Origin of the sequence: Sphingopyxis sp. JAI128 (genome assembly GCF_014207235.1) — a bacterium.
Taxonomy (GTDB): Bacteria; Pseudomonadota; Alphaproteobacteria; order Sphingomonadales; family Sphingomonadaceae; genus Sphingopyxis.
Map to the genome: position 1 here is coordinate 286,705 of NZ_JACHDA010000002.1, position 226,089 is coordinate 512,793.

216 protein-coding genes, 5 tRNA genes, 1 other RNA gene, 3 pseudogenes and 2 riboswitches (2 of these 227 cut by a window edge) are annotated in these 226,089 nt (G+C 65.5%); of the genes and pseudogenes, 85 read left to right on the forward strand and 140 right to left on the reverse strand.

The window, feature by feature from the left end:
* The 3 genes from HDC35_RS05300 to HDC35_RS05310 all read left to right on the forward strand — a co-directional run.
* A protein-coding gene (locus tag HDC35_RS05300; protein WP_184644437.1) for an SDR family oxidoreductase crosses the window boundary here: on the forward strand, positions 1 to 329 show its 3' portion. Its footprint begins 427 nt before the window's first position; the window shows 329 of its 756 coding nt (coding positions 428–756); its start codon lies beyond the left edge, outside the window; the stop codon is at positions 327 to 329.
* Between the two features lie 20 nt (positions 330 to 349).
* Positions 350 to 928: a hemerythrin domain-containing protein gene (locus tag HDC35_RS05305; RefSeq protein WP_184644439.1), complete on the forward strand. Its 579-nt coding sequence runs from the start codon at positions 350 to 352 to the stop codon at positions 926 to 928.
* Between the two features lie 121 nt (positions 929 to 1,049).
* Positions 1,050 to 1,310, forward strand: coding sequence for a DUF6894 family protein (locus tag HDC35_RS05310; RefSeq protein WP_184644441.1), 261 nt, complete (start codon positions 1,050 to 1,052; stop codon positions 1,308 to 1,310).
* A 35-nt stretch (positions 1,311 to 1,345) separates the two neighbouring features.
* Here HDC35_RS05310 and HDC35_RS05315 read toward each other — a convergent pair whose 3' ends face one another.
* Positions 1,346 to 2,653: a glycoside hydrolase family 130 protein gene (locus tag HDC35_RS05315; protein ID WP_184644443.1), complete on the reverse strand. Its 1,308-nt coding sequence runs from the start codon at positions 2,651 to 2,653 to the stop codon at positions 1,346 to 1,348.
* On the reverse strand, positions 2,607 to 4,955 hold the full coding sequence (locus HDC35_RS05320; protein WP_184644445.1) for a glycosyltransferase family 4 protein: 2,349 nt from the start codon (positions 4,953 to 4,955) through the stop codon (positions 2,607 to 2,609). The genes HDC35_RS05315 and HDC35_RS05320 overlap by 47 nt, the downstream gene beginning before the upstream one ends.
* 351 nt (positions 4,956 to 5,306) lie before the next feature.
* On the opposite strand from HDC35_RS05320, the gene cphA reads away from it, so the two are divergent.
* Genes cphA through HDC35_RS05335 form a run of 3 tightly spaced genes read left to right on the forward strand, consistent with a single transcriptional unit; the run spans position 5,307 to position 9,676 of the window.
* Positions 5,307 to 8,036, forward strand: a complete 2,730-nt coding sequence (cphA, locus tag HDC35_RS05325) for a cyanophycin synthetase (RefSeq protein ID WP_184644447.1) — start codon at positions 5,307 to 5,309, stop codon at positions 8,034 to 8,036.
* Positions 8,029 to 8,892: an isoaspartyl peptidase/L-asparaginase family protein gene (locus HDC35_RS05330; protein ID WP_184644449.1), complete on the forward strand. Its 864-nt coding sequence runs from the start codon at positions 8,029 to 8,031 to the stop codon at positions 8,890 to 8,892. The genes cphA and HDC35_RS05330 overlap by 8 nt, the downstream gene beginning before the upstream one ends.
* Positions 8,882 to 9,676: a cyanophycinase gene (locus tag HDC35_RS05335; RefSeq protein ID WP_184644451.1), complete on the forward strand. Its 795-nt coding sequence runs from the start codon at positions 8,882 to 8,884 to the stop codon at positions 9,674 to 9,676. Before HDC35_RS05330 ends, HDC35_RS05335 begins: the two co-directional genes overlap by 11 nt.
* Positions 9,677 to 9,691: 15 nt before the next feature.
* Here the strand turns inward: HDC35_RS05335 and gntA are convergent, their stop codons facing one another.
* The 3 genes from gntA to HDC35_RS05350 form a co-directional block, all read right to left on the reverse strand.
* On the reverse strand, positions 9,692 to 10,378 hold the full coding sequence (gene gntA, locus HDC35_RS05340; protein ID WP_184645209.1) for a guanitoxin biosynthesis heme-dependent pre-guanitoxin N-hydroxylase GntA: 687 nt from the start codon (positions 10,376 to 10,378) through the stop codon (positions 9,692 to 9,694).
* A gap of 194 nt (positions 10,379 to 10,572) precedes the next feature.
* Positions 10,573 to 11,139 (reverse strand): type 1 glutamine amidotransferase domain-containing protein, encoded by a 567-nt coding sequence (locus HDC35_RS05345; protein WP_184644452.1) that lies wholly within the window; start codon positions 11,137 to 11,139, stop codon positions 10,573 to 10,575.
* Between the two features lie 250 nt (positions 11,140 to 11,389).
* A tRNA-Tyr gene (locus tag HDC35_RS05350) sits at positions 11,390 to 11,475 on the reverse strand.
* Between the two features lie 81 nt (positions 11,476 to 11,556).
* Between HDC35_RS05350 and rlmB the strand changes: the two genes are divergently transcribed.
* The gene (gene rlmB / locus HDC35_RS05355; protein WP_184644453.1) at positions 11,557 to 12,324 is read left to right on the forward strand and encodes a 23S rRNA (guanosine(2251)-2'-O)-methyltransferase RlmB; all 768 of its coding nucleotides are present in this window, start codon (positions 11,557 to 11,559) and stop codon (positions 12,322 to 12,324) included.
* A gap of 3 nt (positions 12,325 to 12,327) precedes the next feature.
* Here rlmB and HDC35_RS05360 read toward each other — a convergent pair whose 3' ends face one another.
* Positions 12,328 to 12,645 (reverse strand): 2Fe-2S iron-sulfur cluster-binding protein, encoded by a 318-nt coding sequence (locus HDC35_RS05360; RefSeq protein WP_058802016.1) that lies wholly within the window; start codon positions 12,643 to 12,645, stop codon positions 12,328 to 12,330.
* Between the two features lie 102 nt (positions 12,646 to 12,747).
* Here HDC35_RS05360 and HDC35_RS05365 point away from each other — a divergent pair, with 102 nt between their 5' ends.
* Positions 12,748 to 13,365 (forward strand): DNA-3-methyladenine glycosylase, encoded by a 618-nt coding sequence (locus tag HDC35_RS05365; RefSeq protein WP_184644454.1) that lies wholly within the window; start codon positions 12,748 to 12,750, stop codon positions 13,363 to 13,365.
* Positions 13,366 to 13,659: 294 nt separating this feature from the next.
* On the opposite strand, the gene tig is transcribed toward HDC35_RS05365, so the two are convergent.
* The gene (gene tig, locus HDC35_RS05370) at positions 13,660 to 15,291 is read right to left on the reverse strand and encodes a trigger factor (protein WP_184645211.1); all 1,632 of its coding nucleotides are present in this window, start codon (positions 15,289 to 15,291) and stop codon (positions 13,660 to 13,662) included.
* Between the two features lie 88 nt (positions 15,292 to 15,379).
* Positions 15,380 to 15,464 (reverse strand) — tRNA-Leu (locus tag HDC35_RS05375).
* A 168-nt stretch (positions 15,465 to 15,632) separates the two neighbouring features.
* Here HDC35_RS05375 and HDC35_RS05380 point away from each other — a divergent pair.
* Positions 15,633 to 15,830: a hypothetical protein gene (locus tag HDC35_RS05380; protein WP_136174099.1), complete on the forward strand. Its 198-nt coding sequence runs from the start codon at positions 15,633 to 15,635 to the stop codon at positions 15,828 to 15,830.
* Positions 15,831 to 16,018: 188 nt separating this feature from the next.
* Positions 16,019 to 17,704, forward strand: a complete 1,686-nt coding sequence (locus HDC35_RS05385) for an amidohydrolase (protein WP_184644455.1) — start codon at positions 16,019 to 16,021, stop codon at positions 17,702 to 17,704.
* Here the strand turns inward: HDC35_RS05385 and HDC35_RS05390 are convergent.
* The 6 genes from HDC35_RS05390 to HDC35_RS05415 form a co-directional block, all read right to left on the reverse strand.
* Positions 17,701 to 19,032: an amidohydrolase family protein gene (locus tag HDC35_RS05390; RefSeq protein ID WP_184644456.1), complete on the reverse strand. Its 1,332-nt coding sequence runs from the start codon at positions 19,030 to 19,032 to the stop codon at positions 17,701 to 17,703. The genes HDC35_RS05385 and HDC35_RS05390 overlap by 4 nt on opposite strands.
* A gap of 10 nt (positions 19,033 to 19,042) precedes the next feature.
* Entirely contained in the window at positions 19,043 to 20,509 is a 1,467-nt protein-coding gene (gene gatB / locus HDC35_RS05395; protein WP_184644457.1) for an Asp-tRNA(Asn)/Glu-tRNA(Gln) amidotransferase subunit GatB, read from the reverse strand.
* Positions 20,502 to 20,903, reverse strand: a complete 402-nt coding sequence (locus tag HDC35_RS05400; protein WP_184644458.1) for a hypothetical protein — start codon at positions 20,901 to 20,903, stop codon at positions 20,502 to 20,504. Before HDC35_RS05400 ends, gatB begins: the two co-directional genes overlap by 8 nt.
* Before the next feature lie 68 nt (positions 20,904 to 20,971).
* A complete protein-coding gene (gatA, locus tag HDC35_RS05405; RefSeq protein ID WP_184644460.1) occupies positions 20,972 to 22,453 on the reverse strand; it encodes an Asp-tRNA(Asn)/Glu-tRNA(Gln) amidotransferase subunit GatA in 1,482 nt (493 codons plus the stop codon).
* On the reverse strand, positions 22,453 to 22,755 hold the full coding sequence (gatC, locus tag HDC35_RS05410; protein WP_184644462.1) for an Asp-tRNA(Asn)/Glu-tRNA(Gln) amidotransferase subunit GatC: 303 nt from the start codon (positions 22,753 to 22,755) through the stop codon (positions 22,453 to 22,455). Before gatC ends, gatA begins: the two co-directional genes overlap by 1 nt.
* A gap of 193 nt (positions 22,756 to 22,948) precedes the next feature.
* Positions 22,949 to 24,730 (reverse strand): DUF4153 domain-containing protein, encoded by a 1,782-nt coding sequence (locus tag HDC35_RS05415; protein WP_184644464.1) that lies wholly within the window; start codon positions 24,728 to 24,730, stop codon positions 22,949 to 22,951.
* A gap of 204 nt (positions 24,731 to 24,934) precedes the next feature.
* On the opposite strand from HDC35_RS05415, the gene HDC35_RS05420 reads away from it, so the two are divergent.
* From HDC35_RS05420 to HDC35_RS05440, 5 genes are all read left to right on the forward strand, one after another.
* Complete coding sequence (locus HDC35_RS05420) at positions 24,935 to 26,233, forward strand: DUF3089 domain-containing protein (RefSeq protein ID WP_184644466.1); 1,299 nt, start codon at positions 24,935 to 24,937, stop codon at positions 26,231 to 26,233.
* Positions 26,234 to 26,328: 95 nt separating this feature from the next.
* Positions 26,329 to 26,787, forward strand: a complete 459-nt coding sequence (ruvX, locus tag HDC35_RS05425) for a Holliday junction resolvase RuvX (RefSeq protein ID WP_184644468.1) — start codon at positions 26,329 to 26,331, stop codon at positions 26,785 to 26,787.
* A gap of 62 nt (positions 26,788 to 26,849) precedes the next feature.
* Positions 26,850 to 27,167: a DUF1294 domain-containing protein gene (locus tag HDC35_RS05430; protein ID WP_184644470.1), complete on the forward strand. Its 318-nt coding sequence runs from the start codon at positions 26,850 to 26,852 to the stop codon at positions 27,165 to 27,167.
* Between the two features lie 13 nt (positions 27,168 to 27,180).
* On the forward strand, positions 27,181 to 28,176 hold the full coding sequence (locus HDC35_RS05435) for an aspartate carbamoyltransferase catalytic subunit (RefSeq protein ID WP_184644472.1): 996 nt from the start codon (positions 27,181 to 27,183) through the stop codon (positions 28,174 to 28,176).
* Positions 28,167 to 29,390 (forward strand): dihydroorotase family protein, encoded by a 1,224-nt coding sequence (locus tag HDC35_RS05440; RefSeq protein ID WP_184644473.1) that lies wholly within the window; start codon positions 28,167 to 28,169, stop codon positions 29,388 to 29,390. The genes HDC35_RS05435 and HDC35_RS05440 overlap by 10 nt, the downstream gene beginning before the upstream one ends.
* Positions 29,391 to 29,530: 140 nt before the next feature.
* Here the strand turns inward: HDC35_RS05440 and HDC35_RS05445 are convergent, their stop codons facing one another.
* The 3 genes from HDC35_RS05445 to HDC35_RS05455 are packed head-to-tail and all read right to left on the reverse strand — an operon-like array spanning position 29,531 to position 32,405.
* Positions 29,531 to 30,919 carry an SPOR domain-containing protein gene (locus HDC35_RS05445; RefSeq protein ID WP_184644475.1) on the reverse strand — a complete coding sequence of 463 codons (1,389 nt, stop codon included), beginning with the start codon at positions 30,917 to 30,919 and terminating at the stop codon, positions 29,531 to 29,533.
* Positions 30,920 to 30,939: 20 nt separating this feature from the next.
* The gene (locus HDC35_RS05450) at positions 30,940 to 31,665 is read right to left on the reverse strand and encodes a hypothetical protein (protein WP_184644477.1); all 726 of its coding nucleotides are present in this window, start codon (positions 31,663 to 31,665) and stop codon (positions 30,940 to 30,942) included.
* 17 nt (positions 31,666 to 31,682) lie between these two features.
* Complete coding sequence (locus HDC35_RS05455) at positions 31,683 to 32,405, reverse strand: ParA family protein (RefSeq protein ID WP_184644479.1); 723 nt, start codon at positions 32,403 to 32,405, stop codon at positions 31,683 to 31,685.
* Positions 32,406 to 32,663: 258 nt separating this feature from the next.
* Between HDC35_RS05455 and HDC35_RS05460 the strand changes: the two genes are divergently transcribed.
* Positions 32,664 to 33,896 (forward strand): SPOR domain-containing protein, encoded by a 1,233-nt coding sequence (locus HDC35_RS05460; RefSeq protein ID WP_184644481.1) that lies wholly within the window; start codon positions 32,664 to 32,666, stop codon positions 33,894 to 33,896.
* Positions 33,897 to 34,042: 146 nt separating this feature from the next.
* On the opposite strand, the gene bla is transcribed toward HDC35_RS05460, so the two are convergent.
* Positions 34,043 to 34,912: a subclass B3 metallo-beta-lactamase gene (gene bla, locus HDC35_RS05465; protein WP_184644483.1), complete on the reverse strand. Its 870-nt coding sequence runs from the start codon at positions 34,910 to 34,912 to the stop codon at positions 34,043 to 34,045.
* Positions 34,913 to 35,006: 94 nt separating this feature from the next.
* Between bla and HDC35_RS05470 the strand changes: the two genes are divergently transcribed.
* The gene (locus tag HDC35_RS05470; RefSeq protein WP_184644485.1) at positions 35,007 to 35,882 is read left to right on the forward strand and encodes a LysR family transcriptional regulator; all 876 of its coding nucleotides are present in this window, start codon (positions 35,007 to 35,009) and stop codon (positions 35,880 to 35,882) included.
* 42 nt (positions 35,883 to 35,924) lie between these two features.
* Positions 35,925 to 36,131 (forward strand): hypothetical protein, encoded by a 207-nt coding sequence (locus tag HDC35_RS05475; protein WP_184644487.1) that lies wholly within the window; start codon positions 35,925 to 35,927, stop codon positions 36,129 to 36,131.
* Between the two features lie 136 nt (positions 36,132 to 36,267).
* On the opposite strand, the gene HDC35_RS05480 is transcribed toward HDC35_RS05475, so the two are convergent.
* Both HDC35_RS05480 and serB read right to left on the reverse strand, forming a co-directional pair.
* Positions 36,268 to 36,603 (reverse strand): DUF2200 domain-containing protein, encoded by a 336-nt coding sequence (locus tag HDC35_RS05480; RefSeq protein WP_184645213.1) that lies wholly within the window; start codon positions 36,601 to 36,603, stop codon positions 36,268 to 36,270.
* A gap of 246 nt (positions 36,604 to 36,849) precedes the next feature.
* The gene (gene serB / locus HDC35_RS05485) at positions 36,850 to 37,734 is read right to left on the reverse strand and encodes a phosphoserine phosphatase SerB (RefSeq protein ID WP_184644489.1); all 885 of its coding nucleotides are present in this window, start codon (positions 37,732 to 37,734) and stop codon (positions 36,850 to 36,852) included.
* On the opposite strand from serB, the gene miaA reads away from it, so the two are divergent.
* The 9 genes from miaA (at position 37,733) to HDC35_RS05530 (ending at position 47,228) form a co-directional block, all read left to right on the forward strand.
* Positions 37,733 to 38,695 (forward strand): tRNA (adenosine(37)-N6)-dimethylallyltransferase MiaA, encoded by a 963-nt coding sequence (gene miaA / locus HDC35_RS05490; protein WP_184644491.1) that lies wholly within the window; start codon positions 37,733 to 37,735, stop codon positions 38,693 to 38,695. The two genes, serB and miaA, sit on opposite strands and share 2 nt — an antisense overlap.
* Before the next feature lie 74 nt (positions 38,696 to 38,769).
* The gene (ilvB, locus tag HDC35_RS05495; protein WP_184644493.1) at positions 38,770 to 40,524 is read left to right on the forward strand and encodes a biosynthetic-type acetolactate synthase large subunit; all 1,755 of its coding nucleotides are present in this window, start codon (positions 38,770 to 38,772) and stop codon (positions 40,522 to 40,524) included.
* Positions 40,525 to 40,527: 3 nt separating this feature from the next.
* On the forward strand, positions 40,528 to 41,046 hold the full coding sequence (gene ilvN / locus HDC35_RS05500) for an acetolactate synthase small subunit (RefSeq protein WP_184644495.1): 519 nt from the start codon (positions 40,528 to 40,530) through the stop codon (positions 41,044 to 41,046).
* Positions 41,047 to 41,154: 108 nt separating this feature from the next.
* Positions 41,155 to 42,189 (forward strand): ketol-acid reductoisomerase, encoded by a 1,035-nt coding sequence (gene ilvC / locus HDC35_RS05505; RefSeq protein ID WP_184644498.1) that lies wholly within the window; start codon positions 41,155 to 41,157, stop codon positions 42,187 to 42,189.
* Positions 42,190 to 42,296: 107 nt separating this feature from the next.
* Positions 42,297 to 43,433: an 8-amino-7-oxononanoate synthase gene (locus HDC35_RS05510; protein WP_184644500.1), complete on the forward strand. Its 1,137-nt coding sequence runs from the start codon at positions 42,297 to 42,299 to the stop codon at positions 43,431 to 43,433.
* Positions 43,430 to 44,038, forward strand: a complete 609-nt coding sequence (bioD, locus tag HDC35_RS05515; RefSeq protein WP_184644502.1) for a dethiobiotin synthase — start codon at positions 43,430 to 43,432, stop codon at positions 44,036 to 44,038. The genes HDC35_RS05510 and bioD overlap by 4 nt, the downstream gene beginning before the upstream one ends.
* Positions 44,035 to 45,297, forward strand: coding sequence for an adenosylmethionine--8-amino-7-oxononanoate transaminase (locus HDC35_RS05520; RefSeq protein WP_184644504.1), 1,263 nt, complete (start codon positions 44,035 to 44,037; stop codon positions 45,295 to 45,297). Before bioD ends, HDC35_RS05520 begins: the two co-directional genes overlap by 4 nt.
* 429 nt (positions 45,298 to 45,726) lie before the next feature.
* Positions 45,727 to 46,506 carry a hypothetical protein gene (locus HDC35_RS05525; RefSeq protein ID WP_184644506.1) on the forward strand — a complete coding sequence of 260 codons (780 nt, stop codon included), beginning with the start codon at positions 45,727 to 45,729 and terminating at the stop codon, positions 46,504 to 46,506.
* A 17-nt stretch (positions 46,507 to 46,523) separates the two neighbouring features.
* Positions 46,524 to 47,228, forward strand: a complete 705-nt coding sequence (locus HDC35_RS05530) for a hypothetical protein (protein ID WP_184644508.1) — start codon at positions 46,524 to 46,526, stop codon at positions 47,226 to 47,228.
* A gap of 79 nt (positions 47,229 to 47,307) precedes the next feature.
* Here the strand turns inward: HDC35_RS05530 and HDC35_RS05535 are convergent, their stop codons facing one another.
* Positions 47,308 to 47,793, reverse strand: coding sequence for a YHS domain-containing (seleno)protein (locus HDC35_RS05535; RefSeq protein ID WP_221438132.1), 486 nt, complete (start codon positions 47,791 to 47,793; stop codon positions 47,308 to 47,310).
* A gap of 159 nt (positions 47,794 to 47,952) precedes the next feature.
* On the opposite strand from HDC35_RS05535, the gene HDC35_RS05540 reads away from it, so the two are divergent.
* The 8 genes and pseudogenes from HDC35_RS05540 to HDC35_RS05575 all read left to right on the forward strand — a co-directional run.
* A complete protein-coding gene (locus HDC35_RS05540) occupies positions 47,953 to 48,366 on the forward strand; it encodes a hypothetical protein (protein ID WP_184644510.1) in 414 nt (137 codons plus the stop codon).
* Positions 48,367 to 48,497: 131 nt separating this feature from the next.
* Positions 48,498 to 49,142, forward strand: a complete 645-nt coding sequence (locus tag HDC35_RS05545; protein WP_184644512.1) for a YceI family protein — start codon at positions 48,498 to 48,500, stop codon at positions 49,140 to 49,142.
* A 114-nt stretch (positions 49,143 to 49,256) separates the two neighbouring features.
* Positions 49,257 to 49,625: a hypothetical protein gene (locus tag HDC35_RS05550; RefSeq protein ID WP_184644514.1), complete on the forward strand. Its 369-nt coding sequence runs from the start codon at positions 49,257 to 49,259 to the stop codon at positions 49,623 to 49,625.
* Positions 49,626 to 49,766: 141 nt separating this feature from the next.
* The gene (locus HDC35_RS05555) at positions 49,767 to 50,255 is read left to right on the forward strand and encodes a rhodanese-like domain-containing protein (protein ID WP_184644516.1); all 489 of its coding nucleotides are present in this window, start codon (positions 49,767 to 49,769) and stop codon (positions 50,253 to 50,255) included.
* 202 nt (positions 50,256 to 50,457) lie between these two features.
* A complete protein-coding gene (gene leuA, locus HDC35_RS05560; RefSeq protein ID WP_184644518.1) occupies positions 50,458 to 52,122 on the forward strand; it encodes a 2-isopropylmalate synthase in 1,665 nt (554 codons plus the stop codon).
* 124 nt (positions 52,123 to 52,246) lie between these two features.
* Positions 52,247 to 52,558 carry an antitoxin Xre/MbcA/ParS toxin-binding domain-containing protein gene (locus HDC35_RS05565; RefSeq protein WP_184644520.1) on the forward strand — a complete coding sequence of 104 codons (312 nt, stop codon included), beginning with the start codon at positions 52,247 to 52,249 and terminating at the stop codon, positions 52,556 to 52,558.
* A gap of 8 nt (positions 52,559 to 52,566) precedes the next feature.
* Entirely contained in the window at positions 52,567 to 52,776 is a 210-nt protein-coding gene (locus HDC35_RS05570; protein ID WP_311770720.1) for a hypothetical protein, read from the forward strand.
* 14 nt (positions 52,777 to 52,790) lie between these two features.
* Positions 52,791 to 53,025 (forward strand): annotated as a pseudogene (locus tag HDC35_RS05575) (alpha-isopropylmalate synthase regulatory domain-containing protein); the annotation flags it as partial.
* A 66-nt stretch (positions 53,026 to 53,091) separates the two neighbouring features.
* Here the strand turns inward: HDC35_RS05575 and HDC35_RS05580 are convergent.
* Positions 53,092 to 53,457, reverse strand: a complete 366-nt coding sequence (locus HDC35_RS05580) for a DUF559 domain-containing protein (protein WP_311770732.1) — start codon at positions 53,455 to 53,457, stop codon at positions 53,092 to 53,094.
* A gap of 332 nt (positions 53,458 to 53,789) precedes the next feature.
* Here HDC35_RS05580 and HDC35_RS05585 point away from each other — a divergent pair, with 332 nt between their 5' ends.
* From HDC35_RS05585 to HDC35_RS05610, 6 genes are all read left to right on the forward strand, one after another.
* Complete coding sequence (locus tag HDC35_RS05585) at positions 53,790 to 54,578, forward strand: type I restriction enzyme HsdR N-terminal domain-containing protein (protein WP_184644524.1); 789 nt, start codon at positions 53,790 to 53,792, stop codon at positions 54,576 to 54,578.
* A 69-nt stretch (positions 54,579 to 54,647) separates the two neighbouring features.
* Positions 54,648 to 55,670 carry a hypothetical protein gene (locus tag HDC35_RS05590; protein ID WP_184644526.1) on the forward strand — a complete coding sequence of 341 codons (1,023 nt, stop codon included), beginning with the start codon at positions 54,648 to 54,650 and terminating at the stop codon, positions 55,668 to 55,670.
* Positions 55,671 to 56,022: 352 nt separating this feature from the next.
* The gene (locus HDC35_RS05595; RefSeq protein WP_184644528.1) at positions 56,023 to 56,229 is read left to right on the forward strand and encodes a cold-shock protein; all 207 of its coding nucleotides are present in this window, start codon (positions 56,023 to 56,025) and stop codon (positions 56,227 to 56,229) included.
* A gap of 3 nt (positions 56,230 to 56,232) precedes the next feature.
* Positions 56,233 to 56,496 (forward strand): translation initiation factor IF-1, encoded by a 264-nt coding sequence (infA, locus tag HDC35_RS05600; protein ID WP_184644529.1) that lies wholly within the window; start codon positions 56,233 to 56,235, stop codon positions 56,494 to 56,496.
* A gap of 71 nt (positions 56,497 to 56,567) precedes the next feature.
* Positions 56,568 to 56,714 (forward strand): hypothetical protein, encoded by a 147-nt coding sequence (locus HDC35_RS05605; RefSeq protein ID WP_184644531.1) that lies wholly within the window; start codon positions 56,568 to 56,570, stop codon positions 56,712 to 56,714.
* Between the two features lie 31 nt (positions 56,715 to 56,745).
* Positions 56,746 to 56,940, forward strand: a complete 195-nt coding sequence (locus tag HDC35_RS05610; RefSeq protein WP_184644533.1) for a hypothetical protein — start codon at positions 56,746 to 56,748, stop codon at positions 56,938 to 56,940.
* 21 nt (positions 56,941 to 56,961) lie between these two features.
* Here the strand turns inward: HDC35_RS05610 and HDC35_RS05615 are convergent, their stop codons facing one another.
* From HDC35_RS05615 to HDC35_RS05635, 5 genes and pseudogenes are all read right to left on the reverse strand, one after another.
* Positions 56,962 to 58,023: a choice-of-anchor A family protein gene (locus tag HDC35_RS05615; RefSeq protein ID WP_260397603.1), complete on the reverse strand. Its 1,062-nt coding sequence runs from the start codon at positions 58,021 to 58,023 to the stop codon at positions 56,962 to 56,964.
* Positions 58,024 to 58,224: 201 nt separating this feature from the next.
* Positions 58,225 to 58,896: a DUF6445 family protein gene (locus HDC35_RS05620; RefSeq protein WP_184644537.1), complete on the reverse strand. Its 672-nt coding sequence runs from the start codon at positions 58,894 to 58,896 to the stop codon at positions 58,225 to 58,227.
* Complete coding sequence (locus HDC35_RS05625; protein WP_184644539.1) at positions 58,893 to 60,155, reverse strand: RNA polymerase sigma factor; 1,263 nt, start codon at positions 60,153 to 60,155, stop codon at positions 58,893 to 58,895. Before HDC35_RS05625 ends, HDC35_RS05620 begins: the two co-directional genes overlap by 4 nt.
* Positions 60,156 to 60,284: 129 nt before the next feature.
* Positions 60,285 to 60,644 (reverse strand): annotated as a pseudogene (locus HDC35_RS05630) (YciI family protein); the annotation flags it as partial.
* Between the two features lie 89 nt (positions 60,645 to 60,733).
* Positions 60,734 to 61,747, reverse strand: a complete 1,014-nt coding sequence (locus HDC35_RS05635; RefSeq protein ID WP_311770721.1) for a GlxA family transcriptional regulator — start codon at positions 61,745 to 61,747, stop codon at positions 60,734 to 60,736.
* Between the two features lie 139 nt (positions 61,748 to 61,886).
* Here HDC35_RS05635 and HDC35_RS05640 point away from each other — a divergent pair, with 139 nt between their 5' ends.
* Positions 61,887 to 62,714: an alpha/beta fold hydrolase gene (locus HDC35_RS05640; RefSeq protein WP_184644543.1), complete on the forward strand. Its 828-nt coding sequence runs from the start codon at positions 61,887 to 61,889 to the stop codon at positions 62,712 to 62,714.
* A 56-nt stretch (positions 62,715 to 62,770) separates the two neighbouring features.
* Positions 62,771 to 63,265 (forward strand): hypothetical protein, encoded by a 495-nt coding sequence (locus HDC35_RS05645; RefSeq protein WP_184644545.1) that lies wholly within the window; start codon positions 62,771 to 62,773, stop codon positions 63,263 to 63,265.
* A 51-nt stretch (positions 63,266 to 63,316) separates the two neighbouring features.
* Here the strand turns inward: HDC35_RS05645 and HDC35_RS05650 are convergent, their stop codons facing one another.
* Positions 63,317 to 64,093, reverse strand: coding sequence for a CPBP family intramembrane glutamic endopeptidase (locus tag HDC35_RS05650; RefSeq protein WP_184644547.1), 777 nt, complete (start codon positions 64,091 to 64,093; stop codon positions 63,317 to 63,319).
* A 337-nt stretch (positions 64,094 to 64,430) separates the two neighbouring features.
* Positions 64,431 to 65,105 carry an AraC family transcriptional regulator gene (locus HDC35_RS05655; RefSeq protein WP_184644549.1) on the reverse strand — a complete coding sequence of 225 codons (675 nt, stop codon included), beginning with the start codon at positions 65,103 to 65,105 and terminating at the stop codon, positions 64,431 to 64,433.
* A gap of 169 nt (positions 65,106 to 65,274) precedes the next feature.
* Between HDC35_RS05655 and HDC35_RS05660 the strand changes: the two genes are divergently transcribed.
* Positions 65,275 to 66,246: a nitronate monooxygenase family protein gene (locus HDC35_RS05660; RefSeq protein WP_184644551.1), complete on the forward strand. Its 972-nt coding sequence runs from the start codon at positions 65,275 to 65,277 to the stop codon at positions 66,244 to 66,246.
* Positions 66,247 to 66,347: 101 nt separating this feature from the next.
* Here the strand turns inward: HDC35_RS05660 and HDC35_RS05665 are convergent, their stop codons facing one another.
* Complete coding sequence (locus tag HDC35_RS05665; protein ID WP_221438134.1) at positions 66,348 to 66,830, reverse strand: DUF6456 domain-containing protein; 483 nt, start codon at positions 66,828 to 66,830, stop codon at positions 66,348 to 66,350.
* 86 nt (positions 66,831 to 66,916) lie between these two features.
* On the opposite strand from HDC35_RS05665, the gene HDC35_RS05670 reads away from it, so the two are divergent.
* Both HDC35_RS05670 and HDC35_RS05675 read left to right on the forward strand, forming a co-directional pair.
* On the forward strand, positions 66,917 to 67,477 hold the full coding sequence (locus HDC35_RS05670; protein WP_184644553.1) for a helix-turn-helix domain-containing protein: 561 nt from the start codon (positions 66,917 to 66,919) through the stop codon (positions 67,475 to 67,477).
* The gene (locus HDC35_RS05675; RefSeq protein WP_184644555.1) at positions 67,478 to 68,653 is read left to right on the forward strand and encodes a glycosyltransferase; all 1,176 of its coding nucleotides are present in this window, start codon (positions 67,478 to 67,480) and stop codon (positions 68,651 to 68,653) included.
* Between the two features lie 63 nt (positions 68,654 to 68,716).
* On the opposite strand, the gene secF is transcribed toward HDC35_RS05675, so the two are convergent.
* The 3 genes from secF to yajC are packed head-to-tail and all read right to left on the reverse strand — an operon-like array spanning position 68,717 to position 71,707.
* Entirely contained in the window at positions 68,717 to 69,697 is a 981-nt protein-coding gene (secF, locus tag HDC35_RS05680; RefSeq protein WP_184644557.1) for a protein translocase subunit SecF, read from the reverse strand.
* Positions 69,698 to 69,709: 12 nt separating this feature from the next.
* Positions 69,710 to 71,323 carry a protein translocase subunit SecD gene (gene secD / locus HDC35_RS05685; protein WP_184644559.1) on the reverse strand — a complete coding sequence of 538 codons (1,614 nt, stop codon included), beginning with the start codon at positions 71,321 to 71,323 and terminating at the stop codon, positions 69,710 to 69,712.
* Positions 71,324 to 71,377: 54 nt separating this feature from the next.
* Positions 71,378 to 71,707 (reverse strand): preprotein translocase subunit YajC, encoded by a 330-nt coding sequence (gene yajC / locus HDC35_RS05690; RefSeq protein ID WP_058802072.1) that lies wholly within the window; start codon positions 71,705 to 71,707, stop codon positions 71,378 to 71,380.
* 257 nt (positions 71,708 to 71,964) lie between these two features.
* Between yajC and HDC35_RS05695 the strand changes: the two genes are divergently transcribed.
* A tRNA-Pro gene (locus HDC35_RS05695) sits at positions 71,965 to 72,041 on the forward strand.
* Between the two features lie 110 nt (positions 72,042 to 72,151).
* A complete protein-coding gene (locus HDC35_RS05700) occupies positions 72,152 to 72,445 on the forward strand; it encodes a hypothetical protein (RefSeq protein ID WP_184644561.1) in 294 nt (97 codons plus the stop codon).
* A 50-nt stretch (positions 72,446 to 72,495) separates the two neighbouring features.
* On the opposite strand, the gene HDC35_RS05705 is transcribed toward HDC35_RS05700, so the two are convergent.
* Together HDC35_RS05705 and HDC35_RS05710 are read right to left on the reverse strand one after the other, a co-directional pair.
* Entirely contained in the window at positions 72,496 to 72,807 is a 312-nt protein-coding gene (locus tag HDC35_RS05705; RefSeq protein ID WP_184644563.1) for an EF-hand domain-containing protein, read from the reverse strand.
* Positions 72,808 to 72,901: 94 nt separating this feature from the next.
* The gene (locus HDC35_RS05710) at positions 72,902 to 73,879 is read right to left on the reverse strand and encodes an NADPH:quinone oxidoreductase family protein (RefSeq protein WP_184645223.1); all 978 of its coding nucleotides are present in this window, start codon (positions 73,877 to 73,879) and stop codon (positions 72,902 to 72,904) included.
* Positions 73,880 to 73,951: 72 nt separating this feature from the next.
* On the opposite strand from HDC35_RS05710, the gene HDC35_RS05715 reads away from it, so the two are divergent.
* Both HDC35_RS05715 and HDC35_RS05720 read left to right on the forward strand, forming a co-directional pair.
* Complete coding sequence (locus HDC35_RS05715; RefSeq protein ID WP_184644566.1) at positions 73,952 to 74,521, forward strand: glycoside hydrolase family 108 protein; 570 nt, start codon at positions 73,952 to 73,954, stop codon at positions 74,519 to 74,521.
* Positions 74,522 to 74,583: 62 nt separating this feature from the next.
* Entirely contained in the window at positions 74,584 to 74,997 is a 414-nt protein-coding gene (locus tag HDC35_RS05720; protein ID WP_184644568.1) for a holin family protein, read from the forward strand.
* Positions 74,998 to 75,134: 137 nt separating this feature from the next.
* Here the strand turns inward: HDC35_RS05720 and HDC35_RS05725 are convergent, their stop codons facing one another.
* The 13 genes from HDC35_RS05725 to dapA all read right to left on the reverse strand — a co-directional run bounded on the left by HDC35_RS05725 (position 75,135) and on the right by dapA (position 89,494).
* Positions 75,135 to 75,611, reverse strand: coding sequence for an SRPBCC family protein (locus HDC35_RS05725; protein ID WP_184644570.1), 477 nt, complete (start codon positions 75,609 to 75,611; stop codon positions 75,135 to 75,137).
* The gene (gene alaS, locus HDC35_RS05730) at positions 75,608 to 78,265 is read right to left on the reverse strand and encodes an alanine--tRNA ligase (protein ID WP_184644572.1); all 2,658 of its coding nucleotides are present in this window, start codon (positions 78,263 to 78,265) and stop codon (positions 75,608 to 75,610) included. Before alaS ends, HDC35_RS05725 begins: the two co-directional genes overlap by 4 nt.
* Positions 78,266 to 78,296: 31 nt before the next feature.
* On the reverse strand, positions 78,297 to 78,662 hold the full coding sequence (locus tag HDC35_RS05735; protein ID WP_184644574.1) for a hypothetical protein: 366 nt from the start codon (positions 78,660 to 78,662) through the stop codon (positions 78,297 to 78,299).
* Positions 78,663 to 79,130: 468 nt separating this feature from the next.
* Positions 79,131 to 79,724, reverse strand: a complete 594-nt coding sequence (locus HDC35_RS05740; RefSeq protein ID WP_184644576.1) for a hypothetical protein — start codon at positions 79,722 to 79,724, stop codon at positions 79,131 to 79,133.
* The gene (locus HDC35_RS05745; protein ID WP_184644578.1) at positions 79,714 to 80,340 is read right to left on the reverse strand and encodes a glutathione S-transferase family protein; all 627 of its coding nucleotides are present in this window, start codon (positions 80,338 to 80,340) and stop codon (positions 79,714 to 79,716) included. The genes HDC35_RS05740 and HDC35_RS05745 overlap by 11 nt, the downstream gene beginning before the upstream one ends.
* A 14-nt stretch (positions 80,341 to 80,354) precedes the next feature.
* Positions 80,355 to 81,194 carry an agmatinase gene (gene speB / locus HDC35_RS05750; RefSeq protein WP_260397550.1) on the reverse strand — a complete coding sequence of 280 codons (840 nt, stop codon included), beginning with the start codon at positions 81,192 to 81,194 and terminating at the stop codon, positions 80,355 to 80,357.
* A gap of 125 nt (positions 81,195 to 81,319) precedes the next feature.
* Positions 81,320 to 82,399, reverse strand: a complete 1,080-nt coding sequence (gene recA / locus HDC35_RS05755) for a recombinase RecA (protein WP_184644580.1) — start codon at positions 82,397 to 82,399, stop codon at positions 81,320 to 81,322.
* 134 nt (positions 82,400 to 82,533) lie between these two features.
* Positions 82,534 to 82,887: a response regulator gene (locus tag HDC35_RS05760; RefSeq protein WP_184644582.1), complete on the reverse strand. Its 354-nt coding sequence runs from the start codon at positions 82,885 to 82,887 to the stop codon at positions 82,534 to 82,536.
* Positions 82,877 to 85,228 carry a response regulator gene (locus tag HDC35_RS05765; protein WP_184645227.1) on the reverse strand — a complete coding sequence of 784 codons (2,352 nt, stop codon included), beginning with the start codon at positions 85,226 to 85,228 and terminating at the stop codon, positions 82,877 to 82,879. Before HDC35_RS05765 ends, HDC35_RS05760 begins: the two co-directional genes overlap by 11 nt.
* A 122-nt stretch (positions 85,229 to 85,350) precedes the next feature.
* A complete protein-coding gene (locus tag HDC35_RS05770; protein WP_184644585.1) occupies positions 85,351 to 87,393 on the reverse strand; it encodes a M13 family metallopeptidase in 2,043 nt (680 codons plus the stop codon).
* Between the two features lie 110 nt (positions 87,394 to 87,503).
* Entirely contained in the window at positions 87,504 to 88,091 is a 588-nt protein-coding gene (locus HDC35_RS05775) for a DUF2062 domain-containing protein (RefSeq protein ID WP_311770722.1), read from the reverse strand.
* Positions 88,092 to 88,123: 32 nt separating this feature from the next.
* On the reverse strand, positions 88,124 to 88,609 hold the full coding sequence (gene smpB / locus HDC35_RS05780) for an SsrA-binding protein SmpB (protein WP_184644589.1): 486 nt from the start codon (positions 88,607 to 88,609) through the stop codon (positions 88,124 to 88,126).
* A gap of 9 nt (positions 88,610 to 88,618) precedes the next feature.
* Complete coding sequence (gene dapA, locus HDC35_RS05785; protein WP_184644591.1) at positions 88,619 to 89,494, reverse strand: 4-hydroxy-tetrahydrodipicolinate synthase; 876 nt, start codon at positions 89,492 to 89,494, stop codon at positions 88,619 to 88,621.
* Positions 89,495 to 89,594: 100 nt separating this feature from the next.
* Here dapA and HDC35_RS05790 point away from each other — a divergent pair, with 100 nt between their 5' ends.
* Both HDC35_RS05790 and greB read left to right on the forward strand, forming a co-directional pair.
* Entirely contained in the window at positions 89,595 to 91,625 is a 2,031-nt protein-coding gene (locus HDC35_RS05790) for a lytic transglycosylase domain-containing protein (protein WP_184644593.1), read from the forward strand.
* Positions 91,626 to 91,631: 6 nt separating this feature from the next.
* Positions 91,632 to 92,114: a transcription elongation factor GreB gene (gene greB, locus HDC35_RS05795; RefSeq protein WP_184644595.1), complete on the forward strand. Its 483-nt coding sequence runs from the start codon at positions 91,632 to 91,634 to the stop codon at positions 92,112 to 92,114.
* A 3-nt stretch (positions 92,115 to 92,117) separates the two neighbouring features.
* Here the strand turns inward: greB and HDC35_RS05800 are convergent, their stop codons facing one another.
* The 3 genes from HDC35_RS05800 to rnpB all read right to left on the reverse strand — a co-directional run bounded on the left by HDC35_RS05800 (position 92,118) and on the right by rnpB (position 94,741).
* Complete coding sequence (locus tag HDC35_RS05800; protein ID WP_184644597.1) at positions 92,118 to 93,827, reverse strand: caspase family protein; 1,710 nt, start codon at positions 93,825 to 93,827, stop codon at positions 92,118 to 92,120.
* A 285-nt stretch (positions 93,828 to 94,112) separates the two neighbouring features.
* On the reverse strand, positions 94,113 to 94,268 hold the full coding sequence (locus tag HDC35_RS05805; protein ID WP_184644599.1) for a hypothetical protein: 156 nt from the start codon (positions 94,266 to 94,268) through the stop codon (positions 94,113 to 94,115).
* A gap of 74 nt (positions 94,269 to 94,342) precedes the next feature.
* Positions 94,343 to 94,741: RNase P RNA component class A (rnpB, locus tag HDC35_RS05810), an RNA gene on the reverse strand.
* A gap of 108 nt (positions 94,742 to 94,849) precedes the next feature.
* On the opposite strand from rnpB, the gene HDC35_RS05815 reads away from it, so the two are divergent.
* The gene (locus tag HDC35_RS05815) at positions 94,850 to 95,968 is read left to right on the forward strand and encodes a membrane dipeptidase (protein ID WP_184644601.1); all 1,119 of its coding nucleotides are present in this window, start codon (positions 94,850 to 94,852) and stop codon (positions 95,966 to 95,968) included.
* 79 nt (positions 95,969 to 96,047) lie between these two features.
* On the opposite strand, the gene HDC35_RS05820 is transcribed toward HDC35_RS05815, so the two are convergent.
* The 8 genes from HDC35_RS05820 to HDC35_RS05855 form a co-directional block, all read right to left on the reverse strand.
* A complete protein-coding gene (locus HDC35_RS05820; RefSeq protein WP_184644603.1) occupies positions 96,048 to 98,891 on the reverse strand; it encodes a TonB-dependent receptor domain-containing protein in 2,844 nt (947 codons plus the stop codon).
* 293 nt (positions 98,892 to 99,184) lie between these two features.
* The gene (locus HDC35_RS05825) at positions 99,185 to 99,886 is read right to left on the reverse strand and encodes an N-acetylmuramoyl-L-alanine amidase (RefSeq protein ID WP_184644605.1); all 702 of its coding nucleotides are present in this window, start codon (positions 99,884 to 99,886) and stop codon (positions 99,185 to 99,187) included.
* 91 nt (positions 99,887 to 99,977) lie between these two features.
* Positions 99,978 to 100,835 (reverse strand): protein-glutamate O-methyltransferase CheR, encoded by an 858-nt coding sequence (locus HDC35_RS05830; RefSeq protein ID WP_184644607.1) that lies wholly within the window; start codon positions 100,833 to 100,835, stop codon positions 99,978 to 99,980.
* Complete coding sequence (gene cheB / locus HDC35_RS05835) at positions 100,832 to 101,872, reverse strand: chemotaxis-specific protein-glutamate methyltransferase CheB (protein WP_221438156.1); 1,041 nt, start codon at positions 101,870 to 101,872, stop codon at positions 100,832 to 100,834. The genes HDC35_RS05830 and cheB overlap by 4 nt, the downstream gene beginning before the upstream one ends.
* 76 nt (positions 101,873 to 101,948) lie before the next feature.
* Positions 101,949 to 102,323, reverse strand: a complete 375-nt coding sequence (locus tag HDC35_RS05840) for a response regulator (protein ID WP_058802094.1) — start codon at positions 102,321 to 102,323, stop codon at positions 101,949 to 101,951.
* A gap of 77 nt (positions 102,324 to 102,400) precedes the next feature.
* Positions 102,401 to 102,838 (reverse strand): chemotaxis protein CheW, encoded by a 438-nt coding sequence (locus tag HDC35_RS05845; protein WP_184644611.1) that lies wholly within the window; start codon positions 102,836 to 102,838, stop codon positions 102,401 to 102,403.
* On the reverse strand, positions 102,835 to 105,270 hold the full coding sequence (locus HDC35_RS05850; protein ID WP_260397553.1) for a chemotaxis protein CheA: 2,436 nt from the start codon (positions 105,268 to 105,270) through the stop codon (positions 102,835 to 102,837). The genes HDC35_RS05845 and HDC35_RS05850 overlap by 4 nt, the downstream gene beginning before the upstream one ends.
* 24 nt (positions 105,271 to 105,294) lie before the next feature.
* A complete protein-coding gene (locus HDC35_RS05855) occupies positions 105,295 to 105,951 on the reverse strand; it encodes a histidine phosphotransferase family protein (RefSeq protein WP_184644613.1) in 657 nt (218 codons plus the stop codon).
* A 207-nt stretch (positions 105,952 to 106,158) separates the two neighbouring features.
* On the opposite strand from HDC35_RS05855, the gene HDC35_RS05860 reads away from it, so the two are divergent.
* The 12 genes and pseudogenes from HDC35_RS05860 to HDC35_RS19930 form a co-directional block, all read left to right on the forward strand.
* On the forward strand, positions 106,159 to 107,115 hold the full coding sequence (locus tag HDC35_RS05860) for an RluA family pseudouridine synthase (protein ID WP_184644615.1): 957 nt from the start codon (positions 106,159 to 106,161) through the stop codon (positions 107,113 to 107,115).
* A gap of 80 nt (positions 107,116 to 107,195) precedes the next feature.
* The gene (rpoH, locus tag HDC35_RS05865; protein ID WP_184644617.1) at positions 107,196 to 108,098 is read left to right on the forward strand and encodes an RNA polymerase sigma factor RpoH; all 903 of its coding nucleotides are present in this window, start codon (positions 107,196 to 107,198) and stop codon (positions 108,096 to 108,098) included.
* A gap of 472 nt (positions 108,099 to 108,570) precedes the next feature.
* The gene (gene mtgA, locus HDC35_RS05870; protein ID WP_184644619.1) at positions 108,571 to 109,278 is read left to right on the forward strand and encodes a monofunctional biosynthetic peptidoglycan transglycosylase; all 708 of its coding nucleotides are present in this window, start codon (positions 108,571 to 108,573) and stop codon (positions 109,276 to 109,278) included.
* Positions 109,279 to 109,474: 196 nt separating this feature from the next.
* Positions 109,475 to 109,936 (forward strand): SUF system Fe-S cluster assembly regulator, encoded by a 462-nt coding sequence (locus HDC35_RS05875; RefSeq protein WP_184644621.1) that lies wholly within the window; start codon positions 109,475 to 109,477, stop codon positions 109,934 to 109,936.
* Positions 109,933 to 111,420: a Fe-S cluster assembly protein SufB gene (gene sufB / locus HDC35_RS05880; RefSeq protein ID WP_184644623.1), complete on the forward strand. Its 1,488-nt coding sequence runs from the start codon at positions 109,933 to 109,935 to the stop codon at positions 111,418 to 111,420. The genes HDC35_RS05875 and sufB overlap by 4 nt, the downstream gene beginning before the upstream one ends.
* A complete protein-coding gene (locus HDC35_RS05885; RefSeq protein ID WP_184644625.1) occupies positions 111,417 to 111,692 on the forward strand; it encodes a hypothetical protein in 276 nt (91 codons plus the stop codon). Before sufB ends, HDC35_RS05885 begins: the two co-directional genes overlap by 4 nt.
* 1 nt (position 111,693) lies before the next feature.
* Positions 111,694 to 112,524, forward strand: coding sequence for a Fe-S cluster assembly ATPase SufC (gene sufC / locus HDC35_RS05890; RefSeq protein WP_184644627.1), 831 nt, complete (start codon positions 111,694 to 111,696; stop codon positions 112,522 to 112,524).
* 151 nt (positions 112,525 to 112,675) lie between these two features.
* Positions 112,676 to 113,404 (forward strand): SufD family Fe-S cluster assembly protein, encoded by a 729-nt coding sequence (locus tag HDC35_RS05895; RefSeq protein WP_184644628.1) that lies wholly within the window; start codon positions 112,676 to 112,678, stop codon positions 113,402 to 113,404.
* Positions 113,401 to 114,582: a cysteine desulfurase gene (locus HDC35_RS05900; RefSeq protein WP_184644630.1), complete on the forward strand. Its 1,182-nt coding sequence runs from the start codon at positions 113,401 to 113,403 to the stop codon at positions 114,580 to 114,582. The genes HDC35_RS05895 and HDC35_RS05900 overlap by 4 nt, the downstream gene beginning before the upstream one ends.
* Positions 114,579 to 115,061, forward strand: coding sequence for an SUF system Fe-S cluster assembly protein (locus HDC35_RS05905; protein ID WP_184644632.1), 483 nt, complete (start codon positions 114,579 to 114,581; stop codon positions 115,059 to 115,061). Before HDC35_RS05900 ends, HDC35_RS05905 begins: the two co-directional genes overlap by 4 nt.
* Complete coding sequence (locus tag HDC35_RS05910; RefSeq protein ID WP_184644634.1) at positions 115,061 to 115,417, forward strand: iron-sulfur cluster assembly accessory protein; 357 nt, start codon at positions 115,061 to 115,063, stop codon at positions 115,415 to 115,417. The genes HDC35_RS05905 and HDC35_RS05910 overlap by 1 nt, the downstream gene beginning before the upstream one ends.
* 53 nt (positions 115,418 to 115,470) lie before the next feature.
* A pseudogene (locus HDC35_RS19930) lies at positions 115,471 to 115,806 on the forward strand (GNAT family N-acetyltransferase); the annotation flags it as partial.
* Between the two features lie 90 nt (positions 115,807 to 115,896).
* On the opposite strand, the gene HDC35_RS05920 reads toward HDC35_RS19930, so the two are convergent.
* Both HDC35_RS05920 and HDC35_RS05925 read right to left on the reverse strand, forming a co-directional pair.
* Positions 115,897 to 116,613 carry an extensin family protein gene (locus HDC35_RS05920; protein WP_311770723.1) on the reverse strand — a complete coding sequence of 239 codons (717 nt, stop codon included), beginning with the start codon at positions 116,611 to 116,613 and terminating at the stop codon, positions 115,897 to 115,899.
* Positions 116,614 to 116,650: 37 nt separating this feature from the next.
* Complete coding sequence (locus tag HDC35_RS05925) at positions 116,651 to 118,057, reverse strand: cytochrome P450 (RefSeq protein ID WP_184644636.1); 1,407 nt, start codon at positions 118,055 to 118,057, stop codon at positions 116,651 to 116,653.
* Positions 118,058 to 118,228: 171 nt separating this feature from the next.
* Here HDC35_RS05925 and HDC35_RS05930 point away from each other — a divergent pair, with 171 nt between their 5' ends.
* Positions 118,229 to 119,113 (forward strand): peptidase, encoded by an 885-nt coding sequence (locus tag HDC35_RS05930; RefSeq protein ID WP_184644638.1) that lies wholly within the window; start codon positions 118,229 to 118,231, stop codon positions 119,111 to 119,113.
* Here HDC35_RS05930 and HDC35_RS05935 read toward each other — a convergent pair.
* The 8 genes from HDC35_RS05935 to HDC35_RS05970 form a co-directional block, all read right to left on the reverse strand.
* Positions 119,110 to 120,435, reverse strand: coding sequence for a dicarboxylate/amino acid:cation symporter (locus tag HDC35_RS05935; protein ID WP_184644640.1), 1,326 nt, complete (start codon positions 120,433 to 120,435; stop codon positions 119,110 to 119,112). The genes HDC35_RS05930 and HDC35_RS05935 overlap by 4 nt on opposite strands.
* A gap of 47 nt (positions 120,436 to 120,482) precedes the next feature.
* Positions 120,483 to 121,826, reverse strand: a complete 1,344-nt coding sequence (locus HDC35_RS05940) for a dicarboxylate/amino acid:cation symporter (RefSeq protein WP_184644642.1) — start codon at positions 121,824 to 121,826, stop codon at positions 120,483 to 120,485.
* 83 nt (positions 121,827 to 121,909) lie between these two features.
* Positions 121,910 to 123,700 (reverse strand): SLC13 family permease, encoded by a 1,791-nt coding sequence (locus tag HDC35_RS05945; protein ID WP_184644644.1) that lies wholly within the window; start codon positions 123,698 to 123,700, stop codon positions 121,910 to 121,912.
* 7 nt (positions 123,701 to 123,707) lie between these two features.
* The gene (gene aroC, locus HDC35_RS05950) at positions 123,708 to 124,784 is read right to left on the reverse strand and encodes a chorismate synthase (RefSeq protein WP_184644646.1); all 1,077 of its coding nucleotides are present in this window, start codon (positions 124,782 to 124,784) and stop codon (positions 123,708 to 123,710) included.
* 4 nt (positions 124,785 to 124,788) lie between these two features.
* Positions 124,789 to 125,319 (reverse strand): GNAT family N-acetyltransferase, encoded by a 531-nt coding sequence (locus HDC35_RS05955; protein WP_184644648.1) that lies wholly within the window; start codon positions 125,317 to 125,319, stop codon positions 124,789 to 124,791.
* Positions 125,312 to 126,139, reverse strand: a complete 828-nt coding sequence (locus tag HDC35_RS05960; protein WP_184644650.1) for an SDR family oxidoreductase — start codon at positions 126,137 to 126,139, stop codon at positions 125,312 to 125,314. Before HDC35_RS05960 ends, HDC35_RS05955 begins: the two co-directional genes overlap by 8 nt.
* A complete protein-coding gene (locus HDC35_RS05965; RefSeq protein ID WP_184644652.1) occupies positions 126,136 to 127,221 on the reverse strand; it encodes a YihY/virulence factor BrkB family protein in 1,086 nt (361 codons plus the stop codon). The genes HDC35_RS05960 and HDC35_RS05965 overlap by 4 nt, the downstream gene beginning before the upstream one ends.
* Positions 127,222 to 127,224: 3 nt before the next feature.
* Positions 127,225 to 128,142, reverse strand: a complete 918-nt coding sequence (locus HDC35_RS05970; protein WP_184644653.1) for a DnaJ C-terminal domain-containing protein — start codon at positions 128,140 to 128,142, stop codon at positions 127,225 to 127,227.
* A 134-nt stretch (positions 128,143 to 128,276) separates the two neighbouring features.
* Between HDC35_RS05970 and pdxH the strand changes: the two genes are divergently transcribed.
* A complete protein-coding gene (pdxH, locus tag HDC35_RS05975) occupies positions 128,277 to 128,855 on the forward strand; it encodes a pyridoxamine 5'-phosphate oxidase (RefSeq protein ID WP_260397554.1) in 579 nt (192 codons plus the stop codon).
* The gene (locus HDC35_RS05980; protein ID WP_184644658.1) at positions 128,852 to 129,682 is read left to right on the forward strand and encodes a PhzF family phenazine biosynthesis protein; all 831 of its coding nucleotides are present in this window, start codon (positions 128,852 to 128,854) and stop codon (positions 129,680 to 129,682) included. Before pdxH ends, HDC35_RS05980 begins: the two co-directional genes overlap by 4 nt.
* A 342-nt stretch (positions 129,683 to 130,024) precedes the next feature.
* Here HDC35_RS05980 and HDC35_RS05985 read toward each other — a convergent pair whose 3' ends face one another.
* Complete coding sequence (locus HDC35_RS05985; protein ID WP_184644660.1) at positions 130,025 to 131,182, reverse strand: serine hydrolase; 1,158 nt, start codon at positions 131,180 to 131,182, stop codon at positions 130,025 to 130,027.
* 79 nt (positions 131,183 to 131,261) lie between these two features.
* On the opposite strand from HDC35_RS05985, the gene HDC35_RS05990 reads away from it, so the two are divergent.
* On the forward strand, positions 131,262 to 131,612 hold the full coding sequence (locus HDC35_RS05990) for a hypothetical protein (RefSeq protein ID WP_260397556.1): 351 nt from the start codon (positions 131,262 to 131,264) through the stop codon (positions 131,610 to 131,612).
* A 22-nt stretch (positions 131,613 to 131,634) separates the two neighbouring features.
* Here the strand turns inward: HDC35_RS05990 and HDC35_RS19820 are convergent, their stop codons facing one another.
* The 4 genes from HDC35_RS19820 to HDC35_RS06010 all read right to left on the reverse strand — a co-directional run bounded on the left by HDC35_RS19820 (position 131,635) and on the right by HDC35_RS06010 (position 136,113).
* A complete protein-coding gene (locus tag HDC35_RS19820; protein ID WP_184644664.1) occupies positions 131,635 to 132,414 on the reverse strand; it encodes an AraC family transcriptional regulator in 780 nt (259 codons plus the stop codon).
* Positions 132,415 to 132,647: 233 nt separating this feature from the next.
* The gene (locus HDC35_RS06000) at positions 132,648 to 133,571 is read right to left on the reverse strand and encodes an alpha/beta fold hydrolase (RefSeq protein ID WP_184644666.1); all 924 of its coding nucleotides are present in this window, start codon (positions 133,569 to 133,571) and stop codon (positions 132,648 to 132,650) included.
* A gap of 699 nt (positions 133,572 to 134,270) precedes the next feature.
* Positions 134,271 to 135,038, reverse strand: a complete 768-nt coding sequence (locus HDC35_RS06005) for a sulfite exporter TauE/SafE family protein (protein WP_184644667.1) — start codon at positions 135,036 to 135,038, stop codon at positions 134,271 to 134,273.
* Positions 135,039 to 135,186: 148 nt separating this feature from the next.
* Complete coding sequence (locus tag HDC35_RS06010) at positions 135,187 to 136,113, reverse strand: LysR family transcriptional regulator (RefSeq protein WP_184644669.1); 927 nt, start codon at positions 136,111 to 136,113, stop codon at positions 135,187 to 135,189.
* Between the two features lie 84 nt (positions 136,114 to 136,197).
* Between HDC35_RS06010 and HDC35_RS06015 the strand changes: the two genes are divergently transcribed.
* Positions 136,198 to 136,533, forward strand: a complete 336-nt coding sequence (locus HDC35_RS06015) for a hypothetical protein (RefSeq protein WP_184644671.1) — start codon at positions 136,198 to 136,200, stop codon at positions 136,531 to 136,533.
* A 275-nt stretch (positions 136,534 to 136,808) separates the two neighbouring features.
* Here HDC35_RS06015 and HDC35_RS06020 read toward each other — a convergent pair whose 3' ends face one another.
* The 6 genes from HDC35_RS06020 to HDC35_RS06045 form a co-directional block, all read right to left on the reverse strand.
* Complete coding sequence (locus HDC35_RS06020) at positions 136,809 to 137,354, reverse strand: J domain-containing protein (RefSeq protein WP_409437933.1); 546 nt, start codon at positions 137,352 to 137,354, stop codon at positions 136,809 to 136,811.
* Positions 137,355 to 137,411: 57 nt separating this feature from the next.
* Positions 137,412 to 138,197, reverse strand: coding sequence for a polyphosphate kinase 2 family protein (locus HDC35_RS06025; RefSeq protein ID WP_184644675.1), 786 nt, complete (start codon positions 138,195 to 138,197; stop codon positions 137,412 to 137,414).
* Between the two features lie 98 nt (positions 138,198 to 138,295).
* On the reverse strand, positions 138,296 to 139,168 hold the full coding sequence (locus HDC35_RS06030) for an alpha/beta fold hydrolase (RefSeq protein WP_184644677.1): 873 nt from the start codon (positions 139,166 to 139,168) through the stop codon (positions 138,296 to 138,298).
* Between the two features lie 13 nt (positions 139,169 to 139,181).
* Complete coding sequence (aspS, locus tag HDC35_RS06035; RefSeq protein WP_184644679.1) at positions 139,182 to 140,972, reverse strand: aspartate--tRNA ligase; 1,791 nt, start codon at positions 140,970 to 140,972, stop codon at positions 139,182 to 139,184.
* 102 nt (positions 140,973 to 141,074) lie between these two features.
* Complete coding sequence (locus HDC35_RS06040) at positions 141,075 to 142,589, reverse strand: FAD-binding protein (protein ID WP_184644681.1); 1,515 nt, start codon at positions 142,587 to 142,589, stop codon at positions 141,075 to 141,077.
* On the reverse strand, positions 142,586 to 142,915 hold the full coding sequence (locus HDC35_RS06045; protein ID WP_184644683.1) for a hypothetical protein: 330 nt from the start codon (positions 142,913 to 142,915) through the stop codon (positions 142,586 to 142,588). Before HDC35_RS06045 ends, HDC35_RS06040 begins: the two co-directional genes overlap by 4 nt.
* A gap of 120 nt (positions 142,916 to 143,035) precedes the next feature.
* On the opposite strand from HDC35_RS06045, the gene rnd reads away from it, so the two are divergent.
* Positions 143,036 to 144,220 (forward strand): ribonuclease D, encoded by a 1,185-nt coding sequence (gene rnd / locus HDC35_RS06050; RefSeq protein WP_184644684.1) that lies wholly within the window; start codon positions 143,036 to 143,038, stop codon positions 144,218 to 144,220.
* Between the two features lie 7 nt (positions 144,221 to 144,227).
* On the opposite strand, the gene HDC35_RS06055 is transcribed toward rnd, so the two are convergent.
* From HDC35_RS06055 to HDC35_RS06070, 4 genes are read right to left on the reverse strand one after another with little or no spacing between them, the layout of a single operon-like run.
* Positions 144,228 to 145,733 carry a Ppx/GppA family phosphatase gene (locus HDC35_RS06055; protein WP_184644686.1) on the reverse strand — a complete coding sequence of 502 codons (1,506 nt, stop codon included), beginning with the start codon at positions 145,731 to 145,733 and terminating at the stop codon, positions 144,228 to 144,230.
* The gene (locus HDC35_RS06060; protein WP_184644688.1) at positions 145,723 to 147,894 is read right to left on the reverse strand and encodes an RNA degradosome polyphosphate kinase; all 2,172 of its coding nucleotides are present in this window, start codon (positions 147,892 to 147,894) and stop codon (positions 145,723 to 145,725) included. Before HDC35_RS06060 ends, HDC35_RS06055 begins: the two co-directional genes overlap by 11 nt.
* Positions 147,885 to 148,541 carry an HdaA/DnaA family protein gene (locus HDC35_RS06065; protein ID WP_184644690.1) on the reverse strand — a complete coding sequence of 219 codons (657 nt, stop codon included), beginning with the start codon at positions 148,539 to 148,541 and terminating at the stop codon, positions 147,885 to 147,887. Before HDC35_RS06065 ends, HDC35_RS06060 begins: the two co-directional genes overlap by 10 nt.
* A complete protein-coding gene (locus HDC35_RS06070; protein WP_184644692.1) occupies positions 148,541 to 149,812 on the reverse strand; it encodes a heavy-metal-associated domain-containing protein in 1,272 nt (423 codons plus the stop codon). Before HDC35_RS06070 ends, HDC35_RS06065 begins: the two co-directional genes overlap by 1 nt.
* An 85-nt stretch (positions 149,813 to 149,897) precedes the next feature.
* On the opposite strand from HDC35_RS06070, the gene purM reads away from it, so the two are divergent.
* Positions 149,898 to 151,016 (forward strand): phosphoribosylformylglycinamidine cyclo-ligase, encoded by a 1,119-nt coding sequence (gene purM / locus HDC35_RS06075; RefSeq protein ID WP_184644694.1) that lies wholly within the window; start codon positions 149,898 to 149,900, stop codon positions 151,014 to 151,016.
* Positions 151,009 to 151,959 carry a phosphoribosylglycinamide formyltransferase gene (gene purN / locus HDC35_RS06080; protein WP_184644696.1) on the forward strand — a complete coding sequence of 317 codons (951 nt, stop codon included), beginning with the start codon at positions 151,009 to 151,011 and terminating at the stop codon, positions 151,957 to 151,959. Before purM ends, purN begins: the two co-directional genes overlap by 8 nt.
* Positions 151,960 to 152,016: 57 nt before the next feature.
* Here purN and ndk read toward each other — a convergent pair whose 3' ends face one another.
* The 3 genes from ndk to HDC35_RS06095 all read right to left on the reverse strand — a co-directional run bounded on the left by ndk (position 152,017) and on the right by HDC35_RS06095 (position 154,439).
* Complete coding sequence (ndk, locus tag HDC35_RS06085; RefSeq protein WP_039575124.1) at positions 152,017 to 152,439, reverse strand: nucleoside-diphosphate kinase; 423 nt, start codon at positions 152,437 to 152,439, stop codon at positions 152,017 to 152,019.
* Between the two features lie 86 nt (positions 152,440 to 152,525).
* Positions 152,526 to 152,975, reverse strand: coding sequence for a DNA polymerase III subunit chi (locus HDC35_RS06090; RefSeq protein ID WP_184644698.1), 450 nt, complete (start codon positions 152,973 to 152,975; stop codon positions 152,526 to 152,528).
* A gap of 18 nt (positions 152,976 to 152,993) precedes the next feature.
* On the reverse strand, positions 152,994 to 154,439 hold the full coding sequence (locus HDC35_RS06095) for a leucyl aminopeptidase (protein WP_184644700.1): 1,446 nt from the start codon (positions 154,437 to 154,439) through the stop codon (positions 152,994 to 152,996).
* Positions 154,440 to 154,571: 132 nt separating this feature from the next.
* On the opposite strand from HDC35_RS06095, the gene HDC35_RS06100 reads away from it, so the two are divergent.
* On the forward strand, positions 154,572 to 156,875 hold the full coding sequence (locus tag HDC35_RS06100) for an LPS-assembly protein LptD (protein WP_184644702.1): 2,304 nt from the start codon (positions 154,572 to 154,574) through the stop codon (positions 156,873 to 156,875).
* Between the two features lie 33 nt (positions 156,876 to 156,908).
* On the opposite strand, the gene HDC35_RS06105 is transcribed toward HDC35_RS06100, so the two are convergent.
* Genes HDC35_RS06105 through HDC35_RS06115 form a run of 3 tightly spaced genes read right to left on the reverse strand, consistent with a single transcriptional unit; the run spans position 156,909 to position 160,248 of the window.
* Positions 156,909 to 158,123 (reverse strand): acetyl-CoA C-acetyltransferase, encoded by a 1,215-nt coding sequence (locus tag HDC35_RS06105; protein ID WP_184644704.1) that lies wholly within the window; start codon positions 158,121 to 158,123, stop codon positions 156,909 to 156,911.
* Between the two features lie 27 nt (positions 158,124 to 158,150).
* Complete coding sequence (locus tag HDC35_RS06110) at positions 158,151 to 159,320, reverse strand: acyl-CoA dehydrogenase family protein (RefSeq protein ID WP_184644706.1); 1,170 nt, start codon at positions 159,318 to 159,320, stop codon at positions 158,151 to 158,153.
* Positions 159,321 to 159,330: 10 nt separating this feature from the next.
* Positions 159,331 to 160,248, reverse strand: a complete 918-nt coding sequence (locus HDC35_RS06115) for an SDR family NAD(P)-dependent oxidoreductase (protein WP_184644708.1) — start codon at positions 160,246 to 160,248, stop codon at positions 159,331 to 159,333.
* A gap of 104 nt (positions 160,249 to 160,352) precedes the next feature.
* On the opposite strand from HDC35_RS06115, the gene HDC35_RS06120 reads away from it, so the two are divergent.
* The gene (locus HDC35_RS06120) at positions 160,353 to 161,093 is read left to right on the forward strand and encodes a helix-turn-helix domain-containing protein (protein ID WP_184644710.1); all 741 of its coding nucleotides are present in this window, start codon (positions 160,353 to 160,355) and stop codon (positions 161,091 to 161,093) included.
* A gap of 231 nt (positions 161,094 to 161,324) precedes the next feature.
* On the opposite strand, the gene HDC35_RS06125 is transcribed toward HDC35_RS06120, so the two are convergent.
* Positions 161,325 to 161,400 (reverse strand) — tRNA-Trp (locus HDC35_RS06125).
* 92 nt (positions 161,401 to 161,492) lie between these two features.
* Between HDC35_RS06125 and HDC35_RS06130 the strand changes: the two genes are divergently transcribed.
* Positions 161,493 to 162,437: a DMT family transporter gene (locus tag HDC35_RS06130; RefSeq protein ID WP_184644712.1), complete on the forward strand. Its 945-nt coding sequence runs from the start codon at positions 161,493 to 161,495 to the stop codon at positions 162,435 to 162,437.
* Entirely contained in the window at positions 162,437 to 163,063 is a 627-nt protein-coding gene (locus HDC35_RS06135; RefSeq protein WP_184645232.1) for a glutathione S-transferase family protein, read from the forward strand. Before HDC35_RS06130 ends, HDC35_RS06135 begins: the two co-directional genes overlap by 1 nt.
* Before the next feature lie 293 nt (positions 163,064 to 163,356).
* Here the strand turns inward: HDC35_RS06135 and HDC35_RS06140 are convergent, their stop codons facing one another.
* Entirely contained in the window at positions 163,357 to 163,758 is a 402-nt protein-coding gene (locus tag HDC35_RS06140) for a hypothetical protein (protein ID WP_184644714.1), read from the reverse strand.
* Positions 163,759 to 163,807: 49 nt separating this feature from the next.
* Here HDC35_RS06140 and HDC35_RS06145 point away from each other — a divergent pair, with 49 nt between their 5' ends.
* Positions 163,808 to 164,677, forward strand: coding sequence for a Rossmann-like and DUF2520 domain-containing protein (locus HDC35_RS06145; protein ID WP_184644716.1), 870 nt, complete (start codon positions 163,808 to 163,810; stop codon positions 164,675 to 164,677).
* Positions 164,678 to 164,684: 7 nt separating this feature from the next.
* Here the strand turns inward: HDC35_RS06145 and HDC35_RS06150 are convergent, their stop codons facing one another.
* From HDC35_RS06150 to HDC35_RS06295, 30 genes are all read right to left on the reverse strand, one after another.
* Entirely contained in the window at positions 164,685 to 166,244 is a 1,560-nt protein-coding gene (locus HDC35_RS06150; protein ID WP_184644718.1) for a fatty acid--CoA ligase, read from the reverse strand.
* A gap of 101 nt (positions 166,245 to 166,345) precedes the next feature.
* Complete coding sequence (locus HDC35_RS06155; RefSeq protein ID WP_184645234.1) at positions 166,346 to 166,963, reverse strand: DUF938 domain-containing protein; 618 nt, start codon at positions 166,961 to 166,963, stop codon at positions 166,346 to 166,348.
* Between the two features lie 14 nt (positions 166,964 to 166,977).
* Positions 166,978 to 167,424, reverse strand: a complete 447-nt coding sequence (locus HDC35_RS06160) for an ABA4-like family protein (RefSeq protein ID WP_184644720.1) — start codon at positions 167,422 to 167,424, stop codon at positions 166,978 to 166,980.
* Between the two features lie 37 nt (positions 167,425 to 167,461).
* Positions 167,462 to 168,976, reverse strand: coding sequence for an aminomethyl-transferring glycine dehydrogenase subunit GcvPB (gene gcvPB / locus HDC35_RS06165; protein ID WP_260397610.1), 1,515 nt, complete (start codon positions 168,974 to 168,976; stop codon positions 167,462 to 167,464).
* 32 nt (positions 168,977 to 169,008) lie between these two features.
* Positions 169,009 to 170,367 carry an aminomethyl-transferring glycine dehydrogenase subunit GcvPA gene (gcvPA, locus tag HDC35_RS06170; RefSeq protein ID WP_184644724.1) on the reverse strand — a complete coding sequence of 453 codons (1,359 nt, stop codon included), beginning with the start codon at positions 170,365 to 170,367 and terminating at the stop codon, positions 169,009 to 169,011.
* A 3-nt stretch (positions 170,368 to 170,370) separates the two neighbouring features.
* Entirely contained in the window at positions 170,371 to 171,186 is an 816-nt protein-coding gene (locus HDC35_RS06175; protein ID WP_184644726.1) for a glycosyltransferase family 2 protein, read from the reverse strand.
* A 55-nt stretch (positions 171,187 to 171,241) separates the two neighbouring features.
* Positions 171,242 to 171,613, reverse strand: coding sequence for a glycine cleavage system protein GcvH (gcvH, locus tag HDC35_RS06180; protein WP_058802156.1), 372 nt, complete (start codon positions 171,611 to 171,613; stop codon positions 171,242 to 171,244).
* Between the two features lie 3 nt (positions 171,614 to 171,616).
* Positions 171,617 to 172,741, reverse strand: a complete 1,125-nt coding sequence (gcvT, locus tag HDC35_RS06185; protein WP_184644728.1) for a glycine cleavage system aminomethyltransferase GcvT — start codon at positions 172,739 to 172,741, stop codon at positions 171,617 to 171,619.
* A 58-nt stretch (positions 172,742 to 172,799) separates the two neighbouring features.
* Positions 172,800 to 172,907: riboswitch (glycine riboswitch) on the reverse strand.
* A riboswitch (glycine riboswitch) is annotated at positions 172,908 to 172,998 on the reverse strand. It lies immediately after the preceding riboswitch.
* Between the two features lie 58 nt (positions 172,999 to 173,056).
* Positions 173,057 to 173,704: an NAD-dependent epimerase/dehydratase family protein gene (locus HDC35_RS06190; RefSeq protein WP_184644730.1), complete on the reverse strand. Its 648-nt coding sequence runs from the start codon at positions 173,702 to 173,704 to the stop codon at positions 173,057 to 173,059.
* Positions 173,697 to 174,869: a deoxyguanosinetriphosphate triphosphohydrolase gene (locus HDC35_RS06195; protein WP_184644732.1), complete on the reverse strand. Its 1,173-nt coding sequence runs from the start codon at positions 174,867 to 174,869 to the stop codon at positions 173,697 to 173,699. The genes HDC35_RS06190 and HDC35_RS06195 overlap by 8 nt, the downstream gene beginning before the upstream one ends.
* Positions 174,866 to 176,731: a tetratricopeptide repeat protein gene (locus tag HDC35_RS06200; protein ID WP_184644734.1), complete on the reverse strand. Its 1,866-nt coding sequence runs from the start codon at positions 176,729 to 176,731 to the stop codon at positions 174,866 to 174,868. Before HDC35_RS06200 ends, HDC35_RS06195 begins: the two co-directional genes overlap by 4 nt.
* 59 nt (positions 176,732 to 176,790) lie before the next feature.
* Positions 176,791 to 178,248 carry a cell division protein FtsZ gene (gene ftsZ / locus HDC35_RS06205; protein ID WP_184644736.1) on the reverse strand — a complete coding sequence of 486 codons (1,458 nt, stop codon included), beginning with the start codon at positions 178,246 to 178,248 and terminating at the stop codon, positions 176,791 to 176,793.
* A 153-nt stretch (positions 178,249 to 178,401) separates the two neighbouring features.
* Positions 178,402 to 179,658 carry a cell division protein FtsA gene (gene ftsA / locus HDC35_RS06210; RefSeq protein ID WP_184644738.1) on the reverse strand — a complete coding sequence of 419 codons (1,257 nt, stop codon included), beginning with the start codon at positions 179,656 to 179,658 and terminating at the stop codon, positions 178,402 to 178,404.
* Positions 179,659 to 179,662: 4 nt separating this feature from the next.
* Positions 179,663 to 180,601 (reverse strand): cell division protein FtsQ/DivIB, encoded by a 939-nt coding sequence (locus HDC35_RS06215; protein WP_184644740.1) that lies wholly within the window; start codon positions 180,599 to 180,601, stop codon positions 179,663 to 179,665.
* On the reverse strand, positions 180,598 to 181,524 hold the full coding sequence (locus tag HDC35_RS06220; RefSeq protein ID WP_184644742.1) for a D-alanine--D-alanine ligase: 927 nt from the start codon (positions 181,522 to 181,524) through the stop codon (positions 180,598 to 180,600). Before HDC35_RS06220 ends, HDC35_RS06215 begins: the two co-directional genes overlap by 4 nt.
* Entirely contained in the window at positions 181,521 to 182,420 is a 900-nt protein-coding gene (gene murB, locus HDC35_RS06225) for a UDP-N-acetylmuramate dehydrogenase (protein ID WP_184644744.1), read from the reverse strand. Before murB ends, HDC35_RS06220 begins: the two co-directional genes overlap by 4 nt.
* Entirely contained in the window at positions 182,417 to 183,847 is a 1,431-nt protein-coding gene (gene murC, locus HDC35_RS06230) for a UDP-N-acetylmuramate--L-alanine ligase (RefSeq protein ID WP_184645237.1), read from the reverse strand. Before murC ends, murB begins: the two co-directional genes overlap by 4 nt.
* Complete coding sequence (gene murG / locus HDC35_RS06235; RefSeq protein ID WP_184644746.1) at positions 183,847 to 185,031, reverse strand: undecaprenyldiphospho-muramoylpentapeptide beta-N-acetylglucosaminyltransferase; 1,185 nt, start codon at positions 185,029 to 185,031, stop codon at positions 183,847 to 183,849. Before murG ends, murC begins: the two co-directional genes overlap by 1 nt.
* The gene (locus tag HDC35_RS06240; RefSeq protein ID WP_184644748.1) at positions 185,028 to 186,266 is read right to left on the reverse strand and encodes an FtsW/RodA/SpoVE family cell cycle protein; all 1,239 of its coding nucleotides are present in this window, start codon (positions 186,264 to 186,266) and stop codon (positions 185,028 to 185,030) included. Before HDC35_RS06240 ends, murG begins: the two co-directional genes overlap by 4 nt.
* A gap of 130 nt (positions 186,267 to 186,396) precedes the next feature.
* On the reverse strand, positions 186,397 to 187,701 hold the full coding sequence (gene murD / locus HDC35_RS06245; RefSeq protein WP_184644750.1) for a UDP-N-acetylmuramoyl-L-alanine--D-glutamate ligase: 1,305 nt from the start codon (positions 187,699 to 187,701) through the stop codon (positions 186,397 to 186,399).
* Positions 187,698 to 188,768 (reverse strand): phospho-N-acetylmuramoyl-pentapeptide-transferase, encoded by a 1,071-nt coding sequence (gene mraY / locus HDC35_RS06250; RefSeq protein WP_058804841.1) that lies wholly within the window; start codon positions 188,766 to 188,768, stop codon positions 187,698 to 187,700. Before mraY ends, murD begins: the two co-directional genes overlap by 4 nt.
* A complete protein-coding gene (gene murF, locus HDC35_RS06255) occupies positions 188,768 to 190,144 on the reverse strand; it encodes a UDP-N-acetylmuramoyl-tripeptide--D-alanyl-D-alanine ligase (RefSeq protein ID WP_184644752.1) in 1,377 nt (458 codons plus the stop codon). Before murF ends, mraY begins: the two co-directional genes overlap by 1 nt.
* Positions 190,141 to 191,580 (reverse strand): UDP-N-acetylmuramoyl-L-alanyl-D-glutamate--2,6-diaminopimelate ligase, encoded by a 1,440-nt coding sequence (locus HDC35_RS06260; RefSeq protein ID WP_184644754.1) that lies wholly within the window; start codon positions 191,578 to 191,580, stop codon positions 190,141 to 190,143. Before HDC35_RS06260 ends, murF begins: the two co-directional genes overlap by 4 nt.
* Positions 191,580 to 193,268, reverse strand: coding sequence for a penicillin-binding protein 2 (locus HDC35_RS06265; RefSeq protein WP_184644755.1), 1,689 nt, complete (start codon positions 193,266 to 193,268; stop codon positions 191,580 to 191,582). The genes HDC35_RS06260 and HDC35_RS06265 overlap by 1 nt, the downstream gene beginning before the upstream one ends.
* Positions 193,265 to 193,864: a hypothetical protein gene (locus HDC35_RS06270; protein ID WP_184644757.1), complete on the reverse strand. Its 600-nt coding sequence runs from the start codon at positions 193,862 to 193,864 to the stop codon at positions 193,265 to 193,267. Before HDC35_RS06270 ends, HDC35_RS06265 begins: the two co-directional genes overlap by 4 nt.
* Complete coding sequence (gene rsmH, locus HDC35_RS06275) at positions 193,858 to 194,853, reverse strand: 16S rRNA (cytosine(1402)-N(4))-methyltransferase RsmH (RefSeq protein WP_311770724.1); 996 nt, start codon at positions 194,851 to 194,853, stop codon at positions 193,858 to 193,860. Before rsmH ends, HDC35_RS06270 begins: the two co-directional genes overlap by 7 nt.
* A complete protein-coding gene (locus HDC35_RS06280; protein WP_184644759.1) occupies positions 194,850 to 195,350 on the reverse strand; it encodes a division/cell wall cluster transcriptional repressor MraZ in 501 nt (166 codons plus the stop codon). Before HDC35_RS06280 ends, rsmH begins: the two co-directional genes overlap by 4 nt.
* A gap of 274 nt (positions 195,351 to 195,624) precedes the next feature.
* Entirely contained in the window at positions 195,625 to 196,764 is a 1,140-nt protein-coding gene (locus HDC35_RS06285) for a GldG family protein (RefSeq protein ID WP_260397560.1), read from the reverse strand.
* A 20-nt stretch (positions 196,765 to 196,784) separates the two neighbouring features.
* Entirely contained in the window at positions 196,785 to 197,180 is a 396-nt protein-coding gene (locus HDC35_RS06290; protein ID WP_260397561.1) for a hypothetical protein, read from the reverse strand.
* A complete protein-coding gene (locus tag HDC35_RS06295; protein ID WP_184644761.1) occupies positions 197,177 to 198,169 on the reverse strand; it encodes a cysteine synthase A in 993 nt (330 codons plus the stop codon). The genes HDC35_RS06290 and HDC35_RS06295 overlap by 4 nt, the downstream gene beginning before the upstream one ends.
* A gap of 193 nt (positions 198,170 to 198,362) precedes the next feature.
* On the opposite strand from HDC35_RS06295, the gene HDC35_RS06300 reads away from it, so the two are divergent.
* A complete protein-coding gene (locus HDC35_RS06300; RefSeq protein WP_184644763.1) occupies positions 198,363 to 200,489 on the forward strand; it encodes a TonB-dependent receptor in 2,127 nt (708 codons plus the stop codon).
* Positions 200,490 to 200,550: 61 nt separating this feature from the next.
* Here the strand turns inward: HDC35_RS06300 and fabG are convergent, their stop codons facing one another.
* From fabG to HDC35_RS06315, 3 genes are read right to left on the reverse strand one after another with little or no spacing between them, the layout of a single operon-like run.
* A complete protein-coding gene (gene fabG / locus HDC35_RS06305) occupies positions 200,551 to 201,291 on the reverse strand; it encodes a 3-oxoacyl-[acyl-carrier-protein] reductase (protein ID WP_184644765.1) in 741 nt (246 codons plus the stop codon).
* Positions 201,292 to 201,316: 25 nt separating this feature from the next.
* Positions 201,317 to 202,255: an ACP S-malonyltransferase gene (gene fabD, locus HDC35_RS06310; RefSeq protein WP_184644766.1), complete on the reverse strand. Its 939-nt coding sequence runs from the start codon at positions 202,253 to 202,255 to the stop codon at positions 201,317 to 201,319.
* A gap of 45 nt (positions 202,256 to 202,300) precedes the next feature.
* A complete protein-coding gene (locus HDC35_RS06315) occupies positions 202,301 to 203,128 on the reverse strand; it encodes an LD-carboxypeptidase (protein WP_184644768.1) in 828 nt (275 codons plus the stop codon).
* A gap of 154 nt (positions 203,129 to 203,282) precedes the next feature.
* Here HDC35_RS06315 and HDC35_RS06320 point away from each other — a divergent pair, with 154 nt between their 5' ends.
* From HDC35_RS06320 to HDC35_RS06340, 5 genes are all read left to right on the forward strand, one after another.
* Positions 203,283 to 204,668, forward strand: coding sequence for a Mur ligase family protein (locus tag HDC35_RS06320; protein ID WP_184644770.1), 1,386 nt, complete (start codon positions 203,283 to 203,285; stop codon positions 204,666 to 204,668).
* A gap of 158 nt (positions 204,669 to 204,826) precedes the next feature.
* Positions 204,827 to 205,192 (forward strand): 30S ribosomal protein S6, encoded by a 366-nt coding sequence (gene rpsF, locus HDC35_RS06325; protein WP_037554563.1) that lies wholly within the window; start codon positions 204,827 to 204,829, stop codon positions 205,190 to 205,192.
* 11 nt (positions 205,193 to 205,203) lie between these two features.
* Positions 205,204 to 205,428, forward strand: a complete 225-nt coding sequence (gene rpsR, locus HDC35_RS06330; protein ID WP_037554562.1) for a 30S ribosomal protein S18 — start codon at positions 205,204 to 205,206, stop codon at positions 205,426 to 205,428.
* A gap of 13 nt (positions 205,429 to 205,441) precedes the next feature.
* On the forward strand, positions 205,442 to 206,071 hold the full coding sequence (rplI, locus tag HDC35_RS06335) for a 50S ribosomal protein L9 (protein WP_184644772.1): 630 nt from the start codon (positions 205,442 to 205,444) through the stop codon (positions 206,069 to 206,071).
* A gap of 118 nt (positions 206,072 to 206,189) precedes the next feature.
* A complete protein-coding gene (locus HDC35_RS06340) occupies positions 206,190 to 206,699 on the forward strand; it encodes a hypothetical protein (RefSeq protein ID WP_184644774.1) in 510 nt (169 codons plus the stop codon).
* On the opposite strand, the gene folE is transcribed toward HDC35_RS06340, so the two are convergent.
* Positions 206,693 to 207,295, reverse strand: coding sequence for a GTP cyclohydrolase I FolE (gene folE / locus HDC35_RS06345; RefSeq protein WP_184644776.1), 603 nt, complete (start codon positions 207,293 to 207,295; stop codon positions 206,693 to 206,695). The two genes, HDC35_RS06340 and folE, sit on opposite strands and share 7 nt — an antisense overlap.
* A gap of 440 nt (positions 207,296 to 207,735) precedes the next feature.
* Between folE and HDC35_RS06350 the strand changes: the two genes are divergently transcribed.
* Complete coding sequence (locus tag HDC35_RS06350; protein WP_184644778.1) at positions 207,736 to 210,780, forward strand: TonB-dependent receptor; 3,045 nt, start codon at positions 207,736 to 207,738, stop codon at positions 210,778 to 210,780.
* Between the two features lie 147 nt (positions 210,781 to 210,927).
* On the opposite strand, the gene HDC35_RS06355 is transcribed toward HDC35_RS06350, so the two are convergent.
* The 14 genes from HDC35_RS06355 to HDC35_RS06420 all read right to left on the reverse strand — a co-directional run.
* On the reverse strand, positions 210,928 to 213,501 hold the full coding sequence (locus HDC35_RS06355) for a TonB-dependent receptor (protein ID WP_184644780.1): 2,574 nt from the start codon (positions 213,499 to 213,501) through the stop codon (positions 210,928 to 210,930).
* A 302-nt stretch (positions 213,502 to 213,803) separates the two neighbouring features.
* A tRNA-Phe gene (locus tag HDC35_RS06360) sits at positions 213,804 to 213,879 on the reverse strand.
* An 85-nt stretch (positions 213,880 to 213,964) separates the two neighbouring features.
* Positions 213,965 to 214,147, reverse strand: coding sequence for a DNA gyrase inhibitor YacG (locus HDC35_RS06365; RefSeq protein WP_184644782.1), 183 nt, complete (start codon positions 214,145 to 214,147; stop codon positions 213,965 to 213,967).
* On the reverse strand, positions 214,137 to 215,129 hold the full coding sequence (locus HDC35_RS06370; RefSeq protein WP_184644784.1) for a ribonuclease: 993 nt from the start codon (positions 215,127 to 215,129) through the stop codon (positions 214,137 to 214,139). Before HDC35_RS06370 ends, HDC35_RS06365 begins: the two co-directional genes overlap by 11 nt.
* Positions 215,122 to 215,694 (reverse strand): nucleoside triphosphate pyrophosphatase, encoded by a 573-nt coding sequence (locus tag HDC35_RS06375; protein WP_184644786.1) that lies wholly within the window; start codon positions 215,692 to 215,694, stop codon positions 215,122 to 215,124. Before HDC35_RS06375 ends, HDC35_RS06370 begins: the two co-directional genes overlap by 8 nt.
* A 14-nt stretch (positions 215,695 to 215,708) precedes the next feature.
* Positions 215,709 to 215,927 carry a translation initiation factor IF-1 gene (gene infA, locus HDC35_RS06380; RefSeq protein ID WP_010162480.1) on the reverse strand — a complete coding sequence of 73 codons (219 nt, stop codon included), beginning with the start codon at positions 215,925 to 215,927 and terminating at the stop codon, positions 215,709 to 215,711.
* A 117-nt stretch (positions 215,928 to 216,044) separates the two neighbouring features.
* Positions 216,045 to 216,911: a cupin-like domain-containing protein gene (locus HDC35_RS06385; protein ID WP_184644788.1), complete on the reverse strand. Its 867-nt coding sequence runs from the start codon at positions 216,909 to 216,911 to the stop codon at positions 216,045 to 216,047.
* Positions 216,908 to 218,092, reverse strand: coding sequence for a GNAT family N-acetyltransferase (locus HDC35_RS06390; protein WP_184644790.1), 1,185 nt, complete (start codon positions 218,090 to 218,092; stop codon positions 216,908 to 216,910). Before HDC35_RS06390 ends, HDC35_RS06385 begins: the two co-directional genes overlap by 4 nt.
* 223 nt (positions 218,093 to 218,315) lie before the next feature.
* On the reverse strand, positions 218,316 to 220,211 hold the full coding sequence (locus HDC35_RS06395) for an XrtA/PEP-CTERM system amidotransferase (RefSeq protein ID WP_184644792.1): 1,896 nt from the start codon (positions 220,209 to 220,211) through the stop codon (positions 218,316 to 218,318).
* Between the two features lie 11 nt (positions 220,212 to 220,222).
* Positions 220,223 to 221,701 (reverse strand): exosortase A, encoded by a 1,479-nt coding sequence (gene xrtA, locus HDC35_RS06400; RefSeq protein WP_184644794.1) that lies wholly within the window; start codon positions 221,699 to 221,701, stop codon positions 220,223 to 220,225.
* Entirely contained in the window at positions 221,698 to 222,903 is a 1,206-nt protein-coding gene (locus tag HDC35_RS06405) for a TIGR03087 family PEP-CTERM/XrtA system glycosyltransferase (RefSeq protein ID WP_184644796.1), read from the reverse strand. The genes xrtA and HDC35_RS06405 overlap by 4 nt, the downstream gene beginning before the upstream one ends.
* The gene (locus HDC35_RS06410; RefSeq protein ID WP_184645243.1) at positions 222,903 to 223,949 is read right to left on the reverse strand and encodes a FemAB family XrtA/PEP-CTERM system-associated protein; all 1,047 of its coding nucleotides are present in this window, start codon (positions 223,947 to 223,949) and stop codon (positions 222,903 to 222,905) included. The genes HDC35_RS06405 and HDC35_RS06410 overlap by 1 nt, the downstream gene beginning before the upstream one ends.
* A 17-nt stretch (positions 223,950 to 223,966) precedes the next feature.
* Entirely contained in the window at positions 223,967 to 224,827 is an 861-nt protein-coding gene (locus HDC35_RS06415; protein ID WP_184644798.1) for an XrtA system polysaccharide deacetylase, read from the reverse strand.
* A gap of 45 nt (positions 224,828 to 224,872) precedes the next feature.
* On the reverse strand, positions 224,873 to 226,089 hold the 3' portion of the coding sequence (locus tag HDC35_RS06420) for an XrtA/PEP-CTERM system-associated ATPase (protein WP_184644800.1). 73 nt of this gene lie beyond the right edge of the window; only the last 1,217 of its 1,290 coding nucleotides appear in the window; its start codon lies off the right edge, out of view; the stop codon is at positions 224,873 to 224,875.

The window sequence follows — 226,089 nt, forward strand, 5'->3', positions numbered from 1 at the left end:
TCATCGTGATCGGGTCGATGACCGCGGTCTCGCGCGGGCCGGGGAGTTCGATCTATGTCGCCGCGAAGAGCGGAATCCAGGGTTTCGTCCAGTCGTTCCGCAAGGAACTCGCCGAGCAGGATATCAAGGTGGGCCTCATCGAGCCGGGGTTCACCGGTGCCGACTTCCAATATCCCGAGTTTCCGCCCGAGAAGCAGAAGGAACTGATCGGCAAGCACCAGATGCTTCGCGCGGAGGATATCGCGGTCGCCGCGCATTTCATGCTCGTTCAGCCGCGGCGCACCGCGGTGTCGCTCATCCGCGTGGAGACGCGGCTCGACCATCCCTGATCGCCTGAAGGAAAAAGCCGATGCCCTTTAACATCTTCGCCAACCGCCGCCGCTCCTTCGATAACCCCGCGCTTTTGTTCGGCGCCGCGGCGGCAGGCTTCGCCGCCGGTCTGTTCGCCAATTTCGGACGCAAGGCCGCAGTGCAAAGCCTCACTGCGCTCAAGGGGGAATGGGACGAAGGCCTAAAGTCAGAACATCGGCTGACGATGAAGATCTTCGACGCGATTGAGCAGACGGAGGAGCAGGACATCGCCCGGCGCAAGACGCTGCTCGTCCAGCTCCAGCACGCGCTCGCCAAACATGCCGTCGAAGAGGAGAATGTCGTCTATCCCGCGATGCGCGACCATGGCCAGATCGAAGATGCCGACAAGCTCGTTCATGATCATGGCTATGTGAAGCAATATCTGTTCGATCTTTCCGAGATGGAGCCCGACGACCCGGCGTGGATCGCCAAGGTCCGCACCTTTCGCGCCGACATCGAGGCGCATGTGCGCGAGGAAGAGGAGATTTTATTCCCCCGACTCAAGGCAGCGCTTGGCGACGAGGGCAATGCGCATATAACGTCGGCTATGAACAAGGCTGGATTTACAGCCGCCTGAGCGCCATAGGCGAGCGTGAGGCTCGCCGGATCGCCATGTGTCGAGGTGCAGTGACGAAGGTGCGAGGGCCGGAACAAAACCCCAGGCAGACCCCCGAGTTGCCGAGAGTGGGAGAAGTTGGATGCCCCGTTATTTTTTCCACAGCAGCAGCGGCCAGCGCGAGCTGGACGATGAAGGCGTCGAACTGCGCGATACCGATGCCGCTCGCGTCGAGGCCGCTCGCTATGCCGGCCATCTCCTCGGCGACAATCCGGAACTGATCAACGACGTCGACACGCTGCGCGTCGAGGTAACCGACGAGGACGGTTGCCTGTGCTGCGCGGTTCTCGTTGCAACGGTCGACGCCCGCCGCAAGATCGAGCGGCCGTCGCCGCAAGTCTGAAGCGGAGGGGGTCGCAGGGAAACTGGCGCGCAGGCTCAGCTCATGCTGGCGAGAAGGCGCGCGATCGGCGTCGTCGCGAAACCGATGGCACTGTCCGAAATTCCGTAGGGAATGAACAGATCGTCGCCGGCGCGCATCGCGCCGCAGGTGTAGACGACATTGGGCACATAGCCCTCGCGGTCGCTCTCGGCCGCCGAGAGGATCGGACATTCGGTGCGCGCCAGCAGCTTTGTCGGATCGTCGCGATCGAGGAGCGCCGCGCCCAGGCTATATTTGCGCATCGCGCCAACCCCGTGGGTCAGCAGGATCCAGCCTTCGTCGCACTCGATCGGGCTGCCGCAATTGCCCATCTGGACGAGCTCCCAGGCATAGGTCGGGCGCATCAATATCTGGCCCTCGTCGTCCCATTCGGTGAGGCTATCCGACGCGATGATCGTAATATTCTTGCCGTCCTGACGCGCGATCATCCGATATCGTCCGCCGACCTTGCGAGGGAATAAGGCCATCCCCTTGTGGCGCGCGGCGCGCCCCCGAAGCGGTTCGAGCGAAAAGCGCGAGAAATCGGTGGTTCGTAGCAATTCCGAGCCGATCGCCTGTCCCGAATAAGCGGTATAGGTGCCGATATATTCTCTGCGACCGTCGTCATGGATAAAGGGTACGAGCCGCATATCCTCGATACCGCCGCGCTGCGCCTCGGTCATCGGGAACAGGACGCTGTTCGAGATGGCGCTATCCGGCTGGCGGTGGACGGTGACTCTGTCGGCCGCCCCCAGCTGATGCCGGTTGTCCGCGACTGCGGCCATGGCGGGGCCCGACTGCGGCCAGAGCGTGAAGTCCCCGTCCTCGCCGATGATTCCCTCGCGGAAGGCAACCGAGCTGATATGCCCCTCGCCGACGGCGCGCATCGACATGATGAAGCGCTGCTGGTCGGGGGCCAGGCCGCTCTGGTCGGGGTGCGGCACGACGCTCGGGTTCATGAGCGCGGCCGCGGCATAGCTGTATTCGTGACAGAAATAGGCGCCGATCAGCCGCCGTTTGACAGGCGACACCGCCGCGGGATCGAGTTCGAGATCCTCGGCGACCTCGGCAAAGCGCTCGTCGAAGATGCGGCCGATCTGCCAGTGACGCTCGGAGAAATCCTTCCACACGAGATCAAGCTGCGCCTCGGCCTCTTCCTCGCCCATCGCCAGGATATCACCCGCGAGCTGCGCCGCGCGCGAAGGCTCGGCGACGTTTGATTGCCAGGCGAGATGGAAGGGGCGCAGCACGACCCGTGCAGGGTCGGCTGTGAGCTTCTCATGAAGGATATTGAGCGGCGTATGGTTCGGATTGCAGATCAACATCGTTGGCGCCGGTATCCTTTGCTGTCCCCCGCGCCCAGAATGTATCGGCCATCGCCCGGTGTGCAAGATGAAATGCCAGCACGGACTCGGCACCGACATTCGAATTGACCCCGTGGCGGGTCAGCCCATCGCAGCAGCGCCCTGTCGCCGAGCTAGCGATTACCGCGCCGCGGTCGTTCGCGCCGAGGAACCAGCCATAGGCGCGCTCGGCGCGGTCGTGCCAGCGCAGCTTGCCGCTGAGACGGTAAGCGGTGGCGCAGGCGTCGATCGTCGCCCAGGCTTCGAGCGGCTGCTGATCGAAAGGAAAAAGTTCGCCGGCGGCGCCGAAGCCTTCGCATCCCATCGGGCGGAAATGCCCCGCCTCGCTCGTCTGGATGTCGCAAAGCCAGTCGAGCGCCGCAATCCCCGCTTCCTCGATCGGAACCGAGGCGAGGCGGCGGCCCGCGCGCATCAGCGCCTCGGCGAGCCGCGCATTGTCATAAGCCAGCATCGGCTCGAACCAGTCCCAGCTGGTGCGGCGGGCACTCTTCCACAAGGCGTGGAGCAGCGCTCCACCGCGCTCGACGATCGCAAGCGCGGCTGCATTCCCGGAATATCGCGCGAGAAGCTCGTCCGCGCCGAGCAGGGCGAAGGCGATGGCCCGCGGGCTCTTGAGTTCGGCGGCGAGCGCCGCCGTCTGCGAAAACAGTCCGGCGCACCAGTCCGCATGCGCCCGGGAGCGCCCATGCGCTGCGCCGTGGCCGAGCGCCCAGAGCGTACGGCCATTGCTGTCTTCGGACCCTTCCTCCTCGAGCCAGCGCCGGTCGTAGGACATGAAGTTGCGAAAAACACCGCGATCGGCGTTCCAGCCATGCCGCAGGAATGCCGCGTAACGCGCGAAAAGCAGGCCATATTCCTCGTCGCCGATCGACGGACTCGCGTTGACGAGCATCAGCGCGCGCGCATTGTCGTCGATACAATAGCCATGGTTCCGGTCGGGAACGAGGCCCGCGCCATGCTGGAGGATGCCGACATCGTCGGAGAGCGCGCGGATCGCCCCAAAGGCGGGAAACATGCGTCGTGGTTCACGGTGGCCGGGGACGGTGGCCACTTCCTCAACCAGGGCGGCGAAGCTTCGGGCGATTTCGGGCCAGGCGGTGCGCCGCCCGCGGGCATAGGCGCGCGCCTGCAGGGCACGGCGTTCGTCGGGGTGCGCGAGCAGCAACAATGCAGCCTCGGAAATAGCCTCGCTTTCCGCGGCGGGCAGCAGGATGCCGACCTCGTCCGCCAGAAGCTCGCGGGCATGGACAAACGGCGTCGCGACAACGGCGCGGCCAAGTGCGACCGCATAGGCGAGCGTCCCCGACGTGATTTGCGCGAGGTTTGGATAGGGCGCGAGGTAAATGTCGCAAAGCTCGATCTGCTCGAGCAGGTCGGGAAGGTCGAGAAACCGGTTTTCCCATGCGATATTGTCTGCAACGCCAAGCTCTTCGGCGAGCGCGACAAGGCTGTTGCGGTACGCCTCGCCTTCGGCGGTGACGAGGTTGGGATGCGTCGCGCCGACGATACGATAGAGGATATCGGGATATTGCGCCGCGATCGCGGGCAGCGCGCGGATCGCGGCTTCGAGACCCTTGCCCGGGCCGATCAGGCCGAAGGTCGACATGATGGGCCGGTCGCCAAGCCCGAGGCTCGCGCGGAGCAGCGAACGCTCGACGAACGGACGGTCGGGCGTGCCATGTTCGATCAGTTCGATGCGCTCGGGTTTCGCGCCATAGACGCCGACCAGCGTATCGCGGCCGAAGGCGCTCATCACGACCAGCTTCGCCGCTTTCGCCACAAGATGCTCCATCACGCGGCGCTGGTCCGGACCGGGTTCGGCGAGGATGGTGTGAAAGGTCACGATGAGCGGCGCGGCGATGCGGTCGACGAGCCCAAGGATCATGTCGCCGGCGGGTCCGCCGAAAATGCCGAATTCATGCTGGAGCCACACCGCATCGGCTCCGCTCGCGTTAATCGCCTCCGCAGCGGCGCGATAGGCGTTGCTGTCGCCCTCGTCGATACCGGCGACCGCCGCCGGATCGCTCGCGTCATTGCCGCGCAGGCGCATCGCGTAAATGTCGATCGCGAGATCGGGGCGGGTCGCGCGCAGATGATCATACACATCGGCGGTGAAGGTTGCGATGCCGCACTGGCGCGGGCGGAAGCAGCCGATCAGCGCGAGACGGCGCGCCCGCGCGGTGATGCCCGAGGCCGGGCCGAAAGAACTGCCATGTTCGTCGTTGAATGCCGTGAGGAAGCTGGTCTCGCCGTCGAATTTCATTTGTCCTGCCTTCTGTCCGGTCCCCCTGATGAAGATCGGGCGCGCATCTCCCGCCAGCCCGCTCTTCCCGCGGCAAGCCGGTGGAGCGGAACCCGGGCACGCCCGGTCGGGCACGAGATGCGTCGTCACCTGCACCTCAACGCCCGCTCGCCGCAGCAGTTGCGCGGCGGCTCCGAACAATCGGCATGATCCAGATCAAGTCGGGCAACCGGCCGGCTGACGCTCGCGTTGGCGCTGCAAGACCGAACCAAGGACCCCCATGCCCCGCTCGCCCCTCCCCTCTCCCGGCCGCGCCCTCCACTACCCGTCCTCCCTTGTTCCGGCCGTCGCGCTTTCGGGAAAGACACCGCTTTGACCAGGGCGCCGCTGCGGGTCGTCGAGCGCTCGGTCTATTCGGGTCCGAACCTCTACGGACGTCGCCCGATGATCCGGATCCGCGTCGATCTTGGCGATCTCGACGATTATCCGACCGGCCGCCTTCCCGGCTTCGCCGACGCGTTGCACGCGCTGCTGCCAGGGCTCGCGGCCCATGGCTGCAGCTATGGCGAGGCCGGCGGCTTTGTACGGCGAATGGCCGAGGGCACGTGGCTCGGACATGTGATCGAGCATGCCGCGATCGAATTGCAGGCACGGGCTGGAGCGGCGGTCACCCGCGGCAAGACACGCATGGTGCGCGGCCTGCCCGGCCATTACGACATCCTCTATTGCTACGCCGACGCGGCGAGCGGTCTCGCCGCCGGCCGCGCGGCGATCGAGCTCGTCGACGCGCTGCTCCCGCCGGACCTCCGAGGCGCCACGGGGCTCGACCGCGTCGCGCCGCCGCTCGCCGGCGAGGCGACGGAGATCGCCGTACGCGTCGACGCGCTGCAGACGCTTGTGCGCCGCAACGGGCTCGGCCCCAGCACCGCGGCGCTCGTCGCCGAGGCCCGGCGCCGCCACATTCCGGTCTTTCGGCTCGACAAGGCGAGCTTGATCCAGCTCGGCACGGGCTCCCGCCAGCGCCGTATCCGCGCGAGCGTGACGGGCGCGACATCGCTTGTCGCGGCCGACCTCGCGGCGAACAAGCAGGCGGCGAAGGATCTCATGGACAGCATCGGCATTCCGGTTCCCCGCGGGCAGACCGTAACCGGGCTCGATGAGGCGATGCGGGCGGGGAAGAAAATCGGCTGGCCGCTCGTGGTGAAGCCGCTCGACGGCAACCAGGGCCGCGGCGTGACGACGGGCATTGTCGACGACACGTCGCTCGCGGCAGCCTTCGAGCGGGCGAAGCGCATATCGCGCCAGATAATTGTCGAAGCCCAGGTTCAGGGCGCCGACCACCGCATCCTGGTTGTCGATGGGAGGGTGGTGGCGGTCGCCGAGCGTATCGCCGCGCATGTCACCGGCGACGGCCACCGGAGCATCGCGGCGCTGATCGAGCGCGTAAACGCGGATCCGCGCCGCGGTTTCGGCCACGAAGCGGTTCTCACCCGCATCCGCATCGATGCCGCGCTTGAAGCCTTTCTTGCGGACAGCGGCCGCACGATTGACAGCGTTCCGGCGCCCGGCGAGACGGTCATGCTGCGCGGCGCCGCCAATCTCTCGACGGGGGGAAGCGCGATCGACCGTACCGACAGCATCCATCCCGACAATGCGGCGATCGCGGTCGACGCGGCGGCGGCGATCGGCCTCGACGTCGCCGGCATCGACTTCATCACGCCCGACATCACAAAAAGCGTACACGAGACGGGCGGCGGCATTGTCGAGGTGAATGCGGCGCCGGGTCTTCGCATGCACCTCGCGCCTTCGGAAGGGACGCCGCGCGACGTGGCGCGCCCGATCATCGCCTCGCTTTTCCCCAAGGGCCGCAAGAGCCGGATTCCTGTCTTCGCGGTCACCGGCACCAACGGCAAGACCACCACGGTTCGCATGCTTGCGCGCATTCTCGAACATCACGGCCTCACCACCGGCTTCACCTGCACCTCGGGCGTCTATGTCGGGGAAACCCGCTGCGCCACCGGCGACGCAAGCGGCCCCAAAAGCGCGGGCATGCTGCTGCGCCATCCCAGAGTTGAGGCAGCCGTCCTCGAGACGGCACGCGGCGGCATGCTGCGCGAAGGAGTCGCCTTCGACGCCTGCGACGTGGGCGCCGTCCTCAACGTCACCGCCGACCATCTCGGCCTCAAGGGCGTCGAAACGCTGGAAGACCTAGCCCGCGTGAAAGCTATCGTCGCGCGCAACGTCAAGAAGAGCGGCGCCTGCGTTCTCAACGCCGCCGACCCGCTCACCACAGGCATGGCGCGCCGCGCTCGCGGCAGGATCATCTGGTTCACCGGCGGCGCGGCAGCGGACACCGTGGCACCGATCGACGCGCATCGGGACGGCGGCGGGATGGCGGTCAGCTGTGAACGCGGAACGCTGATGCTCCACCGGGAGGGCGAGATCATGCCGATCATCCCTGTTGCGGCCATACCCGCGACGTTGGACGGCAGAGCCCGGTTCAATGTCGAGAACGCCGCCGCCGCGGCCGCGATGGCCGCCGCCTATGGCATCGCTCCCGGCACGATCGCCGCCGGCCTCGCCTCCTTTCGCCCAAGTTTCGAAGATTCGCCGGGGCGTCTCAGCCTCACCGAGGCGCATGGGGTGCGGATCGTCCTCGACTATGCCCACAACCGCGCGGCGCTCTCCGCGCTCGCCGACTTGCTTGCCGCGATGCGCGGCGACAGCGACGCGCGGGTGATCGGCATGATCGGCATTCCGGGCGACCGCCGCGACTGCGATCTCGTCGATATCGGCGCCCTCTCGGGCCGGATGTTCGACGTCCTGATGCTGCGCGAGAATGTCGACCTGCGCGGGCGCCCGCCCGGCGAAGCCAATGCGTTGATGCGCCAGGGCGCGCTCGCAGCAGGCCTCGATGCAGCCGCGATAGGCCTCCACGACGGCGAATATGACGCCGCATCGGCGTCCCTCGCCGCCGCGCGCCCCGGCGACATCGTCGTGCTCACCCCGACCGACGTCGATGGAATATGGAGGCTCGTCGAAGCCTGGGCGGCAGGCCCCGCTCCGGTGGAGGCCCGCGTGCGGCAGGCGGCGCATGGCTGACGGGCGCTGGGCGATCGCCGTCCATGGCGGAGCGTGCCGGATCCCTTCGGCGTTGCAGGCGCCGCGCCGCGAAGGATGCGCGGCGGCGGCGGAAGCGGGCAGGATGATATTGGAGCGCGGCGGCAGCGCGCTCGAGGCGGTCAAGACCGCGGTCTGCCTGCTCGAGGACGATCCCGCGTTCAACGCGGGCCGGGGATCGGTCGCGAATGCCGACGGCGAGGTCGAGATGGACGCCGGCATCATGGACGGTGCGACGCTCGATGTAGGCGCGGTCGCCTGCGTGCGCTTTCTCTACAATCCCGTCGAGACGGCGCATGCCATGCTGCGCGAGCCGCCCGTCCTGCTCGTGGGCGCCGGGGCCGAGGCGTTCGCAAGTTCGCGCGGGATCGCCGAAGCCCGCGAGCCTGTGCGACCGGCCACGCCCTGCGGAAGCGATCATGATACCGTCGGCTGCGTTGCCCGCGACCGCGAGGGCCACGTCGCCGCGGCGACCTCGACCGGGGGGCTGGCGGGCACGCTCGCCGGCCGCGTCGGCGACGCGCCCCTTCCCGGTTGCGGCTTTTACGCCGAGGACGGCATCGGCGCGGTGTCTCTTTCGGGCGACGGCGAGGCGATCGCGCGAATGCTGCTCGCCGCGCGCGTGATGCGCGCGCTCGAAACGACGGGCGCCAAGGCGGCGGCCGCGGCGATCTTTGACCCTATGGCGCGTCTCGGAGCCGAGGCGGGGGTCATTCTCCTCGACCGCGAAGGCGCGATCGGCATCGCGCACAACAGTCCGCAATTCGCGGCCGCCTATGTTCGCGAGGGCATGGACCCCGTTTCCGCCATAGTCTGGGAGCAAGACGATGTCCGCTAGACCGGGCCCCCTGTTCGTTATCGGCGGCCACGAAGACAAGGAAGGCGGCCGCAAGATACTCGGCGCGATTGCGGCAGAGCTCGGCGAAGGCACGCTCGTCGTCGCGACGATCGCCAGCGCCAAGCGCGACGGTTATTTCGAGGCCTATTGCAAGGGCTTTGCCCCGCTCGGAGTGGGGCGGCTCGTCGAGCTGTATCTCGATGATCGGGACCAAGCCGGAGATCCAGCGCGCGCCAGGATGATCGACCAGGCCGGCGGCATTTTCTTCACCGGCGGCGACCAGTCGCGCCTCATGACCCTCATCAAGGATACGCCGATCGATACGGCTGTCCGCGCACTCCACGAACGCGGCGGGCTTGTTGCGGGAACGTCGGCGGGCGCCTCGGCGCAGGGAGAAACGATGCTCGTAGGCGGCGGCGGCGAAGAGACGCCGCGCATCGGCGATATCAAACTCGCGCCGGGGCTCGGCCTGATCCCGGATAGCATCATCGACCAGCATTTTGCCGAGCGCGGGCGCATCGGTCGCCTTGTCGGCGCGGTCGCTCATTGTCCCCGCTGTCTCGGAATCGGCATCGACGAGGACACCGCGCTCCGGATCGAGGCCGGCACCGCCCGGGTAATCGGAAGCGGCGGCGTCACGATCGTCGATGCGTCGCGGGCAATTCATTCGAATGCGGCCGGAGCCACGCCAGCCGCTACGGTGTCGCTTCACGGCGCGACGCTTCACGCGCTCGGAGAAGGGGACCGGTTCGACCTTACGGCCCGCATCCCAGGGGCTGATTAGGAATCGGAGCGCCGATCAGGCGCCAGTGCTTCGACCCGAGAAGGGGCAACGCCATTCGGGACCAACGGCGCGGCCCGAATATTGTCGCGCTTCCGACACGTCACCATGACGGGCGAGCATCGGGTTTGCGCTGCCCGCAAGCGCGACGTCGCGCGCGATGATCTTGCTTCGCATCGTCTCGTAGACGTTCGCTTCGCGCAGCTTTTCGAACTGGTCATGGAGATTGAATACCAGCGCCGGGCGCTCGAACCGCCGCGCGGGACGGCTCGCGCGCGGATGAAGGCCGACGACGAAAAATGCTTCGCCCCCGAAACTCAGCGAGAAATGGGGATCATCGGGACGGTGGCTCACGCGCGGATCGGGCGGCTGCCCTGCCCAATCATCCTTCCGGCTCAGAGATTCGAGCCGGTCCCAGAGGCAGGCCTCGAACCCCGCCTCGTCGAGCCCGCCGTCTTCCTCGAAGATCACGACGAGCGAGTGGAACAGGCTAGGCTCGCGGGCATAGCTCCACGCAAGATCGAGAAGATTGGGATAGATGCGCAGATCGTCCCAAGCCGAGCGCATGTCTCGGCCCACCACAAAGCGTATCTGGTCGCGTGCCAGCGCCGACTTCGCCCCGACGCACGGAAATTCCGCGTCCCGGATGAAGGCCTGAAAACGTTGTGCGAGTGGGTGGGAACTGTTGTCGGTTGGCGGTAGCATGCTGCTGAAACCGACTTGCGCTGTCACAGTTGCAGCCGATTAACCTGGGTTGGATCGATTTTCGCCGCGATCCCCCATAACCCCGCCGCTGCCCCCAACCCCGGCTCGCCACGGTCGGCCCGCCGACGATGGCATTCCCGTCCGGTCAGGCGTCGGCCCCGGCCCGCTCCGCCGACCGAGGCCATGGAGCCTCCTCAGCCAGAGGCAGGAGCCGCAGCGGTCGCCAGCATGTCGATGATCGCATCGCAAAAGGCTGGAAGATCGTCGGGACAGCGGCTGGTGACGATATTGCCATCGACGACGACTTCCTCGTCCACCACATCGGCGCCGGCGTTGGCGATGTCGGTGCGTATCGACTTGTAACTCGTCATCCGCCGCCCCTTCGCAAGGCCAGCCTCGATCAGCAGCCAAGGCGCGTGGCAGATGGCGGCGATCGGCTTGTCCGCGTCGGCAAAGGCCCGGATCAGCGCCACCGCCTTCTCCTCGACGCGCAGGAGGTCGGGATTGATCTGTCCACCCGGCAGCACCAGCGCATCATAGTCGTCAACGCGTACATCCGCGATCCGAAGGTCAACTTCGATCTCGTCGCCCCAGTCATCCCCGTCCCATCCGGTGATGTCGTCGGTCCCGATCGACGCGATGTCGACTTCGGCGCCGGCAGCCTGGAGCCGCTCGAGCGGCACGTCCAGCTCGGACTGTTCAAAGCCGTCCGTCGCCATGATGAGGATGCGCCGCGACGAGAGGATTTCGGATTTGGTCATGATGTTTTTCCTTTTCGTGTCTCCATCGGACCAATGCATGGCAAAGCCGGTTGTTGCGGCGGCCGGCTCGGCAGCCGGAATTACACGGACCGCAGTCAGGCTCGGCATGCGCCTGTTCTCCCACATTTTCTCCCACGGGAGAAATTGGCTACGGGTGAACTGGCGTGGACGCCCTTGGACGCGAATCAGGTCGCAAGCCTTGGGTTTACTTGCCTTTTCGACGGGAGTTCGCGCTGCGGATTTTGGAGTTTGGTGGACAGGGCTGGATTCGAACCAGCGTACGGAAACCCGGGCAGATTTACAGTCTGCTGCCTTTAACCACTCGGCCACCTGTCCATTGGGGCCCGCTTTGGGAAGCGGTCCAATGGCGAAACGAGGCTTGCCTGTCAATGCCAGTCATGGGAAAGGCGCGGCGCTATGAGACAATTTTCCCGTCACCGTCGCCCGTCGGGTGGAAACCAGCGCGGTCAGGCCATCCGTTTCTGGGGGCGCCACGCCGTATTGGCGGCGCTCGCCAACCCCGAACGCACCGTCAAGCGCATCTGGGGCACGCGCGAAGCGCTGGGCCAGCTCGACCTGCCGCCGGTGATTCCCATTTCTTACGCCGACGTGACCGACCTCGCGCGGCTCGTCGCCCGCGATGCGCCGCATCAGGGGCTGGTGATCGAGGTCGACCCGCTCGAAGGCGTCTATCTCGGCGACCTGTTGCAGCAGGAAAGCGACGCCGATAGCAAGCGCCCGCTGATCGTCCTCGACCAGGTCACCGATCCGCACAATATCGGCGCCGTCCTGCGCTCGGCCGCCGCGTTCGATGCCGCCGCGATCATCACGCAGGATCGCCACAGCCCGCCCGAAAGCGGCGTGATCGCGCGCTCGGCGTCGGGCGCGCTCGAAACCGTGCCGTGGGTGCGCGTCGTCAACCTGTCGCGCGCGCTGGAGGAAATCGCCGAGGCGCAATATTGGCGCATCGGGCTGATGGGCGACACCGAAACGACGCTGGGCTCGACGCTCGACGGCAGCAAGGTCGCGCTCGTGCTCGGCTCCGAAGGCGACGGCATGCGCCACAATGTCATGGAACATTGCGACGTGCTGGCAAAGCTCCCCATCTCGCCGCGGATGGAAAGCCTCAATATCTCGAACGCCGCGGCGATCGCGCTCTACGCGGTCGCGACGGCGGGCCAGTAAGACTCAATCCTCGGCGGCGATCCGCACGCGGAGGCCGTCGAGCGCGTCGCTGAACGGAATCTGGCACGACAGGCGCGACCCCTCGTCGCGGTCGGTGGTCGAATCGAGCAGGTCATTCTCGTCCTCGCTCATCGCCGGAAGCTGGTCGGTCGCACCCGCTTCGACATGGACGTGGCACGTCGCGCACGAACAGCAACCGCCGCACAGCGCCAGCAGTTCGTCGAAGCCGGCGTCGCGGATATTTTCCATCACGGTCAGGCTGGTGTCGCCCTCGATCTCATGCTCGGTTCCGTCGCGCGTCACGACAATCAGCTTCGCCATGCTAGTCCCCATATCTTTGATGTCGGTGGCGCTATGTCGCGCGTTGCGCCCCAAATCAAGCGTTGCTAAAGACGGTCGCGGGAACAAAAGGAGAATATCGCGATGGACCTCAGCCAGCAGCAGCTGAATGCGGGGATCGACGCGCTCGCGGCGAGCGACGCCAATTTCGCGCGCGCGCTCGGTAACGCCGGCTACCCCGAACCGCGCATCCGTGCGCCGGGCTACACCACGCTGCTGCGCACCATCGTCGGCCAGCAGGTCAGCGTCGCCGCCGCCAATTCGATCTGGAACAAGCTCGAGGCGCAATTCGGCGAAGGCTGCCCCGCCGAGGTGATCGCGGCGGCCGATTTCGACACGCTGCGCGCCTGCGGCCTGTCGGGGCAGAAACAGGGCTATGCCAAAAGCCTCGCGCAACTGATCATCGACGGCGACCTCACCTTCGACGCGCTGCCCGCCGACGACGAGGAGGCGATCGCCCTGCTCACGCGCGTCAAGGGCATCGGGCGCTGGTCGGCCGAAATCTACCTGCTCTTTGCCGAGGGGCGCCCCGACATCTGGCCCGCGGGCGATCTTGCGGTGCAGGAAGCCGTCGGCCGCATCCTCCAATTGGGCGCGCGGCCGAGCGAGAAACAGGCGCGCGAACTGGCCGAACCCTGGCGCCCCCACCGCGGCGCCGCCGCGATCTTCAGCTGGCACTGTTACAATATGGATGTGATCTAGTTTAAGGCGGGTCGATCTCTCCACGTTCGCGCATCGCGTCGCAACGGCACGCTCTCCCTCGGCGTCACATCGCATCTCGTCCAGCGCATCCACCCGCACCGCGAAGGAATCATCCCGGGCTTTACGCGCGAATATGGTGTGATGGGGTCATCACGCCTATCCTCACTCGTCATTCCCGCGGAGTCGCGGACGGCGCGCAGCGCCACCGCGGGAACGCAATGACAATGGCCGGACGAAAAAAGGCCGGGCGGAGCATCCTCCACCCGGCCTTTTAATTCGATCGTCCGCCGAAGCTTATTTCTTGGCAGCCGCCTTCTTGGCCGGGGCCTTCTTCGCAGGCTCGGCCTTTTCGGCCGCAGCGGCCTTTGCCGGGGCGGCCTTCTTCGCCGCAGCGGGCTTTTCCTCGGCCTTCTTGGCGGGGGCAGCGTCAGCCTTCTTCGCCGGCGCCTTCTTGGGCTCGGCCGCGGCCTTTTCTTCCTTGGCCTCGTCCTTCACGGCGTCCTTCTTGGCGGCCGGCTTCTTCGCGGCGGCCTTTTTGGCGGGCTTTGCGTCATGATCGTGGTCGTGGCCGCAGCCCGGACCATGGACGTGGCCGTCGTCGTCGGCTTCGATCGCGGCTTCCAGTTCCTCGCGGGTGGTTTCGCGATCGCTGATCTCGGCCTTTTCGAACAGGAAGTCGACGACCTTGTCTTCATAGAGCGGCGCACGCAGCTGGGCCGCGGCGAGCGCGTCCTGCTGCACATATTCGATGAAGCGCTGACGGTCTTCGGGGCGATATTGCTGCGCGGCCTGTGCGATCAGGCGCTGCATTTCCTGGTTCGACACCTGGACGCCATGCGCCTGGCCGATTTCCGAGAGGAGCAGGCCCAGACGGACGCGGCGCACCGCGATCGCGCGATAATCGTCACGATCCTTTTCGAGTTCGGCCTTCGCCACTTCGGGGTCTTCCTCGTGGCTGACTTCATGCTCCAGCTGCTGCCAGATCTGGTTGAATTCGGCCTCGACCATCGTCGGCGGCACGTCGAAGTCGTGCGAAGCGGCGAGCTGGTCGAGCAGCTTGCGCTTCATATAGGTGCGCGTCAGGCCGTTATGTTCCTGCTCGACCTGATCCTTCATCAGCTCTTTCAGCTTGTCGAGGCTTTCGAGGCCGAGCGACTTGGCGAACTCGTCGTCGATCTTCGACGCGGCGGGAACCTTCAGTTCCTTGACCGTGATCGCGAATTCGGCGGGCTTGCCCTTCAGGTTCTCGACCGGATATTCGTCGGGGAAGGTGACCTTCAGCACCTTTTCGTCGCCGACCTTGGTGCCGACCAGCTGGTCTTCGAAGCCGGGGATAAGCTGGCCCGAACCGATTTCGACCGCCATGTCCTCGCCGGTGCCGCCGTCGAAGGCGACGCCGTCGACGCTGCCCGCGAAGTCGATGATGACCTGGTCGCCGGTCGCGGCCTTCTTGCTCTTCGGCGCGTCTTCGAAGCGCTTCATCTGCGCGGCGAATTCCTCGATCTTGGCCATCACGGCCTTGTCGTCGGCGGGAACGGTCAGGCGTTCGAGCTTCAGGCCCTCGATCGAAGGCGTTTCGATCTCGGGCAGCACTTCGAGCGCGACGGTGATCTCGGCGTCCTTGCCGGCTTCATAACCGTCGGCCAGCGTCACCGCGGGCTGGAGCGCCGGGCGGAGCTTTTCCTTCGCCATCAGGTCGCGCACGCCCTGGTCGATCGCCTTGTTGAGCGCATCGGCCGACAGCGCGGCGCCGTGCATCTTGCGAATGAGGTTCGGCGGAACCTTGCCGGGACGGAAACCGGGCATGCGGACGGTCGGGGCGATGCTCTTCACCTCGTCGTCGACACGGCTGTCGATATCCTTGGCGGTGATGGTCACGCGATATTCGCGCTTCAGGCCTTCGTTCAGCGTTTCGACGGTCTTCATTGCCTTGGTCTTATCCTTGCTCAAAATCTCGTATCCGAACCCCGCCAATATGGCGAAGTTCCTCATGATCCCGGCCTGCATTGCAGAATGGTGCGGGCGAAGGGACTCGAACCCCCACATCTTGCGATACTGGTACCTAAAACCAGCGCGTCTACCAATTCCGCCACGCCCGCAGGTGTTTTTCGGCCGGGTGCACGAAATCGCGCGCTGCCGCGCACGCCCGTGCGGGCCGCGCGGGGCTATAGCAGACGCGTGGCCGAGGGCAAGGGGCACAAGGCGCGATAATCCGCGGGCGGAACATGCTTCGCGTCCGTTCGTTGATCGGGTCAAGGAGAATGACCATGGCGAGTAACCCTGACCCGCTTCCCAAGCCCAAACCCGACACGATCGAACCGCAATCGCCGCCCGAACAGCCGGTGCAGCCGACGCCGCTCGAAGATCCCGCCGGCCAGCCCGCCGAGGTGCCGGGCCGTCCGGGCGGCGGCGATATCGACGAACCCGGCCGCGGCCCCAGCGAAGTGCCGCCGCAACAGGTTTAGTCGCAATATCCTCCCTGTCGCGCAGCGGGGGAAAGGTGACCGCTCGCGCAGCGAGGGGTGGAGGGGCCGACAACCTGTGCGCTACGGTCCCTCCGTCAGCGGCAAAAGCCGCAGGGAGGATTTTTAGCTTGCTAAGCACTTGACCCGCCCCCTCCCCCGCCGCCACGATGACACCGGGGAGAGACGACATGATAAGACTGACCGCCGCCATTGCGCTGCTCGTGGCAACCGCATCGCCCGCCATCGCGCAGCAAACGACACTCTATCGCGGCGGCCCGATCGTCACGATGGATGGCGACACGCCGCAGATCGTCGAGGCGGTGGTCACGACCGGCGACCGCATCGCCTTTGCCGGCCCCGAAAAGGAGGCGCGCAAGGCGGCGGGCAAGGACGCCGCGGTCCGCGACCTCGAAGGCGCGACGATGCTTCCCGGCTTTATCGACGCGCATTCGCATTTTGCGGTGGCGCTCCAGATGGCCGGCGGGCTCGATCTTTGGGACAAGGCGCTACCGCCCGTCACCGACATCGCCGGGCTGCAAGCCGTCGTTCGCGACCATATCGCACGCCGCGCCATTCCGAAGGGCGGCTGGGTCGTCGTCTGGCAATATAATGAAGAGGCGCTCGCCGAAAAACGCCACATCACCCGCGCCGAGCTCGATGCCGTGTCGCCCGACCACAAGATCGTGCTGCTCCATATCTCGCTCCACGGCCTCGTCGCGAACAGCCCCGCGCTCGCCGCCGCGGGCCTGTCGGACGCAAGCCAGCCCGACCCCGGTGGGCTGATGCTGCGCGACCCCGCCGGGCGCCTCAATGGCGTGCTGCTCGAAAAGGCGATGTACCGGTTGCTGCCCGCGCTGCCGCAGCCGACCGCCGAACAGAAGCTCGCGATGCTCGACGCCGCGCAGGCGCGCTATTTCGCCGAAGGCTATACGCACGCGCAGGACGGCGCGACCCAGCCCGCCGACCTCGCCTTCTTCACCGGCGCCGCCGCGCGCGAACGGCTCAAGATCGACCTTGCCCTGCTGCCGGTCTTTACCGGGCTCGACGCGTTGCTCGCCGATCCCGCGCTGCAATTCGGCACGTACGAGGGCCATGTGAAACGCCAGGGCATCAAGTTCATCCTCGACGGCAGCCCGCAGGCGCGCACCGCCTTCTTCACCCGCGACTATGCGCGCGGCGCCCCCGATGGCGCGCATCCGTGGCACGGCCAGCCGATCGTGAAGCAGGAGGAGTTCGAAACGCTCGCGCGCAAGGTCGACGACCGCGGCTGGCAGCTCTTCGTCCACGCCAACGGCGATGCCGCGATCGACATGGCGATCAAGGGCTTCGACGCGCTAGGGATCAACGCGGCCGACGACCGCCGCCCGATCGTCATCCACTCGCAGTTCCAGCGCCGCGACCAGCTCGCCGCCTACAAACGCATCGGCGTCGGCCCCGCCTATTTTTCGAACCACAGCTGGTATTGGGCCGACGTCCACCGCACGAACTTCCCCGATGACGTCGTCGATTTCATCAGCCCCTTCGCCTCGGCGCGCGCAGAGGGGCTGATCGCGTCCAATCACAGCGACTACAGCGTCACTCCGCTCGACACGCGCTTCATGCTCTGGACCTCGATGGCGCGCATTTCGCCGACGGGCGTCGTCAGCGGCGGGAGCGAGCGGCTGGACGCCTATGCCGCGCTGCAGGCGCTCACCACCGGCCCCGCGTGGCAGGCGCGCGAGGAGGACCGCAAGGGCCGCATCAAAGCCGGCCTGCTCGCCGATTTCGTCATCCTCGACAAGAACCCGCTGACGACCCCGGTCGATGCCATCAAGGGCATCAAGGTTCTGGAGACCGTGAAGGAAGGGAAAAGCGTCTGGCAGGCGGCCCGTTAAGGCACGACGCGCCGGGCCTCGAGGTCGGCCAGCATCGCCTTGAGCGCCGCGGCGTCGTGCCAGCGCCCCCCGGCCATGACCCCGATCGGCGCGCGCAAGGCCGCGGGCTTCGCCAGCGGGTTTTCGGCGACGAGGAGCAGATCGGCGCGATAGCCCGGCGCCACGACGCCGAACTTCGCGGCCCTCGGCACCGTTCTCGCGATAAACTCGCCCGGTGTGCGCGTGGCCGCCGACAGCGCCTGCCACGGCGTCAGCCCGGCGGCGAGCATCGCGTCGATCTCCTCGTGCAGCGCAAAGCCTGGAATCTGCCCGGGGATCGTCGGCGCATCACCGCCGGTGATCAAGGGCACGCCGGCATCGGCCATCGCCTTCACGAAGCGCGCCTCGAATGCCACGCGGCGCGACAGGTCGACCGCCTTTTTTTGATACCCCGAATGCGCCCAGCCGATCCGGTCGCCCGGCGACAGATAGCGCGCTTCGGGCACCGCGAGATAGGCCTTCACCACTTCGGGCTTGCCGAATTGCGCCGCGATCGTCTGATAGTTGAACAGGTCCGACGTGACGAAGGCGCCATGCGCCTTCACCAACGCGATCGCATCGGCGATCCGCGCGTCTTCGGGCGGCGCCTGCTGGTCGTCCGCGGGCGGTTCGGGGAAGAAGCCATAGAAAAATTCCTCGACATGCGCGACCATCGACTGCCCCGCGGCAAGCTGCTTTGCGAGGCCGACCGCCTTTGCATTGTGCCCGACGACGCCGATACCCTGCGCTTTCGCTTCCTCGGCGAGCGCCGCAAAAACTTCGGCCGACAGGTTCGTATAGACTTTGACGAAGCTGTAGCCGTTGGCCTTCGCAATCCCGACGATCGCGCGCGCATCCTCAGGCGTTGCGATGACCAGATGCCCATATAGCGGGCTGCCATCGACCGCGAGTGCAGTGAATATCTGCGGCCCCGGCACCTTGCCCGCATTCACCGCGATCCGTGTGCGCCCGGCAAAGCCGTTCGTCGCCTCGCCCATGTTGAGCATCGTCGTGACGCCGTTCGCGAGCAGCAGCGACAGATCCTCGCGGGTCGTCACATGATTGTGCATGTCGGCGAGGCCGGGCGCCAGCCAAGCGCCCTTGCCGTCGATCACCGGCGTCCCCGGGGGCAGCTTCGCCTTGATCCCGATACTCGAAATCACGCCATCGGTGACGATCACCGTCGTGCGCGGGATCACGCGCTCGCGGTCCATCGGCACGACGTTGACGTCGGTGAAGACGACCGTCTCGGCGCGCGTGAGCGTGGCGCAGGCGGCGAGCAGCCAGAGGGTCAGGAGTGCGCGGAGCATCCGCGCATCCTCAGCCCAGCGCCTTCTTCAGCAATTCGTTCACCACCTGCGGGTTCGCCTTGCCCTGCATCGCCTTCATCGTCTGGCCGACGAAGAAACCGAACAGCGCTTCCTTGCCGCCCTTATACTGTTCGACCTTGTCGGCATTGGCGGCGAGCACCTTGGCGATCTCGGCCTCGATCGCGCCGGTGTCGCTCGTCTGCTTGAGGCCCTCACGCTCGACGATCGCCGCAGCGCCGTCGCCGGTTTCGAGCATTTTTTCGAACACCGCCTTCGCGATCGTCCCCGAAATCGTGCCGTCGGCGACGAGGCCGAGCAATTCGGCGGCCTGCGCGGGACTGACCGGCGAATCCGAAATGTCGCGGCCCAGCCGGTTGAGCGCGCCGAACAATTCGCTCGTCACCCAGTTCGCCGCCGCGACGGGCTTCGCGCCCGCCTCAAGCAACGTATCGAACCAGCGCGCCGCCTCGACCTCGGCGGTCAGCACGTCGGCGTTATACGCCGAAATGCCTTCGCTCAGGTAGCGCGCGCGTTTGGCGTCGGGCAGTTCGGGCAAGCTCGCGCGGCACTCGGCGAGGAAGTCATCGTCGAGGATCAGCGGCAGCAAGTCGGGATCGGGGAAATAGCGATAATCATGCGCGTCTTCCTTCGACCGCATCGAGCGCGTCTCATTCCGGTCGGGATCGTAGAGCCGCGTTTCCTGCACCACCGTGCCGCCGCTTTCGATCAGTTCGACCTGGCGCTTCGCCTCACCCTCGATCACCGCCATCACGAAGCGCACCGAATTGACATTCTTCGTCTCGGTGCGCGTTCCGAATTCGTCGCCGGGCTTGCGAACCGACACATTGACGTCGGCGCGCATCGAGCCCTCTTCCATATTGCCGTCGCACGAGCCGACATAGCGCAGAATCGAGCGCAGCTTGCGCACATAGGCTCCGGCCTCGGCGGGCGAGCGCATGTCGGGGCGCGACACAATCTCCATCAGCGCGACGCCTGATCGATTGAGGTCGACATAGGACATCGTCGGATGCTGGTCGTGCATCAGCTTGCCGGCATCCTGCTCGACGTGGATGCGCTCGATGCCGATGCGCTTGGCTTGGGGAATCCCCGCCTTTTCATCAGCCTCGATCGTCAGCGAACCTTCGCCAACAAGCGGATGATAAAGCTGTGAAATCTGGTAACCCTGCGGCAGGTCGGCATAGAAGTAATTCTTGCGGTCGAAGCGCGACCATTTGTTGATCTCGGCCTCGATCGCCATGCCCGTGCGCACCGCCTGGCGGATGCACTCGCGGTTCGGCACCGGCAGCATCCCCGGCATCGCGGCATCGACCAGCGATACCTGCGTGTTCGGCTCGGCCCCGAACGCCGTCGCGGCGCCCGAAAACAATTTGGCGTTGGTCGTGATCTGCGCATGGACCTCAAGGCCGATCACGACCTCCCACTCGCCGGTTTCGCCCTTGATGCGATAGTCAGTCATGCAAATTTATCCCGAGCAATTTCATCATCCTCAAATAGCTTTGGGATGCGGATCCGATAACGGCAAACACCCACGAAAACATTGTGACACCGATTAAGAATATCGCGGTTCCGTCCACATACGGACCGGAAAAAATCGAAACAATCGCCACTGCAACGGGAAAGATGAAGCATAAAATGAATAGGCCGCCATGCTTGAAGGCCTGCCAAAACCCCATATGCCCCACCCGGAGAAAGGTGTTCCTGAGAAGGTCGTGGACCCATCCCAACCAGACGGTAGTAACTTGAAGAAAAACCAAAAACGCTGACCCCTCTACAAAGGCCCACTCCTGTCTAAAATCATAAGTGCTGATAAACGCTCCGAACGCCGCCGCGTGCGGGATGCTGATAATCAATATAGCTCGTTCCCACCGCGCAGCCTCCGCGTCAAACGGATCGGATTCAACAGCGGCCTTCTTACCCCCTACCACCACTTCTCGGCGCGCGCCGTAAAGCCCGCCCGCTCTTCAATTGCCAGCCCGGCGTTGAGCACGCCCTGCTCGTCGAACGCCTTGCCGATGATCTGGAGGCCCAGCGGCAGCCCTTCGCGGTTGAGCGCCGCGGGGACCGACATCGCGGGCAGGCCCGCGAGGCTCGCGGGCACCGCGAACACGTCGTTGAGGTACATCGCCAGCGGGTCGGCCATCTTCTCGCCGAGCCCGAACGCCGCCGACGGCGCGGTCGGCGCGAGGATCACGTCGCACGACGCAAACGCCTGTTCGAAATCGCGCGCGATCAGCGTCCGCACCTTCTGCGCCTGCGTATAATAGGCGTCGTAAAAGCCCGCCGACAGCACATAGGTGCCGATCATGATGCGGCGCTTGACCTCCGGCCCGAAGCCCTCGGCGCGCGTCGCGGCGTACATGTCCTGCAACCCCGCGCCCTGGGGCAGGTCGCGCAGACCGTATCGCACGCCGTCATAGCGCGCGAGGTTCGACGACGCCTCGGCGGGCGCGATGATATAGTATGCCGGCAGCGCATATTTGGTGTGCGGCAGGCTGATCTCGACGACCTCGGCCCCCGCATCCTTCAGCATCGCGATGCCCGCATCCCACATAGCGTCGATGTCGGGATCGATGCCGTCGAGGCGATATTCCTTCGGAATACCGACCGTCTTGCCCTTGAGATCGCTCGACAAAGCCGCTTCCCAATTGGGGACCGCCATATCGAGGCTCGTCGCGTCCTTGGGATCGAAGCCCGCCATATTCTCGAGCATGATCGCGCAGTCGCGGACGTCGCGCGCCATCGGCCCTGCCTGATCGAGCGAGCTGGCGAACGCCACGATGCCCCAGCGCGAGCAGCGGCCATAGGTCGGCTTGATGCCCGAAATGCCCGTGAAGGCCGCGGGCTGGCGGATCGACCCGCCGGTGTCGGTCCCCGTCGCCGCGGGGCACAGCCGCGCCGCGATCGCCGACGACGACCCGCCCGACGATCCGCCCGGCGCGAGCGCGGCGTTACCACCGTCGTTGCGCTTCCACGGGCTGATCACATTGCCGAAATAGCTCGTCTCGTTCGACGAGCCCATCGCGAACTGATCGAGGTTGAGCTTGCCGAGCATGCCGCAGCCCGCGTCCCACAATTTCTGCGAGACAGTCGATTCATAGCGCGGCACAAAGCCTTCGAGCATATGGCTCGCGGCGGTCGTCTGGACGCCGTTCGTCGCGAACAAATCCTTCATCCCGATCGGCACGCCCGACAGCGGCTTCAGCGTCCCCGCGGCGCGGTCGGCGTCGGCCTGCTTCGCCGCAGCCAGCGCATGCTCGGGCGTCTCGACAATGAATGCATTGAGCGCCTTCGCGCCCGCGACATTGGCGTTGAACGCCTCGGCGACCTCGACGGCGCTGAAATCGCCTGCGCGGTGCCCGTCGCGGATCTCTGCAACGGTCAGGTTCGTAAGCTCGGTCATTATTCGATCACCTTGGGAACGCCGAAAAAGCCGTGCTGCGGCGCCGGCGCGTTCGCCAGCACATCGTCGCGGCGGTTGCCGCCGGTCAGCGGGTCGGCATCGACGACATCGTCGCGCAGCCGCAGCGTGTTCGGGATCACCGCGGTCATCGGTTCGACCCCGGTCACATCGACCTCGCCGAGTTGCTCGACCCAGCCCAAAATGCCGTTCAATTCGCCTTCCATCGCGGCGGCTTCGGCATCGCTGATCGCGATGCGCGCCAGCGACGCTATTTTCCTGACCGTTGCCTGATCGATTGCCATGATCGCCCTAACTTTAACGAAGCCGCGCCGCTAGCATCCTCGCCGGATCGCTTCAACCATGATCCTCCCTGTGGCGAAGCCATGGGGAGGTGGCAGCGCGAAGCGCTGACGGAGGGGCGATGGCGCAGCCCCTTCCACCATCGGCGACGCCGACAGTCCCCCTCTCCACCGTTCTGCGGCAGCGAGGACCAACTTATTCGAAATCGCCGCCCACCGGCTTGCCGTTTACGAAAATCTGACGCCGCGACACGGCTCGCACTTCGACGCTGCCCTTTTCGATGTCATCGACAGTCAATTCGCGCCGCTTCTGTTCGGCCGCATCGTCGCTTCCTTCATAATAGTCGGTCCATTTCTTCGACGCGGCGTCGACCGCGAAGTGTGACACCATGCCGCTATCCGAAATCACCGCGACGCGGTTGTCGCCCACCCATTGCGCGATACAGGGATCCGTGCGGCAAAGGCTCCGCTGGTCGAACAAAGCATAAAGCTCGGCGGGCAGCGGCCGCGCCGCGGGGAACACCCGCACTTTCTCTTCGATCCTGCGCGCACCGAAGGCAGCATCGCGCGGCGTCATCTCGTCGCTGTCGCGGCCGAGCGTCCAGCGGTCCTTCGCTTTCAGCGCCCAACTCGCGAGACCCGCTTTCGTCCTGTCGACCGACTTCGCCATGTCCGTCAGCGCCGCGCGCCCGCTCGGCCCGAAATCGAAAGCCATCGCCGCCCAGTCGAATTTCTCCACCGGCGTCGCGCCCGACTTCAACCGCGCCACCTGATCGCGCGTCGAAATCGCCCCGAAATCGAGGATCGGCAGCGCAAGGAACAGCGCGAGCAGCGTCAGCCCGATCGCGAGCTTCTGCTGGAGCGGCCGCAACCAGTCGTCGAAATCGCGCCGCCCTCGCGCCACCGCCCACAGTCCGGCCACGCCATAGCCCAGCGCGATCAGCGCCGCGATCAAACCCCATAGGCGCTCGGGCGTCCAGCCGTACTGGATCACGCGCAAGTGCATCGAATAAAAGGCGATGACCGCGAGCGGCAGCACCGCCACCGCCAGCACGGGCGCCGCCCAGCGCAGCGCCGGGTTCGTCGCACGATCGTCGCGGCCATTGCCGATCACCGCATTGGCAAGCAGCACCGCGAACGCCGCCGCGCCCATCATCACCGCCGCCGTCGAAAAACCCGAATCCCACAGCGGCGTCAGCCCCGTCCCGGCGAGCGAGAGCAGGAACAGCACCAGCGCGACCGCGAGCACGGGCGCGAGCACCGCGAGCACGATCATCACCAGCCGCTGCAACGTCGAAACCAGCCGATCGCGCTCGCGCAGCAGCCCGACCGCACCGCCGAACGCTGCGCCCGCGAGCATCCACCCGAACCATTCGTCATTCAAAAGGTCGAAGATCAAATTGATCCCGATCAGCTTGAACATCTGCCCGATCAAGACCGTCAGCAGGAAGGCGATGCCGACGAACGCCAGGCTCGCCGCGCCGATCACCGCGTCGGTCCACGCATGGCTGTGCAGCCGCTGGTACGGCATCGTCCACAATTTCCAGAACCGCCAGTCGGGCGCGAAATCGCGGCGCGTCTGGAACAAGGGCGTCGCGACGAGCACCGCGAGCAGTCCCGACCAGAACGGCCACTCGACCGGCGATCCGCCAACGTTATAGCCTGCCGAATGCCAGGTGATCAGCCCCATCACCGCGCCCCATAACAGCGCAAAACCCAGCGCCCAATGCCAGCGCCTCGGCTCGACCCCGAGCACGAAGACCGCCGCCGCCGCCGCAACACCCGCCGCCAGCGCGCCGCGCCAATGCGCGAGCGGATCGTCATAAGGATGGTCGATCAGCAGGTGGAAAACGAGCCCGGAAACCGCACAGATCGCCGCCATGATCCACGGGCGCAGCGGCCATGGCGGATCATTGTCGTCGAGGCGTGCCGATACGGGCGGGGTCGAATCGGCGGTGGGTGCGGTGGCGTCGGTCATGGGTGCAATCTGCGATTGTTTCATATGCGCGGGCAAGCCAAAGCTGCACGCGATTTGCGGGAACCAATCCCCGTTGCCGTTCGTGTCGAGCGAGGTCGAGACGCCTGTCGGAGCAAACTACCGCTGAGAGGCATCTCGACTTCGCTCGATGCGAACGGGTAAAGATGCCCGAAACGATCTCTTTCTCCCCCATGGAGCCCCCATTTGGCCCGCAAATTCCTTTACGTCATCGCCGCGATCATCCTCCTCATCCTTGCCGCCGGAGTCGTTTACCAGCTGTTCCCCGGCTGGATCGCGCGCACCGCCTTCGTCCCCAGCACCGAATTCAAACCGCAGGCCGCGGTCGCACCCAACGCCTATGACGATCCCAAAATGTGGTTCGCGCGGCCGGGCATGGAAAAGGACCCCTCGGCGTGGCGCCCCGCCGCCGACGGCAGCGAGACCCCCGGCTCCGACCTTCCCGGCGAAAAAGCCGCCGCCCCGCTCATCCCGCCCGCCCAGGCGGCTCAAGGGTCCACAGACGCGCGGTTCGAAAGGGGCGACGCCGCGGTCTTCTTCGTCCACCCGACCAGCTATTACAGCCGCTCGAGCTGGAACGCCCCGCTCGAGGACCGCGATTCGGACCATCGCGCGAACCTCTTCGTGCAAGGCATGGCGAGTGCCTTTGCCGACGCGGGCGAAATCTGGGCGCCGCGCTACCGCCAGGCGACGCTCGGTGCCTTCCTCGCCGAGGATCGCGTCACCGCGGGCAAGGCGATCGATTCGGCCTATCGCGACGTCGAGGAGGCGTTCGACGCCTTCCTCGCCGGCATCCCCAAGGACAAGCCGATCATCCTCGCGGGCCACAGCCAGGGCGCGCTCCACCTCACGACCCTGCTCAAGACGCGCATCGCGGGCACCCCGCTCGCAAAGCGCATCGTCGCCGCCTATGTGGTCGGCTGGCCGGTCAGCCTCGACACCGACATCGCCGGGCTCGGCCTTCCCGAATGCCGGACGCCCGAGCAAAAGGGCTGCATCCTCGGCTGGGCGACCTTTGCCGACCCCGCCGACCCGGTGATGGTCACCGACGCCTATGACGGCACGATCGGTTTCGACGGCCGCCCGCGCGCGGGCACGCGGATGCTCTGCACCAACCCGCTCACCGGCATCCCCGACACCGAGGCGCCGGCGGAGGCCAATATCGGCACGCTGAAACCCACCGAAGGCTTCAAGTCGGGCGCGCTGATCGCGGGCAAGATCGGCGCGAAGTGCGACGATACGCGCGGTTTCCTCATGATCGGCGACGCCGACGTGGCGAAAGATTATGTCGTCGCGGGCTATGTGCTGCCGGGCAACAATTATCATGTCTACGACATCACCCTCTTCTGGGCGAATGTCCGCGCCGACGCACTCCGCCGCCTCGCCACCTACGAAGGCAAGCCGTCGCCGGTGCCGCCCGCGGCTGCGCCGGTTGCACCGCCGACGCCTCCGGCGGCCCCACCCGCTGCGGCACCGAAAACCTGATTCCGTTCGCATCGAGCGAGATCGAGATGCCCATCGTTCGCGCACGCCTTCACGGTGTCTCGACTTCGCTCGACACGAACGGCTAGGGAGGGCGCATGATCGCCACCGCCGCCCCCGACTTCGCTGCCAACTTCCCGGCCGGCGGCCGCCTCATGGGGCTCGACGTCGGCACCAAGACGATCGGCGTCGCCTTTTGCGACACGAACTGGAGCTTCGCGACCCCCGACAAGACGATCGTCCGCAAGAAATTCTCGGTCGATCTCGAAACGCTGAAGACCCTCGTCGCGCAGCACAATATCGTCGGCCTCGTCGTCGGCCTGCCGCTCAGCATGGACGGCAGCGACAGCCCGCGCACGCAAAGCACGCGCGCCTTCGCGCGCAATATCGCCCCGCTCGGCCTTCCCCTGCTCCTCTGGGACGAACGCTGGTCGACCGCCGCGGTCGAACGCGCGATGATCGCCGCCGACGTCAGCCGCGCCAAACGCGCCGAGCGTGTCGACAGCGCCGCCGCCGCCTTCATCCTGCAAGGCGCGATCGATGCGATGACGCGCTAAGGCCCTGCCCTGCGCGCGCGGCGCTACGCGGCATCTTAAGATTTTGCCCCTAAGCGATCCGCATGGCCCGTTATTTCGCTTATTGGCTGATCTTCGCGAACCTGACCGCCTTCGTCCTGATGGTTGTCGACAAGCGCCGCGCCGAAAACGGCGACGACCGGATCAGCGAAAACACCCTGCTCGGCTGGGCCTTTTTCGGCGGCGCGGCGGGCACTGTGCTCGCGTCGCGCGCCGTGCGCCACAAGACGCGAAAACAGCCCTTTGCCGCGACCATGTTCGTCTACCTCGTGCTGCAGCTGCTGCTGCTCGCGCTCTGGCTTGCGGGTTTCCTCGATCCGCTCGCCGCTACGGCGCTTGCCTATTGGCGCGCCGCCTCTTAAACGCTCGGCTTTAATGACAAGCTCAACGATCCGACCCGCCAGCGACTATCCGCCCGGTGGCGATGCCTTTCGCCATCGCGACCTGACCGGCATCGCCCAGCTGACCCCATGGGAGATCAGCTACGTCCTCGACGCCGCCGAAGAATGGGTCGACATGAACCGCAGCGGCGCGGCCAAGCATGACGACCGGCTCGCGGGCCTGACGATCATCAACGCCTTTTTCGAAAATTCGACGCGCACCTTGCTGTCGTTCGAAATCGCCGGAAAGCGCCTCGGCGCCGACGTCGTCAACATGCACGCCGCACAGTCGAGCGTGAAGAAGGGCGAGACGCTGATCGACACCGCGATGACATTGAACGCGATGCGCGCCGACGCGATCGTCATCCGTCATGCCAGTTCTGGCGCGGTCCAGCTTATCGCCGACAAGGTCGATTGCCCCGTGCTCAACGCGGGCGACGGCCGTCACGAACATCCGACGCAAGCGCTGCTCGACGCGCTCACCATCCGCCGCCGCTTGGGGACCGTCGAGGGGCTCACGATTGCGATCTGCGGCGACGTCCTGCACAGCCGCGTCGCGCGCTCGAATATCCTCGCGCTCACCCTGCTCGGCAACGAGGTGCGCGTCGTCGCGCCGCCGACGCTGACCCCGCCCGCGATGGAGCGGATGCACGTCGCCACCTTCACCGACATGGACGCGGGGCTGAAAGGCGCCGACGTCGTGATGATGCTCCGCCTCCAGAACGAACGCATGGACGGCGCTTACCTTCCCAGCGCGCGCGAATATCACGCGCTCTACGGCCTCACGCCGGCGCGGCTCGAACAGGCGAAGCCCGACGCGATCGTCATGCACCCCGGCCCGATGAACCGCGGGGTCGAAATCGACAGCAGCATCGCCGACGATCCCGACCGCTCGACGATCACGCAGCAGGTCGAAATGGGCGTCGCGGTCCGCATGGCCTGCCTCGACATTTTGACGCGCCGCAAGCGGGGGGTCCCGGGATGGAACTGAGGCCGCTCCATATCACGAACGCGCAGCTCATCGACGGCGATACGCCGCGCGCGGGCAGCCTGCTCGCGGTCGACGGCCGCATCGCCGCCATCGACCCGATCGACATCCCCGAAGGCGCCGAAACCGTCGACGCGCGCGGCCAATGGCTCGCCCCCGGCATCATCGACCTCGGCGTCTTCGCGACCGACAAGCCCGCCTTTCATTTCGGCGGCATCACGCGCGCCGCGCTGATGCCCGACAACGGCCCGCTCGACGGCGCCGGGCTCGTCGAACGCGCCGCGAAGGGCGGCAAGCCCGACCTCTGGGTCCACCCCCTCGCCGCCGCTACCAAAGGCCTCGAAGGCCGTGAACTCGCCGAAATCGGCCTGATGAAACAGGCGGGCGCGCGCGCCATCGCCACCGGCCGCGGCCGCATCGCCGACAGCGGCGTGATGCGCCGCGTGCTGTCCTACGCCGCCTCGCTCGGCCTCGTCACGATCATCCATGCCGAGGACGAAGGGCTCACCGCCGGCGCGGTCGCGACCGACGGCGAGATGGCGACGCGCCTCGGCCTCGCCTCGGCCCCCGCCATTGCCGAGGCGATGGCGATCGCGCGCGACCTCGCGCTCGTCGAGGAAACCGGCGCGCCCGTCCATTTCCGCCAGGTCACGACCGCGCGCGGGCTCGACCTGATCCGCGCCGCCAAGGCGAAGGGGCTGCCCGTCCTGTGCGGCATCACCCCCGCGCACCTTTTGCTCTCCGACACCGCGATCGGCGATTTCCGCACCTTCGCGCGCCTGTCGCCGCCGCTCCGCAGCGAGGACGACCGGCAGGCGTGCCTCGCCGCGGTCGCCGACGGCACGATCGACGTCCTCGCCTCGGGCCACGACCCGCGCGGTCCCGAGGACAAGCGCCTCCCCTTTGCCGAGGCGCTCCCCGGCATGGCGGGCGCCGAAACCCTGCTCGCGCTGGGGCTCGGGCTCGTCCGCGACGGCCATATCTCCCCCGGCCGCCTGTTCGACCTGCTCGCGGCCACCCCCGCCTGTCTGCTCGGCGTCGACGCCGGGACACTGGCGGTGGGCCAGGAAGCCGACCTCATCCTCGTCGACGAGGGCACGCCGTGGCAGGTCGATGCCAAGAAGATGGCGGCCTGGGCCGGCAACACCCCCTTCGACGGCATGCCCGTGCAGGGCCGCGCGACGATGATGTGGAAGGGCGGATTGCGCATCCGCTAGGCCGCGCGCGACAAGCGGGGGCAATATTATGCGGGCTTCGCGGCCCCCCCGGGGGGCGCCAAGCCCAAATCCGCCGCCCCGAATGAAAAGGGGCGCAGCCTCGCGGCCGCGCCCCTCGCTTAAATTCGTGAAATCCGGTGTCAGCGCGCCGCGAGGCGCAGCGGGCTGGCCTTCGCCGCCCACTGGATGCTTTCGCTGCCGCCCATCGCGCGGATGAAACAGACCTGGCCCTGCGCCTTCAACTCGTTGCACAGGCTCGTCGCATCGGCGCGCGTCGCCAGGCCGTTGACCGTCAGGCGATAATAGGTGCGGCCCTTCACCGTCGCGGCATGGCTCGACGCCGGGAAATCGGCGAGCATGCGACTGCGCTTCTTCAGCCCGCCCCATTTCTCCTTGGCAATGCCGAGGCTGTCATAGGCGCCGAGTTGCACTGCCCAGCCGGTCGGCTTGTTGCGGTCGAACGCCGCGGGAACGATCCGCGTCGCAAGTTCGATCGCCTGCTTCTGCGCGGGGCGCAGCACGCCGCCATTTTCCTCCGCGACGCGCGGCGCGGCGCGATAGGGCGCGGCATCGGCCAGAATGACGGGAGCAGCCGGTTTCGGCTGCGGCAATTCGGTAACCGGCACGACGCCGCCCTCGCCCCGCTCGGGCATCGGCAGTTCGACGCTGCGGATCGCGCCGCCGGCATCGGCAAGCACGGGCGGCGGCGGCGCATAGGCTTCGACCGGCGCCGGGTCGGCGCTGGCAAGCTGGGCTGCGTCGGCCGCGGCCATTTGCGTTTCGCCGAAATTGCTGAGCGCAAGGCGGACCGGCATGCCGGCGTCGGCGCGCGCCTTGGTGCCGATCAGGCTCGCAACGCGCACCGGCGCATCGGGGGTTTCGGCCAGTTTCGACCATTCGGCCATGCGGCCTTCGAGCTTCGCGGGCGACAGGTCCTGCGACGCCAGGATACGCGCCTGCGCCCAGCGGCCCGACAGGCCATAGGCGAGCGCCAGATTCTGCCGCGTGCGGGCGCTGGCGTCGGGTGCGCGCGCCGCTTCGCTCAAGACATAGATCGCGCTTTCGCTGTCACCGGCGAGGGCCAGCGCCAGTCCGATGTCCGACGCGGGCACCGTGTCGCGATGCGCTTCGAGCAGCACGATGGCGTCGCGATTCTTGCCCTGCGCGATCTCGGCCAGCGCCAACGCGATGATCGTGTTGCTGTCGCTCGCGCCCAGTTCGACCGCCTCGGTCAGCGCAGCGGTCGCCGACGCGAAACGCCCGTCGTTCAGATAGGCCTGGCCGAGCAGCGCGCGATATCCGGCATCGCGCGGGCTGGCGGCGACCGCGGCTTCGGCCAGTCCGACGGCCTTGCTCACCTTGCCGGCTTCCAGCGCGGCGCGCGCCTGGCCCGCCGATTTGGCGGCGACGGCGGGCTTGCCCGCGGCGCGCGACGGTGCATCGGCCATCTTGCCCATGCCGCTGCATCCCGTGGCAGCGCCAAGGACAAAGCCGTAAACGGCGAGGTTCATCAGCATCTTGCGGTTCATGACAGGGTCCCCTTGTTCGTTCAGCGCGTCATCGTCCGGCGCGTCGGACGCGCCGCCGGCAGGCGACTCGCCATCGCGTCGATTTCGGGCAGCGACGCCAGATATTCGTCGAGCAGGTCGGTCAGGATCACCTGCGACGACCGGTTGGTGACCGCGCTGGCGAGGCGCAGGCGCAGATGACGCTCGGCATCGAGGCGCAGCGTGAACGCGGCCTTATCGCGGGCACGCGGCGCGCGCGGCGCTTTCGGTTCGGCTTTCGCCGGCCGCGCCTCGACCTTGCGCGCCACCGCGGCGACGCGTTCGATCAGCGATTCCTGCTGGCGCACGATTTCCGGCACCTCCGGCACTTCGGCCGCTTCGGTTTCGAACGTAGCCGCGCCATGATCGTCGGTCGGCGCCGTAAAGCCCGCGCTTTCGTCATGATTGGCGTCATAGGCCGCAATGTCGTCATGGGCCGCGCCATCGTCATGGGCGGCGCCGTCATCGACGGCATGTTCGGCCTCGACATTATGCGCCAGCACCGATCCGGTCAGCAGCGGCTTCAGGTCGACCATGCGCGCGGGTTCGCTCGACTGGTCGGGATCGACATCATAGCCCATGTCGTTCCAGCCAAGATCGTCGTAACCGGCCGCGTGGAGCGGTGCGGGGCCGCTGCCGAGCGGCTGGCGGCGCATCGCGGGACGCGCCCCGCCCTTGCGGGCCAACAGGCCGGCGCTCAGCGATGCGAGGGGTTTCGGTTCGCCCATGGTTCCCGTCCCTTCCGTCACTGACCGGCGACGCGGCGGCCAAAGCCGCCGCCCATCGGGCGGACCGCGCCATAATTGCCCTGCGTCGGGATCGGCGCGGCGAACACGGTGCGACGGAAATTCTTTTCGAGCCGGTCGTTCATATAGGTCCACAGCTGGCGGACTTCCTCGGCCGACCGGCCATTGGGGTCGACCTCCATCACCGTGCGGCCGTCGATCATCGACGCGGCATAATCGGTGCGGTGGTGCAGCGTGACCGGGGCGACCGTGCCATGCTGCGACAGCGCGACCGCGGCCTCGCTGGTGATCTTCGCTTTCGGTGTCGCCGCGTTGACGACGAACACCAGCGGCTTGCCCGCGCGTTCGCACAGGTCGACGGTGGCGCCGACGGCGCGCAGGTCGTGCGGGCTGGGGCGCGTCGGGACGACGATCAGCTCGGCGACCGAGATCACGCTCTGGATCGCCATGGTGATCGCCGGCGGCGTATCGATAACGGCGAGCTTGAAGCCCTGCTGGCGCAGGATTTCCAGGTCCGAGGCCAGCCGCGCGACCGTGGTCTGGGCAAAGGCCGGAAGGTCGGTTTCGCGCTCGTTCCACCAATCGGCGAGCGAGCCCTGCGGGTCGATGTCGATCAGGACGACCGGACCGGCGCCGGCAAGCTGAGCCTGCACCGCCAGATGCCCGGACAATGTCGTCTTTCCCGACCCGCCCTTCTGTGAAGCCAATGCCAATACGCGCACTGCGTTACCCCCTCGGAAAATCCAGATTTCGGCGAAGGGATGGCATGGGGGGCGCTAAAATTGGGTTAACGATGATAAAAAGAAGGTGAACGAGTTCCGCATGTTCGTGGTAAACACTTCTCTAACGCCACCCTGTCCCATAACGGATCAAATTTGGGGGCTCGCGCGTGTCGCTAACGCCATGTTAGCCATTTCGTCCCTAAAAGACCGTCGGGGACTGCATCGGCCGTCACGCCGCGCAAGTCATTGGAGAATAAGATGCCTTCTTTCCGTACCGCCGCTTGGGCAGCCCTTCCGCTGATCGCGGTGTCGCTGGCGGCGCCCGCGTTGGCCGACGTCAAGGACGGGGTCGATGCCTGGCAGGCCGGCAATTATCAGGCGGCGGTCGCCGAATGGCGTCCGCTCGCGATCGCCGGCGATGCCGATGCGCAATTCAATCTCGGACAGGCGTATAAATTGGGCCGCGGCGTGCCGACCGATCTCGGCCAGGCCGAAAGCTGGTATCGCCGCGCCGCGAAACAGGGGCATCTGCAGGCCGAAGACAATCTCGGCCTCGTCCTCTTCACCGCGAACCGGCGCGAGGAAGCGATGCCCTATATTGCCCGTTCGGCCGAACGCGGCGAACCGCGCGCGCAATATGTCCTCGGCACCGCGCTCTTCAACGGCGACCTGGCGCCCCAGGACCTGCCGCGCGCCTATGCGCTGACCAAGCGCGCGAGCGACGCCGGGCTCGACATCGCCTCGGCGCGCCTCGCGCAGCTCGACCGCCTGATCCCGCTCGACCAGCGCCAGCGCGGCCTCGCCATGCTGCCCGAAATCGAAAAGAGCGAACAGCGCGCGCGCCTTGCCGCGGTGAACGCCGCGGCGCCGCCGGCGCCCAAGCCCGCGCCCGCCTCGCCGGTCAAGGTCGCCAGCCTGCCGCCGTCGACCCCCGGGACCAGCTATACGCCGCCGCCAGTCATCGCGACGCCCGCGCCTGCGCCCGTCCCGGCACCCGTGCGCCCCGCGCCGGGGCCGATCCGCAGCGTCGAGGTGCCGCCCTCGCCCGCCGCCAGCGCGGCGGCGGCCGCCGCGATCGAAGCCGCCACCGACGCCGCGACCGCCGCGGCCGCCGCCTCCGCCGAACCCGGCACGACCTACAGCGCGCCGCCCGAAAGCGCCGATGCGCCGGCAGCGCAGCCGGCGCCCAAACCCGCCGCCGCCGATCCGGTCAAGGTCGCCGCTGCCCCCGCCCCGGTGCGCGTCCACAGCGGCGCGGCGAGCCCCTGGCGCGCGCAGCTCGGCGCCTTCGGGGTCGAAGCGAACGCCCGCAACCTCTGGAAGTCGCTCGAACGGAAAAGCCCCGCGCTCGCCGCGCGCCAGCCCTATCTGGTCAAGAGCGGCAAGCTCACGCGCCTCCAGGCCGGCGGCTTCGCGAACAAGGGCGAGGCCGAGAGCTTCTGCGCCGCGATGCGCAAGGACGGTCAGGCCTGTCTGGTCGTCGATAAATAATCATCGACCCTCCCTGTCGCGCCGCGATGGGGAGGTGGCAGCACGAGGTACCGACGGAAGGGGCCATGGAGCACTCTTGCGGCCGCTCCACCATTCGTTTCGCGAACGCCCCCTCCCCATGGCTTCGCCACGGGGAGCATATTGCATCATTTCACCGTGCCTGCCTTTTCCCCGGCCAGCCGCTTCGCCAGCGCCGTGCGCGACCGGTCGGCATAGGCGCGGCACGCGCCCGGCGTGTCGTTAAACCGCCCCGGCCCCGCATTGTCGGGATGCGCGGCGATCAATATGTCGCACGGCATCGCATCCATCGTGCGATAGCTTTTCCGAAAGCCGGCAACGAACGCCGCGCCGGCCTTTGAGGTAAAACGATAGCCGTCGGCAGACACGGGGTTAAGGCTCGACGCAAAGACCACCGTCTTGCACGCGCCGCCCTCGCACGCCCGCCAACGCCAGCTCATGCTGCCCATCGTGTGTCCCGGCGTCGCGACCGCGGTGATCGCCGCCGTGCCCAGCTTCAGCACCTCGCCGTCCTTCGCGACGCGCACATCGGCCACCGCCGGCCAGCTGCCGCCATAGGCCAGCTGCGGATCATCCGGCGCGAGCCGCCCCATGCGCAGCCCCTCGGCGCCGCGCTTGCTCGCCACCACCGTCGCGCCGGTATCGCGCGCCAGCGCGGCGATCCCGCCCGCATGGTCGAAATGCGGCTCGGTGCTCAGAATAAATTTGATGTCTTTGGGGTCGAACCCCAGCCGCCGGACATTGGCGAGGATCGCGGGCGCCGCCTGCGGCAGCGCGCCGTCGACCAGCACCAGCCCGTCGCCCGTGTCGATCAGCGCGACGCTCATCCCGGCAAAGCCGACGAGATAGGTGTTGCCAAAGATTTTCTCCGGCTCTGCGGGCTTCAACCATTCGTCGGACCGCGACGTGGTGATCGGCTGCGTCAGCGGATCGACCGCCGGAACCGGCGCCGCGCTCGCCCCCGCGACCCATAAGAACAAGCGGATTGCTTCGATCATCTTCATCTCCCTTCGCGCCGAAAATGCCAATCGATCGCCTCCGCGACAAAGCATCATTTCTCGACAAAGCCATGAAAATAATTGATGACGAACCATGGATCGCGCCCAGCTCCCGCTCAACGCCCTCCGCGCCTTCGAGGCGGCGGCACGCCATCTCAACTTCACCCGCGCGGGGCTCGAACTCCATGTCAGCCAGGGCGCGGTCAGTCATCAGGTCGCCGAGCTCGAACGCCGCCTCGGCACGCGTCTCTTCCACCGCCTGCCGCGCGGCCTCGCGCTCACCGACGAAGGCCATGCGCTCGTCCCCGTCGTCGCCGATGCCTTCGACCGCGTCGCCGCGACGCTCGATCAATATGCGGACGGCCGTTTCCGCGAGGTGCTGAAAGTCGGCGTCGTCGGCACCTTCGCGACCGGCTGGCTGCTCCCGCGCCTCGATGCCTTCGCACGCGCGCATCCGGCGATCGACCTGCGCATCGCCACCAACAACAACCGCGTCGATCTCGCCGGCGAAGCGCTCGATTATGCGATCCGCTTCGGCGACGGCGCGTGGCACGGCACCCACGCCGAACCGCTCGTCGCCGCGCCGCTGGCGCCGCTCTGTACGCCCGCGGTCGCCGCGCGGCTCAAATCGCCCGCCGACTTGGTTTCGGAACGGCTGCTGCGCTCGTACCGCGCCGACGAATGGGCGCTCTGGTTCGCCGCCGCGGGCGTGCCCCTGCCCGTGCTGCGCGGCCCGATGTTCGACAGTTCGGCGCTGATGGCGGCGGCGGCGGCGGCGGGTCAGGGCGTCGCGCTCGCCCCGCCGTCGATGTTTTCCCGCGATCTCGCCGCCGAACGGCTCGTCCAGCCCTTCGGGCTCCAGATCGACGCCGGGCGCTACTGGCTCACCCGCCTGATGTCGCGCGCCGAAAGCGACGCGATGCGGCGGTTTCGCGGCTGGCTGGCCGATGAAATCGCCGCCGGCGCCTGACGCCACTGGACAGCGGGGCCGTCGCGCCGCTACCGGCGCGCCATGGGTATCACCGCGACAATCATGAACATCGCCACGGGCCAGCCGATTCAGAAAATGAGCTTCGGCCGCATGCCGAAACCATGGGCCAGCTTCAACCTCGCCACCGGCGAACTCGTCACCGCCGAACGGATCGACGTGGGCAAGCCCGAACCCGGCAAATTCGCCGCGCCGGTGCATGTGTGGGTCAAGGTCAAGCCGCCCGCCTGACCCGCGATCGTCCCGCCGAGGGCGCGCCGCCTGCATCTCTCCGCCCCGGACGGTTCCGCAGCCAAGTTAACACCATAAACACAGGCTCCGCTCGAACGCCGCCGATGTTAACATTGTCAAGACTGCGGACGGAGCCTCACGCGCGCAGGATTTTCTCCATCTTCTTCCCGCGCGCGAGCTCGTCGATCAGCTTGTCGAGATAGCGGATTTCCTTCATCAGCGGGTCCTCGACAGTTTCGACCCGGATCCCGCAGATCACGCCGGTGATCAGCGCGCGCGCCGGGTTGAGCTTCGGCGCCGCCGCAAAGAAATCCTCGAATGTGGTGCCCTTCGCCAGCTCGGCCTCCAGCGCCGTCTGGCTATAACCCGTCAGCCAGCGGAAAATCTCGTCCACCTCGGCCTTGGTCCGCCCCTTCTTCTCGGCCTTGGCAATATAATGCGGATAAACGCTCGCGACGCTGATCGAAAAGATACGGTGTTCTGGTCATGCGACTCTCCCGCAAGCAACATAGCGCGGCGTAGCCCGATCGGCACCCTATGTCTGTTTTGGGGTGGGGAGCCGGCACAGTCAGCTCCGCCGCCGCATGCGGCGGTGAAGGGGCTGCGACGTCGCGCCATCACCCCCTCCCTCAGCGCTTCGCGCTGCCACCTCCCCATGGCTTCGCCAAAGGGAGGATGTTCGGTCGGCAACCGGTCGCTACCCGACGCCCGCCAATTCCTACCCCATCACCCACTGCCGCCGCGAATAGCCCTGTGCCCACAGCAGCGCGGTCAAGTCATGGTGCCGGATCACCGCCGCCGCGGCCTCGCCCGCCGAGGGATGCGGATAATAGCCGACCCCCAGCCCCGCCGCGGTGATCATCGGGATATCGTTCGCGCCGTCCCCCACCGCCAGCGTCTCGGCGAGCGGCAGGCCGTGCGCCGCGGCCACCGCCTTCAGCGTTTCGAGCTTCGCCGAGCTGTCGACGATCGGCTCGCGCACCCGGCCGGTCAGCTTGCCGCCCGCAATCTCCAGCTCGTTCGCGACCACCTTGTCGAACCCGATCGCCTCGCCCACCGGCCCCGCAAAGGCGGTGAAGCCGCCCGATACCAGCACCGAATGGGCGCCGTGCGCCTTCATCGTCTGCACCAGCGTCCGCGCGCCGCGCGTCAGCTTCACCCGCTCCATGCGGCAATCGGCAAGCACCGTCTCGGCCATCCCGGCGAGCAGCCCGACGCGCTCTTCCAGCGCCGCGCGAAAATCGAGCTCGCCGCGCATCGCGCGTTCGGTGATCGCCGCGATCTCGGGCTTCAGCCCCGCATAATCGGCCAGCTCGTCGATGCATTCGACCGTGATCATCGTCGAATCCATGTCGGCGATGATCAGCTTCTTCGTCCGGTCGCCCAAGGGCTGGACGACGATGTCGAGCGCGCCATGGTCCATCTGCGCCAATTCCTTGCGCGCGCTGACCAGGCTGCCCTGAAAGACGACATCGGCGGCGTCATGTTCGTCGAGCCAGTGCGGCGCGCCGACGTCGTGCCCCGTCGCGTCGAGCCGGTCGATCGCTTCGCGAACCACCTCGTCGGTCAGCTTTCCGGCTGCTATCAGCGTCGCGACGAACATGGCATCTCCTTCTTTCTCGACCGCCAAAGCGCGGCTGCCCGTGGCACTTATCGCCGGACCCACCGCCAGCGGCAAGAGCGCTTTGGCCGTCGCGCTCGCAAAATCGCTTGGGAACGGGACGGTTATCAATGCCGACGCGAGCCAGGTCTATGCCGACCTCGCGATCCTGTCGGCGCGCCCGACCGCGGACGAGATGGCCGGCGTGCCCCACCGCCTGTTCGGCCATGTCGACGCATCGCAGGCGCACAATGCCGCGCGCTGGGCGGGCGAAGCGCGGCGCGTCATGGCCGAAACCCATGCCGCGGGCGGGGTGCCGGTCCTCGTCGGGGGGACGGGGCTTTACTTGCGCACGCTGCTGTTCGGCATCGCGCCGGTGCCCGAAATCGACCCCGGCATCCGCGACGCCGTCCGCGCGATGAGCGTTGCCGAGGCGCATGCCGCGCTCGCCATCGCCGATCCCGCCGCCGCCGCGCGCCTCAATCCCGCCGACGGCACGCGCGTTGCGCGCGCGCTCGAGGTCGTGCGTTCGACCGGCCGCCCGCTCGCCGATTGGCAGCAGGCGCGCGAGGGCGGCATCGCGGACGATATCGCGCTCGCGCCGCTCATCCTCCTGCCGCCGCGCGACTGGCTGCGCGCGCGCTGCGATACCCGCCTCGTCCAGATGTTCGCGGGCGGCGCGGTCGAAGAGGCGCGGGCCCTGCTCGCGCGCCATCTCGACCCCGACCTGCCCGCGATGCGCGCGATCGGCGTGCCGCAGATCGCGCGCTATCTCGCCGGGGAGACCGACCGCATCGACGCGCTCGAAGCGGCCCAGGCGGCGACGCGCCAATATGCAAAACGCCAATATACGTGGTTTCGCCATCAGCCCCCTGCCGACTGGCCGCGTTACGTCGAGTCATTAAACATCGATTCTATTGATCGATTTGCAATAATATTACGTGATAGACTGTTGACAGGATAGAATCATACACCTATTGCCCGCAACCCTGTTGCAGCGCACAAGCGCTGCGTTTTTGCGTGGAAAGGAAGTTCGTCGTGACGGAAATGAGCGGTGCCGACATGGTGGTTCAGGCGCTGGTCGACCTCGGGGTCGATACGGTGTTCGGCTATCCGGGCGGCGCGGTCCTTCCGATCTACGACGCGCTCTTCAACCATCCGTCGATCAAGCATATCCTCGTCCGCCACGAACAGGCGGCGACGCACGCGGCCGAAGGCTATGCGCGCTCGACGGGCAAGCCCGGCGTCGTGCTCGTCACCTCGGGCCCCGGCGCGACCAACGCCGTCACCGGCATCACCGACGCTTTGCTCGATTCGATCCCGATGGTCGTGCTGACCGGGCAGGTGCCGACGACCTTGATCGGCACCGACGCGTTCCAGGAATGCGACACGGTCGGTATCACGCGCCACTGCACCAAGCATAATTATCTCGTGATGGACCCCGACCGGCTCGGCCCAATCATCCACGAGGCCTTTCATATCGCGACGCACGGGCGTCCCGGCCCGGTGGTGATCGACATCCCGAAAAATGTGCAGGTCGCAACCGGCACCTATTCGGTGCCCGAATTCATCCAGCACAACAGCTACCGCCCGCAGGTCGAACCCGACGCCGATGCCATTGCGCAAGCGATCGACATGATCGCCGCGTCCGAACGCCCGATCTTCTACACCGGCGGCGGCGTGATCAACGCGGGGCCCGATGCCAGCGCGGCGCTGCGCCAGCTCGTGTCGCTCACCGGCGCGCCGGTGACCTCGACCTTGATGGGGCTCGGCGCCTTCCCGTCGGACGATCCCAAATGGCTCGGCATGCTCGGCATGCACGGCACCTATGAATCGAACATGGCGATGAACCGCGCCGACCTGATCATCGCGGTCGGCGCGCGCTTCGACGACCGCGTGACCGGCCGTCTCGACGCCTTTTCGCCCGATTCGAAGAAGATACACATCGACATCGATCGCAGCTCGATCAACAAGATCGTGCCCGTCGACCTCGCCGTGGTGGGCGACGCGGGCCGCGCGCTCGATGCGCTGATCGCCGGGTGGCAGGCGAAGAAGCTGTCGGCGCGCGACTATGGCGAATGGTGGCGCCGCATCGACGGCTGGCGCGCGACGCGCTGCCTCGACTTCCCCGAAAAAAAGGAACCGGACGCCGCGATCATGCCGCAGCGCGCGGTGAAGGCGCTGTTCGACGCGACGCGCGGGCGCGATCCGATCATCACGACCGAGGTCGGCCAGCACCAGATGTGGGCGGCGCAGCATTTCGGCTTCGCGGCGCCCAACCGCTGGCTCACCTCGGGCGGGCTCGGCACGATGGGTTATGGTTTCCCCGCCGCCGTCGGCGCGCAGATCGCGCACCCCGGCCGCCTCGTCGTCTGCATCGCGGGCGAAGCCTCGCTCCAGATGAACATCCAGGAAATGGGCACGGTCAGCCAGTACCGCCTTCCGGTGAAGATCTTCATCCTCAATAACGAGTGGATGGGGATGGTCCGCCAGTGGCAGGAGCTGACCTACGAAAGCCGCTATTCGAACAGCTATTCGGACAGCCTGCCCGATTTCGTGAAGCTCGCCGACGCCTATGGCTGGACGGGCCTGCGCATCGACACGCTGGGCGAACTCGAAGCGGGCATCCAGACGATGATCGACACGCCGGGCCCGGTGATCGTCGATTGCCGCGTCGCGCAGCTCGCCAACTGCTTCCCGATGATCCCATCGGGCGCCGCGCATACCGACATGATCCTCCAGCCGAACGATATTGTCGGCACGATGGACGACGAAGCCAAGGCACTGGTGTAAAACATGAAAATCAAGACCGAAGCCGGCGAGCGCCATGTGCTCGCCATCACCGTCGACAACGAGGCGGGGGTGCTCGCCAAGATCACCGGCCTGTTCACCGCGCGCGGCTATAATATCGAAAGCCTGACCGTGGCCGACATCACCGCCGATCATGCGCTGTCGCGGATCACCATCGTCACCTCGGGCCCGCCGCCGATCATCGACCAGATCATCGCGCAGCTCGACCGGCTGGTGCCCGTCCACCGCGTCGTCGACCTCAACGACGCGGACGACGCGCATGTCGAGCGCGAGATCGCGCTGGTCAAGGTCGCGGGCACCGGCGACAAAAGGATCGAGGCGCTGCGCATGGCCGATGTGTTCCGCGCCAAGGTCGTCGACACGACGCTGTCGAGCTTCATCTTCGAAATCACCGGGACGAGCGACAAGGTCGACCGCTTCATCGCCTTGATGCGCGAATGCGGGCTGGTCGAAGTCGGGCGCACCGGCGTCGTCGCCATCGCCCGCGGGCCGGAGGCGCTTTAGAGTTTCAACGGGAATGACGGTCCAACTATCGTCACCCCGGACTTGATCCGGGGTCCATGGATGCCGGATCGGGTCCGGCATGACGAAAGACAATAAGGGAAGAAGAACATGCAGGTTTATTACGATCGCGACGCCGACCAGGATCTGATCAAGGGCAAGAAGGTCGCCGTCGTCGGTTACGGCAGCCAGGGCCACGCGCACGCGCAGAATATGCGCGACAGCGGCGTCAAGGACGTCGCGATCGCGCTCCGCCCCGGCTCGGCCACCGCGAAAAAGGCCGAAGCCGCGGGCTTCAAGGTGCTTTCGAACAAGGAAGCCGCCGAATGGGCCGACGTGATCATGATCGCCGCCCCCGACGAGCATCAGGCGAAAATCTACGCCGACGACATCGGCCCGAACATGAAGCCCGGCGCCGCGCTCGCCTTCGCGCACGGGCTCAACATCCACTTCGGCCTCATCGAGGCGCGCGCAGACATCGACGTCTTCATGGTCGCGCCCAAGGGCCCCGGCCACACGGTGCGCAGCGAATATCAGAAAGGCGGCGGCGTCCCCTGCCTGATCGCGGTCGCGCAGGAAGCCGCGGGCAACAGCGGCAACGGCTATGCCAAGGCGCTCGCCCTCAGCTACGCCAGTGCCGTGGGCGGCGGCCGCAGCGGCATCATCGAAACGACCTTCAAGGAAGAGTGCGAAACCGACCTCTTCGGCGAACAGGCGGTGCTCTGCGGCGGCATCACCCACCTGATCCAGGCGGGTTTCGAGACCTTGGTCGAGGCGGGCTACGCCCCCGAAATGGCCTATTTCGAATGCCTCCACGAAACCAAGCTGATCGTCGACCTCCTCTATGAAGGCGGCATCGCGAACATGCGCTATTCGATCTCGAACACCGCCGAATATGGCGACATCAAGACCGGCCCGCGCATCATCACCGAAGAGACCAAGAAGGAAATGAAGCGCGTCCTCGCCGACATCCAGTCGGGCCGCTTCGTCAAGGATTTCGTGCTCGACAACCAGGCCGGCCAGCCCGAACTGAAGGCGAGCCGCAAGGCCGCCGCGGCGCACCAGATCGAAAAGACCGGTGCCGAACTGCGCGCGATGATGCCGTGGATCGCGAAGAATCAGCTCGTCGACAAATCGAAGAACTGAGCCGGCCAGACATCTTGACTTCGTCATCTCCGCGAAAACGGGGACCCGGCAGGCCAACGATGCAGCCGGGTTCCCGTTTTCCGGGGAATGACGAATGAGGAGCTGACGTGGCCAACTCTCCCTTCGCCGCCCACCACGCCGACCTCGCCGCGCTCGCGCGCGACAGCCGCCGCCGTGCGCTCGCGCCGCGCGCGGGCCGCGATTTCGCGTCGAACGATTATCTCGGCCTCGCCGACAGCGAAGCGCTGCGCGCCGCGCTTGCCGCGGGCATCGAACGCGGCCTCCCCGCGGGGTCGGGCGGCTCGCGCCTGCTCCGCGGCAATCACGCCGAACATGAAGCGCTCGAAACGCACGCCGCGCGCCATTATGGCAGCGAAGCCGCGCTCTTCTTTGCGACCGGCTTCGCCGCCAACGCCGCATTGTTCGCGACGCTGCCGCAGCGCGGCGACTTTATCGTCCATGACGAACTGATCCACGCCAGCGCGCACGACGGCATGAAGCTCGGCCGCGCGGGCCATGTCGCCGCCGCGCACAACGACGCGCAGGCTTTCGACGATATCATCGCGCGCTGGCGCGCCGGCGGCGGCGCGGGAACGCCGTGGATCGCGGTCGAAAGCCTCTATTCGATGGACGGCGACCGTGCCCCCCTCGCCGCGCTCGCCGACGTCGCCGACCGCCACGACGCCATACTCGTGGTCGACGAAGCGCACGCAACGGGCGTTTTCGGCGCCGGCGGCGCGGGCCTCGCGCACGGCCTTGCGCGCCGCGACAATCTGATCACGCTCCACACCTGCGGCAAGGCCTTGGGTGCCGAGGGCGCGCTGCTCTGCGCGCCGCAGATCGTGTGCGACTTCCTCGTCAACCGGGGCCGCCCCTTCATCTTCTCGACCGCGCCTTCGCCCTTGATGGCGTGGCTCGTCCGCCAGGCGATCGAGATCGTCGCGAACGAGCCCGAGCGGCAGGCGCGCCTCCACGCGCTCGTCCGCCACGCCGCCGAGCGCCTCGTTCCCCTCGGTATCTCCGCCAGCGGCACGCAGATCCTGCCCGTCATCGTCGGCGACAATGATCGCACGATGCGCATCGCGGGCAGCCTGCGCGATGCGGGCTTCGACATTCGCGGCATCCGCCCGCCGACGGTGGCCGAAGGAACCGCGCGCCTGCGCATCGCGATCACGCTCAATGTTGACGAAGCTAACATCGACGACATGGCCGATGCGCTCGCCGCCGCGATGGCCGCGGCATGACGCGCTTCGTCGTCACCGGCACCGACACCGGCATCGGAAAAACCATCTTTTCCGCCGCGTTGGCGCAGGCGACCGGTGCATCCTACTGGAAACCGATCCAGTCGGGGCTCGAGGACGAAACCGACAGCGAGGTTGTCGCGCGCCTCGCCGGGGTGCCGATCCGCCCCGAAGCCTATCGCCTCGTCACCCCCGCGTCGCCGCATATCGCCGCCGAAATTGACGGCGTTAACATCGACATCGAAATGCTTGCACCGCCCCCCGGCGACCTGATCGTCGAGGGTGCGGGCGGCGCGCTCGTCCCGGTCACCCGCACGACGCTTTACGCCGACCTCTTCGCGCGCTGGCAAATCCCGGTGATCGTCTGCGCGCGCACCGCGCTCGGTACGATCAACCACAGCCTGCTGACGATCGAGGCGCTCAAATCGCGCGGCGTCCCGCTCCACGGCCTCGCCTTCCTCGGCGACGCGGTCGAGGACAGCGAGGCGATCGTATCGGACATTTCGGGCATCCGCCACCTGGGCCGGTTACCGACTATTGCTCCGCTAAACAGCGAAACCCTCGCGGAAGCCTTCGCCGCCGGTTTCAACGCCGCGGATTTCGCATGACCTCCCCCGTCTGGCACCCCTTCACCCAGCACGGCCTCGGCGACCCCATCCCGCTGATTTCGCGCACCAAGGACGCGAAACTCTACGACGCGAGCGGCAACAGCTGGATCGACGCCATTTCGAGCTGGTGGGTCACCACCCACGGCCACGCGCACCCGCGCATCATGGCGGCGATCGCCCGGCAAGCCGAAACGCTCGACCAGCTTATCTTCGCCGGCTGGACGCACGAGCCCGCCGAGACGCTCGCCGCCGAACTCGTCCGCATCACCCCCGATCCGCTCACGCGCGTCTTCTTCTCGGATTCGGGCTCGACCAGCGTCGAGGTCGCCTTGAAGATGGCGCTCGGCTATTGGTACAATATCGGCGAGGCGCGCAGCCGCATCCTCGTCCTCGAACATAGCTATCATGGCGACACGATCGGCACGATGTCGGTCGGCGAGCGCGGCGTCTACAACCGCGCGTGGCAGCCTTTGCTGTTCGACGTCGGCACCATCCCCTTCCCGCGCGAAGGCATGGAACAGGCGACGCTCGACGCGCTCGAAGCGGCGTGCGCAAGCCAGGAAACGGGCAACGCGCCCGCGGCCTTCATCGTCGAACCTTTGATCCTCGGCGCGGGCGGGATGCTCGTCTACCCCGCGTGGGTGCTCGCCGAGATGCGCAGCATCTGCGCGCGCCACGGCGTCCTCTTCATCGCCGACGAGGTGATGACCGGCTGGGGCCGCACCGGCACGCGCTTCGCCTGCGACCAGGCGGGCATCATCCCCGACATCGTCTGCCTGTCGAAAGGCCTCACCGGCGGCGCGATCCCGCTCGCGGTCACGCTCTGCATCGAGCCGATTTTCCAGGCGCATTTTTCGGACGATCGCGGCAGGGCCTTCTACCATTCGTCGAGCTATACCGCGAACCCGATCGCCTGCGCCGCCGCTGTCGCCAACCTCGAAATCTGGCGCGACGAGCCGGTCCAGCAACGCATCGATGCGCTCGCCGACGCGCAGGCTGCGCATCTCTCGCTGCTCGGGCACGACCCGCGCGTGCAGAACCCGCGCCGCCTCGGCACCATCGCCGCGCTCGACATCGCCGTGCCCGACGCGGGCTATCTGTCGACCCTGACACCGCGCCTGACCGCCTTTTACCGCGACAAGGGCGTCCTCCTCCGCCCGCTCGGCAACAGCGTCTATGTGATGCCACCCTATTGCATCACGTCCGCCGAACTGGCGCAGGTCTGGGATGCGATTGGCGCATCGCTGGACGCAATTTAGAAACGGCCGCCAGCGACAGTTGCGGTCCTTAATCCTCCCTGTGCCGCAGCCATGGGGAGGTGGCAGCGCGAAGCGCTGACAGAGGGGCAAATGGCGCGACGTCGCAGCCCCTCCACCCCTCGCTTCGCGAGCGGTCTCCCACCCCATCGCTGCGCGACAGGGAGGATCTTTAACGTCCGCTTCCCCTCCTTATCGGACATTCGCCGCCGATCCGGTGCGAATGGCAGGAAACGACCATGTCCGGACATTCGCTTTGCGAAGCTGACGAACTGGCAGGACAGCTATTAGATGGATCAAAGCTTTCGGTTCCCCAGTAAGTCATCCAGCCCCCTGCAAACTTGTGTTTATATGTTCTGGCGATAGAGTTTCGCGCGTACCCTCTGGGGTTGAATGGGCATTCACGATGCTGCGCGACGGAAGCAGGTTCAAATGAAGTTCTTCGTTGTATTTGTATTGACCCTCGCGGGCACCGCTGCCTCGGCACAATCGTCCGACGACAAGATGGAGGCCTTCGTCCAATGCAGGGTCGACGGTCCCCGGACATATGCACTGGCATTGGGCCACGAGCTTCGCAACGATCAGCATGGCAGATATTATACGCGGCCTATGCGCGTTGATGTGCCAAGGTCGCAATTTGAACGGCGACGCGCAACAATTCCGGATAACCCTTGGGGGGAAGAGTCGACCGACCGGGATGCATTCCGCGAGCTGTACGGAGATGAAGCGCTCGAACGGATAGGACTCTCCTTTGCGCAGCGGGTCTGGGGCGATCAGATCGGCACACGCCCCCAAGACGCGGCAGGCGTGGGACAATGGAAACCGGGTAATCTTTTTTGCTTCATGAATAGAAGTCTCTCGCAATTCCAGCGCATTGAGTACGACAACGATAGATACGGGAGACAGATTCAGATTCCGACCGACTGGATCATGGACCGCACTATTTCCCTGACTGGCGAGTACAAAAAGGAGCAGCAGGCGAAGCCAATCTCCACCACGTCGCCCGGCCGCAGGGCCGACATCGTCATCCAGGATGCAACGCCCGCCCGGGCGACCCCCGAGGAGATGGCCGCGTCGCTGCTGCAGTCCAAGCGGAAGGAAGCCGCGCAGATGGCCAAGGCCGCCGCTGAGAGCGCCCGGAACAACGCCGATATCAAGGCTAAGATCGCCAAGGCGGTGGAAGAGGCCCGCAAGCGGGGCAACGCCCAATGACGCCTCGCAGGTCCGCAATGGCGCTCGCGCTCCTTGCGAGCTTGGGCCTTGTATCGGCCACGCACGCGCAAACGCCCCGGTTCATCGAGGCGGGTGAGATCGTGACAGGCGAGCCGGGGCAATCGCAGACGTCCGATCTCTATCAATTCGTCGGAGTGGTAGGCAGCCAAGTCACCATCACCTTGGACACCCCAGGCCATGCCGCGCTGTCGATCTACGAACCACACGGAGAGGAAATGACCAGCGCAACGGGCAGCGGCACCGTGACGCTTCGTGCGGTCCTGCCGCTGACCGAAGCTTATACGGTCAGCGTCAGCCGGACGGATATCTCCGGGACTTACAGTCTCGGGCTTTCGGCAACTGAGCCGGATCTCCACCAGATGTTCTTCGCGCGAGGCATGGGCTACGAATCGCATCACCGTGACCCCGACGGAACCAATCCCTATATCGTGCGGTCCTGCTGGCTCGACCCCGGCAGAAAGATGCGCCGAATCTGGCCGAGAGGAATCGAAGAGCACACGCTCGGCCGCGACGGAATGGAATATATAGTCTCGACCATGGGTGGCGGGGAACCACGTTCTGTCGAGCGCCAGATTCGGTTCGAGGGAGCCAGTGCCATCTATCCCACCGCCCGTGCCGATGGAACGACCCGCTACACTAAGATCGCGCTCGACCTGGATACCGCGCGGGTCGGCCCATTCGGATCGTATCTGTGCGAGTAGCGGGACCGCAGGACGTGGGATGAGAAGCGGGGGCCGATCGTCCTGGCGGCCGAGGCGATGTCGATACGCCGGCGGGTCGTCACCCGCCGAATTTCGCGTCGTCGGGCATAACCGCCCAGTTCGTGTCCGCCGCCGCGATATAGCCCGCGCGGTCCTCGTCCCACTTCGCTTTCACTTCCCGGTTGAAATTGAGGTACAGCTTGCCGTCCACGACCGCATAGGTCAGCGGGTCGCCCGGCGCGAGATAGCCGCGCGACATCGCCCATGCGCAATGCCCGCCATAACGCGGCATGAAGGCGTCGGGATCGGCCTGGAAACGCGCGGCATTGGCGGCATTGGCGAAATGATAGACGGCGCCGTCATGCTCGACGGCAAAGGCCGCGTCGCCCTTCACCGGCACGCCGTCGCCCTCGAAATAGCTCACCGTGTCATAGCCGCTGACCGCAATGTTGCCACCGTCAACACCGACATAGACCGGCTTGGCATAGGCATAAGGCGTAAAGGCCGCGAGCGACAGCGGCGCCGCCAAGGCGGCGAGCAGGGCGAACAGGGCTTGGTTTTTCACAATTAATCTCCATCTCGAAGGGATCGGCTCCGTGCCGCTCCCCGTCGCCCTCCGGTTCGCGCCGAAAAGCCAGTCGGTTACGCGGGCAGTTCGGCTTAGGTTCATCTGCGGCGATCCATCGCCCTTGCAGGGGATAAGGGGTCTGGGAATATGATCTGAATGACGCAAACCGCCGGCCTCGTCCTTCCCCTCCTCGCGGCGCTCGCTTTCGCCGCGCCCGCGCTCGCGCAGGACGACGACAGCCTCGCGCAGTCGGGCGAGCCGCCGCAGCGCACCTCGGTTCTCTACACCTATGGCGACGAACCCTGTCCCGAAGCGCAGGAGGGCGAGATCGTCGTCTGCGCGCAGCAACCCGAATCCGAACGCTATCGCGTCCCCAAGCAATTGCGCGAGGAATTGAAGGAGGACGAAGCGGTCGGCGGCGGCAGCTGGGCCTCGGCGGTCGACGGCTATACCAATGGCGCGGCGGCAGCGGGCCGGCCGAACAGCTGCTCGCCCGTCGGCAGCTATGGCTTCACCGGCTGCGCCGCCGCTGCGCTCCGCCAATGGTTCGAGGCGCGCCGCGCGCCCTGACCGCCCCGGCGCGCCCCGCACGCCCTCCGGCGTCTACCGCGTGCCGAACCGAAACGCTGCGTTTCTCCGCCGCTTGTTGACGCCCTCCCTCGCCTTCGCCTAGCTTCCGTCTCCCCAACAGGAGACCGTTCATGCGCCGCATTGCCCCCCTTGCCGCTATCGCCCTACTCGCCGCCGCCGCATCGCCGCTCGTCCTTGCGCAGGGCGCCTCGGCCCCCGGCGCCCCCGACAAGTCGCGCGTCACCGCCGGCACCTATGTCGCGGACCCGGGCCACACGATGGTCGTCTGGGAAGTCGATCATTTCGGCTTCAGCAAATATTCGGGCATTTTCGGCGATGTCGCCGGCACGCTCGTCATCGATCCCGCCAACCCCGCCGCGGCAAAGGTCGAGGTGACGATCCCCGTCGCCAAGGTCACCACCGCCAGCGCCGGGCTGACCAGCCACCTGCTGCGCGCGGGCAAGGACGGCGGCAAGCCCGACTTCTTCGGCGCCGCCCCCGCCGACGCCAAATTCGTTTCGACCGCCGTCGTGCTCGACGATGACGGCGACGAGGCGAAGGTGACGGGCAACCTCACCCTCAACGGCGTGACCAAGCCGGTGACGCTCGACGTCGATTTCCACGGCGCGGGCACCAATCCCTATAACAAGAAACAGACGATCGGCTTCCAGGCCGAAGCGACGATCAAGCGCAGCGATTTCGGCATCGCCTATGGCATCCCCGCGGTCAGCGACGCGGTCGAACTCGAAATCCACGCCGCGTTCGAAAAACAATAAAGCGCGCGCCGGGTGCGCGGCATCGGCCCGCGCTCCCCAATCTGTCACACATGGCCGCTATGACGGGGGCGGGACCAGCGATGGCCCCGCCCCTTTTCGTGCAGGAGCCATGCGATGAGCGAACTGGTACGCGAAATTGTCGAAGTGAATGCGTCGATCGACGGCGACGAGGAAAATCCGCTGCTGGTCGTCGAGGTCGAAGGCCTCGCCGCCACCGCGGGCTGGACCAACGTCCGGCTCGAACCGCATGTCGCCATCACCCCGCCCGAGGACGGCGTGCAGGATTTCGATCTCGTCGGCGACCGGCCGGCCACCCATTCTTCAGGCGACGCCGCCGAGGCGCTCGCCGAGGTCGAGGCCGGATGGGAAGGTCCGCTCGAGGATTGGTGCATCGGCGTGCGCGTCCACGCGATCGACAATATGATCGAAGACGAGATTTACGAACCCTGGGATGAGGACGACAGCGAGAGCGAGGCCGCCTGACCCTCCCCTCCAACGTTCCCCTGTACTGCGCCGGGCCGTGGGGCCCACCCTTTACCTGACAAGGCGGCCCGGCGGCATTTTCGGTTCATCGCACAGCCAGCCGGGGCGGCTTATCCTCCCCCTCGTCAAGGGAGGATCATCATGCGCAGCCTGCTTCTCGCTCTCGCGGCCCTGAGCGCCACGCCCGCCTTCGCGCAGGCCAACCCCCAGATCGACTATCCCGCCTTCCAGGCGCTCACCGCCCGCGTCGCGCCGCAGCGCGCGCAGCGCCTCGTCGCCTTCGACGCCTTCAAGGCCGAAGCGGCCAAACCCGGCGCCCTGCTCCTCGACGCGCGCTCGAAGGACGCTTTCCAGCGCGGCCATATCAAGGGCGCGGTCAACCTGCCGCTCACCGATTTCACCGCGGACAGCCTCGCCGCGGTGATCGGCGCCGACCCGAACCGTCCCATCCTTATCTATTGCAACAATAATTTCTCGAACCATAAAAGCCCGGTGCCGCTCAAATCGGCGCCGCTCGCGCTCAATATCCAGACCTTCGTCAACCTCGTCGGCTACGGCTATCCCAACGTCCGCGAGCTCGCCGACGTCGTCGATTTCACCGACCCGAAGGTCGAGTGGGTGACGGGTTAGGCTCCCGATCCCGCGCAATTTTCACACTCCCCCCTTGCCAAGCGCGACATTTTGAACCAATAGCCTGCCCATGCGTATGGGCGCCCTTCTTCTTCTGCGACTTACACGCCCTTGGGCGTGACACTGGCTGCGCGCTAGTCGCGGCCACCCGCTCAAGGGTCCGATCGACACCGACGCAACCACCAGAAGAAGTTAAACCGACATGACCATGCTCCGCGACCCCTCGGTCAAGTACAGCGCCTTCCCGCAGGTTCCCTTGGCGAACCGCGAATGGCCCACCCGCGTCACCACCAGCGCGCCGATCTGGCTCTCCACCGATATGCGCGACGGCAACCAGTCGCTGATCGACCCGATGGATGCCGAGAAAAAGGCGCGCTTCTTCGACCTGCTCGTCAAATGCGGCTTCAAGGAGATCGAGGTCGGCTTCCCCAGCGCCGGCGCGACCGAATTCGACTTCATCTCGGGGCTCGTGAAGAACGGCCGCATCCCGGGCGATGTCACGCCGCAAGTGCTGACGCAAAGCCGCGCTGACCTGATCCGCACCAGCTTCGACAGCCTCGAAGGCGCGAAAACCGCGATCGTCCACGTCTATAACGCGGTCAGCCCCGCGTGGCGCAAGATCGTCTTCGGCATGGAGATGGACGAGATCAAGGGCATCGCGATCGAGGGCGCGAAGCAGCTGCGCGACAATGCCGCGCGCCTCCCCGGCACCGACTGGCGCTTCGAATACAGCCCCGAAACCTTCTCGACCGCCGAGCTCGATTTCAGCATCGAGGTCTGCGAAGCGGTGATGAACATTCTCCAGCCCACCACCGACAAGCCGATCATCCTCAACCTCCCCGCGACGGTCGAGGCGTCGACGGCGAACATCTACGCCGACCAGATCGAATATTTCTGCAAGAACCTCCCGAACCGCGACCGCGCGATCATCAGCCTGCACACCCACAACGACCGCGGCACCGGCGTCGCCGCGGCCGAACTCGGCCTGCTCGCGGGCGCCGACCGCGTCGAGGGCTGCCTGTTCGGCAATGGCGAGCGCACCGGCAACACCTGCCTCGTCACCGTCGCGCTCAACCTGTACACGCAGGGCGTCGACCCTTGCCTCGACTTCTCGAACATCGACGAGGTCATCCAGACGGTCGAATATTGCAACAATCTGCCCGTCCACCCGCGCCACCCCTATGGCGGCGAGCTCGTCTACACGGCGTTCTCGGGCAGCCATCAGGACGCGATCAAGAAGGGCTTCGCCGCGCGCGAGCGCCAGAATGATCAGCGCTGGGAAGTCCCCTATCTGCCCATCGACCCCGCCGACCTCGGCCGCAGCTACGAAGCGGTGATCCGCGTCAACAGCCAGTCGGGTAAGGGCGGCGTCGCCTGGGTGCTCGAACAGGACAAGGGCCTGAAACTGCCCAAGAAAATGCAGGCGAGCTTCAGCCATGTCGTACAAGCCTTGGCGGACGAGACGAGCCGCGAACTCGGCGCCGAGGATATCTGGCACGCCTTCGAGCGCCAGTATCTCACCACCGAAGCCAAACGCTTCCAGCTCGTCGACTGGTCCGAAAGCCACGCGGGCACCGACCGCATCTTCGCCGGCAAACTCACCATCGACGGCACCCCCCGCAGCGTCAGCGGCCGCGGCAACGGCCTGATGTCGAGCGTCATCGCCGCGCTCAGCGAAAGCGGCGGCCCCGTGATGGACATCGTCGATTACAGCGAGCACGCGATCGGCCAGGGCAGCAATGTGCAGGCCGCGGCCTATGTCGAATGCCGCACGGCGGACGGAAAGAGCCTGTTCGGGTGCGGGCTCGACACCGACGTCGCGACGGCGAGCGTGCGGGCGATTTTGTCGGCCGCCAACGCCGCGTAAACGGCGGCGGCCCTTACAATAGGACCGCCGCCACCCCATATCACGGTCATCGCGGCACGCGTTTTCGTAGGCCGCCGCGGCTGAGAGACGTGCGCGCTCCCGCTTACGCAAGAGGAGCCGCCCCATGACATGTGAACTGCCCACCGCCCCCGTCCCCGTCCCCGTCCCCGTCAAGACCCCCACCAAAGGCCGGTCGAACAACCTGTTTCGTCCAAAGCGCACCCCGCTGCCGCGCGACGATGCGCAGCGGCAGGGCGATATCAGCAGCCTCGCCTTTCTGACGATGGGCGGCCGCGACCCCGCGGTCGCCTTCCTCAACGACGAAAACCCCGCGCTCGGCGGCCGCCCGCTCGCCGTCGCGACCGCGAGCGCCGAAGGCTATGCGCGCGTCGCCGCCGCGATCCACGCCTGGTCGCCGGGTCCGGCCGCCGGATGAGCCGCGCGATGAACCTCGCTTTGCCCGAAAGCGAAGTGAACGCGCTCTGCACCGCCGCGGGGATCAGCGTCAGCGCGATCGAACCGCTGCCGTCGGGCGGCACGCACCTCGTCTGCACGACGGGCGAGGGAGCCGACGAAATCCGCCTGCGTCTCGCCGACCACCTGATCGAGGGAGCGGTCACACGCTATCGCTTCTATCGTCCGCCGGACAAATAGGCCGCGCCCCGCACAGCGTCAGCGGCGGCGGCAACGGCCCGATGTCGAGCGTCATCGCCGCGCTCAGCGAAAGCGGCGGCCCGGTGATGGATATCGTCGATTACAGCAAGCACGCGATCAGCCAGGGCAGTAATGTGCAGGCCGCCGCCTATGTCGAATGCCGGGAAGAGCCTGTTCGGCGGCGGGCTCGATACCGACGTCGCGACGGCGAGCGTGCGGGCGATTCTAAGCGCGGCGAATGGGGCCTGAACAATCCTCCCTGTTGCGCAGCAATGGGGAGGGGGACCGCGCCCGAAGTGCGTGGTGGAGGGGCAACTAGCGCAACGCCAAAATCGTCCGAACCAACCCGTCGACCACGCCGTCGACATCCTTCAACACATCCGCAGCGGCCACCCGAACCACCTGAAACCCCCGCGCCATGAGCCATTCATCCCGCACCGCATCGCGCTCGACGCGAGCATCATGCGCCAACCCATCCACCTCCACGATCAACCGCCCCTCGGCCGCATAAAAATCCGCCACATAGGCTCCCACCGGATGCTGCCGCCGAAATTTCACGCCACCCGGCCGCAAGCGCAACCGCTGCCACAAAAGCACCTCCGGCGGCGACATCTCCCGCCGCAACCCCCGCGCCTTCCTGACCGTCGCTTTCGAAGTCTGCCGTATATCCAACCTCCCCAACCCAATCCTCCCCGTGGCGAAGCCATGGGGAGGTGGCAGCGCGAAGCGCTGACGGAAGGGCAATAACGCCACCGTCGCCGCCCCTCCACCACCCTGCGGGCGGTCCCCCTCCCCCTGCCTACGGTACGGGGAGGAAATCAGAAAGCACAACCAACCCCACCCCGGACCAACCCCCAAATCCTCCCTGTCGCGAAGCGATGGGGAGGGGGACCGCTCGCGCAGCGAGTGGTGGAGGGGCGAAAGCAACGCCACAACGACGGTTCAACATTAGCTGGACTACATTTATGCCGCGTTTTAGCTTCCAACCCTGCACGTCGAAGTTGGGAGGGGCTATGTCGGTCGCAGTAAAAATTCCCAAGAAGGTTCAAGATCGCCTTCTCAGCGGAATAAAAAGATACCAGCCTATCGTTCGCAAGATGGTCGCTCGCGATATTTCGGAGGCTGACACCGTTACCGTCATCAAAGACATGCTGAACGACATCTTCGGTTATGACAAATATGTAGAAGTCACGAGCGAACAACAGATCAGAGGCACCTTTTGCGATCTTGCAATCAAGGTCGAAGGTAAAATTCAGTATCTGTGCGAAGTGAAGTCGGCCGGCACCACGCTCAACGACAACCATCTTCGCCAGGCCGTAAACTACGGCGCTCATCAGGGCATCGAATGGGTCATCCTGTCGAACGCTATCGTCTGGAAAATCTATCGGATTAAATTCGCTCAACCCATCGAGGGGGAAGAGGTGCTGTGCTTCGATTTCTCGCAGATCACGAGATCGGCCGATGATATTGCAAAGCTCTTCATGCTGTGCCGGGAAAGCATCAACAGCGAGACGTTGGACGCATTCCATAGGCAGGCACAGATCGTAAATCGTTATGTCATTGCAGCAACTCTGCTGTCGGATGGCGTCATCGGAGCGCTGAGAAAGGAGTTTCGCCGACTTTTTGATGGCCTCAAAGTCACGGACGCCGATCTTCGCGTCATACTGGCCAATGAAGTCATCAAGCGCGATGCTCTGGACGGCGACGGTGCCACGGCAGCAAAAGGCGTGATGAAGAAGGCAGAAGGCTCATTGCGACGGAAAGCTGCCAGAGCTGCCAAATCGACGGCTTCGACCAAGTAAATCCCCCTTTCCTACATTTCACCCATATGGTTCATTCTGTCGGTTTCACCCAACCGAAAGGACGAATCGATGGACGACGCCGCCCCCAATCCCGCCGACATCCCCGCCCCCGGCAGCTATCATTGGACGCCCAAACTCCAGCGCGCGTTTCTGGAGAGCCTGGCGACCACCGGGTCGGTGAAGATCGCCAGCACGTCGGTCGGCATGTCGCCGCGCGCCGCTTACGACCTTCGGCACAAGCCGCAGGGCGCGGCGTTCAAGCTCGGCTGGGCGGCGGCCACCCTGATCGCGCGCTCCCGGCTCGCCGACGAGCTGCTCGACCGCGCGATCTGGGGGCATGACGAGATGACCACCGTCATGCGCGAAGAGGACCGCAGCCTGTACAAGCGCCGCCGCATCGAATCGCGCCTCGGCCTCGCGATGCTCGCGCGGCTCGACAAGATGGCCGAAACGCGGGCGCAGGCGGGCGAAGAGATGCTCGCACAGATCATCGCCGGCGACTGGCCGGGCTTCCTCTCGCTCTTCGACGCGGCCGAAGCCGCACGCGGCGGGGCCGAGGCCGCGCGCGCCGCCGACGCCTCCACCGCCGACGACGCGACACCCGAAACCGAACCGGACGCCGGCGCCGCAAACGGCCTCGCCGCCGCGCTCGCGCTCTGGCTCGCCGGCCGCGACAATCGCGCGAACCCGCTCGCCAGCCTGTGGCGCGGCACCGCGATCGCGAATGAAGTTGCGCAGATTTCCGCCGATTCCAACGCCGATCCCGAACGCGCTGACGAGGACGGGCCCACCCCCGAGGAAGCGGCCGCCGCGATGACCGTCTGGTACGACGACGCAAATGAAGAATTGCGCACCAACTTCCCCCCGCCCGAGGGGTTCGCCGGCGCCGAGGAAGGCCGGTTCGGCGATGCCGACTATGAACGCGCGCTCGACATCGACGAGGAAGTGGCGTGGGAGGCCGCGCATGCCGAGGCGGTCGAACCGCTGCGCCGCGCGGGCGAGGTCGCGCGCCGCGCCTTCTTCGCGCTCCCCGCCCCCGCCAACGACCCCGCGCCCGCGGGCGGAACGGCCCGGAAAAGCGCGGGCGGTTGAGCGCTTCCTGCACCGCAATGCCGCGATGCCTTGGCAGAAGGCGAAGGAAATCGCGCGCGGCACGCCGAAATAATCGCGAATATTGCGGTGGCGGGGGAAAATATAACCGCACCGGGAGCATAGATTGTGTGTGCGTCGCGCCGCTTTAAATCGCTGTCGCCGATCCGCGCAATTTCGTTGCAATTTGCACTGCACCTTGACTTTTGGGGAACAATCGCCCATATAGGCCTCGCTAACGTCGCATGCGACGGAATTTGACGGCCTCTTGGGGCAGACTCTTCCCTTCACACGCTACCAGCTCCGCCGGTGCTTTTGCCGGTGGATTCCCGTTTCTCGTGAAAGGAAACACCCCATGGCCATCGGCACCGTAAAATTCTTCAACAATGACAAGGGCTACGGCTTCATCGAAAATGAAGACGGCTCGGGCGACAGCTTCGTCCACATCACCGCGGTCCAGGCCGCGGGCATGGACACGCTCGACAAGGAACAGCGCGTTTCCTACGAACTCGAAACCGGCAAGAACGGCAAGGTTTCGGCCGTGAACCTCCAGTCGGCCTGATTATTGGCCAAAGAGGAACTCATGACGTTCGAGGGGCAGGTCGATGAGATCCTGCCCGACGGACGCTTCGGCGTCATACTCGAAAATGGTCATCGGGTGATCGTCTATACGGCTGGCCGGATGCGGCGTTTCCGCATCCGGTCGGTCGTCGGCGACGCCGTGCGCGTCGAAATGACGCCCTACGACCTGACCAAGGGTCGCCTCGTCTACCGCGAACGCGGGGGCGGGCCGGTCCCACCGAGCCAGCGCAAACGGCGCGGGCTCTGACCGAAAAGGCTGGCGGACCGCGCCGGCTTCAAACAAGCAAATACCTGACATAAAAGATAAAGATGATGACTATGTTCAATACCAATACTGCAATTTTCCCCGCTCTGCCCGCGCTGTCGCTGGCCGGCAAGGCGATGACGGCGACCCCGCCGCGCCGCCGCCGCCCGACGCTGTCGCGCCGCGAGCTCCAGCGCCTGATCGCCGAAATGGTCGATTGATCGACCCTCCCCCCAATCGAAGGAAGCAGCCATGTCGGCCACGATCGAATTTTATGTCGCACAGGCCGAAAAATGTTCGGCCGAGGCCGAGGCGTCGGCGCTGACGCAGGTTCGCGACCGCAATTTGCGTGCCGCGGCGGCGTGGCAGGCGATGGCCGACAAGCTGCTCCACACCGAAAAGCTCCGCGCCGAAAAGACCGCGGCGGTCGCGGCCGAAAAGGCCTAGCGCGCCGCGCTGTGCGCCGCCCTATCGGGCGTCGCGTTCGGCGCGGCGGCGGCGCCACAGGATCAGGCCCGCGACGCCCAGCCCGAACAGGCCGAACATGCCCGGTTCGGGCACCGGCACCGCGCCGCCCGAACTTGTCCCGCCGCCGCCACTCGACGTGCCGCCCCCGGTCGAGCTGTCGCCGCCGGTCGAGGTTCCTCCCGACGGCGGCGTGACATATCCGCCCTTGAAGGTGCCGATATGCATCTCGCCGTCCTGCTTCAAATTGCCGAACACCGCCGATCCCTGGATATAATTGCGCGTCTCGGCATCGGCGAGCGGCGCCAGCACCGACCCACCCCACGCCGTGCTCAGCGTCAATTCCTCGGCATCGGGGAAATTCCAGATGACATGTTCGCCGAGGTTGTTGGTGCCGCCAAGGAAATTGTCGTCGAGCCTCACCGACCGCCCGCCGACATTGACGATCGCGGTGTCGGCGCCGTTCAGGTTGAACTGGATCTCGCCGATCCGGTCGAGGTCGGCGGCGCTGATGTCGAACACCGCCAGCCCCTGGCCATTGGGCTGGGCGTTGAAAATGCCGCGGCCCGCCTGCACTGTCAGCGGGCTGTTGGCCGCGAGCGTCGCCATCTCGAACGACAGGCTGCCCATGCTGCTCTTGAGGTCGGCCTTCTGCTGCTGCAACCCCAGCCCGAACGTCGGATCGCTCCGATCGAGGTTCGACAGCACCTTATTCTGGTTGACGTTGGTGTTGCTGATCGTCCCGCCGACCTTCACAATCTGGTTCGGACCGTTGAGGTTGAAGCCGCTTGTCACATTGCCGCCGACGACGGCGCCCGATCCGTTGTTCAGATTCTTGTGGCCGCCGGTGATGTTGCCCACGACGGTCAGCCCCGGCTGGCCGTTGGGCGAGCTAGTGGCGCGGATGCCGTAATTCGACGAATTGCCGGTCAGATTGCCGCCGACGAACGTGCGCCCCTCGACCTCGGAAGAGGATTGCAAATTGCCGAGGACGACGAGATTCCATTCACGCAGCGCGTCGATGCCGGTGACACTGCCCGCCTGCTGCGCGAGCGCCGGGGTCATCGCAATCGCGGCAAGCGCGGCGGGAAAGAGGATGCGGGTCGAAAAATCCACGGTTGGCGTATCCAAAGTCGAAGGGCAAGGCGCGGCGCCATAGGGCATCCACCGACGACCATATATCGAAGTGCGACAAAGCGTTGTCCTGTAATGAAACAATCGTGCGTTTATACCGGGCAGCCGTGGCAAAAACGCGGCGGGTCCGGCTCAGCCGACCGACAGAAAGGCGGTCACCGTCAACCTGCCCGCGCCGGGATCGGCCGACAGCGGATTGTCCGGCGAAATTGCTCCGCTGTGGAGGTTCCAGCTGCGGTAGAACAATGCGCGATTATAGCGCGCCGGTTCGCTGCGGACGCATTCGAACAGCGGAGTGTCGCCCTGCATATAGGCGGGCGGGGGCGTGCCGCCATATCGCATTTCGGTGTCGAGATGGCGAAAGAACAGGTCGCGCCGCGCCTCGTCCACCGTCTCGAACCCCGTCGCCCGGTGGCGATAGAAGGCGGTTCCGTCGCCGTCTTGGGGCGAAAGATAATGGACCAGTGCGATACGGTCGGCGGCAAAGGCGTCGACATGCGGCAGGCGCTGCGGAAGCGAAAGCGCGCCGGCCGGGGTCGAGACGATCGAAAAGCTGGCGTCGACGATGGTGACGGGACCAGCGCGGCCAAAGGCTTCGGCCGCGACCGCCTCGATGACGGGCAACTGGTGGGCAAGATAATCGGCGGGCAGCGCGGCGCGGACGCCCGGATAATGGTGGAGCGCCGGGACGAAATCCGCCGCCGTCGCGTAACGGCGCAGCGCATCGGGATCGGGTACGAAATCGTCGACAATAGCCAGCGGCTGCGCCTCGGCGCCTATCCGTTCGACGCGGACCATGGTCATGGTGCGCAAGCCGCGGCGCGCGCCAGCAGGAAGTCGCGCTCGCGCTCGTTCGCCGCCAGCGCGGCGGCCGCTTCAAACTCGGCGCGCGCCTCGCCGGTTCGCCCGGCGCGGAACAGGAAGTCGCCGCGCGCCGCCGGAAGCGGTGCATAATTTCGTAGCAAAGCCGCGTTGGCGATATCGTCCACCAGCCGCAGTCCCGCTTCCGGACCGAAGGCCATGCTATGCGCAACCGCGCGATTCAGCTCGACCACGGGCGACGGCACGACCTCGGCAAGCCGGTCGTACAGCGCCGAAATTCGCGCCCAATCGGTCGATTCGGCCGAACGCGCCCGGGCATGACAGGCCGCAAGCGCCGCCTGCAGCACATAGGCGCCGTCCGTGCCGCCCAGCGCTTCGGCGCGGTCCAGCGCGTTCAGCCCGCGTCGGATCAACAGCTGGTCCCAGCGTGCGCGATTCTGCTCGGTCAGCGGAACGAAACGCCCGTCGACGTCCGCACGCGCCGCCAGCCGCGACGCCTGGATTTCGACCAGTGCGAGCAATCCCACCACCTCGGGTTGCTCGGGCATCAGCCCGGCGAGGATACGCGCCAGCCGCTGCGCCTCGGCACACAGCGGGGGGCGTACGAGCGATGGTCCGGCGGTCGCGGCATAGCCTTCGTTGAAGATCAGATAGACGACCTCCAGAACCGACCCCAGACGCGCCCGAAGTTCGGCGCCACGCGGCACCTCGAACGCCACGCCGGCCTTGGCGATCGCCTTCTTGGCGCGGGTGATCCGCGCTGCGATCGCGGCCTCGCTCGACAGGAAAGCCCGCGCAATTTCCTCGACGGTCAATCCGCCGACCAGCCGCAGCGTCAGTGCGGCGCGCGCTTCGGGTGACACTACGGGATGGCAGGCGGCAAAGATCAGCCCGAGCAGTTCGTCGCCCAGCGGATCGTCGCGCGCCGCCTCGATCGCCTCGGCGCTCATGTCGGTTTCCGCATCCCGTTCGCGTGCGATTTCGGCATGTTTCCGCTCCAGCATCGACTGGTGCCGCGCGCCGTCGATCAATCGACGTTTGGCCGCGGCGGTCAGCCAGGCGCCGGGCCGGTCGGGGACGCCGCTCTTCGGCCATTCGGTCAGCGCGCTCAGCAGTGCCTCCTGCGCAAGCTCCTCGGCCCGGTCGACGTCGCGCGTCATCCGCGCCAGCGTGGCGATCAGGCGCGCGCGCTCGATCCGGAATACCGCCTCGATTGCCCTGTGGGTTGGGTCCGCCGCCATACCGGCCTTGTCCGCGAAAGCGGATGCCAAGACAAGGCGGGCGGCGGACATGACCGCTTATTCGCCGCCGATCCGATCGCGCAACGCCTGCTCGTGCGCCACGATTTCGGGCGTCGCGGCCTCGCCGAAATCTTCCATTTCGTAAAAGGGACGGATTTCCAGGTCGCTCGGCCCGCGCATCGGATTAGGGCAGCGCTTCGCCCAGGCGACCGCTTCGTCCATATCCTTGACTTCCCAAATCCAGTATCCCGCGACCAATTCACGCGCTTCGGCGAAAGGGCCGTCGATCACGGTGCGATTCGGGCCATCGAAGTGGATCCGCTTGCCGAAGGACGACGGCTTGAGCCCGTCGCCCGCGACCATCACGCCGGCATTGACCAACTCCTCGTTGAACTTGCCCATCGCCTCGAACATTTCGGTCATTTCGTCGGCCGGCGGCAGGCCCTGTTCGCTATCGTCGGTCGCTTTCACAAATACCATCACTCGCATTTTTCGTCTCCTTCTGTCCGGCCAACAGCGGCTCGTATCCAGACGACGAACGAGCCATCCTCAAATCGACACGAGCCAAGAAAAAAATTTCAGGCGACCTCCGCCAGCGACTGCGGGGTCGAAAAACGCTGCCGATATTCGTGCGGCGACACCCCGATCAGGCGGTGGAACAGTTTACGAAAGGCGGCCGCATCCTCATAACCGACGCTCCACGCGATCTGGTCGACCGTGCGCTTCGTAAATTCCAGCAGTTCGCGCGCCGTGCCAACACGCAGATGCTGGACATATTCGACCGGGGTCATGCCGGTGGCAGCCTTGAACCGGCGCTGGAACGTCCGCTCTTCCATCCTCGCCTCGCCCGCCATTTCCGCCACCGGAACCGGGCCGGCGCCGCGGGCCTGCAACCAGTGCTGCACCTTCAATATCGCCTCGTCGCCATGGGTCAGCTTCGGCGCGAAGCTCGCATAATTTTTCTGTTCGCGCCCCGACGGATCGATCAGCAGGAAACGCGCGGTCTCCATCATTACTGTGGGGCCGAGCAGGCGCTCAACGATGCGCAGCCCCAAGTCGGTCCATGCCATCAACCCGCCGGCGGTAACGATGTCGCCGTCGTCGACAACCATCCGGTCGGCCTCCAGCCGAACATCCGGAAATCGCGCCTTGAACTCCTCAGCGAAATACCAGTGGGTCGTCGCCGGCCGCCCCGCAAGCAGCCCCGTCGCGGCGAGCGCAAAGGCGCCGCCGCAATTCGACGCAAGCACCGCGCCATGCGCATGGCGGTCGAGCAGCCAGCGCGCGTAGGGCTCGACCTCGCCCGGCTCGAGCAGCTTGTGCAAGGTCCCCGGCGCGATCAGCACCGCGGGCGAGTTGCCCCCCGGTTCGCCAGGGTGGCTGTCGTAAGATCGCTGAAACCCTCCACCTTCCTGCAAACGCCAGTGGCTCGCGCGGATCGGTCGCCGTCCATGCTCGACCGCAAAGCGCCCCGCAACGTCGAACAGGTCGGTGATCCCATGCACCATACCCATCTGGCAGTCGGGATAGGTCATCACCCCGACCTCGATAAGCGGCGGATCGACGGCGTCGGGCATCTTCAGCTTGGGCACGTCGGCTCCCTCATCGCACACTTGTCGGAATCGGCCCGCATAATGTCGTGTCCGCCAATCCCGCGCAAGAGCGTCCCGGCCTATCTCCTGTTTCACCGGGACGGACATCTCGCTCCCCTCAATCGAAAGGAACCATATCATGACCACGATCGCCACCAAGGACGGCACCAACATCTTCTTCAAGGACTGGGGTCCGAAGGATGGCCAGCCGATCGTCTTTTCGCACGGTTGGCCGCTTTCGGCCGACGCATGGGACGCGCAGATGGTCTTCTTCGCGAACCAGGGCTTCCGCACCATCGCCCACGATCGCCGCAGCCACGGACGTTCGGATCAGGTATGGGACAATAATAATATGGACCAGTACGCCGACGACCTCGCCGAACTGATCGAACAGCTCGACCTCAAGGACGTCATCCTCGTCGGTCATTCGACCGGCGGCGGCGAAGTCACCCGCTATATCGGCCGCCATGGCACCGCGCGGGTCGCCAAGGTCGGGCTGATCGGCGCGGTGCCCCCGCTGATGCTCAAAACCGAAGCCAATCCGGACGGCTTGCCGCTCGACGTTTTCGACGGCATCCGCAAGGGCACCTTCGACAACCGCGCGCAATTCTTCAAGGATCTGACGCTGCCCTTCTACGGCTACAACCGCGACGACGCGGTCGTCTCCGAAGCGGTGCGCGACGAATTCGTGCGGCAGGGCATGAACGGCGGGCTCAAGGGCCTGCTCGACAGCATCCGCGCCTTTTCGGAAAGCGACTTCAACGAAGATTTGGCGAAGTTCGACAAGCCCACGCTCGTCCTCCACGGCGACGACGACCAAATCGTGCCGATCGGCGCCGCCGCGCTCTCGACCGTGAAGATCGTCAAGCAGGCCGTTCTCAAGGTCTACAAGGGCGGCAGCCACGGTCTCACCGTCACCGAGCAGGATCGCTTCAACGCCGACCTCCTCGATTTCATCAACAGCTGAACGAACGGGCGGGCGGCGACGGGATCGCCGCCCCTTCCGGACAGGGAGTAAAGACCATGATCCTCGGCCTCACCATATCGCAGTTCGCCGCCCTCCATGTCGCGATCAGCCTCGTCGGCATCGGTGCGGGCCTTATCGCTCTTCCCGCCCTTGTGCGCGGACGCCGTCTCCGCCGCACCAACGGCATCTTTCTCTGGACGACCCTGCTCACGAGCCTAACCGGCTTTCTCTTTCCGATCGTCGCCCTCACCCCAGCGCTCGGTACCGGCATCCTCTCGACGCTCATCCTCGTCTTTGCCTTTGCGGCCTATTACGACCGCAAGCTCGTGGGCCGGGCCGCCACCGTCTATGCGGTCAGCGCCACCGCCGCGCTCTACCTCAACATGTTCGTGCTCGTCGTTCAGTCCTTCCGGAAGGTGCCCGCCCTCAACGCGCTGGCACCGAACGGCACCGAACCCCCGTTCGCCGCGGCGCAAGGCGCACTCCTTCTCGCCGCGATCCTTTTCGGATATTTCGCGGTCAAGGCGAGCCGGCGTCCCATCGCCGCCTGACCACCCGCACGCTAACGATCCAAGGGCGGCCATCGGGCTGCCCTTGTCGCGTCAGGCCCAAAGCGCGTTGAGTGCGATGATGATCGCGACCTCGGTGAAATTGCCAAGGCCATGCGCGACGATCGGCGCTAGCAGGCTCCGCGACCGCTCCATCAACCAGACATAGACTAGCCCCCACGCAAAGGCGTAAATCTGCTGCGCCATCGCCTGATAAAAGGGGTCGACCGCAAACGACTTCCAGTGCGCCAGCCCGAACAGCAGCGCCACCAGGTAAGCCGCGACCGGCAGGTCGAGCGATCCGATCCGCAGCCGCCCCGGCACCAGCGCGACGAGCATCCCGACAAGCAGCCCGCGAAAGATCGTTTCCTCCGCCAGCCCGGTCGTGATCATGCCGAGCAGATAGCCCGCCGAATCGAGGGGCGCCTTCGAATAGCTCATGTTCGGCGCCGTCTGCGCGGCGAGCTCGGGCCAATAATCTGCCACGAGCATCACCAGTCCCATTCCGATGCCGATCATCGCGGCGATCCCGACATAGCTTGCGCCTGGCGGCCAGCGCAGGTGCGCGTCGGCAGCGGGCAGCAGTCGGCGCATAGCAAGGATCCCGACGAAGCCGAGCAGCGCCTGGAATGCGATCGCGAGCAGCAGGAACACGGAAATATAGCCGTCCCAAAGCGGCGCCCCGGCAAAATAGAGTTCGCGCGCGGCAACGCGGCCAAGTTCCAATATGGTCTGCATCAACACCGCGGCGAGCAGGATCGGCCACAGGCGGAAGCGAAAGTCGGTCAGCGCCACATGCCGGCGCAGCGAAGCGGGGGAGAGACTTGTCATGGACCGGGTCTAGGCGCGAAGCGTCCCGCACTTCTTGAACGAATGTGATGCACGGCAGGTTTCGACCGGTAGTTGTCATAAGATCCTCCCTGTGGCGCAGCCATGGGGAGGTGGCAGCGCGAAGCGCCGACGGAGGGGCAAATGGCGCGACGCTGCGGCCCCTCCACCACGCCCTGCGGGCGCGGTCCCCCTCCCCCACAGGGAGGATATTCCACCCTTCGTCATCCCGGACTTGATCCGGGATCCATCGCGGCGTCGAAGTCATGGACTCCGGATCAAGTCCGGGGTGACGAGGGAGGCTGACTGTGACGCCTCCCCACTCCAAAGGCGACCTCCGCTACGCCGCCCCTATCCGCCAGCGCCGCGGTGACATCCCGGTCAGCCTCGTTACCGCTCGCGTCATATGCGCCTGGTCGGCATAACCCGCCTCGACCGCAATTCCGGCAAGGCCGTCGTCGCTTCCGACGATCATCCGCCATGCCCGCTTCGCTTGACAATCGGCTCGATAGGCGGCGGGCGACACGCCATAGAGCTTTTCGAAACTGCGCGAGACATGCTCGCGCGACTGGCCCCGCGCCGCCGCCCATTCGCCGATCCGCGCCGAAGCCGTTACGCGCAGCGCTGCGGACAATTGATCCGGCAAGTCTTCCTCCGCGTCCGCCGCCGCCGGCACGAGCCCGCGCAGCAGTGCTGCGACGGCCTCGACCGGATCGCCGCGTTCGGCAAGCCGGATGATATGATCGGGATCGCCAATCCGCGCCCGCGCTGGCCATCTGCGGCCGTCGAACGGCAGCGGCAGATCGAGCACGGCGGTCCGCTGCCTCGAAATGCGGTCGCGGTGCGCCGAAAAAGGGCCGTGGAGCAGTACATCGCCTTCGCGCGCCGCGATCCGCCCGGCATCGCCTGCCTCCTCATACGCGCCAGCCAGCACGATTGTCGCATAGGGCTCGCGATGATTATGCCGAGCAATATCGGCCGCGGCGGGCAACAGGCTGGGCCGGAACAAATGCATTGCGGCATCCTGCAAGCCGAAAACACCGATCGCAACCCGCTCCGGACCAACATGTCGCAGCCGTCGATCAACCGCAGGCCACCCGCCTCTTCGCCCATCGCAACAAGCCTTGCGCACCCTTCCGTTTACGTTAAGGTCAGTTGAATAGAGCAATCGGAGAGACTGATTCATGGCCCTTCCGCCGATATTTGACCGCCTTCGCCTTCCTGTCATTGGGTCGCCGCTCTTCATCGTCTCGGGTCCCGACCTCGTCATCGCCCAGTGCAAGGCGGGGATCGTCGGCAGTTTCCCCGCATTGAATGCGCGCCCGCAGTCGCTGCTCGACGAATGGTTGCACCGGATCACCGAGGAACTTGCGGCGTGGGACCGCGACAATCCCGATCGGCCGTCGGCGCCTTATGCGGTCAACCAGATCGTCCATAAATCGAACGACCGGCTTGAACAGGATATCGCGACATGCGCCAAGTGGAAGGTGCCGATCACGATCACGTCGCTCGGCGCGCGCGAGGAACTTAACCAGGCGGTCCATGGCTGGGGCGGCATCACGCTCCACGACGTGATCGACGACCGTTTCGCGCGCAAGGCTGTCGAAAAGGGCGCCGATGGCCTGATCCCTGTCGCAGCGGGAGCAGGCGGCCACGCCGGCCGTCAGTCCCCCTTCGCGCTCGTACAGGAAATCCGCGAATGGTTCGACGGCCCCGTCGCGCTTTCGGGCGCGATCGGTCATGGCCGCTCGATCCTCGCCGCACAAGCGTGCGGCGCCGATCTCGCCTATATCGGCAGCGCCTTCATCGCAACGTCCGAAGCCAATGCCGAGGACGGCTACAAGAACGGCATCGTCGAAGGACGCGCCGCCGATATCGTCTATTCGAACCTCTTCACCGGCGTCCACGGCAATTATCTCCGCCAGTCGATCGTGTCGGCGGGCATGGACCCCGAAAATTTGCCCGAAGGCGATTTGAAGACGATGAACTTCGGCTCGGGCGGCAACACCAAGGCCAAGGCATGGAAAGACATATGGGGCTCGGGTCAGGGCATCGGTCCCGTCACCGCCGTCCGCCCGGTCGCCGAATTCGTCGCGGCGCTTGAGGATCAATATCTGGCCGCACGCCGCGAGCTGGAGGCAAAGGTACGGCTTTAGGCCGGATACTCCGTTTCCGGCGATTGCCGCTTTGGGGTGGAGCGCCGTCACAGTCAGCTCCCCCTCGTTTGCAATCGGTCGAAACCCGCCATCCGCGCCGCTCACCCCGTCCCGTAAAACCGCGCCAACCGGTCGAGCGCCAGCCCGAGAACCAGTTTTCCCGACCGCGCAGGCCAACCAAGTCCCTTCTCCGCGCCGCCGATCCCTTCCCCGGCGCAAATCACCCGCCAGCAAATGTCGGCGAGCCCCGGCCCCGCTGCATCGAGCGCGGCGTGAAAACGCCTGTGTGCATCGATGCGCGCCAGCGATGCGTCCGACGCCCGCGCGCCGCCGCGGCTTTTGCCCGGGGGGGTGGCGTCCCAGCGCATCGTGACCCGCGCCGCCAACCCCGCGCGCTCGTAATCGCTGCGAAGCCGTTCGCCCGCCGCGAGCTGCGCCGGGGTGACCATTCCGCGCGACGCCAGCCAGAGAATCGGACTCTCGGCGGCATTGACCGTCACATGCCGCATCACCTGCGGCCCCATCTTGCCCGGATCGATCCGGTCGTCGGGATGGAGGCGGGTTTCAAGACGGCGTGCGGTCATGCGAATCTCCTTTACTGCACACCGGGCTTGACCCTGGATTATTTTGTAGGAAAGAAGAAACCGATTTGGTTATTTGAGGATCTGCCATGATCAACAGCATCCGTGCCGTCCGCCGGGCCAAGGGCCTGACGCTTGAGGAGGTGGGGCAGCGCTGCGATCCGCCAACCACTGCGCAGACGATCGGCCGTCTCGAAACCGGCACGCGAACCTTGTCGCTCGGCTGGATGAACCGCATCGCCAAGGCGCTCGGCGTCGAAGCCGCCGAACTCGTCCAGCTACCGCAAGACACGCAACTCAACATCACCGCATTGCTCGGCGCCGATGGCGCGCAGGCACCGACACGTACCGAGCAGGCGCTGACAGCGCGACCCGGTGAGGATATGGTCGCTGTGCGCGTTACCTCGTCGATCGGCGATTACCGCGCGGGGGATGAAATCTGGTGCCGCCGGATCGAGGGCGACTGGGGACAAGCGCTCAACCGCGACCTGCTCGTGCCCCGCCCCGCCGGGCGCTTCTTCTTCGCGCGCCTGCTCAACGTCGACGGCGAGAAATTGCACCTGCTCCCGCTCGGCACCGGCCAGCGCCAGCAGGTCGTGAACAACCCGCCCTGGGCCGCCGTCGCCGTCCGCCTGCTCCGCACGCTCTGAATGTCCTCCGCACGCCCTCTGCGCGTCCTGTCGATCGCAACGCTCTTTCCCGACGCCACGCGGCCGAACTTCGGCCTGTTCGTGGAAAAAAGCCTTCGCGCGCTCGCAGCGCAGCCCGGCATCCGGTTGACCGTCGTTGCCCCCGTTGGACTGCCGCCCTTTCCGCTGTCACTGCACAAGCGCTATCGCGCGCTGCGCGCGCTGCCGCCAGCCGGTGATTGGAATGGGCTCTCGGTCCTGCGGCCGCGCTTTGCGCCGATCCCGCGGATCGGTGCGCGATCAAACCCGGCCAAGGTTGCGCGCGCCGTCCTCGCCGCCGTAAAAGGCCGCAAATTCGACATCGTCGATGCGCAATTCTTCTATCCCGACGGTCCTGCCGCGATGCGCGTAGCGGATGCGCTCGGTCTCCCCTTCTCGGCAAAGGCGCGCGGCGCCGATATCAGCCATTTCGGCCATGATCCGGCAACGTCGTCGCAGGTGATCGAAGCGGGCGCAAAGGCCGCGGGCCTGCTCGCCGTTTCGGCGGCGATGCGCGGCGACATGGCCGCCATCGGTATCGATGCGGCGAAAATAGCCGTCCATTACACCGGCATCGATACCGCGCGCTTCTATCCCGGTGACCGCGCGGCCGCGCGCGCGGCACTCGGCTTGGATGGCGCCGCCGCGATCCTGTCCGTGGGCGCGTTGATCCCGCGCAAGGGGCAGGCGTTGGTGATCGAAGCGCTACCGGCACTGCCAGACGTCCATTATTGGCTCGCCGGCGCCGGCGAAGCCGAGGGCGCCTATCGCGCCCTCACGGCAAGGCTGGGCGTTGAAAAGCGCGTTCATTTCCTGGGACCGGTCGCAAATGCCGATCTGCCGCAACTCTATCGCGCCGCCGATGCCGTGGTCATGCCCTCGGTCAGCGAGGGCCTCGCCAACGCATGGGTCGAGGCGCTGGCGTGCGGCACCCCGATCGTCATCAGCAACGCGGGCGGCGCCGCCGAACTGGTCACCTCGCCCGTCGCCGGCCGCATCGTCGATCGCACGCCGGCAGCCATCGCCAAAGCCGTGCAGGCGATCCTTGCCGCGCCTCCGCCGCCGGCCGAGGTCGCCGCCAGCCTCGGCGGGCGCTTCGATTGGGAACGCAACGGCCTTGAGCTCGCCGCACATCTGCGCAACTGCGCCGGTCGCTAGATACGGCAACGCCGGCCCGCTTTAGAAAGCGGGCCGGCGCCGACGTTCACAAATTGAATGGCCTCAGACGACCGCGCCGTCGTCCTTGCGCTCGACGCGCTCGCCGCCGCCCATCCCGGCGGTGGTGCGCGGAATGAAGCTGTCAGGCCCGACCTTCAACCATACGAGCACGGGCGTCGACATCAGCACCGACGAATAGCCGCCGATGAACACGCCGAACAGCATCGCGGCGGTGAAACCGAAGATCACGTCGGGGCCGAAGATCAGCAACATGCCGAGCGCCAATACCATCGCCACCGTGGTCATCACGGTGCGCGACAGCGTCTCGTTGATGCTCAGGTTGAGCAGCGGGACGATGTCCATCTTGCGATATTTCTTCAGATTCTCGCGTATTCGGTCATATACGACGATCGTGTCGTTGAGCGAATAGCCGACGATCGTCAGCAGCGCCGCGACGCTGTTCAGGTCGAACTGCATCTGCGTCACCGCAAACAGGCCGAAGGTCAGCGACACCTCGTGGAACAGCCGGCCGAGCGCGCCGACCCCGAACTGCCATTCGAAGCGGATCCAGATATAGATGGAAATCCCGATGATCGCGAGGCCGAGGCTGATCGCGCCGGTCCGGATCAATTCGCCCGACACCTTGCCCGACACGGTCTCGACCGATCCGGTCTTTGCGGTCGGAAAGGCCTTCTGGATACCCGCGACCAATTGCTGCCCCGCGCGTTCGGCGGCGGACTTGTCGCCTTCGGGCAGCGCGGTGCGGATCGATATCGCCTTGTCCGATCCGAACTGCTGGATCGTCGCCTCGCCAAGGCCGATCTTGCCTACCTTTTCGCGAATTTCGTCGATCGGCGGCATGTCCTGGGTGAATTCCACGCGGACCGACTGGCCGCCGACAAAGTCGACGCCAAGGTTCAGCCCCTTTGTCGCGACCAGCGCGATCGATATCGCCACGAGGAAAAAGCTCATGAACGAAGCCCATTTCCGCCAGCGCAGGAAATCGATGTTGGTGTTGTCGGGGACGAGTTTCAGCAAGCGCATCGTTCCGCTCCCTTAAATGTTGATCGTCGTCGGGCGCTTGGTCCGCAGCCAATGGGCGACGAACATGCGCGTGACGGTAACGGCGGTGAAAACGCTGGTGACGATGCCGATGGTCAGGACCACGGCAAACCCCTTGATCGGGCCCGACCCGAACCAGAACATCAGCGCCGCCGCGATGACATTGGTGACGTTGGCGTCGAAAATTGCGCGGCTCGCTTCGGTGTAGCCCAGTTCGATCGCCTGGAACACCTTGCGCCCGCGCGCGAGTTCCTCGCGTATGCGCTCGTTGATCAGCACGTTCGCATCGACGGCGGCACCGATCGTCAGCACGAAACCGGCGATGCCCGGCAGCGTCAGCGTCGCGTTGAATGCCGCCATGATCGCAATGATCAGGAAGACGTTGAAGACCAGCGCGACACAGGCATAGACCCCGAACCGCCCGTAAACGACGAGCATGAGCACAAGCACCGACACCGTCGCGATGATGCCCGCGATCGCGCCCTTGCGGATCGAGTCGGCGCCGAGTTCGGGGGTGACCGTCCGCTCCTCGACGACGGTCATCTTCACGGGTAGTGCGCCCGAACGGAGCGAGATAGCCAGAGCGTTGGCACTCGCGACGCTGAAGCTACCCGAAATCTGCGCGCTGCCGCCCAGGATCGGTTCCTTGATCGACGGCGCCGACAGCACCTTGCCGTCGAGCACCATCGCGAAGCGCTTGCCGACATTCTGCGCCGTCACCTTCGCGAAGGTGCTCGACCCGCCCGAATCGAAGCGGATCGAAACGACCGGCTGGTTGTTCTGCGGGTCATAGCTTTGCTGGGCGTTGATCAATTGCTCGCCGCTGATCATCACCTGGCGGCGCAGCACTTCGAACGCCGCACCATTGCCTTCACCCTCGGCATAAGGGACGATTTCGCTGCCAACGGGCACGCGGCCCGCGGCGGCTTCGTTCGGGTCGGCGTTGGTATCGACCATGCGGAACTCGAGCCGCGCGGTCTTGCCGATCAGTTCCTTGAGCGCGGCCGGGTCCTGAAGCCCCGGAACCTGCACGACGATACGATCGGTGCCTTCGCGAATGATCGTCGGCTCGCGGGTGCCGAGGTCGTCGACGCGCTTCGCGATGATATCGCGCGCGGTATCCATCGCGTTCGCCACGGCCTGCGTCTGTCCCGCGCTCGTCGGCGTCATGACGATCCGGGTCACGTCGATGACGTCGATGCTCCAGTCGCGCTGGCCGGTCAGGCCGGCACCCTGCGTTTCGCTGAACAGCCGCTCGCGCGCTTCGTCGAGCTTCGCCTGATCGCGCACGAGGAAGCTGATTTTGCCGCCTGCGTTCGACAGTTCGCCGATCGCGATGTCGTCGTCGGGCCCGCGCTCGCCGCGCATCGCGGTACGCACGGTCTTTTCCATGTTGGTCAGTTGGGTCTTGCGAAGGTCGGCGACGTCGGCCTCGAGCAGCAGGTGGCTGCCGCCGGCCAGGTCGAGACCCAGGTTAACCTTCGCCTGCGCGACCGAAGGCAGGCTGTCGCGCGTCTTTTCGGGAAGGAAGCTGGGAATGGAAAAGAGGATACCGAGCAGCAGGATGATGCTGATGCCGATGGTCTTCCAGCGCGGGAAATCGAGCATGGTCTAAAGTCCGATTGCAAGAGCGGGACCGCGCGGGACGCGGACCCCGTCGCGTCAGTCGTTGGCGGGCTTGCCGCCGGGCTGCATAACGTCGGCCAGGGTCGACTTCACGACCTTGATCTTCACGCCCTGCGCAATTTCGACATCGACGAAATCGTCATCGACACGCGTCACCTTGCCGACGATCCCGCCGCCGGTCACGACCTGGTCGCGCGGCTTCACCGCCGCGACCTTGGTGCGATGTTCCTTCGCGCGCACCTGCTGGGGGCGAATTAGGAAGAACCAGAAAACCGCGAAAATCAGGAGATAGGGCACCAGCATCAAAAGGCCGGCTGTTCCGCCGCCCGATCCGGCAGCCTGGGCCAGAAGCAATTGCATCGACATGGGTGAAAAGACTTTCTGTTTGCAGCATTGCCCGCTCCCCACGGAACCGGCACGCAAATATGGCGCGGCGCCTATCACGCAGGGGACTTGCGTGCAACCGGTCGTGCGCGCCCTTCCCCCTTGGCAAGCGCCGCCGAAATGGGAAGGATCGCACCCGGATCAAGGTCGCAACGTCCAACTTCGTCGCAACCCCGCCATCGCTGCTTGCATCGGCTGCCAAGGCGCGCTAGGGGCCTCGCCTGCCCAATCGGGCCGGTCGGGACGTAGCGCAGCCTGGTAGCGCATCACACTGGGGGTGTGGGGGTCGGAGGTTCGAATCCTCTCGTCCCGACCAATTTCCACCGCTTGCGGGGCGGTCCACACCGAAAGCGCAGGATCGATACCGGCAAGCATGCCGATCGTCGCCCCGGCTTTCCTCACCTTCATTCTTTCGGCCTGTTCGCCATGGATGGCCGCCGGCATCGTCCTGATGGGCGTTCTCCCCTGGCTCCCTGGCTGCTGCCCGCCGCGGCCGCGCGCACGCTCCGCGGGATCAGCCAGTTCGCTTCGAACAGCTGGCACTTCCTGCTCCACCGCCGCCAAATCGTCTGGCGGGTGCTGCTGCTATTCGGCATCGGCTCGGCCGGATCGCCCGCCTTCTTCTCCGCCGTCCGGTTCCAGCCGACGAAGGTCCTCGTCTTCCTCGGTTTCGGGCCGATGCCCATCCTCGCCCAGGCGATTCGAATCGCCTCTGGTTGAACGCGGCGCAAAGTTGCGGCCGGGCTCGTCCGGCCCGGCCGCGTCGCCGGTTACTCCGCCGGGTCGGGTGCGGGGCGCGCCTTGCGCATCGCCGCCAGTTCGGCCTTGTCGACCGCGCCATCGCCATTGGCATCGGCGCGCTTGATGAAAGCGTCAATCTTTTCCGGGCTTTTCAGGCTCGCGTCGCCGCGCCGCTCGGCCCGCATTTCCAACATCTTGCTAATTTCATCCCGGTCGAGCAGGCCGTCGCCATTGGCATCGATCATTGCGAACATCTGTCCGCCGTCCTTCGGCGGCTGTGCCGCGGCAAGCGTCGGCAGCGCAAGCGCGACCGCGGCGGCAATCAAAATTTCTGTCTTCACGTCCTGTCCTCTTCATGGTTCGGCGCATTCGCCGGGGCACCCCGACGCGGACATGGCGGCGCGATGTCGCAAAATTATCCCAATATAAAAGGCGTCACGGCCGCAGCACGACCTTCCCCACCACCTCGCGCCGTTCGAGCATCGCGAACCCCTCGCGCCAGTCGGCAAGGTCGAGCGCGGCATGGACATGCGGCCGGATCCGGCCCGCCGCCGCCAGCGCGTCGATCGCCGCGATATTCTCGGCGCCGCGCTCCGGAAAGCGGCGCCCATATTCGCCCGCGCGGACTCCGACGACCGAGAAACCCTTGATCAGCGGGATATTCACCGTGACGTCGGGAATGCGGCCCGAGGTGAAGCCGACCACAAGCAAACGCCCCCCGAAGGCGATACAGCGCGTCGACTCGTCGAACACATCGCCGCCGACCGGGTCGAAGATGACGTCGGCGCCCTTGCCCCCGGTCAGCGCTTTCACCTCTTCGCGGAATCCCGGTCCGGCCGCGATCACCGCATCGGGCGCGCACAGCCGCGCGACCGCCCCGCGCTTCTCCTCGCTGCTCGCCGCCGCGATCACGCGCGCGCCCAGCGCTTTCGCCAGGTCGACCGTCGCGAGCCCCACCCCGCCCGCCGCGCCATGGACGAGCAGCCACTCGCCGGGCTCGATCCGCGCACAGCGGACGAGCGCGACATAGGCGGTGAGGTACGCCACGGGATAAGCCGCCGCCTCATCCCAGCCCAGCGCGTCGGGCTTTGACCGCAGCGCACTCGCGGGAACCACGGCATATTCGGCCATCGCGCCGATGCGATTGCCGCCGACGACCGCGTCGCCCACCGTCCAGCCGGCCACACCCTCGCCCACGGCGTCGATTTGGCCGGCGAACTCCAGTCCCGACACGAACGGCAGCTCAGGCTTCAACTGATAGCTGCCGGAGGTCATCAGGAGGTCGGGGAAATTCACCGCCGCCGCGCGTACGCGCACGCGGACCTCGCCGGGGCCGGGGACGGGAACGGGCAGATCGGCCAGTCCCGCACCGCCATGATCGGGTAGCAACGCCCGCACCTGCAATGCCCGCATCACGAAAAGCCTTTCCTACAATATTCCAATATGGTTCGTTTCATTCGTTCAAAACACCAAAAGGAGCGAATCATGCCGAGACCCGACCCCCTCGCCAGCGACGCCGACGCGCTGATCGACGCCGTCATCGACCGCGAAGGCCGATATGTAAACCACCCCGCCGATCGCGGCGGCCCCACCTGCTGGGGGATCACCGAGGCCGTCGCGCGTGCGCAGGGTTATGCAGGCGACATGCGCGACCTGCCCCGCGCCGAGGCGGTATCGATCTACCGCCGCCTCTATTGGCTGCGCCCCGGTTTCGACCGTGTCGCGCTGCGCGCCCCGAAAATCGCAGCCGAACTCTTCGACACCGGCGTCAACATGGGCACAGCTACTGCGACGGGCTTCCTTCAGCGCGCGCTCAATGCGCTCAATCGCGCCGCGCGCGACTATCCCGACATCGCGGTAGACCGCGAGATCGGCCCGCGCACTTTGTCCGCGCTCGACGGCTTCATGAAGGCGCGCGGCAAGGGCGGCGAAGCCGTTCTGCTCCGCGCGATGGAGGCGCTGCAGGGCGAACGCTACATCGCGCTCGCCGAACGCCGCCCCAGCCAGGAGGCATTTCTCTACGGCTGGCTCGCGAACCGCATCGGCCATGACTGACGCGTCGCGGCGCGCCATTGGGCTGACCTTTACTGACCTTTGACCACGCAGGAGACACCCGAATGAGCATCATCGAAGGCCTGATCGGCCCGATTGCCAAGCTGATCGACAAGATCATCCCCGACCCCGAAGCGCGCGATCGCGCCAAACTCGAACTCCTTAAAATGGAGGGTGGCCAGGAAATGGAAGCTATCCGCACGCGGATGACCGCGATCGTTGCCGAAGCGAACAGTGCCGACCCCTGGACCAGCCGCGCGCGGCCCAGCTTCCTTTACGTCATGTATGCGCTCTTGCTCTGGGCGATCCCGATGGGCCTGATCGCCGCCGCGCGCCCCGAAATGGCGAGGGGCATTGCGGAAGGGATGAACGCCTATCTCGCGGGCATCCCCGAACCGCTCTACGCGCTCTTCGGCACGGGGTACCTGGGGTATACGGCTGCGCGGGCTTGGGGGAAAGCGAAGGGGGTCGAGGGCTGAACGCTAATATCCCTACCCTTTAGGGGAGGGCAGCGAGACTTGGCGGCTTGCCGCCTAGTCGCGGCGGGTGGGGCCTGTCGGCCTTGCGCAGGGCCGACAGGCCCCACCCCAACCCCTCCCCTGAAGGGGAGGGGCTTTTACCCTTCCACCACCGCCGCCAAATTCGCGAGCGACGAATTCAATCCCGCCACATGATCCTTCGCCGATATCCCCGGCGGCACTTGATGCGCGTCGATCGTGACCAGCGTGCCGCCGCCCTGCCGCGACAGATACCAGTGCATCGCCATCGTCCCGGAAAAGCGCGGGTCGTCGGATTCGAACTCGACCTCCCACACGATCAGCCGCCCGTCATCGAGCGTCGGGATATAGACCTCCACGACATCGCTTTCGTCATCGCTTTTGGTCTCGACATCGGCGTCGTCGAACGTCAGCCGCATCAGGAAGCCACCGCCTGCGCTCAAATCGACATGCTCGAACGTGCCCGTCGCCCCCTCGGGCGGCAACCAGCGCGCCAGCTTGTCGGCGCTGGTGAAGGCCGCGAACACGTCGACCAGCGGCGCCGCGATCAGCCGCTCGGCATGATCGGTGCGCCGCGTTTTCTTCGTGGGTTTCAAGCGAGCGCGGCTTTCACCGCCGCGACCGCATCGTTCGCCGCGCCGCCGTCGGGACCGCCGCCCTGCGCCATGTCGGGACGCCCGCCGCCGCCCTGTCCGCCGAGCGCCGCGACCGCGGCTTTGACGAGGTCGACCGCACTATGGCTGCCCGTCTTGTCGTCGGTCACCCCGACCGCGACCGAGGCGCGGCCGTCGTTGACCGCGACGAGCATCGCGACGCCGCTGCCGACCTGCTTCTTGAGACCATCGACCGTGCCGCGCAATTCCTTGGGATCGAGCCCGTCGACGACCTGCGCCAGGAACGCGACATCGCCGACCTGCTCGACCGACGGCCCGGCCGCTGCTCCGCCGGCGCCGCCGCCAGAACCGCCAAGGGCCAAGGCCTTTTTCGCGTCGGCAAGCTCGCGCTCGGCTTTCTTGAGCTGCTCGGCGAGCGCCGCAACGCGCGCCGGAACATCGTCGGGCGAGGTCTTGAGCGCCGCGGCGGCCGCCTTCAGCGCCTCGTCGCGGCCATTGAGCCACTGGCGCGCCGCCTCGCCGGTCAGCGCCTCGATGCGCCGCACGCCCGAGGAAACCGCGCTCTCGCTCACGATCTTGAACAGCGCGATATCGCCCAATGCGCGGACATGCGTCCCACCGCAAAGCTCGACCGAATATGATTTGTCGTCGGCGGCGCCCATGCTGAGCACGCGCACTTCGTCGCCATATTTCTCGCCGAACAGCGCCAACGCCCCCGCCGCGACGGCGTCGTCGGGCGTCATCAGCCGGGTCGACACCGCGTCGTTGCCGCGGATCTGCGCATTCACATCGCTCTCGATCTCGGCAATCTCGTCGGCGGTCAGCGCCTTGGGATGCGAAAAGTCGAAGCGGAAGCGGTCTTCGGCGACCAGGCTGCCCTTTTGCGTCACATGCCCGCCAAGGCGATTGCGCAGCGCCGCGTGCAACAGATGCGTCGCGCTGTGATTGGCGCGGATCCGGTCGCGGCGTTCGGCATCGACGGTGAGCTGCACCGTGTCGCCGACCTTCAGCGTCCCGGCTTCGAGCTTCGCCTGATGCGTGTGCAGGCGGCCGAGCGGCTTGCCCGTATCGCTGACCGACGCCTTCGCGCCTTCCAGCGTCGCGATCGTCCCGGCGTCGCCCATCTGGCCGCCGCTCTCGCCATAGAAGGGCGTCTGGTTGGTCAGCACGACGACGACGTCGCCTGCCTTCGCCTCGTCGACGGGCTTGCCGTCCTTGACCAGACCGATCACGGTCGCCTCGCCCGCGGTCGAGGTATAGCCGGTGAATTCGGTGCTGCCGTTCGTCTCGGCAATATCGAACCAGATTTCGTCCGACGCCTTTTCGCCGCTGCCCTTCCACGCCGCGCGCGCCGCCGCCTTTTGCTGCGCCATCGCGGCGTCGAATCCCGCGCGGTCGACCGCGATATCCTGGGCGCGCAGCGCGTCTTCGGTCAGGTCATAGGGGAAGCCGTACGTGTCGTAGAGCTTGAATGCGACCTCACCCGCCAGCGTGTCGCCCCTGCCCATGCCGACGGTGGCCTCGTCGAGCAGCCTCAGCCCCTTGTCGAGCGTCTGACGGAACTTGGTCTCCTCGCGCTCGAGCGTCTCGGCGATCAGCGGTTGCGCGCGGATCAGCTCGGGATAGGCGGCGCCCATCTCCGCGGTCAGCGACGGCAGCAGCCGGTGCATCAGCGGATCTTTCGCGCCGAGCAGGTGCGCATGGCGCATCGCGCGGCGCATGATCCGGCGCAGCACATAACCGCGGCCCTCGTTCGACGGCAGCACGCCATCGGCGACGAGGAAGCTCGAAGCGCGAAGGTGATCGGCGATCACGCGGTGGCTCGCCTGGGTTGCGCCCTTGGCGGGCACGCCGGTCAGGTCGACCGACGCCGCAATCAGCGTCTTGAATGTGTCGGTGTCGTAATTGTCGTGGACGCCCTGCATCACCGCGGCGACGCGCTCGAGCCCCATGCCGGTGTCGATGCTCGGCCGCGGCAGGTCGACGCGCTCGCCGCCCGGCATTTGCTCATATTGCATGAACACGAGGTTCCAGATCTCGACGAAACGGTCGCCATCCTCTTCAGGCGAGCCCGGCGGGCCGCCCCAGATATGGTCGCCATGATCATAAAATATTTCGCTGCACGGCCCGCACGGCCCGGTGTCGCCCATCGACCAGAAATTGTCGCTCGTCGGGATGCGGATGATGCGCTCGTCGGGCAGGCCCGCGATCTTCTTCCACAGGTCGAACGCTTCGTCGTCGGTGTGATAGACGGTCGCGGTCAGCTTCTCGGGCGCGAGGCCCCACGTCTTGGTGATCAGCGTCCACGCATGATGGATCGCCTGTTCCTTGAAATAATCGCCGAAGGAAAAATTCCCCAGCATTTCAAAGAATGTATGGTGCCGCGCGGTGTAGCCTACATTGTCGAGATCGTTATGCTTGCCTCCCGCGCGCACGCATTTCTGCGCCGACACGGCAGTGCTGTAGGGGCGCTTCTCGAGCCCGGTGAAGACATTCTTGAACGGCACCATGCCCGCGTTGACGAACATCAGCGTCGGGTCGTTATACGGCACCAGCGGCGCCGACGGTTCGATATGATGGCCCGCCCCCCCGAAATAGTCGAGGAACGAACGGCGAATGTCGTTGGTCGATGTCATGCGCGCGATCTAGTGCGGAACGACGCGTTTCTCAAGCGCGATACGCGCGGGCCCTGCTCCGTCCTAGCGACGGGCAAAGCCGTTCGAGTTCCTCGTCGCTCATAGCCTCCTCGTCGATCAACCGCTGTGAAATATGACGGACGTCATATTGCGCGATCCGATATTTGCCCTCGCCGACGCGATAGACCAGCAGCCCGCCACAGGTTCCCGCACTTCCGGGGTGCGAGCTGAGGACTGCGAAATGGGCGTAGGCGCCGGGGTAGCTCGCATCCGGGGGATTGTTGAGCCAGTCGTCCAGCCGCGCCGTAAAGCTGCCTTCACCCGTCTGATGCATTTTCGCCTCGCGGCTGAACCGGTCCATGTCGTCGGCCGTCGCTTCAAGCTGCGGATCCATCATCGCAGCCAGCGCGCGCCCGTTGCCGGCGTCCAGATTGGTCAGAACCGCGCCACATATTGGGTCACGGCTGCCGTTTCGGCGGCGCTCGCTTTCCAGTCCGCCGGCAGCGGCTTATATGGATCGGTGGTAGGGCCGAAACAGGTAAAATTCTGCCCGAATTCCTTGATGATCGTGACCCCGCGTTCGACGTCGATCTGATTGTCGAATTAGAAACGACCGAACCGCGCGCTCAGCCGCCCGCATCGCTCTGCCGCGAGCACTTGATCCGTTCGATGACCGGCACCGTCGCGGCATAGCCGCGCCCGGGCACGGTCTCGGTCTTGAGCTAGGGTCCCTGCCAGCAAGATAGCCACGAGAAGCGTCGGCATAATCCGTGCCCCACCACTCTGCGCGGCGATTCGGTCCCGGCGCCCCTACCCGCATCCTGCGTAGCGGCGCATCGACCGACAAACCAAAATTCGATTGGGTTCACAAGGCCGTCGCTATCCCCTTGCCCAAATAACATGGCAGTTGCCGCAGCACATCGACCTTGGGGACGCCGTCCTCGATCAGGTCGGGCGGAACTTCGGACGTGTCGGTGCGCACGACGGTCCACCCGTCGGCGGGCGTCGCGCGATGGACGACAACATAGCCGCAGTCCATCGACCCGTCCGCCCGATCGCCCCGGAAGTCGAATGCGGCATAGAGCCCTGTCGGCTGCCCCGCCGGATCGACATACCAGCTCAGCCGCAACACCCGGATCGTGCCGTCGGCCCACAGCGTCGATCGTTTGCGCAGGTTCATTTCCCATTCGAGCCGCGGGCTCGATGCCTGAAGCGACAGGCGCAACATGGCATAGGCCGCATCATAATCGCGCCTTTCGAGCGCAAGCGTATATTGGGAAAACCGGTCGATCGCGCCTTCCTCATCCGATGGCGATGACTGAAAAGCAACGCCATCGGCCGTGACAATCTCGCGCTCGACCTCGGGCGCGAGGGTTGGCGGCGCCGCGGAGGCTGCCGGCACCGCGGCGATCAGGGCGGCACCCGCGAGCAACAGGCGACCTCGAAGCTCAATAGCCATAATAAGCGCCGCCCGTTTCGCGGGCGCGCCGCCATGCCGGACGATCGTGACAGGCGTTTACGAACGCCGCGAGTTTCGGATAGCGCGGCGCCATGCCCTGCATGATTGCGATTTCCGCGGGAAAGCTCAGCATGATGTCGGCGGCTGACAGGTCGTCGCCAATGAAATGCCCGCTCTTGCCGAGCCGGCTTTCCATATAGGCAAAATGCGCGTCCAGTTGCTGCGCGATGCGCGGCTCGATCGGAGCTGCGGCTTCGCCAAGCCTTGCGGTATATATCCGCAACAGGATCGGCGTCATCGCCGACCCTTCTGCGAAATGCAGCCATTCGAGGTGGCTGATATGGTCGTCGGTGCCGCGTTCGGGTACGAGATGGCCGCCGCCGTGCCGCTCGCAAAGATATTCGGTGATCGCGCCCGATTCGGTGATAACCCTGCCATTGTCCTCGATTACCGGCGACTTGCCGAGTGGGTGGACCGCGATCAGTTCCGGCGGCGCGAGATTGGTCCCGGGGTCGCGGTCATAATATTTGATTTCATATGCCGCACCGATCTCTTCGAGCAGCCAAAGAATACGCTGCGATCGGCTGTTGTTCAGATGATGGACGATCAGGCTCATGGGTTTTCTCCGGATCAGGGTCGATAAGGTCCGTTACGGTCGATCAGCGCTGCGAGTTCGCGGACCAGTTTGGCTCCGACGATCGCGGTAACGCCGCCGATGTCGCGGGCGGGATTGAGTTCGACGATGTCCGCGCCGATGATCGGCGCGGTCTGCTTGTGCAACACGGCAAGCAATTCGCGCACCGTCAGTCCGCCCGGTTCGGGATGGGCGACGCCGGGCGCTGCCGAAGGGTCCAGGCCGTCGAGGTCGATCGATATATAGAGCGGGCCGCCCAGAACCGGGACGCGGTCGGGCGAAAAATCGGCCATCGGCAAAATCTCGACCCCGAAACGCGCCGCTTGCTCGCGGCAATGATGATTGAGGGTGCGAATGCCGACCTGTACCAGCCGCTTCGCATGGCCAGCCTCGCAAATGCGGGCGAAGGGCGACGCGTGGCTGCGCGGGTTGCCGGCGAAATCATCGTAGAGATCAGGGTGCGCATCAATATGCAGGATCGTCACCGGCCCGTGGCAGGTCGCTGCCGCCTCGACGAGCGGAAAGGTGACGGCGTGGTCACCACCGAGGGCGATCGGAATTTCTCCATCTTCACGCACATAGGCGATGTGGCGGCGGATCATCGCATCGTCGTTGGCCGTGTCCTCGGTGAGTGGAAGGTCGCCGTCGTCGGTTACGCCGATGTCGGCGCCGATTTCGGGACCAAGCTCGCTCGCCATATTCCCGCGGTTGCTCCACAATGCGGCGCGGATCGCGGCGGGGCCTGCGGCGGCACCGCGTTCGTGGCTGCTGTTGATATCGGTGGGCAGGCCGAAGAGGCGGATCACGGGCATGGGCCGCTTGTAGTCGCTGGTCATGTCCGCGCAAGGATCAACGGCGGGCGGGCCGACCTGCTAGGGAGAGGGGAGCGCAGGTCAAAGGGGCTGGTGGCCCGCCGCCGTCGGCCGGCCGGTCCGAGCAAAGCGAACCGGCCGGATGGCTATCAAATGTCTTTATCGCCATCGTCGTCAGGACCAGCCATCATTTCCTCGGCCACCGCATCGGTGCGACCGCGGATCGCGGCTTCGAGCCGTTCCCGGAGTTCGGGGTTTTCGGTGAGGAAATTCTTCGCATTTTCGCGGCCCTGCCCGATGCGGATCGAATCATAGCTGAACCAGGCGCCCGATTTCTCGACCAATCCGGCCTTGACGCCGATGTCGAGAATCTCGCCGATCTTGGAAATGCCCTGCCCGTACATGATGTCGAATTCGACCTGCTTGAACGGCGGCGCAACCTTGTTCTTGACCACTTTCACGCGCGTCGTGTTGCCGACGATCTCGTCGCCATTCTTGATCTGGCCGGTGCGGCGGATGTCGAGACGAACCGAAGCATAGAATTTGAGCGCATTGCCGCCGGTCGTGGTTTCGGGATTACCGTACATCACGCCGATCTTCATGCGCAACTGGTTGATGAAAATGACCATGCAGCGCGAACGGCTGATCGACCCAGTGAGCTTGCGTAGCGACTGCGACATCAGGCGCGCCTGCAGACCGACATGGCTGTCGCCCATCTCTCCCTCGATTTCGGCGCGCGGGACCAGCGCGGCGACCGAATCGACGACGAGCACGTCGATCGCATTCGAGCGGACGAGCGTATCGACGATTTCCAGTGCCTGTTCGCCGGTGTCGGGTTGCGACACGATCAGTTCGTCGATGTTGACGCCTAGCTTGCGCGCATAGACAGGATCGAGCGCATGTTCGGCATCGACGAAGGCGACGGTGCCGCCGGTTTTCTGTGCCTCGGCGAGCGTGTGCAGCGCCAACGTCGTCTTGCCCGAGCTTTCGGGGCCGTAGATTTCGATGACGCGGCCGCGCGGCAGCCCGCCGACGCCGAGCGCAATGTCGAGGCCAAGCGAACCGGTCGAGATCGCTTCGACCTGCATGGCTTCCTTCGAGCCCAATTTCATCACCGAGCCCTTGCCGAACGCGCGATCGATCTGCGCGAGCGCGGCGTCGAGCGCCTTCTGCCTGTCTGTGTTGTTCACTGATTTCCCCGATTCGACGAGTGACAATTGTCCGGCCATTTGCCGTCCTTTCCAGCTCTAGAGCGACAGTAGAAGCATCGCAACGCCGGAACCATGTGCCACATTTGTTCTCACAGAACAAGAGGGGAACAAAATTATTCGGTCATACTCCCCTTCGGGGGGACGCCGATGCTTCATTGAGCCTCGAATTCTTCCAGTGCCGCCTCGATATCGCTGATTCTGAAAGGCTTGGTAATCAACTTGCGATGCGAATGTTCGGGCGGGATGACGTCTCCGCCGCCTGAGGTAAAGGCGAAGGGAATATTCTTGGCCGCAAGAGCATCCGCTACCGGCCAGCCCTTTTCGTCGCCTAGATTGATATCGACCAGCGCGCCCGCAAAGGGTTCGGCGGCGATGAAAGCCAGCGCCTCTTCATTGCTGGTCGCCTGCGCAGGTTCGGGAAGGTCGAGCGCGTCGAACATGTCGACAAGCATCATGCCGATCAGCACGTCGTCCTCAACGAGCAGGATGCGCCGCTCACCGGGCATCGGACGCTCGATGCGCTGCGTCGTCGAGCGCTGCCGATGTCGCCTCGGCCAGTTGTGCGACCGAAAAGGGTTTGGGCAGGAAGGCGACATGATCGATGTTGATCGACTGGCGGAGTTGCTCCTCGGCATAGCCCGACATGAACAGGACGGGCAGGTCGGGCCGCTTCGCGCGCATCGCCCGCACCATCGCCGGCCCGTCCATCGTCGGCATCACGACGTCGCTGATAATCAAATCGACCTTCTCCATCTGGGCGAATCGTTCGATCCCTTCCTCGCCCTGCGAGGCGGTGACGACATTGTAACCCGCCCGGGTGAGCGCGCGTTCCGCAACCGCGCGCACCATATCCTCGTCCTCGACGAGCAAGATCGTCCCGCTGCCCCACTGGCTCTTTTTCGGCTTGACCGGTGGCGGCACGGCGGCGGGCGCATCGCCCTCGACACGATGGACCGGCAGGTAGATCGAAAAGCTCGTCCCCTGCCCCGGCTTGCTGTCGGCAAAGATGAAACCCGCCGACTGCTTGATGATGCCGTAGACGGTTGAAAGCCCAAGCCCGGTGCCCTTGCCAACATCCTTTGTCGTGAAGAAAGGTTCGAAGATCTTTGGCAGCACGTCGGCGGGTATTCCCGTACCGGTGTCGCTGACCTTCAATGCGCAATAATCGGCTGGCGGCATGAATTCATTGCCCATTTGCCGGACTTCCGCCGACGATACCGGATAGGTTTCGATCGTCAGGGTCCCCCCACCTGGCATTGCATCGCGCGCATTGACAGCCAGATTGATAATGACCTGTTCGAGTTGTCCGGGGTCGGCGCGCACCGCGCCGAGCCCGCGGCCATGATGCACCGATAGCTGGATCGTCTCGCCAATCAGGCGCTTCAAGAGGTGCGACACCTCCGAAATCACGTCGGGCAGCTGCAAAATTTGCGGGCGCAGCGTCTGTTGCCGCGAAAAGGCGAGCAATTGCCGCGTCAGGCTGGCGGCACGATTGGCGTTGCTGCGAATCTGCTGGATATCGTCATAGTCGCTGTCGCCGGGTGTATGGCGCATCAACATCAGGTCGCAGGCACCGAGCACCGCGGTCAGGATATTGTTGAAATCATGCGCCACACCGCCGGCGAGCTGGCCGACCGCCTGCATTTTCGAGGCTTGCGCGACCTGCCGCTTGAGGCGCGACTCCTCGCTCGAATCCTTGAGGCTCAGCAGCACCGCTGCTTCGCCGAGCCCCCGCACCCCGACAACGCGCATCGATACCGCCTCGCCGCTTTGCGCCGCGAGACGGATCGACATATCGCCGCCCACCTGTTGGCCGCTGCTGTGGCGCCGGATCATATCGGCCAGCGCGCCCTTGTCCTCGGCGACGACGATATCGCCGGGATAGCGCGGCATTTTTCCTTCACCCAGATTCGCCGCGCGCACGAACGCCCGGTTCATGTAGAGGAATCGCCCGTCGCGATCGACCATCGCGAGGCCGAAGGGGAGAAGCGATAACAGGGTTTCGACATAGGTTTGCGCCGTGCCGCGATCCGCCGGCCCCATCTCTTCGTCGAGCATCGCGAGCAGCATCGGCGCGTTCGCATCGGCGGGCGCGAGCGGAATCTGGATCATCCTCACCGGCGTCGCCCGATCGCCTTCGCGCGCGAAATAGAGCGCCCCGCCGTCGTCGAGGCGAATCATCGGCGCTACGTCGCGGCCCGCATAATGACGCGCATCGTCTTCGCCCAGCGCACGAAGCAGGAAGGCTTGGTTGGCGACGCGCAGCCGCCCTTCAGCGCTGACGAGCGCCGCCATCACCCCGGCATGGCCCAGCGTGCGTCCAGCCGGTCCATCGAGATGGCGGGCGATTTCGGACACGAGATCGAGTCGTTCGACCGCCGAGAAGCGCCAAACAAGATAATCTTCGGCCTGTCCGGCGCGGGTCACCTGCGCGCGAAGCTGTAGCGGGCCGACCGCGATATCATCCGCGCGGCCCTCGCCATCGCGCCAGGCGTCGCGCCCTGCATTTTTGAGGATATCGCCGCCGCGCCCTTCGAGCGGCAGCCCCGGCGGCGTGACGAAACCCCCCATCCATGTGCCAAACAGGTCATTGGCGCACACCATGCGCCCGGCGCGATCGGTGATCGCGATCGCGACATCGTCGTGGCTGACCGCCTGGCGCAGCATCGTCCAGTCCGTCGCCGCCGCCTCGCCGGCGACCGTCGCGGGAAAGAGCCGCCGCGCGAGCAGCACGCCGCCGGCCGCGACGGCCAGACCGGCCAAAAATCCTGCGGCAAGGACGATATTTCCTGTCGCCCAGAACAGGAGCGCGACCGAAAGCAGCGCGAGTCCGCCGAGCAAAGCCATGTCGGCCCGCGACAGGCCCGTCGGCGCCGACAAGGGACCGGCGGCGCCCGCCCCCCTGATGAATTCACCATCAGCGGAGGGCAGGCTGTGCGCGGTCAATTGACAGTCTTTCTATCGGTGCATCACCAGATGCGGACACGGTCCTTGGGCGCCAGATAGAGTTTCTGGCCTTCCTTGATCTGATAGGCCTTATACCAAGGGTCAAGGTTGCGCGAGACCCAAGTCCGCTGGATCGAGGGCGAATGCGGGTCGGTCGTGATGCGCTGCGACAGATTCTGCTCACGATAGTTGCGGCGCCACACCTGTGCCCAGCCGAGGAAGAAGCGCTGATCGCCCGTCAGCCCGTCGATCACCGGGGCTTCCTTGCCGCCCAGCGACGCCTTGTACGCGTCATAGGCGACGGTCAGACCCGCGAGGTCGCCGATATTCTCGCCCAGTGTGAATTTGCCGTCGAGATGTTCGCCGGGCAGGACCTCGTAAGCGTTATACTGCGCGATCAATGCTTCGCCCGCGGCCTCGAACGCCTCGACGTCCTCCGCCGTCCACCAGTCGGCAAGCTTGCCCGTTTCGTCATATTTCGCGCCTTGGTCGTCGAAATGATGGCTGACCTCGTGACCGATGACAGCGCCGATGCCGCCATAGTTGACCGCCGGGTCGGCATGCGGATCGAAGAAAGGCGGCTGCAGGATTGCGGCGGGGAAGACGATCTCGTTCATGCCGAAATTGGCATAGGCGTTGATCGTCATCGGGGTCATGAACCATTCCCAGCGACGGATTGGTCCCCCGAGATGACCGATATTGTCGTCATGCGCGAACTGATTCGACCGCAGCGCATTGCCGAACAGGTCGTCGGCGCGAATTTCGAGCTTGCTATAGTCTTTCCACTGGTCGGGGTAGCCGATCTTGGTGGTGAAATTCGCCAGCTTCTCGCGCGCTTTAACCTTGGTTTGCGGCTGCATCCACGTCAGGCCGTCGATGCGGCGCCCCATCGCGTCGAGGACATTCTTTACGAGCGTGTCCATCGCTGCCTTGGTTTCGGGCGGGAAATATTTCGCGACATAATCCTTGCCGACCGCATCGCCGAGATTGCCGGTGGTAAAGTCGACCGCGCGCTTCCAGCGCTCTTCCATCTGCGGCGTGCCCGACAGGGCGGTGCTGTAGAAGGAGAAGGTTTCCTGCGCGACGGCGTCGGGCAGGACGCCCGAAAAGCTGTCGAGGCTGCGCACGATCAGCATATCGCGGACCACCGCGATCGGCGCTTCGGCGAGCAGCTTGGCCTCGCCCGTGAAGGCGCTTGGCTGCGACACGATCAGGGAGTCCTCCTGGACCCCGATCCCACGGATGAAGGTCAGCCAGTCGAAACCGGGCGCGGTCTTGGCGAGTTCGGCGACGGTCATCTTGTTATAGGCCTTGGTGGCGTCGCTGCTGTCGTTCTTGTCCCAATGGACCATCGCGACCTGCTTTTCGAAGTCGTAGATCGCCTTGGCCCGCGCCGCCGCGCCCGTTTCGCCCGCCAGCGTCAGGACATTTTCGAGATGCTTGAGGTACGCCGCCTGCAGCGCGGTGTTCCGCTCATTGTCCTTCAGGTAGAAATCGCGGTCGGGCATGCCGATCCCGCCCTGGAAGATGATGTAGATATAGGCATCGGGATTCTTGTCGTCCTGTCCGACATAGCCGCCGAAGAAATGCGACACGCCGCTGCGGTCGGCTTCGGCGAGCAGCGCCGCAAGACCCGGTTTTTCGACGGAGCGGATCTTGTTCAGCCACGGTTGGATCGGCGCGAGTCCCTTCGCCTCGACCGTCGCACTGTCGAGATAGGAGGCATAAGCACGGCCGATCATGCTGTCCGGGTCACCCTTGGCCGCGTCGAGGATTTCGCGCGTGCGCGTCTGCGACAGGTCGTTGAGCGCCGTGAACATGCCATAGTTCGACTTGTCGGCCGGAATCTGAGTGTTTTTGGCCCAGGTGCCGTTGGCATAGGCATAGAAATCGTCGCCCGGCTGAACGCTCTTGTCCATGCCTGCCTGATCGAAACCGAAATCGCCGATGACGGGCTTTGCCGCGTTTTCAGCGGCGGGCGCCGCGGCGGCATCCTCCTTGGCCGCGACAGGAGCCGCAAGCAGCAGAGCGCCGAGCGCGGCGGTCGCGAGCAGACGCGAAGACATATGCGAAGCTTTCATGATATTCCCCGATTTCAATATGAAGCGGCAGCCCGCACCGCGCTGGCGCAACGCGAACCGACGATGCAACAGCTATACGCCTGCCTGTCGGCGGTTCAACCGGCAGCTTTGTCGCTCGTCGATGCCTCAAGTCGTTGATCGCGCGCGCGGCGAATCTTGCGACGCCAACGCAGGCGAATCCAATTGTCCCAGATCACCGAGGCGAGGAGGTAGCCGATAACTGCCGAGGCGACCGAAATCACGAATAGCCCGGCAAGCCCGCCGAGCAGCGCAGCACCCGCGTTGGCGGTGAACCAGTGCCACCATTCAACCAGCGATGCGCCCTCGTCGTAGAGGATGTAGAGGTTGGACACATTGGTGTGCATGCCGAACAGCGCACTGCCCAGCCACACCGACGCCGCGAGGATCAACGGCGTCGTCACCGGGTTGGACAGGAAGGTCATCGTCGCACCGATCGGGATGTTGGCGCGAAAGGGCAGCGCGAGCAGCGCGACGCCGAGGATCTGGACACCCGGAATTAAGAAAAAAATGCCGACGAACAGCCCCAGCGCAGTGCCCCGCCGCACCGAGGTCCGCGTGAAACGCCACAAATGGCTATGCGCAACCCTGTGAGCAAAGGGCTTGATGAAGCGGCTTTCGAGCAATTCCTCGCGCGTCGGCGAGTTGCGGCGGATCCAGTTCATGACCGTCGCCTTGTCACGAGAGTTGCCGCCGCTCATCCGCGGTCTTTCAGCAGGCGCTGCTTGTCGCGCTTCCAGTCGCGTTCCTTGATTGACTCGCGCTTGTCGTGTGCCTTCTTGCCCTTGGCGAGCGCAAGTTCGACCTTGGCGCGGCCGCGGCTGTTGAAATAGACGGAGAGCGGGACGAGCGTCATCCCCTGGCGCATCACACCCGCGTGCAACTTGTTGATCTCCCGCCAGTTAAGCAAGAGCTTGCGCGGGCGCTTCGGCTCGTGGTTGAAACGGTTACCATGACTGAACTCGGGGATGTTGGCGTTGATCAGCCACACTTCGCCGCCCGTCACTTCGGCATAGCTTTCGGCGATCGTCCCTTCGCCGAAACGCAGCGACTTCACCTCGGTTCCCTGCAGAGCAATGCCCGCCTCGAACACCTGTTCGATGGCATAGTCGAAGCGCGCGCGCCTGTTTTCGGCGACGATCTTCTTCTTGTCGAATTCGGCGGCGGACTGCGGGCGGGCCATGACGAAAGCTCAGATAACTCCAGCCGCGGACAATGCGGCGTCGACGGCGGCGCGCGAGGGTTCGTTCGCCGGAATGATAGGTAGGCGCACGTCAGGCGAAAACCAGTCATGGATGCGCGACAGCGCATATTTCACTGGCCCGGGCGAGGTGTCGGAGAACATCGCCCTGTGCAGGTCGAACAGGCGGTCGTGCAGCAGTAGCGCACGCGCCCAGTCCCCTGCTGCGGCCGCTGCGGCGAAATCGGCGCAAAGGCGCGGCGCGACGTTCGCGGTGACCGAGATGCAGCCGACCCCGCCCAGCACCGCGTGCGGCAGCCAGAGGTCGTCGTTCCCGCTGAGTTGGCAGAAATCGTTGCCGGCACCGGCGCGATGGATCGTCACGCGCGCGAGGTCGCCGCTCGCATCCTTCGTCGCGACAACGGTCGGGATTTCGGCGAGCCTGCACATCGTTTCGGCGCTGATGTCGGCGACGGTGCGGCCGGGGACATTGTAGACGACGATCGGCAGGTCGCTGGCGTCGGCGAGCGCCTTGTAATGCGCGATCAGCCCTTCCTGGCTCGGCTTGTTGTAATAGGGCGCGACGACTAATGCCGCCGCCGCGCCGGCGGCCTGCGCATGCCGCATGTGGCGGATCGCGGTCGCGGTGTCGTTCGACCCGCAACCGGCGATCACGGGCACGCGACCCGCCGCCGCCTCGATGCAGGTGTCGATGACACGATAATGTTCGTCGAAGCCGAGCGTCGGGCTTTCGCCGGTCGTGCCGCAGGGCACCAGCGCGCTGGTGCCTTCCTTGATTTGCCAATCGACGAGGCGCGCGAAGGCCGGGGCATCGAACGCCCCATCGCGAAATGGCGTCACCAAGGCGGGAATCGACCCCGAAAACATGCTCCGCTCCTTTACAAAAACACGCCCCGACCGGTAGAGTCCCGTCGGCGGGCCGCTAATGGACGCCTATTCAGCGCCCCGCAAGGAGTTTGGCATTAGCATGGCCGCTATGATCTCGCTGCCCCATATTTCCCGTCTCGCGCTCGCCGCGGCCCTTCTCATTCCGACCGCTGTCCATGCCAGCGAACTCACCCCCGAACAAATGGCCTGGTACCGCGCCCAGATGGGCCTGGCATCGGCTTCGGGCGCACCGCCGGCCACGAATTCAGTCGGCGACGCAGTGATGGAGTGGCGCCGGCTCACTGCCAATAGCGGCGCATCGTTCGACCAGCTCTCGCGCTTCCTGATGGCGAACAGGGACTGGCCCGACGCCGACAAGATGCGCAGCCGCGCCGAAAAGGCGATTTCGCTCGACAGCTACGACCCCGCGCGCACGCTCGCCTATTTCCAAGCTTATCCGCCGCAAACGGCGAGCGGCCATTTGCGCTATGCGCTCGCGCTCAATGCGACGGGGCGGCGCGACGAGGCCAATGCAGCCGTTCGCCGCGCGTGGACGGGCGGAATGCTCGACGATTATGAGACCAGCCGCGCGCTGAGCCTGTTTCCCGGCGCGATCACGCCCGCCGATCATGATGCACGCATGGACCGCCTGCTCTGGTCGGGCGCGACCGCAGCCGCGAGCCGTCAACTCGCCTTTACCTCGCCCGAAAAGCGGGCGGTGTTCGCAGCGCGGCTCGCGATGCGGAGCGGCGCGGTCGATGCGGCTTTTCAGGCCTCGGCGGTCGAAAGCGCCAACCCGTCCCTGATCCGCAGCGACGCTGGCTATATCACCGATAAGGCAACGTGGCTGCGCAAGGCCGGCCGCGTTGGCGAAGCGCGCGCGCTGCTCGCCGCGCCGCGATCGCTCGCGAAGGCGCCGACCGATGCCGAAGAATGGCTGGAAACGCTGCTTACCAACGCGCGCCTCGCCGACGCCGGCGGCGACAAGACGACCGCCTATCATATCGCGCGCCAGCTCGACGATGCGCTTCCCGCCGGTACCGTCGTCCGCGAAACACCGCTGGGCGTGCGCGACGATTATACCTCGCTCGCCTGGCTCGCTGGGCAACTCGCGCTCAAGGATCTGGGCCGCCCGGCGGAGGCGGCGAAGCTGTATCGCGCCTATGGCGAAGCGGCGCGTTCGGCGCAGACGCGGACCAAGGGATTTTACTGGGCGGGCCGTGCCGCGCTCGCCGCCGGCGACCGCGCGGCGGCGAACGCCCATTTCGCCGATGCCGCGCAGCATTATGATCAATTCTACGGCCAGTTGTCGCTCGAACGGCTGAACCGCCCGCAGCCCAGGCCGACCCCCAATCCGACCATCGAGGTTAGCAACGAGGCGCGCCGCGATTTCGAGGACGACCGCCTCGTCCGCGCCGCGCGCGCGCTCGGCGAAATCGGCGCGTGGCGCGAACAGTCGCTGTTCCTGCGCGCGCTGGCGCAAAAGGCGACATCGCCCGCCGACCATGTGTTGGCCGGGCAGCTTGCCAAGCAGATCGGTCGCCCCGACCTCGGCGTGATGATTGGCCGCAGCGCGCAAGCGAACAGCCTCGACGCGGTAGAAGTCTCGGGCTTTCCGACGGTGCGCGTCCCAGCGGGGCATGAAAGCAACTGGACCTTCATCCATGCGATCACGCGGCAGGAAAGCCAGTTCGACCGCGCCGCGATCAGCCACGCCGGTGCGCGCGGCATGATGCAGTTGATGCCCGGCACCGCGCGCGAAGTCGCGGGTAAGCTGGGGATGAGCTATGACGCCGGATCGCTGACGACCGACACCAATTACAACATGATGCTGGGATCGACCTATTTCCAGCAGATGCTCCGCTATTATGGCGGCAGCTACCCGCTGGCGGTCGCGGCCTATAACGCCGGGCCCGGCAATGTGAACAAATGGCTGCGCGCCAACGGCGATCCCCGCACCGGATCGATCGAGATGCTCGACTGGATCGAGGCGATCCCGATTTTCGAAACGAAAAATTATGTGCAGCGCGTGCTCGAGAACGCCGTCGTTTACGACACGCTGCGTGAAGGCGGCGCGGCGCGGGCGCAGGCGCCGCTGAGCTTCTATCTCGGCAAACGCACGCCCGGCTGAGATCATATGGCGGGGGAAAAGACGAATATTATCAGCCCGGCGGGTTATGCCGCGCTGCGCGCCGAATATGACGCGCTGCTCGGCGACGAACGCCCCAAGCTCGTCGACGTGATCAGCTGGGCGGCGGGCAATGGCGACCGCAGCGAGAATGGCGATTATATCTATGGTCGCAAGCGGCTGCGCGAGATCGACCGGCGACTGGGTTTCCTCGCCCGCCGCATGAAGGCGGCGCGCGTCGTCGATCCGGCCGACCAGCCCGACAAGAGCCGCATCTGGTTCGGCGCCACGATCGAACTGGCGGGCGATGACGACGCGCGCCGCATCGTCACGCTGGTGGGCGACGACGAAGCCGACGCGGGCGCCGGCCGGATCGGCTGGAACAGCCCCCTCGCCCGCGCGCTGCGCGGCGCCGCGATCGGCGACCTGCGCACGGTGCAGCTTCCCGCCGGACCCAAGGAATGGGAAGTGATAGCGGTCAGCTATCCCTGACCGTCATTCGCCGATTCCCGCGACCAGATCGCGCTGGTCCTGCCTGAGTTCGGGCAGGTCCCGCGCCAGCCGCGCCCAATGCGCCGCCTCCTTCGGATCCGCCGCAACACCCTCGCCCTTTGCATAGGCATGCGCGAGGAGCGCGCGCGACCCCGCGAAGCCCGCCCGCGCCGCGATCGCGCAATCCTCAGCGCCGCCGGTCAGCCGCTTGCCGTCGAATTGCGCCTCGCAGAGCCAGTGATTGCCTTCGGGATTGCCCGCGTCGGCGAGTTCGCGCAGCCGCGCCATGTTCGCCGCGCGCAGGTCCGGGAAATGGGTAAGCGCGAACATGGCGGCGGGATGCCCCTGCGCCGCCGCCTCGGCATACAGCGTTCGCGATGCGGCGAAATCGGGCGGGCCGAAGCTGCCCCGGGCGAGATGATAGGCAAGATGCGTCTTGGCCTTCGAGAAACCCGCATCGGAGGCGGCGCGATAGAGGGTCTGCGCCCGCGCCTTGTCCGCCGCCGACGGGTCCGAGCCAAGAAGCAGATAGGCCAATTCGGTCTGCCCCGCCGGGAAACCCTGTTCGGCGGACCGTTCAAGATAGGCGCGCGCGCGCGCCATATCCTGTTTCACGCCGACGCCCAGCGAGAACATATAGCCGGCCAGCTGCTGCGCGAGAGGATGCCCGCCATCGGCCAGCGCTACCAACTCGCCGGCCCGATGGCGCGAAAGGACGTCGGCGATCAGCAAGGGTTCGTCCTCGATCGCCAGGCGGTCGAGCCCAATACCGCCGAGCGGATCGATCACTGGCGTGGCGGCACCGCGGGTTGTACCGGCCGGGGATGCGGCAGACGCCGCCGGGGTCGGCAAGGCCGCGACCGCGGCCGCGGGCAATTCAGGCGGTGCGACCAGATAAAAATCGTCGAACCAGCTGCCGTAGTGAAAGGGTTGCTGCGGCCCCAGGTCCATATCGTGCGTTCGCCGATACACCTCGCGCGCGACGACCTTGAAATAGTCGCCGATTTCGAGGCCGGGGATTGCGAGTTCCTTGACCACTGCCGCCGCGAAGGGGCTGACCGGCGAACCGACGGGCGCGAAATCGAGCGCCGGGCGCCCCTTTGCCGTCGAATAGAAGACCGCCCCTTGTCCGATGTCCAGAAGGCCGAGCGGCGCCGACCCCGCATCGCCCCGTGCGACATCGGCATCCTCGATCCGCACCACAGGATCGGCGGTGCGGCAGGCATCGACGAACACCAAAGTGAAAGCGCCGTCGGGCACCACGCGCCGGACCGCCGCCTCGATCGACAAATAGCGTTTTTCGACATCGGCGCGGCGCGCGGCCGGCGGCGCGTCCATCGGCACCAGCCAATTGCGCCCGCCATATTCGAAGCCATGCCCGGCATAATAGAGGATGACCGATTTCGCGCCCGCCGCCTCGGCGGCAAAACGCGTCAGTGCGGCGTCGAGCGATGCCATATCGGCATTACGTACGATCCGCGGCGCGATGCCGGCCTTGGCGAAGGCATCGCAGACATGGTCGATGTCGTTCACGGCGTTTTTCAGCGAGGGCCATTCCCAGTCGTTATACGCGCTGTTGCCGATGAGCAGGGCCACGCGGTCGCCGCGCAGCGGCGCGGTGCCGCAAGTGCCCACCGGCGGGTCTGCCATCGCCGGCGGCGCAAGACCCAAAAGCGCCGCACCCAGCGCACCGATCCGCCACGATTTCCCCACGCGCCGCGCCCCCCTGGCTTATCGTCAGATTCGCGCGAACAATGGCGGAAATCTGCGCAACTTCACTCCGGATTCGCATCATTGCAACATCCGTCGACCCCGCGGGCAAAGCTAGGTCCGCGGAATGATGTAGGAAAGGGGAAATTGGCTAGAGCGCGATCGCTGGCGGTGGCAGCGCGATACGATCGCCGCCGGTCCAGGCAGGCGGCACGACTATCCTCATGGAGGAGACCCCAAGCGCCGAATAGGAACTTGTCCGCCTGACCCGGCCCAAATGAACAGCGTTCAGGGCTGCAACAGGGCCGGAACGATCCAGATCGCGGACAGAACGACAATCACTGCGGCCAGCGAAAAAGCCAGCACATAGCGGACATTATGCCCTTTGACCCCACCGCTCGCTTCGGTTTCGTCCACTTCGACATGATCGTCGACGACTTTCATCGCGTGTCTCCCTTCTGCTTTGCTTCAGAACGCAGTCCCTTGGCGCGCGGTTCCCGCGCCGGCGTTGGGGAGAGGATGCCAGAGGGTCTGTAAGCCGGGTTCTGTCCACCCCTTCGGGGATAGGCGATCATTCCTCTAGGCGTCCGGTTACCCGAACGCTCAAGCAGTCAACCCGGACGGCTGGGCCGGAATCCGCCCCGAATTGCCCCCGAAGAAGCGAACTCGCGCCGTCCCTATTCGACCTTGCTCCCGGTGGGGTTTGCCATGCCGCGTCCGTTACCGTCCGCGCGGTGCGCTCTTACCGCACCCTTTCACCTTTCGCCGGGCCGAAGCCTTTGGCGGTCTGCTCTCTGTGGCACTTTCCCTGACTCCGGTTTCCCGGAGCCGCCGGACGTTATCCGGCACCGCGATTTCCGTGGAGCCCGGACTTTCCTCCCCTTCCTCGCGAAAGCGGCGATCGCCCGACCCTCTGGCCGGTCGAGTATAGCAATGTTGCAAGCATTGTGCGAGCGCAACGAACGCGCTTGCGATTTGTCGCAAAGCCCCACCAAACCGGCCGCGATGCCGTTCAGGAGTGAAGAATGACGCCTCCCCGCCCATCCGTGATGAATCGCCGATCCTTCCTTGCCACCGGCGCCGCCATCGCCGCCGCGCATGGTCTGGGCGCCCATGCCACCGCGAAGCCGCCAGTGATGATCGACGGCCTCAGCTTCCTGCCCGACAACCTCGCCGAGCTTCGCGCGGCAGGTCTTGGCGGTATGATCTGCGACATTTCGGAAATCGAGGAGGTGCGCGACGCGGACAATGTTCCCCGCTATTTGCGAACCTATGAAAAATGCAGCGCGGCGCTCGATGCAGCCATTGAACGGCTTGCGACCCGGCCGGAGGCGTTCGTCGCGCTCAAAGGATCGGACATCAGCTCGCGCCCCGGCTGCGCGACCTTCCTGCAATTCCAGTCATGCGAACCCGTAGGCACCGACCTGGCGCGGATCGCGGACTTCCATCGCCGCGGCCTGCGCGTCCTGCAATTCACCCATCACAACAACAATCTCTTTGCCGGTGGCGCGCTCGAGCGCGAATGGAGCGGATTGACGCCGCTCGGCATCGAGGGGCTGGCCGAGATGAACCGTGTCGGTATCGTTCCCGATGTTTCACACGGGTCGGAACCGACGATGCTGGCGGTCGCGCGGCGCAGCACGACTCCGATCCTGCTGTCGCACGGGGCGTGCAAGGCGATCGTCGACCACCCCCGCTGCGCCTCGGACACCGTGATCCGCGCGATCGCCGACAAGGGCGGCATGATGGGCATTTTCATGATGAGCTTCTGGCTGACACGCGACCCGGTCCCGACGGTCGATCATTTGATCGCGCAAATTCGCCATGTCGCGAATGTCGCGGGTATCGAAGCGGTCGGAATTTCGAACGATTTCCCGATGGCGGGCCAGACCAACCTCGTTGCGCTGAAGAACGACAACGCCGCGGGTGTGCAAGAATATCTGTCCTGGTGGCAGGCGATGCGCGACCAGCAAATCGCCGGCTTCGATTGGACGCCCGAGCATGTTGTGATCCCCGAGCTCAACAATATCGGTCGCATGGCGACGATCGCCGCAGCGCTCGACAAGGCACGATTCGCACCCCGAGAGGTCGACAAGATCATGGGCGGGAACTGGCAGCGCGTACTGACCGACGTGCTGGGCTGAGGCAAAAGAAAGGGGCGGCCCCGCGAGGAGCCGCCCCTTCCTTTTCTGCGAACCCCGGCAAGCCGGGGCCGCATGGCCTTTAGAAGCGGAAGTCCACACCGGCATAGAACAGACGGCCGTAAAGGTCGTAAGTCGTTGCCGACGTCTGGGCACCCGGGAAGGTCACAGGGTTCGTGTCACCGAACACCGGCGGCTTCTTGTCGAACACATTGTCGATGCCGAGGTAGAATTCATACTTCTTGCTGTCGTCGATACCGAAGCGCAGCTGTGCATCGTGGTACCAATAGGCCCCCGTGCTGATGCGGTCCGGATCGGTCAGATCGTCGACGACCGACGACAGATAGTTCACGCGCCAGTTGAGCGAGACATTATCCCAGCCAACGGTGGCCGAAACATTGACCTTGTCACGGAAACCCGTGCCGAGACGGCCGCAGCTGTAGCAATCGAGCTGGCCGACTTCCTTCTGCGTCGGACCGCCCGGATAGGAGGTCTGCTGCTGTTTCAGAAGGTGCGTCCAGAAGGCGGACAGGTCGAACCGGCCCGCTTCGCCGAAGGTCGTGCTGTACTTGACCTGCGTATCGATGCCCGAAACGAGGAACGAACCGGTGTTCAGGTTGAACGCATCGACCTGCGTGACCCGGCCGGTCGCGTCGCGGGTGATATTGTCGCAGAACAGCGCGTCGCCATTGCCGGTCATGCACTCGTTAAGCGAGGTCTGCTGGCCGATGATGCCGATCGCGTTCTTCAGCTTGATCCGGTAATAGTCGACCGTCAGGCTGAGCCCACGGGCGAAGCGCGGCTGGAACACCGCACCGAGGGTCAAGGTTTTCGCGGTTTCCTCATTGAGGTTGCGATTGCCGCCGAGGAAGCCATTGATGGTCTGAATGTCCGCGGTCGAATAGACGAAGCCTCCGTTGTTTGCCGCCGCCGCGATCGCGGGAATTGCCAGACATGCCGCGGACAGTTGGCTCGCCGGAAGCGTGATCGCTCCGGTATCGCCACCGCCTTCCTTCTGGTCGCAGGGGTCAACCACGGCCGGGAAGGTTTCGCTCTGTGCCGAGAAGAGTTCCGAGATGTTCGGTGCACGGGTCGCTTCCGAATAGATACCGCGGAAACGGATATCCGGAATGGGAGCCCATTCACCGCCGGCCTTCCAGCTCCATACGCCGCCGACCGTCGAATAGTCGGAATAGCGCACAGCGCCTTCGAGGCCGAGATAATGGAAGAAGGGGCGATCCGACAGGATCGGCGCCACGACTTCGAGGAAGCCTTCCTTCACATTATATTTGCCGCGGGTGTCGGTCAGCAGATTGCCGAGCGTCTGGCCGAGGTTCGTCGCTTCGTCGAAATCTTCGCTGCTCTTTTCGCGGCGATATTCGAAGCCGGTGGCAAAGCTCAGCGCGCCGCCCGGAAGCTCGAACACTTCGCCCGAGACCGAGGCCGAGAAGACGTCCTGCTTCACCTTGGCGCGATATTCCGACAGTTGGCCGCCACGGGTCACATAGTCCGCGGCAGCGGCCGAAACCGTATTGAAGCCGAAGATGTCGATCGGCGCGCATGCCGCATCGTCGTTGTTCGGATTGGCGTCGACGTTGATGCTGCAGACGGGACCGTTCGGACCCGCAACGGCGTTCAGCGCGTTGACATATTGCGGACCGAAGATCGTGCCCGACCGGGTGTAGTCCTTGGTTTCTCCGTGCGCGTAATAGGCTTCGTAGTTGAGGCTGTCGGCAAAGCTGCCGCGCAGGCCGGCGACGGCGCGCCAGGTTTCACGGTCGTTCTTGTTGCTGCGGTCGAAGATATCGTTCGAGCGGCGACGGAACGGCAGGTCGGTCGTGCTGATATCATTATTGGGATCGGCATCGTTGTTGAGGATCGGTGCCATGGTCGTGACATAATCGCGGATCGCCTGCGGCACGAAGGGGTTGCTGAGCGGAATGCCCGCATAGGGCGTACCGTCCGCATTGACGAGGTCGGTATTGGCGACCGCCTGCGGCTCGAGGCTCGAGCGCGACTTGCTCTTGGCATAGCTGCCTTCGAAGAACAGCGTTGCATTGTCCGACAATTCGTAGCTTGCAAGGCCCGTCACCAGATAACGCTCGACGGGCACGCCGAGGTAGCGGTCCTGGTTACGGTCATAACCGTCAATGTTCGCGCCCTCGTACGGCTTCAGTACATTGCCGGGACCATAGGTGAAGGTCGTGCCGTTCGATTGGAAACGGCCATTGGGGCTGAACAGGCCCTGCGAAGCGAACGAGCTGCGGCTCGGAATGTCGTGCGCCGAAAAACCGCGGTCGCGCGAACGCAGCCCATTGTCGCGGTCATAGCTGCCGTTGACGACAATATGGCCGCGACCGTCGGCGAATGCCGTGCCGGCGGTCAGGCTGGCGAGATAGCGACCCGAGTCGCCTTCGTCGCTGATCGTGCCCTGACCGTGGAAACGGATGCCTTCGAACTTGTCGTCGAGAATGAAGTTGACGACGCCCGCGATGGCTTCCGAACCATAGACCGCCGAAGCGCCGCCAGTCACAACCTGGACATCCTTGATCAGGTCGGTCGGGATGGTGTTGAGGTCGACGACCGACGTGCCCGGCAGGCCGGCGACGAAGCGGCGGCCGTTGACGAGAACGAGGGTGCGCGCCGAACCGAGGTTGCGCAGGTTGACGGTCGCGATGCCGTTACCGGTGGTCGAGAAGTTCGTCGAATTGCGGCTGATGTTCTGGCCGACCGACGGCAGTTCGTTCAGCACGTCCTGAATGTTCGCCGCACCGGTCTGCTGGATCTGTTCCTGGCTGACGACCGAAACGGGAACCGACGAAGTGAGATCGGCGCGCGCGATACGCGAGCCGGTGACGACGATCGTGTCTCCGCTCACTTCCTCCGCAGCCGCGGCATCCTGTGCCTGCACGGGGGCCGAAATCATCGCAACGCTCAACACGAGCGGTGCGGCAGTCCATTTTAACCGGGGGAGATATGCGTTGTTCACAGTTATTGTCCTCGCTGCATTGGGGCAGAATGGAAAGGACAACATCAAGGGAAGGCGTTGAAACCCGTTGTCATCCTCCCCTGCAGCGCGCGATGCTCCTCAAAAGCCGGTCGGTAAAGTGCCTTCTCAGCGTGACAGAATTTTCCTGCACATTTGTGACTTATTTGCAACAGCTTGACGACAGCCTGTCGCGGACGGCTGTATCGCTCTCCCCTGCAAACGCCGTCTTTCTAGAGCTGCATTGTGTCGCCCTCGGGCTGGGGCAGCAGCAGCGCGAGCAGGATCGCGCGGCATTCGCCATCGATCGTCCCGTCGATCAGTTGGGGGCGGAAGCGGCGCTGGAACGCCACCGTCGCCGCGAAGCCATCGGTCACGTCGTAGCCGAAACGCTCGAGCGCAAGCAGGAAGCCGGCATCGGTCCATAAAGGATCGGTCAGCTTCTTGGTCGGCCGCGGCAGCGCGAGACGGCGGCGCGCAAGTTCCTCCCATGGAAAGAGCTCGCCCGGGTCCTGCTTGCGCGTCGGCGCGATATCCGAATGGCCGACGACATTGCCGCGCGTGATCGCGTGGCGATCCTTGATCAGGTGGACGAGGCGGACGACGGACGCGACTTGCGGGTCGGGAAAGGGCACATAGCCCCATTCATGTCCCGGATTGACGATCTCGATCCCGACGCTCGCCGAATTGATGTCGCTGACGCCGCGCCAGTGTGCCTTTCCCGCGTGCCAGGCGCGCTTGTCCTCGGGCACCATTTGGGTGATCTGGCCATCCTCGCTGACGACATAATGCGCCGACACCTTGGCTTCGGGATCGGCGAGGCGGTCGATTGCCTCCGCCCCCGACTTCATGCCGGTATAGTGCAGGACGATCATCGAGATGGGCAAGGCGCGCTCGTCGAAATTGGGAGACCAGCGTTCGATAAAATCGCTCATTCGCTTTGCGGGCCCGTCCTGTCCTTGCCAAGCCGTCGATTGCGCCAGCGGCGCATAAAAAGCAAGGCGAAGCCGGTCCCGAAGGGATGCGCTAGGCCGCCGTGGCGCGACGCACCTGCTGGTCGGCGGGCTCGTAGAGGCCGCGCAGTCGCGGGCTTGCGACGAACTGGTCGGTCTGGCCGAGCACCGTTTCCCCTGCGCCGAGCACGAGAAAGCTTTGCGGCGCCGCCATCGCGCGCAGCCGGGCAAAGGCCTTCTGGCGCATCGGCGCCGAAAAATAGAGCAGCAGGTTGCGGCAGAAAATAAGGTCGGCGGGGCTGGCGAGCGGCGGCCGGTCGATCAGCATGTTCTGGACAGAAAAGTCGATGCGGCGCCTGAGGTCGGCTTTCGCCAACCAGCCGCCCTCGGTCTGGTCGAACCAGCGCACCATGCGCTGTACCGGCAGGCCGCGCTGGATTTCGAACTGGCTGTAGAGCCCGACGCGCGCGCGCGCGATCGCGTGATAGCTGACGTCGGTCCCGACGATGTTGACCTGCCAGCCCGCCCATTTTTCGCCCTGTTCGGCGATCAGCATCGCGAGCGAATAGGCTTCCTGCCCCGTCGATACGCCGCAATGCCAGATCGTCACCCGCCGCCGCGACGCGTTGATGTCGCGGATCCGTTCAAGCGCAGTGGCAGCTATGTCATCGAAAACGCTGTGTTCGCGATAGAAATAGGTTTCGTTGTTGAGCATCGCGTCGACGGTATCGTCGAGCAACTGTCGGCTTTTCGACGTCACCAGCGCCGCGACCAGCGCATCAAGGTCGGCAATTCCGTGACGCTGCATCACGGGCTTCAGCGACATTTCGATCCGCCAGATGCGGTTCGGCGACAGGGTCTGCCCCGTCCGCGATTCGAGGACGCCCATCAGGACACGGTAGGCCGACTCGCTGGCGCTGCCGCCCATCATGACCGGCGGCGGCCGCGAAGGAAGCTGCCGAGCATCAGCGCGATCGCATCGGGATTGAGCGTCGCCGCAGCGATGCCGGCCTTGGCGACGGCGCCGGGCATGCCCCAGATCACGCAGCTTTCGGGCGCCTGCGCAAAAACCGTTCCCCCCGCCTGCTTCAGCCGCGCTGCGCCGACCGCACCGTCGCGGCCCATCCCGCTGAGGATGACTGCAACGCCGCCCTTGCCATAGACTTCGGCAACCGCGTCGAGCATCGGGTCGGCAGACGGACAGCAGCCATTGTCGACCGGGCGGTGGTCGAGCGCGATTTCGCGGCGGCGGCCGTTCGCCACGACGAGCAGATGCGCGTCGCCGGGGGCGAGGTAGATGTGACCGGCTTCGACGATCATGCCCGCCGCGGCAACATGCACACGGCGCGCGGTCATCGTCGCGATCTGGCGCGCGTAAAATTCCATGAAGGCGTCGGGCAGGTGCTGCGTCAGCAGGATCGGCGCGGTGATGCGCGGGTCGAGGTTGGCGAGGAAGTTGGTGAAGGCGGGAATGCCGCCGGTCGATGCGGCGACCGCGATGCATTCGATCGGCTGATCGGTATCGATCGCCAGCGCGACCGGAGCGGGGACGCGGCGTTCGGCAACCGGGACCGGGACCGGATAGTCGCGCCGGTGGCCGAGCGTCATGATCCGGTCGGTCAGTATTTCGGCGAAGCGGCCAGAAAAACTGCCGCGACCCGGCTTTGCCAAGGTATCGCTGGCACCGAGCGCGAGCGCGTCGATAGCCGCCGGGCCGCCCTCTACACAGTTGGACGAGAGGATCAGCACGCGGGCCTTTTCGGCGCGCTGCAATATATGCGGCAGGGCGTCGATACCGTTCATGCCCGGCATTTCGATATCGAGGACGACGACATCGACGGGTTCGCGTGCCAGATAGGCCAGCGCGTCGTGCGCCGATGCGACCGACGCGCAAATCTCGAGCCCGGGGCGCTGGTCGACGATGCGCTCGAGAATGCTCCGCACGACCAGGCTGTCATCGACGAGCATCACCCTGACCGCCCGCGCCGACGGCTCTGGATCGGATATCAGGGGTTGCGGTCGAGCCACAAATAACCTCGAAAAATCAGGCGATGCCGACGAGCTGCAATTTTCCTTCCAGCGTTTCGCGATCGAACGGCTTCATTACATATTCGTCGGCACCCGCCTCGATCGCGGCGCGGATATGGTCGATGCTGTTTTCGGTGGTGCAGAAAACGACGCGCGGCCGCTCTTCGTGCCCATAATCGAGGTCGTTGAAGGCACCGAGAAACTCCATTCCGCTCATCACCGGCATGTTCCAGTCGAGCAGGATCACATCAGGACGATTGGCGCGGCAAAAGGTCAGCGCTTCCTGCCCGTCGGCCGCCTCTTCGACGGCAAAGGACATGCTTTCAAGGATATGGCGCGCGACCTTGCGAATGACTTTGCTGTCATCGACCACCAGACAAGATTTCGACATCAAATTTAACTCCGACCCCCGTTGTTGGGGTATGTTTACGGCGAAGGGGTATTCAGCCCGTTAATAGACGGCAGCAATCACGCAGCTTTTAAGGCCGGCAGGGTGATGAAATGCGACGGATCGACGACGAGCAGCGATGCCCCCTCATGCTCGATCATCGCATCGGCGACGCGCGCCCAGCCGGGAAGCAGCTTGCCCGTGATGCGCGTTTCGGGCGACTCTATGAAGCAGACATCCTCGATCTCGTCGGCGAGCAGCGCATAACCATGCTCGGCGACGTCGACGACGATCACGCGCTGCCCCGGCGCGACCGGCGCCGCCGGCAGGCCGATCACGACATGCGGGTCGATCAGCGTGAAGACGCGGCTGCGCAACGCGAACAGGCCCGCGACATGCGGTGGCGCCGCCGGCACTTCGACCGGCGTGCCGACGGTGACGACCGAATTGATCGCGCGGCTGCGCAGCGCGACGCGCGTGTCGGCGATGCGCGCGACGAGATACAGCTTTTCCATCATCGGCCTTGTCCCCCGACCTGGCGGCGCAAGGCGTCGAGCAATGCCTGCCGGTCGTAACGATAGACGGTGTCGTCGCCCGGCCCCGTTGCCGCAATCGAACTGCGCAAACGGATGACGGGTATGTCGTTCGCCGCATCGCGGGATGCCTCGCCATCTTCGGCCAGGCACAGGAGCACGTCGTGCGCTTCGTCGGCATCGCCGCCGTCCGACGCGACGCGATAGCCTGCGCTGCGCAAAATGGGCGCGAGGAAATTCTGCCCCCAGCCGTCATGGTCGTCGGCGATGCGGCAAAGCGGCAGCCGATCGGCGAACGGGGCGGTGGCGGCGGCATATTGCTCCATCAGCCAATAGGGATCGATCAATTCGACGGGCTCGTCGTCCACCAGCACGACACCGGCGACCAGCCCCGGCGCGGCCGAGGGCTGCACGGTATCGGGCAGGCGGACGATATCGATCACTTCGGCGATCGGATAGCAGAGGACCGAGCATCCATCGTGCAGGCGCAGCAGCTTTTGCGTCCCGTCCGACGCGGGCGCTTTCGCCGCATGAACGGCAAATATATTCTCGCCGATCTGCGCCTGAACGCGGCCGGCGCTTTCGAACAGCGCCGACGCAGGCACTTCCTCGACGCGCTCGATCACCGACAGGCGAACTCCGCGCACGCGACCGCCAGCCTCGCGGAACAGAAGCAATTGCGCCGCGCTCCGCGCCGCCATCAGCTCGGCATCGCTTTCCACGATGCGGTCGTGGCTGCGCCCCGCCTCGCTGGCGTCGATCGCCGCGGCCGCGAGCATGCCCTGCACATCGAGCAGGAGAACGGGGCGGCCATTGTCGGGAAGCGTCGTGCCCGCATAGAGCCCCGTCGCCATGATCATCGGCGCGGCGGGCTTGATTACCAGTTCCTCATGGTCGTGGATCGCCGCGACGCTGAGCGCATAGCTTTGCCCCTGCCCCGGCCGGACGATCACAAGCGCGCGGTCGTCGACATCGTCGCCATGATGCCGGCCGCGCCCGAGCACCGTTTCGAGCCGGAGCAGCGGATATTGTTCGCCGCGCACGGTCGCGAATTCGCCGCCGCCGACGCGGTCGATGCGCACCGTATCGCCGCTTTCGAGCAGGATTTCGCGCACCGCGCCGCGCGGTATGGCGAAATATTGCCCCGCCGCACGTACCATCAACCCCGAAATGATCGTCAGCGTCATCGGGACGCGAAGCAGGATCGTCAGCCCCCGCCCCTCTTCGTTGCGCAGTTCGACGACACCGCCGATCTTTTCGACATTCGCCTTGACGATATCCATGCCGACGCCGCGCCCCGATACCGACGTCACCGTGGCAGCGGTCGAGAAACCGGGACGAAAGATCAACTCCAGCTTTTCCTTCGGTCCCAGCGCCCGGGCTTCGTTCGCGGTCAGGGTGCGCGCGGCAATCGCCTTGGCGACAAGCGTGTCGGGCGACAGCCCGCGCCCGTCGTCACCGATCTCGATCTCGATCTGGTTGCCCGACTGGCGCGCCGAAACCGAGATGGTTGCGGTGATGTCCTTGCCCGCCGCGACGCGCTCCTCGAGCGGCTCGATGCCATGATCGATCGCGTTACGCACGATATGGATCAGCGGGTCGCGGATATTCTCCATCATCTCGCGGTCGAGTTCGACCTCGCCGCCGCTCGTCTGGAACGCGATCTTCTTGCCCAGATCCTGCGCAAGGTCCCGGACGATCCGCGGCAAGGGCGCGAACAATTTGTCGATCCGCTGCATCCGCATCTGGCTGACCGACTGGCGCATGCCGGCGATCGAATCGGACAGGCGATCGAACGAGGCGATCAGCGACGGATCGGCCCCCGATTCGCGCAGCATCCGGGCAAATTCGTTGCGCGCGAGGACGATGTCGGTCACCCCCGTCATCACGCTGTCGAGCAGCGGCAGCGGCACGCGGATCGAGCGCCAGCTTTGCAGGTCGGCACCGAAATCATCGTCGCGGCGCAGCGGCACCCCGGCGACTGCAAACGACGCGTCGGCCGATGCAGCCTGTTCTTCGGACAAGGCGCCGATGACATCGCCGTCCTCCCCGGGGGGTTCGACCCCATCCCGTCCCAGCGCGCCGCAAAGCGCGTTCAGCCGGTCGAGGATGCCGAGAACCCCGCTGACCAACGCGGCATTCGGCGTACGATGGCCGCGGCGCACGTGGTCGAGCGCGTCCTCCGCAGCGTGCGACAGCGCCGTGACGCGCGGCAGGGCAAGGAACCCTGAACTGCCCTTGATCGTGTGCACGAGCCGGAAAATCGCATCGAGCTGCGCGCGGTCGGCGGGGTCGGCTTCCCACGCGACAATCGCCCCGCCCGCTTCGGCCAGGATTTCGGCCGTTTCGGCCAGAAAGTCGTTCAGCAGATCGTCCATCGCCGTACCGGTGCGCCCCAAAAACTGAGGCTGCACCATGGCGGACAATGGTTAAGGGAGGCTTTACCCGCGGCCGCGCAGGACGGCACCAACGAGCAGCGAAGTTGGGGTTTCGCGAGCGAGCATGACCGTCCCCTCATTCTGGCGCGCGACGGCCTGCACCAGCACCGCCGGCGCGGTACGCGAAGTCATCGCGCCCGCCCCTTCGCCATCGGCCAGGATGCGTTCGACATCGGCGTCGAGGAAGATGCGCTCGGCCTCGACATGCAGCGCGATTTCGATGGCCCCATCCCCGCCCGCCCCCTGTTCTTCGCAGCCGACATCGAGCCGTCCGCCGCGCACCAGCGCATCGACGAGCAGCAGCGAGAGGTTGAGGACGATCTTGACCGCAGGCTTGGGCAGCGGGTCGGTCCCGATCATCCAGTTCAACTCGATCGCGCGGTCGCCGATGATGCCCTGAATCGCCGATTTAGCCTCGTCCGCGGGAACGAGTTCGCCGAACCCGCCCGCCGAACCGAAGGCGAGGCGGAAGAATTTGAGCTTGTTCGCCGACGTCCGCGCGCTTTGTTCGAGCAGTTCGAAACAGCGCTGGCGCATCGCCGGGTCCTGCTCGTCGGCCAGAAGCTCGAGCCCGTTGGCGAAAGCGCCCACCGGGCTCAACAGGTCGTGACACAGGCGCGAGGCCAACATCGAGGCGAAATCGACGCGATCGTCGGACAATGAACGGGCTCCCCAGCGCAGCCGCCGGATATGTCCGGCGTGCGGCTGCTACTAGGGCAGGCATGGGTGGAAGGGCAAGCTGGTTCCTTTTCCATTTACCAAACACAACGCTCTCGGCATATCGCCGCCTTGCCAAGGCGACGGCATAGGGCCTGCTCCGCGCCCCGGCCCCTTGAAAACCGGGGTCCCAAAGCCATATCACCCATAATGTTGGGGGACGACGAGATACTGACCGTGACGCTTGCAGACAGCGTGGCCGCCTTGCGGCTCGACCGCGCGCTGGCCGAAGCGCTGCCCGGCCTGTCACGCGAGCGGATCAAGACGCTGATCAAAGGCGGCCGCGTCGCCGATGCGGGGGGCACGATCCTGTGGGACCCGTCGGCCAAGACCGGCGCGCCCGCGACGATCGAGGTTCGCGTGCCCGTCGCGGCCCCCGCGCATAATGTCGCGCAGGATATGGGCCTTGTCATCGCATATGAGGACGAGCATCTGATCGTCGTCGACAAGCCCGCGGGCATGGTCGTCCATCCCGCCGCGGGCAATCTTGACGGGACGATGGTCAACGCGCTGCTTCATCATTGCGCGGGCCAGTTGTCGGGTATCGGCGGCGTTGCGCGGCCCGGAATCGTCCACCGGATCGACAAGGATACCAGCGGGCTGATCGTCGCGGCGAAGCATGACAAGGCGCACGAAGGTCTGGCAAAGCAATTTGCCGCGCACAGCATCGACCGACGCTACCTCGCGATCGCGACCGGGCGCCCGATGCCCGCCAACGGCACCGTCGACGCCGCGTTGGGCCGGTCGGGCACGAACCGCAAGAAGATGGCGGTCGTCGCCGAAGGGCGCGGCAAGCACGCGATTACCCATTACCGCACGGTCGAACCGCTCAAGGGCGCGACTTTGGTCGAATGCAGGCTCGAAACGGGGCGCACGCACCAGGTTCGCGTCCATATGGCGCATATCGGCCACCCGCTCGTCGGCGACCCCGTCTATGGCCGCCAACGTAAACCTTTGTCTGATGTACTGAGGAACCGCAATTTCGTAAGACAGGCGTTGCACGCGGCCCATTTGGGTTTTATTCATCCGGTGACCGGTAACGAAATCGCGCTCGACAGCGAACTCCCAGCCGATATGCGGGAACTGATCGATGAATTGCGCGTTTAGGTTTCGAATGAAAATCTATTTTGACCGCTGGAGTCAACCGCGGCATATTTCTCCTCTGAAAATTAGGGAAAACCATATCAATGGCTAATAAAAGCAATGTTCCGGCCACGGTGCCCGCGCTCGGCGGTGAAGCGAGCCTGAACCGCTACCTGGCCGAAATCCGCAAATTCCCCCTTCTGACCCCCGAGCAGGAATATATGCTCGCCAAACGGTTCCAGGAGCATGGCGACAATGAAGCGGCGGCGCAACTCGTGACGTCGCACCTCCGCCTCGTCGCCAAGATCGCGATGGGCTACCGCGGCTATGGCCTGCCCGTCAGCGAGCTGATCAGCGAGGGCAATATCGGCCTGATGCAGGGCGTGAAGAAGTTCGATCCCGAACGCGGCTTCCGCCTCGCCACCTATGCGATGTGGTGGATTCGCGCGTCGATCCAGGAATTTATCCTGCGCTCGTGGAGCCTCGTGAAGATGGGGACGACCGCGGCCCAGAAAAAGCTGTTCTTCAACCTTCGCCGGATGAAGAACAACCTCGACGCGTTCGAGGACGGCGACCTCAGCCCCGAACATCTCGCGAAGATCGCAACCGACCTCGGCGTGACCGAGGAAGAAGTGACGAGCATGAACCGCCGCATGGCCATGGGCGGCGACACGTCGCTCAACGTGCCGATGGGCGAGGATGGCGACAGCCAGTGGCAGGACCTTCTCGGCGACGAAGGCCCGCTGCAGGACGAACGCGTTGCCGAAGCCGAGGAACGCGACGTCCGCCACGCGCTGCTGAGCGAGGCGCTCGAAACGCTCAACGAACGCGAACGCCACATTCTGACCGAGCGCCGCCTGACCGACGATCCCAAGACGCTCGAGGATCTGAGCCAGGTTTACGACGTCAGCCGCGAACGCGTTCGCCAGATCGAGGTGCGCGCATTCGAAAAACTGCAAAAGGCGATGCTCAAGCTCGCCGGCGACCGGCGCCTCGTCGGCGCCTGACCTGTCGGCGCGAGCCCGCGATTTGACTCGCAAACGCAAAAGGACCAGCCAGCCTCTCCCTTCGGTTTGACCGGAGGGGTTTGTCAGCGCGCTGGGACGAGCCGCCGACAGGCTGAGGCGGCTAGCGACCGATCGCTGCCATTCGATCCTCCCTGTGCCGCAGGCATGGGGGGTGGCAGCGCGAAGCGCTGACGGAAGGGCTCTTAACGCGGCGCTGCAACCCCTCCAACACCGCTGCGCGGCAGTCCCGCTGGCGCTACGCGCCGTCTGCGACTCCCCCATCGCGACGCGACAGGGAGGATTGGCAGGACGCGACCGTTTGCGGTCGCTAGAGATGTGAACCCCGGCGTTCGGCATCTGCGCGCAAGCGCTAAATCGGGCGCGTGCGGGCGCTGTCGCGGTTGCGGCGTAAATTGCTGCCATTCGATCGAGCCCGCTTGCCTCCGGCTCGCGAGCGGCTAATTTGCCGCGCATGGCACCCTCCTCCCGCGCCAAGACGCGCAAGCTCCCCTGGTATCTCCGCCCGTTCAAATGGCTGTTGTGGTTCGTCGCGATTTCGGTCCTGTGGGTGCTCGTCTATGCCGTCGTACCGCCGCCGGTGACGCTGACCATGCTGACCGACGGCAACGGAATTACCAAGGATTGGGAAGGCCTGTCTCGGATCGACCGCAACATGGTGCGCGCCGTGATCGCCGCAGAGGACGGAAAATTTTGTTCGCACGACGGCTTCGACCGCGAGGCGATCGAAGACGCGATCGAACGCAACGCCCAGAGCAAGCGGATGCGCGGCGGATCGACGATCAGCCAGCAAACTGCGAAAAATGTCTTCCTGTGGCAGGGCAGCGGCTGGACGCGCTACGTCCGCAAGGTGCCCGAAGTGTGGTTCACCTTCCTGATCGAAAAAATCTGGGGCAAACGGCGGATCATGGAAGTCTATCTCAACGTCGCCGAAACGGGGATCGGCACCTATGGCGTCGAGGCCGGGGCGCAGCGCTATTTCAAGCATGGCGCCAACAGACTGACCCCGCGCGAGGCCGCGCGCATCGCGGCCATCCTGCCGCTGCCGAAGAAGCGCGAAGCGATCAGCCCATCAGGCTTTACCCGCCGCTATGGCAACACCATCGCCGCGCGGATCGGCCAGGTGCGGCGCGACGGGCTGGATGCATGCGTTTATAAATAGCGTCGACTTTGGCGTGGGGAGCGGCCACACCAATATCGGTCATAAAATCGAGACGGCAACGATCGAAACCGGCCACCCAGCCCTCTTCTTTACCCCGCCCAACCACGGCTTGCTTGCACAGCGGCGCTCGCGCGCCTATGTAAGTGGAGTAATTTACTCCAGTTAAGAATCGTTCGCAATTGCGACGGAAAAGATCATGCGCCTTTCCAACCTTGCCGATTATGCCGTGGTGCTGATGAGCGCCGCCGCCCGCCAGTGCGGGTCGGTGCCCATCCACGCCGCGATGCTTGCAGAGCAGACCGGCATCCCGGGGCCGACCGCGCAGAAGCTGGTGAGCGGCCTCGCGCGCGCCGGGCTGCTCGTTGCCTCGCGCGGCAGCGGCGGCGGCGTACGGCTCGCGCGCCCCGCGGCGGCGATCAGCGTCGCCGATATTATCGAGGCGGTAGAAGGCCCGATCGCGCTGACCAGCTGCGTCGCCGAAGGACGGCATGATTGCTCGCTCGAAGGCAGTTGCAAGGTGCAGCCGCATTGGGGCGTCGTGAACGGCGCGGTGCGGGGCGCGTTGCAAGAGATTAGTTTGGCGTCCTTGAGCGGCGCGCCCAAACACCCCTCCCTTCCGCCGATCCCGGCTATGGCCGGCGACGAGATCAGAATATGACCGACAACAGCGAAACCCGCATCAAGGACCAGGCCGCGCACGACGCCGCGGCGAAGGTCGCCGATTACGAACATGGCTGGTCCTCGGCGATCGAGACCGACTTTGCGCCCAAGGGGCTCACCGAGGATACGGTGCGCTTCATCAGCGCCAAGAAGAACGAGCCCGAATGGATGCTCGACTGGCGGCTGAAGGCGTTTCGCCATTGGCAGACGATGGAGACGCCCGACTGGGCGAAGCTCAACGTCCCGCCGATCGATTATCAAGACGCGTACTATTATGCGGCGCCCAAACCCAAGCCGAAGCTGTCGAGCCTCGACGAGGTCGATCCCGAGATTCTCGAAGTCTATAAAAAGCTCGGCATCCCGATCGAGGAGCAAAAAGTGCTCGCGGGCGTCGAGGGCGCGCGCAAGGTGGCGGTCGACGCGGTGTTCGACAGCGTCAGCGTCGCGACGACCTTCCGCGAGGAATTGAAGCGCGCGGGCGTGATCTTCCTGTCGATCTCCGAAGCGATCCGCGAATATCCCGAGCTGGTGAAAAAGTGGCTTGGGCGTGTCGTGCCGATGCACGACAATTATTTCGCGACGCTCAATTGCGCGGTCTTTTCGGACGGCACCTTCGTCTATGTGCCCGAAGGCGTGCGCTGTCCGATGGAGCTCAGCACCTATTTCCGCATCAATGCCGAAAATACGGGCCAGTTCGAGCGCACGCTGATCGTCGCCGACAAGGGCGCGTACGTCTCCTACCTCGAAGGCTGCACCGCGCCGATGCGCGACGAGAACCAGCTTCACGCCGCGGTCGTCGAACTGGTCGCATTGGACGATGCCGAGATCAAATATTCGACGGTGCAGAACTGGTACCCCGGCAATGCCGATGGGCTTGGCGGCATCTATAATTTCGTCACCAAGCGCGCGCTCTGCCAGGGCAAGCGCAGCAAGGTGTCGTGGACGCAAGTGGAAACCGGCAGCGCGATCACCTGGAAATATCCGAGCTGCGTTTTGAACGGCGACGACAGCGTCGGCGAATTTTATTCGGTCGCCGTCACCAACAATTATCAGCAGGCCGACACCGGCACCAAGATGATCCACAATGGCAAGCGCACGCGCTCCACCATCGTTTCGAAGGGGATCAGCGCGGGCAAGTCGAACAACACCTATCGCGGCATCGTGCGCGTCGCCCCCAACGCCGAGGGCGTGCGCAACTTCACCCAGTGCGACAGCCTGCTTCTGGGCGACCAGTGCGGCGCACACACCGTGCCGTATATCGAAGTCCGCAACCCGACCGCGACCGTCGAACATGAAGCGACGACGAGCAAGATCAGCGACGACCAGCTCTTCTACGCGATGCAGCGCGGGCTGGGACAGGAAGAAGCGGTGGCGCTGATCGTCAACGGCTTTGCCAAGGAGGTGCTGCAGCAGCTGCCGATGGAATTTGCGGTCGAGGCGCAGAAATTGCTCGGGATCAGCCTTGAGGGGAGCGTGGGGTGATTGACATAAACCAAGTGATCATGGGCTTTCTGATGACTCCCTCCCTGTGGGTATTCAGCTTAGCCTTTGCCTGGTGGGGCGTCAGGAACCGCAGTCCAATCGCGGCAGGCGCGATCATGTTTGCCTTATGGACCGTCTATCGCTTCATGACCCTCGGAAGCGTCATCGCAATGTACATGATCGTCTGGACGCCGGTGGCGGCGATAGTGACCTTCGCCTTTTGCTTCATGATTATGTTTTTCATCAACAACGCACTTTCTCAGAATCGATAATATGCTCAAAATTGAAAACCTCCACGCCACCGTCGCCGACAAGCCGATCCTGAAGGGGTTGTCGCTCAGCGTCAATGCGGGCGAGATCCATGCGATCATGGGGCCCAATGGCGCGGGCAAGTCAACGCTGTCTTATGTGCTCGGCGGGCGGCCCGGTTATGAGGTCACCGAAGGGTCGGTGACGTTCACCCCCGCTCGTCATGCCGGACTTGATCCGGCATCCATGGCTTCGGCGCCGGAATGGACCCCGGATCAAGTCCGGGGTGACGAAGGTGGGGCGACCGATCTCCTCGCGCTCGACCCGCACGAGCGTGCCGCCGCCGGCCTGTTCCTCGGCTTTCAGTATCCGGTCGAAATCCCCGGCGTCTCGAACGTCCAGTTCCTGCGCGAAAGCCTGAACGCCCAGCGCAAGGCACGTGGCGAAGAGCCGCTGTCGGGCGGCGATTTCCTGAAGCTGGCGCGCGAGAAGGCGGGGCTGCTCAAGATGGACATGGACATGCTCAAGCGCCCGGTGAACGTCGGCTTTTCTGGCGGCGAGAAGAAGCGCAACGAGATGGTGCAGATGGGCATCCTCGACCCCAAGCTCGCGATTCTCGACGAGACGGACTCTGGCCTCGACATCGACGCGCTGCGCACCGTGGGCGACGGGATCAATACGATCATGCGGCGCCCCGACAAGGCGGTGCTGCTGATCACCCATTACCAGCGGCTGCTCGATTATGTGCGACCCGACATCGTCCACGTCCTTGCGGGCGGGCGGATCGTCAAATCGGGCGGGCCGGAGCTTGCGCTTGAGCTCGAACGCGAAGGCTATGCGGAGATTGCGGCGTGATGCGCGTCCACGCCTTGATCCTCCCTGTCGCACAGCGATGGGGAGGTGGCGGCGGCGCAGCCGCCGACGGAGGGGCTATGACGCCGCCCCTCCACCACGCGCTGCGCGAACGGTCCCCCTCCCCATGCCCTGCGGGCGCAGGGAGGATCGCATGACCGCCACCCTCCCCACCCGCCGCGATGAGGCCTGGCGCTATAGCGACATCGACGCGGTCGCCGCCGTGTGGCCGCTGCCTGCGCCCGAGTGCATCGTCGTGCCCGCGGGCGGCGACTTCCGCCGCGCGATCGTGCAGGATGAAGGCGCGATCCGGCAGATCGACATGAGCATTGGCAAGGGCGCGGCCGCGGCGCTGCATGTGCTCAACATCGGCGGCGCCTATGGGCGGATCGAACTCAACGTCACGCTCCACGAAGGCGCCGACTTCACCCTCGGCGCGGCGCAGATCGGCGGGGACGCGCAGAATCTCGAGATCATCACCACCGTCACCCACGCCGAACCCGGCGCGACGTCGCGGCAGGTCGTGCGATCGGTGCTCGGCGGCACCGCGACCGGCACCTACCTCGGCAAGGTCGCCGTCGCGCGCGATGCGCAAGCGACCGACAGCGAACAGGATGTGAAGGCGATGCTGCTCGAGCGCAGCGCGACCGCCAACGCCAAGCCCGAGCTCGAAATCTTTGCCGACGACGTCAAATGTGCCCACGGCTGCGCGATCGGCGAACTCGACGCGATGAGCCTCTATTATCTTCAGTCGCGCGGACTACCGCCCGCCGAGGCGAAGAAATTGATGCTGCAGGCGTTCGTTGCCGGCGTGTTCGATGGCGCTGAAGACGAGGAGCAGTTGCAGGCGCTCGCGCTTGCGAAGCTGGGAGAGCTGGTGTGAGCACCGCGACCGCCCTCCGCACTTTCCCCGACGTGCGCGCGGATTTCCCCGGCCTGACTCCCGGCTGGCACTATCTCGACACCGCCGCGACCGCGCAGAAGCCGCAGGCGGTGATCGACGCGACGGTGAACGCGATGGGCCGCGACTATGCGACCGTGCACCGCGGCGTCTACGCGCGCTCGGCCGACATGACGCTCGCCTATGAGGCGGCACGGCGGCGGATCGCGGCATTTATCGGCGCGAAGGAAGAGCAGATCGCGTTCGTGCGCGGCGCGACCGAGGCGATCAACCTTGTCGCTTACTCGCACCCGCGCAAAGGCCGGGTGCTGCTGTCGGTGCTCGAACATCACAGCAATATCGTGCCTTGGCAGCTCGCGGGCTGGCAGGTCGATGTCTGCCCGCTGACCGCCGACGGCTGCATCGATCTCGACGCTGCCGAGAAGCTGCTGACCCCCGAACACACGATGGTCGCCTTCGCGCATGTCTCGAACGTGCTCGGCAGCCCGCTCGACGTCGCACGCGCGGCAAGCCTTGCGCATCGCGTCGGCGCCGAATTGCTGATCGACGGATGCCAGGCGGTGCCGCGCCTGCCCGTCGATGTCGCGGCATTGGGCTGCGACTACTACGCCTTCTCGGGCCACAAGCTCTACGGTCCGACCGGGATCGGCGTGTTGTGGAGCGACAAGCTCGATACGCTCCCGCCGTGGCAGGGCGGCGGGTCGATGATCGACCGCGTGACCTTCGCCAAGACGAGCTATGCCCCCGCCCCCACCCGCTTCGAGGCGGGCACCCCCGCGATTGTCGAGGCGATCGGGCTCGCGGCGGCGGTCGACTATGTCGAGGCGATCGGCATCGACGCGATCCATGCGCACGAGGCCGCATTGGTGACCAGCTTGCGCGAGCAGCTTGCCCGCAAGAATAGCATCACGCTCTATGGCCCTGAAAATAGTACCGGAATCGTCAGTTTTGCGATGGCGGGGGTTCATCCGCACGACATCGGCACTATCTTGGACGAAAGCGGGGTCGCGATCCGCGCCGGGCACCATTGCGCACAGCCGCTGATGGAGCATCTGGGTGTCCCCGCGACCGCGCGCGCAAGCTTCGGTGTGTACAACAATGACGACGATGTGGCGGCGCTGATCGACGGCCTCGCCCGCGTCGAGAGGATTTTCGGATGAGCGAGGACCGCATGAGCGAGACCGGGATCAGGGTCGAGGAAGTGGAAAGCGTCGAACCGCCGCCGAAGGCGCGCGTCGAGGATGTCGAGACCGCGCCCGAGAAGCTGGAGCGCAAGCGCGACTATCTGGAAGGCTTCCTCGCAGCCAAGCCCGCCGAGGTCGCCCCTGGTGCGGTCGGCGGCGACCTGTATGAAGCCGTGATCGATGCGCTCAAGGAGATTTTCGACCCCGAAATCCCGGTGAACATCTACGACCTCGGCCTGATCTACAATGTCGAGATCGACGAGGGCCATGTGATGGTCACGATGACGCTGACGACGCCGCACTGCCCGGTCGCCGAATCGATGCCCGCCGAAGTCGAACTGCGCGTCGGCGCGGTGCCCGGCGTCGGCGATGCCGAGGTCAACCTCGTCTGGGATCCGCCGTGGTCGCCGCAGAATATGAGCGACGAAGCGCGGCTCGAATTGGGAATGTTGTGATGACCGAAACAAAGACCCGCGCCCGTCCGGCAGCCGTAACGCTCACCCCCGGCGCCGAGGAACGCATCGCGAAGCTGATGGCGGCCGCGCCCGAGGGCGCCATCGGCGTCCGGCTATCGACTCCGCGCCGCGGCTGTTCGGGGCTCGCCTATTCGGTCGATTATGTGACCGAAGAGCAGAAGTTCGACGAGAAGATCGAAACACCGGGCGGCATTTTCTACATCGATGGCGCGTCGGTGCTCTATCTGATCGGCAGCGTCATGGACTGGGTCGAGGATGATTTTGCCGCGGGCTTCGTGTTCGAAAATCCGAACGCCAAGGGCGCGTGCGGCTGCGGCGAGAGTTTTACGGTCTGAATCCCGTGCAGGTCCGCCCCGCGCGGATAAGCGACATGCCCGCATGGGCGGCGATGCGGGCGCGGCTGTGGCCCGATGCCGATCCGGTCGAGATGGCCGACGAGCTCCCCGCCATGCTGGAAGACGGGGCGCTGTGGAATTTCATCCTGTTTGACACGAACGAGCGGACGATCAGCATGGCCGAGGTGCGCCTGCGTGACATGTTCGACGGGTGCGACGTCGCCCCCTATCCACATGTCGAAGGGCTGTGGGTTGCGCCCGATCACCGCCGGACCGGCGGCGCCCGCGCGCTGCTCGACGCGATCGAGGCGCGCGCACTTCAGGAGGGCCACGACTGGATCGGGTCCGATGTCGAATTTACCAACGATATCAGCCAGCACTGGCACCGCGCCAACGGTTATAGCGAAGCCGCGCGCATCATCCTTTATTCGAAAAAGCCTTTAGCTCCGCGCGCCTCACGCCGCCCCGGGGTCAGGACCCTAGCGGCACACCGACCAGCCCGCCGTCCGCACCGCCATGTCGAGGTGGAAATGGTCGGCGTGGGCCCGATTATAATCGGGCGACAGCACCGTGCCGAAGAGGCCGCACGAACCGTCGCGTACCGCGCGCAGAAATTCGCTTCTCCGGTCGCCATCGTCCCAATCGTTGATCAGCGAAATGCGCGTCCCGTCGGAAAGCACGAAGGCCGAAATGTCGATCGCGTTCGCAGTGGAATGTTCACTCTGCGCTTCGCGCCCCGCGATCTTGCGGCAGTTATAGCTGCCCAGATTTTCGATTTCGACGACCCTTTGGCCGAAATATTCACGGGCGAGCCGCTGGACGACATCGCGCGTCCACAGCGTCATGGCGGCGGTCACCGCGCAGCCCGGTGCGGCATTTGCGGGGCGCATGGTCGGGACAAGGCGATTGCCCGTCAGCACCATGCGCTGGCTCGCGCGGCATTCGCCTTCCCCGATCGGCGGGCGGCGTTCATACCCCTCCCCCGCCCGATCGAAGGCGGCGAAACAAGCCGCATCGTCGCTTACCAGCGCGCGCAGCTTGCCCTCGGTCGCCCAGCCCTGCGGGTGCGCCAGTTCGAACCGCGCCGCTGGATTGTGCTGGGGGTTCGCGCGCAGCCATTCCATCGCGCGGATCGCGCCGATGGTCAGCAGCAGCGCAAGGCCGAAGCCGATGAGATAGGGGCGCGCATTCTTCACAGCCCTCCCTTGGCGGCTCGCGCCGCGCCGGGCAAGATCAGAGCGGCTGGAAACGCACGGTCAGCCCGTCCTTGGGGCGCGGGATGGGCAGCACCTGCCATTCGGGCGCATAACCCTCTGCCACCTCGATACGGTGCGTCGTCACCACATGATGGAAGAATATTTTCGCCTGCATATAGGCAAAATGCAGCCCCAGGCACATATGCGCGCCGCCACCGAAGGGGACCCACGCATATTTGTGGCGCCCGCGCGCAACCTCAGGCGAAAAGCGCATCGGATCGAATCTATCGGGTTCGGGCCAATGCTCCTCCATCATGTGGGTGAATGCGGGGCTGACCCCGACCGACGTGCCCGCCGGGATGCGATAGCCGCCATATTCGAAATCCTTGAGCGCGCGGCGCGGGAAGCTCGGCACCGGGGGCACGAGCCGCAGCGCTTCCTTGAACGCCCATTCGGTCATTTCGAGCTGGCCGAGGCTGTTGTGCCCGACTCCCTCGCCCGCGGGAGCCACGGCGAGCATTTCTTCGCGCAGCTTGTCCTGCCATTCGGGGTGGCGCGCCAGCTCCCAGACCAGCGTGGTGATCGAACTGGTGATGGTATCGTGCGCCGCCATCATCAGGAAGTTCATATGGTCGACGATCGCCTCGACCGACATATATTCGCCGTCATCATCGCGTGTGCGGCAGATCTGGCTGAACATGTCCTCGCCCGTGCCCTCGCGCCGCTCGGGGACCATCCGGCTGAAATAATCGACCAGATAGGCACGCCCCTTCGCGCCGCGGCCCATCGCGGTGAAGGGCAAGGGCACGCGCACGACACCGATCGACGCCTGCACCATGTCGACGAAGGCCTTGTTGACCTTGTCCGCCTCCGGCCCCCAGGGAATGCCGAGGAAGCTGGTTGCGGCGAGGTCGAGCGTCAGCTCCTTGATCGCGGGATAGAATTTGAAGGTCTTGCCGCTCCATTGGCCGATGCGGCCCTTGATCCCTTCATTGAGCGATTCGGCATAGTGGCGCATCGGTTCGGGCTTGAACGCCACCGACAATATCTTGCGGTCGGCGCGATGCTTTTCGAAATCCATCAGCATCAGCCCGCGCGGGAAGAGCAGGTTGAGCACCGGACCCCAGCCCTGTTCGGACGAGAAGATCTTGTCGCGGTCGAACATGACGAGCTCGTTCGCTTCCGGCCCGTGCAGCGCGACGCTGCGCCCCCCGAAACTGTTGTTGCGATAGACGCGGCCATATTTGGCGACCATGCGGCGCGTGAAGGCGGGATAATCGCGGAGTTGTTCGAGCGTGTTGCCGATGACCGGCATGCCGTCCTCGCCCGGGATATGATCGATCGCGCTGTCGGGATTGCGCGGCAACCAGTGCCGCGTGTCGGGACCGAAGCGCTTTTCGGACCACAGGCTCTTCGCAGGCTGGATATTCGTCGGCGCGTTCATCGGTCCATCCTTGTCCGTCAAGTTCCAAACCCGAGGTAACGCACTACTGACACTGTTGCAAGTAAGCGCTTTCACCGGGCGGGACACCATTCACCGCAAATTCAACTCGACTCGCGCAATTTGGGGTCCAAGGTGCCGGGTCGCGTCCGTTGGACCCAAAAGGAAAAAACTATGGCGAAGAGTATGAAGCGCCCCCTCTCGATCGCGCTTGGCGCGCTCGCGACGACCACGCTCGGCGGCTGCTATTATGGCGACGTCTATGGTGCAAGCTACGCCTCGGGCGGCGACTGCGCCGCGCGCTATGGCAACGCTTATTACGGCTATGACGGCTATGCATATGACGACGGCTATGGATATGATTGCTACGATGCCTCGGACTATGGCAGCGGATTCGTCAATATCGGTTTCGGCGGCGGCTGGTACGACAGCTATTATTATCCCGGCTATGGCCTGTGGATGTTCGACAACTACCGCAACCGCTATCCGCTCCGCGGCCAGTATCTGAACTATTGGGGCGGGCGCCGCGCCTGGTGGAAACATCATGGCGGTCGCAAGGATTGGAAGCCGGGACGCCCCGGCTGGCACCATGGCGATCGCGACGGTAAACCCGGCGACGGCAGGCCGGGACGCCCCGGCGGCTGGAACCGCGGTGACCGCGACGGCGACCGCCCGGGCGCCACGCGCCCCGGCCGCGGCAACCCCGGAACACCCCCCGCGGCCGGCAATCCCGGCCGGCCGGACCGGGGGCCGGGACGTCCGGGCCGCCCCGGCGGCTGGAACCGCGGCGACGGCCATCCCGACGGACCGCGCGGCCCGCGTCCCGGCCGCGGCGCCGGCAATCCCGGCGCACCCCCTGCCGCCGCCGTGCCGGGACGCCCCAGCGGTGGACCGGGCACCGTCCGGCCGCGACCCGAACGCCCGGCTCCCGTCGCCAGTCCGCCGCCCGCCGTGCGGCCAGCGCCGGCCGTCCGGCCGGAGCCTGCTGCGCGCGAAAAGCTGCGGACCCTGCGCCCGGCCACGGCGCCCAACCGCAACGGACGCGTCCGCAAGGATTAGGAAGACGTGTCGGCGGGTACGGGTTTCGTCGCGCCCGCCGATACGACCGTCGCGGCGACGAGATCGCCGATGACGTTCAATGTCGTGCGGCACATGTCGAGGAAGCGGTCGACGCCGAGGATCAAGCCGATGCCTTCGGGCGGGACGCCGACCGACGCGAGGATCAGCGCAATCACCGGGAGCGAGCCCGCCGGAACCCCCGCCGTACCGATCCCGCCCAGGATGCAGACGAGCATTACGACGACCTGTTGCTGAAGCGTCAGGTCGATACCGAAAAATTGCGCGAGGAAGATTACCGTCACGCCCTCGAACATCGCGGTGCCGTTCTGGTTCGCGGTCGCGCCGATCGTCAGCACGAAGCGCGCAACCTTGTCGGGAAGCCGAAGGCGATCGTGCGCGACGCGCAGCGCGGTGGGCAGCGTCGCGTTCGACGAGGCGGTCGCGAACGCCATGACAAAGGCCTCCTGCGTCTCGCGAAAAAAGGCGACCGGCGATTTTCCGGCCAGCGTCTTGAGCAGGATGGGAAAGACGATGAACATCTGGATCGCGAGCGCCAGCAGCACCACGCCGACAAAAGCCGACAGGCGGACGATCAGGTCCCAGCCGAATTGCGCGGCGAGGTTGAACATGAAACAGAAAACCGCGATCGGCGCCAGCCGGATGACAAGGCCGATCAGCTTCATCACCACATCGAACACGCCCTCGATCACCGTCTTCAGCGCTTCGGTCTGCCGCGTGCGAACGAGCATCAGCCCGATGCCGAAAAACAGCGCGAAGAACATCACCGCCAGCACGTCGTTCGCCCCCATCGCCGCGAATATATTATCGGGGACGATCGCGACGACGGCATCCATTCCGGTCTTTGCCTCGCCAGCGCGATCGGCGATCGCCTGCGCGCCCGCGGCGCCTTCGGCCATCAGCGAGCGCGCGAGCGCCGGATCGACTCCCGCGCCAGGCTGGATCGCGTTGACCACCGCCAGGCTGACGATGACCGCGATGGTCGAAACCGCGATTGTGTAAACAAGGGTGCGAAGGCCCACCGTTTTCAGCGCGCGCATTTCGCCCATCTCGGCCACGCCGACGATCAACGCCGATACGAGCAGCGGGATAACGAGCATGAAAAGCAGCCGCAGGAATATCTGGCCGAGCGGCCCGGTCACATAGGTGGTCAGCCCCTCCACCCACGCCGCGTCGGGAGCGCCATAATGGACCGCAAGCCCCGCGATCAGCCCGGCGAGAAAGCCGATAAGCATCCGCCAGCGCAGTTGGCGGGCGCGGACTTCATCGCGCGCGGCCTGATCGATTGTCGTGGCTTCGGCCATAATGTGCTCCCTGCTCGCCCCCATGTGGGCGGGCCGAAGCTCGCGCGCTACGCGGTATCGGCCGCTGGCTTGCCCCCCCCCGCGTCCTCACTATCACGAATGTCGAGCCCGCGGGTTCCATGATGCTGGGTATGCGCCGGCGCGTGCGGCCTTTCGGAGAACGCGGGGTCTGGATGTTCGAGCATCCCTTCCCATTTGGTGATAACCGAAGTGGCGACCGCATTGCCGACGACGTTGGTCGCAGTGCGGCCCATGTCGAGGAAATGGTCGATCGCAAAGACGAGCGCGACACCCTCGACCGGCAAGTCGAACATCGCGAGCGTTGCGGTGATGACGACCAGGCTGGCGCGCGGCACCGCGGCGATCCCTTTCGACGAGACCATCAGCGTCAGCAGGATCAATATCTGCGTGCCGATCGACAGTTCGATGCCATAGGCCTGCGCGATGAAGATCGTCGCGAAGCTCGCATACATCATCGAACCGTCGAGGTTGAAGCTGTAGCCGAGCGGGAGGACGAAGCCCGAAATGCGGCGCGGGACGCCGAAGCGGTCGAGCTGCTCGAACAGCTTGGGCATCGCGGCTTCGGACGAGGCGGTAGAAAAGGCGATCAGCAACGGCTCACGGATATAGCGGACCAGCGCAACGATCCGCGCGCGAAGGAAGATCGCCCCCGCGCCGAGCAGCAGCACCCAGAGCATTACGAGCGAAATATAGAATTCGATCAGCAGTTCGGCATAGGTCGCAAGGATGCCGAGACCATTTTGCGCGACGACCTTCGCCAGCGCGCCGAACACAGCAAAGGGCGCAAGACGCATCACATAGCCGGTGATCTGGAGCATCAGTTCGGCAAGTGCTTCGGCGCCGCGCACCAGCGGTTTGCCCTTTTCGCCGAGTGCCGTCAGGCCGACCCCGGCGAACAGCGAAAAGACGAGGATCTGGAGAACGTTGTTTTCCGCCATCGCCGCGATGACGTTCTTGGGAAAAACATGTTCGATGAACTCGAACATATCGAGCTTTTTCACCTCGCCGACCGACTGCGCCGACGCAGTCATGTCGACCCCGACGCCCGGCTGGAGCAGGTTCACCATGATGAGGCCGAGGCTGATCGAGATCAGGCTGGCGATAATGAACCAGGCGATCGCGCGCGTCCCGATGCGGCCGAGCGCCGAGCTGTCGCCCATATGCGCGATGCCGGTGACGAGCGTGCCAAGAATCAGCGGCGCGACGAGCATCTTGATGAGGTTGAGGAAGATGGTAGCCAGCGTACCAAAGCCGCGCAGCCAATATTCAAATGCCTGGCTGTCCGCGGGCACAAAGACGCGGACCAGATATCCGACGACGATGCCCAGAACCATGCCGATCAATATGTACAAAGTAAGGCGACGCGCCATCCAATCACTCCCCTGTCCCGCCCCGGCGGAAATTGTGGCGCGGGGGGTAACAGGGTGGCGCGCCGCGGGCAATCGCCGAGGCGTCAGATAAGGAGACTTATCGCGACGCAGGTTGCCGCGCCGACCGCGAGGGTGAGCGGGATGCCCGCGCGGAAGAAGTCGACGAAGCGGTAATTTCCGGCGGCGTAGACCAGCGTGTTCGTCTGATAGCCGATCGGGGTCGCGAAGCTGGCCGATGCCGCAAACATCACCGCCACAACGAGCGGATAGGGATCGACGCCCAGTTCGCGCGCGATCGCGATCGCGAGCGGAGTGACCAGAATGGCGACCGCATTGTTCGTCACGATCTCGGTCAGCAGCACCGAAATGACATAGGTTGCAACGACCAGCGCCCAAGGCGGCACGTCGCGCAACATCGGGGTCAATTCCCCCACGACGAGCGCGACGCTGCCCGAATTTTCGAGCGCGAGACCGACGGCGAGCATTGCAAAGATCAGAACGAGGACGTTTCCGTCGATCGAATCCCACGCCTCGTCGGCATCGATGCAGCGCGTGAGCAGGATTAGCCCGACACCGATGATCGCCGCGACGCCGATATCCATGATGTTGAACGCAGCGAGCAGGATCACGCCGGCGAGCGCCCCGATGGCGATCGGGGCCTTGCTGCGGCGAAACTCGCGCTCGCTGGTCGAACCGACGCCATAAAGGTGCGGATTGCCGTACATTTCTTCGATCTGTTCGGTGGGCCCGGTCACCAGGATGCGGTCGATCGCCTGAACCCGCGCGTTCGGCAGGTCGGGGCCCGCAGTCTTGCGGAAGCGCGCGATGCCAAGAATGCGCACCCGGAGCATCGACAGAAACGGAATCTCGAGCAGCCGGCGACCGATCGCGGGATGGCTGGGCGCGATCATCGCCTCGATAATCCCTTCGTCGTCCTGCCCGACCTCGTCGTTGCCGGCCGTCAGCCCGATCACGATATTCTTGTTCGCCCGCAGCGACAGCAGCTCGGACAGATCGAGTCGGACGACGAGGCGGTCCTCCTCCTCGGCAACCTCGTCTAGCAGGCCCGACCGTCGCAGCGACGCCCCGCGTTTCAGCCCGACGAGCTTGACGTTCGCGCGTTTCGCGAAGGGAATGTCGCCGAGCCGTCGACCGATCAGATTGCTACCCTTGGGGATGCGGATTTCCGTCAGGAAGCTGCGATGTTCCTGGCTGAGCGCGATCTGAGAAGGCGCATCGTCTGGAAGGAACCGCCGCGCGATGAAGATCAGCGCCAGAATGCCCGATACACCGGCGACCAGCCCGACGGGGGTGATGGTGAAGATGCCGAAGCGGTCGAGCCCGTTCTCCTGCGCCACCGCTGCCACCAACAGGTTGGTCGATGTCCCGATCAGCGTGGTCGTGCCGCCGAGTATCCCGACGAACGACAGCGGCATGAGCAGCCGTTTGGCACTGATCCCCAGCGCGTTCGCCAGCTTCAGCATGATCGGGATCATCACGACCACGACGGGCGTGTTGTTGAGAAAGGCCGAGGCGACATAGACGCCGAGGAACATCTCCGCGAGCGCCAGCTTCGGACGTCGCTGCGCGCGCGCGATGATGCGGTTGGCGATCGCGTCGAGCGTCCCGGTGCGCAGCAACGCACCCGACAGGATGAACATCGCGCCGATCGTCACCGGCGCGGGGTTCGCAAAGACCGAAAACAGATCCTTCCCCGAAAGGATGCCGAGGAACAGGAAGGTGCAGGTGCCGAGGATCGCGACGACCGTCGCGGGAAAGCGTTCGAGCACGAACCCGACGAACATCAGCGCCAGCACGACCAGCCCGATGATGGCCTGATATTCGCCGATGAAGTGCCGCGCGCCGTCGATCATCTGCGGATCAGCCGTTCTGCGCCCGGTGGAGCAATTTGTGGTCTGCAAGGACGAGCGCCATCATCGCCTCGACCACCGGCGCCCCGCGGATACCCACACACGGGTCGTGGCGGCCCTTGGTGACGATGTCAGTCGCCTCGCCCGCCCTGTTCACGGTCGGAACGGGGGTGAGGATCGAGCTGGTCGGCTTGAACGCGACGCGCACGACGACCGGCTGGCCGGTCGAGATGCCGCCCGCGATGCCGCCGGCGTTGTTCGATAGGAAATCTGGACGGTTGCTACCGTCGGTCGCGGGGCGCATCGGATCGGCATTTTCCTCGCCACGCAGCCGCGCGGCGTGAAAGCCGGCGCCGATCTCGACGCCCTTCACCGCGTTGATGCCCATCATCGCGGCGGCAAGGTCGCTGTCGAGCTTGGCATAGATGGGGGCGCCCCAACCGGCGGGGACGCCGCTGGCGGCGCATTCGATGACGGCGCCCAGCGAGCTGCCCGCCTTGCGCGCCGCGTCCATCAAGCCCTCCCAGCGCTGTGCGGCGGCGGGGTCGGGGCAGAAAAAGGGGTTGCGATCAATCTCTTCGAGGTCGAAGTTCGCGGGGTCGATCGCATCGCCGCCGATTTCGGCCACCCAGGCATGGATCTGCACCTCCGGGATCACGAGCCGCGCGACGCCGCCCGCCGCGACGCGCGCCGCGGTCTCGCGCGCGCTCGACCGGCCGCCGCCGCGATAGTCGCGGATGCCATATTTGGCATCATAGGCATAATCGGCGTGGCCGGGGCGGTAGGCCTGTGCGATCTCGCCATAATCCTTCGACCGCTGGTCGACATTCTCGATCATCAGGCTGATCGGGGTGCCGGTGGTCTTGCCCTCGAACACCCCCGACAATATGCGCACCTGATCGGGTTCCTGCCGCTGCGTCGTGTGGCGCGACTGGCCGGGGCGGCGCTTGTCGAGATAGGGCTGGATGTCGCTCTCGGACAACGACAGGCGCGGCGGGCAGCCGTCGACGACGGCGCCGAGCGCCGGCCCATGGCTTTCCCCCCAGGTTGTGAAGCGAAGAACGCGTCCGAAGCTGTTGAAACTCATGGCCCTACCCCAAGCGGTCGAATGCGGATGCATAGTCGGCGCGTCCGCCTAGCGGCCAAGCCGCGTTCGAGTCCAGCATCATCGCCATGAAATGCGGACCCGCAAAGGGCGATGCGAAGCGCGCCGCGAGTTCGGGCGAATAGCCGAAACGCGGATAATAGGTTTCGTGACCGAGGACGAAGCTGATCGCGACGCCTTGGCCGCGGAGCGCGTCGAGTCCCGCGCGGATCAAGGCATCGCCGATGCCTTGCCCTTGCCGCGCGGGCACGACCGAGACAGGCGCGAGCCCCGCGGCGGCAAGCGCGCCGCCCTCGGTCTCGACGTCCATCCGACTGAACAGCACATGCCCGGCGATTGTCCCGCCCTGGTCAGCGACAAGCGACACGATCGCGTCGCCGTTGGCTTCGATTATCCGCACGAGTTCGGCCTCGCCTTGGTGACCGAATTCGGTTCGGGCAAAGGCGGCGCGGATTACGCTGTCGATAGCCTCGTCATCCTCCGCACGCGCGGGGCGGATGACGACGGAATCAGGCAAGCGCAATATCCGGCGCGTCTTCCTGTTTCATGCCGACGGTGTGATAGCCCGCATCGACGTGATGCGTTTCGCCGGTGACGCCGCCCGAAAGGTCGCTGAGCAGATAGAGCGCAGAGCCACCGACATCGTCGATCGTGACGTTGCGGCGCAGCGGGGCATTATATTCGTTCCATTTGAGGATCAGGCGGAAGTCGCCGATACCCGATGCCGCCAGCGTCTTGATCGGCCCCGCCGAGATCGCGTTCACGCGCACCCCCTGCGGGCCGTAATCATTGGCGAGATATTTGACGCTGGTTTCGAGCGCCGATTTCGCCACGCCCATGACATTATAGTGCGGGATGACCTTTTCGGCGCCATAATAGCTGAGCGTCAGCAGCGAACCGCCGCCCTTGCCCGTTTCGGGGTCGACGGGCGTCATCATCGCCGCCGCGCGCTTGGAGACCGCGGTGAAGCTGTAGACGCTGATGTTCATCGTCATCAGGAAATCTTCGAGCCCGACGTCGGCATAATGGCCGCGCAGCGCCTCTTTGTTCGTATAGCCGATCGCGTGGACGACAAAGTCGATCGTCGGCCAGCGCGCGCCAAGCGTCGCGAACGCCGCGTCAAGATTGTCCATGTCGGCGACGTCGCAATCGATCAGGAAATCGCAGCCGAGCTCGTCGGCCAGCGGCTTCACCCGCTTCAACATTACGTCGCCCTGATACGAAATCGCCAATTCCGCGCCGTGCGCGTGCAGCGCCTTTGCAATGCCCCAGGCAAGCGATTTGTCGTTAGCAAGGCCCATGATCAGCCCGCGCTTGCCCTTCATCAGACCCGTCATTTTTCTTCTCCGGCCTTTTTGGCTTCAAACTTCACATCGTCGACGCGCCCAATAGCGTCGTGGCCCAAATCCTCAACCTCTACCAAGGCAGCATTGAGTTCGGCGCCCATCACCATACCCAATCCGACGAGATAGAAAAAGAAGAGCGCGACCATCACGCCCGCAAGGCTGCCGTAGGTGGCATCGTAGCTGAGCAGGCTGGCGAGCAGCGGCGGCAGCGCGAGGGTGACCCCGATCCACCACAAGGTCGTGAACAGCGCGCCCGGCCATTTCGGGCATTTTTTGAGCCGCCGGTATTTTGACGGCGTCAGACTGTAAAAGAGCATATAGATCGCAAGGAACAGCCCCGCACCCGATACGCCGCGCGAGATCAGGACGACCCCCCACGCCTGATATTGTTCGGGCAAGACGCGCGTCACAAATTGTTCGATGCCGACGATCAGCACCTGCATGCTGAACGACAGCAGCATCAGCACGACCGCGCCGGTGATGATCCCGATCGACAGCAGGCGATAGTGGAAAAAGCCCTTGGAAAAATGCGTACCATAGGCGCGGCGCAGGATGTCGCGCACCGTTTCGATCAGGCTCCCCACCGTCCACAGCGCGACGAGAGCCCCGAGCCACAGGAAAATCCCCGTGCGCGCCGTCATCACTTCGCGGATCGGACCCGACAAGGCCCGGGCAACCGTCGGCGGCATGGTCGAAAAAACCGTCTCGACCACCCGCTCGCCCCCGACGCTGCCGCCGAAAAGCGACAGCGCGGCGGCCAGCAGGATGAAGAAGGGAAACAGCGCGATCAGCGCCAGATAGGCAAGATTGCCGGCGTGGATGAAGCCGTCGGTATAGGTACCCACGATGACGCGGCGGACGATATGATAGGCGCGCGTGCCGGGCCCCAACTGCTCGCGCCCGCGCTCCAGCATCCCCTGCGCACGGGCGCGCAGCTTGACCCGCTTCGCGCGCTCCGCGCGTGCTTCGGGCGAGTGTGGCGAATGCCCTTCGGCCAGATATTCCTTGCCGACCTCGTCGGCGACCTCGCGCTCGAGCGCCGCGACGCTCTGCTTGTTGCTGGCTTCAGCCACGCGTCACACGCCAAGCTCCGCCCGCACGTCGCGCGGATCGGTCCATTCGCTGAGCAGTTTGATCAGCGCGGCATCATCGGCGGGCAGATCGACCATCAGCCGCACAAGTTGGTCGCCGCGTCCGCCGTTTTTCCGGCCGAAGCCCTTTCCTTTGAGGCGCATCACCTTGCCCGACGAGGAGCCTGCGGGGATCGATAGCATCACGGGGCCGTCGACCGTCGGCACCTTGACCTTCGCGCCCTTGACCGCTTCGTTCAGCGTCACCGGCAGGTCGAGGCGGATGTTCGCGCCCTCGCGAATATAAAAGGGGTGATCCTTGACCGTGATCGTGACGATGCCGTCGCCCGTGCCGCCAGGCCCGGGCTGCCCCTTGCCCGCGAGGCGCATCTGCGTGCCGGTTTCGACCCCGGCCGGCAGTTTCAGGTCGATCGTGCTGCCGTCGGCGAGCGTGATGCGCTGCGGCGCCTGCGTGGCGGCGTCGATGAAGGATACCGACAGGCGATAGGCGACATTGGGCCCCTTTTGCGGTGGCGCGCTGCGCCCGCCGAAGCCGCCGAACGGCCCGCCCGCTCCGCCGCGGCCGCCGAACAATCCTTCGAAAATATCGCCGAAATCGGCGCTTTCGTTCCCGAAACCGCCCTGTCCGCGCGGATCGCCGCGAAACCCGCCGCCGCCGCCATAACCGAAGGGCATCGCGGGATTGCCGTCGCCGTCGATCTCGCCGCGATCATATTGCGCGCGCTTCGCCTTGTCGGACAGAAGGTCATAAGCCTTGGTCACGTCGGAGAATTTCTCCGACGCCTTTGGATTGTCCTTGTTCTTGTCAGGATGCAGTTCCTTGGCGAGCTTGCGATAGGCGGACTTGATTTCCGCATCGCTCGCAGTCTTCGCAACGCCCAGGGTGGAATAGGGATCGGCCATCTTGCTCCTGTAGCCCGATAAGTGACTGGGCGTGAAGCCCGATTGCGCGTGCCATGTGGTAATGGGCGGCGGCGTGGTCAAGTTCCCCCATATCGCGCTCGACCATGTCCGCGCGGCGCATTATGACCGCAGCGATGACCGACGATCCCCTTGTACTGTTCGACAGCTGGTTCGCCGAGGCGCGCGCCAGCGAACCCAACGACTCCAACGCCATGGCGCTCGCGACGACGACGGCCGACGGCCACCCGTCGCTGCGCATGGTGCTGCTGAAAGGCCATGGCCCCGATGGGTTCGTCTTTTACACCAATCTCGACAGCCGCAAGGGCGGCGAGTTGGCGGAAAATCCGCATGTCGCGCTGCTCTTTCACTGGAAATCGCTGCGCCGGCAGATCCGCATCGAAGGCCCGGTCGAACCCGTCGACACCGCCACCGCCGATGCCTATTTCGCGACGCGCAGCCGCGACAGCCAGCTCGGCGCATGGGCGAGCGACCAGTCGCGCCCGCTCGACGCCCGCGCGACCTTCGAGGTGCGCTTTGCCGAAATGGAGGCGCGGTTCGCGGGGCAGGACGTGCCGCGCCCGCCGCGCTGGTCGGGCTGGCGCGTTAATCCCTCGCGAATCGAATTCTGGCAGGATCGCGCCCACCGGCTGCACGAACGCACGCTGTTCGAGCGCGCCGGCGATGGTTGGACGAAAGGATATCTCTATCCATGAGCGCCGCACGCCGTCTTCCGATCAGTCAGGTCGATGCCTTTGCCGACCGCCCCTTCGCCGGCAACCCCGCGGCGGTGATGCCGCTCGAGGAATGGCTCGACGATGCGACGCTGCAAGCCATCGCGGCCGAAAATAATCTGGCCGAAACCGCCTTTCTGGTCCCCGACGAAAGCGGCGAAGCCGATTATGAGCTGCGCTGGTTCACCCCGGCGGTCGAGGTAGCGCTGTGCGGCCATGCGACGCTGGCGAGCGGGCATGTGCTGCTGTCGGCGGCGCAGTGGCGCAGCGACATGCGCTTTCGCACGCGCAAGGCGGGCATATTGACGGTGGCGCGCGACGGCGACGACGACGACGGTCCCGGCCGGTATCGCATGAAGCTGCCCGCCTATCGCGCGGCCGCCAAGCCGATGCCCGATGTCGCGCGCGCCATGGGGGGCGACGTGGCCGAGACATTGTGGCACGACGGCGGCTATGCGCTGATCGTCTATCGCAGCGCCCAAGCGGTGCGCGCGCTGGTGCCCGATCTGGCCGCGCTGAGCGAGAGCGATGTCCTGTATATCGCGACCGCGCCCGGCGCGGGCGATCCGTCGGGCGCCGATGTCGTCAGCCGCGCCTTCGCGCCGGGCGCCGGCATCCCCGAAGACCCGGTGACCGGATCGGCGCACAGCGTCCTGGCGCCCTATTGGGCGACGCGGCTCGGGCGCGACCATTTCGCGGCCTATCAGGCAAGCAAGCGCGGCGGCCATGTCGGCTGCCGCCTCGACGGCGACATGGTCGAACTCAGCGGCACCTGCGTGACGACGCTGGTGGGCAATTTCCTCTTGTAAGGCAGAGGCTTTTGACGGCTAGCGACCGGTTGCGGAAATCGAACGGTGGCCTATGCTACATAGATGGACGAGAGAATATGCCGTAAAAGGCTGACAGTTGAAGAACGGTGGGGCTGGATTGCTGCTACCAGCGTCGGCGTTCCTATATTCATGTTCCTCTTGATAATGGACATATTCGGGGATTGTGCGCCGAATACCGCTTGCAAACATGGGTTTCTAACGCAGGTCCTCGTTCCTTCTTTAGTGATCGGAGTTGGCATCGGCTTACTCGTGCGATGGGCCATTAAGATGGCTCGGAGGAATGACAGCTAACCACTCCAAAGCCGACATTAAGCCGGCATCTCAAAGCGCTTCCGTCAGGTCGGCGAGATGGCGGCGCAGTTCGGGAAACTGATCGTCGGTCGTTACGCCGAGCCGGACGATCGTCACCCTCTGCGACGGCGAGACGATGATATATTGCCCCTGATGCCCGATGCACGCGAACAGGTCGTTCGGCCCGCGGTCGGGCCAAAGCGCGGGAGTCACGCCGGCCGGCCGTTTCCGGTTGAGCCAGATATGGCCGCCATATCCCGCATCCTTTGGCGAGGGCGTCAGCATGAAGCGGATCCAGGTTTCGGGCAGCAACCGCTGGCCGTTCACGACACCGCGATTGCGCAGAAATTCTCCGAATCTTGCATAATCGCGCGCCGTCGCATGCATGATCGATCCGCCGATCATCGTCCCGCGTGCGTCATATTCGGGGGTCAGGCTGGTCATCCCGAGTGGCTCGACCAGGCGGCCGCCGATGAAATCGCGCATCGCGTCACGCCGGGCGTCGGGGTTGTTCGACGGCGTCAAGGCGTCGGCCAATATGTCCGACAGGATCACGCTGGTCGCCGAACTATAGTTGAAAATTTCGCCGGGCTGGGCCGCCGCGGGCTTCGCTTCGGCAAACCCGGCCATATCGTCGGCGGCGCTGCCGAACAGCATCGTCACCGTGTCGCCCTGCCACACCGGATCGCCCGTTTCGACATGCTCGAGCCCCGACGACATGTGGAGAAGGTGGCGCAGCGTGATCGCGCCGCGCGGATCGCCGCTGCGCTGCCACGCCGCCACCGGGGCCGGCCCGTCGAGCGACAACTGGCCGTCGGCAACGAGAAAGCCGGTAAGTACCGCGGTGATGCTTTTCGCCATCGACCAGCTGATCAGCTTGCTGTCGGCACCGAAGCCCGCGCCATAACGTTCGTAAATCAACTCGCCGTCGCGCAGTACGAGGAGCGCGCGCGTCTGTCCGACATCCTCGGCATCGGTGAACAGCGCGTCGGCGCGGGTCCGGATCGCCGCGGGCAAGGCCGGCAGCCGCTGCGGCGTATCGACCGCGGCGACACTATCGATCGAAGCGCCGAATTTCGGCGCGGGCGATGCCGGCGCCATATTGCCCTGCCCCACCGCCTGGCCGAACGACCAGACGCCGAGCATCGCGAGGGCGGCACTTGCCAGCAGCCGTTTTTTCGTGATCATGACACGGGTGACTAGCACCAACCCGACCGGTCCTTCAACGGGCGAGGAAAGGCCCGCGACGCCGACGCCGGCCGCTGCCATGCCGCCGTCCGTCAAACGCTCCGAAAAGCCGCGCCGCGCGGGCGGCTGCCTGCCGTGGACGCTGGCAATCGCGGTGCTGTTCGGCGTTTTTGTGGTCTGGAAATTCCCGTCGTTCAAGGCGCAGGCCGAACTGGGTTCGGCCTATGCCGCGCGCATCGGCTGTTCGTGCCGTTATGTGCAGGGGCGCAGCCTCGACAGCTGTCAGACCGATTTCGAGCCCGGAATGGAAATGGTTTCGCTGAGCGAGGATCCCGCGACCAAGACGGTCACCGGCAGCGTTCCACTGCTTGCATCGCGCAGCGCGCGTTACGCCGGTGCCAGCGGTTGCCTGCTGGCACCCGAAAACTAGCCGGATCGCGCCGGGGCGCCCGCTACTGCTCCTCCCAAACCGCGGGAACGATCGCCGACACGTGACGCCGTCGCCACTCGCCGGGCGACATGCCAAGCTTGCGGCGGAAAATCGCGCATAAATGGGCGTGGCTGGAAAAGCCGGTCGCAAAGGCGATCTCGGCGACCGACAGCGGGCGGTTCATGAGGAACCAGCAGGCACGGCGCAGCCGCTGGCGCAGCATATATTGGGCCGGGGTCTGGCCCGTAGCCCGCGCGAAGTGAACGATCAGGCTGTTGACGGACATGCCTGCCCCGGCAGCCATCTCCTCGACCGACAGGACCACTTCGAGCTGCGTCTGGATATAGGCCATCAGTTCGTTGATGCGTTCCACCGTCGCGGACGATTCCGGCCGCACCGCCATCCCCTCGAGCGTCTTGGCGAGGGTCGAGACGAGCGGATCGGCCGCGCCGGCATCGCCCGCCAGCAAGGCGCGCACCAGCGCGGCGAGCGGCAAGTCGTAATGCGCGGCAAGCGCGCGCGTATGCGGCGCCACCGTCAGCCGCGACGCCGGGATTTCGACCTCGACATACCGGACCGCCCCGCCCTTCGCCGTACCGTGATAGCGGCGGCCCGCCGGTGCCAGCCACATTTCGCCGGGTAGCGGGTCGCCCAGCGACGTGCGCCGCCCGTCGAGCCATGTTTCCAGCCAGTGATAGCTTCCCGCTTCGTATAAATAGAGCGTGTGGATATCGCGCTCGATGATCCAGCTAGAAGGGCCATCGATCCGATCCACGATCGAGGCGACCTTGAGTCCACCCACATACATTACGCGATTATGGAAAGAATGGGAGAATCTGAAAGCCTGCTATGTTTACGAAACTTATGGTTAAATCGCCGCTTCAAAATCCCCGGCGGTCGCTGATTGTCGGGGAATAACCGTTGCGGACGTGATCATAAGTGCGCCCGGCGCATCCCAAACCCAGACCCCCCCCAAGGCGGGCGGCGCAAGCGCCGCCCGCCACTTTTTTCGGAACCGAAAGCAGGGCCTGGTCTTCAATGCCGGGCGAGAAATTCGTCCATCGCCGCGTTGACCGCATCGGGCGCGTCCCACGGCACGAAATGACCGCTGTCGGGCACTTTGACGATCGTCACACCGGGCACGAGTTCCTCGATCCCGTCGAGATTGCACGGCGGCAGCGCCACGTCGTCGAGTGCCCAGACGACGAGCGTGGGGATGGTGAGTTTGGGGAACGGGGCCGCGGGCGGCTCGGCATAGGGTTCGTCCATCGCGGGGACGTTGATCGGCGAACCGCGATACCAATTGATCATCGCGCGGCAGTTGTCGCGATCTTCCCAATCCTTGAGCAAGCGGCCGATCTCGTCGGCGGGCTGGAGCCCGCCGCTTGGCACCCGCCCTTCGAATGCATGGGCAAGGATGCCGGCGATGCCATGCTCCTCGATGATCGCATCGCTCGCGGGATCACGGAAGGTGCGGATATATTGGCTTGCCGCGCGCTGCTCCGGGTCGGTGGCAAGCAGGCGCCCGAAAATGCCGGGATGCGGGGCGTTGGCGATGACCGCGCGCGTCACGCGGCCGGCCCATGCCGGATGCAGGCCGCCCGGCTGACCGCCGAGCGCCACGCCCCAGGCGATCGCCCCGCCCCAGTCGTGCCCGACGATCGTGAATTTTTGGACGTCGAGCGCATCGGCCAGCGCGAAGATGTCGGCGATCAGCTTGTCGGGCGTGTAGGATTCGACATCCTGCGGTTTCGACGAGCCGCGATAGCCGCGCTGGTCGGGCGCGATGCAGCGGAACCGGCCCGAAAAATGCGGCAGCTGGTGGCGCCAGGTGCGGTGCGATTCGGGAAAGCCGTGGAGGAATATCAGTGCCGGTCCGTCGCGCGGACCCATATCGACCACGTCGAGGTCGACCCCGGTGGAAAGCGTCACGCGCCGCTGTTCGAAATCGCCGATCATCCATTCCGCTCCTTTGGTTTCGTTTCAAAACCAATCTGGCGGGGATCGCTGCGACTGGCAAGCTGCAACAAATAGCCGGGGGCATCGGGCGATAAGGTCGCGCCGGCACATGTCCGCTGGGGGCGGGCTCGCAACCGCCGCCTGTGACGCGCCCCAAAGGTCAGTAAAAGTCAGCCCTGTGCGCCGCCCGATCGGCCACCGCGGGGATAGGGGACCGGCCCGGCCCATCGCCGCGCCGACCGGCGGAAAGCGCCTTTATCTGCCGGGTGAAAGATCCGGGATGAAGGCTGGCATAGCGGGATATTGTAGGAAAGGTCTTTTTTGCAGGCGCCGCTTTGGGGTGGTTAGCTGCCATCTCGTACACCCCGGCGAAAGGTGGCCGGAGGCACGTGACGCCGGTCACGGCCCAGTGCGAGCGAACGCAAGGTTGGTTTGGCAATTCCGGGCCCGGCTTTCGCCGGGGTTCACATCTCTATCCGCAGCCTCCGGTCGCTTCCTGCCAATCCTCGCCGTCGCGCGGCGATGGGGGAGTCGCAGACGGCGCGTAGCGCCAGCGGGACCGCCGCGAGGCGGTGGTGGAGGGGGCGCGACCTCGCGCCATCAGCCCCTCCGCCAGCGCTTCGCGCCGCCACCTCCCCATGGCCGCGGCACAGGAGGAGTAGTGGCAATTATCGGTCGAAACCTGCGATCACACCGCGATCAAGCCAGGGCCTTGTAAAGCCCGAACGCGCTCGTCGCGGTCAGCACGACGCCGACCAGCATCAACATCACCTTGGGCGAGAAACGCTTCGCCATCATCGCGCCGATCGGCGCGGCGACGACGCCGCCGATGATCAGCCCCAGCGTCGGTCCCAGGATGTCCTCGATCCCAAGGTGCCAGACGAAGGCGAGCGAGACCGCGACGGCCAGAAAAAATTCGACGCTGTTGACCGTGCCGACGACCTTGCGCGGTTCGCCGCCCTGGACGAGCAGGTTCGAGGTGACGACCGGACCCCAGCCGCCGCCGCCCGCGGCGTCGAGAAAGCCGCCGATGACCGCGAGCGGGCCGACGACCCTGGGTTTGGAAAATTTGGGCGGATAGAGAACGCCGCGGATCAGCAACCAGATGCCGATCAGCACGAGATAGCCGAGCACGAAGGGCTTTACGACCTCGGCGTGCAGCGACGAGAGCACATAGGCGCCGATCACGCCGCCGATCACGCCGGGGACGAGCAGGCGAAAGAAAAGCGGCCAGTCGATGTTGCGGTGGAACATATGACTGAGCCCCGACACGCCGGTGGTGAAAATCTCGACGACGTGGATGCGCGCCGACGCGGTCGCGGGCGGCACCCCGAGCACCGCGACGAGCAGCGTGTTGCAGATCACGCCGAACGCCATGCCGAGCGCACCGTCGACGAGTTGCGCCGCGAAGCCGATCAGGATGAAGGGCAGGAGCGCGCTGAAGTCGATGGCCGCAAGGTCGATCATGATTCTTCCCAACTTTTTTAGTTGACAACCTGCTGCCGAGATTTGGAGAAATGCGCCAGCGCAATTTTTCTGCGGGCGGTAAAGGGATTTGTTTTTGCGCCCGGTCGAATGTCGAGGGGGCAGGCTTCAGCAGCCTGGGGTCCTGCCCCTAGCCGGAGATCTCGTCGGGCAGATATTCGCGCACATAATCGATGAAGGCGCGCAGTTTGGGCATCACCTGCTTGCGGCCGGGATAATAAAGGAAGAGGCCCGACGTTGTCGCCGCATAATCGGTGAGCACCAGCTCGACCTCGCCCGTTTCGACCATCGCCTTCGCCATCGGTTCGGCCATCATCGACATCGCGACCCCGCTGCGCATCGCGACAAGCGCGGCGATCCAGTCGTTGACGATCACCGGCCCGGTGACGCCGACGTCATATTCGCGATTTCCCTTTTCGAAGGTCCACGGCATCAGCGCGCCGGTCGCGAGCCGAAAGCGGATACAGCGATGGTCGCGCAATTCCTCGGGCGCCGCGGGGCGGCCATATTTTTCGAGATAGGCGGGGGTCGCCGCGACGACGAAGCGGAACGGTCCGGTCAGGCGAACGGCGATGACGTCGGCATCGAGCGATTCGCCCATCCGCACCCCCGCGTCGAACCCGCCGGCGCTGAGGTCGGACAGCGCATCGTCGGCGTAAATCTCCAGCTCGATGTCGGGATAGGTTTCGCAAAAGCCCGCGATGATCGGTTCGAACAGCGGCTGGACCGCGCCGCGCATCAGGTTGATGCGCAGCCGCCCCGCCGGCCGGTTGCCGAGGTTGCGCGCCGCCTCATAGGCGTCGGTCAGGCCGCTGTAAGCGGGCGCGGCGCGTTCGAGGAACATCTCGCCCGCCTGCGTCAACCCCACGCTGCGCGTGGTGCGCATGAACAGCGGCGCGCCGACCCGTGCTTCGAGCGCCTTGACGGTCTGGCTGATGGCGGATGGCGAGACGCCCAGGTCGGCGGCGGCGGCGGAAAAGCTGCGCCGCTCCGCAACGCGCAGGAAAGCTTCGATCCCGTCGAGCGCCCCATGGGGGATTGTTAAATCCTGCTTCAAGGCACTTGCAGATTATAGAGGATTATCTAAGTGCGCAAGCGCATCTATAAAGGTTGCACAACGAAACGAAAGGAAACCTCTCCCATGGCCTATCAGCTCTCCGCTTTCCGCCGCTTTCCCACCGCTTTTGCCATCGTCGCCGCTTCGGGCCTCGCCTTTGCCGGCCTGATGGCTTCGACCAGCCCCGCTTATGCCCAGTCGGGCGGCGACTATCGCTGCGCCGGCCTTGCCGAACAGGCGCATGTTGCCGCGAACGGCGTCGAAGGCAGCAAGCAGTCGAGCGCGAAGCGCTTCGTTTCGACCGGCAAGAAGCTGTGCGAAGCGGGCAACGAACGCGCCGCCGCCAAACAGTTCCGCGCCGCGCTCAAGATCGCCGGCGTCGCCGAAGTTGAAACCGACAGCCAGATGGCCTCGCGTTAATTCGGGGCGCCAAGCCACATTGACACCAATCTCCGGACCGTCTCTCTCCCTCTCCCCCGACGGATCCACTAACTGGGGCGGCACCTGCAAGGGGGCCGCCCCTCTTATTTTGGGATAGGCGGCACGGCAGCTGCGGCGTGGGAGCGCACATGGCCTCCTTTTCCTTCGTCATCCCGGACTTGATCGGAATCGATAGCAGCCCGAAGCCATGACCCCCGCGCCAAGTCCCGCGGCGATGATCGAAAGGGTCGCCTCCGCCCGGAAGCGGACCCGCGCTATGCCGGCTTCCAGCTCTTCCGCTCTTCGGCTTGTTTGAGCACCTCGAACGCAGCCTGCCCGGCCGCAAAGCGCTTGGCGGCCTCTTCATCGCCCGGATTGACGTCGGGATGGCACTCCTTCGCATAGGCTCGCCAAGCCTTCTTGGTCGCGTCAAAATCCGCGTCGGGGTCGAGGCCCAGGAGTTCGAGCGCGCGCATCTCGTCGGCGCTGCGGCTGCCGTCCCCCGAACCGCCCCACGCATAATGCTGCGCGCGGGCATAGCTGCGCGCGCCCTGCGCTTCCTCGGCGGCGCGCGCCGCGGCATCCTCCGCCGAAAGGCCCGCGAAATAGTCCCAGCCGCGATTATATTCGGCCGCGTGCGCTTCGCAGAAATACCAGCGTTCGGGGCTGTTCGGCGACTTGGGCGCAGGGCAGTTGCCGGGCTCGCTGCAGCCGTGACGGTCGCACAGTCGCACCTTCTGCGCCTCGCGCGAGGAGCCATAGGGGCGCCAGCGGGGAAAACCCCAATCGTCGGATCTCTTGGCGCGGCTCATCGCCCCCATGTAGCGGCGAGGGGCGAGGATTGCTAGCCGAGCGGGCGAATATCCCGTCCTTTGGCCTTAATCTTTGGGTTTGTAGCCGAAGGCCTTCGACGCCAGCTTCACCACGGCGGGATCGAGTTCGGGCGGCGTCATCGGCACTGCCGCTTCGAGCGTGTCGGCGATATAGGTCAGCGCCGCGATGCGTGCGGCCTTCTTGTTGTTGCCGTCGATCACCTTCCACGGCGCCCAGCGCGTGTTGGTCTGTGCGAACATCTCGTCCATCGCGGCGAGATAATGTTTCCGCTTCGTCCGGTTGCGATAATCTTCGCTGCCGGTCTTCCATCGCTTCCACGGATCGTCGAGCCGGTCGGCGAAGCGCCGGTCCTGTTCGTCCTGCGTGATGTGGACGAACAATTTGACGAGGTTGGTGCGGCTGCCGGTCAATTGTGCTTCGAACTCGTTGATTTCGTCGTAGCTTTTGCGCCATTCGGCCTCGGTCGCATAGCCTTCGACGCGCTCGACGAGGACGCGGCCGTACCAGCTGCGGTCGAAGATCGAGATCTCGCGATTTCCCGGCAGGCGCTTCCAGAAACGCCAGAGGAAATGACGCGCCTTTTCCTCTTCGTTCGGCGCGCTGATCGGCCAGACTTCGAAATAGCGCGGGTCCAGCGAGGCGGTCAGCCGCCGGATGATCCCGCCCTTTCCCGCCGCATCCCAGCCTTCAAACATGATGACGCTGCGCTGGGCATGGGCGATGTGCGCGGCCTGAAGCCGTTCGAGCCGTTCCTCCAGCGCCTTGAGCGTGTCGGAATAGTCGCCGTCGAAGCGGGCGCCGGTTTCATAGTCGGAGAGCGAGATCGTCATCGGCATATCCTAGCGCAAGCCCCAGCATCCTACCAAGGGCGATGCATCGCTGTCAGTTTCTGGGACAGCGCGCGCGGATTTTCCTGCACGCCGGCCGGTCAGAGCAGCCCGGCAAGCAGCGCCGCGACGCGCGCGGGCGCTTCCATCGGGATAAAATGGCTGTGGTCGGCCCACAGCTCGTCGCGCCCGGCTCCGATCGCGGGGCCGAGCCCGGTCCAGGTCGGACTCAGCGAAAAGTCGAGCGGTCCGCCGCGCTCGCCGGTCGGCGCGCGCACCAGCGTCGACGGCATCGACAGATAGTGCAGCCATTCGTGCGGACTGGTGCGCAGCGCATTCTGATAGACCGACGCCTCGAGCGATGGGGGACAGGCGAGTTCGAACCCCTCGCCGCCGGACGCGGGGAGCAGGCCATGGCGGCAATAATCGGCAAGGACAAGCGGGTCCCAATTTGCGTAGGGTCGCCGGTCGGCGAAGCGCGCGCGCATCTCTTCGGCGTCGGTCCAGACGTTCCGGCGCCGCGCGACGGGATGGTCGGCGGGGTCGGGAATCGGCCGGGCACTCTCGCCCTCATAAAGCGCCGGATCCATGATCACGGGGTCGATCAGCACGAGGTGGCGGAACGCCGCCGGACGCTGCGAGGCGAGACGGGTCAGCACATAGGCGCCCATGCTGTGCCCGCAACCGACCAGCGGATGTCCGCCGAGCCCGTCGAGCAGCGGCAGCAGCGCATCGGAGGTCGCAGCCCAGTTAGCGAGGGTCGCGGGACGATAGCTCCGCCCATGGCCGCGATGATCGGGCGCGACGACATGCGTTCCAGCTGGCAGAGCCGCGACAACCTGATCCCACAGTCGCGCGTGAAATCCGGTGGCATGCAGCAGCAGCAGCGAAGCCCCCTCGCCGCGCTCGCCCCATTCGAACCAACAGATGTCGCCGTCCGAGGTTTCCTGCCGATGCTCGCGCGGTTCGTTCACGCCCTCGGGCTCCCTAATTCTTCGGGCCGTCGACCAAGCGGATGCTGAGCTCCTTGAGCTGCTTTTCGCTGACCGGCGCGGGAGCGCCCATCATCAAATCCTCGGCCTTTTGCGTCATCGGGAAAACGATGACTTCGCGGATATTGGGCTCGTCGGCGAGCAGCATCACGATGCGGTCGACGCCGGGTGCCGATCCGCCGTGCGGCGGCGCGCCGAATTTGAACGCGTTGATCATCCCGCTGAAATTCGCGTCGACGTCGGCTTGGCTGTAGCCCGCGATCTCGAACGCCTTGTACATGATGTCGGGGCGATGGTTGCGGATCGCGCCCGACGACAGTTCGACGCCGTTGCAGACGATGTCATACTGGTAAGCGAGGATATCGAGCGGGTCCTTGGTCTCCAGCGCCTCCATCTCGCCCTGCGGCATCGAGAAGGGATTGTGGCTGAAATCGATCTTGCCGGTTTCCTCGTCGGCCTCGAACATCGGGAAATCGACGATCCAGCAGAATTCGAAGCGGCTCTTGTCGATCAGGTCCAGCTGTTCGGCGACGCGGGTGCGCGCAAGGCCCGCGAGCTTTGCCGCCTTCGCTTCGACGCCCGCGGCAAAGAAGATGCCATCGTTCGGGCCGAGGCCCATCGCGTCGGCAATCGCCTTCATGCCTTCCTGGCCGTGGTTGTTGGCGATCGGACCCCCGAACACGCCATCCTTCTGCGTCGCATAGCCGAGGCCCGGAAAACCCTCGGACTGCGCCCAGCTGTTCATCTCGTCGAAGAATTTGCGGCTCTTCTCATGCGTTTCGGGGGCGGCGACGGCGCGAACGACCTGCCCTTCCTCGACCATCGACGCGAAGCGGCCGAAGCCCGATCCCTTGAAGAAGGTGCCGACGTCATGGACCAGCAGCGGGTTGCGCAGGTCGGGCTTGTCGCTGCCATATTTCAGCATCGATTCGCGGTACGGAATGCGCTTGAACGGCAGCGGCGACACGGTGCGGCCCTTGCCGTCGAAATCGGCGAACTCCTCGAACACGCCGTGCAGCACGGGTTCGATGGCGTTGAAGACGTCGTCCTGCGTGACGAAGCTCATCTCGAAATCGAGCTGGTAGAATTCGCCCGGGCTGCGGTCGGCACGCGCATCCTCGTCGCGGAAACAGGGCGCGATCTGGAAATAACGGTCGAAGCCCGCGACCATCAGCAGTTGCTTGAACATCTGCGGCGCCTGCGGCAGCGCGTAGAATTTGCCGGGGTGGACGCGGCTGGGCACCAGATAGTCGCGCGCCCCTTCAGGGCTGCTCGCGGTCAGGATCGGCGTTTGAAACTCGGTGAAGCCCTGGTCGATCATCCGGCGGCGCAGCGACGAAATGACGTTCGAGCGCAGCACGATATTCTTGTGCAGCCGTTCGCGGCGCAGGTCGAGGAAACGGTTGGTAAGGCGGATTTCCTCGGGATATTCGGTTTCGCCGAACACCGGCAGCGGCAGGCGATCGGCCGCCGACTGGACGGTCACCGCGCTGGGGTAGATTTCGATCTCGCCGGTCGCCAGCTTGGGGTTCAGCGTCTCGGGCGAGCGCGCCGCGACCTTGCCGGTGAAGGTCAGTACGGACTCGGGCCCCAGGGCGTTGACCGTGGGATAGAGGTCAGAACCGGTCTCGACGACGATCTGGGTGATGCCATAATGGTCGCGAAGATCGACGAAGAGCACATTCGCATGCTCGCGCGTCCGATGCACCCAGCCCGAAAGGCGGACTTCCTCGCCGACGTTGGCGGCGCGAAGATCGGCGCAGGTGTGGGTGCGATAGGCGTGCATTTTCTCGTCTTTCAAATCCGGGGAAGCGCGGACGAAAGCCGCGCCGATATGGCCGCGCCTAAGGCAGGTCGGCGCGCCGTTTGTCAAGGGTTGACGGCCAAATCAGCAGGTAAGGCCCAGCCCGTCGAGCACCGCGCTGCCGAACAGCGCACGATGGGCCGCATCGGGCATCAAACGATCGCGCGCGGCGCGCCATCGGCGAAAATCCTCACCATAGTCGGACGCGACCCGCGCGGCATCGAGACGGCAGCTTTTCGCCCAGTGGCGCGTGAAGGCGATCCCTTCGGCGTCGAGACATTCGACGACCCGCGCATAGGCGTCCGCGGTGCGCCGGCTGCGCGGGCCGTCGAAATCGATCACCGCATTGTGCGGGAACCGCGCGGGCGCCAGCAGTCCCTGCGCGCGTTCCATGAACCGCACGGTGACGACGGTCGAGCCGCCGTGGCGCGCATAGACGGTGCATATGCGTTCGAACGCATATGCAAGATCGGCGCGATCGATGGTGACCGAGGCATTGAACAGATCGGCCAGCGGACGGTGGGTGTCGAGCCCCTCGCCCCAGCTGCCATAGACCGGCGGATCGTCGACGTCGGGGCCAGCGGCGTATCCCATCTTCATGGCAAATTGCAGCAGCGCGCCGCGGGCCCACGGATAATCGTCGAGCAATCGCCCGAGCAGGCTGAGCGCGTCATAACCGGCGCCAAGCTGTGCGGGGGTCGCGCGCGCATAATCCTCGCGCCATGGTTCGCGGTAGAGGAAGCGCAGCATCGCGGGCCGCTTGAACGGCTTGTACGGATTGACGATCATCTGAACGAAATCGGGGTTCCGGTCGAGCGCATAGGTTGCCGAGAAGCGCCGGAAATCGCCCTCTGCCAGCCAGTTCAGCGCCGCCGGTTCGACCTTGCGCAAATTCTGGATCGGACGAACGAGGAATTTGGGCACGCTGTCGACCACGAGCGCAGTGACGATGCCGAGCGCGCCGACGGGGAGCTGCGCCGCGGCGAAAAGCGCGTCGTCGCGGACCGGGGTCGACCCCGTCGCGGCGATAAAGGCGTCGCTCATGACACCGGCATCGGGTTCGATCCAGTAGATGCCTGCCGGCGTGACGATCTGCACGGCACGGACATGGTCCTGGATGCCGCCGCGCGCGATCATCGAGCCATGCGTCCCCGTCGCGCAGGCCCCGGCAAAGGTTTGCCCGTTACCCGCACCGCTGGTCCAGAGCGAGCGGCCTTGCTCCTCGAACTTGTCCGAAACCTCGTCGACGAGAGCGCCCGCCTCGACGAGCATCAAGGCGCCGGCATCGACACCCGGACGGACGTCGGCGGCATCGGCGCGAAAGCAACGGTTGAAACGGCGCGTGTGGAGCAACCAGCTTTGTGAGCTGATATTGATGTTCGAGGGCGACCAGCCCGCGCCGAGCGGGCGGACGCGGCGACCCGCGGTCCGCGCCTGGGCCAGCCAGTCCTGCACGGCCTTCGCCGCAATGGCGATCTCGTCGCGCCCGCGCGCGGCGTCGCCGCTGCGCAGCGCGAAACGCGTAGCCCCCTCGCAGCGCCCCGTGCCGTGATAGTTGGTCCACTGGCCTTCATCGCCAAGCCTGACAATCGGCATCATGCTTCTCCCAGCGGCAGAATCCCGGCATGGGCGCGCCAGGCTACCGTTACGGGACGCAGGAAACCGAAACTTGCGATCGCGACGAGCATCTGGCGCCGCGTGGCAAAGACGCGAACGTCGCACAGGCCATGGTCGGATTCGGGCGTCACGAACGGCTGCGCCGCTTGCGCCGCGAAGCCCCACCCCTTCAGCGTGACGATCATCCTGTCCTCGTCGAGCGGCCGCGGATTGGCGATCGACACAAAAACATCCGCCTGCCCGGCGGCATATTGTCCGACAAGCAGCGCAAAACCGAGCGCGGCCAGCGCCCAACCGACCCAAATCATACCCAAAATCCCTTCGTTTTCCCCATGGCCGGTGTTCCGGCTCCGCGACCCGAAGAGCGGCGGTCGGGCGCCCCGCAATTTTTCCTGCCCGTTCCTTTCAACTAGCTGTATAGGCGCGCTATGCAAGTCCATCCGTTGATCGAAACCAACGCCGCGCTGGTCGAATTCTGCGACCTCATCCGGGCCAGCGATTTCATCGCGGTCGATACCGAGTTCATGCGCGAAAACACCTTCTGGCCCGAGCTGTGCCTGATCCAGGTGGCGGACCGCGAGCATGCCGCGGCGATCGATCCGATGGCGCCCGGCATCGACCTCAAACCCCTGCTCGACCTGCTCGTCGACAATGAGGAGATGCTGAAAGTCTTTCATGCCGGCGGGCAGGATGTCGAAATCATCTTCAACCTGACCGGCAAGACCCCGCATCCCATATTCGACACGCAGATCGGCCAGATGGCGATCGGACAGGCGGAACAGGTCGGCTATTCGAACCTGGTCGAGGCATGGCTGGGACTGCAACTCGACAAGGGCGCGCGCTTCACCGACTGGAGCCGCCGCCCGCTCGACAAGCGCCAGATCGACTATGCGATCGGCGATGTCACGCATCTCGCCAAGATTTTCCCGATGATGCTCGACAAGCTGGTCAAGACCGGCCGCGGTCATTGGCTCAACGAAGAAATGGAAAAGCTCGCCGACCCCGCAAATTATAGTGTCGATCCCGACAAGGCGTGGCACCGGATCAAAATTCCGTCGCGCAAGCCCGACGTCCTCGGCCGATTGCAGGCGCTGGCCGCGTGGCGCGAGCGCGAGGCGCGGAGCAAGAATTTGCCGCGCGGCCGCATCGTCAAGGACGAGACGCTGGCCGACCTCGCCGCGCATCCGCCGAAGGATCAGGATGGCCTCGGCCGCGTCCGCGGGCTGTCGGCGACGTGGCGCACGAACGATATCGGCGCGCGGCTGATCGACGCGCTTGCCAATGCGAAACCGCTGTCGAAAGACGATATGCCCGATCGCGCGCCGCGCGGTCCTGGACTTGGCAAGGAGGGTGTGCTCGTCGCCGACCTCTTGAAATTGCTGCTCAAGATCCGGGCACGCGAACTCAATGTCGCGGCACGGCTTATCGCGCGCAGCGACGATCTTGAAGCGCTGGCGGCGGGCGGCCGCGACGGCATCGCGATGATGCAGGGCTGGCGCTACGACGTCTTCGGCCACGCCGCGCTCGACCTTGTCGAAGGGCGGATGGGCTTCGCGGTCAAGAATGGCAAGCTGGTGATGAGCGAGATCGACGTCGGCGCCGGCGCCGAATGACCGGCCGCTAAAGCAACAGCAGTTCCGGTTTGGCGTCGAGTGCCTGCGCCAGCGAGCGCAGGCGGCGTTCGACCGATTCGCCCGCGAGATGATGCCAGCCGCGGTTTAGCCTGAGTTGCAATTTTCCATCGACCAGCGCGATACCGCTCGCCTTGAGCGGCGCTTCGACGCCCCCCGTCAGGCGCTGCGCAAGCCGGATCGCGAGGCCCCACTGGCGGGCGCGGGCCAGCCGTTCGGCGTCGACCAGATCGCCCATCACGGGAAAATCGCCGTCGGCGCCGCCGAACCCCGCGTGCAACGCCCGGGCGAGCAGGATGCGGCCCGGAATGTCGATCCCGCGCCAATTGCCGTGCAGGCCGATTTCGGTGCCCCGTTCGGCGCGGAAATCGGGGTTGGCCGACCAGGCGACATCGCTGAGCAGGCTTGCGGCGAGCCGGACCCGGCTGTCGACCACTGCCTCGCCCGCGAACAGCGGCGCGATCCATTCGGCAATTGCGCGGCCATGCGGGGCGAAACGCGCCAGCCGGCGCCCCTCGAACTCGGCGGCGACGATCAGCGGATCCTGCGCGCGCGTCTCGGCGTCGAGGGCCTGGTACAGCAGGCCTTCGCGCAGCCCCGAGGATGACACGGTCATTTCGGGGACATCGATGATGTTGGCGAGCGCAGCGAGCAACGCAGCGGCGTCGGGCAAGGCCGCGGCGCGGTTCGACGCCATGCCCGGAATCGCCCGCAATTGCTCGAAGCTCAACCGCTTGGTCGCCCGGACCAGGCGGCGCAGCGCCGTCCGAGGCAGAGTGTGCTGGTCGAGCACCGCGAGCGGATCGTGCGTCAGTTCCAGATCGAGGCGCGACAGCGCGCGCCAGGAACCGCCGACCAGATAGAGCGGAAGGCCGGTCAGCCCCCCGGGCCAGCCGGCATCGCGCAGCATCTTGCGGATCGCGCGCTCGAAAGCGTGCTGCCCGTCCTTGCGCAGCGCGGGCAGGCGCAGCACGCCGAGCGGAAATGACGCGCAGCGGCCGACCTTTCCGTCGGCCACTTCGGCAAGCTCGAGGCTCCCGCCGCCCAGATCGACCGCGATGCCCCGCGCATCGGGAATGGCGGCGAGTACGCCATGGCCGGCCGCCTCGGCCTCCTCCTCGCCCGACAGCAGACGAATCTTGAGGCCCGCCCCGGCAGCGGCAGCGATGAAATCGGGACCGTTCGCCGCGTCGCGGACCGCCGCCGTCGCCACGCATTGCAGGTCCTTGACCTCCATATGGCGGGCAAGAAGCGCGTAGCGGCGGAGCGCCGTCAAGCCGCGCTTGGCGTCCTCTTCGGCGATGCGCCCGTCGATGGCCAGCCCGCGACCGAGACCCGCGGCGACCTTTTCGTTGAAGATCACGGCGGGTGCTCGGGCGGGGCCTTCGTACACCACGATACGGACCGAGTTGGAGCCGATATCGATGACCGCCGATCGGTGGACCGTCTGTTTGGAGGTGCCCGGCAAGCCCAAGTCCAACGTCTCAATCTTCATTCACGTTGAACGCCAGCGTCGGGACGTCCTGGCGCTTGTGGAGCGCGGTTCCGCGGCCCGAAAGCGACGGGTTGTTCATGAAATAGTGATGCAAGTTAAATGGCTTGTCGTCCGTTTTCACCCGAACGGAGGTGCCGTCGGGCAGCAATATCCAGCTTTGTTCATTGTCGATCAGGTTTGCGACAAGCACCTGATCGAGAATCTGGTCGTGGACGGTCGGGTTTTCGATCGGGATCATATATTCGACACGGCGATCGAAATTGCGCGGCATCCAGTCGGCGCTCGAAATATAGAGCTTGGCCGCGCGGCTCGGCAGCGGCGCGCCATTGGCGAACGCCCAAACGCGGCTATGTTCCAGGAAACGGCCGACAACCGATTTGACGCGGATCGTGTCGGACAGGCCGGGAACACCGGGGCGGAGGCAACAGATACCGCGCACGATCAGCTCGATCGGCACGCCCGCGGCGCTCGCTTCATAAAGCTTGTCGATAATGTCGGGGTCGACAAGGCTGTTCATCTTGGCCCACACCCCCGACGGCGCGCCCGCCTTTGCCGCCGCGATTTCGGCGTCGATCAGTTCGCTGAGATGCTGGCGCATGTTCAGCGGCGACATGGTGATGAGGTCGAGCCGTTCGGGTTCGACATAGCCGGTGATATAATTGAAGAGCTGCGCCGCGTCGCGGCCGGCGCGTGGGTCGGCGGTGAAGAAGCTGAGGTCGGTATAGATGCGCGCGGTGACCGGATGGTAGTTGCCGGTGCCGAAGTGGCAATAGGTTCGATAGCCCTGCCCTTCGCGACGTACGACCATCGAAATCTTGGCATGCGTCTTCCACTCGATGAAGCCGTAGACGACCTGCACCCCCGCGCGTTCGAGCTGGTTCGCCCAGAGGAGATTCTGCTCTTCGTCGAAGCGCGCCTTGAGTTCGACGACCGCGGTGACCGATTTGCCCGCCTCTGCCGCCTCGATCAGCGCGCGGATCACCGGCGACTGGTTGCCGGCGCGATAGAGCGTCTGCTTGATCGCCACGACATCGGGGTCGGCGGCCGCCTGACGGAGGAAGGAAAGAACGACGTCGAAGCTCTCATAGGGATGGTGGACGACGATGTCCTTCGACCGGATCGCCGCGAAACAATCGCCGCCATGTTCGCGGATCCGCTCGGGAAAGCGCGGCGAATAGGCGGGAAATTTCAGGTCGGGCCGATCGACATCGACAAGCGCGGACAGCGCCGCGAGGCCGATGAAGCCGCCGATCTTGGCGACGATCGCCTCGTGCCCCTGGATATCGGCATTGAGGACCGCCGCGATTTCGGCGGGCATATCGGCTTCGAGTTCCATCAGGATCACCCGGCCGCGGCGGCGGCGGCGGATCGCGGTGCGGAACAGGCGCACCAGATCCTCGGCCTCTTCCTCAAGCTCGATGTCGCTGTCGCGGATGATGCGGAACACCCCCAATGAGCGAATCGTGAAACCGGGAAACAGCAGGTCGCCGAACAATTCGATCAGATATTCGATGGGCACAAAGCTGGTCGCCTGCCCCGGCACCGGCACGAAGCGCGGCAGCGAGGCGGGAATCATCACCAGTTCGCGCACCGTGTCGCCCGTCGCCTTGCGCTGCAGATCGAAAATCACCCCCAGCCCGCGATTCGGAATGAAGGGGAACGGATGCGCCGGGTCGAGCACCTGCGGCGTCAGGATCGGGAAGATCTGGTCGATGAAATATTGGCGCAGCGCCGAACGCAGCGCGTCCTTGTTCGATCCCGTGCCGTGGACGACGATACCCTGCTCGGCGAGTTGCTTGTGCAGCAATTGCCATTCGCTCTGCTGCTGGTCGACGAGCCGGTTCACCTCGGCCTCGATCTCGGCGAGTTGCTGTCCCGGCGAGCGACCGTCGGCCGAGGGATCGTCGATGCCCTGGAGCTGCTGCCCCTTCAACCCCGCGACGCGAACCATGAAGAATTCGTCGAGGTTGCTGCCCGATATCGAGAGGAAGCGCAGCCGTTCGAGCAGGGGATGCGCGGGGTTGCGCGCCTCTTCCATCACGCGGCGATTGAAGGCCAGCCAGCTGAGCTCGCGGTTGAAAAAGCGGTCAGGTCCGGGCGGCGCTTGGAACGCGCCGCTGGCGTCATTGTCGGCGCGAAGGGACTGTCCGGTTAGCGACATGTATCGGTTTCCTGTCGTTCGAGAAGATCGGGATCGATCAGCCCCTGTGACAGTAATGTTTCACGCGTAAGACGGATGCCGACGCGGCGTCCCTGTTCGAGCGACGCGGCATCCAGCGCCGCGACGACGCGGTGGATCATCGCATAGCTGCGCTCCATCCGCGGGACGATATAGGATGACACTTCGGGCGCGAGCGCGATGCCGCGCTGGGCGAACAGCGCCTCGATCAGGTCGCGCGCCAGGCAGTCGTCGGGGTCGCCGATCGTCAGCACGGGCACGGCGGCCAGGCGCGAGCGGAGGTCGGGCAAGGCGATATTCCATTCGGCCGGCGGCGCATCGGCGATGACAAGCAATTGCCCCTCGTTCGCCTGCGCGGCGTTCCAGGCGTGGAATATCGCCTCTTCGGATACGCTGTCGTGACCGTCGATCACGCGGCCGCCGGTTTCCGTTGCGAATAGGCGCCCCATCAGGCTGCGGCCCGACCCGCGCGGCCCGGTCAGCACGGCCGTGCGGACGGGCCAGGTCGCGACGTGGCGCAAATAGCGCACTGCATCGGCGTTGCTCGAACCGACGATCAGCGGCCCGTCGTTCGCTCCGCCCGCGCTCCAATCGAGCGGCAGGGCAATCTGTCCCGGTGCGCGCGCCATCAGCGACTGATCCTGAGCGTGCTGCCGCCTTCCTGCACCTTGTATCCGCGCGCTTCCAGCGCCGCCTTGAGCGCGCCGATGTCGCCGCGGAAGGTCACCCGCATCACCGACGTGCCACCAAGCGCAAGGCTGGTCGTCGATGCCGATTGCACCCCCGCGACGCCGCCGACCGCCCGTTCGGTCGCGGTCACCGAATCGACGTCGGGCGAACTATATTGAACGCTGAAACTCTGCACCCCGACCGGCGCGGTTGTCGGCACGCTGCTGTCGGTTTCGGCCGGCAGCGCCTCTTCGTCGGTCGCGACCTCTTCGGGCAGATCCGCCTTTTCGACCGGCTTTTCGAGGACGAGATAGGTGTCGGTCCTGAGAATGCCTGCCGCCAGCGCGTCGATATAGATGCGGTCCATCCGGGCGACCGCCTTTTCCATCATGTCGGGCAGCGCCGCGGGGCTGGGCCCTGTCATCGTAAAGCCGGAGATCAGCTTGTTCTCGGGTCCGAAACGGGCAGTGAAAATGCCTTTCACCGGGCCGCCGGGGTAGGAATATTCGACCCGCGCGATCGGCGTCAGTACGTCGGCGGCGCCATATTGGTCGAGGATCACGCGCCACCAGACGCGGCCACGGCGCCCCGTCTGCCCGGCGTTGATCAGCAGCGTGTCGGCGCCGGTGCCCGCGGTGCGGACATAATCGATCGCGCTCTGCCCCGTATTATATTCGGCCCAGGCGCGCTGCCAGGCGCTGCGCTGCTCGAATACCTGCGGGATGCCGTCGATCGAATAGACGGGGATGACGAGCAGCGGCGGCGACCGCAGCGTGCGGCCGCTAACACCGAGAATCTGGCCGGCGCGGACGCGGTCGAACTGTACCCCGAGCTTCGCGACATAGCGGCGCGGGCCGATCTGTTCTTCCTCGACCACGATCGCGGTGACGATGCCGTCGAGCACCGAATCGCCGAGCTTGGGCCCGTCGCTGCCGTTGAGCTTGCGATAAAGCTGTGTCCAGCCGAGCCGCTGCGCCTCGCGCCAGCCCTTCTCCCGCGCATCGTCGGCATTTTCGCCGGTCACGTCGACCATGATGCCGCTGGCAAGGAAATCGCCGCTGCTGTTGATCGGCGTGATGCCGCGGTTGCCGCGGCTGATCTGCCCTTCGACGATGCCCGCAAGCAGGATCGCAAAGAGCAAGCCGAAAAGAGCGGCCCAGCGCCAGTCGCGCGGCATGAGCGCGCGAAGGTCGAAACCGGATTGGAGGCGGGGGAAAGCGGCCGAAGTCATATCTTCTCTGTTCTTTGCCCCGAAGAGCGATCCCCGACAAGGAAATCATGGCAATTGTCGGCGGGAAGCGTTAGTCGCGCGGGCCATGGATTCCAAGCACAACGAGTCAGTCGGGCGACCCGCCTCCTACACTTATGCCGAGGCCGGCGTATCGATCGAGACCGGCAATGCGCTGGTCCGTGCCATCGCCCCGCTCGCCCGAGCGACGCGGCGCCCCGGCGCCGACGCCGATCTGGGCGGTTTCGGAGGCTTTTTCGACCTGAAAGCGGCGGGGTTCAACGACCCGCTGCTCGTCGCCGCGAACGACGGGGTCGGCACCAAGCTCAAACTCGCGATCGAATCGGGCAAGCATGACGGCGTCGGCATCGATCTTGTCGCAATGTGCGCGAACGATCTGATCGTGCAGGGCGCCGAGCCGCTGTTTTTCCTCGACTATTATGCGACGGGGAGGCTCGACAACCAGGTCGCGACCGAAGTCGTCGCAAGCATTGCCGAAGGGTGCAAGCAAGCCGGCTGCGCGCTGATCGGCGGCGAGACCGCCGAAATGCCGGGCATGTATTCGGACGGCGACTATGACCTTGCGGGCTTTTGCGTCGGCGCGGTCGAGCGCGACCAGGTGCTGACCGCCGACAAGGTCGCCGCGGGCGACGTGATCCTGGGCCTCGCCTCTTCGGGCGTCCATTCCAACGGCTTCTCGCTCGTGCGCCGCCTCGCCGCCGACAAGGGCTGGAAGCTCGATCGTCCTGCGCTGTTCGACCAGACTGTCCTGCTGATCGACGCGCTGATGGCGCCGACGCGCATCTATGTGAAGAGCCTGCTCCCGCTGGTGAAGACCGGCAAGATCCACGCGCTCGCGCATATCACCGGCGGCGGGCTGCTCGAGAATATCCCGCGGATCCTGCCCAAGACGCTGCACGCATTTGTCGATGCCGATGCGTGGGAACAGCCGCGGCTGATGGCGTTCCTGCAGGCGCAGGGCAATATCGAGCCCGAGGAAATGGCGCGCACCTTCAACTGCGGGATCGGCATGGCGGTGGTCGTGGCCGAAAGCGATGTCGCCGACGTGACGGCGGCGCTGGAGGCTGCGGGCGAAACGGTGCTGCGCATCGGCCATATCGCCGCGGGCGACAAGGGCTGCACCGTCACCGGCAGCGCCGAGACGTGGAGCGCGCGGGCAGCATGGAGCGCCACGCATAATGGCTAAGGCGCGTGTCGCCGTCCTGATTTCGGGCGCCGGCACCAACATGGCGGCGCTGCTCTACGCCGCAAAAGCCGAAACCTGCCCCTATGAGCTGGTGTTCGTCGGCAGCAACGATCCCGACGCGGCTGGTCTTGAGATTGCGGAAGCCGAGGGGATCGCAACCTGGAGCCTATCGCACAAGGGCATGAGCCGCGACGCGTTCGACGCGCTGGTCGATCGGCAGTTGCGCGCGGCGGGCGCCGAATATGTCGCGCTGGCGGGCTATATGCGCATATTGTCCGACGATTTCGTCGATCGCTGGGCGGGCCGGATGCTCAATATCCACCCGAGCCTGCTGCCACTCTACAAGGGGCTGAACACGCACCAGCAAGCCATCGACGCGGGCGACAGGTTCGGCGGATGCAGCGTCCATGTCGTCACCCCCGAACTCGACGATGGGCCGGTGCTGGCGCAGACCAAGGTCGCGATCCTGCCCGGCGACACCGCCGAGACGCTGGCTGCGCGCGTGCGCTTTGCCGAGCACCAACTCTATCCCGCCACCCTCGCCGCGTTCGTCACGCGAGAGCGCTCCCCCGGTTATCTGCGCGGCCGCGTGCGCGACCTTGCGATGGCATTGCCCGAGGCCGACGAAGTGACGTCGCACGGCATGCCCTGCTTTGGCATCGTGAAGGGCAAGAAATTCGCCTATTTCACCGAGGACCATCACGGCGACGGCAAGATCGCGCTGCTCGTCAAGATCAGCGGCGCCGACGAGCAGGCGGCGCTGATCGAGATGGACGCGGAACGTTATTATCGCCCCGCCTATTTCGGCGACGGCTGGATCGGCATCCGCCTCGATCTGGGCGATACCGACTGGGATGCGATCGGCGAGTGGCTGCGCAAGAGCTGGCTGACGGTCGCGCCGAAGAAACTCGCCGGACTGATGGGCGCGGCGGAGGAGTTTTGACGAAAAAGGCCGCCGGATCGCTCCGGCGGCCTCTTCGTTTCGGCAATGCCGGTCGGCTTAGCCGACGATTTCTTCGGGCTTGAAGAAATAGGCGATTTCGATCGCGGCATTCTCGTCGCTGTCCGACCCGTGAACGGTGTTCGCCTCGATGCTCTCGGCGAGTTCCTTGCGGATCGTGCCGGGCGCGGCATCCTTGGGGTTGGTGGCGCCCATGATGTCGCGATTGCGCTGCATCGCGTCTTCGCCTTCGAGGACCTGGACGACGACGGGGCCGCTGATCATGAAGTCGACGAGTTCGCCGAAGAAGGGGCGTTCCTTGTGGACCGCGTAGAAGCCTTCGGCCTGTTCGCGGCTCATGTGGATGCGCTTCGACGCGACGACGCGCAGGCCCGCGTCTTCCAGCATCTTGGTGACGGCGCCGGTGATATTGCGGCGGGTGGCGTCGGGCTTGATGATCGAGAAAGTGCGGGTGACCGCCATGGGAAAGCTCCTGCGAGGGATTGTTATATGGTGCGCGCGCCTCTAGCCGCGCTTTCGCCGTATCGCAAGGACAGAGCGGCGAAGGCCTACGGCCCCTCCGACCAGCGGCCGTTTTCGTCCTGTTTCCAGAAGCGGTTGTCGACATCCTCGCGCGCCGCGAGCGTGCGCCACAGCGCGCGGGCGTCGTCGATCCGGCTGTTGTCGAAAAGCAGGAAGATGCGTTCGAAGCCGAGCGCCCCGTCGCGCCACTCGCCATCGGCGAGCGCGAGATAGGTCGCGCGGTTCGGCGGCGACGGATCGAGCGTGCCGGCGATCAGGATCGGCTCGATCTCCTCGTCGGCCGAGGCGGCATGGCCGTGCGGCAGGAAGCTGGACGGCTGGTGCGACCAGAGCGCCACGTCGATCGCCTGCCGCTGCATCGCGGGCGCGGCGACCACCAGCAGACGGTCGCCGTTCGCAAGGATTCGCGTCGCAAGCGCGGGCAGCACCTTTTCGGCGGGATCGCGGGTCAGCCGGTAGAAATCGACGCGCGGCACGCTCCCCTACCCCGCGCGTCAGCCTTCGTGGTTCGCGGCGATATAGCGGTCGAGCAGGCGCACGCCATAGCCGGTCGCACCCTTGGCATAGACCGGGCCGTCCTTGTCGTGCCAGGCCATGCCCGCGATATCGAGATGCGCCCATTTGACGCCCTCGTCGACGAAGCGCTTGATGAACTGCGCCGCGGTGATCGATCCGCCCTCGCGCGGGCCGACATTCTTCATGTCGGCGATCAGGCTATCGATCAGCTTGTCGTAGGCGGACGACAGCGGGAAGCGCCACAGCTTGTTATTCGACACCTCGCCCGCCGCGACCAGCTGCTCGGCAAGGCCGTCGTCATTGGCGAAAATGCCGGCATATTCATGCCCGAGCGAGATCACCATCGCACCGGTCAGCGTCGCCAGATCGACGATGACCGAGGGTTCGTAGACCTTCTGCGTCCAGGTGACGGCGTCGCAGAGCACGAGGCGCCCTTCGGCATCGGTGTTGAGCACTTCCACGGTCTGCCCCGACATCGTCGTGACAACATCGCCGGGGCGCATTGCATTGCCGTCGGGCATATTTTCGACAAGACCGACGATGCCGACGACATTCGCCTTCGCCTTGCGGCCCGCGATCGCCTTCATCGCGCCCGCGACCGCACCCGCGCCGCCCATGTCCCATTTCATCATGTCCATGCCCGCGGCGGGCTTGATGCTGATGCCGCCGGTGTCGAAGGTCACGCCCTTCCCGACGAAGGCGATCGGCTTCTCGCCGGGCTGACCCCCGTTCCAGCGCATCGCGAGCAGGCGCGGCGGGCGCGTCGAGCCCTGTGCGACGCCGAGCAGCGCGCCCATGCCGAGCGCCTTCATCTGCCGCTCGTCGAGTACGTCGAGTTCGACGCCAAGGTCGGCGAGATGCTGGCAGCGTTCGACGAAGCTTTCCGGATAGAGGATGTTCGGCGGCTCGGCGACGAGCGTCTGGGTAAAGGCGACCCCCGCCGCGATCGCCTCATTTTCCGCCCAGCGGGCCGAGAGGTCGCCGTGCGGCGATGCGATCGTGACCGCCTTCAGGCTCGGTTTCGCCTTGTCCGCCAGGCGCGTGCGATAGGTGTCGAGGCGCCAACCCCGCAGCAGCGCGCCCATAGCAAAGGCGAGAACGTCGTCGGCATCGCTCTGCCCCGCGCTGGCGAAATCGACATGAACATGGGTTACGCCGCTCGTCTGGAGCTTGGCGGTCAGCGCCGCGCCGCCGCGTTCGAGGTCATGCTCGCCGCCCTCGCCGATCCCGACCAGAAGCAGGCGCTTTGCCGCGCCGCCGTCGATGGTCGCGGTTTCCGCGATCGTCCCCGCGGTGCCGTCGAAGCGCGCCTGTGCCGCCGCCGCGCCGAGAAGCGCGCCGAGCGCACCGGCCTCGCCCTTGCGGACCGGAAATGCGACGACGTCGGCAGACGCATCGATTTGCGCGACAAACTGAATGTCCATGCCTTAACTTTCTTATGCGATGATTGATTGGAACGTGGCGGACCGATAGGGGTTTCGCCTGCCAGTTGCAAAAACAAAGCAGTCGGTCCAATCCGGGTGGACGCAAGATAAGGTGTGGGACAAAGATATCAAATGACTTGGGCTTTGTTCCGACAAGCGGCGCGCGCGCGGTCGTTCTGGTTGGCGACGGCGAGCGGCGCCGCGCTGGCGGCCAGCCCGGTGATGGCCCAGGACGAAGCGCAACCGGCCCCGCCGGCAGAGGTCGCGGGCGAACCCGAGCTGCAGACGCCCGACGTCGTCCCGACGGCCTCCGACGCGCCCGACGTTCAGGGCGAGGAACAGATCGGCTTTGCCGCCGACAATCTGAATTACGACAGCGACACCGAAATCGTCGTTGCCGAGGGCAATGTCCAGATGAACCGCGAAGCGATCGAGATGCGCGCCGACAAGGTGACATGGAATCGCCAGACGGGCCAGGTTTTCGCCGAAGGCAATGTCACGATCAAGAATCCCGAAGGCGACACCGCCTATGGCGACAAGATCGAGCTGACCGACAGTTTGCGCGACGGCGTGGTCGAGAATCTGCTGGTCGTGCTCGACAATGGATCGCGGCTCGCGGCGGTCAAGGGCACCCGCTTCGACAATGGCAATATCGAACTGGAAAACGCCGCCTACACGCCCTGCCCCGTCGAAGATGACGCGGGCTGCCCGAAGAACCCGAGCTGGCAGATTCGCGCCGTCCGCGTGATGTACGACCGGGCAAAGAACAAGATCCGGTACAAAGGCGCGCGCGTCGAGATTTTCGGCCTGCCGCTGATCCCCCTGCCCGGCCTCAGCCATCCGGCGAACAGCGAGGCGGGAAGCGGCATTTTGGTGCCCGAAATCCGGCTCGACCGCAGCAACGGCTTCGAAATCGCCGTGCCCTATTATTTGCGCATCGCACCCGACCGCGACATCACAATCACGCCGCATGTCTATACGAGCGCCGCGCCGATGCTGGAGGGCGAGTTTCGGGCGCTGACCGATCTCGGATCCTTCCGTATCAACGGCTATGCGACCTACGGCTCGCTCGTACCGCTGACCGGCGAAGATCCCGATAGCGAGAAACGCTTTCGCGGCTATCTGGAAAGCGCAGGCAAATTCCAGTTCGATCCGCGCTGGAGCCTGACCTATTCGGGCCGCATCGCGACCGACCGCACCTTCATGCGGCGCTACGACATCAGCCGCGACGACCGGCTACGCTCGACCTTCGAACTCGAACGGATCGGCAATCAGAGCTATTTGTCGATCGCCGGCTGGGCGACGCAGACGCTGCGCCGCAACGATGATCAAGGCCAGCAGCCGATCGCGCTGCCGATCATCGATTATCGCCAGCGGTTCGACGATCCGCTGCTCGGCGGGAAACTCGAATTGCAGCTCAACACGCTCGCGATCGGGCGAACCGACGGGCAGGACACGCAGCGTGCCTTTGCCGGCGCGCGCTGGGACCTGCGCGGCCTGACGAGTCTGGGCCAGGAAGTGACGCTGACCGCGCTGGTGCGCGGCGACGTCTATCACAGCGACGAGAATCTGCTGACCGCCATTCCCGGCTATCGCGGCAAATCGGGGTGGCAGGGACGCGGAATCGCGGCGGTCGCCGCCGACATGCGCTGGCCGTTCGTCGGCGAATTTCTGGGCGGCACGCAGACGCTGACGCCGCGCGTCCAGATCGTCGCCACCCCGCCGATCAAGAATCTCGATATCCCGAACGAGGATTCGCGCGCGTTCGACCTCGAAGACGGCAATCTCTTTTCGATCAACCGGTTCAACGGTTACGACCGGTTCGAAGACGGTGCCCGCATCACCTATGGCCTCGAATGGAATTTCAGCCGGCCGGGTTTCAATATCAGCAGCGTCGTCGGGCAAAGCTATCGCCTGTCGGACAAGCCCAGCCTGTTCCCGGACGGCACCGGGCTGACCGATCGCACCTCGGATATCGTGGGACGGACGACCGTTGCGTATCGCGATTTCCTGCGGCTGACCCACCGTTACCGGCTCGACAAGGACAATCTGGCGATCCGTCGCAACGAATTCGACGCGACGATCGGCGGCCGCTCGACCTATGCCGTGCTGGGCTATTCGCGCCTCAACCGCGACATATTGCTGCTGGGCGAAGATTTGCAGGATCGCGAGGAAGTGCGCGCCGGCGGGCGCATCGCGGTCGCCAGCAACTGGTCGGTGTTCGGATCGGCGATCGTCGATCTGACGAAGCAAAGCGACGATCCGCTGAGTTCGGCCGACGGGTTCGAGCCGATCCGCCACCGCCTGGGCGTCGCCTATGACGACGATTGCCTGTCGATCGCGCTGACGTGGCGGCGCGATTATGCCGACACCGGCGACGCGCGGCGCGGCAACAGCTTTTCCTTCCGCATCGCGTTCCGTAACCTCGGTTTCTGATCGCCGGTCGGGCGGGTTCGGCGCGCGGCCTTCTCAGGCAGCGCGTTCGAAGATAGCGGCGATGCCCTGCCCGCCGCCGATGCACATCGTCTCGAGCCCATAGCGTCCGTCGCGGCGCACCAGTTCGCGCGTGAGGTTCGCAAGAATGCGCCCGCCCGTGGCGCCGATCGGATGGCCGAGCGAGATACCCGATCCGTTGACGTTGAGCATGTCGTATCGGCCGTCGTCGTCGGACCAGCCCCAACCCTTGAGCACGGCGAGCACCTGCGGCGCGAACGCCTCGTTGAGTTCGACAAGGTCGATATCGCCCCAGCCGAGGCCGCTCCGTGCGAACAGCCGCTCGACCGCGGGCACCGGGCCGATCCCCATGCGGCTGGGGTCGCAGCCCGCCGCCGCCGAGCTGTGATACCAGGCGATGGGGGTGAGCCCGAGCTCGTCGAGCTTGTCTTCGGCGACGACCAGACAGGCCGCGGAGGCGTCATTCTGCTGGCTCGCGTTGCCCGCGGTGACGACCCCGCCTTCGAGAGGCCGCAGCTTGCCAAGCGATTCGAGCGTCGCGTCGGCGCGATACCCCTCGTCATGCGCAAAAACGACCGGATCGCCTTTTTTCTGCGGCACCGATACCGGCACCAGTTCGTCGTCGAACAGCCCGTTCGCCCAGGCGGCTGCGGCACGCTGGTGGCTGCGCACCGCATAGGTGTCGGCCGCCTCGCGCGTGATATCATAATCCTTCGCCAGATTTTCGGCGGTTTCGATCATGCCGCTGATCACGCCGAAGCGCTCGACCGGCTGCGACATCAAGCGTCCGCGCGTCAGCCGGTCGTGGAGCGTAAGGTTGCCGGCGCGAACACCTTTGCGGATGTCGGTGCTGTAATGTTCGACGTTCGACATCGATTCGACGCCGCCCGCGACGACGACGTCGGACATGCCCGTCTGCACCATCATCGCGGCATTGACGACCGCCTGCAGCCCCGAACCGCAGCGGCGGTCGAGCTGATATCCCGGCACGTCGAGCGGCAGGCCGGCGGCGAGCCACGACCAGTGGCCGATGGCCGGCGCCTCGCCATTGCCATAACCCTGGCTGAAGACGACGTCGTCGACGCGCGCCGGATCGATCTTCGTCCGCTCGACCAGCGCCTTCAGCACGACCGCGCCGAGCTCGCCCGCCGGCATCGACGACAAGGCGCCGCCGAACTTGCCGACGGCGGTGCGGATCGGGGAAACGATAGCGGCACGGCGAAGGGTCATCAAAAATCTCCGGTCGATGGATTGGCGTCAGCCTTGGGCGTGGAACTCGCGCAGCATATGCTTTGCGATCTGGAGCTGCAGGATCTGCGTCGTGCCTTCGTAGATGCGATAGATGCGCGCATCGCGGAAGAAGCGTTCGGCGTCATATTCGGCGAGATAGCCAGCGCCGCCATAGACCTGAACGCAGGCGTCGACGACACGGCCGCACATTTCGCTGGCGAAAACCTTGAACGCCGCGGCCTTGCGCAGGACATTCTCGCCCGCGTCGGCGCGGCGGGTGACGTCGTCCATCATGCATTCGGCGGCGTAGATGTCGATCTCGCTCTGTGCGAGCATCTGCTGGATCAGCTGGAAATTGGCGATCGGCTCGCCGAACGCCTTGCGCTCGGTCGCATAGCGGATCGCGCTGTCGAGCGCGCGGCGCGCATAGGCGGTCGCGGCGGCGCCGACCGACATGCGGCCGTTGTCGAGGCTCATCATCGCAAAAGCGAAGCCCTTGCCGAGCTCGCCGCCAAGCAGCGCCTCACCGCCGACGCGGACGTCGTCCATGACGATATCGGCGATGTGGCTGGCCGACTGGCCCATCTTCTTGTCAGACTTGCCGATCGACACACCGGGGGCGTCCATCGGCACGATGAAGGCCGAGACATGGGCGTTCTTGGGCAGGTTCTCCTTGCTCGTCCGCGCCATGATCAGGCCGACCTTCGCAAAAGGCGAGTTGGTGATGTAGCGCTTGGTGCCGTTCAAGACCCAGCCGTTGTCGGTCTGCGTCGCGCTCGTCTGAAGCCCCGCCGAATCCGATCCCGATCCGGGCTCGGTCAGCCCGAAGCAGGCGATCTCGCCCGCCGCGACGCGCGGCAGCCACTCGGCCTTCTGCGCCTCGGTCCCGCCATTCTTGAGCGCCGAGGCGAACATGCCGATGTTGATCGAAATGATCGAGCGAAAGGCCGGCATTGCATAGCTGAGCCGATGGATCGTCCGGATATATTGGCTGACGTTCATCCCCGCGCCGCCATATTCCTCGGGGATCGTCAGGCCGAAGAGCCCCATGTCGCGCATCTCGGACAGGATATCGTCGGGGATCGCATCGGCCTCGATAATCTCCTTCTCCGCGGGCATCAGCCGCTCGCGCACATAGCGTTCGAGCTGCTCGATGAACTGGTCGAAGACGTCGGCGTCCATGCCGGGGTTGCTCATGGCCTGTTCCTCAAATCGGGTCATAGGGAAAGACGTGCGCCGAAACCTCGTCGGCGCGCGCGAAGGAGGGGCGGAAGGCGGGGATCAGCTCGGCGGCAATCTCTTCTGCGGTCCAGCCCTCGATCTTCGCCATCGAACGGATGGGGCGGGGCTTCGAGAACAACAATATCTCATTCTTGCGCACGCTGAAAATCTGGTTCGTTACATCGTGTGACAGGTCGGACGCGAGATAGGCGACGAGCGGCGCGATCTTGTCGGCCGACATCGACTGGAGGCGCTTGACGCGTTCCTGCTCCGCGGGCGTCGTCGCGGGGATCGAGCCGGTCATGCGGCTCCACGCAAAGGGCGCGATGCAGTTCGAGCGCACGCCGACGCGCGCCATGTCGAGCGCGATCGACTGCGACAGTGCGACGACACCAAGTTTCGCGGCCGAATAATTGGCCTGGCCGATGTTGCCGATCAGGCCACTGGTCGAGGTGAAGTGGATGAAGCTGCCCGACTGCTGTTCGCGAAAATAAGGCGTTGCGGCTTTCGAGACGTTGAAGACGCCGGTCAGGTTGACCTCGATCACGCTCTTCCAGTCCTCATAGCTCATCTTGTGCCAGATGGTGTCGCGCAGGATGCCGGCGTTGTTCACCACGGCGTCGATGCGGCCGAACCGGGCGACCGCATCCTCGACGATGCCGGCGGCTTCCCTGGGGTCGGCGACATTGCCGAAATTGGCGGCCGCCCTGCCCCCTGCGGCGATGATGTCGTTCGCAGTGGTTTCGGCCGGAGCCGCGTCGCCTCCGTCGCCCGCCTGCGCAACGCCGGGATCGTTGACGATCACCGCCGCGCCTTCGGCGGCGCAATGGAGCGCCAGCTCACGCCCGATTCCGCGCGCGGCGCCGGTGATCGCGACGACCTTTCCGTCGAGGCATCCGCTCATGACCGCTCTCCCGTCCGAATCCTGCCCCAATCCGATATGCATTTGCGGCCACAATTTCAACATCAGGAATTGTTTTTTCATATATATGAAATTATCGCGGAAGCATGACCGGCCCGGTGCGTTCCGTCTCGCAAGCCTTCGCCATCCTTCGCCTGCTCGCGGATTCGCGGGCGCTCGCCTTGTCCGACATCGCGCGGCTGGTCGAACTCAGCCCGTCGAGCTGCCTGAATTTGCTGAAAACCCTGATCGCGGAAGGCGCGGTCGAACGCGAAGAGGGCAAAAAGCGCTATCGCCTTGCCCCCGCTTGGCTATCGAAGGGGATATTGCCCGAAAGTCGGGCCATGCGCCTGATCGGCCGCGCCGGGGCGGATATGGCCCATTTCGCGCAATCGGCCGAGGCGGCAGTGGGCCTGTGGCGCATCGTGTCGCGCGACCGGATGCAGCTCGCCGCGCATGCCCACAGCGATGCAGGGATGCGGCTGGCTCTTGCCGACAACCAGCGCCAGCCGTTGGGCGCGGGCGCGGCGGGGCGCGCGATCGCGGCGGCGCAAGCGGTCGACCGCGCCGAACTGGAACGGCGCTTTTCCCAGGTACGCTGGCAGACAGCGCTTGCGTTCACCGATTATGCGCGACAAGTCGACGAAGCCGCGGCGCGGGGATTTTCGCTCGATCGCGGTTATGCGCATCGCGGGGTCAGCACGGCAGGCGTCGCGACGACCGAGATCGCACCAGGCTTTTGCATGACGGCATCGTGCGTCGCGGGATCGCGCAGCGATAGCGAACTCGAAACACTGGGCTCCACGCTCGCCGGTCTTTGCAGGGAGCTGGTATCGCATTCGGCTTAGCATCGGCGCCGAATGCCCGGTCGCCAATCGGCGCTTCGCCGGTTCGGCGTGCAGCGAGACGGTCCCGATCGCGAAAAAATGGCGCCGCTGCGCGGCAATCCCGACAGCGATGCCGCCCCGGAAGCGGCGCCCGCCTGTCGTCGACATATAATGGCTGCCGGACCCGATTCCCGGAGCCCTCCGCCTTCGCGAATCGCGTTGGCGACAATGGCCCCCTGTGGGACCCCGGCCTGGCAGGGGCAGCAGGACTCGAACCCGCGACCCTCGGTTTTGGAGACCGATGCTCTACCAACTGAGCTATACCCCTAGGCCGGAGTGCGCCACTAGCCCGATTGCGAAGAGGGGGCAAGGGGGATCACGGCTTGCGCGACGCTGCCGCGCTGATATGCGCCTTGTCGCATGAGCGCCGCGTCCTCCACCGCCCCATCCACCGCCGCCGTGCAGAATTATCTGGGCGGCATCGGGCTGCGGCTGCTCGCGATGGTCAGCCTCTCGCTGATGTTCGTGCTGGTCAAATATATCGACGCCGCGGGCATTCATATCGTCGAGAGTTTGTTCTGGCGGCAGGCGCTTGTCCTGCCCTTCCTGCTCGCCTGGGTGATGGCGACCAGTGGCCTGTTGTCGCTGAAGACCGGAAGGATCGGGGCGCACGCGCGGCGCATGCTGATGGGGCTCAGCGGAATGGCGTGCAATTTCGGCGGCATGATCCTGCTGCCGATGGCCGAGGCAACGACGATCAGCCTGTCGGTGCCGATCTTTGCGGTCATCTTTGCCGCGATCCTGCTCGGCGAGGCGACGGGATGGCAGCGGTGGGGGGCGGTGATCGTCGGCTTCGTCGGCGTGCTTGTCGTGCTCGATCCGCTCGCGAGCTTCGCGAGCGGCTTTGGCGGCACGCATGGCGCCGGCACGCTTGTTGCGCTCACCGGGGCGATCATGACAGCGCTGATCACCATTGCCGTGCGCGACCTCGGCCGCACCGAAAACGCCGCGACGATCGTCTTCTGGTTCAGCCTGCTCTCGATGATCCCGCTCGGGATCGCCCTGCCTTTTGTTTTTACGCCGCATAGCGGGCATGACTGGCTGTTGCTGATCGGCCTCGGCTTCCTCGGCGCGGTCGTCCAGATGTCGCTGACCGGCGCGCTGCGCCTCGCCCCCGTATCGGTCGTGATCCCCATGGATTATTCGAGCCTGCTGTGGTCGATCGCGGCGGGCTGGTGGTTCTTTGGCACATTGCCCGCCGATACGACTTGGGTCGGCGCGCCGCTGATCATCGCGTCGGGCCTGTTCATTGCCTGGCGCGAACATCGCCGCCATATCGAGCGTCCAAAGGAGGTTGCCGCGTGATGCAAAATGAATCGGGCCCCATTCTCTACCACTGCCCCGATGCCCGCTCGCTGCGTTGCCTGTGGGCGGTCGAGGAAGCGGGGATCGACGTCGAGTTGAAGCTGCTGAAATTCCCGCCGCGCGCCTTCGAACCCGATTATCGCGCCGTAAACCCGCTGATGACCGTCCCCGGCTGGGTCGAGCATGGCCATTTGATGACCGAGTCCGCCGCGATCTGCGAACGGATCGCCGAAGGAACGCCGCTCGAAGTGCGCAGGGACGAGGCGGATTACTGGGCATGGCGCAACTGGCTGCATCGCAGCGACGCAACGCTGACCTTCCCGCTCGCGATCATGATCCGCTATACGCGCGTCGAGCCCGAGGAGCGGCGGCTGCGCCAGGCGGTCGACGACTATAAGGCCTTCTTCGGCGGCCGCGCCAGGAGCATCGAGGCCGCGCTCGCCGACGGGCGCGAGTGGCTGGCCGCCGGGCGCTTCACAATCGCCGATATCGTGATCGGCTACGCCGCCTTCCTCGCGACAACGCTGGGCGCCGGCGATGTGCTGGGCGATGCAACGAAGGAATGGCTTGCGCGCTGCACGGCGCGCGAGGGGTTCCGGCGGGCGCGCGAGCGGCAGAAGGGCTGACGGCGGGTTCGGGGTGGGGAGCCGTCACAGTCAGCCCCCTCGTCACCCCGGAGTTGATCCGGGGTCCAGGTCCGGGATGACGATGGGCGGAATATCCTCCCTGTGGCGCAGCCATGGGGAGGGGGACCGCCGCCGCAGGCGGTGGTGGAGGGCCTGCGACGTCGCGCCCCTCCGTCAGCGCTTCGCGCTGCCACCTCCCCATGGCTTCGCCACAGGGAGGATTAAAGACCGCAACGGGTCGTTAGCGGAAGTTTAGTTCTTTTCGCCCTGCCTCCAACGGAAGCGGCAGCCCGCTAAACGGCTTGACGGGATTCTTGAGCAAGCATCTCTTGATCGCGACGACCGAGAGCGGATCGGGCCTCGGCGCAGTCCTGATAACTGGCACGGCGAATGATGTCGGACGGCTCGCACCCGTGCTGGGTCGCCACCTGTTCCATCTGTCTTGCCATTTCAGCGAATGGCTTCAGCGCCGCCTCAAGCTCTGCGATGCGGTCCGTCATGGGCTGTGCTCGTCCTTGCTGATGGGGGAATCCCGGATCAATCCCCGACAGGCGCAAGAAGTTCCCGTATCGACAAAAATTCGACCCACATTGCGGCGACGATGCGTAATTGCGATCATCAGCGCCTTTCGGATCGTTCGCGGCCAGTTCCCCCGCATGCGTCGGGCGCCGCGCTCGCTGCATGATTTCGCCCATCGGATAGCCAGCGCGTTGGCGCAATCCGCAGGACTGCGTTAGATGCGCCATGATGGACAGGCCCCGATTCCAGCAGTTCGGTATCATCGGCACCGGCCGGGTTGCGCAGGCGCTCGCCCTCGGATTCGCGCCGCATTCGACCGCCCTTCCGTTGTTGTGGGGACGCTCCCCCGAAAGCGCTCGGGCGGTCGCGGCGCGGGCCGGCTGCATCGCCGCGCCGAAAGCCGACGGTCTGATCGGCAAATGCGATGTGGTCGCCATCGCGGTGTCCGACGATGCCCTCGCCGACGTTGTCGCCGATCTGACGGCCATGCTCCGGGGGGGAGCCGCGCCGTTCGTCTTTCACGTCAGCGGGCGGAGCGGCGCCGCCGTCCTTGGACCGCTGCGCGCGGCGGGCGCCTTGACGGCGGCGGTGCATCCCGCGATGACTTTTACCGGCGAACCCGAAAACGAAATCCGGCGCATGGCGGGTGCGCGGTTCGCGATTACGGGATCGACGCCCGAAGCGACAATGCGGGCGCGGCATATCGTCGCGCTATTGGGCGGCACCGCGGTCGAAATCGCCGAGGAGCGGCGCGCGCTCTATCATGCGGCCTTGTGTCATGCATCGAACCATCTCGTGACCTTGATCGCCGGGGCGTCGGACGCGCTGACGGAGGCCGGGGTCGACGATCCCGCGGCGCTGCTGGCGCCGCTCGTCCGCGCCGCGCTCGAAAACGGCCTCGAACGGGGTTTCGCCGGATTGTCGGGCCCGCTGCTGCGCGGCGATCACCGGACGATTGGCGATCATCTGGACGCGCTCGCGGCCTTCAGCCCCGACCTTCTGCCCGCTTATCGCGCGATGGCGCGCGCGACGCTCGACGGGCTGGAGCGGAATGACGCGACGATCGCGCCGGAACTCGAGCGAAAACTGCGCTGAGGCTCGCTCAATTGACCATCCGCTCATAGCCTTCCCAATAGGGCGCACGCAGATCCTTGCGCAAGATCTTGCCGCTGGCATTGCGCGGCAGCGCTTCGATCACGTCGATGCTGCGCGGGCATTTGAAGGGGGCGATCCGCTCGCGCGCCCAGGCGATGATGTCGGCTTCCTCGACATTCGTGCCGGGCTTGGCGACGACGACCGCCTTCACCGTCTCGCCCCATTTCTGGTCGGGGATGCCGATCACCGCGACCTCCTGCACCGCGGGATGGCCGAAGATCGCGCTTTCGACCTCGGCAGGATAGACATTTTCGCCGCCGGTGATGATCATATCCTTCATCCGGTCGTGAATGAAGAGATAGCCGTCGGCGTCGAGATAGCCCGCGTCGCCAGTGCGAATCCAGCCGTCGTCGGTCATCGTCTTCGCGGTCGCGTCGGGAAGGTTCCAATAACCGAGCATATTGTTCGACGAGCGCGTCACCACCTCGCCCACCTCGCCCGTCGGGACCGGCTGCCCGTCGGGGCCGAGGATGACGATTTCGACTCCCGGCAACGCCTTGCCTGCCGAGCGCATGCGCGCATTGCCCTCCGGGTCGTGATCCTCGGGCGGCAGCATCGAGATGGTGCCGGTGGTCTCGGTCATCCCATAGGCCTGGATGAATTGCGCGCCAAAGACCCGGAGACACTGGCGCAGCAGATCGAGCGGGATCGGCGCAGCACCATAGAGGATATATTTGAGCCGGCTGTAATCGACGCTGGCGCAGCGCGGGTGCATCAACAGCATCTGGAGCGCCGCGGGCACCATGAAGAAGCGCGTGACGCCATGCTGCTCGACCGCGTCGAACACCCCGTCGGGGTTGAATTCGGCGAGCACCACGCCGGGAAGCCCGGCCGCTAGCGCCATGATGCCGAGCCCGGTGCCGCCGATATGCGCGCACGGCATCGCGACGAGGACCGCCTCGTCATCCTCCCATTTGGTATAGGGCATATCGAGCGTGCTCGAATGTTTGCGCAGCGCGAACAGGTTGCGGTTCGACAGAACGGCGCCCTTGGGATTTCCCGTCGTACCCGAGGTGTAGAGCTGGAGCACCGCATCGTTCGTCGCCGATGGCTCGAACGGCGTGCGCTCGGCACGATCGATCATCGCCCACGCATCGGCAGCACCGACGATCGCGGGCGCATTCTGGAGCTTGCCTGCAAGCTGGTCGGCCAGCCCCTCGAATCCGGGGCCCGCGAAAACCATCTTCGCCTGCGTATCGTTGACGATGAACGCCCACTCCGCGGGCGAAAGGCGCCAGCCGATCGGCGCCATCACGATCCCGGCGCGCGCCGCGCCATAGAAAAGCGTGAAATAGAGGTCGCTATTCTTGCCGATCCACGCGATCCGGTCGCCCTTTTCGAGCCCCGATGCGATCAGCGCCGAAGCGGCGCGCGCGGTGAGATCGTCGAGCTCGGCATAGCTGTAGACGCGATCCTCTTCGCGCAGCGCCACGCGGCCGGGGCGTTCGCCGGCCCAATGGGTCAGGAATTCGTCGAATGTAAACAGGTCCGAAACGTCGCGGGCCATCGCCTCTCTCTCCTCGAATCGCGTCGTTTGCGCGCAATTGGAGGGAGGCTAGCGCCTCTACCCGCGAGGTAAAGCGCCGATCGCCGATCCTGTCAGGTCCGTCAGGTGCGGCGGAACAGCAGCATCAAATTGTTCGCCGGCATTGCGCGGCGCTCGGCAAAGGCAAGGCCGGCGTCCGCCGCCGCACCCTTGATCACGTGGGTATCGCGCAGCCCCCAGGCGGGATCGCGCGCGCGCAGGTTCGTATCGAAGGCAAGATTGCTCTCGGCGGTCGGCGTATCGGGTTCGATATAGGGGCCATAGAGGATCAGCGGCGCGCCCGCCGCGAGCAGCCGGGCCGCGCCGGCGAACAGGCCGAGCGTCGCCGCCCACGGGCTGATATGGACCATGTTGATGCAAAGGATCGCATCGGCACGATCGGCGGGCCAGCGTGCGGACGACGCATCGAGCGCGAGCGGCGGCGCAATATTCGCAAGACCCGCTTCGGCGCGATACGCGGCGATCGAGGTCAGGCCCGCTGGGTCGGGATCGCTCGGCTGCCAGTCCAGATGCGGGAAAGTGGCGGCGAAATGGACGACATGCTCGCCCGACCCGCTCGCTACCTCGAGCACCGTTCCGGTCGCGGGCAGCCAGTCGGCCAGCACGTCCGTAATCGCATCGCGATTGCGCAGCGTCGCGGGGGCGTGGCGTTTGTCGGCTTCGCCGCCGTCGCCCGGCATCCAGGGCTGCGGCGTCACGTTTTCGCCATCGCCCGCGCGCGCCGCTCGCGGACGATCAGCCACGCGAACAGGCCCGCCGGGCCGACCATCAGCGTCAGGAAGAGGAAGGGAAACTGGACAATACGGCCGAAGCCCTTCTGATCGGCGTCGCGGGCGATCCACATGCCGGTGAACAGGTCGAAGGCGAGATAATGCACCCATCCGAGCGTCGCTCCGCCGGGGCTGTCGAACAGTTTCATCACGCCTTTCAGCGTCGTGAAGTCGCCGCCGCCCGGCCCGCCGGGATCGATGCCGCCCGAAAGGAAGCCGACGACCAGCACCGTATAGGTGAAGCAGAGCAGGAACACCCCCGCATAGAGGATCGCCGCAAGGATGCGCGGGCTGCGCGGCAGGAAGGCAAGCGCAATCCACCCCGCAAAGGCCCAGTAATTGGCGAACAGAAACAGGCTATCCCAGCTCATCTGACTCTCCCCCTTCAACGGCCATCCCGGCGACGGACTATCGGGCACCTTCCCAGGCGAGCACCGGCTTGCGCGCCGCCAGCGTTTCGTCGAGCCGCGCGCGGGGCGCGAAGTGCGGTGCCGACTTGAGCGCCGGGTCGCCGTTCTTCGCGCGCAGCGCGATGCTGCGCAATGCGCCGATGAACTGGTCGAGCACCGCCTTGCTCTCGGTCTCGGTCGGTTCGACGAGCATCGCGCCATGGACGACGAGCGGGAAATAGACCGTCATCGGATGATAGCCCTCGTCGATCAGCCCCTTGGCGATGTCGAGCGTCGAGAAGCCTTCGGCGAGCCCCTTGTCGCTGAACAGCGCCTCGTGCATGCACGGGCCCGACGCCGCGAAGGGCGCGTCGAGCACATCGGTCAGGCTGCGCAGCACATAATTGGCGTTGAGCACGGCATCCTCGGCGACCTGCTTCAGCCCGTCGGCACCGTGGCTGAGGATATAGGCCAGCGCGCGCGTGAACATGCCCATCTGGCCGTGGAAGGCGGTCATTCGGCCAAAGGTTTCGGGATGATCCTCGCCCGCGCTTTCCTCTTCGATCAGGCGGAACGCCTGTCCCTGCTGCGTCACGAAGGGCAATGGCGCAAAGGGCGCCAGCGCTTCGGACAAGACCACCGGACCCGAGCCGGGACCGCCGCCGCCGTGCGGCGTCGAAAAGGTCTTGTGCAGATTGATGTGCATCGCGTCGACGCCAAGATCGCCGGGGCGGACGCGGCCGACGATCGCGTTGAAGTTCGCGCCGTCGCAATAGACATAACCGCCCGCGGCATGCACGGCGTCCGAAATCGCCTTCATGTCGCGCTCGAACAGCCCGCAGGTATTGGGATTGGTGATCATCACACCGGCGACGTCGGGACCAAGGCGCGCCTTCAATGCTTCCAGATTGACGCGCCCCTCTTCGGTCGCCGGAATATCCTCGACGGTAAAGCCCGCGAAGGCCGCGGTGGCGGGGTTGGTGCCGTGCGCGCTTTCGGGGACGAGGATGACGCGGCGATCCTCGCCGCGCGCTTCGAGCGCCGCCTTGATGCAGAGAATCCCGCAAAGCTCGCCATGCGCGCCGGCCTTGGGCGACATCGCAACGCTGTGCATGCCGGTGAGCGTCACCAGCCATTCGGCCAGCTCGTGGATCACCGCATAGGCCCCCTGCACCGTCTCCTGCGGCTGCAACGGATGCACGTCGGCAAAGCCGGGCATCCGCGCGACCTTTTCGTTGAGGCGCGGATTATGCTTCATCGTGCAGCTGCCGAGCGGAAAGAGGCCGAGGTCGATCGCATAATTCTGGCGCGACAGGCGGGTGTAGTGGCGCACGGTTTCGGATTCGCTGAGCCCCGGCAAACCGATGGGCTCGCTACGCATGAGCGAACCCAGGTCGGCGGCGGGCGCCGCTTCATCGAAATCGACGCCCGTCGTGCCCGTTCCGCCGATTTCGAAGATCAGCGGCTCCTCGAGCATCAGCGCGCGATTGCCGGTGAAGGTGACATTGTCGTCGGCGCCGCCCGCGACATTCATTTCGGGGCGCCAGCCGGCGCGATTGAGCGCGGTCATGCCAGCACCTCCTTCAGGGCCGTGGCAAAGGCGGCGATATTCCCTTCGGTCACGGTTTCGGTTACAGCAACGACCAAGCCGTTTTCGAGGCCAGTGTTGTCGGGATAAAGGCGGCCGAGCGACACGCCGCCGAGGATGTCCTTTTCGGCCAGCTTGTGCACCACGGGCCGCGCCGCGGTCGGAAGAAGCAGCGTGAATTCGTTGAAAAAGCGGTCGTTCAGCACCGAAACGCCGGGGATCTTCGCAAGTTCGGCGGCGGCGGCCTTCGCACGGCCATGATTGATCGCGGCAAGCCGGCGCAGGCCCGCCTCGCCGAGCAACGTCATATGAATGCTGAAGGCCAGCGCGCAAAGACCTGAGTTCGTGCAGATATTGCTTGTCGCCTTTTCGCGGCGAATATGCTGCTCGCGGGTCGACAGCGTCAGCACGAAGCCGCGCTTGTCATTGGCGTCGACGGTTTCGCCGCAGAGGCGGCCGGGCATCTGGCGGACATATTTGGTCTTGCACGCAAAGAGGCCGACATACGGCCCGCCGAATTGCAGGCCGACGCCGAGCGACTGTCCTTCGCCCACGACGATGTCGGCGCCCATTTCGCCGGGCGACTTGATCAGGCCCAGCGCGACGGGTTCGGTGACGACCGCGATCAGCAGCGCGCCCGCCGTCTGACAGGCTTCGGCGAGCGTCGTCATGTCGTCGATACGCCCGAGGATGTCGGGATATTGGACGACGACGCAGCTCGTTTCCTTGTCGATGCTGGCCGCCAGCGCCGCCCAGTCGGTGCCGGCTTCGAGCGCCGGGTCGCCGTCGACGAGCACATCGCCGGTATATTTGGCCATCGTGCGCGCGACGCTGCGGTAATGCGGGTGGAGGCCGGTCGACAGCAGCGCCTTCGCGCGCTTGGTGACGCGCCGCGCCATGACGATTGCTTCCCAGCAGGCGGTCGAGCCATCGTACATCGACGCATTGGCGACGTCGGTTCCGAGCAGGCGCGCGACCTGCGACTGGAATTCGAACAGCATCTGCAGCGTGCCCTGCGCGATTTCGGGCTGGTACGGCGTATAGGCGGTCAGGAATTCGCCGCGCTGGATCAGATGATCGACACTCGCGGGCACATGGTGGCGATACGCCCCCGCGCCGAGGAAGAAGGGACCGTCGCCTGCCGCGCGATTCCGGCGCGACAGCGTCGCCATATGGCGTTCGACCGCCAGTTCGCTCGCCTGCATCGGCAGGCCTGCGATCGGACCGTCGAGGCGCGCTGCGGCGGGAACGTCGACGAACAGCTCGTCGATCGAAGACGCGCCGATGGTCGCGAGCATCGCCGCGCGGTCATCGGTCGTAAGGGGGAGATAACGCATGAACTACTCCGGAGAAGATTCGGGTTTTGCTGAAAAAAGCTGGGCCGTGTCGGCGAGAGCGCCCGCGAAAACCGCCGGCCCCGCGTGCGTCGTGCGCACCCATGGAGCAAGCCAGATACGAAATCCCGCGTCGCGGACGCGCTGGCAAAAGGCATAATCGTCGGACAGGAGCGCCTGCGTTTCGGGATCGACCAGCGGGCAGAAGAAAGCGGGTTCCAGATCGCCGATGCCGTGCGCCTGGCGTTCGGCTGGATCGGGGCGGTAGACAAGGTCCGGCATCGCGGCGCGCATGCCTTCCAGCACCTCCCGGCGGATCAGCATCATCGCGGTGCCGAGCCGCGACAGTTCGACCAGGTCGGTCATCTTGAAATTCTGGTCGGGATTCAGGAAGTGCAGCGCGAAATCGCCCGCGAAGCGGGCGAGGCCGGCGGGATCATCCTTTGCCAGCCCCAGTTCGACCGCGCGCGCGACATTGCGCCAGTTGATCATCCGTCGCGGATAGGCGCCGCCCAGAACGCCGCACTGCGGATGCGCCTCCATCACGCGGATCAGCGAGAAGACATCGTCCGCCGAAAAATCGATATCGGCGTCGATGAACAGCATATGCGTGCAGTCGCTCGCGAGGAACATCGCGGTCAGCGTGTTGCGCGCGCGCGTGATCGACGGCTGGTACAGGATGAATTCGAACCGGACCGTCATGCCTGCCGCCTGTGCGCGCAGCGCAAGGCCGAGCGCGGCGCGGACATAGGTGCCCTGCGCGCCCTCATAGATCGGCGTCGCCACCATCAGGCGGCAATTGGCGAGTGCGGCGTCGGTCATCTTGTCCCTTCCCCTCCCCGCCCCGGTGCGGGGCGATCGGTTGCGGGTCCCGGCCCTACAGGGCGTCGCAGAAGGCCTTGTACGCGGCAGCGTCCATCAGGCCGTCGAGCTGGCTCTTGTCGCCAAGCGTCATGCGGAAGAACCAGCCTTCGCCTTCGGGATCCGAATTGACGAGCGCGGGATCTTCTTCGAGCTGGCCATTGCCTTCGGTCACGGTGCCGTCGACCGGCGCATATACGTCGCTGGCCGCCTTGACCGATTCGACCACCGCCGCGTCGCCACCCTGCGTCAGTTCGGCGCCGGTATCGGGAACTTCGACGAACACGATATCGCCAAGCTGCCCCTGCGCGAAGTCGGTGATACCGACCGTCGCAACGTCGCCATCGACGTCGATCCACTCATGCTCTTCGGTAAAATAACGCGGCATCGGTCAACCTCCTGTTTTACGAACATATCGATGCGGGACGAACGGCATGGCCGTGACGGTGCAATGGACAAGCTTGCCGCGCACCTCCGCTGCGATCGCGGTGCCGGGGACGGCGTGGTCGCGCGGCACATAACCCATGGCGATCGGCGCGCCGACGCTGGGGGCAAAGCCGCCCGACGTCACGACGCCGATCTCGTCCTCGCCGTCGAACAGCTTGGCGCCCTCGCGCACGGGCAGTTTGCCGTCGACGAGCAGGCCGACGCGTTTGCGGGGTGGGCCGTCTTCGAGATGGCCGAGAATACGCGCGGCGCCGGGGAAATTCTCTTCTTCGCGGCGGCGTTTGCTGACCGCAAAGCCGAGGTCGGCTTCGGCGGGGTCGATCGCCGGGTTGAGGTCGTGGCCATAGAGCGGCAAGCCGGCTTCGAGGCGAAGCGAGTCGCGGGCGCCGAGGCCAATAGGCTTCACCTCTTCCATCGCGCAAAGTGCATCGGCAAAGGCTTCAAGCGCCTCGTTCGGCGCCGAAATCTCGAAGCCATCCTCGCCGGTATAGCCCGAGCGGCTGAGCGCGATCGCGTGGCCGTTCCACGACGCACGCGCCGCCTGCATGAACACCAGATTTGCCGCCTCGGGCACCAGCCGCGCGAGCGCGTCGACCGCCTTCGGCCCCTGCAATGCGAGCAGGCCGTAATCCTCATTATGATTGAGCGTGATGTCGTCGGGCAGGTTTTCGCGAAGATGGCCGATGTCTTCCCATTTCACCGCGCCGTTGACGACGATGCCATATTGGTCGCCTTCGTTGGTGATCATCAGGTCGTCGAGGATGCCGCCGTCGTCACCCAGGAGCAGCGAATAGCGCATGCGGCCGGGTTTCAATGCCGAGATATCGCCCGGAACGAGCGTTTCGAGCGCTTCGGCTACCTTGTCACCCGACAGCGAAAGCTGGCCCATATGGCTGACGTCGAACAGGCCGGCGCTTTCGCGCGTCCAGAGATGTTCGGCCATGATGCCTTCATACTGGATCGGCATCCAGTATCCGGCGAATTCGACCATGCGGCCGCCGTTGGCGCGGTGCCAGGCGTCGAGCGGCAGGGCCGCCGTTTCGATCGGAACTTCGTCATCTTCGCGCATATCGCACACTCCCGTCATTGTTGACACGGCAAGGCGCGGCCCGGTGCCGCGCTGTCGCCATGCCCCCTCTGTCACGGGAACCTGAGAGTTTTCCTCCATATCTCATGGAGTTACCCCTTCGGTGGCTCCGCCAGAAACGGCCGGAGCGCTTTCCAGAGTGTCCGTTCCAGCCTGCGCGGTCCGCTTGACCTGAGAGTTTCCGGGGCGGTTGCTCCTTCGGTGGCGGGGTTGCCCCCGCGCTCTCCCGCGCGGCCGGTCGAATCTCTTGCGAGGCCCGACAGACGCTGCGAGCCTTGGCGCTGCCCCCCGACGGAGTCAATCGGCGAGCGCGCGGATATCGTCGTTTTCGTGGATATGCACGCCCAAGCCACCCTGCCCCGCGAGCCGGACGATCGCGGCGGCGACGCGGTCGCCCGAAATCGAACGGTAGCGGCGGAAGCGGCCGTGGAGCAAAGCGTCGGTGAACGGCGCGGCGACGGTGGCGAGCCCCTCGCCCAGCCGCTGCGGCCCCGGACGGTCGCCGCGCAGCAGGCCGGGGCGGATCAGGTCGAGCCGGTCGAAGCCGAGCGCAATGAGGTCGTCCTCGGTCTCGCCCTTGGTGCGCAGATAGAAATTGCCGCTCTTCGCCGCCGCGCCGACCGAACTGACCGCGATCATATGCGGCGCCCCGCCAGCGCGCGCGGCTCGCGCGCCCGCAAGGACAAGATCGTGATCGACCGCACGAAAGGCGGCCTGCGACCCCGCCTGGCGGATCGTGGTGCCGAGGCAGGAAATGAGGACCGCGGGCTTTTCGGCTGCAATGATATCGCCCCAGCGTTCGGACGGCGCGACCAGCGCCTTGTGATACGGTGCGAGCCCTTCGACCTCGCGGCGTGCGAGGACGGTGACGGGAGCCGATCCGAAACGGGCGATCACCGCGCGGCCGACCATCCCGGTCGCGCCGACGATCAGCGCGTCAGGCATGCGCCAGCGCCGCGGGCACCGCGTCGCGGCCGAAGATTTCGGCATAGCGGTCGATGGCGAAGCGGTCGGTCATGCCCGCGATATAATCGCCGATATGCCGGTTTGTCGCGCATATTTCGCCCGGCAGGCGCGCGGGCCAGTCGCCGCCCATCAGGCGCGGCTCGGCGGCATAGGCCGCAAAGAGGTCGCCGACCACCTTGCTCGCCGCCTCGGCGGCGGCAAGCTGTTCGGGATGGTGATAGAGATTGGCGTACATGAAGCGCTTGAGTTCGCGTTCCTCGGCCGCCAACCCGGCCGAGAAGCCGCCGAGCGTCCGCCCCGCGGCGCGCACTTCCTCGACGCTCGCGACGCCTGCGTCGGCGACGTTCGCAGTCGTCGCGGCGATCACGTCGTTGACCATCACGCCGATCTGATCGCGGACGAGCTCGCGCAGCAGCCGGTCACGCGGCGCACCGGGGAAACGGCCTTCGACGGCGAGGAAATTGGCGGCGACGAAGGGCTGCGCCATCAACTGGTCGAGGTCGAGCAGGCCCGCGCGAAGCCCATCGTCGATATCGTGATTGTCATAGGCGATGTCGTCGGCGATCGCCGCGACCTGCGCTTCGAGACTGGCGCGACTGCCGAGGTCGAGCGCAAAATCGCCGTCGATCTCGGCGAGCGCCCAGCCGGCATTCGTCACCGGTCCATTATGCTTGGCGAGCCCCTCCAATGTTTCCCAGGTCAGGTTGAGCCCGTCGAAGCGCGGATAAGGGCATTCGAGCCGCGCGAGCGTGCGCAGCGTGTGGCCATTATGGTCGAAGCCACCATGCGCTGCCATCGCCGCCTTCAGCGCATCCTCCCCCGCGTGGCCGAAGGGCGGATGGCCGATATCGTGCGCAAGGCACAGCGCTTCGGTCAGGTCCTCGTTGAGCCCCAGCGCACGTGCGATACCGCGGCCGATCTGCGCAACCTCGATGCTATGGGTCAGGCGAACGCGATAATGATCGCCGTCGGGGGCGACGAACACCTGCGTCTTGTGGCGGAGGCGACGAAAGGCGATCGAATGGATGATGCGGTCGCGGTCGCGCTGGAAATCGTCGCGCGGCCCGCGCACGACGCGGCCCTGTTCGACATGAAGGCGCCCCCGGCTATTTTCCGGTCTGCTGGCGCAGGCCGCGACACTCACTTCAACGGCTCGACGATTTCGCCGACCTCGCTATCGAACAGGAAGCCGTCGCCTTCGGCCTTTTTATAGTCGCCGAGCCAATCCTGCGCCGCCTTGCGATTAGGGAACGGCCCGACAAGCAGGCGCCGCGTCTGGCCCCATTCGGCGGTCGACCCGGACTTGCCCTTGAACAGCGCCGCGTTGCGCTTGGCGAAGCGATTATAGTCGAAGGCGATCGCCTTGAGGTTGGCGCCCGTGGCGATCTGCACCCAAGTGCGCGCCGGATTGGCCTTTTTCCTGGCCGCTTCCTCTTTCGCCTTGGCCTCGGCCTCTTCCTTCGCCTTCGCCGCCGCAGCGTCCTTCTCGCGCTTCGCTGCCTCGGCGGCTTCGGCCTTGCGCTTGTCGTCCATCAGCTTCGCGAGCGTTTCGGCGCCGATCGCATTGTCCGATTGCGCCAGTTCTTCGGCCGGAATCTGGATCGAACCGACGATGTCGGCGAGCGAGGCGAGCGGCGCTGCCGCCGCCGGGGCCGACGCGGGCCCTGCGGCGGGCATGTTGGCCGGGGGCACCGAAACGGGGCCATTCTCCACGGGCGCCGGCGCGGCGGCAGCAGGCGCGGCCGCAGGCGGCGTGGTCGAGGCGGCCGGTGTCGTGCGTCCCATGTCGGCGATCGAGAAGCCCGGACCGATCGGCCCCTTGCTGTCGTCGATTGCGGCGCCGATCGGCGTCGGCGTTGCTGCCGCAGGGGGCGGTGCCGCGACCACCCGCGATGCCGCCGGTGGCGGTGCCGGGGTGGCCGACGGCGGGTTTACCGGAGCCGGCGTCGTGGGAGGCGTCGCTGGCGGGCGCGCAGCCACAGCGGCGGGCACGCCAGCCGGCGCGGACGCCGCGACCGGCGGTTTCGCCGCCACCGCGGCTTTGCGCGTTACGGCGACGGGCGCGGGTTTCGGTGTAGGGGTCGCGGCGGGTTGCCGCCTGCTATCCGCGGCGGGACGCCTGGTCGTCGCGGCGGGGGTCGGGGCGGCCGGCGCCGGGGCCACTGCCGCCATCTGCACCGGCTTGCGTTTCGGCCCGAGCTGTCCGTTCGGGAAGCGGCCGAAATGCGCCGCCGCAGCCTGCTGCGCCGGATTGAGCCGATCCATCTGGGTCAGATAGGGTAGGATATTCTGTGCCATCGCCGGCGGCATCGTCGCGTGGACGATCTCGCTCGCTTCCTTGTCGCGGCCGTTCATCGCCAGGATCATGGCGCGGAGCCGCCAGGCGCCGCGATCCTGCGCGCGCAGTTGCGGCGTCAGCATGGCGATCGCGCGGTCGGCATCTCCGCTGATCCCGAGCGACAGGGCATACCGCCGGGTCAATTCGTCGTTGGGGGTGACCGATAGCGCGAGCTGGTAATCGCGCTGCGCCGCATCCTGCTGACCCAGCAGGTCGCGCGCCAGCCCCCGGTCGGCAAGGAACAGGCGTTCGGATGCGCCCATCAATTGCGCCTCGCCGAAATAGTCGAGCGCGCGCGTCGGGTTTTCCAGATGGACCATTGCCGAACCCAGCGCGGCCTTGATCGCGCCGTCGCGCGGGCTTGCCTGTTCGGCCCGAACAAGGAAGCCGAGTGCGGCGCGATAATCCTCAAGGTCGATCGAGGCGCGGCCCGCGTCGAGCAGTGCGCCGGCATCGCTGGCGTTGGCGGCGATGCGCGCGAGCGCCGACGACAGCAGGGTGCGGGCGGTGGTCCGCTTTTCCATCGCGGTCTTCGTCGCCGCATCGGGCGGCCGCGCCTGCATGGCTTGGGCCGGCAAAATCGAGGCGGAGCCCAGCAGCAGCACGCCGAGCGCACGGGCGATCCGCCGCGCGCATCCCGGCTTCGCCGTCGATTTCACCTGCCGCATGGGCAACTCATCCCGATTTCCGGCCTGCCGTGCCCGGCGGGCGACCGTTCGATGCCCTGTTACTGGTTATTCTGGCGTCCCAGGAAGCGCGGGATATCGACCCCGTCTTCCTTGTCGCCCTGTTCGCTTTCGGGCGCAGTCGCCCCGCGCGACAGGCGCGACATGCGCTCGAACAGCGTGCCGCCACCCATGCCGCGCGGCGCGGCGTCGGGTGCCGGCACCGCGTCGGCGGCGGGCGCCGCGCGAAAATCGGCCGCGGGCGCTTCGGGCGCGCCGAGCACCAGTTCGTCGGCCGTATCGTCATAGGTCGCGGCGACCTGCGACAATTCCATCGGCTCTTCCTCGGCCGCGGCGGCCGGGGCTTCCGCCGCATCGCCCAGCGAAAAACCGGGTGCCGGATCATTATCCTGCCGGGCCGGTTCGATCTCCGCGAGCGGCTCTTCTCGGGCTTCGGGTTCGACGGTCTCTTCGGCCACCGGTGCAGGCGCCGCAGCGCGCGCGGGGGCGAAGGAGAAGCTGCGCGTCGCAGGCGCGGCCTGCGCCGCGTCGCCCGTGCCGTCGATGCCGGTTGCAACGACCGAGACGCGAATCTTGCCGTCAAGGCTGTCGTTGAAGGCGCTGCCCCAGATGATGTTGGCGTCGGGATCGACCAGTTCGCGGATATGGTTCGCGGCCTCGTCGACTTCCATCAGGCGCATGTCCTCGCCGCCGGTGATCGAGATGATGACGCCCTTCGCGCCCGCCATCGAAACACCGTCGAGCAAGGGATTGGCGATAGCCTTCTGCGCCGCTTCCAATGCGCGGCCATCGCCTTCGGCTTCGCCAGTGCCCATCATCGCCTTGCCCATTTCGCGCATCACGCTGCGCACGTCGGCAAAGTCGAGGTTGATGAGGCCGGGCATGACCATCAGGTCGGTGATGCCGCGTACGCCCTGCTGCAACACTTCGTCGGCCATGGTGAACGCTTCCTTGAAGGTCGTGTTCGGATTGGCGACGAGGAAGAGATTCTGGTTCGGAATGACGATCAGCGTGTCGACATGATCCTGCAACTCGGAGATGCCCGATTCCGCCGAGCGCATGCGGCGCTGGCCTTCGAAGGTGAAGGGCTTGGTCACGACGCCGACGGTCAAAATGCCACGGTCGCGCGCCGCCTTGGCGATCACCGGGGCCGCGCCGGTGCCCGTGCCCCCGCCCATGCCCGCGGCGATGAAGCACATATGCGCGCCGTTCAGCGCCTCTTCGACCTGCGCGATGCTTTCTTCGGCCGCCGCGCGGCCGACTTCGGGCCGCGAACCCGCGCCCAGCCCCTGGGTGATCTGCGTCCCCAGCTGGATGCGGCGTTCGGCCGGCGATGCGTTCAGCGCCTGCGCGTCGGTGTTGGCGACGACGAAATCGACGCCTTCGACGCGCGAAGCGATCATATTGGCGATGGCATTGCCGCCCGCGCCGCCAACGCCGATCACCGCAATGCGCGGTTTCAGCTCATCGACCTGCGGCGGGCCAATATTGATGCTCATCAATCAGTCTCCCTGCAGCGGCGAACCGGTGCCGCTTCCCTCACCATGCGACCCAGACGGACGGTGGTCCTGCCGTCCGGATCCTAGTCACCGCATTGCACTATTGTGACTTCGGAATCACCCAAAAAATTAACCTTTTTGCCGTTGCGGCAACTAAAAACTGCTTTTCAACGCGGCCATCAACCGGTGAAGGATCGAGGTCCCCGCCGGCTTGTACACATCCTGTGCCATCATCGGCAGGTCGCGCAGGTCGACGGGGTCCGACGCGGCATAGAGAACCAGACCGGCGAGCGTCGCGAAAGCGGGGCCGCTATGCGCATCGGGCAGGCCGTGCAAGCCGCGCGGTCGTCCGACGCGCGCCGCGCGTCCCAGCGCGACCTGCGTGTAATCGGCAATGCCCTTGAGGTCGGCGCCGCCGCCGACAAGCACCACCTGGCGCCCGATCGGTCCGACGAAATGCAGGTCCTTGAGCGTCCGGCCGATCTCGCCCATCATCGCGTCGAGGCGCTGGCGTATCACGGTGACGAGCTGTGCCCGGGTGATGCGCGGGGAATCGCTGCCCGACGGGGCGCCGGGTTCGAGCTCGATGATCTCGTTATTGTCGCGCGGGCTCGCCGATGCCGAGCCGTAGAAGCTCTGCAAGCGCTGCGCCTGGCTGCGACGGATGCCAAAGGCCGAGGCGATATCGTCCGTGATATCGCTGGCGCCGAACGGCAGCGACGCCATTTCGACCAGCATGCCGCCCGCATAGAGCGAGACGGTGGTGACCGCAGCGCCGATTTCGACGAGCGCGACGCCAAGATCGCGTTCCTCATCGGAAAGACAGGCCAGCCCCGCCGCGATCGGCGAGGCGACGACGGCGTTGACGTCGAGATGCGCCTGGCGGACCGCGGCTTCCAGATTCCGCACCGGCGCGCCGTCGGCCATGATGATATGGATGTCGACGCCGAGCCGGTCGGCGTGGAGGCCGATCGGGTTCTTGACCCCGTTGAGGCCGTCGAGGGTGTAGAGCGCCGGCTGGGCGTGGAGGATCATCCGGCCTTCGGGATCGATCCCGGCGCGACCGGCGGCGAGCAGGTCGTCGATATCCTCCTGCTCGATCCGGTGGCCGCCGAGTTCGCTCTCGATCGGCGCGACGTCGCTCAATAGCCCGCCCGCCGAAAAGCTGACCCATACATCGTCGATATTGAGTCCGGCGATGCGTTCGGCCTGTTCGATCGCTTCGCGCACGACATGTTCGGTCTGTTCCATGTCGGCGACATAGCCGCGCTGGACGCCGCGGCTTTCGCGTTGGCCGGTGCCGAGTACATGGAGCTGGCCGTCGGCGGTCTGCCCCGCAATCAGCGCGCACACCTTCCACGACCCGACATCCAGCGCGGTGAATATCTTTTCGATGCGTGGCGGCGCCATCGTGCTAGCCCTCGTTCGACTGGCGGGCGGCGACCGCATCCGCCGCCGCACGCGCATCGTCGAGTTTGGCGGGCGCCACCTGCCCCTCGTGCGGCAGGCGCAGCACGAAACGGTCGGGATCGCGCATGTCGAAGCGCAAAATGCCGCGGCCGAGCAGCCGGTTGGCGCCGTCCATATGCGCGAATTTGGCGAGCGCGGCCTTTGCCTGCACCTCGCCTTCGGGCAGCGACAGCGTTTCGCCGCTGCGGAAACGCAGGTCCCAGCGGCGATTGCCGACCCAGGTCGCGCCCGCGAGCAATTCCTTGAGGCTGTTCGCTTCGGCGAGCAGGCGGTCGAGGTCTTGCGAGCGCTGGTTGGCGTTCGGCCCGATGACGAGCGGCAGGTCGGGCATCGTGGCGACGGTGACGGGTTCGAGGACGACACCCTTTTCGTCGATCAACGACAGCTTGCCCGAATGCTGCCAGATCGCGGCCGGGGTGCGTTCGACAATGTCGACGACAAGCGTGTCGGGCAGGCGGCGCGACACGCGCGCATCCTTGATCCAGCCATATTTCATCAGGTCGCCGCGCACATCCTCGAGGTCGACCGCCGCCATCGAGCGGTCCTTCTGCGCGAGCGCGATGTCATAGACTTTCAGCCGATCGATGCGGTCGGCGCCGACGACCTCGACCTTCTTGACCTGAAAACCCGCGCGGCCCACCGCCTGCGCATATTCTTCATGGATCTTTGCCGTCACGCCGGTCGCGTGCGCCGCGATGGCGACGACCGCGCACAGGCCGAGCCCCACCGTCCAGTTCGCGATTTTCTGAAGCCGCTGCGGGCTGACCGGCAGCGCGTTGATGATCGCGTCGAGCCGCGACTGCTGGACCTTGCGCCGTTTCTTCGGCGCGCGAGCGGGCCGCCGCGGCGGCGCCTTCCCGCGCTTGATCTGGGTCTTGCTCATAATAACGCTTCCCCCACGATGCGTTCGACGAGTTCGGCATAATCCATGCCGACGGCGCGCGCCTGTTCGGGCACCAGGCTAAGCGGCGTCATGCCGGGCTGGGTGTTGACCTCGAGCAGGAAGATGCCCGCGAGGCCATGTTCGTCGTCCCAGCGAAAGTCCGAACGCGACGCACCCTTGCAGCCGAGCAGGCGGTGCGATTGCAGCGCCAGATCCTTCATCCGCTGCGCGACGTCATCGGGGACGTCGGCGGGGCAGACATGCTCCGTCAAACCCTCGGTATATTTGGCATCATAATCGTAGAAACCCGACTTCACGCGCAGCTCGGTGACCGCGAGCGCCTGGTCGCCGAGCACCGCCACCGTCAACTCGCGCCCCTTGATGAAGGGTTCGGCGAGCAGGCGGTCGAACTCCTGCCACGGCCCCACCGCCTCGCGCGCGATCGGGTTGCCGTAATTGCTGTCGTCCTTGACGATCGCGACGCCGACCGACGATCCTTCGTTGACGGGCTTCAGCACATAGGGACGCGGCAACGGGTCGACTGAAAACAGGCTTTCGCTGTCGACCATCGTCCCCGTCGGCATGGGCACACCATGCGGCACCAGCGCCTGCTTCGTCAATTCCTTGTCGATCGCGATCACCGAGGTGACCAGCCCGCTGTGCGTATATTTCAGGCCCATCAGGTCGAGCATGCCCTGCACCGTCCCGTCCTCGCCCGGGACACCGTGAAGCGCATTGAACACAACATCGGGCTTCGCCTCGGCCAGCCGCAGCGCGACGTCGCGGTCCATGTCGATCCGCGTCACCCGATGCCCGCGCGATTCGAGCGCGTCCGCAACGCCATTGCCGCTCATCAGCGACACCTCGCGTTCGGCCGACCAGCCGCCCATCAGGACGGCGACATGCCACGGACCCCGGCTCACTTCGCCACTCCCACGCGCTGAATCTCCCACTGCAGTTCGATGCCGCTCTTCGCCTTCACCCGGCGGCGGACTTCCTCGCCGAGCGCCTCGATGTCGGCGCTCGTCGCCTGACCGGTGTTGATGAGGAAATTCGTGTGCTTCTCGCTGACCAGCGCGCCGCCGACCGCGAAGCCGCGGCAACCGGCCTCGTCGACGAGAGCCCAAGCCTTGTGCCCGTCGGGATTCTTGAAGGTCGATCCGCCCGTCTTCGAACGCAAAGGCTGCGACGCCTCGCGGCTCGCCGAGATGCGGTCCATTTCGGCCTGGATCGTCGCGGGCTCGCCGGGGCGACCGCGGAAGGTGGCGCCGATCACCACGGCGCCCTCGGGCAATTCGCTGTGGCGATAGGTGTAGCCCAAGTCGGCGAGTGCCAGCGTCCGCCGTTCACCCGAACGCAGCACGACGTCGCAATCGATCAATATATCCTTGACCTCGCCGCCATAGGCGCCGCCGTTCATGCGCACGAAACCGCCGACGGTGCCGGGGATCGAGCGCAGGAATTCCATGCCCGCGATGCCTGCGTCGCGCGCCGTCGAGGAAACGAGGATGCCCGACGCGCCGCCGCCGCAGCGCAGCATCGTCGCGTCGATCGCCTCGACCATGGCGAAAGCCTTGCCCAGCCGGACGACGACGCCGGGAAAGCCGCCGTCGCGGACGATCAGGTTCGATCCGAGCCCGAGTGCCATCACCGGGATTGCGAGATCGAGGTCGCGCAGGAAATCGGCGAGGTCGCCCGCGTCCTTGGGCTCGAACAGCCAGTCGGCGGGCCCGCCCGACTTGAACCAGACAAGCGGCGCCAGCGGCGCGTTGGCGGTCAGTTTGCCGCGCACGGCAGGGAGGGTTTCGGCAGCGCTCATGCCGCCTCCACCGCTGCCGCCAGACCCGCCGCCATCTTGGTAATATCGCCCGCGCCGAGGCAGATGATCACGTCGCCCGCGCCAAGTTCGCCCGCCCCGATGCTCGCGGCGAGGCTCGCGGCAAGCGCATCGGCGTCGGCGACGGTCGAGGCATGGCGATGCCCGCGATCGCGCAACCCCTGCGCCAGCGCGTCCGACGACACGCCCTCGATCGCACTCTCGCCCGCGGCATAGACGGGCAGCGCGAGCACCATGTCGGCGTCGTTAAACGCCTGCTGGAAATCGTCCATATGATCGCGGAGTCGTGTGAAGCGGTGCGGCTGCACGACACCGACGACGCGCCCGGCGCCGACGCCCTCGCGCGCCGCCGATAACACGGCACGAATTTCGACCGGGTGGTGGGCGTAATCGTCGATCACCGTGACGACGCCGCCGTCGACCGCAATCTCGCCGACCTTGGTGAAGCGGCGTTTGACCCCGGCGAAGCCGTTGAAGCCCGATGCGATCTTCTCGTCCGAAACGCCCATGTGCAGCGCCACAGCAATCGCCGCGAGCGCATTCTGGACATTGTGCCGCCCCGACATCGGCAAATGGATGCCCTCGATCGTCCGGCTGTTGCCGTCGCGGTCGCGCACGACGACGTCGAAGTGGTTGCCGTCGGGGCCGGGCGTCACATTGGTGCCGCGCACGTCGGCCTGCGCCGAGAAGCCGTAGGTCACGATGCGCCGGTCGCGGATGCGCGGGATGATCGCCTGCACCTCGGGATGGTCGAGGCAGAGCATCGCCGCGCCATAGAAGGGCACATTCTCGATGAACTCGACGAAGGCGTCCTTGATCGCGTCGAAACTGCCATAATGGTCGAGATGTTCGGGATCGATGTTGGTGACGACCGCGATCGTGCCGTCGAGGCGCAGGAAGCTGCCGTCGCTCTCGTCGGCCTCGACCACCATCCAGTCGCTGGCGCCGAGGCGCGCGTTCGAGCCGTAATTGTTGATGATGCCGCCATTGATCACGGTCGGGTCGATGCCGCCCGCGTCGAGCAAGGCGGCGACGAGGCTGGTCGTCGTCGTCTTGCCGTGCGTGCCGGCGATCGCGACGGTCGATTTGAGGCGCATCAGCTCGGCGAGCATTTCGGCGCGGCGGACGAGCGGGATGCGGTGCGCGAGCGCGGCCTCGACTTCGGGATTGCCGCGCTTGACCGCGGTCGAGGTGACGACGACCGCGACGCCATCGACGTTCGACGCCTCATGCCCGATCGCAACCTTGATCCCGCGCCCCCGCAAGCCTTCGACGACATAGGAGTCGGCAATGTCGCTGCCCTGCACCCGATAGCCCAGATTGTGCATCACTTCGGCGATGCCCGACATGCCGATGCCGCCGATGCCGATGAAATGGATGGTGCCGATGTCGGTCGCAACGCCGCGCATCATTTGTCTCCCGTGCGGGCCGAGGCCATGCCGCTTGCGGCGGCACGCTGGCCCGACGGGGCACCGACGCGGATGACATCCATCATCGGCGGCGCGACGAGCGATTCGACGAGGTCGGCCAGGTCGCGCGTTGCGTCAGGCAGGCCGCAACCTGCCGCTCGCTCGGCCGCTTCTTCGATCGCGCCGGGCTCGAGCGCCATCCGCTGGATATGCTTCGCCACCTCGGCGGGCGTGAAATCGGGCTGCTGGAACGCAATCGCCCCGCCCGCTTCGACAAGATCGACGACATTATAGGTCTGGTGATCGTCCATGGCGTGCGGATAGGGCACGAAGATCGCCGGGCGACCCGCGCAGGCGAGTTCGGCGACGGTCGATGCGCCCGCGCGCGCGATCACCATATGCGCCCAGCGCAAACGCTCGGGGAAATCCTTGATATAGGGCGCGCATTCGGCGGCAACGCCCAGCTCGGCATATCTGGCACGCACCGCTTCGATATCATCCTCGCGGCATTGCTGGACGACCTGCAACCGGTCGAGCAGCGCGCGCGGCAGCATCGCGATCGCGGCGGGGACCACGTCGCTTAGCACCGTGGCGCCGAGGCTGCCTCCGACGACGAGCAAGCGAAAGATGCCGTCCTCGGGCAAGGGCGGGAAACCGTCTTCGCGGATCGCGACGATCTCGTCGCGCACCGGGTTGCCGGTGATATGTTTTTTGAGTTCGTGTCCGGCGGGATAGCGCTGGATATTATGGTATGCGACCGCGACCGCATCGACGCGCGGCGCCATCATCCGGTTGACGCGGCCAAGCACGGCGTTCTGTTCGTGGAGCACGCGCGGCCGTTTCGTCGCGCCCGCCGCGAGCAGGCTGGGCAGCGACGGATAGCCGCCGAAACCGACGACGACCGCGGGATCGAATTCGTCGATCAGGTCGATCGCCATGCGGCGCCCCTTGCGAATCGCGAGCGCCGCCTTCAGCCAGCCGACGGGGCCGCCGTGGATCCGGCCCGCGGGAAGGACATGCGTTTCCATCTCGGCGGGCGCGCCCGGAATCTTCAGCCCGCGGTCGTCGCTGACCAGCGCGACGCGGTGGCCGCGCGCGATCAACTCGCTCGCGAGGGCGTAAGCGGGCAGCATATGTCCCCCCGTCCCGCCGGCGGCGAGAAGGAAGTGGCGGGTTGCGGTCATTTCTTGTTCCAGTTTCGGGTCATCGATACCCGAGCGGCATAGGGGTTTCGCCGGGTCAGCGACAAGAGCAAACCCATGCCGATCGACAGCGCGATGAAGGACGAGCCGCCATAGCTGATGAAGGGCAAGGTCATCCCTTTCGACGGAAAGATTTGCGTGTTCACCGCCATGTTGATCACCGCCTGGCCGCCGAACTGCGCGATCAGCCCCGCGACGGCCAGGATCAGGAAGCTGTCTTCCTCGTCGAGCAGGCGGACGAGGACGCGCACGATGATCGCAAGATAGAGGATCGCGATCGCGATGCACGCGATCATCCCGAATTCTTCGCCGATGACCGAGAAGATATAGTCGGTGTGCGCTTCGGGCAGCTGGAATTTGGCGAGCCCCGCGCCGGGACCAGTGCCGATCAGCCCGCCCGCGGTCAGCGTTGCATGCGCCTTATCGACCTGGAAGCTGTCGCCTTCGGCAAACAGCCAGATGTTGATGCGCTGCTGCGCGACCGGGTAGAAGAAATAGGCAAGGATGATCCCCGCGACGCCCGAACCCGCGAGCATGCCCATGATCCGCATCGACAGGCCGGCGACGAGCACGAGCACGAACCAGGTTGCGGCGAAGATGATCGTCTGCCCAAGGTCGGGCTGGCTCATCAGCAGCAGCGCGATGACGCCGGTGAGCGCGGCGGCGAGCGGCACGACGGGCAGGCTCTGGTCGTGCAGGCGCAGCGACAATATCCACGCGAGCGACACCGCGAAGAAGGGTTTCAGAAATTCCGACGGCTGAAGCCGGAACACGCCGCTGCCAAGCCAGCGCTGCGCGCCGTTCACCGAGGTACCGACGAGCGGCACCAGGAAGAGGAGCGCCAGGAAAAGGATCGTGCCGTAAATCGCGAAGCGGCGGGCCTGCGGCTTGGGCAGCATCGATACCATCAGCATCACCGGCACGCCGACGACCACCCACATCAGCTGGCGGTAAAAATAATAGAGCGGGTCGAGCGAAGCGGTCGTGGTCGACAGTTTCTGCGCCGCAACGGGCGACGCCGCCGCGACCGCGACCAGCCCGACCGCGACGAGGATCGAAACGAGCAGCAGCAGCACGCGATCGATTTCCCAGAACCACAGGCCCAGCGGCGTGCGGTCGGCGCGGCTGAGGCGCGGGCCGCGGCGTTTGGTCGTGCGCGTCGTGGCGATCACCGGGCGTTCGTTTGCGGTGTCCATATTGTCCATCCCCCCGCTCATGTCCCGAATCCCGAATTCAAAACGCCCCGCCCTCTTCCCGCTCGCATCGAGCGAAGTCGAGATGCGCCGAAGGCGTGGACGACCGATAGGCGTCTCGACTTCGTCGAACGCGAACGGAGATTGGGTGCCATCATATGCCAAGCGCCTGTACGAGCGTGCGGAACGCATCGCCGCGCTGTTCATAATCCTTATACTGGTCGAACGAGGCGCAGGCGGGCGACAGCAGGACGATGTCACCCGGCCTCGCCGCTGCCGCCGCCTGTTTCACCGCCGTCGCCATGTCCCCCGAACGCTCCACCGCGATCGCATCGCCGATCTCGGTCGCGAAGTCTTCCATCGCCTCGCCGATCAGATAGGCGCGTTTGACATGGCCGAACCAGGGCCGGCACGCGGCCAGCCCGTCGCCCTTTGCCTGTCCGCCGGCGATCCAGTGGATACGCTGGTCCGGCGCCGGCGGGAATGCCGCCAGCGCCGGTGCAGCGGAAGCCGCGTTGGTGGCCTTGCTGTCATTGTACCAGCGGACACCATCGGCTTCGCCGACCAATTCCATGCGGTGCGGCAGCGACGTGTAGGTCGCGAGGCCGCGTTCGATCTGCTCGTCGTCCAGCCCCAGGACACGGCACACCGCGATCGCGCAGACGGCATTCTGCGCATTGTGCGGCCCTTGCAACGCGGGCCAGCGCGCTTGATCGGGGGGATCGATATCCTTTGCCGAGACGCGATGGAGCCGATGATTGATGCGCCCCGCGATCATCTTCGACGGGTCGTCGTCGACCGCGACGATCGCGACTTGGTCGCGGTGCTGGAGGCTGAACAGGCGCGCCTTCGACGCGGCATAGCCGGCGAAGCCGTCGTAGCGGTCGAGATGGTCGGGGCTGATGTTGGTGAGCACCGCGATGTCGCAGGCAAGGCTGTGCGCGAGGTCGATCTGGTAACTCGACAGTTCGAGCACATAGACGCCATGTTCGGGAAGCGGATCGCGCGACAGGATCGGCAGGCCGATGTTGCCACCCATCAGCGCCGGGATACCGGCGCTTTCGAGCATATGGGCGACGAGTGCGGTCACGGTCGACTTGCCGTTGGTGCCGGTGATGCCGACGACCTTGTGCGGCGGCAGTTCGCCCCGCGCCTCGGCAAAGAGTTCGATGTCGCCGATGACCGGGACATGGGCATCCTTGGCGTGCGCGGCGATCGGATGCCGGTTCAGCGGCACGCCGGGAGAGACGACGACCCCCGCGAAGCCGACAAGGTCGATTTCGAGCGGATCGCCGATATCGGCGCCGAGCGCCATCGCGTCGTCGCGCGCGCCCTCGCGATCGTCCCACGCCGTGACCCCCGCGCCGCTCGCAATCAACGCCTCGACCGTCGCGAGCCCCGAGCGCGCCAGTCCCAGCACCGCATAGCGGCGGCCAGCAAAGGCGCGCGAGGTGATCACCGCAGCTTCAAGGTCGCGAGCCCTGCCAGCGCGAGGACGATCGAGACGATCCAGAAACGGATGACGACGGTCGATTCGGGCCAGCCCAATTGCTCGAAATGATGGTGGATCGGCGCCATGCGAAAGACGCGCTTGCCGGTGCGCTTGTACCAGAAGACCTGGATGATCACCGACAGCGCCTCGACCACGAACAGCCCGCCGACAAGGACGAGGACCAGCTCATGCTGCGCGGTCACCGCGATCGTCGCGAGCGCGCCGCCGAGCGCAAGGCTGCCCGTATCGCCCATGAAGACGGCGGCGGGGGGCGCATTGAACCACAGGAAGGCAAGGCAGGCGCCGATGATCGCGGCGGCGAACACCGCCAGCTCGCCCGCGCCGGGAACGTGCGGGATGCCCAGATATTCGGCGAATTTCACGTTGCCCGACAGATAGACGATGACGAGGAAGGTCAGGCTGGCGATGATCACCGGAAAAGTCGCGAGGCCGTCGAGCCCGTCGGTCAGGTTCACCGCGTTGCCGAAGCCGACGATCAATATCATCGCGAACACATAATAGAGCGGTCCCAAAGGAATCACGATGCCGCTGAAGAAGGGCAGGTAAAGGTCGGTGCCGGTGCGCGAGACGATCAGCAGCACCGCGACGCCCGCGATCAGGAATTCGACGAGCAGGCGCACACGCCCGGGAATGCCGCGATGGCTGGCCTTGGTCACCTTGTCGAGATCGTCGAGGAAGCCGACCGCGGCAAAGCCGCCGGTGACGAAAATGCACGCCCACACGAAACGGTTGGACAAATCCATCCACAACAGTGCGGAGATCATCAGCGAAATGAGGATCATCAACCCCCCCATCGTCGGCGTGCCCTTTTTCGCCAGGTGGCTTTGCGGGCCGTCGTCGCGGATCGGCTGCCCCTTCCCCTGCCGCATGCGCAGCATCAGGATGAAGCGCGGCCCGATCCACAGACCGAGGATCAGCGCGGTCGCAACCGCAGCGCCCGAACGGAAGCTCAGATAGCGAATGAGGTTGAGCGCCCCCGGAAAGCCAAGCCATTCCGCCAGCCAGTATAACATCAATATTCCCCGCTCATCAGCGCCGTAACGACATGCGACAGGCCGACGCTGTTCGACCCCTTGACCAGCACGGCGTCGCCCGGACGGATCACGTCCTTGAGCCGCGCCGTCGCGGCCGAGTGGGCGGGCACATGCTCGAAATCGATGCGCCCCTCAAGCGCTTTGGCGAGCGGCGCCATCTCGTCGCCGACAAGCAGGGCGAATTGCACCCTCGCCGCGACGAGCGGAGCCGCGAGACCCGCGTGATAGGCTTCGCTGCCGGGCCCCAGTTCCTTCATCGCCCCCAGAATCGCGATCTTGCGGTCCGCGGATTCGGTGCCGAGCTGGCCAATGGTGGCCGCCATCGACGCAGGGTTGGCATTATAGCTTTCGTCGATGACGAGGATATGGCCGCCGGGCACCGCGACGCGGTGGCGCGCGCCGCGACCGGCAAGCCCGCCCATTTCGGCGAAGGCCAGGCCCGCCGCCGGCAGGTCGCCGCCAACCGCCTTCACCGCGGCAAGCACCGCAAGCGAATTGGCGACCCAGTGCGCGCCGCCCTGTGCGATCGTAAAGCAGAGCAGCGAATCCTGTACCTGCGCGGTGACGAGCGAGCCGCCCTGCCCGTCGGGCAGCCAGTCGGCCGCGCGCACGTCGGCGCCCTCATTCAGCCCGAAGCTGACGATATGGGCCGCATGGCGTTCGGCCTTGGCGCGGAGGCGCCCGTAATGCGGGCTGTCGAATGGCACGATCGCAGTGCCGCCGGGTTCCAGCCCTTCGAAAATCTCGCCCTTGGCATCGGCGATCGCTTCTTCGCTGCCGAAAAATTCCATGTGCGCGGGCGCGATGGTGGTGACGATGGCAACGTGCGGCCGCACGATGCGCGTCAGCCCCGCGAGTTCGCCGGCATGGTTCATCCCCATTTCGAAGATGCCATAATCGGCGGTCGAGGGCATGCGCGCGAGGCTGAGCGGCACCCCAACATGGTTGTTGTAACTTTTGACCGACCGGTGCGCCTTGCCGGGGCGAAAGCGGTCGAGCGCCGCGAACAGCGCCTCCTTCGTCCCCGTCTTGCCTGCCGAGCCGGTGACGCCGATGATGCGGCCATGGCTGCGCGCGCGCGCTGCGATGCCGAGCGCGTTCAGCGCGTCGGCGCTGTTGGCGACGCGCACGTGCGGATGGTCGATCGCGGTTTCGCACACGATCCCGGCGGCACCGGCGGCAATCGCCTTATCGATGAAGGCGTGGCCGTCGGCGACCTCGCCCTTCATCGCGATGAACAGATCTCCTTTCGTCACTTCGCGCGAGTCGAAAGCGACCCCCTGCAGGGTGAAGTCGGCGCTTGCGGTGCCCCCCGTGGCAGCAGCGATGGCGCGCGCGGTCCACAGCGGGTTCATGCTGCCTCCTCGCGCGCGACGGTCACATCGTCGAAGGGGATGACGCGCATCGCATCGCCCCGGCCGACGATCTGGCCCTGCTCGTGTCCCTTGCCCGCGATGCAGACGATATCGCCTGCGCCGGCGGCGGCGATGGCGGCGGAGATCGCCGCGCGGCGGTCGCCGATCACCTCTGCCCCGGGCGCGGCAGCGGCGATGGCGTTACGGATGGCAACGGGATCTTCGCCGCGCGGATTGTCGTCGGTGATAAACAGCAAATCGGCCTTGGTCGCCGCGATCTTGCCCATTTCGGGGCGCTTCGCCTGATCGCGGTCGCCGCCCGCGCCGAAAACGAGGATCAGCCGGCCGCTCGCATGCGGGCGCAGCGCGTCGAGCGCGGCCTCGATCGCATCGGGCGTATGGGCATAATCGACATAGACGGGCGCGCCCGTCCGGGCGATCGCCGCGCGTTCGAGCCGGCCGCGTACCGGCTGGAGCCGCGCGAGATTGCCGAGCGTGTGCGCGACATCGCCGCCGGTCGCGATCACAAGGCCCGCGGACACGAGCGCGTTGGAGACCTGATAAGCGCCAATCAGCGGCAGATTCACTTTTTGCGTGAGGTCGCCAGCTGCGATGACGAGCGATTGGCCAAGTTGGGTCGGCTCCCGCGAAACGAGACGCAGCGCTTCCCCGCCGGCACCGACGGTCAGCAGCCGGTGGCCGCGCGTCCGAACCGCAGCGATTACCGGCGCAGAATATTCGTCGTCGGCCCAGACGACGGCTGTCCCACCGGGTTCGAGCACCTCCGAAAAGAGCCGCAACTTGGCGGCGAGATAGGCCTCCATCGTGCCATGATAATCGAGATGATCGTGACTCAAATTGGTGAAAGCGGCCGCCTTCACCGGCAGCCCCTCGGTTCGATACTGATCGAGCCCATGACTGGAGGCCTCGAACGCAGCGTGGGTCATCCCTTCGGCGGCAAGCCCCGACATGTTCGACAGAAAGGTGACGATATCGGGGGTGGTGAGGCCCGTCGAGGCGCTGTCCTGCGACGTCGTGATACCGAGCGTACCGATCGACGCGGCGTTGAACCCCGCCATCCGCCACAGCTGCCGCGTCATTTCGACGGTCGACGTCTTGCCGTTGGTGCCCGTCACCGCAACGCAGGTTGCGGGAAAGCGGTGAAAAAAACGCGCAGCGATATGTGCAAAGGCGCGGCGCGGATTGGCGTCGGCTATGTGCACGGCACCCGCCACTTTCGCTTCCGGGCGCGCGACCACCGCGACCGCGCCTGCCTCGACCGCTGGGGCAATGAAATCCTCGCCGTTGAATTTTTCGCCGGCAAAGGCGCCGAAGATGGTGCCCGGCGCGACCTTGCGATGGTCGATCGCGAGTCCCGTCACAACGGGATCGCTGCCCTCCAGCGCCTGATCCTCGAGCAGCGCGGCGAGACGCATCAGTGCGCTTCCTCGCCTTTACGCAGCAGCGGGGTCAGTTCGGACACGTCGACATCGCGACTTTCGTCGGGAAACACGCCGAGCATCGGGCCGGCGCGCGTCACGACCTTGCGCACCACCGGCGCCGCGGTCCAGCCCGCCGTGCGCTGCCCCGAGCTATAGGCATTGCCCTTGGGCTCGTCGATCATCACGAGCACGACATAGCGCGGATTGTCCATCGGGAAAGCCGCCGCGAAGGTCGAAACGAGCGAATGGCGGCGATAGCCGCCCGCCCCGGGCTTTTCGGCGGACCCGGTCTTCCCGCCGACGCGGAAACCCGGAGCATCGGCCTGCTTCCCAGTGCCGTCGGAAACGATCAGGCGAAGGAGCTGGCGCATCCGCGCGCTGGTCGCCGCCTTGAACACCCGGCGCCCCTGCGGCGGCGCCTTGTCGCCGAGCCTCAGCATCGTTGCGGGACGATAGATGCCGCCGTTGACGAGCGCAGCGTATGCGCTGGCGAGGTGGAGCGGCGTCACCGCGATGCCGTGACCATAGCTGGTCGTCATCGTCGTGACCCGGCCCCAGTTTTTCGGCCAGAGCGGAAAGGCGCGCTCCTTGAGGTCGATTTGCGCCCGCTTGTCGAAATCGAGATTGCGAAAGAGCCGTTCCAGATTTTCACGGCCGAGTTCGTCGGCGATGCGCGCGGTCGCGATGTTCGAACTTTCGATCAGCGTTTCAGGCACATTGTACCAGCGACCCGGATGGCTGTCGCGGATGCGAAAACCCGCGATCGGCAGCGGCGCCGTCGCGTCATAGCGACGCGCCATGTTGGTCACCACGCCGTCGTCGATCGCGGCGCCGATCGACAGCGGCTTGAAGGTCGAGCCGAGTTCATAGAGATTGTAGGTGACCGAGTTGCGGCGCGTCGTCGGGTCGCTGCCCGCGAGCTTGTTCGGATTGAAGGTCGGGAGCGAGGTCATTGCCGCGACTTCGCCCGTATGGACATCGAGAATCACGCCGGCGCCGCCGATTGCCTCGAGGTTGGCGACCGCGGCGCTTAATTCGCTTTCGAGCACGCCCTGCACGCGCGCGTCGATTGACAGTGTGAGCGGATCGCCGCGCGTCGCCTTGTCGATCAGGCGCTGGTCGAAAGCCCCCTCCACGCCGGTGACGCCATGGCCTTCGGCGTTGGTAAAGCCGAGCACATGTGCGGCAAGCGTCGACTGCGGATAGAGGCGCTCCTTTTCACGCGGGAAATCGAAACCAACGTCGCCGATCGCGTTCACCGCCGCGACCTGGTCGGGCAGCGCACGACGGCGGATATAGGTCGGACGCGGCCCGCTCAGTCTGGCGAGCAGATCCTCGCGCGGTGTGTCGGGAAAAATCTTGTGCAATTCGTCGGCCAGATATTGCCGGTCGTTGAGCAGTTTCGAGGGGACCACGCGGATCGAATAGCCATCGATCGTCCGTGCGAGCGGAACACCGTTGCGATCGACGATATCGGCGCGTGCGGGAACGAAAGCCGTGGCGGCGCGATTGCCTGCCGCCGTATCGAACAGCGCAAAATAGAGAAGGCGGACCGACACAACCAAAAAGGCCGCCGCGAACAGCAGCATCAAGATCATCAAACGCTGCTGCGCGGTCAGCAATATCTGCTGCCGCACACCAGCGGTACGAACCCGGGTCGGACGGACGACCAGCGTGTTCATCGGCCGGACGCTCCTCCCGCCGCCTCGGCCGCCGCCGCGCGCTTGAGGTCGGCGAGCGTGGATTCGGCGAGCAATTGATCTTCGATCATCCTGAGCTGTTCGCGGCGGCGCGTCGGTGCCATGCGCAGTGGGGTATCGCTGCGGATCGCGCTTTCGGCCTGCGCCAGCACGACGGACTTGGCGGCGGGCTTCGCGACCGACGGCTTTTCCGCTTCGACGAGAGGCGCGGCGGGCGTACCGACGGGCGAGACCATCGCCATTAGCACCGGCGCAACCTCGTTCGCGCCGCTCGCGCGCGGCAGCCGGTCGAGCGAGGCGAGCTGGCGCTCGTTCGCCAGATATTGCCCGGCGTCGGGCGCCGAATAGCCGAAGGTGTCGGCGTTCCACTGTTCGAGCTGGCGCATCGAGGCGCGGACCGCGAGTTCGGATTCGAGATAACGGATATTGTCGCGCGTCCGGACGATGTCGCGCTCGATACGCGTCAACTCGCTGCGCGTCGCCGCGACCTTCAGCGACACGGGATAAAGCATCATTGCAAAGATGAGCACGAGCAGGACCAGGCCGATCCCCTGGAGCTTGCGGGCCGCCATCAGCATGACATTGCCTCCTTGCCTGACTTGTCTTGGGCTGAATGCGCTGGCGCCGCCGTGCGAACCGCACTGCGCAGCGTCGCCGAACGCGCGCGCGGATTGCGCGCCTCTTCTTCCTTGCCCGGCCGCACCTTGCGCGCCGGTGTCTCGAAAGTTGCGGCCCGCGCCTGAGAGGTGGGCGCGGGCCGGTGGCGCGAACCGGCGGCATCGCCTCCGCTGCGTTCGCGCAGGAAATTTTTCACGATCCGGTCCTCGGTACTGTGAAAGCTGACCACGGCAAGGCGACCGCCCGGACGCAGCACGCGTTCTGCGGCATTGAGCCCCGCGACCAACTCGTCGAGTTCCGAATTGATATGGATACGGATCGCCTGGAAGCTTTTGGTCGACGGATCCTTGGGCGCGCCGGGCGGGTGGCGCAGCGCCTTGCGGATCACGCTCGCGAGTTCGGCGGTACGCGTCAGCGGACGCGCGGCGATGATCGCGCGGGCGACCCGGCGCGACTGGCGTTCGTCGCCATAGTGGAAAAGCACGTCGGCAATCTCGGCCTCGTCCGCGCGGTTCAGCCAGTCGGCGGCACTCTCGCCGTCCTGCGCCATGCGCATGTCGAGCGGGCCGTCTTTCTGGAAGGAAAAGCCGCGTTCGTCGCGGTCGAGCTGCATCGACGAGACGCCGATGTCGAAGGTGATGCCGTCGACCGCATCGATCCCGCGCTCGGCAAGCAATCGGTCAATCTCGCCGAAGCGGCCGTGGATCAGCGCGAGCTTGCCGCCGGCCTGTTGGACCAACGCCTGCCCTTCGGCGATCGCGTCGGGGTCGCGGTCGCACGCAATAACCTCCGCCCCCGCGGCGAGCATCGCGCGCGTATAGCCTCCGGCACCGAAGGTCGCATCGACATGGCGCTCACCCGGGGCGATGGCGAGTGCGGCGATGACTTCTTCACGGAGGACCGGATCGTGGCGGGGATCCCGAGGCAGGTCGGGGGAAAGGTCGGTCACTTGCGCCCCTTCCCTTTCGCGGCGTCCCAAGAGGCAGCGAGACGCTGGAGCACCGGGTCCGCCTCGGCACATTCGGCGAGCGTCGGCAGCCACCAGATTTCCAGACGCCGCCCCGACCCCACAAAAGCCGTCGCGCCGGCATCGCCGACGCGGTCGCGGTGGATGAAACTGGGAAGGAAGCGACCGCTGTCGTCGAGCGCATAGGGCTCGGTATAACTGAAACGCTTCTTGAACTCGCCATCCTCGTCGAAATCGAGGTTGCGCAGCCGCGCGGTCTCCCGGTCGCGTTCGATCTCGCCGGTCAGCCGATCATATTGATCCTGGCCATAGGCGACGAGGCACGGCAGTTTTTCATGGAAACCGACCCAGAGTACGCGCTGACCGTCCGCATTGAGGGGCACATTGTTGCGGAACTGAGAGGGAACGGCGATGCGCCCCTTGCCATCGATCGCGGCGAAATTGGTGCCTGCATACTGGCCGGGCGTCACAATCGCCATCGCTCTGCCCCCCGTATCCGCGCCACCGGGCAAAACTTCCCCGTCCCCGGGATCGCATGATTCCGGCTGGTTCGGCACGGGTGGAGATTGCCCCTCTCCGATTCCTGAGTATCAACTATAGATCGGGGTGAAAAGGGGTAATTTAGGGTAAAATAGGGAATCTAGGCCCAATTTGCGGCAAAATGACTGAATTGGCGAGCGAAACGCGTTCGGGGCACGCAAGATGTCGCGACAGTGCGGAATTTTTTCGGGGTTAATTGGGGCGGAGCCCGACTCAAATGGCGCGGCGGCGAATCCACAGCGGGTGGAACATGCGCTGTCCGGCTCCGGGCCACAGGTGCGCGGCTAGCCATTCCATCGTATCGGCCTGCCGCAGGTGGCCGGCGCCCGGAATGATAGGTTGCCACAAAGGCGCGAAGAGCAGGTCGGCGTCGCCGACCAGCCAGGCCTCGCCCGTCCCAACGCGGCATTGGAGAATACTATGTTGCGCATAGGCACGGCATTGTTGCGACAGGCGCACAAATCGACCCGCGCTGAACAGGCGCAGGCGGCTTTCGCCGATGTCGGCCGCCTGCGGCGCGATCTCGTCGGCGGAGGCGGCGCCCAGAACCACATCCCAATGGTCGAGGAGCGGGGTGAGCAGGCTTGTCACCGGAGGATTGCGCGGGTCACCGAGCGGGTGCCGCGCCGGCCAAGCCGAGAGCGCATCGGCAAGGATGACCGCACGGCCTCCGCCGCGCACGAAGGTATCGATCGCGATCAGTTCGCGCGGCGCCAGCGCGCGCGGATGCGCGACCAGTAGCGCGCCGCCGGGTGGCGGGACGTGTTCGACGAGGCTGTCGACGAGCGAGACGGGGCCGGCCGCCTCGATCCGGGCCAGCGCCGGGTCGTCCTGTGTCCCGTCAGCGATCATCGCCGCCATATCGCTGCCACCCGACCAGCGCAGCGGCAGGCCGGTCAGGATCGTGACGGCGGGCGATCCCGCCGGAGCGACCGCTGGGCGATAGAGAAATGCGAGCAGACCATGCCCCACCCCGAACCAGCCGGCAACGAGCAGCGGCGCGGCCAGCCAAGGCAGCAAGCGGAAGGCGGGGCGCCACTGGACGAGCCGATCAGCGGCGAAGGCCGCGAGCGCGCTGGCACCCACCATCAGGGCTAGTTGCGGCCAGCCTGGCGATCCGGCAAGGAAATAAGCCAGCAGCGCCTGCGCCGCTGCCATACAGGTAAGGGAAAGAAGCGCCGTTTGCCAGCGAATCGGCGCGGACTCGTGCCGCTGCCAGAATGCGAGTGCGAGCATCGGCATAGCAAGGAGCGGGAGCGAAAGCGCGGGATCGATACGGCCGAGCAGCGCCTGACCCCCCAACGACCAACCGGCCCCGACGATCAGGATCGCAATCGCAGGAGCGCGCAGCATCGCCCCGCGCAAGGGCGCCGTCACTGTTTCGACTGGCGCGCGCGCTGAAGGGCAGGGTCGGGCTCGAGATCGGGAACGGTCGACGATGGCGCGGCCTGCGGCACCTTTACCGAAGTTGCCGCATTTTCATCCTTCGACGAAGGCGACACCGGCTGGACGCCTAGTTCCTCGAGCGGCGCGCCGCTACTGGCCTGTTCGTCGCCCGGCATCTTGACCTCGGTCGCGGTAGCGGCGTCGGCGGCCGCATTCTGGCGCGCGCGATCACCGATCAGCCCAGCCATGCCGACAAGCAGCAGAACCGTCAGCACCCCGGCAATACCGATCTGCAACCGCCGCATCGTGTCGTTCACCGGCAGGGAGGCATGGACGACCGCCGGTTTGGGCGCCACGCCATTGTCGATCCGCATGTCCTTCATGCCTGCATCTCCTCGGGAGCGTCCGCAAGCCCCTTGCTCGCCAGCCATTCGGGATTGAAGAGCGTCGAAAGATAGCGAAACCCGCTGTCGCACAGGATGGTTGCAATGCGCTTTCCGGGCCCGAGCCGACGCGCCAGCGCCATCGCGCCTGCAACATTGATCCCCGACGACAGGCCGAGGCACAGCCCCTCCTCGTCGAGCAGCTGGCGGACGACCGCAAGCCCTTCGGCATCCGAGATGCGGAATTGGGTGTCGATCGGCGCGCCGTCGAGATTGCCGGTGATGCGGTTCTGGCCGATCCCTTCGGCGACGCTGCTACCCTCGGCCTTGAGCTCTCCGCATTGGTAATAATTGTAGAGGCCGGCGCCGTGCGGATCGGTGAGCGCGACGACGATGTCGTTATTCTTGGCCTTGAGCCCGAGCCCGGTCCCGGCAATCGTGCCGCCGGTTCCTGCAGCGCAAGTAAAGCCGTCGATACATCCGTCCATCTGCGCCCAGATTTCTTCCGCCGTGCCGAAAATGTGCGATTTGCGGTTGGCGATGTTGTCGAACTGGTTCGCCCAGATCGCATTGTCGGTTTCCTCGGCAATGCGGCGTGAGGTGTGGACGAAATGGCCCGGATTGGCGAAGGGTGCCGGCGGAACGAGCACCAGTTCGGCGCCCAAGGCGCGGATCGTCGCCATCTTCTCGGCACTCTGGTTGTCGGGCATGACAATGATCGTCCGGTAGCCCAGCGCATTGCCGACGAGCGCAAGGCCGATTCCGGTGTTCCCCGCCGTCCCCTCGACGATCGTGCCGCCGGGCCGCAAGCTGCCGTTCGCCTCGGCATCTCGGACGATATAGAGCGCGGCGCGATCCTTCACCGATCCGCCGGGGTTGGCATATTCGCACTTGCCCCAGATTTCGCAGCCGGTCGCTTCGCTCGGTCCCTTGAGCAGCACCAGCGGCGTGTTGCCGATGAGGTCGAGGCTGTTTGCAGCAATAGTCATGCGCTTGATCTAGGGCGGCGCCCGTGGCCCCGCAAGACAGCTTCGCTTGCCTAGCCGATGAGGCGCCTTTGTCGACCAACGGCCATCGCCGCCCGACGAACGACTGGCCTGGGCGCCGGCAGGGCTTGTCATTGTGACAGTATAACATTACTGACGCGCCATCTGGTCGCCATAATTTCAGGACTTTCTCCCTATGCGTTTGCTTTGTTCCGCTGGCTTCACGCTTGCCCTTTTCCTCGCCGCCCCCGCCTTCGCGCAGGACCGTGCCAGTGCCGTCAGCGACGACGATGTGCACACGGGCGAACCGATCGTCGTCACCGCCCCCTACGTCCGCAGCCTCGACATCCTCGGCAATGTGTCGGTGATTGAGGGTGACGAGTTGGCGCGCGACATTCGCGGACAGATCGGCGACACGTTGACGCGGCAACCGGGCGTGTCGGCGACGAGCTTTTCGCCTGGTGCATCACGCCCCGTCCTGCGTGGTTTTTCGGGCGAGCGCGTCAAGGTCCTCACCGACGGCATCGGGTCGATCGACGCTTCGAATACGTCGGCCGACCACGCCGTTACCATCGACCCGCTGACGGTCGAGCGCGTCGAAATCCTGCGCGGCCCCGCGGTGCTGCTGTTCGGCAGCCAGGCGATCGGCGGCGCGGTCAACCTGTTCGACCGCCGGATCCCCCGCAAGATCCCCACGGACCATGTCCATGTCGATGCGATCGGCGGCTATGCGACCGCGGCCAACGACCGCAATATCGGCAGCTCGATCGACGTCGCGCTGAGCCCGCAGATCGTCGCCCATCTCGATGGCAGTTGGCGCAAGACGGGCGACACCCGTTCGGGAGGCTTCGTCTACGCCCCGGGCTTGCGCGGCGAATTGCTCGACCTTGCAGCCGAAGAAGCCGAAGAAGGCCATGTCGACGAGGCAGCCGAACTGACCGAACAGGCGGGCAAGCGCGGCAAGATCGACAATACGCAGAGCGAGACATGGACCGCCGGCGGCGGGCTATCGCTGATCAACGAGGGCGGCCAGCTGGGCATTTCGGTCGGCTATTTCGACACCAATTACGGCGTGCCCGATCGTCCGAACACCGCGCACGAGCATGAAGGCGAAGAGGAAGAAGGCGGCCATGACCATGGCGAAGGCCCGGTCACCATCGGCATGAAGCAATGGCGCGCAGACCTGCGCGGCGAAGTCGAACTGGGCGATGGCTTTTTCGACAAGCTGCGTATTCGCGGGGGCTTTGCCGATTACAAGCACACCGAGTTCGAAGGCGACGAGGTCGGTACCGTCTTCACCAACCAGGGCGTCGAAGGCCGTCTCGAGCTGGCGCAGAACGATCACGGCGGCTGGCGGGGCGCCAGCGGCGTTCAGTACAGCCACCGTGATTTCAACGCGATCGGCGCCGAAGCCTTTGTCCCGCGTAACCTGACCGACCAGTTCGCGCTCTTCACCCTCCAGGAATATACGATGGGTCCGCTCGGACTCGAAGCTGCGGCGCGTTACGAAAAGACCAATGTGCGCGCGCAGACGCTGGGCTTCAAACGCAATTTTGACAGCTTTTCGGGCGCGCTCGGCGCAACCTACGACATCTTCGACGGCGCGAAATTCGGCGTTTCGGTATCGCGCGCGGTGCGCGCGCCATCGGCCGAAGAACTGCTGTCGACCGGCCCGCATATCGCCACGCAAAGCTTCGAGGTCGGCAATCCCGATCTGAAGCGCGAATCCAACTGGGGGGCCGAAGCGTCGTTCAAGCTCAAGACCGACGGCTTCGACCTCAGCCTTACCGGCTATTCGAACTGGTTCGACAATTTCATCTATTCGGCCGCGACCGGCGCCGAAGAGGATGAACTGCCCGTCTTCCAATATTTCCAGCGCGACGCACGCGTCTATGGCTTCGAGGCCGAAGCGAGCGCACGGCTCGCGCAGATCGGCGGCTTCAATATCGTCGGCGACGTCACCGCCGATATGACGCGCGCCAAGATCAAGAATGCGGGGCTCGATCGCAATGTGCCGCGCATCCCGCCGCTGCGCGTGCTCGGCGGGCTGGAAGCGCAGGGCGAACGCGTCGATGCGCGGGTCGAGGTCGAATGGACCGACGACCAGACGCGCGTCGCGCAGTTCGAAACGCCGACCGACGGCTTCACCCTCGTCAACGCGTCGCTCAGCTGGCGCCCGCTTCCCGAGGCGAAGAATCTGACGCTCAGCCTGTCGGCGAACAATATCTTCGACGTCGAGGCGCGCCGCCACGCCAGCTTTACCAAGGATTATGTACCGCTGGCAGGCCGCGACTTCCGCCTGACGGCGCGGGCGAGCTTTTGATCCCTCGCTCCGCTCGTCCCGAGGACCGGGTCCGGTTGAACCGGACCCGGTCCGTTCGCAATCAGGACAGCATCGCCATGCCGCCATTCACGTGCAGCGTCTGGCCGGTGACATAGCCGGCTTCCTTCGATGCCAGATAGACGACGGCGGCCGCGATGTCGCTGCCCTCGCCCATCCGGCCTGCGGGAATACGCTGGTTGAGCGCTTCCTTTTGCACGTCGGGCAGGTCGTCGGTCATCGCGGTCGCGATGAAGCCCGGCGCGACACAGTTGACGGTGATGCCGCGGCTCGCCAGTTCCTGCGCCAACGCCTTGGTCATGCCCGTGACCCCCGCCTTCGACGCCGCATAATTCGCCTGCCCCGGATTACCCGTCGCGCCGACGACGCTGGTGATCGAGACGATGCGCCCGAAACGCGCTTTCATCATCGGCTTGGCGGCGGCACGCGCGAGACGGAAATTTGCCTCCAGGTTGATGCGGATGACGTCCGACCACTCCTCGTCCTTCATCCGCATGATGAGGTTGTCGCGCGTGACGCCGGCGTTGTTGACCAGGATGTCGACCTGCCCGAGTGCCTCGACCGCCGACGGCACAAGAGCATCGACTGCTGCGCCATCGCCAAGGTTACAAGGCAAGGCAACATGGTCGCCGCCAAGCGTGTCGCGGAAGGCGTTCAACTTGTCGGCGTTCGAGCCCGACACCGCGAGCCGCGCGCCCTGCGCGGCGAGCGCCTGTGCGATGGCCGAACCGATACCGCCCGAGGCGCCGGTGACAAGGGCGGTCATGCCGGTGAGATCGAACATCTGAGTTTCTCCTGAAATCTTGTAATTAGAGCGTCTTGAGCAGCGCTTCTATGTCATCCATCGAAATGACGCTGATCGTCTCGACCTCCCCCGCCGCGCTGCGCTTGACCATCGGCGAGAGAACCTTGCCGCCGAACTCGACGAAGTGCTGAATGCCGATATCCTCCATCGCGCGGACACTTTCGCGCCAGCGGACGCGGCCGGTGACTTGGCTGACGAGGAGGTCGCGAATCTGGTCCGCGTCGCTGACCGGGCTCGCCGTGACGTTCGCGACGACGGGCACGAGTGGTGCGGCGGGCGATTCGGTGCCGAGCGCTTCGGCCATAGCGTCGGCGGCGGGCTGCATCAGCGGGCAATGAAAAGGCGCCGAGACGGGGAGCAGCACGCCGCGCTTGATGCCATAATCTTTCACGAGAGCGACGGCGCGCTCGACCGCCCCCTTGTGGCCCGAGATCACGACCTGCGACGGGTCGTTGTCGTTGGCGACCGTGCAGACCTCGCCCTCGGCCGCAGCATCGGCAAGCTTCTGCGCGGTGTCGATATCGGCGCCGAGCAGCGCGGCCATCGCGCCGATGCCGACGGGCACCGCCGCCTGCATGGCCTGCCCGCGGGTCTTGAGGAGGCGCGCGGTGGTCGCGAGGTCGAAGGCGCCCGCAGCGCAGAGCGCGCTATATTCGCCGAGACTGTGGCCTGCGACATAGTCGGCCTTGGCGGTGAGCGTCACGCCGCCTTCCTTTTCGAGGACGCGCAACGTCGCGATCGCATTCGCCATGATCGCGGGCTGGGCGTTTTCGGTGAGGGTGAGCTGATCCTCGGGGCCTTCGCTCATCAGCTGGAACAGCTTCTGCCCGAGGGCGTCGTCGACCTCCTGGAAGACCTCGCGCGCAACCGGCGAAGCATCGGCGAGCGCCTTGCCCATTCCGACCGCCTGACTGCCCTGACCCGGAAAGATGAATGCGCGCATATTGCGTCCCCTAGCGTAATTTCGAATTGCGCCGCGCCTATTCCTTCACCCCGCGCGATGCAAGCCGAAGGGCACGACCTTGTTCGCCGCGTCGTGGCCGATGTCGGCCCGTCCAAGCCAGGCGATGCCCGCGCGCGCGCACCAGCCTTGCACGATCTCCTCGGCCTCTAGGCCGAAAGGCCGGTCGTTTTCGGGAATGTCGCTGACGCGGCCGAGACGGATCCCTGCAATGTCGCGCGGGCCGAGATAATTCGCGACGTGGAAGAAAGCGCGGTCGACGGCGTAGAGATATTCGCTGACCTCCTCGACGATGAGGACATGGCCGCCAAGGTCGGGTTCGAGCGAGGTGCCGAGCAGCATCGACAGCGTCATCAGGTTGAACGCCGCGTGGCGTGCGCCATGCTGCAAGCCCGGCTCGCACGCCGCCGGGTCGCGCGCGACAAGCCAGTCGAGCGCGCGCAGCACCGCGGCATCGCCGCCCTCGCGTCGGATATCGGCGACCATCGGACCATGCGCGACATGGTCGAAGCCGTCGCGGTAGAGCGCGCCGAGCAGATTGCCCTGATCCGAATAGCCGAGGAAGGCCTTGCCGCGCGCCACATCGGTCATCGCCGCGACCGCATCCTCGGCGATCCGGCACGCGCCATAACCGCCGCGCGCGAACCAGACCGCATCGATATCGGGGCGGTTCGCCATTTCGACGAGCGCGGCGAAGCGGTGCCCGTCCTCGCCCGCGAAATGGCCGTGCATCGCGAAGCATTGCGGGTCGAAGACAAGCTCGACTTCGGGATAGCCGAGGCTAGCGAGCGCGCGCACCGCCTCCGCATCGTCGGGGAGGATGGGGGTGGAGGGAGCGACGATACCAATGCGCATGACCCGGCCTTTGTTTTCCGTTCGTGTCGAGCGAAGTCGAGACACCCATCGACATGGCGACGGGCCGAGGGGCATCTCGACTTCGCTCGATGCGAACGGGAAAGGGCTTGCCGCTCTTGTTGCAAACCCTTCGCCAAAGCCATATCGCGCGGCCATGTCGGAAAACAAATCCTATTTTTTCTGCGGCATCGGCGGATCGGGCATGTTGCCCCTCGCGATGATCGTCGCGGCACGCGGCGCGGCGGTTTCGGGGTCGGACCGCAGCCGCGACCAAGGCCGGACGCCCGAGAAATTCGCCTGGCTCGAAACCCAGGGCATCGCATTTTTCCCGCAGGACGGCAGCGGGCCCAAGGCGGGGCAGATCCTCGTCGCATCGGCCGCGATCGAAGACAGCGTGCCAGACGTTGCCGCCGCCAATGCCCTCGGCCTGCCGCGCCTGACGCGCGCCGACCTAAACGCCGCGCTGTTCAACGCAGCCGGCAGCGCGATCGGTGTCGGCGGCACCAGCGGCAAGTCTACCGTGACGGGGATGATCGGTTGGATTCTCGAAAGCACAGGACGCAAGCCGACAGTGATGAACGGCGCGGTGATGCGCAATTTCGCCGGAGCTAAGATGCCGTTCGCGAGCGCGCTCGTCGGCGATGCGGCGATCTACGTCAGCGAGGTCGATGAAAGTGACGGGTCGATCGCGCTGTACGCGCCGGACGTCGCGGTCGTCACTAATATCAGCCTCGATCACAAGAGCCTTGCCGAACTCCATCAACTCTTCGGCGATTTCGCCGCAAAGGCGCGCGTGGCGGTGATCAATGCCGACGACGTCGAATCCGTCCCGCTTGTGTCGGCGCGTAATGTCGTCGCGTTCGGATTCGGCGATACGGCGACGGTGCGCGGCAGCGATTTCGAAGCGTTGCCCGACGGATGCCGCTTCGCAGTCCATGTCGATGGCACCTCCTATCAAGTGAAGCTGCGCATGCCGGGGCGGCACAACGCCGCCAATGCGCTCGCAGCGATCGCCGCAACGCACGCGAGGGGCGCAACCGTCGCGCAAGCGGTCGAAGCGCTTGCCGATTTCGCAGGCCTCGCGCGGCGTTACGAGGTGCTCGGGCAAGCCAACGGCATCACCGTCATCGACGATTTCGCCCACAATCCCGACAAGGTCGCCGCCACCCTTGCCGCCGTCGCCGAGCTGCCGGGCCGCGCCTTGCTGTTTTTCCAGCCGCACGGTTACGGCCCGCTACGCCAGATGGGCAAGGAACTCGCAGCCAGCTTCGCGAATGGGATGCGCGACGGCGACAAGCTCTATGTCTGCGACCCGATCTATTTTGGCGGCACCGTCGACCGCAGCGTCGGCAGCGAGACGCTGGTCGCCGACATAGTTGCAGGTGGCGGCGACGCGGCCCACCTCACGACGCGCGCCGCATGCGGCGCGGCGATGCTCGACGAGGCAAAGGCAGGCGACCGCATCCTGATCCTCGGCGCGCGCGACGACACGCTCACCGAATTTGGGCGCGATCTGCTGGAAAAACTCGCCCGCGCTTGATTTCTGCCCGCGAATCTGTATAGGCGCGCTCATTCGGGGCGAGGCCACGTTGCCATCGCCCCGTTTGTTTTGCACGAATACGCAGAGCCAGACGACAGCCGGAGGGGTTTCGCGATTGGCGCGAAATCAGCGATCGGCCAAATCGAAGGAAGCGCATCATGCCGTTTTACGAGCATGTCTTTATCGCGCGTCAGGACCTGAGCCAGGCTCAGGTCGATGCGCTGGCGGAAACCGTCACGAACGTCATCGGCGAATTCAAGGGCACGGTCCACAAGACCGAGACTTGGGGCCTCAAGCAGCTCGCCTACAAGATCCAGAAGAACCGCAAGGGTCATTATGTAATGCTGTCGGCCGAAGTGTCGGGCGAAGCCATCGCAGAGATCGAGCGTCAGGCTGCGATCAACGAAGATATCATCCGCTGGCTCACCATCAAGGTTGACGAACTCGAAAAGGGTCCGTCGGTGATGATGCGCAAGCAGGAACGCCGCGGCGGCCGTGGCCGTGACCGCGACGGCGAAGAATAAGGAACAGCACAATGGCAAGACCCTTTTTCCGCCGCCGCAAGACCTGCCCCTTCAGCGCGAAGGATGCACCGGTCATCGATTACAAGGACGTCCGCCTGCTCCAGGGTTACCTGTCGGAGCGCGGCAAGATCGTCCCGTCGCGGATCACCGCGGTGTCCACCAAGAAGCAGCGTGAGCTGGCGAAGGCGATCAAGCGTTCGCGCCACATCGGCCTGCTCCCCTACATCGTGAAGTAAGGAGGGCGGACCGATGGAAATCATCCTGCTCGAACGTATCGAGAAACTGGGCGGTATCGGCGACGTCGTCACCGTCAAGAACGGCTTTGCCCGTAACTATCTGCTGCCGAACAACAAGGCGCTCCGTGCGAACGAAGCCAACCGCAAGCTGTTCGAAGCCAATCGTTCGAAGATCGAGGCCGACAACGCCGAACGTCGCACCGACGCCGAAGGCCGCGCGAAGGACATCGATGGCAAGCAGATCGTCCTGATCCGCCAGGCGTCGAACACCGGCCAGCTTTATGGCTCGGTCGCCGTCCGCGACATCGTCGAGGCGCTGACCGAAGACGGCGTCCAGGGCGTGACCAAGGCGATAGTCGAACTCGAACGCCCGATCAAGTCGCTCGGCCTCGTCGACGTCAAGGTCAAGCTGCACCCCGAGGTTGTCGTGACCGTCGGCGTCAACGTCGCGCGTTCGCCCGACGAAGCCGAAATGCAGAAGCAGGGCATCGACGTCATCGCCGCGATGTTCGAAGAGGAACAGGCCGAAGCCGCTGCTGCCGCGCTCGAACCCGACAGCGAGGACGAATTCGAAGACGCGACGCCGCCTTCGCAACTCGCTGCCGAGGACGCTCCGGCTGCGGACGAGGACGAAGAGGCCTGAGCTTCTTCTTCTCGCAAGTAAGAAAAAAGGCTTCGGAATATCGGTTCCGGAGCCTTTTTCTTTGACGACGCATGGACAGCGAGGCAATTTTCGCGAGATGAGTCGATCGGGAACAATATTGCTGACGTGTCTGTTGGTGGCGGGTTGCGGGGCGCAACATGACGCGGCAGAAAAACGGCCCACCCGCGATCTCGAAACTCTGGTTCGCAACGAGATCGCAAGCGACGAAGAAGATTGGGCGGGGGACGGATTATTTGGCCCGGTGAAACTGAATATTCTGAAGGCATCGGTTCCCGGCACGGCGCTCACGCTGATCTACCCTTACGGCGGTCGTATTTGTGGCTCGGGCGGCTGCTCACTCTTTGTGGTGGAGCACGATGACGATGGGGTCAGAATTATCGGCCGGACGGCGCAGGTCCTTCTGCCGGTTAAACGCGTCGCGGACGGCAGCTCGGCCCATCCCGATTTCAGCGTTTTCCTTCGCGGCTACGGTGAATTCGGGACCCGGGTGAGACTGGCCTATGCTGCGGGACGCTATCCCGGCAATGCGTTACCGCCCACACATCGGCTACCTGACGACGGCGACGGCCTCGTGCTGCTCGACTATCCGCGCGCGACCCCTCAATAGCCCATCAGCGACAGCACTTCCTTGCGGCTGCGTTCGTCTTCGAGGAAACAGCCGAGCAGGCGGCTGGTCACCATGCCGACGCCGGGGGTGCGGACGCCGCGCCCGGTCATGCACCCGTGCTGCGCGTCGATCACCACCGCAACGCCGTGCGGGTGGAGATTGTCCCATATGCATTTCGCGACTTCGGCGGTCAGCCGTTCCTGCACCTGCAGGCGCCGCGCATAGCCGTTGAGCACGCGCGCGAGCTTCGAGATGCCGACGACGCGATCCTTGGGCAGATAGGCGATCGATGCCTTGCCGGTGATCGGCGCCATATGATGTTCACAGTGCGACTGGAACGGGATGTCGCGCAGGAGCACGATCTCGTCATAGCCGCCCACTTCCTCGAAAGTGCGCGACAAATGGATCGCAGGATCGTCGGCATAGCCCGAGCAATATTCTTTCCACGCGCGCGCGACGCGCCGCGGCGTATCGAGCAGGCCTTCGCGCTGCGGATCGTCGCCCGCCCATTCGATAAGCGTCCGCACGGCGTCCGCAACATGATCGGGCACGACCACCTTGCCGTCCGGTCCCAACTCGGTCCTGTTGTCGCTCATCGCCCCGCTTTCACTGTTGCCTTGATGTCGCACATTTCGACGTCCCGGTGCCGATAAGCAAGGGCCGGACCAAAAGAAATTGTCCTCCCTCATCAACTTTACGTTGCGGAATCTTAGCTTTTTCACCTTTCCAAGAGGCGCGGATTCACGTCCTTTTTTGGGCCTAACAAGTGACTTGACGCTTTCGTCAACTCGGCGCACCTTTGTCTTGCATTACAGAACCCGCCCAAGCGGGTCGTGATCCGGAGAGGCCGCGCGTTTTTCCCCGACGCCGGCGGGAGAGGACGATGACCAGCACAGCTGGCAAGTGGGACATCAATGCGCGCCTGGCCATGGCGGTCCGGCGACCTTTGCCATGCCTGGTCGGTTCCCCTCCCCTTACCATAATTTGAAAGTTGGGCGTTCCCGCACCTCGCGGGTTCGAAAAAGGGAGGCTGTAAATGAAGTTCAAGGCACTGATCGGAACCTCGATCCTTGCGATGACGGTGGCGGCACCGGTCTATGCGCAGGATGCGGCGGAAGAAGTTGAACGCGATGCTTTCGGCGGCGAAATCGTCGTCACGGCGCAGCGCCAGTCGGAACGCCTGCAAGACGTGCCGATCGCGGTCAGCGCCTTTTCGAGCGAGGCGCTCGAAGCGCAGCAGATCAAGACGCCGTCGGATCTTCAGCTGACGTTGCCCAACGTCACCTTCACCAAGACCAATTTTACGGGCGCGAGCTTCACGATCCGTGGCATCGGCGATCTTTGCGTCGGCACGACCTGCGACAGCGCGACCGCGATCCACCTGAACGGCGACCCGCTGTTTTCGACCCGCCTGTTCGAAACCGAATTCTACGACCTCGAACGCGTCGAGGTGCTGCGCGGGCCCCAGGGGACGCTGTTCGGGCGCAACGCTACGTCGGGCGTGGTCAACGTCATCACCGCGAAGCCGAAACTCGGCACTTTCGAAGCCGCCGCCGAAGCCGAATATGGCAATTATGAATCGATGAAGGGCAAGGCGATGGTGAATATCCCGGTCGGGGACACCATGGCGCTGCGCGTTGCGGGCATCTACCTGAACCGCGACGGCTATACGAAAAACACCTTCCTCAACACGCGTATCGACGATCGCGACCTCTATTCGGTTCGCGGGTCGCTGCGCTGGGAGCCGACCGACGATACGACGATCGACCTGCTCGCATCCTATTTCCGCGAAAAGGACCGGCGCACGCGCATCCAGAAACAGCTCTGCCAACGCGACCCGACCGGCATCCTCGGCTGTCTCAACAGCCGCCTCGACAATTCGCCCTTCAACGGCAATGCGACCTTTACCGCGGCGTTGACTTCGCGCGAGTTCCTGGCGATCCGCGGTATTCCGCAAGGCTTCGCGCTTGGCAGCCTTTATGGCCCCGACGTCTATGCCAACACCACGATCCCGGACGATCCGCGGACGGTGAACACCGCCTATACCCCCGAATATTTCACCAGCGAACTAACGCTACAAGGCCAGATCGAGCATAATTTCGGACCCGTCTCGCTCCAGGTCTCGGGCCAGTATCAAAAGGTCAAGCTCGACGCGTCGCAGGATTACAACAGCAATGTCGGCAACCGCTCGCTCTATGCGCAGGGACTGAACACGCTCACCTTCTTCGCGGCCAACCCCATTCCGCTGGGCGTGGACGCGGGCGGAAACCCCATCCTGTCCAACGCCTATTTCGGCCCGGTGGCTACGGCGATCATTCCCAACGGCCCCGACGGTCAACTCTGTACGTCCCTCGCCGAGGAAAGCGGCTATGGAAGCTACGGCGGCCAGAAGATCTGTAGCGACCAGTCACTCCAGTTCGACAGGTCGAACCAGTATAACAGCAGCTGGTCGGTCGAGGGCATTTTGTCGAGCGACCTCGACGGGCCGTTCAACTTCCTGGTCGGCGGCATCTATGCCGATTACCACCTGACCGAGAACAGCTATTATGTGAACGCCTTCCCGATCGATTATCTGACCGGGGTATTGGGGGCGTTCACCGCGGCGACCAACCGCGTTCCCGATCCGAACAATCCGGGGCAGACGATCGCGGCCCCCTTGCCGCCGTCGTTCCTCGCGACGCCTTTCTTCCGCAACAACACCGATGATCTGAAAATCCGGTCCTACGGACTCTTCGGCGAAGCCTATTTCGAGATCAGCGATCGGCTGAAACTGACGGCGGGCCTGCGCTACAATAATGACAAGAAGAGCGTGCGCGCGCGTTCGACGTTGGCGAGCTTCCTTGCGCCGCATGGCGGGACGGGCAGCGCGTTCGACTCGCCGTTCGTGGGCTCGTTCGACGCCGACCCCGGCACCCCGGGCAACCAGATCATCCAGGAACGATCGGTCAAGTTCAACAAGCTGACCGGCCGCGTGGTGCTCGATTTCAAGGTCACCGAGGATAATCTGCTCTATGCCTCCTATTCGCGCGGCTATAAATCGGGGGGGATCAACCCGCCGCTGCAGCCGATCTTCGCGGTCCCCGAAAGCTTCAAGCCCGAACAGGTCGATGCGTTCGAAATCGGGTCGAAAAACACCTTCGGCAACGGCGCGCTCCAGCTGAACCTCACCGCCTTCTACTATAAGTATAAGGATCTGCAGCTCAGCAAGATCGTCGCCCGCACCGCGGTCAACGACAATGTCAGCGCCGACATCTATGGCTTCGAGGCCGAAGCGATCGTTCGGCCCGACCCCGACTTCGTCGTCAACCTCGGCTTCAGCTACCTGCACAGCAAGGTCACCGACGACAAGTTTACCAGCAACCCGCGCGATTTCGGCGGCGGCCGCGCCGACTCCGTCATTATCAAGGACATCACAAACGCCGCGAACTGCGCAGTGGCGCCGGCCGTTGCTGGAAATGCCGCTGGCACTAATTTGTTCGTCAACACCGCCAACAGCATTATTGGAGCAGGTCTGCAGCCGACGACGGCGTTCCCCGCAGACGGCGGAATTGCCTCCACCGGCGCCTTTAGTGTTTGCTCTGTCCTGCAACAATTGAGCGGGGTAGACCCCGTTACCGGCGGCTTCGTTGCACCGCCGGCCGCTCTTGCAGCTCTCTTCGGCACCCGGCCCGACGGCACGTTGCCGTTCGACGTCTTCACCGCTGGTATCCCCGTCAATATCAAGGGCAACCAGCTGCCGCAGGCGCCGAACTACAAGTTCAGCGCCGGTGTGCAATATACGGCGCGGCTGGGGGGCGACATGTCGCTCGTCCCGCGCTTCGACCTCGCCTATACGGGTGAAAGCTATGGCAGCATCTTCAACGGCAACGTCAACCGGATCAAGGGCTATGCCCAGGTCAACGCCCAGCTACAGCTGAACGGTCCCGACGATAAATGGTATGTCAAAGGCTTCATCCAGAACGTCTTCGACGCCAACAGCGTCACGGGCCTCTACATCACCGACCAGTCATCGGGGAATTACACCAACATCTTCACGCTCGAACCGCGCCGCTACGGCATCGCGGCGGGTGTGCGGTTCTAACAACTACTGACAACCACGGAAAAAGCCCCGGCCTCTCGAAGGGAGGCCGGGGCTTCCTTTTTGATCGGGCCCGACGAAACGAAAAGGGCCGGGCCGTCATGCGATGGCCCGGCCCCTTCGTTGACCCCGAGGGATCACCGCATCAAATCAGAACTTCGCGCGCAGCTTCACCCCATAGAGCCGCGGCGGCGCAGGATAGACGGCGAAGCTCGCGCTCTGCTCCGGGATCGGGAAGGCGGTAATGTTGTAGTATTTGTTGAACAGGTTCTCGACATAGAATTCGACCGCATAATTCTGGTCGGGCCCGAAATTCAGCCCCGCCCGTGCATTGACGATCGTGTAGCCGTCGTTGGTCGTGAACGGTACCGCAACCGGATCGTTCATCGTATTCGCGTCGCTGTTCGTCCGCCAGTCGAGGTGCACGAGGCCGCCGACATTGCTGCTGATCTGCGGCGTCCAGGTGACCGCGCCCGTAACGACGTGCTTCGGCGAATTGGTCAGCGGCAGGCCGTTGTCCGTGCCGGCGGCCGGGTCCTTCACTTCCGTATCGATATAGGAATAGCCGAGCGTGAAGTTGAGGTTCGGGGCCGGACGGATGACGGATTCGAGCTCGACACCCTTCGCCACGAGCTTGTCGAAATTCTGGACGACGAAGTTATTCCCCTCGAACGCCAGGTTCTGATAGCCCTTGAGCTCGGTATAGAAGGCATTGGCGTTGAACTGGAACGCATTGCTGAAATCGGTCTTCACCCCGAATTCGAACGAATCGACGTCTTCATTCCCGAATTCAAGGTCGGACGCCTGTGCGCCATTGCCGCCGAGAAATGCCGTGTCGAACGAACCGCGGTCGAGATTGTAGCCGCCCGATTTATAGCCGCGGTCATAACCGCCATAGACCATCACGCGATCATCGAGCTTGACCGACAGCTTGGCGGTGCCGGTCAGCTTGCTCTCGCTGCGCTTGTCGCGATAGATGCCGTTGAATTCGGGATTGACCACGGGGTTGCAGACGAGGTTGAAGATCGCGTTGCCAAGGCCCGACGGCAGTCCCTGCAACGCCTGGCGATAGAGCGCGTAGCGGGGACCTTGCAGCGTCGAGCAGCCCGGCAGGTTCGACTGCAGGTCGGCGTTCAGCTTCTTCGTTTCATGATTGTAGCGCAGCCCGACGGTCAGCGAGACATTATCGTTGAAATCGATGATGTTGTGCGTGAACAGCGCGAAGGCTTCGGTGTTGACGCGATAGGCGTCGCCGATCTGGCCCTGTCCGGCCTGCGGCGCGGGCAGCGGCGTCAGGAAGGTATCGAGCACGCCCGCCTGTGCGGCAGCGGCAGCGAGCTGCGGATTGGATGCCAGCAGCACCTGACCCACCAGCGGCGAATTCGGGATCGACTGGAAAATCTGGAAACCCGTGGGTCCGGGCACCGCGGAATCGGTCAGCGCGTTGATGAAGGCGTCGACATATTGCGCGCCCTGCGTGCCGAAACGCGTCCGTTCGGTATATTTCAGCTTTTCGTTGAGGTAGAAGCCACCAATCAGCCAGTCGACGTGATCGTCGAAGGCCGTGCCCTTGAGCCGGACTTCCTGCGTGAAGTCACGCATGTTGATCGGCATATTTTCACGATAGGCGCGATCGATGCCCGAGAAGTCGACGTCCATGCCGCGGGTCGCCTTCCAGTCGCGATATGCGGTGATCGACGTCAGTTCGACGCCGCCCAGATCCCAGTCGAGCTGGCCGGAAACGCCCCATTCGCGCATTTTCTCGGTGAGGTCGCGATTTGGCGAATAGGCGACTTCGCGATCCTTGGGGTTAAAGGGCGTCACGATACCCGTCAGGCCGTTGGCGGCGGCGAGGCCCTGGATGACCGCGCTCGCGGCAAAGGCTGCCGTGCCCGGCTGGGCAAAGCCCGAATTGGTGTTGAGCGCACCGCAGCACTGCTCGTCGGTCTTGGCATAGTCGGCGATCAAGCGGAACGAGACATCGTCCTTTTCGAACAGGGCCTGGCCGCGTACCGACCAGCGGTCGAGGTTGTTGAAACGGCGATCGCTGTTGACGTCTTTGATGTAGCCGTCGCGCTTGTGATAGCCGCCGTCGAGCCGCACCGCGAGCGTTTCGGAGACCGGCCCAGTGACCCCCGCCTTCAGTTCCATTTCGTCCAGATTGCCATAGCTTGCCTCGGCATAGCCGCCGAGGTTGAAGCTCGGTTTCTGGGTCACGATGTTCAGCGCGCCGGCCGATGTGTTGCGGCCGAACAGCGTTCCCTGCGGCCCGCGCAGCACTTCGACGCGATCGATCGGCGGCAGGTCGGCAAGCGCAAGGCCTGCGCGCGCGCGGAACACGCCGTCGACGAAGACGCCGACCGACGGTTCGAAGCCGGGGTTGTCGCCCGCGGTGCCGATGCCGCGGATGCGCAACACCACACCGGTCGCCGACGACTGGCCGGTCGTCGCCTGAAAGCTCGGGGCAATCTGGCGAAGCCCGCGAATATCGCTGATGCCGGAATTTTCGAGCTGCTCACCGCCGACCACATTGACCGCGATTGGAATATCCTGCGACCGCTGCGCGCGTCCGGTCGCGGTGACGATGATGTCATTGCCATAATCACTGTCGTCGACCGCTACCGCCGCATCGTCGGCGGGCGCGACGTCCTGGGCAAAAGCGATGGCGGGGGTCGTGATGGCGCACAGCGTGGTGGCGCCCAACAATATGTTGCGCAAAGTCATGATGGTGCCTCTCTCCAAAACCATCCGGGCGCAGCTGAAAGCTTAACGGGAGATGCCCGGCAGTTATCGACCGCTGTAACGCACCCCCTTCCCGCGTCAACGCGCGCGCGCGGGATGTCCCGGATTTTCGGGGGATTAGTGACCAAAAAGCAACAGTTTACGTTACGGCAACGCTCGTTAAGCGTCGCGGCGGGCCACCCTGCTTCGAATCCGACTCTTGGACGGCCATCTGTTTCCCTTCCACGATCGCGATTGGGAAGAGACGCTGATACTCTGGGCGCAAAGTCAGGATGAAGGGAGGATGGTGCCTGGGGACGGGATCGAACCGCCGACACTGCGATTTTCAGTCGCATGCTCTACCAACTGAGCTACCCAGGCGAAGCGCTTGCGGCCGGACGGCCGCGCTGGCGAGCGGCGGCTATAGGCAGGGCTTTGCGTCCTGTCCAGCACCTTTCTGACGCTTTTATCCTTCGTCGAAACGATCGTCATCAGCGGTGCCGTCGGGCACCTGATCGACGGCTACGCGATAGCCCTCGCCGAACCAGGACAGAAGGTCGCGGTCACGGCAGCCGCGGCTGCAAAAGGGTTTGAACTCGGCGACGCGCGGTTGGCCGCACAGAGGGCAGGAAGGCGGTTTACTGGGCATGGCCGGATCCTTTCGCAGCCGCGTCCGCGATCAGGCGGACCGGACGGCCGGTACGATTTTGCAGCATATCGATCCAGTGCGGGTGCATCGCAATATGATCGATCACGCCGCCGCGCGCAGTGAGCGTCAGGACACCCGTTCCTTTGGCCCGTTCAGCGTGGCGGAGCAGGATCGCAGCGTCGGTGGCAATGGGAGCGAAGCGGATCTGTTCGATCAGCGAGGGCCGGTCACGGCGACGGATGATCTGCATCAGCCCGAAGCCATTGACGGCGGTGCGCTCGAACGGCGACGGAAGCGCGGCATCGACCGCGGCATCGACCGCCGCCCGCGCCGCCCGATCGGGAAGCGACGGAAAATCGATTCCAATCGAACCGCCGATGTCGCAGCGGCGGATCGCCGCCGCGGCGGCGATCGCTCCCGCTTTAGCCAGCGCAAGCGCGTCGCCGTCGCCGTCGATGTCGATCAGCACCATCGCGGGCGTGGCATCGACCCACAGCGCGCCGCCGTCGAAGGGCCAGTGGCCGGCCCGCACGGCGTCGATCAATTCGGACCAGCCCGCCTGTTCGAGACGATCGGGTTCGCCCGGCCGCAATTCGACGACGGGAAGGCGCGTTGTCGCGATCCGCGCGCGCAGGTCGGGACCATCGGTGGGGACCGCCCCCACCTCGGCAAGCCGCGCCCGCGCCGGCTTGTCGCGCCCACGCTCGCGCAACGCCATGCGCGTGATTTCGACCAGCAGCGCGGCGCCGCTCGCGGTTTGCGGCGGCAGCGACGCGAGCGTCGCGTGCCACTGCCCCGGTCCCTCCAATGCGACGAGAGCCCCTTTCCCGCCCCGTCCGGCCTCGACCAGCCTCGCCGCGACGATCGCGCCCAGGCGCGGACCATCGTCCTCGCGCTCGATCCGGGCCTCCACGATTTCCCCCCGGTCGATCAGCGCGGCACGCGCCTCGCCGATCCCGGCTTCGTACAGCCATTCAGCCAAGAGAGATTCCCGCACCGATCAGGAGCGCGCCGGTCTCGAACACGGGCAGGCCGACGACGTTCGAATGGCTGCCCGACAGAAAACGTACAAAGATTTCGGCGCGTCCCTGGATCGCATAGCCGCCCGCCTTGCCCATGCCTTCGCCCGATTCGACATACCAGTCGATCTCGGCAGCGCTCAGCACCTTGAAAGCGACGATGGTATCGACGGCGCGGACGCGCGGCTTGCCATCGGTTCCGATGACGCAGACTCCCGACCAGACACGATGCCGCCGTCCGGAAAGCAGCGCCAGCATGCGGCGCAAATCGGCCTCGTCGGCCGGTTTTTCGAGAAGGCGGCGGCCGACCGCGACCGTCGTATCGCCCGCCAGCACGACTTCGCCCGCCGCGCGATCGACCGCCATGGCCTTGGCGCGGGCGAGCCGTGTGACATAGTCGCGCGGCAGTTCGCCTTTCCGCGGCGTTTCGTCGATGTCCGGGGATTCAATACGTGCCGGAACCACGCCGAGGCGCGCGAGCAATTCGCGCCGGCGCGGCGAGGACGACGCAAGCACGAGGGCGGGCATGGTTGCCGCCCTCCTCACTTGAAGCGATAGGTGATCCGACCCTTGGTCAGGTCATAGGGGGTGAGTTCGACGAGCACTTCGTCGCCGACCAGCACGCGGATGCGGTTCTTGCGCATCTTGCCGGCCGTGTGGCCTAGGATTTCGTGGTCGTTTTCCAGTTTGACGCGAAACATCGCGTTGGGCAGCAGTTCGACCACTTGGCCGCGCATTTCCAGAAGTTCTTCTTTCGCCATCTATCCTCTATGGGCTCGAAATATCGGGATGCGCGCCCATAACCGCAATTGGCGGCAATTGAAAGCAATCTGTCATGCGGGGCGTTTCGGGCGGCGCAAACGCCCGAAACCGGAATATCAAGACACCAGTTTTAGCTTCCGCGCGATACGCCAGCCGGCCGATCGCGCCCAGGCATAGCTCGGCCAGCGCGGCGGCATCGCGGGGTCGAGCCCGATGCGGCGCAACGCCGCATTGGCCGCATGCGCTTCGGATTCGCGATAGCTCCATTCGCTGCGCCAGGTGATCGACAGCGAGATCGACGGCGCATCGCCATTGGCGACGAAATGCGGCGCCATGACGGGCATCAGCACCGCGTCGCCGGGGCCGAGCGGGACCTGCTGCGCGGCGCTCCGAAAATCGTCGTTCCACGGCAGATTGCGGTGGCCGCCGGCATGATAGCGTTCATGCTCGCGGCGATCCGCAAAGCGTTCGTCGCCGGCGGGCCAGACATTCATGACCTTCATGCCGCGCAGTTGCAGCAGGATATTATGTTCGGGATCGAAGTGGAACGGCGTGATCGAGCCCGGCGACGAGATGAAGACGAACCCCTGCGGCGTCAGCATCGCCCCCGTGCGCGGTTCGACGACGGGTTCGAGCTCGTGCAGCAGGTCCATCAGCAAGGTGCGATAGGCGGGAACATTCTCGATATTCTTGAGTACCGCCCAGCTGTTGTTGCTGTCGATGCCGCGGATCGTTTCGCCGATCGACAGGCCGTTCGAGGGCACATCCTCGGGCCGGATACCGATCGGAACATCGCCGGGATTATATTCCACCTCGCTCGCAGGCAGGCTTTCGCCAAGCACCGCGAGCGCTTCGAGCGACAGCAGGGGATGGTCGGGCAGATGATGGTTGAGCAATCCGGCCTGCAGCGGATAGAGCGCGGCCATCCGATCGAGCGTTTCGGCAGGAAAGACAGGCCGGGAAATCGTCTGGTGCGCAGTCATGACGGGCTTTCTACTTCATTTTCGAGAGGCGCGGCAGGCTTCAGACGCCGCCAGGCGCGTTCGGCGCGTATCAGCATCGCGAACCGCAACCGGTCCGATGGGGCCGACAAGGGAACATTGATCCACACGAGCGGGCGCCGTTCGCGCCACACGCTGTCGATCATCGGATGGCCAGGCGCGGCACAGCTGTCGACCCAGTCGATGCGTGGATCGCTGAGAAGGTCGAGATTTTCCTGCTGCAACAGGACACCCGGCGAAAAGCGGGCATAATCCTCGTCGAACGCGGTCTTGAACGAAAAGCCGCCCGGCGGGAGAAGGAAGTTGACGAGCATTGCGAGTGGCCGGCTATCCAGATCGAGCGAGCGCATGTCGAGCTTCCCCGCGTCGGCCGCACCGGTAAGGATCGCGCGAAACCAGGCTTCGGTATCGCCATGGCTGGCGAGCGCCGACCCAGCACGCCCTTTCCACCCGCGCGCTTCGAGATCGAGGAAGCCGTCGATCCAGCGATCGAGCGGCTCGCCCGCCTGCCAGCGGCGAAAGGACACGGCGCCCTGTTCGGCCAGCCGGTTCGCCTGCCGGCGCAGTTCCTTGCGCTTTTTCCCGCGGACGGCGACCTCCCAATAGTCTTCGGGCGACAGGCGGCTTTCGAGCAGGGCGCGTTCTTCGCGGTGGACGACCTCAGCCTCGCCGCCGCGCACGCGGGCAACGTCGACCAGCGCGCAGTGGAGCGGGCCGCCCTCGATCAGGCGCGGGACGTGAAGCAGCGTGCGCGCCCACGGCGCCGCGTCGCACCATCCGAGCAGGATCGACCAGAACAGGCGTTCGAACCCTGCTCGGACCAGTGGGCTGCCAAGGAAATGATTGGGATGCGCCCACCCTGTCACATGGCGCAGCGGCAGGCGCCCATAACGCGCCGCGGGCGCGACCGGCATGACGCCGATCACCGGCCCGTCGCTGCCGTCGCGCACAAGGACAAGGCGCGCGTGGCGTTCGGGATCGAACAGGTGGAGCGCCGATTGCAGGCACCAGCGTTCGGCAAAGGGATTGGGCTCGCTCGCATCGTCGGCCAGCCGGTCCCACGCCGCCGCCAAGTCGCGCGACAGCGAAAGCGGATCGACCACACGCACGGTCAGCGGCGCGGCTGCGTCGCCATTTGTCGGAAAGGCAGGATGGACCGTCATCGGCGAGAGGTTAGCAGCCAAGCGTTAAGATGACGTGGCGATTCGGATTTTCGCGATGATCATGGGGCGAGTCGGCCGGTTTCGACCGACAGTTGCTTAGAGATGTCAACCTTGGCGAAAGCCGGGACCCAGCGCGGCAATGCGCGAGGTTAAGCAATCTGGGACCCGGCTTTCGCCGGGGCTCACGAGAGGCAGCTTCCCACCCCAAAACCGCCTCGAACATTCAAATCCCGAACAGCTTCGCCAGCGATTTTTCCAGCATGAAGAATTGCCAGATCAATCGGCCATGGTCGCGCCGCCCCGACTGGTGCGCCGCGACGATGCGTTCGATTTCGGCCATGTCGAACCAGCCCGAACGCGCGAGCGTCGACGAGGTGGCGAGCGCCTTCGCCGGCTGGGCAAGCGGGCCGCGGAACCAGTGCGAAACCGGCGTCACGAACCCCATCTTGGGGCGGTAGAGGATATCGTGCGGCAGATAGCGTTCCATCGCCTGCTTCATGATCGCCTTGCCCGTGCCGCCCTTCACGCGCATCGACGCGGGCAGGCTGGCGGCAAATTCGATCAGCCGATAGTCGAGCAAAGGCTCGCGTGCCTCAAGGCTGACCGCCATGCTCATCCGGTCGGTCTTGGTCAATATATCGCCGGGCAGCCAGATCATCAGGTCGGCATATTGCGCGCGGTCGAGCGCCTCTCGCGCGGGCGCCTCCGCCATCGCTTTCCAGTAGCGCGCCTCGGCGACATGATCGCCGAGCGCGCGAACCGCTGCGTCGTTGAACAGGCGCGACCGCTGCGCCGGTCCTGTCACGCCGACGGCTTCGGCATAGCCCTCCGCCCCGCTTTTCGACAGGCTGGCGAGCGTCGCGCGCGCGCGCAGCGGGCGCGGCGCCCAGTCCATCTGCGGCCACACCTTCGCCAGCGGCCCCAGCACCCCGCGTCGCATGAAGCCCGGGATCAGCCCGCGCAGCCTTTCTTCCTGATGCTGGAATACCAGCCGGCGGTATCCGGCAAAGGCCTCGTCGGCGCCGTCGCCCGAGAGCGCGACCGTCACCTCTTCGCGCGCGAGCTCGCACACGCGGAACGTCGGCAGCGCGCTGGCATCGGCGAAGGGTTCGTCGAACTGGTCGGCGATCGTGTCGACCAGCGCGAAGTCGCCGGACGAGACGGTGCGCGTGCGGTGGTCGGTCGCAAAGCGTTCGGCGATTTGCTGCGCATAGGCCGTCTCGTTGAGCGCCGCCTGATCGAAGCCGATGGTGCAGGTCTTGACCGCCTTCGCGCTCGCCTCGGCCATCAGCGCGACGACCGCGCTACTGTCCACCCCGCCCGACAGGAACGCGCCGAGCGGCACGTCGGCGACCATGCGATCGGTCACGGCAGCGCGCATCAGATGGACCAGATGTTCGGCCGCTTCGCCTTCGCTCGCCTTGATCCGCCGCGAAAAATCGGGCGCCCACCAGCGCGTGGGCGGCGGCACCGGCTTGCCGCGTTCGAACAGAAGGAAATGCCCCGCGGGCAGTTTCTGAACCCCCGCGACGATACAATTATCGTCGGGGACATAACCGAAGGCCAGGAAATCCTCGATCGCGGTCAGGTTCGCTTCCTGCCGCAGCAACGGATTGCGCAGCAGCCCCTTCAGCTCCGACGCAAAGGCCACCGACCCGTCCGACAGCAGCGCATAATGCAGCGGCTTCACCCCCAGCCGATCGCGCGCCAGGAACAGGCAACCGCGCTGATGATCGTGGATCGCAAAAGCGAACATGCCGTTCAGCCGCGACAGACAGTCCGGCCCCCACTGCCGCCACGCGGCGATGATAACCTCGGTATCGCCGCTGGTGCGGAACCGATGCCCGCGATCCTCCAGCTCGGTCCGCAGCTCGCGGAAATTATAGATTTCGCCATTATAGGTGAGCGTCACCGCTTCATCATCGCTCGCCATCGGCTGCGGGCTACCGTCGATGTCGATGATCGAGAGGCGGAGGTGACCCAGCCCGACCCCCGGCGCGGTCCATTCGCCCGACCCATCGGGGCCGCGGTGCTGCATCGGCTGCAGCATCGCGCGCACCCGCGCCGGATCGACGGGCTTGGCCGTTTCTAAGTGATAAATGCCCGCGATGCCGCACATAAGTCGCAGGCCTAGCGGGTTTTCAGCGCGCGGTCAGCCATGGTCTGCGCTCCGCCCGACGCGGAAACGAAATCCTCTATCGCATTGCGCCCGCCCTGCCGCTCCTCGCTCGACACGATCAGCGACACCGCACGCGGATCGCCGCCCAGCAGCCGCGCCTTCAGTCCCGACAGTTTCGCGCGGCGCGGATCGCCGCTCACCGTGCCATCGACCATATACCATGTCGCCGCATCGCGCAGCACCGGGCCGGGATGCAGCAGCCGTTCGGTCTTTGCGCCCTCAATCACGGGCAGCGACGCGCTCCACGCCCATTGGCTGTCGGGATCGACCGCCCCCTGCCCGAACGCGACGACCTCTCGCCCCTCGGCCTGACGTTCATAGCCACCGATTGCCACAGTCACCCGGCGCCCGTCGGCATCTACAAAATGCCGCAGCAGGCGCTGGTCGGCGCCGTCGAAGCGCGGCGTCCACGCCATGCCCTCGGCGCGCGCTTCGCTCCATCCCCGCGGAGCCTCGACTGTCATCGTCGCGGGCAGCGGCGCACTGCGCCCGCCCACCAGCCACGCCCAGCCAGCAAAGACCAACGGGATCGCCAACGCCGCGGGCAGCAGGGCCTTGGCCGATCCGGCGAAGCGAGACGGGCCATCCAGCCGGCTCACATCGACCGCGACATCGTTCGCGGGCCGGTCGAACCAGCGCCATGCCACCAGCATCACGATCGCAATCACCAGCCCGAAAAAGATCCAGCCATAGAAAATATGGTCGATCCCGCCCGCCGCCTCGATCCCCCAGATTTCGGCGGCGACCATCGTGCCATAAGCGCGCAGCGCGTTGGCGAGGATCGTCGTCGCCAGTGCCGCGGCGACGAATACGATCCGCCGCGTCCAGCTTTTGAAACACAGATGCGCCGCGAACACCGCATAGGCGAGCATCGCGATCAGGAAATTGACCCCCGAACATTCCTCGGCCACCTCGAAGAAGCCAGCGGGCGTGGTGATGAACACCCCTTCCATCTCGGCGGCAATGCCTGACAAATGGAGCAGGATGACGCTGATATGCGCGGTAAAGGTCTGGAGCAGCGGCACCAGTTCCTCGCCGAACGGGACGAGCAACAGCGCATAACCGAGCGGAAAGAGCAGCCCGCGCACCAGCTTTTCGCCGAGCACCGCGCCGACCGCACCCTGCAACATCAGCACGAGACCGAGTTGCCGGAACAACCCGACCCCCGCCGCTTCGCCGACCAGCCACACCAGCCCTGCCCCCGCCATCCAGGCGAGCGCGGGCCACCAAAAGGCCGGGGTCAGCGGGCGCAACAGGTCGACCCGCTGCGACACCAGCCAGCCGATCATCGGAACCATCAGCAGGCAATGGGTGAAGGTTGAGCTGTGCCACCAGATGCCGACCATGTCGCTGGCATCGCGCCAGAAGGTCGCGAGAATCGCCGCCGAGAGGATCGCAAGCGCGGCGAGATGGCGGCGCCAGACCGTCATACCGGCAGTCCCAGCAGTTCGCCAAGCGGCGCGAGGCGGGCGTCCCAGCCGTAGCGCGCGATCATGCGCGCGCGCGCAGCCTGTCCCATCGCCGATCCTTTCGTGCGATCGTCGAACAACGTGCCGACCGCTTCGACCATCGCATCGGCACCGTTGGCGACGAGCAGATGTTCGCCCGCCACCGCGTCGATCCCCGTCGCCGCGGCGCCGCTTGCAACCACCGGGCGCGCCATCGCCATCGCTTCGAGCAGCTTGTTCTGGATGCCGCGCGCGAGCAGCAGCGGTGCAACCACCGCATCGGCGGCGGCCAGCCACGGCCGCACATCGGGCACTCCGCCCGTTACGATCACGCCGGGCTGCTTTGTGATCGCGCGCACCTCGTCAGTCGGCGCGCGGCCGACGATGGCGAAGCGCGCCTTGTCGTGGCGCGCGCGGATCGCAGGCAAGATATCCGACGCGAACCAGCGCACCGCATCGATATTGGGGCGATAATCCATTTGGCCGGTAAAGACCGCGAGCGGCCCCTCGCCCGCCCCGACCGGTTCGAACACGGCGGACGGATCGAATCGGTCGGTGTCGATCCCGTTTTCGACCGCACGAACCTTGTTGGCACCCATCCCACTCAGACTGCGGAAAAGTGCTGCCTCAGCCTCACTGACGAACAGGCTGGCATCGACCCGGCGCGCCACCTCGATTTCATGTGCCCCCAGCACGCGCGCTTCGCGTTTGTGAATCCAGTTCAGCGGCTGGCGCTCGTCCTGTTCGGCATAAGTGGCGAATTTGACGGAATCGACGTCGACGAAATCCATCAGCACCGGACCGTCGAAACCCGCGGGCACATATTGCGCCATCTGGCCCGAGAAGGCGACGATATGGGTAACCGTCCCGCCGCCGATGAGCCCACCGACATGGCGCGCCAACGCAGAATTGCGGAACAGCCGGTTCGATACCGGCTCGCCGCGAAGCACTGCCTGAGCCAGCGCGACGGGGCGCGATGCGTGGCGGACCTCGATCGCCAAGCTTTTGCAAAGCGGTGCCATCTTTTCACGCGCCAAGGTCGCGTCGGCTTCACCGTCGGCGAGCGCCGCAACATGCACCGGCGCAAGCTTCGCCAGCGCTTCGAACATATGCCAGCTGCGGATCCGGTCGCCGCGGTCGGGGGGCCATGGCGCGCGATGAACGAGGAACAGGATTTCGGGCATTAACCGAGCCCGCGCGCGATCAGAGGCCCGATCCGGTTCGCCGCCCATAGCGGCAATTTCTTCCAAAGGTCGACTTGCATCCGATATTTTGCGCTGTTGGGATTGGTATCGCGCGGCGTCTCGCCGGGCGCGAGCCAGCGGGCATAGACGAGTGGCCGCGGCTCGAAACCCCAGTTCTTCTTGTAGGCGAAGGGTCCGGTGCCGACCTTCGACCGGCCGAAGTCGAAGCGCGTGCAACCGCGTTCGCGCGCATGGCGCATCAGCGCGAAATACATGAGTTCATTGGCGCGCAGCCGTCGCGCATCGGCGAGGCCGCCCCCCCAATAGGGCATCACGGTGCCGCGCCAGTATAGGCTTAGTACGCTTGCGACCGGCCGACCAACCTCGCGGACGGTGAGGATGTCGGCGGCGTCGCCAAAGGTATCGAGCACCGCATCGAACAAGGTTTTCGGGAAGACTGGCGTTCCGAGATTGCGGACACTGGTTGCATAAACGCGATAATGGTCGCGGCGTTCGGAGGCGTCACGGCCCGTTGTCACGGTCAGCCCGCTTTCCAGAACCTTGCGCACCTCGGCGCGCTGCTTGCGCGGGATGGCGAGAAGTTCGGCATCATCGTCGTCGGCAAGGTCGCGCGCGAAACCAGCGTAGACACCCTCCTCGCGAACCCAATCCTCGGCCTCGGGCTGTGGCCCCCCACGCAATTCGACCGAGGGCACGTCGAGCGACGCCGCCATCGCCGCCGCCCCCTGCGCCAGCGTCGCCGCGACCGACGGATCGTCGGCGAGAATCCCGCCATCGACGGCAAAGCCGCTGCCGACCAGGGCCTGCCCGAACAGCGGCGAACGGATATGGTGGAGCGGCAAGATGCCGGCGAGTTCCCCGCTCGCGTTGCGCGCCGTGACGAGGTGGCAGCGATGCCCCGTTGCTTTGCTGACCGCCCCGCACCACGCCCGGCTATGGAAGGGCGTTGCGCCGGCATGCCGGGCGACATAGGCATCCCATTCGGCCGCATCGGACAGCGGCACACCCGAAAAGCCGTCATTCATCGGGAGCGCCGGCGCGTTCACGCCGCCGCGCGCCACGGCTGCGCGCGTCGCTGCTGCGCAGGAAGCAGCGCATCGGCGCGCGTCCATTCAAAGTCGGCGAGCAGTTTCTTCAGCTTGCCGGCCATGGCGGACAGGCCGCTGTAATGCCGGATCTTCGACTTGATCGGCGCATCGGTGACGCGCGGTTGGCCGGGGTCGATTTCCCACGGATGGAAATAAAGAATCGCAGGATGTCCTTCGGCATTCATGCGCGCGATCGCCCAACGCGTGAAACCATAGGGCAGCAGGCGCATAAATCCCCCCCCGCCCGCCGCCAGCGTATGCCCCGCGACGCGCGCGGTCGTCACGGGCCATTCGACAAGCTCGCTGTCGGGCAGCGGTCGCCAGGCATGGCGCGGGCTCTGCGGCCAGCCATAATGATCGTGCACGACCGGCGCGACGCTTGACGAATATGCATAGCCCTGTTCGGCAAGTATCTGATGCGCCCAGGGCGTGCGCGTATCGACCGAAAAGCTCGGCGCGCGATAGCCGCGTATCGCGGTACCGCCGAGATTCTCAAGGATAGCTTGTGTCTTCCTGAGGTCCGCCGCAAACTCGGCCGCGGTCATGTTGAAGACGCGCTTGTGATCATAGCCGTGGCTCGCAAGCTCGTGCCCTGCCGCAACGATGCGCTTGATCAGCGCGGGATAGCGTTCGGCGACCCAACCCAAGGTGAAGAAGGTGCCAGTCGCTCCCGCATCGGCGAAAATTTGCAGCACCGCGTCGCAATTTACCTCGACGCGGCATTCGAGCCCGCTCCAGTCGCCGCGGTCGATCGTGCGCTCAAAGGCGCCGACCTGGAACCAGTCCTCGACATCGACCGACAGGCCGTTCTGCATTTTTCATCACCTTCATCAGCAGGATAGCCGATCTTGGCCGCGCTGTCAGGCTGCCCAGGTCCGCGAATTTGCCGGATTGGGTGCATTTTCGGGATCGCGCTCGACCCATTCGATCAGCAGGTCGAGCACGCGGCGCAGCGCCGCATCCTGTTCGACAAGACGTTCTTCGAGCGACGCGATCTGCGCTTGGAGCGCTGCAAGTTGTTCGGGATCGACCGCCGGCGCGGCCGGCACTGGCGCAGACGCCTCAACCGCCGTTTCCGACGCGAGATCGAAAATATCCCCGTCCGCTTGGGCGGTCTCGGGCGGAGTCATCGTGCTCACCGGTGCGGAGGACGCGGGCGCTGCAAAAGGCGCGGGCGCATCTGCGGCCCGCTGCGCTGCACGCTGCGGCCACTCAAGCGACGCTTCGTTCGCGGGCGTTGGCGTCGCAAAGGGCGCGGGTGTCGGCGCCACCGCCGCCGCAGCAGCAGCCACGACCTCGTCGACCGGCAAGGGCGCGAGCGTCGCGGTGTCGATACCACGATCGGCTTCGATTTCGGCGACCACCGAGCGAACATTCTGCGCGGTGATCCGCGTCATCTGCTCGACCGCGCCGTACAGCAGCAGGCGGCTGACCAGCACGTTGAGTTTGCGCGGCACGCCTTCGCTATAGTCGAAGATTTCCTCGAACGCGTCGGGGCTGAAGCTGGGATTACCCGTCCAGCCCACCTTGCGGAGGCGGTGCAGGATATAGGGTTCGACCTCTTCGGGTTCCATCGGGTCGAGATGGTGCGTCGCGATAACGCGCTGGCGCAGCTGTTCGAGCGTGGGCGAATGGAAAAGCGTCTGACGGAACTCGGGCTGGCCGAGCAGGAAAATTTGCAGCAGCGAATGACCACCGAGCTGGAAATTCGACAGCATACGCAACTCTTCGAGCGCCGAGATAGCGAGATTCTGCCCCTCGTCGACGATCAGCAGCGTCCGCTTGCCGGCGCGCGCCTGTTCACGCAGATATTGTTCCATCGACCGCAGTAGTTCGGCCTTGCTCTGCCCTTCCCACTCGATGCCGAATTGCTCGGCGACAAGGCGGAGCAGGTCGTCGCCCTCGACCTGCGTCGAAACCAGCTTGACCGCGGTCAGCCGATTGGGGTCGATGGTGTTCATCAGATGGCCGACAAGCGTTGTCTTGCCTGCCCCGACATCCCCGGTGATGACGATGAAACCCTCACCCTGCGCAAGGCCGTAACCGAGATAGGACATCGCCTTCCGGTGTGTGCCGC

Coding starts and splice junctions, on each gene's coding strand:
- HDC35_RS05910 (WP_184644634.1), top strand. CDS start 115,061: ATGACCGAAACAAAGACCCGCGCCCGTCCGGCAGCCGTAACGCTCACC.
- speB (WP_260397550.1), bottom strand. CDS start 81,194: ATGACCAGCGACTACAAGCGGCCCATGCCCGTGATCCGCCTCTTCGGC.
- gcvPA (WP_184644724.1), bottom strand. CDS start 170,367: ATGCGTTATCTCCCCCTTACGACCGATGACCGCGCGGCGATGCTCGCG.
- HDC35_RS05850 (WP_260397553.1), bottom strand. CDS start 105,270: ATGGTGCAGCCTCAGTTTTTGGGGCGCACCGGTACGGCGATGGACGAT.
- HDC35_RS05980 (WP_184644658.1), top strand. CDS start 128,852: ATGAGCGCCGCACGCCGTCTTCCGATCAGTCAGGTCGATGCCTTTGCC.
- HDC35_RS05660 (WP_184644551.1), top strand. CDS start 65,275: ATGGCCCTTCCGCCGATATTTGACCGCCTTCGCCTTCCTGTCATTGGG.
- HDC35_RS05380 (WP_136174099.1), top strand. CDS start 15,633: ATGGCGAGTAACCCTGACCCGCTTCCCAAGCCCAAACCCGACACGATC.
- HDC35_RS05790 (WP_184644593.1), top strand. CDS start 89,595: ATGGCCGCTATGATCTCGCTGCCCCATATTTCCCGTCTCGCGCTCGCC.
- HDC35_RS06215 (WP_184644740.1), bottom strand. CDS start 180,601: ATGAGCAAGACCCAGATCAAGCGCGGGAAGGCGCCGCCGCGGCGGCCC.
- alaS (WP_184644572.1), bottom strand. CDS start 78,265: ATGACATCGACCAACGACATTCGCCGTTCGTTCCTCGACTATTTCGGG.
- sufC (WP_184644627.1), top strand. CDS start 111,694: ATGCTCAAAATTGAAAACCTCCACGCCACCGTCGCCGACAAGCCGATC.
- HDC35_RS05715 (WP_184644566.1), top strand. CDS start 73,952: ATGCCGAGACCCGACCCCCTCGCCAGCGACGCCGACGCGCTGATCGAC.
- HDC35_RS05595 (WP_184644528.1), top strand. CDS start 56,023: ATGGCCATCGGCACCGTAAAATTCTTCAACAATGACAAGGGCTACGGC.
- HDC35_RS05415 (WP_184644464.1), bottom strand. CDS start 24,730: ATGACCGACGCCACCGCACCCACCGCCGATTCGACCCCGCCCGTATCG.
- HDC35_RS06240 (WP_184644748.1), bottom strand. CDS start 186,266: ATGAGCGGGGGGATGGACAATATGGACACCGCAAACGAACGCCCGGTG.
- HDC35_RS06285 (WP_260397560.1), bottom strand. CDS start 196,764: ATGCTGCGCGCTCCTGCGATTGCGATCCTGATCGTCGGGGCCGGTTGG.
- HDC35_RS05735 (WP_184644574.1), bottom strand. CDS start 78,662: ATGATGGATCCGCAGCTTGAAGCGACGGCCGACGACATGGACCGGTTC.
- HDC35_RS06095 (WP_184644700.1), bottom strand. CDS start 154,439: ATGGACATTCAGTTTGTCGCGCAAATCGATGCGTCTGCCGACGTCGTC.
- HDC35_RS05550 (WP_184644514.1), top strand. CDS start 49,257: ATGAGCGAACTGGTACGCGAAATTGTCGAAGTGAATGCGTCGATCGAC.
- HDC35_RS06140 (WP_184644714.1), bottom strand. CDS start 163,758: ATGGGCGAAATCATGCAGCGAGCGCGGCGCCCGACGCATGCGGGGGAA.
- HDC35_RS05740 (WP_184644576.1), bottom strand. CDS start 79,724: ATGGCTATTGAGCTTCGAGGTCGCCTGTTGCTCGCGGGTGCCGCCCTG.
- HDC35_RS05615 (WP_260397603.1), bottom strand. CDS start 58,023: ATGACCCCGGCGCTCGCGCAGCAGGCGGGCAGTGTCACCGGCATCGAC.
- HDC35_RS06115 (WP_184644708.1), bottom strand. CDS start 160,248: ATGAGCGGATGCCTCGACGGAAAGGTCGTCGCGATCACCGGCGCCGCG.
- HDC35_RS05450 (WP_184644477.1), bottom strand. CDS start 31,665: ATGGGCGAACCGAAACCCCTCGCATCGCTGAGCGCCGGCCTGTTGGCC.
- HDC35_RS06000 (WP_184644666.1), bottom strand. CDS start 133,571: ATGATCGGCGATTTCGAACAGCGGCGCGTGACGCTTTCCACCGGGGTC.
- pdxH (WP_260397554.1), top strand. CDS start 128,277: ATGACCGACGATCCCCTTGTACTGTTCGACAGCTGGTTCGCCGAGGCG.
- HDC35_RS06135 (WP_184645232.1), top strand. CDS start 162,437: ATGCAAAATGAATCGGGCCCCATTCTCTACCACTGCCCCGATGCCCGC.
- miaA (WP_184644491.1), top strand. CDS start 37,733: ATGGCATCTCCTTCTTTCTCGACCGCCAAAGCGCGGCTGCCCGTGGCA.
- ftsA (WP_184644738.1), bottom strand. CDS start 179,658: ATGGCGCCGCCACGCATCGAAAAGATATTCACCGCGCTGGATGTCGGG.
- rpsF (WP_037554563.1), top strand. CDS start 204,827: ATGCCGTTTTACGAGCATGTCTTTATCGCGCGTCAGGACCTGAGCCAG.
- HDC35_RS05845 (WP_184644611.1), bottom strand. CDS start 102,838: ATGATGGAAAAGCTGTATCTCGTCGCGCGCATCGCCGACACGCGCGTC.
- HDC35_RS05310 (WP_184644441.1), top strand. CDS start 1,050: ATGCCCCGTTATTTTTTCCACAGCAGCAGCGGCCAGCGCGAGCTGGAC.
- dapA (WP_184644591.1), bottom strand. CDS start 89,494: ATGTTTTCGGGGTCGATTCCCGCCTTGGTGACGCCATTTCGCGATGGG.
- HDC35_RS05830 (WP_184644607.1), bottom strand. CDS start 100,835: ATGATGGGCGGCAGCGCCAGCGAGTCGGCCTACCGTGTCCTGATGGGC.
- HDC35_RS05570 (WP_311770720.1), top strand. CDS start 52,567: ATGAACCTCGCTTTGCCCGAAAGCGAAGTGAACGCGCTCTGCACCGCC.
- bioD (WP_184644502.1), top strand. CDS start 43,430: ATGACGCGCTTCGTCGTCACCGGCACCGACACCGGCATCGGAAAAACC.
- HDC35_RS05940 (WP_184644642.1), bottom strand. CDS start 121,826: ATGGCGCGTCGCCTTACTTTGTACATATTGATCGGCATGGTTCTGGGC.
- HDC35_RS06100 (WP_184644702.1), top strand. CDS start 154,572: ATGACTTGGGCTTTGTTCCGACAAGCGGCGCGCGCGCGGTCGTTCTGG.
- gntA (WP_184645209.1), bottom strand. CDS start 10,378: ATGCTACCGCCAACCGACAACAGTTCCCACCCACTCGCACAACGTTTT.
- HDC35_RS06025 (WP_184644675.1), bottom strand. CDS start 138,197: ATGACGATCTCGCTCTCCGACTATGAAACCGGCGCCCGCTTCGACGGC.
- ilvN (WP_184644495.1), top strand. CDS start 40,528: ATGAAAATCAAGACCGAAGCCGGCGAGCGCCATGTGCTCGCCATCACC.
- HDC35_RS05815 (WP_184644601.1), top strand. CDS start 94,850: ATGACGCCTCCCCGCCCATCCGTGATGAATCGCCGATCCTTCCTTGCC.
- HDC35_RS05990 (WP_260397556.1), top strand. CDS start 131,262: ATGCCGCCGTCCGTCAAACGCTCCGAAAAGCCGCGCCGCGCGGGCGGC.
- murG (WP_184644746.1), bottom strand. CDS start 185,031: ATGACCGCAACCCGCCACTTCCTTCTCGCCGCCGGCGGGACGGGGGGA.
- HDC35_RS06315 (WP_184644768.1), bottom strand. CDS start 203,128: ATGCGCATTGGTATCGTCGCTCCCTCCACCCCCATCCTCCCCGACGAT.
- ftsZ (WP_184644736.1), bottom strand. CDS start 178,248: ATGAGCATCAATATTGGCCCGCCGCAGGTCGATGAGCTGAAACCGCGC.
- HDC35_RS05895 (WP_184644628.1), top strand. CDS start 112,676: ATGACCGCCACCCTCCCCACCCGCCGCGATGAGGCCTGGCGCTATAGC.
- HDC35_RS05905 (WP_184644632.1), top strand. CDS start 114,579: ATGAGCGAGGACCGCATGAGCGAGACCGGGATCAGGGTCGAGGAAGTG.
- HDC35_RS05775 (WP_311770722.1), bottom strand. CDS start 88,091: ATGAACTGGATCCGCCGCAACTCGCCGACGCGCGAGGAATTGCTCGAA.
- HDC35_RS06270 (WP_184644757.1), bottom strand. CDS start 193,864: ATGCTGATGGCGGCCCGCAAGCTCCAGGGGATCGGCCTGGTCCTGCTC.
- HDC35_RS05710 (WP_184645223.1), bottom strand. CDS start 73,879: ATGCGGGCATTGCAGGTGCGGGCGTTGCTACCCGATCATGGCGGTGCG.
- HDC35_RS05520 (WP_184644504.1), top strand. CDS start 44,035: ATGACCTCCCCCGTCTGGCACCCCTTCACCCAGCACGGCCTCGGCGAC.
- HDC35_RS05720 (WP_184644568.1), top strand. CDS start 74,584: ATGAGCATCATCGAAGGCCTGATCGGCCCGATTGCCAAGCTGATCGAC.
- HDC35_RS06005 (WP_184644667.1), bottom strand. CDS start 135,038: ATGATCGACCTTGCGGCCATCGACTTCAGCGCGCTCCTGCCCTTCATC.
- folE (WP_184644776.1), bottom strand. CDS start 207,295: ATGAGCGACAACAGGACCGAGTTGGGACCGGACGGCAAGGTGGTCGTG.
- tig (WP_184645211.1), bottom strand. CDS start 15,291: ATGAAGACCGTCGAAACGCTGAACGAAGGCCTGAAGCGCGAATATCGC.
- HDC35_RS06390 (WP_184644790.1), bottom strand. CDS start 218,092: ATGACGGTCCATCCTGCCTTTCCGACAAATGGCGACGCAGCCGCGCCG.
- HDC35_RS05670 (WP_184644553.1), top strand. CDS start 66,917: ATGATCAACAGCATCCGTGCCGTCCGCCGGGCCAAGGGCCTGACGCTT.
- HDC35_RS05840 (WP_058802094.1), bottom strand. CDS start 102,323: ATGTCGAAATCTTGTCTGGTGGTCGATGACAGCAAAGTCATTCGCAAG.
- HDC35_RS05760 (WP_184644582.1), bottom strand. CDS start 82,887: ATGCCCGGTGAGCGGCGCATCCTGCTCGTTGAGGACGACGTGCTGATC.
- HDC35_RS06130 (WP_184644712.1), top strand. CDS start 161,493: ATGAGCGCCGCGTCCTCCACCGCCCCATCCACCGCCGCCGTGCAGAAT.
- HDC35_RS06065 (WP_184644690.1), bottom strand. CDS start 148,541: ATGGCGCGCGCACCGGGACAGATTGCCCTGCCGCTCGATTGGAGCGCG.
- HDC35_RS06040 (WP_184644681.1), bottom strand. CDS start 142,589: ATGATGCCGATTGTCAGGCTTGGCGATGAAGGCCAGTGGACCAACTAT.
- fabG (WP_184644765.1), bottom strand. CDS start 201,291: ATGTTCGATCTCACCGGCATGACCGCCCTTGTCACCGGCGCCTCGGGC.
- HDC35_RS05435 (WP_184644472.1), top strand. CDS start 27,181: ATGACAAGCTCAACGATCCGACCCGCCAGCGACTATCCGCCCGGTGGC.
- HDC35_RS05625 (WP_184644539.1), bottom strand. CDS start 60,155: ATGGCGGCGGACCCAACCCACAGGGCAATCGAGGCGGTATTCCGGATC.
- HDC35_RS05745 (WP_184644578.1), bottom strand. CDS start 80,340: ATGAGCCTGATCGTCCATCATCTGAACAACAGCCGATCGCAGCGTATT.
- HDC35_RS05305 (WP_184644439.1), top strand. CDS start 350: ATGCCCTTTAACATCTTCGCCAACCGCCGCCGCTCCTTCGATAACCCC.
- gcvT (WP_184644728.1), bottom strand. CDS start 172,741: ATGCGCGAAGATGACGAAGTTCCGATCGAAACGGCGGCCCTGCCGCTC.
- infA (WP_010162480.1), bottom strand. CDS start 215,927: ATGGCGAAAGAAGAACTTCTGGAAATGCGCGGCCAAGTGGTCGAACTG.
- HDC35_RS05335 (WP_184644451.1), top strand. CDS start 8,882: ATGTCCGCTAGACCGGGCCCCCTGTTCGTTATCGGCGGCCACGAAGAC.
- HDC35_RS05555 (WP_184644516.1), top strand. CDS start 49,767: ATGCGCAGCCTGCTTCTCGCTCTCGCGGCCCTGAGCGCCACGCCCGCC.
- HDC35_RS05330 (WP_184644449.1), top strand. CDS start 8,029: ATGGCTGACGGGCGCTGGGCGATCGCCGTCCATGGCGGAGCGTGCCGG.
- HDC35_RS06385 (WP_184644788.1), bottom strand. CDS start 216,911: ATGACTGCGCACCAGACGATTTCCCGGCCTGTCTTTCCTGCCGAAACG.
- HDC35_RS05935 (WP_184644640.1), bottom strand. CDS start 120,435: ATGGCCGAAGCCACGACAATCGATCAGGCCGCGCGCGATGAAGTCCGC.
- HDC35_RS06395 (WP_184644792.1), bottom strand. CDS start 220,211: ATGTGCGGCATCGCGGGCATTTATCACTTAGAAACGGCCAAGCCCGTC.
- fabD (WP_184644766.1), bottom strand. CDS start 202,255: ATGCGCGCATTCATCTTTCCGGGTCAGGGCAGTCAGGCGGTCGGAATG.
- purN (WP_184644696.1), top strand. CDS start 151,009: ATGGCTAAGGCGCGTGTCGCCGTCCTGATTTCGGGCGCCGGCACCAAC.
- rpsR (WP_037554562.1), top strand. CDS start 205,204: ATGGCAAGACCCTTTTTCCGCCGCCGCAAGACCTGCCCCTTCAGCGCG.
- HDC35_RS05960 (WP_184644650.1), bottom strand. CDS start 126,139: ATGACGGGTCTGATGAAGGGCAAGCGCGGGCTGATCATGGGCCTTGCT.
- bla (WP_184644483.1), bottom strand. CDS start 34,912: ATGATCGAAGCAATCCGCTTGTTCTTATGGGTCGCGGGGGCGAGCGCG.
- ruvX (WP_184644468.1), top strand. CDS start 26,329: ATGATCGCCACCGCCGCCCCCGACTTCGCTGCCAACTTCCCGGCCGGC.
- HDC35_RS05985 (WP_184644660.1), bottom strand. CDS start 131,182: ATGATCACGAAAAAACGGCTGCTGGCAAGTGCCGCCCTCGCGATGCTC.
- HDC35_RS06060 (WP_184644688.1), bottom strand. CDS start 147,894: ATGTCGCTAACCGGACAGTCCCTTCGCGCCGACAATGACGCCAGCGGC.
- HDC35_RS06265 (WP_184644755.1), bottom strand. CDS start 193,268: ATGAACACGCTGGTCGTCCGTCCGACCCGGGTTCGTACCGCTGGTGTG.
- ndk (WP_039575124.1), bottom strand. CDS start 152,439: ATGGCGGTCACCCGCACTTTCTCGATCATCAAGCCCGACGCCACCCGC.
- HDC35_RS05675 (WP_184644555.1), top strand. CDS start 67,478: ATGTCCTCCGCACGCCCTCTGCGCGTCCTGTCGATCGCAACGCTCTTT.
- HDC35_RS05945 (WP_184644644.1), bottom strand. CDS start 123,700: ATGATCGACGGCGCGCGGCACTTCATCGGCGAATATCAGGCCATCATC.
- HDC35_RS06200 (WP_184644734.1), bottom strand. CDS start 176,731: ATGCGGCAGGTGAAATCGACGGCGAAGCCGGGATGCGCGCGGCGGATC.
- HDC35_RS05645 (WP_184644545.1), top strand. CDS start 62,771: ATGATCCTCGGCCTCACCATATCGCAGTTCGCCGCCCTCCATGTCGCG.
- HDC35_RS06280 (WP_184644759.1), bottom strand. CDS start 195,350: ATGGCGATTGTGACGCCCGGCCAGTATGCAGGCACCAATTTCGCCGCG.
- cheB (WP_221438156.1), bottom strand. CDS start 101,872: ATGCTCGTCGATGACAGCCTGGTCGTGCGGAGCATTCTCGAGCGCATC.
- HDC35_RS06295 (WP_184644761.1), bottom strand. CDS start 198,169: ATGACTATTGCTGCAAACAGCCTCGACCTCATCGGCAACACGCCGCTG.
- gatA (WP_184644460.1), bottom strand. CDS start 22,453: ATGACCGAGCTTACGAACCTGACCGTTGCAGAGATCCGCGACGGGCAC.
- leuA (WP_184644518.1), top strand. CDS start 50,458: ATGACCATGCTCCGCGACCCCTCGGTCAAGTACAGCGCCTTCCCGCAG.
- gcvH (WP_058802156.1), bottom strand. CDS start 171,613: ATGCCGCGTTATTTTACCGAAGAGCATGAGTGGATCGACGTCGATGGC.
- rnd (WP_184644684.1), top strand. CDS start 143,036: ATGCAAGTCCATCCGTTGATCGAAACCAACGCCGCGCTGGTCGAATTC.
- HDC35_RS06110 (WP_184644706.1), bottom strand. CDS start 159,320: ATGAGCAACCCCGGCATGGACGCCGACGTCTTCGACCAGTTCATCGAG.
- HDC35_RS05825 (WP_184644605.1), bottom strand. CDS start 99,886: ATGAGCGATTTTATCGAACGCTGGTCTCCCAATTTCGACGAGCGCGCC.
- HDC35_RS06300 (WP_184644763.1), top strand. CDS start 198,363: ATGCGTTTGCTTTGTTCCGCTGGCTTCACGCTTGCCCTTTTCCTCGCC.
- HDC35_RS05655 (WP_184644549.1), bottom strand. CDS start 65,105: ATGCATTTGTTCCGGCCCAGCCTGTTGCCCGCCGCGGCCGATATTGCT.
- HDC35_RS05530 (WP_184644508.1), top strand. CDS start 46,524: ATGGCGCTCGCGCTCCTTGCGAGCTTGGGCCTTGTATCGGCCACGCAC.
- HDC35_RS05390 (WP_184644456.1), bottom strand. CDS start 19,032: ATGCTCCGCGCACTCCTGACCCTCTGGCTGCTCGCCGCCTGCGCCACG.
- HDC35_RS06160 (WP_184644720.1), bottom strand. CDS start 167,424: ATGAGCTGGGATAGCCTGTTTCTGTTCGCCAATTACTGGGCCTTTGCG.
- HDC35_RS05315 (WP_184644443.1), bottom strand. CDS start 2,653: ATGTTGATCTGCAATCCGAACCATACGCCGCTCAATATCCTTCATGAG.
- aspS (WP_184644679.1), bottom strand. CDS start 140,972: ATGCACGCCTATCGCACCCACACCTGCGCCGATCTTCGCGCCGCCAAC.
- HDC35_RS05320 (WP_184644445.1), bottom strand. CDS start 4,955: ATGAAATTCGACGGCGAGACCAGCTTCCTCACGGCATTCAACGACGAA.
- serB (WP_184644489.1), bottom strand. CDS start 37,734: ATGTTCGTCGCGACGCTGATAGCAGCCGGAAAGCTGACCGACGAGGTG.
- HDC35_RS06410 (WP_184645243.1), bottom strand. CDS start 223,949: ATGAATGACGGCTTTTCGGGTGTGCCGCTGTCCGATGCGGCCGAATGG.
- murF (WP_184644752.1), bottom strand. CDS start 190,144: ATGAACCCGCTGTGGACCGCGCGCGCCATCGCTGCTGCCACGGGGGGC.
- HDC35_RS06015 (WP_184644671.1), top strand. CDS start 136,198: ATGGCCTATCAGCTCTCCGCTTTCCGCCGCTTTCCCACCGCTTTTGCC.
- mraY (WP_058804841.1), bottom strand. CDS start 188,768: ATGTTATACTGGCTGGCGGAATGGCTTGGCTTTCCGGGGGCGCTCAAC.
- HDC35_RS05545 (WP_184644512.1), top strand. CDS start 48,498: ATGCGCCGCATTGCCCCCCTTGCCGCTATCGCCCTACTCGCCGCCGCC.
- HDC35_RS06145 (WP_184644716.1), top strand. CDS start 163,808: ATGATGGACAGGCCCCGATTCCAGCAGTTCGGTATCATCGGCACCGGC.
- HDC35_RS05585 (WP_184644524.1), top strand. CDS start 53,790: ATGTCGGTCGCAGTAAAAATTCCCAAGAAGGTTCAAGATCGCCTTCTC.
- HDC35_RS06365 (WP_184644782.1), bottom strand. CDS start 214,147: ATGCCCAGTAAACCGCCTTCCTGCCCTCTGTGCGGCCAACCGCGCGTC.
- HDC35_RS05665 (WP_221438134.1), bottom strand. CDS start 66,830: ATGACCGCACGCCGTCTTGAAACCCGCCTCCATCCCGACGACCGGATC.
- HDC35_RS06120 (WP_184644710.1), top strand. CDS start 160,353: ATGACCGGCCCGGTGCGTTCCGTCTCGCAAGCCTTCGCCATCCTTCGC.
- HDC35_RS06055 (WP_184644686.1), bottom strand. CDS start 145,733: ATGAAGATTGAGACGTTGGACTTGGGCTTGCCGGGCACCTCCAAACAG.
- HDC35_RS05440 (WP_184644473.1), top strand. CDS start 28,167: ATGGAACTGAGGCCGCTCCATATCACGAACGCGCAGCTCATCGACGGC.
- secD (WP_184644559.1), bottom strand. CDS start 71,323: ATGCTCGATTTCCCGCGCTGGAAGACCATCGGCATCAGCATCATCCTG.
- HDC35_RS05445 (WP_184644475.1), bottom strand. CDS start 30,919: ATGAACCGCAAGATGCTGATGAACCTCGCCGTTTACGGCTTTGTCCTT.
- HDC35_RS05590 (WP_184644526.1), top strand. CDS start 54,648: ATGGACGACGCCGCCCCCAATCCCGCCGACATCCCCGCCCCCGGCAGC.
- gatC (WP_184644462.1), bottom strand. CDS start 22,755: ATGGCAATCGATCAGGCAACGGTCAGGAAAATAGCGTCGCTGGCGCGC.
- ilvC (WP_184644498.1), top strand. CDS start 41,155: ATGCAGGTTTATTACGATCGCGACGCCGACCAGGATCTGATCAAGGGC.
- gatB (WP_184644457.1), bottom strand. CDS start 20,509: ATGACTGACTATCGCATCAAGGGCGAAACCGGCGAGTGGGAGGTCGTG.
- sufB (WP_184644623.1), top strand. CDS start 109,933: ATGACCGACAACAGCGAAACCCGCATCAAGGACCAGGCCGCGCACGAC.
- HDC35_RS06190 (WP_184644730.1), bottom strand. CDS start 173,704: ATGCCTGACGCGCTGATCGTCGGCGCGACCGGGATGGTCGGCCGCGCG.
- HDC35_RS06020 (WP_409437933.1), bottom strand. CDS start 137,354: ATGGGGGCGATGAGCCGCGCCAAGAGATCCGACGATTGGGGTTTTCCC.
- HDC35_RS05540 (WP_184644510.1), top strand. CDS start 47,953: ATGACGCAAACCGCCGGCCTCGTCCTTCCCCTCCTCGCGGCGCTCGCT.
- HDC35_RS05875 (WP_184644621.1), top strand. CDS start 109,475: ATGCGCCTTTCCAACCTTGCCGATTATGCCGTGGTGCTGATGAGCGCC.
- HDC35_RS05345 (WP_184644452.1), bottom strand. CDS start 11,139: ATGACCAAATCCGAAATCCTCTCGTCGCGGCGCATCCTCATCATGGCG.
- HDC35_RS05605 (WP_184644531.1), top strand. CDS start 56,568: ATGTTCAATACCAATACTGCAATTTTCCCCGCTCTGCCCGCGCTGTCG.
- HDC35_RS05820 (WP_184644603.1), bottom strand. CDS start 98,891: ATGATTTCGGCCCCCGTGCAGGCACAGGATGCCGCGGCTGCGGAGGAA.
- HDC35_RS05650 (WP_184644547.1), bottom strand. CDS start 64,093: ATGACAAGTCTCTCCCCCGCTTCGCTGCGCCGGCATGTGGCGCTGACC.
- aroC (WP_184644646.1), bottom strand. CDS start 124,784: ATGAGTTTCAACAGCTTCGGACGCGTTCTTCGCTTCACAACCTGGGGG.
- HDC35_RS05925 (WP_184644636.1), bottom strand. CDS start 118,057: ATGAACGCGCCGACGAATATCCAGCCTGCGAAGAGCCTGTGGTCCGAA.
- HDC35_RS06405 (WP_184644796.1), bottom strand. CDS start 222,903: ATGCCCGAAATCCTGTTCCTCGTTCATCGCGCGCCATGGCCCCCCGAC.
- xrtA (WP_184644794.1), bottom strand. CDS start 221,701: ATGACGGTCTGGCGCCGCCATCTCGCCGCGCTTGCGATCCTCTCGGCG.
- murC (WP_184645237.1), bottom strand. CDS start 183,847: ATGCGCGGCGTTGCGACCGACATCGGCACCATCCATTTCATCGGCATC.
- HDC35_RS06175 (WP_184644726.1), bottom strand. CDS start 171,186: ATGACCGACGCCGCACTCGCCAATTGCCGCCTGATGGTGGCGACGCCG.
- HDC35_RS05700 (WP_184644561.1), top strand. CDS start 72,152: ATGGATGGCCGCCGGCATCGTCCTGATGGGCGTTCTCCCCTGGCTCCC.
- yajC (WP_058802072.1), bottom strand. CDS start 71,707: ATGTCGATGCAATTGCTTCTGGCCCAGGCTGCCGGATCGGGCGGCGGA.
- HDC35_RS05525 (WP_184644506.1), top strand. CDS start 45,727: ATGAAGTTCTTCGTTGTATTTGTATTGACCCTCGCGGGCACCGCTGCC.
- HDC35_RS06290 (WP_260397561.1), bottom strand. CDS start 197,180: ATGAAGGACATGCGGATCGACAATGGCGTGGCGCCCAAACCGGCGGTC.
- HDC35_RS05385 (WP_184644455.1), top strand. CDS start 16,019: ATGATAAGACTGACCGCCGCCATTGCGCTGCTCGTGGCAACCGCATCG.
- HDC35_RS05610 (WP_184644533.1), top strand. CDS start 56,746: ATGTCGGCCACGATCGAATTTTATGTCGCACAGGCCGAAAAATGTTCG.
- HDC35_RS05565 (WP_184644520.1), top strand. CDS start 52,247: ATGACATGTGAACTGCCCACCGCCCCCGTCCCCGTCCCCGTCCCCGTC.
- HDC35_RS05860 (WP_184644615.1), top strand. CDS start 106,159: ATGTTGGGGGACGACGAGATACTGACCGTGACGCTTGCAGACAGCGTG.
- HDC35_RS05360 (WP_058802016.1), bottom strand. CDS start 12,645: ATGGCGAAGCTGATTGTCGTGACGCGCGACGGAACCGAGCATGAGATC.
- HDC35_RS06260 (WP_184644754.1), bottom strand. CDS start 191,580: ATGCGTCTCGCCGCGCTGCTCGAGGATCAGGCGCTGGAGGGCAGCGAT.
- secF (WP_184644557.1), bottom strand. CDS start 69,697: ATGCGCTTGCTGAAACTCGTCCCCGACAACACCAACATCGATTTCCTG.
- murB (WP_184644744.1), bottom strand. CDS start 182,420: ATGAGCGCTGCCGAAACCCTCCCTGCCGTGCGCGGCAAACTGACCGCC.
- HDC35_RS05475 (WP_184644487.1), top strand. CDS start 35,925: ATGGGTATCACCGCGACAATCATGAACATCGCCACGGGCCAGCCGATT.
- HDC35_RS06105 (WP_184644704.1), bottom strand. CDS start 158,123: ATGACCCTTCGCCGTGCCGCTATCGTTTCCCCGATCCGCACCGCCGTC.
- HDC35_RS05460 (WP_184644481.1), top strand. CDS start 32,664: ATGCCTTCTTTCCGTACCGCCGCTTGGGCAGCCCTTCCGCTGATCGCG.
- HDC35_RS06355 (WP_184644780.1), bottom strand. CDS start 213,501: ATGACTTTGCGCAACATATTGTTGGGCGCCACCACGCTGTGCGCCATC.
- HDC35_RS05770 (WP_184644585.1), bottom strand. CDS start 87,393: ATGTCTTCGCGTCTGCTCGCGACCGCCGCGCTCGGCGCTCTGCTGCTT.
- HDC35_RS05620 (WP_184644537.1), bottom strand. CDS start 58,896: ATGACCATGGTCCGCGTCGAACGGATAGGCGCCGAGGCGCAGCCGCTG.
- gcvPB (WP_260397610.1), bottom strand. CDS start 168,976: ATGAATGTCGCGGGCGGCGCCGACGACAATGTCACCTTCACCGGCAAT.
- HDC35_RS06415 (WP_184644798.1), bottom strand. CDS start 224,827: ATGCAGAACGGCCTGTCGGTCGATGTCGAGGACTGGTTCCAGGTCGGC.
- HDC35_RS06155 (WP_184645234.1), bottom strand. CDS start 166,963: ATGCCGGGCGACGGCGGCGAAGCCGACAAACGCCACGCCCCCGCGACG.
- HDC35_RS05365 (WP_184644454.1), top strand. CDS start 12,748: ATGGACCTCAGCCAGCAGCAGCTGAATGCGGGGATCGACGCGCTCGCG.
- smpB (WP_184644589.1), bottom strand. CDS start 88,609: ATGGCCCGCCCGCAGTCCGCCGCCGAATTCGACAAGAAGAAGATCGTC.
- purM (WP_184644694.1), top strand. CDS start 149,898: ATGGATTCCAAGCACAACGAGTCAGTCGGGCGACCCGCCTCCTACACT.
- HDC35_RS06150 (WP_184644718.1), bottom strand. CDS start 166,244: ATGGCCCGCGACGTTTCGGACCTGTTTACATTCGACGAATTCCTGACC.
- HDC35_RS05805 (WP_184644599.1), bottom strand. CDS start 94,268: ATGAAAGTCGTCGACGATCATGTCGAAGTGGACGAAACCGAAGCGAGC.
- HDC35_RS05930 (WP_184644638.1), top strand. CDS start 118,229: ATGGCGAAGAGTATGAAGCGCCCCCTCTCGATCGCGCTTGGCGCGCTC.
- rpoH (WP_184644617.1), top strand. CDS start 107,196: ATGGCTAATAAAAGCAATGTTCCGGCCACGGTGCCCGCGCTCGGCGGT.
- HDC35_RS06045 (WP_184644683.1), bottom strand. CDS start 142,915: ATGATTTGGGTCGGTTGGGCGCTGGCCGCGCTCGGTTTTGCGCTGCTT.
- rlmB (WP_184644453.1), top strand. CDS start 11,557: ATGAGACAATTTTCCCGTCACCGTCGCCCGTCGGGTGGAAACCAGCGC.
- HDC35_RS06375 (WP_184644786.1), bottom strand. CDS start 215,694: ATGCCCGCCCTCGTGCTTGCGTCGTCCTCGCCGCGCCGGCGCGAATTG.
- recA (WP_184644580.1), bottom strand. CDS start 82,399: ATGGCCGGACAATTGTCACTCGTCGAATCGGGGAAATCAGTGAACAAC.
- mtgA (WP_184644619.1), top strand. CDS start 108,571: ATGGCACCCTCCTCCCGCGCCAAGACGCGCAAGCTCCCCTGGTATCTC.
- HDC35_RS05430 (WP_184644470.1), top strand. CDS start 26,850: ATGGCCCGTTATTTCGCTTATTGGCTGATCTTCGCGAACCTGACCGCC.
- HDC35_RS06070 (WP_184644692.1), bottom strand. CDS start 149,812: ATGACTTCGGCCGCTTTCCCCCGCCTCCAATCCGGTTTCGACCTTCGC.
- HDC35_RS05970 (WP_184644653.1), bottom strand. CDS start 128,142: ATGGCCGATCCCTATTCCACCCTGGGCGTTGCGAAGACTGCGAGCGAT.
- HDC35_RS06350 (WP_184644778.1), top strand. CDS start 207,736: ATGAAGTTCAAGGCACTGATCGGAACCTCGATCCTTGCGATGACGGTG.
- rplI (WP_184644772.1), top strand. CDS start 205,442: ATGGAAATCATCCTGCTCGAACGTATCGAGAAACTGGGCGGTATCGGC.
- greB (WP_184644595.1), top strand. CDS start 91,632: ATGGCGGGGGAAAAGACGAATATTATCAGCCCGGCGGGTTATGCCGCG.
- HDC35_RS05765 (WP_184645227.1), bottom strand. CDS start 85,228: ATGGCTTTGCTCGGCGGACTCGCGCTGCTTTCGGTCGCGCTCCTGTTC.
- HDC35_RS05640 (WP_184644543.1), top strand. CDS start 61,887: ATGACCACGATCGCCACCAAGGACGGCACCAACATCTTCTTCAAGGAC.
- HDC35_RS05470 (WP_184644485.1), top strand. CDS start 35,007: ATGGATCGCGCCCAGCTCCCGCTCAACGCCCTCCGCGCCTTCGAGGCG.
- HDC35_RS06320 (WP_184644770.1), top strand. CDS start 203,283: ATGTCGGAAAACAAATCCTATTTTTTCTGCGGCATCGGCGGATCGGGC.